Below are 230,686 nucleotides of genomic sequence, written 5' to 3' on the forward strand. Positions count from 1 at the left end.
CACCGGCAGGCAGCTACGACATCGAATACAAGATCTGTGAGATCACCAACCCATTGAACTGCGACAGTGCCATCTCGACACTTACGGTTGCCCCAGCGGTAATCGATGCTGTTGCCGATGCACTTGGGACTATCAACGGAAATACAGGAGGCACGACCACGTTGTCGCTGATCAACAGTGATACATTGAACGCAGTGCAGGCTGTAATCGGAAGCAATCCTGGTCAGGTTAAGATCGAGGGAGTGAACCTTCCGACAGGCATCAGCATCGCCAACGACGGAAAAGTGGTTGTTGCGCCGAATACACCGGCAGGCAGCTACGACATCGAATACAAGATCTGTGAGATCACCAACCCATTGAACTGCGACAGTGCCATCTCGACACTTACGGTTGCCCCAGCGGTAATCGATGCTGTTGCCGATGCACTTGGAACAATCAACGGAAATACAGGAGGCACAACTACAATATCGCTTATTACTAATGACACCTTGAATGGTAATCCAATAGTTATTGGAACAGCACCAGGTGAAGTAAGTTTTACAATTGTTGGAACGCTTCCGGCAGGATTAACATTAAATGCAGATTATACTATTACTGTTGCGCCAAATACGCCGGCAGCAAATTATAATGTGGAATATAGAATTTGTGAGAATACAAATCCGACAAACTGTGATTCAGTAGCTATTCTGGTTCCTGTAACAGTTGGAGATTTAGTTGCAAATCCTGATGCGGTAGCGTCAGTTATAGGATCAAATACGCCTCAGACATTAGTAAATGTTTTAGATAACGATACTAAAAACGGAGCTAAATTAGACCCATCAGATGTTACATTGTCAGTTTCAACACCTGATCCAAAAGGGTATTTGACATTAAATCCAGACGGAACAGTAACATTAGGGGCTAATCCTCCAGCAGGAGATTACGAATTGACCTATACGATCTGTGAGAAATTAAATGCAGGAAACTGTAAATCAAACACAGTTACCGTAACAGTTGATTTACCGGTTATTGATGCAGTTGTTGATTCTATAACTCCAATCAACGGAAGTACTGGAGGGACAACAGTTTCATTAACAGATAACGATAAATTAAACGGGAATCCGGTTGTTCTTGGAACTAATCCTGGTGAAGTTACCCTTAATATAGTTGGAACGCTTCCGGCAGGATTAACCTTAAATGTAGACGGAACAATTACTGTTGCGCCAAATACGCCAGCAGCAAATTATAATGTGGAGTATAGAATTTGTGAGAATACAAATCCTACAAACTGTGATTCAGTTATTACAGTCGTTACAGTTACAAGTGGAAATTTAATTGCAAATCTAGACTCGTTCTCATCCGTAATAGGGTCGACTACATCTAAGACATTAGGAAATATTTTTACAAATGATACCAAAAATGGAAACCCATTGGTACCATCTGACGTAAATATGACGGTGACGGTTTCTGATCCGAAAGGATACTTGACGATAAACCCTGACGGAACGGTTGTTCTGGGAGCAAATCCACCGGCTGGAATCTATGAGTTGACGTATGAAATCTGCGAGAAGCTGAATCCAAACAACTGCAGTTCGAATACGGTTCGTGTGGTAATCGACATGCCGGTAATTGATGCGGTTGGAGAAACGCTTGTTCCTTCAATCAACGGAAGTGTTGGCGGAACAACGACAGATTCAGTAATCGCTGGAGATACCTTGAACGGAGTTCAGGTGGTAATCGGAACGAACCCAGGTCAGGTTAAACTGACGGGAGTAAACGTACCTTCAGGATTGACACTGAATGCAGACGGAACGATAACAGTTGTGCCTAACACGCCATCAGGAATCTATGATGTTGAATACAGCATCTGCGAGATCACCAATCCATCGAACTGTGATACTGCGATTACGAAAGTTGCGGTAAACAACGGAACATTGGTTGCAAATCTGGACTCATTCCCATCCGTAACAGGATCGAATGCATCTCAGACATTAGGAAACATTTTTACAAATGACACCAAAAACGGAAACCAATTAGTACCATCAGACGTAAATATGACAGTGACGGTTTCTGATCCGAAAGGATACTTGACTATAAACCCTGACGGAACGGTTGTTCTTGGAGCAAATCCGCCTGCAGGAATCTATGAGTTGACGTACGAGATCTGCGAGAAGCTGAATCCAAACAACTGCAGTTCGAATACGGTTCGTGTGGTAATCGACATGCCAGTAATTGACGCGGTTGGAGAAACACTTGTTCCTTCAATCAACGGAAGTGTTGGCGGAACGACGACAGATTCGGTAATCGCTGGAGATACCTTGAACGGAGTTCAGGTGGTAATCGGAACGAACCCAGGTCAGGTTAAACTGACGGGAGTAAACGTACCTTCAGGATTGACACTGAATGCGGACGGAACGATAACAGTTGCGCCTAACACGCCATCAGGAATCTATGATGTTGAATACAGCATCTGCGAGATCACCAATCCATCGAACTGTGATACTGCGATTACGAAAGTTGCGGTAAACAACGGAACATTGGTTGCAAATCTGGACTCATTCCCATCCGTAACAGGATCGAATGCATCTCAGACATTAGGAAACATTTTTACAAATGATACCAAAAACGGAAACCCGTTGGTGCCATCAGACGTAAATATGACGGTGACGGTTTCTGATCCGAAAGGATACTTGACGATAAACCCTGACGGAACGGTTGTTCTGGGAGCAAATCCACCGGCTGGAGTTTATGAGTTGACATACGAGATCTGCGAGAAGCTGAATCCAAACAACTGCAGTTCGAATACGGTTCGCGTGACAATCGACATGCCTGTAATTGACGCGGTTGGAGAAACGCTTGTTCCTTCAATCAACGGAAGTGTTGGCGGAACAACGACAGATTCAGTAATCGCTGGAGATACCTTGAACGGAGTTCAGGTGGTAATCGGAACGAACCCTGGACAGGTTAAACTGACGGGAGTAAACGTACCTTCAGGATTGACACTGAATGCGGACGGAACGATAACAGTTGCGCCTAACACGCCATCAGGAATCTACGATGTTGAATACAGCATCTGCGAGATCACCAATCCATCGAACTGTGATACGGCGATTACAAAAGTTGCGGTAAACAACGGAACATTGGTTGCAAATACGGACACATTCCCATCCGTAACAGGATCGAATACGTCTCAGACATTAGGAAATATTTTCACAAATGACACCAAAAATGGAAACCCGTTGGTACCATCAGACGTAAATATGACGGTAACGGTTTCTGATCCGAAAGGATACTTGACTATAAACCCTGACGGAACAGTTGTTCTGGGAGCAAATCCGCCTGCAGGAATCTATGAGTTGACTTACGAAATCTGCGAGAAGCTGAATCCAAACAACTGTAGTTCGAATACGGTTAAAGTGGTAGTGAATGGAAATCCAACTGCACCTTTAAATCAATTGATAACAAAAGACGATTTAAATGTGACTGCGGATGGTCTTAATGGAATGCTTGAATTTGTGAATGTTTTAGATAATGACCTTCTAAACGGATTGCCAATAAATCCTGCAGATGTTGTAATCTCGAATACACCACAAAGTCCATATTTCGAATTTAATTCGAACGGTACAGTAAATGTTAAACCAAATACTCCTGGAGGAGATTATACTTTGGTGTATCAAGTATGTTTAAAAGCAGATCCAAATATTTGTAGTTCTTCAACATTACAAGTTTTTGTTGAATCACCAAGTATCGCAATTGTGAAAAAAGCAGTATTCAATGATGAAAATAATAATGGAGTTGCAAATGCAGGAGAAACAATCACATATAGTTTTACAGTAACCAATACAGGAAACGTTCCTTTAAGAAATATTGTAATAAGCGATCCGCTACCTGGAGTTGTAGTTTCTGGACAAGCAATTGATTTAGATGTTAATCAATCTGACAACACGAACTTTAGTGCGATTTACAAAATTACACAGAGTGATATCAATAAAGGTAGTGTGACAAATCAAGCCTCTGTTAAAGGAAGCACTGCAAAAGGAGTAATGGTTGAGGATATGTCTGATGATTCAGATGTTAGTGGAGATAAACCAACAATTATTAATTTAAATGGTTGTGAAATAAAAGTCTTCAATGCTTTCTCTCCAAATGGAGATAAGAAAAATGAAAGATTCTATATTCAAGGTTTAGAATGTTACCCTGATAATACAGTAGAAATTTACAACCGTTGGGGAGTGTTAGTTTTTGATGTGAATGGGTACAATAATGAAGATAGAGCGTTTAGAGGTTATTCTGAAGGACGTTCGACGATGAAGCAATCGGAAGGATTACCTGTTGGAACTTATTTCTATATTCTTAAGTATAAAGACAGTGATTCTAATGTTCATGAAAAATCAGGTTATTTATACATCAACAAATAAAAATTACAAACGGCTTAGATAGGCTAGGCCGTTTTTAAAAATTCTTATAATGAAAAAATTAGGTTTAATTTTCATGTTTTTTACAATTGTGTGTTCAGCGCAGCAAGATGCTCAATACACGCAATACATGTATAATACCATTGCGATAAACCCTGCTTATGCTGGTTCAAGAGGTGTTATGAGTGTTTTTGGTTTGTATCGTACACAATGGATTGGTCTTGATGGTGCACCTAGAACGAGTACTTTTTCTGTAAACACTCCATTGGACAATTCTAAATTAGGATTAGGAGCAACATTGGTAAATGATAAAATTGGACCAACAAATGAAAATACATTATCGGTAGATTTATCGTATAGTATTGAAACTGGAGCTTTCTCCAGCCTTTCGTTTGGTCTTAAAGGAACAGCAAATCTTTTTAATGTTGATATAAATAAACTGAGTTACGAAGATCAAAATGATGAACAATTTCAGGATTTTAGAAATAAATTTGCACCAAATGTTGGAGCAGGGGTCTATTGGCATTCTGATAAAGCTTACCTTGGATTATCTATTCCAAATTTCATTGAAACGAAAAGATACGATGATAATGATGTAGCAATTTTCAAAGACAAAATCAATTATTATTTTATGGCAGGTTATGTTTTTGATGTCAATTATTACCTAAAATTTAAACCGGCATTATTGACTAAAATGGTCGAAGGAGCACCGCTTCAGGTCGATCTTTCAGGTAACTTTATTATCAACGAAAAATTTACTGCAGGTCTTGCCTATCGTTGGAGTGCTTCAGTAAGTGCAATGGCAGGTTTTCAGGTTTCAGAACGTTTATATATAGGTTACGGATATGATCATGAAACAACAAGATTAAGAAGGTTCAATTCAGGTTCGCACGAGATTTTCCTTCGTTTTGAGTTTTTCAATAATTATAATAAAATGATATCTCCAAGATTCTTCTAAATAAATGCCAATATGAAAATCAATAAACTAGGTTTTACTATTTTAGTATTGTGCTTCTTTTTCAATTTAAATGCACAGACAAAAAAGGTAAGCAAAGACGAAAAAGTTAAAAAGAAATACGTACAACTGATAAAGAAAGCTGATAAAAAATACGACGATTATGCCTATGTTGATGCTATAAAAGCATATAAGCGAATAGTAAAAAAGGGAAGTTATGATGAAAAGGTAGTTCAGCGACTTGCTAATTCGTATTATTTTACAGCCGATTTAAGAAATGCCGAAAAGTGGTACGAAACGTTATTCAAAATCAATAAAGAACAATTACCAGAGTATTTGTATCGATATGCACAATCTCTCAAGTCTGTTGGACATTATGAAAAAGCAGATGAAATTTTGCAAATTTTCAATCAAAAGGCAGCTTCAGAAAACAGAGCAACTTTAGTAAGAAATGAGAAAAATTATCTAGCAGAAATTAAATCCAATTCTGGACGTTTTGAAATTGGAGATGCCGGAGTTAATTCTGATTTTTCAGATTATGGCGGAACGGTCTATGACAACAAAATTATTTTTACTTCTGCAAGAGATACTGGAGGAGTAGCTAAAACAAGTTTTAAATGGACCAATAAATCATTCTCTAAATTTTATACAGCAGATTTATTGCCTGACGGAAGCGTAGGAAAGGTAAAAACTTTTCATAAAAAAGGACACGGAAAATACAATGAATCGTCTCCGATCTTCACAAAAGACGGCCGAACAATGTACTTTACCAGAAACAATTTTACAGATGGAAAAAGAGGTGAGAACAGTAAAAACGTAACACTTTTAAAATTATATAAAGCGGAATTGGTTAATGGTGAATGGAAAAATGTAAAAGAACTTCCTTTTAACAGTAATCAATATAGTACAGCACATCCTGCTTTAAGCCCGGATGAGAAAACATTATATTTTGCATCAGATATGCCGGGTACTTTAGGTCAATCTGATATTTATAAAGTAACGATAAATCCAGATGGAAGTTTTGGAACACCTCAAAATTTAGGACCTGTTATTAATACCGAAGGAAGAGAAACATTTCCATTTATTTCAGGAGATAACGAATTGTATTATTCTACAGACGGACGTCCTGGTTTAGGAGGATTGGACGTTTATGTTGCCAAAATAAATGAAGACGGAACTTTGGATGATGTTCAAAATGTTGGACAACCTGTAAATGGTAAACAAGACGATTTTGCTTTCACAATCGACAGCAAAAACAGAAACGGATTTTTCTCTTCAAACCGTGAAAATGCACATGGACTTGATAATATTTACCGTTTTACAGAAACAAAAAAACTGGTTTGCGAACAGGAACTTGCGGGAATTGTAACAGATGCTGAATCTAACGAAATTGTAGCAAATGCTTCTCTTATTTTGTTTGATGAAAATTTCAATACGTTACAAACCATTGTTTCAGACGAAAAAGGAAACTATACTTTTTCTAAAGTCAAATGTGGAAAAACATACGCAATCAGAATTACCAAAGAAGGTTTTAATCGAAAAGATGTTTCGATTACTTTAAAGAAAGAAAATGGTAAAACAGAACTGCCAATTGCATTGCAAAAAAATATTAAACCGATTGAAACAAAACAAATCGCAGTTAATAAAGTAATGGTTAAACCAATAAAAATTGCAAATATTAATATTGGGTCAGATTTGGTGAAATTGCTTCATATTCCGATGAACTTTTTTGATCTTGGAAAATCAACAATCAAAAAATCATCAGAACCACAGTTATTAAAAGTTGTTGGAGCTTTAAATCAGTATCCAAAATTAACTTTGGATATTCGTTCGCATACAGACAGCCGTTCGTCTTCAGAAAGCAATCAGATTTTATCAGACAAAAGAGCTCAGTCTACAAGAGATTGGTTAATAAGCAAAGGAGTTGATCCAAACAGGTTAACAGCCAAAGGTTATGGAGAAACCCAATTAACCAACAAATGCGCTGATGGTGTAAAATGTACAGAACAACAACATCAGCAAAATAGACGAAGCGAATTTATTGTTGTAACCATGTAAATTAGAATTTTTTTTTAAATACAAAACCTCTTTTCTAAATTTTAGAAAAGGGGTTTTGGTTTTTTATAATAATAGGATAAAAGTTAAAAATTCTAATTTTATTCAAAAAACAATTCCAAACGATTTCATTCTTTACACTATAATTTTTAAAATATAGGTTTTGGTTTATTATGTTTAAAATGAATTAGTTATGTTTTAAAAAAACGTTTTCGCTGTAGATTGTGTTTGTTTTTATTATAACTTTATAAATCTAAAAAATTTTCATTATGACTGTAGATCAAATACTTAAAGCAAAAGGAAGAAATGTTTATTCTATTTTCTCTAATTTAACGGTTTATGATGCGTTAAAAGTAATGGGAGAAAAGAATATTGGAGCAATTTTAATTATTGATGACAATGTTTTAAAAGGGATATTATCCGAAAGAGACTATGCTCGTAAAATTGTTCTGAAGGATAAATCTTCTAAAGAAACTCTTGTTCATGAGATTATGGAAAGTAATGTTTTTACAGTGACCCTTTCAGATAATCTAGAAGACTGTATGCAGCTTATGAGTGAAAAAAGAATAAGACACCTGCCAGTTGTAGAAGGAGAAACAGTGGTTGGAATAATTTCAATTAGTGATGTAGTGAAGGCAATTATAGAAACTCAAAAAGATACGATACAGCATCTGAATTCCTATATTTCTCAATAAACAGCTCATAAAAACGATAAAAATTTAAAACAAGTCCAATTTCTGTTGGACTTTTTTTATTTCTGAAAATGGATTTTCAGAAAAGAAAATGCTAAAAAGATGCCTTTTTAAAACTAGACTTATATCTTTGTAAGCTAGAATAAAAGCTAAAAATAATGAACAAAGAGAGTAAAAGAAGAGAAGCGTTACTGTACCACGCAGAACCAACTCCAGGAAAAATTCAGGTAGTTCCAACAAAAAAATATGCAACCCAAAGAGATTTGTCATTGGCTTATTCACCAGGAGTTGCAGAGCCATGTTTAGAAATTGCAGCAAACAAAGAAGACGTTTATAAATATACAGCAAAAGGAAATTTAGTAGCCGTAATTTCAAACGGTACAGCGGTTTTAGGACTTGGAGATATTGGTCCAGAAGCAGGAAAACCTGTAATGGAAGGAAAAGGTTTATTATTTAAAATTTTCTCCGATATTGATGTTTTCGATATCGAAGTTGATACTAAAAATGTTGAAGAATTTATACAAACTGTAAAAAATATCGCTCCGACTTTTGGAGGAATCAACCTTGAAGATATTAAAGCACCAGAATCTTTCGAAATTGAAAGAAGACTGATTGAAGAATTAGATATTCCGGTTATGCACGACGACCAGCACGGAACTGCAATTATCTCTTCGGCTGCTTTAATCAATGCCCTTGAATTGGCAGAAAAAAATGCAGAAGATGTAAAAGTTGTTGTTTCAGGAGCAGGATCTGCAGCAATTGCTTGTACAGATTTATATGTTTCTTTGGGAGTAAAAGTAGAGAACATTTTAATGTTCAACAGTAAAGGACTTTTAACAAAAGACAATCCGTCGCTATCAGATTTGCAATTAAAATATGCTATTGACGGTGCTAAAATTTCGCTGGAAGAAGCAGTAAAAAATGCAGATGTTTTCATCGGTTTATCATCTGGAAATATTTTGTCTCCAGAAATGTTATTGACAATGTCTAAAAATCCGATCGTGTTTGCAATGGCAAATCCGAATCCGGAAATCGATTATAATTTGGCTGTAGAAACGAGAAAAGACGTTATTATGGCGACAGGACGTTCAGATTTTCCTAACCAGGTAAATAACGTTTTAGGTTTCCCTTATATTTTTAGAGGAGCTTTAGACGTAAGAGCGACTAAAATTAACGAAGAAATGAAAATGGCCGCTGTAAAAGCATTGGCTATTTTAGCAAAAGAACCAGTTCCTGAGCAGGTAAATGTAGCTTATGGAGCAACAAAATTAGGTTTTGGACAAGAATATATTATTCCTAAACCATTTGATCCAAGATTGATCACCGTAGTAGCGCCAGCTGTAGCAAAAGCTGCAATGGAATCTGGAGTGGCTAAAAATCCTATTACGGATTGGGCAGCTTATGAGGACGTACTTCGAGAAAGAATGGGGAACGATAATAAGATGGTACGTTTAATTACAAACCGTGCAAAATTAAATCCGAAGAAAATTGTTTTTGCTGAAGCAGATCAGTTAAATGTCTTAAAAGCAGCACAAATAGTTTATGAAGACGGAATTGGATTCCCAATTTTGTTAGGAAATAAAGAGCAAATATTAGAATTAAAAGCAGAATTAGGTTTTGATGCCGATCTTGAAATTATTGATCCAAAAATGGATGAAGAAACAGAAAGACGTAATCGATTTGCAAAATCTTTCTGGGAAACCAGAGGAAGAAGAGGCGTTTCTAAATTAGATGCAGAAAAATTCATGCGTGAAAGAAATTATTTCGCAGCCATGATGGTAAATGAAGGTGAAGCAGATGGTCTTGTTACAGGATATTCAAGAAGTTACCCTTCTACTGTAAAACCAATGTTGCAATTGATCGAAAAAGCACCAAATGCTTCTTTGGTAGCGACTGCCAACATGATGTTGACTTCTCGTGGTCCAATGTTTTTATCAGATACAGCAATAAATATTGATCCATCTGCACAAGATTTGATTAATATTGCCATAATGACGGCTAAAACAGCAAAAATGTTTGGAATTGAGCCAGTTATTGCAATGGTTTCATTTTCAAACTTTGGTTCTTCAAACAGTCAAACAGCGTCAAAAGTAAGAGAAGCAGTTGCTTATCTTCATAAAAATCATCCTGAAATGATTGTTGATGGAGAAATTCAGGCAGATTTTGCTTTAAATCAAGAAATGCTTGAAGAGAAATTTCCTTTCTCTAAATTAGCAGGGAAAAAAGTAAATACATTGATTTTCCCTAACTTAGAATCGTCCAATATCACGTATAAAATGTTAAAAGAATTATACAAAGTGAATTCAATTGGACCAATTATGATGGGAATGGGTAAACCAGTTCACATTTTCCAATTAGGCGCAAGCGTAGAAGAAATGGTAAACATGGCTGCCATTGCAGTTATTGATGCTCAGGAAAAAGAAAGCAAAAAGAATAAAGTAGCACAATAAACGTTCTAACAAGGATTGGCCAAATTTGTCGTAGTTTTATGGCATTTTTGTTATATTTGATACTAAGAAATTACATTTATGATAGCACATTTGCAAGGCAAATTAGTAGAAAAGAATCCTACAGAAGTTGTAATTGATTGTGGAGGTGTTGGTTATCAGGTAAATATATCCCTGCATACTTACTCTTTAATTCCAAATTCTGAAAATATAAAATTGTATACGCATCTTCAAATTAAAGAAGATGCGCATACTTTATATGGTTTTGCCGAAAAATCGGAACGAGAAATTTTTAGAATGCTGCTTTCAGTTTCAGGAATTGGAGCAGGAATCGCCAGAACAATGCTTTCGTCGATAGAACCAAAGCAAATCATTAATGCCATTGCGTCGGGAGATGTTGGCTTAATACAGTCTATCAAAGGGATAGGGAACAAAACAGCACAAAGAGTTATACTTGATCTAAAAGATAAAGTTGTTAAATTATATGATTTGGACGAAGTTTTTGCTGTTCAAAACAATAGAAATCGAGATGAAGCGTTATCTGCTCTAGAAGTGTTAGGTTTTGTCCGAAAAGCTTCTGAAAAAGTAGTGGAAAAAATCGTAAAAGAAGATCCAGAAGCTACTGTGGAAACAATCATCAAAAAGGCTTTAAAAAGCTTATAAATTCATTTTATATAAAAGAATTCTATGCGTAAAATTTGTATTTTGTTGCTGGTTTTGCTTTGCGGTACTGTTTTACGTGCGCAGGTTAACCCGCCAACTCAAGATACAACTAAAACTCAGTTTTCAGTTGGTAAAATTGAGCTTGAAGATCCTCCAAGTGTATTGTCGGCTTATAAGTATGACCCCATTACGGACCGTTATATTTATACCAATTCGGTTGATGGTTTTTCGATCAACTATCCTTTAATTTTAACGCCAAGAGAATACGAAGATTTAGTTCTAAAAGAATCTCGAAGAAATTACTTTAGAAAGAAATCTGATGCCATTGATGGAAAAAAAGCTGGAGCAGAAGCTGCTAAAAAAGATTTACTGCCAAGATATTATATCAATTCTAGTTTATTTGAAAGCATTTTTGGAAGTAATACCATAGATGTAAAACCCACAGGATCAGTAGAAATGGATTTAGGTTTGCGTTATACCAAACAAGACAATCCTTCTTTCTCACCAAGAAACAGATCCAGTCTTACTTTTGATTTTGATCAAAGAATCAGTATGAGTTTAATGGGAAAAATTGGAACACGTTTAGAAGTAAACGCCAATTACGACACCCAATCAACATTTGCTTTTCAGAACTTATTTAAATTGGCTTATACGCCTTCTGAAGATGATATCGTCCAAAAAGTAGAAGTGGGTAATGTCAGCATGCCTTTAAATAGTACCTTAATTCGTGGTGCTCAAAGTTTGTTTGGTGTAAAAACACAACTTCAATTTGGTAAAACAACAATTACCGGAGTTTTCTCAGAACAGAAATCTCAAACCAAAAGTATAGTCGCAGAAGGTGGAGGGACAGTGCAAAACTTTGATTTGTTTGCATTAGATTACGATAATGATCGACATTTCTTCTTGTCCCAGTACTTCAGAAATAAATATGATGCATCTTTAAGAAATTATCCATTAATTGACAGCCGTGTTCAGGTAACAAGAATAGAGGTATGGGTAACCAATAAACAAAATAGAGTTGCTACAAACAATAATAATTTAAGAAATGTTATAGCACTTCAGGATTTAGGAGAAGGCCAGGTTTCAGGTGTTCCTGATAATGAAGTGGTTGTAATTACCAATCCGGTAGGATTCTTTAATAATCCCGTAGATTCTCCAACAGACAACGATAACAATAAATACGACCCTAAAACAATTGGGCAGGCAGGCAGTTATTTAAATTCTAATATTAGAGAAATTGTAACCGCAAAATCTGGATTTAACAATACAAATGTAGTTGAGGGAACAGATTATTCTATTTTAGAAAATGCTAGAAAATTAACAACTAATGAATATACTTTTAATCCACAACTAGGTTATATCTCGTTGCAGCAACGTCTTGCCAATGACGAAATTTTAGCTGTAGCTTTTGAATATACCGTTGGAGGAAAAGTGTATCAGGTTGGAGAATTTGGAAGTGATGGTGTAGACGCTACTGTGGTTACAGGAAATAATAACGCAAATCAGGCTATTGTTACACAAAGTTTGGTTTTGAAAATGCTGAAAAGTAGTTTGACAAACGTTAATAATCCGGTTTGGAATTTGATGATGAAAAACGTGTATCAAATTCCTCAGGCTTATCAAATCAAACAAGAAGATTTTAGGCTTAACATTCTTTACACAGATCCATCACCTATAAATTATATCACGCCAGCAACAGGAAGCACTTTTCCGCCAAATCCTGCTCCGAATGATAAAGTTGAAAATACTCCTTTATTAAATGTGTTCAATCTGGACCGTTTAAATTATAATAATGATCCACAAACTGGTGGAGACGGTTTTTTTGATTATGTTCCCGGAATAACGGTTGATGTGCAAAATGCAAGAATTATTTTTACAACAAAAGAGCCTTTTGGAGAGCTTTTGTTTAGAAAATTGAATACTGGAGCTGGAGAAAATTATAACGATCCTGCGACCTACAATGCGAATCAGCGAAAATATGTATTTAGAAATATGTACCGAAGCACGCAGGCAGGAGCTTTACAGGACAGTGATAAAAACAAATTTTTATTAAGAGGAAAATACAAATCATCAGGAAGTAATGGTATTCCAATTGGTGCATTCAATGTGCCTCAGGGATCTGTTGTGGTAACTGCGGCGGGTAGAGTTTTGGTTGAAGGTATTGACTATAGTGTCGATTATCAATTAGGTAGAGTACAAATCTTAGATCCTTCACTTCAGGCTTCAAATACCCCAATTGAAGTTTCGTTAGAAAACAACTCTATTTTTGGACAACAAACCAGAAGGTTCATGGGGTTAAATGTAGAGCATAAAATTTCAGAGAAATTTGTTGTTGGAGGTACTTTCTTAAAAATGACCGAGCGTCCTTTTACTCAAAAATCAAGTTACGGGCAAGAATCTGTCAATAATACTATTTTTGGTTTTAATGGTAATTATGCGACAGAAGTTCCGTTTTTGACAAGGTTGGCCAATAAATTACCAAATATTGACACAGATGTTCCTTCTAATCTTTCGATTCGAGGAGAAGTTGCATTTTTGAAACCTGATGCTCCAAAAGCTAGTGATTTTGAAGGGGAAGCAACTATTTATATAGACGATTTTGAAGGGACCCAAACGACTATCGATATGAGATCTGCTTTTGCATGGAGTCTGGCTTCAACACCATTCATCAACTCAGCAAATGACAATACTTTTAATGCTAGTTCCAATACGTTAGAATATGGTTATAAACGTGCCAAATTAGCTTGGTATACGATTGATCCAATTTTTTATACGTCTAAACCATCTGGAATTTCAAATGATGATTTGTCTTTAAATACAACCAGAAGAATTTACAGCAGGGAACTTTATCCAAATACAGATATTGCGCAAGGGCAGATCCAGGTTATTAATACGTTAGATTTATCTTACTATCCATCAGACAGAGGGCCTTATAATAACAATCCGAATTTTTCTTCAACGAATCCTTCTACCAATTTCGGGGGAATCATGCGTGCTTTAAATTCAACCAATTTCGAACAAGGAAACGTAGAATATATTCAGTTTTGGGTGCTAGATCCATATGTTGGAAACGGAGAATCTCCGACAAGCAATACGGGTAAAATCTATTTCAATTTAGGGGAAGTTTCAGAAGATGTTTTAAAAGACGGAAGAAAACAATATGAAAATGGTTTAGGTCCAGATCAGGTTATGGTAAATCCACAACCACTTTGGGGAGATGTACCTGCGTCGCAATCTTTAATTTATGCTTTTGATACGAATCCTGATAATCGTAGAAATCAAGATGTTGGTTTAGATGGTTTACCAGATGCAAAAGAAGGAACTATTTATACTAATTACGCAACGGAAGAAGATCCTGCGGCAGATAACTATAAATATTATTTGAATACTGACGGTGGGGTTTTAGACCGTTACAAAAGATATAACGGAACTGAAAATAACTCAGCTGTTAGTGTTGATGATCCAAATCGTGGTTCAACAACACTTCCTGATGTAGAAGATATCAACCGTGATAATACCATGAGTACGATCAATGCGTATTATGAATACAGTATTGATGTAAGACCAGGAATGCAGGTTGGAGAAAATTATATTACAGATATTAGAGAAGTAAGCAATGTAGAGCTTCCAAACGGAGGTACGACAAATGCAAGATGGATTCAGTTTAAAATCCCGGTTTCTCAGCCACAAAATACAATTGGAAACATTACCGATTTTAGATCAATTCGTTTTATGAGAATGTTCATGACGGGATTTAATGATCAAATGACTGTTCGTTTTGGAGCGTTAGATTTAGTAAGAGGAGAATGGAGAAGATATACAGGAACATTGGATGCAAATGATCCTACTCCTGATGATGACGGAACTGAATTTGATGTTGCAGCTGTTAATATTCAGGAAAATGGAACAAAATGTCCAGTAAATTATGTTATTCCGCCAGGAGTTCAGAGAGAACAATTGTATAATAACAATACGATTATTAATCAAAATGAACAATCTTTAGCATTAAGAGTTGCCGGTACAGGATTACAGTATCAGGACTCAAGAGCCGTTTTCAAAAATGTGAGTGTTGATATGCGCCAATATAAAAAACTGAAAATGTTTTTGCACGCAGAATCATTACCAAATGAACAAGTATTAGAAGATGATGAAATGATTGGGTTTTTACGTTTTGGTAATGACTTTACACAAAACTTCTATCAGATCGAGATTCCACTAAAAGTAACAAAAACTGCTGGTGGAGCATGTTCTATTAGTCCTGATCAGGTTTGGATGGACCAGAATAATATCGATGTTGCTTTGTCTCTATTGACAGCAATGAAAATAAAAGCGATGTCTATAGATCCTAATTCACCAAAAAGGGACATTAATGGAATTTATTATCCTGATGATGATCCCGATTTGAGTTCAAACGGAGGTGACGGTGACAGTAAATTAAAATTAGGTATAAAAGGAAATCCGAATTTTGGTTTAGTTCGAAATTTAATGGTCGGAGTAAAAAGTGTTGCAGATCATAAAGACATTAAAGGAGAGGTTTGGTTTAACGAACTTCGTATGTCTGATATGGAAAACAAAGGAGGTATGGCTGCATTATTGAATGTTGATACCAATATGGCTGATTTTGCGACTTTGTCAGCTTCCGGAAAAAAGAGTACAATTGGTTTTGGTTCTCTTGAACAAGGAGCAAATGAAAGAGATCGAGAAGATATTCAGCAATATAACATTGTAACCAATATGAATTTAGGAAAATTGCTTCCTAAAAAATGGGGAATTAATCTTCCATTTAATTATGCAATTGGAGAGGAAGTTATTACACCAGAATATGATCCGTTTAATCAAGATATTAAACTAAGTCAATTGTTGGCAGAAACTACCAACGAGGCAGAAAAAGAAAATATTAGAACTCGTGCAGTAGATTATACAAAACGTAGAAGTATCAACTTTATCGGAGTAAGAAAAGACAGAGCGGCAGAACAAAAACCACATGTTTATGATGTTGAGAATTTTACATTTTCTCAATCTTATAATCAAGTAGAAAGACATGATTATGAAGTTGAAAATTACAACGACGAACAATCAAGTACTGCCGTTAACTACGCCTATACATTTCAGCCGAAAGAAGTGGTGCCGTTCAAAAAGAACCAATTCATGAAAAAAAGTGATTATTGGAAAATGTTAAGTGATCTTAATTTTAATTATCTTCCTTCAAATATCTCTTTTAACAGTAATATTTTAAGACAAAGTAATCGTCAGCAATATAGACAAGTTGAATCTGTAGAAGGTATCGGACTTGATCCGCTTTATAGAAGAAATTTTGCCTTTAATTATCAATATGGTTTTGGATTTAATTTGACAAAATCATTGAAATTAAATTATACTGCGGCATCAAATAACATCGTAAGAAACTTTTTGAATGACGATAATACGCCAAAAGAAGACTTTAATATTTGGGATGATTATTTTGATATCGGGACGCCAAACCAACATTTGCAACAATTGATTGTAAATTATGAAATTCCGATTAATAAAATTCCGATTTTTAGTTTCATAAAAGCGAATTATTCCTATACTGCAGATTACAACTGGCAGCGTCCATCTACAGCATTATCACAATATGAGGAGGATGGTGTAACATGGAATTTGGGTAATACAATTCAAAATGCCAATTCGAATACTTTTGCTGCAACTTTAAATATGAATTTGCTCTATAAATATTTAGGGTTGACACCAGGATCTAAACCAGCAAAAGCAAAACCTGTTGCACCTCCTAAACCAGGAGAAAAAATTGTTAATACAGCTAAACCAACAGTAAGTAGTAATCCTTTTTATGATGGAATGATTGGAGTTTTGACTAGTATTAAAAATGTCCAAATTAATTATACTAAAAACAGTGGAACGGTTTTACCAGGATATATTCCCGGAGTTGGTTTCTTCGGAACATCAAAACCTTCGTTAGGATTCGTTTTTGGTAGTCAGGATGATGTTCGCTATGAAGCAGCTAAAAACGGTTGGTTGACCGATTATCAAAATTTTAATCAAAATTTTACTCAGGTAAGCAATAAACTTTTGAAAGTAACAGCAAATCTTGATGTCCTTCCAGACTTAAAAGTAGATTTGTCTATGGATCGTTCTTATTCTGAAAATTCTTCAGAACAATATACAGTTCGAGATTCTATCGGTCAATTGTTTTATAAACCATTGTCACCATACACCTATGGAATGTTTTCTATATCGACAGTTTTAATTAAAACAGCTTTTTCGACAAGTAATGAAACACAATCTGCTGCTTTTGATGAATTTAGAAGCAACCGTTTAGTAATCGCTAATCGTTTGGCAGAAGAACATTATGGCGCCGGGGTTCCGATTCCGAGATACGATGCTTCTGCGCTTCCGGCCGAAGATCCGACTGCACCGGTAGAAGATATTTCAAATCCGAATAATACAGAAAGGAAATTAATTCAGTCCAATGATGGGTATCCGATAGGTTACAGTAAAAGTAATCAAGCTGTATTGCTTCCTTCATTCTTGGCAGCATACACGGGAAGTAATGCTTCTAACTCTTCAACGAGTATTTTTAGAAATTTCCCGATTCCGAACTGGTCGATAAAGTATAATGGATTGATGCGCTATAAGTATTTTAAAGATCATTTTAGACGTTTCTCATTGCAGCACAATTATAGGGCTTCTTACACTGTCAGTCAGTTTAGGTCGAATTTTGATTATCTTGAAAATCCAAACGGACAGGACGTGAATTCAAATTTCTTCAATAAAACAATTATGTCGAATGTAAACTTGGTAGAACAATTTAGTCCACTTATTCGAGTTGATTTTGAATTGAAAAGTTCACTTCGATTATTAACTGAAATTAAGAAAGACCGTGCTTTATCAATGAGTTTTGATAATAATTTATTGACAGAGGTAAAAGGAGTAGAATATGTTGTTGGGTTAGGATATCGTTTTAAAGATGTAATTATATCTTCGAGACTGGCAGATAATCCAACCGGAATTATAAAAAGTGATATTAACCTAAAAGCAGATTTTTCATTTAGAAATAATGAAACGTTAGTTCGCTATTTGGATTACGACAACAACCAACTGGCGGCAGGACAGAATATTTGGACCTTAAAGCTTACGGCTGATTACGCTTTCAGTAAAAACTTAACGGCTATATTCTATTATGATCATTCGTTCTCGAAAGCGGTTATTTCGACTTCATTTCCTTTAACGAATATCAGATCGGGCTTTACACTTCGTTATAATTTCGGAAATTAATTTTGGGTTTCTAAACTAGATTTCATTAGAAGATTATTACATTTGTGGCTTAAATTTTAAATTATCAATTTTCAAACATACTATTATGAGCATACCAGCAAATTTAAAGTACACAAAAGATCACGAATGGGTTAGCATCGAAGGAGATGTTGCGACTGTAGGAATTACTCATTTTGCACAAAAAGAGTTAGGAGATATCGTGTATGTTGAGGTAGAAACTTTAGATCAGACACTTTCAAAAGATGAAGTTTTTGGAACTGTTGAAGCTGTAAAAACAGTTTCAGATTTATTCTTACCATTAACAGGTGAAATCATTGCTTTTAATGAAGATTTAGAAAGTGCTCCTGAAACAGTAAATTCAGATCCTTACGGAGCTGGTTGGATGATTAAAATTAAAATTGCTGATGCATCAGAAATTGAGTCTTTATTATCTGACGAAGCTTATAAAGAATTAATCGGTGCCTAAACAACTTCTGCTAATTTGGGCAATTATTTGCTCTGGAATTATTGCCTATTTGTGTTTAACAGATTCTGGTAATTTACCAGCAGTTAATTTTCCGAGTTTAGATAAAATTGTTCATTTTTGTTTTCATTTTGGATTCACAATTTCTTGGATTTTGTTTTTCAAAAAGGAATTAAAAGGAAAAGAATCAGAAGATTTTAAAGCTTATTTAATAGCATTTATTTTTTCTGTTTTTTTTGGAATTACAATCGAAATTCTACAAGGAGCTCTTACTGCAACGAGAGCTGCAGATGTTACAGATATTTTGGCTAATGCCCTTGGTGCGGTTATTGCTGTTTTTTCGGCAATCGCTTTTAAAAGGCAAATCGATAAAATATAATTAAAAGACCCACTTCGGTGGGTTTTTTTCTACAAAAAAATCAAGTTTTTAAAAAGCTGTATTTTTTCAATATAAAATGTACTTTTGTGCTGGTTTTCTGCAACTTCTATCGTTATGGATATAAAGCAATATTTAGATTCTACGTATTTAAAAACTGCCTCTCAAGCTGGTGTTTCAGAAGAGGACAATATTGTAATGGTTAGAAATACCATTAATGAAGCAATAGAGGAAGAATTTAAATTAGTTATGATTCGTCCAGAATATGTTTCGATGGCGAAGGAGATGATTGTAAAAGCCAATTCACTTTTATTAGTGGGCACCGTAATCGATTTTCCAGAAGGGAAGTCAAACCTGGAAGCTAAAATAAAAGAAGCAAATGAAGCAATTGCAAATGGAGCTGACGATTTAGATTTTGTTTGTAATTATGAAGCTTTTAAAAATGGGGAAATAGATTTAGTAAAACAAGAAATCTTAATCGGGACCCAGATTGGTTTAGCTCATAATAAAACAGTAAAGTGGATTATTGAAGTCGCAGCTTTAACAGACAAAGAAATCATACAATTGTCTGCTTTGATAAAGAATGTAGTGATATCTCATTTTGATGAAGAAGATTTTGCTTCTGTATTTGTAAAGTCATCAACTGGATTTTATAAAACAGAAAACGGACTTCCGAATGGAGCGACAATTCGAACTACAATTATTATGCTTGAAAATGCATCTCCACTACCAGTTAAGGCGGCGGGTGGTGTGCGTTCGTTTGAAGAAGCAGTAGAAATGATTGATCTAGGAGTGCAAAGGATTGGTACTTCAGCGGCAAAAATAATTTCAAACGGACAAATTTCCCCAAATCAATATTAAATAAATACCTGTTTTTAGTGAATAAGCTTTTTCTATCCCTTGTTTTAATTTTTTCTTTTTTTACTGTTTCTGCACAGCAAAATGGCAGTACCTCAATCCAACCGGGATTTACTGCTGAAATGTTTCCTGTATTTCCAAATTGTGAAAATTTAGACGGTAAAAAATTAGAGAATTGTTTCTATAAAGAAGTTCAGGATTTTGTGTTTAACAATTTTCAAATTCCCGAAAACCTGAAACAGAACAATTATAAAGGAGAAGTAAAAGTACTTTTTGAAGTTGATGAAACAGGAGTATTTAAAATAATTTATGTTTCGGCAGCAAATGATGAATTGTCTACTGAAGCAAAACGCGTTTTTGGAAAATTCCCAAAAATAAAACCGTCTACTTATAACGGAAAAGCAACTTATTCAAAATATACAATTTCTATTGATATTCCTCTGAAAAGCTCGGAACAACTTGCGGCTGAAGCTTTGGCGGCAGCAGAAATCTTGAAACCAATCGAGAAGCCAATGACAGAGCTGGATAGTATTGTGTACAAAAAATACAATAATCCAGAATTCGAAAGTAATTTAAATATTCCATTTTCTCATAGTTATTACGCTCAGTTTGACGGTGCTATGAATCAGGTTGGAAGCAACAATCATACAGCGTCTAAACCGTACACCTATGCTGAGGTTTCGAAGTATTATAATTTGAAAGCAGTAAATCAATCCTTGCAGAAAAATGTTTCAAGCTGGTTAGGAAGAAAATGGTGGAACGAGAATATGGTTCAGATTCAGGGAGAAGGATATTGGTTTTCTCTTAATCCTATTGTTGATTTGCAATTGGGTAAAGCTTCAGATATTGATGCTTCTTACACTTACGTGAATACTAGAGCACTTAATTTTAGAGGAGGTTTAGGAAAGCAAATTAATTTTACAACTACATTTTTTGAGAGCCAGGGAAGATTTGCGGGCTATTTTAACGATTATGCAGAGTCAATTAAACCTTCTGGAGGAAATCCTGCGATAATTCCGGGAGTGGGTATCGCAAAAGAATTTAAAACTGATGGTTACGATTTTCCTTTAGCAGAAGCAAATATTACGTATACGCCAAGTAAAATTTTTGATTTACAATTGGGTTACGGACGAAATTTTATTGGTGATGGTTATCGTTCTCTATTAGAGAGTGATGGAGCAAGTCCGTATCCGTATTTTAAAATTAATACCAAATTTTGGAAAATAAAGTATACCAATACGTATATGTGGTTAAAAGATGTCCGTCCAGAAGTGACAGTAGATAGAACGTATGCAACAAAATTTATGGCAAATCACTACCTAAGTTGGAATGTTTCGAATAGAGTGAATTTCGGTTTCTTCGAATCTGTGGTTTGGACAGATACTAACAATAGAGGTTTTGATGTCAATTTCGTAAATCCAATTATTTTTTACCGTGCGGTTGAATTTGGTTCTTCTTCTAAAAGTGGTAATGCCCTCTTAGGGATTACAGGAAAATACAAATGGAATAACAGTATTAATTTGTATTCGCAATTTTTGATCGATGAATTTTCGGTTTCAGATGTTGGAGCAGGAAATCAAAGCTGGAAAAATAAATTCGGATTTCAGCTTGGAGCAAAATATTTCAATGCATTTAATGTAAAAGATTTATTGGTTCAGGTCGAATTCAATCGAGTACGTCCTTACGTATACTCGCATAGTGCAGTTATTACGAATTACGGACACAACAATCAAAGTGTCGGACACCAATGGGGAGGTAACTTCAAAGAACTTATTTTAATTGGTCGTTATCACAAAGGACGTTTGTTTGGTGATGCCAAAATAACAATGGGTACAAGAGGTTTGGATTTTGATACTGCAGAAGATTCATATAATTACGGAGGTAATATTTATAAAAGTTATGATGAAAACCGTCCGTATGATACTGGTGTGAAAATCGGGCAAGGAAACAAAACAAGTGTTTTTATTGCTGATGTTCAGGCGGGATATTTGATAAATCCGATGACGAATTTAAAGTTATTTGGAAGTCTTATTTATAGAAATTTTGATCCAACTCAAAACACAGCAACAACTTTCAAGCAAAGTACGACATGGTTTAGTATCGGTTTACGTTCTGATATTTTTAACTGGTATTTTGATTACTAGGATTTTTAATAAGATTTTTCGAAATAATAGTGTTAAAGAATGCTGAGATCTTAGTTTGTAAAGGTTTTATTGAAAAAAATCTAATTTTATAGGCTTAAATTCTACAATCTAATTTGTACATTTGCACCACTAAAAAAAATACACAAATAATAACGGTATTGAACGCTGCAAAAAATACATTATCACTCAAATCAATATTTCTAGATTTTAAAGAGATTACTAAAGCCGGCTTGGCTATTAGTGTTTTGTTTTCTTCTATAGCTGGATATTTATTAGGTGTTGATTCTGAACATCCGTTTAGTTGGGGTGTTTTGGCAGTTTTAGCTGTTGGAGGATATTGTATGGTTGGAGCCTCAAATGCTTTTAATCAGGTAATAGAGAAGGATATTGATTCTTTGATGGATCGTACCAAAAATCGTCCGGTTCCTTCAGGGCGTATGTCTCCAAAAGTCGCTCTATTAGTAGCAAGTCTGCTTACGATTGTAGGAGTTGCACTTCTTTATACAATAAATGCGAAGTCGGCAATGTTTGCTGCAATTTCAATATTTTTATACACAAGTGTCTACACACCTCTTAAAACAGTTACTTCATTGTCTGTTTTTGTTGGAGCATTTCCTGGAGCGATTCCGTTTATGTTAGGATGGGTTGCGGCAACAGGAGAATTTGGTATTGAAGCAGGTACATTGTTTTTGATTCAGTTTTTTTGGCAATTTCCTCATTTTTGGGCTATCGGATGGTTTTTATATGAAGATTATGAAAAGGCAGGGATCTTTATGTTGCCAACCGGTAAAAAGGATAAAGGAACTGCGTTGCAGATAATCTTATATACAATTTGGTTGATAATTGCGTCGTTATTACCAGTATTAGGTTTTACAGGACAATTGTTTATTTCGCCGATTGCAGCTGTTTTAGTGTTTCTGTTAGGGCTTTGGATGCTTTTTTATGCAGTCAAATTGTATCAACTGAGAACAGCAAAAGCAGCAAGAACATTAATGTTGGTTAGTGTTTCTTATATTTCGCTTTTACAAATTGTATTTATTGTAGATAAATTTTTAAGATAGTTATGGAAATGACATTAAAGACAAATGGAGAACAAGAACAAAAATCAAAATCAGCAAAACTGATTCTGCTTTTTGCAATGGTTAGTATGACCATGATGTTCGCAGGGTTAACAAGTGCTTTTGTGGTAAGTAAATCAAGAGCAGACTGGTTGAAGGATTTTCAAATTCCGATTGCATTTTTTTACAGCACTGCAGTTATTATAGCATGTAGTGTAGCATTTTATCTTGCAAAAAAAGCAATACAAAAAAATAATAGAAGCGCAACTTCGGCGTATCTTTTAGCAACGTTGGTTTTAGGAATTCTGTTTGTTGCTTTACAAATAACAGGTTTCGGTCAAATCATCGAAAGCGGTTATTATCCAACAGGACAAGGTAGCTCTATTACTACAACTTTTCTTTATGTTATTGCTTTAATGCACTTATTGCACGTTGCAGGAGGCTTAATTTCACTTTTAATTATAATTTATAATCATTTTAAACAAAAATACAATAACACTCAAACTCTTGGTATAGAACTAGGTGCGATGTATTGGCACTTTTTGGACTTATTATGGGTATTATTATTTTTATTTTTATATTTCTTTAAATAAGAAAAAAACGTAAATTTGGGAACTTTTTAACGAATATCTTTTATGGGAGCGACAGTTACTACTGCAAACAACGACGAAAAAACTTGGGGAGGCGGTCATGAGATCCAGCCATTAGGATCAAGTTATGGTAAAATGATGATGTGGTTTTTTATCGTATCAGATGCCTTAACATTCTCTGGATTTCTAGGAGCGTATGGTTTTTCTAGATTTAAATTTATTGAAACTTGGCCTTTGGCTGATGAAGTGTTTACTCACTTTCCATTTATGCATGGTGTTGCGGCTCCAATGTATTATGTAGCATTAATGACTTTTATTTTGATCTTTTCATCTGTAACAATGGTTTTGGCTGTTGATGCAGGTCACCAATTGAAAAAGACAAAAGTTGCAATTTATATGTTCTTAACTATTATTGGAGGTATAATTTTCGTTGGTTCTCAAGCTTGGGAATGGAAAAACTTCATTAAAGGGGAATACGGAGCAGTTGAAACTGTTGGAGGAAGTTTACTTCAATTCGTTGACAAAGACGGAAAAAGAGTTGCTTTAGCAGATTTTGCTGTTAAATTGCCAGAACAAAGAGAAGCTTTAACAAGAAGCCACTCAACTTGGTTTATGGAAGATGCACAATCTTTACCATCATTTACAGTTGCTGAGGTTCAAGCTGGATTTAAAGCTCATCCAGAAATTTTAATCAGAACAGAAAAACTTACAGATAAAAAGAAAAAGACTGTTTTGTCAAGAGAAGAATCTGAAACTCGTTTAGCTAGCGCTAAATATGTAGTAGAGGGAGCTAACTTGATCAGAAACGAATACGGTAATAAATTATTTGCTGATTTCTTTTTCTTTATTACTGGTTTCCACGGATTCCACGTATTGTCTGGTGTTATTATTAATATCATCATTTTCTTTAATGTATTATTAGGTACTTACGAGAAAAGAAGAAGCTACGAAATGGTAGAGAAAGTTGGTTTATACTGGCACTTCGTAGATTTAGTTTGGGTATTTGTATTTACAGTTTTCTACCTAGTTTAATTTTAGAATTTAATTATTATGTCACACGAGCACGTATCAAATACAAAAAGAATCTGGTTTGTTTTTGGATTACTTTCAGTAGTAACTACAGTAGAAGTTATTTTAGGTATCTACAAACCTGCATCATTAGAATTTACTCATTTTTTCGGTTTGAATTTGTTAAATTGGATTTTCTATATCCTTACAATTTTCAAAGCATATTATATTGTATGGGCATTTATGCACATGGAAGGTGAAAAAAGCGGACTAAGATGGTCTGTTGTATCATCAGTTGTCTTCCTTGTTTTATATTTATTGTTCATTCTGTTAACAGAAGGACATTATATTTATGGGGTTTTTAAAGATTCTACTATTAAATGGAATTTTTAACATGATATTAATTCGAAAAGAGTCCCGATAACATCGGGATTTTTTTATTTTTGTACCTCAATTATTTCCGTTTATATAATGAAAAAAAATATAGTTCTATTTGTACTTTTTGTTCTGCCAATTGTAGCTTATTTGTTTTTTGCTTCTGGTGTAAATAGTTTTACAACACTTCCTGTAATAACACCAAAAGTTGCTGATTTTGGAAATTGGAAATCATTAAACGGAAAGAAAATTTCTCTCGATAAAAAGATTACGGTTCTTGGTTTTTCAGGTTCGAATATTTTAGAAAACAGAGGAAATTATTTTAATTTAAATGAAAAAATCTACAAACGTTATAATGGTTTTGAAGATCTTCAGTTTGTAGTTTTGTGTCCGCTTGGAACAGAAAAAGAAGCTCAAAAAATAGTTGATGCTTTATCTCCTTTTACTGATGTAAAAAACTGGAATTTTGTATTTGCCTCCAATGAAGAAATTCAGAAGTTTTATGATCAACTTCATTTGAAAGAAAAATTAAATCAGAATCTTGGAACTTCAAACGTTTATATCATTGATAAAGAACGTAACCTGCGAGGAAGAAAAGATAAAAAAGAATATAAAGAAGGTTATGATACTTTTCATCCTTCAGAGTTAAGCAATGAAATGCTGGATGATTTTAAGATAATACTGTACGAGTACCGTGCAGCTTTAAAGAAAAATCATAATGCTACAAAACAACTTTAAAATCATTTATAATGTTCAAAAATAAATCATATATCGGAATCTCCTTTATCATTTTGATTTTTGGGATTTACGCCGTTCCTAAAATTGTTGATCGTGTTAAAAATGGTGATGTAGTTAAAGGCAATCGTTTGGATAACGTAGGTGCAAAAACTTCAAAAGAAACAAAGCTTTTAACTATTGGTCCGGCTCCAAAATTTGAATTGACAAACCAGGATAATACCAAAATTTCTAATGAAACATACAAAGGAAAGGTATATGTTTTAGAATTTTTCTTTACAACCTGTCCTTCAATTTGTCCAAAAATGAACATGAGCATGCTGGAAATCGAAAAGACATTTTTTGGAAATCCTAATTTCGGAATCGTTTCTATAACAATTGATCCAAAACATGATACTCCACAGGTTTTAAAAGACCATGCCAAATTATTGGGAGTGAAATCTTCAAACTGGAATTTTTTGACGGGAGACAGAGATGTAATTATGGATTTGTCTAACAAGGGATTTAATCTTTATGCAGGTGTAAATGACAAAGTAAGTGGCGGATTCGAGCATTCGGGTTTGTTCGCTCTGATTGATAAAGATGGAAATATTCGTTGTAGAAAAGATGAATTCGGGAATCCGAATATTTACTACGATGGTTTGGATAAAAAAGGAGTACGCGATATTCAAGAGGATATCAAAATTTTATTAGCAGAATAAGTGATGGAAGATAATTCTTTAGAAAAAAAATATAATAAATTAATTGTTGCAGTTTCAATTATAATTCCAGTTGTTGTTGCAATTTTATTCGGTGTAAAACTTAAAGATTTTGGTTTTAATGTGGAGCCATTATCATTTTTGCCGCCAATTTATGCTACCACAAACGGAATTACGGCTGTAGTTTTGGTTTGGGCAGTTTTGGCTATAAAAAACGGAAAACAAAAACTGCACGAAAGACTGATGACTTTTGCAATTGCTTTATCGGTTGCTTTTTTGGTAATGTACGTTGCTTATCACATGACGGCAGATTCTACCAAATTTGGAGATTCAAATCATGACGGTACTTTAGATGCTATAGAAAGCACTAAAGTGGGATCTTTGCGATTGGTGTATTTTGTTATTTTGATAACGCATATCTTGCTTTCAATAGCAATTATTCCGCTTGTTTTGATTACTTACGTGAGAGCGTTAGCACAACGATTTGACAGACATAGAAAAATAGCAAAAATTACTTTTCCAATTTGGTTGTATGTTGCTGTGACCGGTGTAGTAGTATTTTTAATGATTTCGCCATATTATGCACACTAAAAATCAAACCTTAAATTCTAAATTCCAACGCATTATTTTTGGAATTTGTATTTTTTTAATTGGAATTTCAGCCAATGCCCAATGTGCTATGTGTCGTGCGGCTTTGGGAGGAGATTCTAATACGAAAAAAGCTGAAGCCGTAAATGATGGTATAGTTTATTTAATGGTAATTCCATATTTACTGGTAATAATAATCGGTTATCTGATTTACAAAATGTATAAATCTAAAAAGAAAAAAGCAGTGTAATTTTACACTGCTTTTTTTTGCTCATTTTCAAAGTAATTTTTAGCTTTTTCTTTCAACGATTCAATTTTTTTTGAAGGAATCTTTATAGGTAAATCATATATTTCTTTAGCAGTATTTCTTGCTTTTTCTTTTTGATTTGTTTTTAGGTACAAATTAAACAAATCCATTCTAGCTTCAAATCTAAATGGTTCTACATTCTTATTGTAAATATAAATTTTCTCAGCTTCATTATATCTGCCCATTCTCTCAAAAAAATGGGCTAAGTTTTTTCCTAGAGTTGGTTTTCCAGATTGTTTAAAACCATTTACCAAATAGTTAATTCCTTTTTCAGGATTATTATTTTTTAGTAGAATTATACCCGCCATAAAATTAGCTTCTCCTTTAGCATCTATTTTTGACGCATAACCTGCAATAACTTTCGAATTAGAAAATTTAGTAATTCCATTGTAAAGCTGAAACAATTTATATTCTGCATTTATTCGTAAAAAGATGATCACGACGAATAAGGATGCAATAGTAACAGAAATAATTCTAAAAAAAGAATTGTTTTGTAAGATATAATATGGTCTTATTTCGCTTAAATTAATTAAACAGACAGAAAAAAAGCAGCCAATAATAATAAATAAAGGTATAGGCAAAACAGTGTTGGTCAATGCGAAAATGATTAAGCAAAGAATTATAGAACAAATGAATCTTTTCTCATAAGAGTTTCTAAATAAACAAAAGACTTTAATAATGAAAAAGATAAAAAACAGTATCCAAATTATTCCTAAATTAAAAGTTAATTCTAAGAAATCATTACTAGCATTATAAATGTAGCTTGCATTTTTTGTTTCATTCCATGATCTTTCTTTTTCAAAGTATTTTGATTTTGCCAAATTATATTCTAGAGAAAACGAATCAAAACCATTGCCAAAGAGTTTTTTATTTTCAATTTGTTTTAATGCTGTCTTTAAAATAAAAATCCTCCCAAGTGCAGATTCTTCCTTATTGGTATTGGCGCGATTAAGAATTAAAAATGAGATTAGAATAAAAATGCTGGACAATAATACCATTTTCCAATTTGCATTAGCTTTATTTTTGTTTGTTGAAGTAATGACATAAAACAGAAAGACAGTTCCTAATGCTAAATATGCACCTCTGCATTGAGACAGGTATAAGGCAAATAATAAAATCATCTGACAGCTGTATAAGAAAATTTTCGAATATATGTTTGGGGATTTTTTTAATAAAGAAAATATGCTAATAAAGCCAAGTACAAGAAACAAACCCAAATGATTTGGCGAGTAAAATAAGCCAGTACTTTTAAAATATTCATTTTCTGATGCAATTAAATTATTGCTTTGTAAAATAGCCATGATTCCATTTACAATGGCTACCAAAGCGAGAAAATAATAAACACTGTCTAGGGTTTTGTAAATTGTCCCTTTGTCGATTAAGATTTGCCTAAATATGAGATATAGAATTAAGTATCCTGCAAAATACCATGCATTTATATTAAAAACAGTTGCATTTGATATATAATTAAAATTATATAATCCTAAGCTAAATAAAATGAAGAGATTTACATCAAATTTATTGATGACATACTCTTTGTTGCTTTTTTTTGAAACAAAATATATAGTCCCAATTATAATTGCAAATAGCCAATAAATGTATTTTCCGTTCAGAAAAGGAAGTGTAGTAATGGTGCTTTTTTTTAATGCAAAAAGTAAAACTAGTATAACAAAAATTATAGATTCTTGAAGTTTTATTGAATTAAGGTAATTTTTTCGCATTTTTATATTTAACATTTTATAATTGTTTTTCTTACAAATTTATTATAAAATTGTGATATAAATCTTATAAAAATGTTTAAATATTTTTCTATATGCCTTTGTTTGCTATGCTTTGCTGTTTTTTCTCAATCGATTTCGAATGTTGATTTAAAGAAAAGACAACTAGAAACGGCTTTGTTTAGTTATTACCAACATGATACTGTAAAGAAAGAAGCAGCTAAATTTTTAATATCAAATATTGAAATTCATTATAGCGAAAATTACAAGTGGGTAGATGAAAAAAGACGTACAATTGAATTTAATGAATTGGATTACCCAAATTTTGAAATTGCGTTAAGGGAATTTCAAAAACTTCAAGATAGTATTAAAATAACTCCCCAGGTTTATATTGTTAAAGACATAGATGTTGTAACTCCAGAACTGCTTATTAAAAGTATCGATCAGGCTTTTAATGCGTGGAAAAATTATTCTTGGTCAAAATCATACGATTTTAAAACGTTTTGCGAATATATACTGCCGTACAGAAGTCTAACCGAACCGCTTGAAGATTGGCGTGCTGAATATGCTGCATTAATTGAAAAGGCACCTCTTAGAGCAAATAAAAATGAACCGGCAGATGTGGCAACGAAAACAATTCTAGAACTTAAAAATTTTAGGTTTTTGGATACCCGCCCAGATCCTATTTCGTATCTAAGTCCGAAGCAATTGCTTTTTAGACGAGAAGGAGCTTGCAATGATCTTGCAAATTTAACCTTACTGGCTTGCAGAGCTATTGGTCTAGCTACAACTTTTGACTTTACCCCAGAATATGGAGCATCATCAAAAAGACATTTTTGGGATACCATAATCGACGAAAATGGTAAACACATACCCTTTAATGGAAACTGTTTTGGCAATCCTCAAGGTTTACCATATGCCTATAATGCAACAGAGAAACGTTTGGCAAAAGTATTTAGAAAAACATTCTCTATACAATCTGAATCGCTTGCAGCTAAAAAGGATTCAGTATTAATACCAAATGGATTTTTAAGAGAAAAAAACATTCTAGATGTAACTGGAGAATATGTTCCTGTTGGAGAAATTAGTTATACCACATCTAAAATAAACACTGAAACTATTGCCTATTTAAATGTCTTTAATATGTCCAGATGGAGAGTTGTTGAGTGGGGGCAGAAAATAGACAATCAAATTCTTTATCAAAACATCGGGTTAAACATCGTTTATCTGCCAAGTTTTTATGATCCAATACTTAAGAAAATGAATTTTGCGCCGTTTCCTGTGCTTCTTGGCAATGATAAAAAGCAGCAAATATTAGCCCCTAATTATAATAAAACCTTCTCATTTAATCTTTCAAGAGATAAAACAAAAAAAGGACCTGGACTTGATTTTAATTCATTTGAGGTTTTTGAAAACGAAAAATATAGCCTGTATGTATGGGATAAAGGTTGGAAAAAGATTGAAGAAGCAATAGCAGAAAGAGATCATGTTCATTTTCAGAAAATACCAGACAACGGATTGTTTCTGGTTCTGTGCCCCAAAAGCAATGGCTATGAACGCATATTTGTCATCAATAATCAGACAAAGCAAATCGAATGGTATTAATCACAAAACAAATAATTATGACTAAAAAGATATTTCAATTTCTAATGATTGGATTTTGCATTTGCGGATTGTATGCGCAAAAAAGTACAGGCTTAGACGAAACAAAAGAAAAGTTCTATAAAAATGCAAAAAAAGCAAATTTAACCGATACCAAAACAAAAGAATTGCTGCAGATAATTGAAGAACGCAATCTAGTACTTAAAGATTTAGATACCAAAAAGAAACAAGCAGATGCCCCATACAGTATTCAGGATCCCGGTACACTGTACAATTTCAAAATAAACAATGCCAGAAATTATTATGCGCGCAAAATCAATGGTTTTCTTACTTATAAAGAATACTGTGAATTTATGGCAGATGATTATAAAAATGAAGCGCGACAAGATGCAAAACCAGAGTACGAGAATTTATTTAATAGTAATAGACATTTAACAGAAGATCAAAAGCAAAAACTCTATGAGTTTGTATATAACTATCATTTAAACCAGCTTTTGACAGCAGCCTATTACGGTTTTGACAAAACAATACAAAAGCCAAAGCTTGGTGTCTTAAGATTCAATTTTGAAAAAGAATTTAAGAGACTTTGTAAAGAGTATAATGTGAAAAGCAGTGATTCAAATGCTGGAAACACCAATGGTTTCGAATGGAACTAAGGATAATAGAATAAAAATCCAAAAACATACTAGCTATATTTTTAACTAATAATCTAATACAACTATGAAAAAAATGTTATCCTTTATTTCGCTATTTGCCGTTTTTTGCGTTACGGCTCAAGTTAATTGTGAAGACAAAATACAAAACGCTAAGAAAATTTTAGACAGCAACAAATTATACAACAATTACGAAACTCTATTTCAAGAAATTTTACCATGTGCAGCATCTGGAGATCCTCTTGCTCAAAACTACATAGGTTTAATGTATGTACACGGTTTTGGTGTTCAAAAAGACGAAGCCAAAGGATTTGCTTATATCGAAAAAGCTGCAAAAAGCGGTAATGCTGTTGGCGAATACAATCTAGGCAAACTTTATAGTGAGGGTCGTGGCTGTAAGCTAAACATGTATATAGCTGTAGAATGGTACAAAAAAGCAATAGAGCAAAAAAATTCGCGAGCAGCTTATTCTTTAGGTTATATGTATTTGAAAGGTTTGGGAGTGCCTCAAGATTACAGTAAGGCAATCGAATGGTTTCAAAAAAGCGATTATGCTATGGCGAAACATTGGTTGGGAGTTTGTTATTATTTAGGCTACGGAGTACCTCAAAATACAGAAAAAGCATTAGAATATTTATACGGGAATACTACACCCAATAGTGTAGCTTTTTTGGAAAACCTAAAAACGGATAAACGCGAAAAGCTTTTAAGCCAAACTCAGAATGCCATAAACGAAGCCAATAAGGCTGATAAAAAAATTAACCCAGAGTTGATTTCTGACAGCAGAGAAATGATGTTTTCTGAGGAAGCTGAAAACCAAAAAATAAAACCTAAAACCATTTTAGGCGAATGGACAGGCCGTTTTATCGAATACGATTGGTCTGGTATGACACCTATTCGAGTTTTGCCAATAGATCTTACTGTTGGTAAAAACAGCAATGGCAATTTGCAATGCACTATAAATTTTGAAGGACAAACTTTTAAGAGCAAAGCCATATTACAAGAAAATACGCTTATTGTAGAGGATTTCAAATTTAAGCTAGAACAATTGTATCCTCACGATTTTAAAAACGATAAATTAGAATATGAAGTTTTTGGCATGAATATTAGCCAGAAAAATTACAACAATATCCCGTATTTGTTATTTGATGTAGATAGTTTTATTGACTATTGGCGAGAACCAGGTACCCCTATAACCTTAATCTTGAGACCAAAAAACAGCCAGATTTCTGCTCAAGACGAAGCGCTCATGCTGGCACTAGCCGCACAAAAAGCCGATTTTATAAAAGTATATCCTGTGCCGTTTAACGAACAGCTTTACGTTGCATTCGATTTAAATAAACCTGCAAAAGTGCAAGTAAGCCTTACGAGTGTTACTACAGGACAGACACAACTTGTTGCAGCAACAAATCTAGAAAATGGCTTGCAGTCATACACAGTAGATACAAACAACTTGCCCAGAGGATTTTATATCGTACAAGTACATGAAGACGAAACAGTACATACAAAAACCATTATAAAACAATAAGCCATGAGAGAAATTTTTAAGCAAAACAATATTTTCCTGTTATTATTTATAATGCTAATTTTTAGCTGTAAAGTAAATGCACAGGGTAATGAAAATGAAAAACCGCCAGAAGGTTTTGAAGACGGAGACCAATTAAATGAAGTTCCTGTAGGCGGTTATGTGCCCCCAGACAACTCATGGGATCATGCTTCATTGTATTGGAATACCGAACCTAACTATGACACGAATACCAATATGGGAGATGGCTATATTCCGCCACCACCTATTATTAAAAAAACAGGAGACGAAAAAGAGCTAAAAAGAGAAAATTATGAATTAACTGACCAGAATGGTGATAAACTAACGAAATCGGAAATAGTATTAACCAAAAAAGTAAAACCTGGCGAAACCCATACTCAAAGTGTAAAGGTATTAAGAGATATTAGCAACAGTGCAGAGAAAAAAGTAGTAGACCTTATTGTAAATGGAGTGAAGGTAGGTACGGTAACTTTTTCTGCGCCACTTAGAGATGCCAAAGGGGTAGATATATATAGTAAAATGACCGTTCAGGTTTTTAATAATAGCCCTATGGCGATAACAAAAATTACTTTTGGTGATCCTGGCACATCAAATTATGAGGGTTCGCCACATAGTACAGATGGTAACCGTAAGGAGGCTACAACTGATTTGAGTGTGTACCAAACTTTAGGGATTATAGATTTTACTACGCCAATAAACGATAATGAAAATATTATATTTACAGGAAGCATTACCGCAGCTAATGATTCTTCAAATAAAAAAGATCCTTGTCTAGTGGCAAAAGAACTGACGACTTTGAGTGCAAATCCAGTCTTTAACAAAGCGGTGCAGGACATTAGAAATACGCCAGACTTTTACAAAAAAGAATATAGCATTTCTTTGGGTAAAAATAGTAATGGGAATATTTATGGAACAACAATAGAACCTGGTGAAGAGAGTAAAGTGGAAGTAAATTATACTATACAAGGTTTTTTTGCGTCTATGCATAACCATCCTAGCTATAGCATACATTCGGGTATAGATTTATTTAATATTACCTTTTTTAATAAGCTTTACCCAAATTTTACTGCTGGATTTCTTCTTCCAAACAAAGAACAGGTTTATGCTGCTGTAGTAACAGATCTTGAAGCAGCGCAGGACTTTGTAGCAACATATCTGACCGATCCAAAAACAAAATTAGGGAAGCATTATCCTAAACACATGGTTCAAGAAATAAGTAGTGTCTTTGAAGGCATGGATTCTTATGCAATAGAAGCAGAGGCAAGAGCAAAAGCCTATGTTTTGGGAAAATATAATTCTGGGATCTCATTTTTTAGACAGGGGGGAGATGGTAAATTCTATCCACTTAAAATTAAGGAAACCAAACAAATTAATGGTTTAATAAAATATGAGCTAATCCCTTGTATTTAACAATAAATAAAAACATGAAAAACATATTCAAAATTTTAATAATAGTATTATTATCTCTTTGTCAAAAAGGGTATTCTCAGCAATTAGTTCAAAATATTAATGATATGTATCGAATTAAAGATAATGAAGTAATATTTATCAATAAACCCTTAAAAGATTTGCTTAGGGAAATTAAACCTGAAATAAAAGTTGTGTTTGCATATAATAATCCTTCTTTTTTTGAATTTAGGTTCATAACTAGAGAGCAACGAATAAATAATGAGGGAAACAAATTATCGCTTTTTGTAGATGTAAAAGATTTTATAGACTGGAAATGGGAAAATAGGCCAAAAGGGAAAGAAACTTTTTGGAGTAATGAAGATGTAGAAAAATATGGTAGTTTAATAGTTAGTCAAATTGAAATTGTTTATTAATAAAAAGATTGAAGACATTTATCCAGAGTCAAAAGTAAATTGACTCTGGAATTTCAAAAAGATTTAATTATGATAAAAATAGTCTCAAAACATGAAAAAGATATTCAACATTTTAATCGTATTAATGCTTTTTTTTTATGAAAAAGGATATTCTCAGCAGTTAGTCCAAAATATTAATGAGATTCATAGACTTAAAGATTATGAAGGTTTATTTGTAAACAAACCGTTAAAAGATTTACTGAAAGAAATAAAACCTCAAATTAAAACAGTTATTGGGTTTAATGACTACCCTGGTTTTTTTAATTTTAGATTTACGACTTTAGAGCAACAAAGATTGAGACAAGGTTCTGTCCAAGATAGAGTATCACTATATGTTACAATTAAAGAACAATTTAATTGGAATTGGGAAGAACGACCAAAAGGAAAAGAAGTGATTTGGACAAATGAAGATGTTGTAAAGTATGGAAATCTAACCGTTGTGAAGATTGAAGTTGTTACAAAAAAATGAATCAAGAATTCCTGAATTTCATCGTAATGAAATTCAGGAATTAAATAAAAAAAATTAACTCATGAAAAATATTTTGAAATTCATATTACTGTTCTGTTTTCTAGTTCAGACCAATATTTATTCCCAGCAAATGGTAGAAAATATAAATGAATTGTATAAACTAAAAAATAACGAACAATTATTTATTAATAGGCCTTTAAAGAATCTTCTACAAGAAATTAAACCCCAAATAAAAACGGCACATGTATTTAATGAAGACTATTTTTTCTTCATCTTTAAATTTTCAACAATTGAACAACAAAAAACGGATCAAGGTTCAATTTTAGATCGCGTCGCTTTATTTGTGTATGTAAAAGATTTTATTCCATGGGGCTGGGAGGAAAGACCAAAAGGGGACGAACTAAATTGGACAGCAAATGACAGTGAAAAATTTGGAAATTTTATTGTTACAAATGTGAGTATTGTTTATCCAAAGAATTAAAAAAATATGGATAGAATTTTTAATAAAATAGTTGTAGTGTTATTAGCGCTTACAATAAGTTGCAAGAAAGAACAAAAGATTGATACTGTTAAAAATGATTTAATTTCTGAAGGAAGGAGTATAATCAGGGAGTATAGTAATATACTGATTGATTCAGTGGAGCAGTTTGATGTAAGACCAGCAAATGAAAAAAATGATGCACCAAAAATAACAATTGGTTTAATTGATTCTATACCTAAGCGAACAGATAAATCAAAACTGGGTAGACAAGATGGACATACTTTTGCAGTATTTAAGTTAGAAAAGGAAGATTTAATTAATTTTAAATCTCCATACAAGCTTAATTTGGTGAAGGAAAATAATAATGATGGTAATGTAGTGTTTGTAACTATTTTGGAGGTAAGTATAAATGAGGACCGTGCTTATATTGTCGTTAAAAAAGTACGAGGAATTGGCATGGTTGAAGATGATTATTATTTTAAAAAAGAAAATGGAAAGTGGATTTTTTTAATAAAAAGGTTGTCAAAGATGGGATAAGTAAAAAAAACTCGAGATAATAACGAAATTGATTTTGTTAGAAGCGACATTTTGTCATTTGATATATAAGACTTAAAAAAGTATAAGTTACGTAAACAATATGGATGGAATTTTTAATAAAATAGTTTTATTATTACTTGTCTTACTAACAATTGGTTGCAAGAAAAAGGATAAAAAAGATGAAGTAAAAAACAATTTAATTGCAGAAGGAAAAATTTTGATTAAGCAGAATAGTAATGTTTTAATTGATTCACTTGAAAGATATGATATGAATATCTTGTATCCAGAAGGCAAATTAAAACCTCTACAAGTGGCACTTCTTGATTCGGTAGGTATTAATGAAAGGTTTTCTCGGGAAACGCTTAAGTGTATTACATTTAAATTGGAGGAAAGTGATTTTTCGAATTTTAAATCTCCATATAAATTGAATCTTGTAAAGAAAGAAGTTAGTGAGGTTCATGTTGTATTTGTATCATTTTTAAATTTAGAAATTCAAAATGATCTCGCAAACATAGTTGTGATAAAAATCAATGGAATTAGTTCTACAATAGATCGATATTACTTTAAAAAACAAAATAATAAATGGATTTTTCTAAATAAGCACCAAATGAGTATGGGATGATTTTTGTTTTTAATTCATTAGTTAGATAATAACACAACTCTGATTTATATTTAGTAAGCCTCTAAAATCTTTATGATTTTAGAGGCTTACTTATTTTGTATGCTGATTATTTCAACCCATTTACAGAAACATTAACCGTTCCGTTTATTTTGATGAAAGCGATAATAGCCTGATTGGTCAATTGTATTTTATCAAATTGAATGTCTTCCATTTTCCCGTTTACGAAAACGCCTGGCATCGGAGAATAATTCTTTAAATATCCAGCCATATTTTTTTTGCCTTCTTCAAGATTAGGTTGGATCGAATATCTGCAACTTTCTTCCATTTTTCTTAAAACATAGCCTTGTGCCAACCAGTTTGCGGTTCGCATTAGTTTACTTTTAGTGTCTAAAACATAATCCAATTTATCAAAATAGATTTCTTTGCTCTGCGGATTGTATTTTGGAAAACCATTTAAATATAGTGTTCCGTTTATTGAGCCTAAAACATCTAAGGCAATAACCATCTTGCCGTCTTTATGCCAAATCGAAACATTTTTCACCGTTACTTTTTTGCTTCCTGAACCAAATTCCTGACCTGCAAAATTCTTGGTCATAATTTTAGAAGCATCCACATAACTTGAAATTGCTGCAATATTAGCCGAAATTTGATTAGGGATTTTTGTTACTGGTTTTAGAACAATTTTATTAGCATTAAATTTTGATTCCGGTTGTTTGCCGACAATAGTTTCCATGTTGCATTTCATGCCCATATCAAGCAAAAAGGAATCGTTTTTTAGTTTAGCATTGGTAGAATAAATTTCTATAGGAACAATTCGTAACCAACTTTCGTAAGTATCACTCATTTGAAAAGGAGTACAGATTTTCTCGACTGCCTGAAGGACGTTTGGCTTGAAATCCATTGATTTTTCTATGGATTCGTCTATTTTCTTTTCGAGTTTGCTTTTGAAAATAGAAATAGCTGGATTAATCAAATACGTAATTGGCATATTTTTTCCAAATACGGTCATTGTTGGACTCTCACTCCAATCTAAAGATTTAAATTCTGTTTTGGTTGTCAGTTTCCAGTTTGTTAGAGCTGTTTCGCTAGATAATGTTATGGTTCCATTAAGATTGAACTCTCTGACATCATATAGTTCTACTCCTAATTTTTTTGTTCCAATGCGATATTTGATATTCGCTTTTAGAGGTAAAATAGTTTTAATTTTTTTATCCGGATTTGAAGGGTCGTTCTGAATTTTGATCGGAGCTTGTTTCCAGATTTTCATCTCAATATCATCATCTTCGATATTGTTGTCTTCATAAATTAATCCATTAAGAAGGGTGTTGGTTTGGTTTTCAATGTCGCTCAATTTTATTGTAATGGGCAAATTAATAAACGAAGGATTGATATCATAAATCAGCGGACTTGCATCGTCTGGCTCTGGTTTTAATGTTTCTAATTTTTGAGTTGGGGAACAGCTTGTTAATAGGGCAAGCATTGTAAATATTGAAAAAATGGAAGTAAGCTTCATTAATATGAATTTTTAATACAGAGTAAAATTACAAAAACAATCATATTTTCTTAAAAAAGTGTAACAATAAGTAAAGTTTGAAGTCTTATACAAGAAAAGTAACGAAAGTATTAACTTTTTATTATCATAATTTACTTAATAAAAATGTTATTATTGTCTCAAAATTTAACAATACCATGATTGAAATTAAAGATTTACACAAATCCTATAAAATGGGAAGTTCGCAATTGCATGTATTAAAAGGTATTAATTTTAATATTGAAGAAGGAGAATTGGTAGCGATCATGGGGTCATCTGGTTCAGGTAAATCAACACTTCTTAACATTTTAGGAATTTTGGATGAGGCCGATTCCGGAAGTTATATTTTGGACAAAACACCAATTAAAAAATTAAACGAAACAATTGCGTCAAAATATCGTAACAAATTTTTAGGTTTTGTTTTTCAGTCTTTTAACTTAATTAATTACAAAAATGCATTAGATAACGTTGCAATGCCATTGTATTATCAAGGTATTAAAAGAAAGGAACGTTACGAAATAGCAATGAAATATTTGGAAAAAGTAGGTCTGGGTACTCACGCACACCACTTACCAAACGAACTTTCAGGAGGTCAGAAACAACGTGTTGCAATTGCTAGAGCGTTGGCTTCGAATCCGAAGGTTTTACTTGCCGATGAGCCTACAGGAGCATTAGATACAAAGACTTCTTATGAAGTTATGGAGCTTATCCAGGGTATTAACGACGAAGGCAAAACAATTTTGATTGTTACACACGAACCTGATATTGCAGCAATGTGCAAAAGAAACGTAGTCTTAAAAGATGGACTAATTATCGATGATAAAAAAGTAGAACAAGTTAGAGCTTCGTCTTATGTTTAATATCGAACGTTGGCAGGAAATATTTGAGGCCATTTCAAAAAACCGTTTAAGAACTTTTTTAACGGGAATTTCTGTGGCTTCGGGAATTTTTATTTTGGTAATTCTTCTCGGTGCAGGTAAAGGTCTTCAAAATGGAATTGAAAAACAATTTGAGCGTGATGCCGCAGGAATTATTGAGGTTTGGTCCGGAACTACAACTAAAGAATATAAAGGTTTGAATCCAGGCCGTCAAATTCAATTTAGAAATAGCGATTATAATCAATCTGTTCAAAAATTTGAAGACAAATTAGATTTAAGAGCTTCAACACAAAATTATTGGGGACAACCTTTTGCCTACGGTAAAGAATCGGGTAGTTATCAATATAGAGGTGTTAATCCGGATTATGGAGGAATTGAAAACTTAACTATCGTTCAAGGTCGATATGTTAATGCTAAAGATATTGAAAGTAATGCCAAAGTCGCTGTTATTGGTATGAAATTGAAAAATGATTTGATTAAAGATAAAAATGCTATCGGAGAGGAAATCTTGATCAACAATATTAGTTTTAAAGTCATTGGAGTTTTTACAGATCCAGGTGGAGAAAGAGAAGAAACTCGTGCTTATTTACCATTAACTACAGTTCAGAAAACGTTTGGCGCAGGTGATAAAATCAGTAATTTATTTTTTACATTAAAAAAGACGAATGATTATGATGAAGCACTAGCACAGTCTGAAAAATTTACACAAGATTTAAAAGACTTGCTGAAAAGTAAAAATATGGTTGCTCCTGAAGATGACAGTGGTATCGGAGCTTATAATTCTGTTAAAGATGCCAAGCAGTTTTATGATCTCAATTTATATATTAGACTCTTTTTTTGGTGGGTTGGTATTTGTACCATTATTGCTGGAGTTGTTGGGGTGAGTAATATTATGCTTATTATAGTGAAAGAACGTACAAAAGAAATAGGGATTAGAAAAGCACTTGGAGCATCGCCATTTTCAATTATTTCTATGATTCTTCACGAATCAATATTTATTACCACAATTGCTGGTTTTGTTGGTTTGCTTGGAAGTTTGCTTTTGTTAGAATTTGTGGGGCCAATGGTTCAGAGTGAGTTTTTTAGAAATCCGGAAGTAGATTTTAGTGTCGCATTAACAACTTTGGTTTTGCTTGTTTTTGCAGGAGCAATGGCTGGTTTTTTTCCAGCGTACAGAGCAGCCAAAATCAAACCTATTGTAGCACTTAGAGACGAATAATTATGTTTAAGAAAGATAATTGGGATGAAATTTTACAGGCTTTAACAGCAAATGTATTCAGAACTATTCTGACTGCTTTTGGAGTTTTTTGGGGTATATTTATTTTGGTAATATTACTTGCAGCAGGAAAAGGACTGGAAAATGGTGTTAAAAAAGGATTTGACGGAATAGCTACAAATACTATGTTTATGTGGAGTCAGACTACTTCAAAAGCATACAAAGGTTTGCCAAAAACGCGTCGCTATGATTTTAGAAATAGTGATGTTGCGGCATTAAAACAAGCTATACCAGATTTATTATATGTTTCGCCAAGAAATCAACTTGGAGATTTTAACGGAACGAACAATGTTGTAAGAGGAACTAAAACTTCTGCTTTTACAATTTACGGAGATTATCCGGAATTGATTAAACAACAGCCGATGGATATCATTAAAGGGCGATTTGTTAATCAGCAAGATATTAATGAAAAAAGAAAAGTAGCTGTTATTGGAAAAGGGGTTATCAGTGAACTTTATGGTAAAGAAGAAGAAGCGTTTGGAACTTACGTGAAAATAAATGGAGTTAACTTCATGGTTGTCGGGGTCTACAGATCTAAACAACAAGGAGGAAATGCCGAACAAGAACAGAAAAATATCTTTATTCCATTTACAACTTTTCAGCAAGCTTTTAATTATGGAGATAAAGTAGGCTGGATGGCACTTACAGCAAATGATGAAGCGTCAATAACAGAACTAAAACCAAAGATTTTAGAGCTTATAAAAGCTTTGCATTCTGTTAATCCTACTGATGATAGAGCAGTTGGGAATTTTGATTTGTATGAGCAATTTAATAAAGTGCAAAGTCTTTTTAATATTCTACAGGCAATTGCTTATTTCGTAGGTACATTAGTTTTAATTTCAGGGGTAATAGGAATTTCGAATATCATGCTTATTGTAGTAAAAGAACGAACGAAAGAAATAGGAATTAGAAGAGCACTTGGTGCGACGCCTGCAAATATCAGAGGGCAAATATTATCCGAATCGATATTTTTGACAATTATTTCAGGTATGTTCGGTATTGCTGTCGCAACAGGAATTATAGCTGTTTTGAATATGGTGTTAGATTCTATGCCTGCAGACGGAAATACCATGTTTGCAAATCCTACTGTAGATTTAGGAGTTGTATTTGTTGCTTTACTAATCTTAATTGGAGCTGGTTTATTGGCCGGATTTATACCTGCCCAAACCGCAATAAACGTAAAACCTATTGATGCATTAAGAACCGAATAAATTATCAATCAAAATAAATCGATTAAACCCAAAACAAATGAAAAAAGGAGTAACCGTAACCATTTTAATATTTATTGCAATTGTCTTTTTTGGCGCACTTTACTATTTGTATGCTAAAAATCAAGAATCGCCGATTGTATTTAAAACGGAAAAAGCAGAAATTAAGACTATCGTAAAAAATACTATTGCGACGGGAAATATTCAACCTGATGAAGAGGTTTTAATCAAACCAAATATTTCAGGAATTATTGAAGAGGTATACATCAAAGCCGGCGAAAAAATCAAAGCTGGAGATATGATTGCTAAAATTAGAGTTGTTGCGAATGTTTCAAATGTTAGCAGTTCTCAAAATCAGGTTACGACAGCTAAAATTGCTTTAGATAATCAGGAAAAGCTTTATAAGAGGCAAAAAACATTGTTTGAGAAAGAGGTAATTTCTGCAAATGACTTTGATGCAGCTCAAGTAGCATACAATCAGGCTAAACAGACTTATTTGGCAGCAAAACAAGGTTTAGATATCGTTAAAACAGGAACAACTTCTTCTTTAGGTAGTTATGCTAATACCTTAATTCGTTCTACTGTAAACGGAATGGTTTTAGACGTTCCGGTAAAAGTTGGAAATCAGGTAATTGAAAGTAATAATTTTAATGAAGGAACAACAATTGCGAGCGTTGCAGATGTTGGAAGAATGATTTTTATTGGAAAAATCGATGAATCTGAAGTAGGAAAAATCAAAGAGAAAATGCCAATTGAAATTACGATTGGAGCAATTGAAAACAAAAAATTTGAAGCTGTTTTAAATTATATTGCACCAAAAGGAGTTACAGAAAACGGTGCTATTCAATTTGAAATAAAAGCTCAAATGATTAATAGAGATGATACTTTTATCAGAGCTGGTTTGAGTGCAAATGCTTCAATTATTTTAGAAAAAGCAGATAAGGTTTTAGCTATTAAAGAATCATTGGTTCAATTTGACAAAAAAACACAAAAGCCTTATGTAGAAATTGAAACTGCTCCACAGAAATTTGAAAGAAGAGATTTAGTTTTGGGAGTGAGCGACGGAATCTACGTTCAAGTTAAAAGCGGTGTAAAAGATACAGATAAAATTAAAATCTGGAATCAAGGCTTGATTAATGAAGGAGACAAAGAAAAAAAATAGTCTAATTTGAAGGTTTAAGGATCTTTTTGGTTTTAAAAAATGTTAAATTTGCGTAGTTCGGTTTGCTGCGCTTTCATTAAAAGTATATGAAAATAAATAAATATAATAGTCTGATTTTTGCAATGTTATTTGGTTTAGGGTTATCTGGCCAAGCACAGTCAAAACAATGGACTTTGGAAGAATGTGTGAGATACGCACTTGAAAATAATATTACTATAAAATTATCGGAATTAGATGTAAAAAATGCTGATATCGATAAAAAAGGGGCATTGGGTAATTATCTACCATCGGTAAACGGAAATGCTTCTCACTCATGGAATATTGGTTTGAACCAAGATGTTACAACAGGTATTTTACGTAATCAGACGACACAATATTCTTCAGTCGGATTAAATGCAGGTGTTGATATCTACAAAGGTCTGCAAAATCAAAATGCTTACAGAAAAGCTAAATTGTCTATTATTGCATCTCAATACCAATTGTTGAAAATGCAAGAAGATATTTCTTTGAATGTTGCGAGCGCATTTTTACAGATTCTATCAAATAAGGAAGATTTAAAAGTTAAGAAAGAACAATTGTCGATCGATGAAAAAAGATTTGCTCGTTCTGAAGAAATGGTAAAAGCAGGAACAATTCCACGTGGAGATTTGTACGATTTAAAAGCAACTGTTGCTACAGATAAACAAAACATTGCGGTTTCTGAGAATAACTTGTTGATTTCTAAATTAAGTTTAGCACAACTTTTACAATTAAAAGAGTTTGCAGATTTTGATGTAGTAGATGATACTAATGCAAAAGATGAACATAATATTCTGGCTCAGACTCCAATAGAAATTTATGATAAAGCAAAAGAGACTAGAACAGAATTAAAATTAGCTCAAACAAATCTTGAAATTGCAGAAAAAAATGTAGCAATTGCCAAAGGAGCTTATCAGCCAACTTTACGTGGATTTTATGGTTTTAATACCAGAGCAAGTTATAGTGATCAAGTTAGATTGGATGCTGCCGGCAACCCATATACGGTAGGGCCAGATCCTATATTTCAACAGTTTAGTGATAATAAAGGACATAATTTTGGTTTGCAGTTGAATGTTCCGATTTTCAATGGTTTTTCAGTTAAAAATAATGTAGAGCGTAACAAAGTAAGTTTAGAAAAATCTAAAATAGATTTAGAACAAAAAAGTTTAGATTTGCAACGTAACGTTTACACTGCTTTTACAGATGCAAGAGGAGCTTTAAATACTTACGAATCGGCTACTGTTACTTTAGAAGCAAGACAGCAAGCATATAATTATGCAAAAGAAAAATACGATGTAGGTTTGATGAATTCATTTGATTTTACACAAGCGCAAACATTGTTGACTAACGCACAATCTGATGTAATCAGAACAAAGTACGATTACATGTTTAAAATTAAAATACTTGAATTTTATTTCGGAATTCCAATTGTTCCAATTATTACAAAATAATCTATTATGTCAAAAAAAACAATTTATTTCTTAGTCGGTGGTGCAATTGTGATTATTGCAGCTTTAATTGGTCTTTCAAAGGCGGGCGTAATAGGAAATAAGGACGAAGGAAAAGAAGTAGAAACTGCAAAAGTGATAGCTTCAACAATTGTTGAAACTGTTTCGGCAACAGGTAAAATTCAGCCGGAAATTGAAGTTAAGATTGCTTCAATGGTTTCGGGAGAAATTATTTCCTTAAATGTAAAAGAAGGACAAGTTGTAAAAAAAGGGGAGTTGTTGGTCAAAATAAATCCTGATTTATATACTTCAGGTCTAGATCGTTCGGTTGCAAATTTAGCAGGAACTAAAGCTAGTCTAACACAGTCAGACGCAAGTTTTAAAGAAGCTAAGGCAAATTATGAGCGCAATAAGGTCCTGTATGACAAAGGGGTAATTTCTAAATCGGATTGGGATAAAGCTATTTCGACTTATGAAGTTGCAAAAGCAACAAAGCAGAGCGCTTATTATAATGTTCAAAGTGCATCAGCATCGGTAACAGAAGCTAGGGACAACCTTGGGCGTACAACAATTTATTCTCCTGCAGATGGAACAATTTCTGTTTTGAATGTAGAATTAGGAGAAAGAGTTCTTGGTACACAACAAATGGCAGGTACAGAACTTTTGCGTGTTGCAAACCTTAATAATATGGAGGTCGAAGTTGATGTAAATGAAAATGATATTGTAAAAATTAAAATAGGCGACGAAGCAAATGTTGAAGTTGATGCCTATTTGAAAAAGAAGTTTAAAGGTATTGTTACCAGTATTTCTAATTCTGCAAGTACAACATTAACATCAGATCAGGTAACTAATTTTAAAGTTAAGGTTCGTATTTTAAAAGAATCTTACCAAGATTTGCTGGAAGGAAAGCCAAGTACATATTCTCCGTTTAGACCAGGAATGACCGCAACTGTTGATATCATTACAACAACAAAAACAAATGTTCTGGCAGTGCCAATCAGTTCTGTAGTTGTAAAATCAGATACTACGGCGGTAAAAGATTTTACTGTTGAAGATCCTAATCAGGATAAAAAAGCAACTCCGAAAATTGATAAAAAATTTGAGTGTGTTTTTGTAAAAGTTGGTGATAAAGCTAAAATTCGAGTTATAAAAACTGGAATTCAAGACGATACCAATATTGAAGTAATGTCAGGCTTAAAGGCGGGAGATGTTGTTATAACAGGGCCTTACACAACGGTTTCTAAAGAACTAAATTCTGGAGATAAAGTAAAGCTTAAAAAAGCAGAAGCTCCTAAAAAATAAAAAAGAATTCAATAATATTTAAAATTTAATACATTGTCTTTTATTCTCAACATCGAAACGGCTACTAAAAACTGTTCTGTATCTGTCGCAAAAGATGGAAAAACCATTGCTTGTAATGAGCTTGCTGATGAAGGATATTCGCATGCCGAAAAACTTCATGTTTTCATTGAAGAAGTAATCGCAAAAGCTGCAATTTCAGTTCAAAATTTAGCTGCAATTGCAGTTAGCCAAGGCCCAGGATCTTACACCGGATTGAGAATTGGCGTTTCGGCAGCAAAAGGCCTGTGTTATGCTTTAAATATTCCGTTAATTGCTGTTGATACGCTTCAAACTTTGGCTTCTCAGGCTGAAGTTGCAGATGGAAAAATCATCCCAATGCTAGATGCTCGTCGTATGGAAGTATATAGCGCTATTTTTAATCCAGATTTGACAATTGACAGGGCTATCAAAGCGGAGATTATTGACGAAAATTCATTTCAGGAATACACGGATAAACTTTACTTTGTTGGCGATTGTGCAGACAAATGTAAAGCGGTTTTAACTAAAGAAAATTTCGTTTTTTTAGAAGATATAAAATATCCTTCTGCAGACGCTATGAGTAAAATCAGTTATGATAAGTATCAAAAAAGCGACACTGTAGATGTCGCTTATTTTGAACCTTATTATTTAAAGGATTTTATGATTACTGCTCCTTCAAAAAAAGAGTAAATTACTTTTGTATCGTATACGGCTGTACGGCAATTCCGGCTTGGTCTAGTGCAGCTTTACAATCTTCTAAGGTTTCAGTAAAAACAGCTCCGTAATTGGCATTTTTTGCCCAAGGACGAACTGCAAAATCTATTGAACTTGCGGATAGGTTTTTTACAAAAACTTCTGGTGCTGGTGTTTGTAAAACTTTTGAGTTTTTATTTAAAACATCTAACAAAACATCTTTTGCTTTTTTAATATCAGAATCGTAAGAAATTGAAAAAGTCAAATCGGCTCTTCTTTCTCCCTGCATCGAATAATTGATGATCGTTCCGTTTGATAAAGTACCATTTGGAACAAAAACAGTCTGATTATTTCCAGTTACCATTTTGGTAACAAAAATCTGAATCTCTTCTACGGTTGCAATAATTCCTTGTGCTTCAATTGTATCGCCTACTTTGAAAGGTTTGAAAACAATAATAAGCATACCGCCGGCAAAATTAGAAAGCGAACCTTGAAGTGATAAACCAACTGCAAGTCCCATTGCTCCTAAGATAGCAACAAATGAAGTGGTTGGAATTCCTAATTTTGAAATAAAGGTCACAAACAATAAAATTCGGAGCGCCCAAAGTAAAATATCAGCAAGAAATTTAGTTAAAGTAGGGTCTAAATTTCTTTTCACCATTATTTTTCTAATAAGTCTATTTATTAAGCGTATGGCATATAAACCAATAAATAGAATTAGAAGTGCTGAAATTAAGGTTAGCGAATAATCAGCTAATATTGCAATAAATGATGATGTATAAGTTGCTATTTGTTCTGGGCTCATATTTTGTATTTTAAAATAAAAAAAACCTTCTCAAAAAGAGAAGGTATAATTAGTGGTGCAAATATAAAAATATTTGCCTTATCAGGAAAGAACGTTTATTCTTTGTCTGTTTCCTCAACTGCCGCTTCACTCGTGTCAAAAACGGTCTCAGAAACAAGTCTTTTGGTGTCGTCTGTAGTTTCAGAAGTTGCCTCTTTTATACTTTCTATAACATCAGTAATAGTTTCCGAAGCTTTGTCTGCATATTCAATTACAGTTTCTTTGGCTTGGTTGGCATAATCTACTGCTTTTTCAATAATAGGCTCAGAAACTTCTTTTACTTTATCAATTGTTTCTTCTGCAAGCGTCTCCGCTTTTTCGATATAAGGTGCAGCGGCTTCTTTTACATGTTCGAAAGTGTTTTCGGCGTCATTAGCCAATTCTGTTGCAGACTCTTTTGTTGAGCCAAATAAATTTTTAAAAAATGAAGATAATCCCATGGTTTTTAGTTAATTGGTTGAGGTTGCAATATTAATTAATTTTACAGAATTACGTATTTTTTTTGAGTAAAGAATTGATAATTAGTGGTTAATAAAAAAAGCGTCTCAGTGAGACGCTTTCCTTTAATATATTTTGAAGTAAATTAAGCATTTACAGCTTCAACTTTTATTGCTTCATCGTTTAGCATGCTTTTCAGCATATTTTCGATACCACTTTTTAAAGTAAATGTTGATGAAGGACAACCGCTGCATGCGCCTTGCAATAATACTTTTACTGTTTTGTCGTCTTCATTATAAGATTCGAAAGCGATATTTCCACCATCTGCAGCTACAGCTGGTTTTACATATTCTTCTAAAATATTGATGATTTGCTGAGAAGTAACATCTAATTTGTCAAATGCTTCATCTTTTGTGGTTTCATCTTTTTTGGCTGTTTGAATTAAACTTTCGTCTAAAACAGTACCTCCGTTTTCAATATATTGTTTAATGAATGTTCTTAATTCTAAAGTGATTTCAGACCAATCATTGATTTCATATTTGGTAACAGAAATATAGTTTTCGTCAATAAAAATTTCTTTTACATACGGAAATTTAAACAATTCCTGAGCCAATGGAGAAGAAGCAGTCTGATCGATGTTTTTATATTCTACTGCATTACGAGTCAACATTCTGCTTACCACAAATTTCAATGCTGAAGGATTTGGAGTTGTTTCTCCATAAACTGTAATAGGCTGTTTTTTTGCTTTGTTTTCATCCACTTTAATGATAACGCCACCTTTTTCAACAAACGCACTAATTTGTTCGGCAACAGCATCTTTAACATCGTCCCAGTCTACAATACTGTATCTTTCAATTGCAATAAAATTTCCTGAAATGTAAACAGTTTTAACAAACGGTAAATAAAATAACTGCTGTGCTAACGGAGAAGCTTGTGCTTCGTCAATATTTTTGAATTCAAAATTTTGATTCTGTGTAATAAAGTCTTCAAATTCAAACTTTAAAATAGTTGGATTTTGAGTTTCTTTTATAGTGATTTTTGTCATGATTGTATATTTTTTGCAAATTTACTAAAGTTATTTTCTACTAATAACTATATTTGATTTTTTAATGAAATAATTAAGACTCTTCTCAAAGAAATCGTGTTAAATTGCAGGAGTGAAAATTATATAGATACAAAATTACCTTTATGGAATTAAAAATCAGGGTTTTATTAATTTTTCTCATTTCGACATTTTATTCTTATTCTCAGGAAGGAATACCGGTTTATTCAGACTATTTGTCCGATAACTATTACTTAATTCACCCATCAATGGCGGGTGCGGCAAACTGTGCTAAGATTAGATTGACGGCAAGAAAGCAATGGTTTGGGCAAGAAGATGCTCCAAGTTTGCAGACTTTAAGTTTTAATGGAAGATTAGGAGAGCGCTCTGGAGCGGGAATTATCGTTTTTAATGACAAGAACGGATATCATTCGCAAAAAGGGGTAAAATTGACATATGCACACCACATTATGTTTTCCAGAGATGAAATAGATTTGAATCAATTGTCTTTTGGAATCAGTGGAGGTTTGATACAAAATCAATTGGATGAAACTAAATTTGGAGGAACCTTTGATCCTTTGGTTTTTGGTTCAATTCAAAAAGATTCTTATTTCAATGTTGATATCGGAGCTTCGTACAACTATTTGGATTTTTATGCCCACGCAACCGTTCAGGGACTATTAGAAACAAGAAGAGAATTATATACAGATTATGAAAGTGATAATCTTAGAAAGTTCTTATTGAGCGCCGGTTATGTTTTTGGGAAACATAATGAATGGACCTGGGAGCCTTCAATTCTATTTCAATTGTTTGACCAAACAAAAGAAAAGACTCTCGATTTGAATATGAAAGCATACAAAAGCATGGATTTTGGAAGTCTTTGGGCTGCTTTATCTTACAGAAGAAGTTTTGATGGTGCCCAATATCTTGCAGGAACAGGCGTTGCTTCTCAAAAATTACAATACTTTACACCAATTGTTGGGGTTAACTTTAAGAATTTTATGTTTGCCTATACCTATTCTCAGGTTACTGGAAATGTGAAGTTTGATACTGGAGGTTACCATCAAATTACTTTAGGAATCAATTTGTTCTGTAAAAAAGAACGCTACGATTGTAACTGTCCGGCAATTAATTAAATTTTATTTTATGCTGATAAAATCTGTAAACGGAAAAACACCTTCAATTCCAGAAGATTGTTATGTTGCCGAAAATGCAACCATTGTTGGTGATGTAACTTTTGGAGCATCTTGCAGTGTTTGGTTTAATGCCGTTATTCGAGGAGATGTTCATTTTATTAAAATCGGTAATAAGGTAAACATTCAAGATGGTGCCGTTATTCATTGTACCTATCAAAAACATCCAACTATTATTGGAAATAACGTTTCAATTGGACATAATGCAATTGTACATGGTTGTACCATTCATGATAATGTTTTAATCGGAATGGGGGCAATTGTAATGGATAATTGTGTAGTAGAGAGTAATGCGATTATTGCTGCCGGAGCTGTAGTAACTCAAAATACTGTTGTGTCTTCAGGAAGTATTTATGCAGGTGTTCCTGCCAAAAAAGTGAAAGATATCGATCAATCTGATTTTGCTGGGGAAATTGAGCGTATTTCGAATAACTATGTTATGTATTCTGGCTGGTTTAAAAACGAATAATAAATTTTAAAAAAAATCAATAATAAAAATTCCAAATTCCAAAGCGTTATGAAAACATTGGAATTTGGAATTTTTATTTTTTGGAATTTAAAACTATAGGTTGATTTTTTCGAAGAAAGTATTTTTATAGCTTTCGCTGATTGGAATTCTTTTATCACTTATCAAAACCTTATTTTTCTGAATCGATTTTACATGTTTTATATTGATGATATATGATCTGTGAATTCTGGCAAAACCCTTACTCGAAAGTAAATTTTCAAGTTTTATCAAACTGATTAAAGTCAGTGTGAATTTATTGTCTGTTGTATAAATTTTGACATAGTCTTTTAAACCTTCAATAAAAAGAATGTCAGCAAAATTCAATTTTACATTTTCATATTCAGCTCTTACAAACATAAAATCCTGATCTATTTCTGGAGCATTGGTGGTTTCGGAAATGGGTTGAGGAGCCGTCGGTAAAAAAACTTGCTGGGCTCTGACAACCGCTTTTAAAAAACGATGAAACGGAATAGGTTTTACTAAATAATCAACCGCACCAAGATTAAAACCTTCAACAGCATAATCAGAATAAGCTGTTGTGAAAATAACCAAAGGTTTTTTCTCGATTGTATTTAAGAAATCAATTCCCGAGAAATGAGGCATTTGAATGTCCAGAAAAACCAAATCTACATTATTCTGATTGATAAATGAAACGGCATCAATTGCATTGTTAAAAGAATTAATCAATTCTAATGATTCTACTTTTTTGACAAAATCCTGTAACAATTCTACAGCCAAAGGTTCGTCATCAATAATTACACATTTCATTTTCTTAGAATTAAGTTTACAATTAGTTTCGGCATTCAAAAGTAATTTGAAACCAGTAAATTAAGTTTTAAAATTTTCATAAAATACTGGTTAGACTAAATCAAAATTATGCATTAACTGTGATAGTTTTAGTTAACGTGAAGCCGTCAGTAAGGTTTCCTGTTATAGTTGCAAGTTCATCGGCCAAACTATCAGAAAAAACATTGTCTTTTGCATTTGCCGTATCGGCTTGTCCGTGTGCTACATAATTGGTACTTGAATATACTTGACTTGAAATGGTCTCAGGAAAAGCAATCTGGGTTACCAATAATGAACTTCCTGAACTTGATAAAACCTCCACATGTACGTGCGGTGCTCTACCTTGATACCAACCTGGATAAATAGAGATAAAAGAAACATTTCCGCTGGTGTCAGAAGTTTGTCTTCCTCTTAAAAAATGTACGGTAGTATAATCTGTTTGTTGCATTTGTGTGCCACCGTATTCAGAATAATTTCCGTCTTTATCACAATGCCATACATCTACCAAAACGCCAGAAAGGGGTTCGCAGTTGTTTTTCTTGTTTTCAATTTTTAAGTTGATCAATAAAGCAATTCCAACACGATCAGATTTTATGTTTTCTAAAACCAATTGACTTGGAGTTTTAATAGGAAACGGACCTTTCGTTTCAGAGGGAGAAAGGGTGCAACTTCCATCTCCGGAATTACTTGAATCCGTTTCGTCATTATCGCTTTTGGAGCAAGATTCTAATAATTTTGTAGCAGTTGCCAATGAGGCAATACCCAAAATACCATTTCGGATGAATTTTTTTCTGTCCATAATCAGTTTTGTTTAATGTATTGCGGTTTTTATTTCATCTAATTTTAAATTCAAATGAACTCGGTAGTATGTATTATCCTGAGTAATGGTTAGTTCGTGTGCGTTAGGGTAGAGTAGGTCAAGACGATTTTGAATATTGACCAATCCGATTCCCGAATTCTCGGGATCTTTTACATAATTTTCTATAGAATTTTCAATCCAGAAATCAAGGTTGTTATCAGTAATCAGAATTTTGATTTTTACGTGAGCAGCGCCCTTATAATCAGTTCCGTATTTAAAAGCATTTTCAACAAAGGAAATTAATAACAAAGGTTCGATATGTTTGTTTTTGGTATCGCCGTGTACATTGATTACGATGTCTTCAATATTGTTTAACCTCAGTTTTTGTAGTTCAATATAGTTCTGAATGTAATTAACTTCTTTTTCTAAAGCCACCGTTTTGTTGTCTGTTTCATACAACATATAGCGCATTAATTCAGACAAGGTTACGATGGCATCAGGGACCAAATCAGATTTTTTGTGAGCCAAAGAATAAATACTATTTAGAGAATTGAATAAAAAGTGCGGGTTGGTTTGTTTGCGCAGGTAAATCAATTCGGTATTTGTTCTGTGTGTTTCGGCGATCAGTTTATTTTGCTGATTATTATAAAATTCAGTTAGTGTTCTAATAATTGCAGAAATGGTAATAACCAAAATGTAGAAAAACGAGGGGCCAATTTTAAAGAAAAGAGGTTGTTTCATTTCTATTCTGCGGGGCATCATCATTTCTCCTTTTGGGAAAAAATGAGCATCAGGAGGTAGCATTCGTGCGGGTACTACATTTTCAGGCCTTAAATGTCTAAATTCATGGATGAAATAATTCAATCGAATAGTCATAAATATTGCAATTAGAATAAAGGCAAATGTAAAGTACAGCCAATATTTTTTTTGCAGTAAATAATTTGGTACCAAATAAAAATAGTTTAGGTAAAACAATACAATTCCTGTAGACCACTGAGCGTAAAAGTCATTATTTATTTTAAATGGACTTTCGTAAAACTGAATTAAGGAAGTCAAAATAAAGAAAATCCATATAGCGCAATGGAACAAGATTTTGTTGTAGCCTGTATTTTTAATGGTATCGATCTGCATTTAGAATTTTATTTTTAATAAAATTAAGTCATTTTTGGTTACCGTTGGAGATAAGTTTTGTTTCAGTTTTTGCTTCACAAAATCAGCTACTTTAAGAGCGTCTTTTTCTGTTTCAAAACTTTTGTTGTCACTTATCACCGGAATAATGGTCTGCTTAATTAAAATTTTTTCTTTGTAGGTAATTGTATATCCCCATCCAGAATTTGTTTTAAAAGCAGCAGTTGTAAGAGCTTCTTTTTTTGTACAAGCCGTAAAAAGCATTACAAAAACAAAAAGCATTAAATTCTTCCAGATGTTATTCTGGAAGAATTTTTTCATATTAATTATCATCGTCGCTTTGTTCTTCTAATGGCTTAAATTCCCAGGCGTCATCAAAGTAAGTAGAGCCCACTCTTCCTAACATATAAAAACCACGGTTATTAATTGCAAAACCAACAGCATCTGTTCTTGTAGCACCTTCCATTGGAGTTCTTTCTACCCATAAATCACTCGTCGGATTATATTCCCAAACCGTTTTTATGTTTTCTCCTCCTACAATGTAACCTAGACCGTTTATAGAAAAACTTGAAGCATTTGCTCGAACAATTGCGTATTCATCATTATAACTATAATCGTCATCTGTATCTTTATCGATATCACGTTTTCTAGTCCAGACATCAGAAGCAGGATCAAATTCCCAAAAATCTTCCTGATAGACTCCATTGTTTACACCCGTTGCCAAATATGCTTTATCTGCGATAACAAATACTGTTGCGTTACGTCTTTTGTTTCCACTAAATCCGTTTACAAGAGTCCATGTGTTTGTCTGGTCGTTGTATTGGTAGAAATCTTTTAAGTAATTTCCATCATAACCAGTTCCAAAATAAGCTTTACCACCAGCTTGAAAACCTACAGCTGCATATCGGGCTGTTCCTCCAAAATCAGTTTTTTGCGTCCAGCTGTTAGCTGTTGGATCATACTGATAAAAATCTTTCAATTTATTTGTTCCATCATAGCCCAGACCTACATAGCCTTTTTCGTTCAATGCAAAACTAGAAGCAGAACTACGTCCTACGCCTGCAAAATCTGCTTTTTGTTCCCAATAATCACCTGTTGAGTTGTAAATCCATAAATCTTTTAAATAGACATCTCCAGTATAACCACCAACAACATAAGCGTAGTCTCCAATAACAAAACTCGTTGCACTAGATCTTGCCGGGCCATCGAAAGCTGATTTTTTTATCCAGTTTCCCATTAAATCGTCATCATCGTCATCATTGCTGCAGCTTACAAAAAAGAGGCACGAAAAAAGCGCTGTGAATAAAATTCCTTTTTTTAGATTAATCATAGTGTATTTAATATTTATTGTTTGTATTTGATCCCAATTCCTAAAACATAACCATTGCCTGTGTTGAAGTCGTAAACTTTATTGTTGTTGCTATCCAGCAGGCTGTATTTTTTATTAAAATCGTAACCGGCTTTAAAATTTAAAAACCAATTACTGCTGACATTTCTTTCGTATTCGAAAGCTGATGTCATTTGCGATAAAACTGCTTTTTCTGCTTTATCTTCATTATTTAATTCATCTAAATGGTAAAAATTACCGTTAAAGCTATTTGTTAAACTAAATTTGTTTCGCTCGTTATTAGAATATGAAATTCTAGAATCCGGAAATCCGATACTCAAATTAGCATTGAGATTCATTTTATAATTAAAACCAATGATCGGAGTAAATTTTGGCGAACCAAAAACGGACGTTCGACCGGCTCCAAGTATTACATCTATTTTTGAACTTAACTGTTGCTTGACTTCAATATTTCCTAAAACAGTCACGTCAGAAAAATCTAAATTTCGTTGGAAATTAGCTGTTGGAATAATTGAAATATCCAGTTTTGTTTTTTCTAATAACTGATTCGAATATTCGATCTTGTTCTGAATTTGATTGAATTTTTCCTGATCGGCATAAAAATTATAAGGATTCAGTTCATAAGTCACTTTCAGATTTGAATATTCTATTGTGTTTGCGATTTTACTTTTTGTTCCCAACTTTTTTTGATAGAAAATACCAACATTGGTTTCGCTGAAATTTATTTTTTCTGTGGGCTCTGTTTTAATATTCGCATAAGCGGCTAAATTTTCTTGAGCTTTCACGTTGACAATAGCAATCAAAAAAAGAGAACAAACTAAAAACCTTACTTTCATTATTTATTTTATTGGTCCAAAATTAGGTGGATGACCGCCTTAAAAAAAAGAAGATATATATATGACGTGTTTTGATAGACAAAATCGTCTTTTTTAAGGTCGAATTAAATTTTATGAAGACAATACCTCTTATAGATTGTTTTGTGCAATTTGTAGCTTAAAAAAGCGTGATAGTATATGTTATTGTGTGTCACCAAAGCTTGCATTTTATATTTGTCCAAAAAATAGATTATGCACAAGTTTATATTGATATTGCTTTTTGTACTAACCATATTTTCATGTGGTACAGACACAGATACCGGCGAATTTACAGTGGGGTCAGATTATTTAGCATTGAGCAATAAAGTCATTATGATCGATACGGTTACGGTCGAGATGTCGACTATTAATTTCGACTCTCTGGCAACATCAAACCATGGAAGAATTTTGATTGGAAATTACGATGATCCTATTTTTGGAAAAGTAAAATCGGATAGCTACTTTCAGCTTTCTGCCTCATCGTATGCGCTAAATAATACTGGTTCAGATACAGAAGCGGTAAATTATGTTTTTGATTCTATTTCGATGATTCTGAAATATGATAACTATTATTATGGAGACACCACAAAAGTGCAGACATTCAATATTCACAGATTGACTCAAAAAGTTAAACCGAATACGAATGATAGTAATTTTTATAATAATTCGACCTTAACTTATGATTCCCAAAGTCTCGGGACTATATCTTTTAAACCAAGGCCAACAGAGAAAGATTCTATTAATATTAGAATGAATGATGAATTTGGATCGGCTCTTTTTCAGAAAATAAAAAAAAGGGAAGTTACAGATTTTGAAAGTTTTACGGAATATCTTAAAGGGTTGGTTCTAGTTCCAGAAACTTCAAATTCTGCCAATGTTATCGGTTTTAGCGTTTCTACAAGTAAGGTTCGAATGTACTATTCCAAATACCAAGCTGAAGCTGATGAGGTTCCATTTACAATCGATTTTACAATTGCAGATGCTACCAAGCAATTCAATTCTATTTCGTTGGATAAAACGGGTACAATATTGCAGAATCTCCCCATTTCTAGTAGCAGATTATCGAGTACGGCGACAAACAATCAGGGATTTATTCAATCTGGAACTGGTGTAGCTTGCCGAATCGATTTTCCGAATATTAAACAATTTAAGAATATCTCGACCAACGGAGCTATTGTAGATGCGAAGCTGTTCTTGAAACCGGTAAATAATTCGTATTCCGAAAAATATCCCTTAGCAGATTCTTTAAGTGTTTACGTTGGCGATAATTTGAATCGTATTAGCGCAACATTGGTAAACTCTGCAAACTCGACAGTTTACGGAATTTTGAATAAAAAAAGCGATGAATTTAATGAAAACGTAGGATACACAATTCCTATTGGAAATTTTCTTCAAAAAGAAATGCTCAAACAATCCGACTCAAGATCATCTCTCATATTAACATTGCCAGGAATTTCTCAATCGGTGAATAGGATAGTTTTGGGCGATCAAAAACATTTAAACAATAAAATTCAGCTGAAAATTTATTACATCTCTTATTAATGAAAAATAAAATTCTTTTATGGAGCTGCTTCATTTTGATGTCGCTGACTTCCTTTTCTCAAAGTATTTCCAGTTCGCCCTATTCTTTATATGGTGTAGGGAGTTTGTACGATTCGAATTTTGGATATTTATCTTCCACTAGTTCTTCAGGAATTGCTTTGCCTTCTGATACATTTATAAATAATCTGAATCCGGCGTCGTTAGGTTTTATGTACCAAAACCATTTTCTTTTTGATATTGGAGGAAAAGCTATTGCAACAACATATCAAAGCAGTTCTCGTACAGAGAAACGAAATAATTTTCAGTTTTCACACATAGCTTTTGCTTTTCCTGTGAATAAAAAATCAGGTTTCAGCGTTTCGCTTCAGCCGTATTCCAGTTCGGTATTTAAAATTTCAAATTTAAAATTACCAATAGCAGACAGTCAGGAATTTTATTATGTCAGCGCACAGGGATCGGGCGGGTTGAATAATCTGGATTTTTCGTACGGATATCGATTTGGAAAAAAGTTTACGCTTGGAGTTACGGCAACTGCACTTTTCGGGAATACAGTTGATGAACGTGCTTTCTTAATTTCGAATGCAGTTACAACCATAAATAAAAAAACAAATTATAGTGGAATTCGTGCTACCTTGGGAGCACAATATAAAATAGATTCAACTTTTACAATCGCTACAACTTTTAAGGCTCCCACAAAGGTAAATGCTTCTAAAGTGCAATCTGTGACCAGTATTGCTGATGAGGTAGAAACTATCGTAGAATCCAACAAAGCTTCGGATACAGACGATTATTATATGCCTCTTGAAATTGGTTTCGGAATCAGCAAGCGATTTAAAAACAATTTGAATGCAACTTTAGATTACGAGAAAAGTTTCTGGAGCGATACAAAACAATCTGAACTATATGGGAACTTTGTAAATCAAGATCGTTTTGCACTTGGATTTACTTATAGCGCTAAAAAAAATGTTCGCAAATATTGGGATCGAGTAGGGTATGCTGCAGGGATAAGTTATGATACGGGCTATCTTGAAGTCGATAAGGAAAGAATAAATAATGCATCATTTTCTATTGGACTTAATCTACCAATAGAAAACACCTTCTCTTCTCTAAACGTGTCTTATTCTTATGGACAAAAAGGAAGAATAGCCAATGATTTGATAAAAGAAAACTACCATAAAATATCGCTCAATTTATCCTTAGATGGAATTTGGTTCGTCAAGCGAAAGATTGAATAGTATCCTAAAAATCTTTTTTAATTACAGGATATTTATAGTCTAAAATTGATTCTAAAACGGCAGGATTAGAATTGACATAAAAAATTGGATCATGATCCTGGCTTTCTGAAAATCCTACTTTATCTCTAAGTAAGTTTTTAGTTTGTCTGGCAACAGCTTCTCCTGAATCTATTATTTTAATATGATCTGGGAGAATTTTTTTTATCTGTGGAATTAAATACGGATAGTGACTACAGCCTAAAACAAGGTAATCGATATTTGCTTCTATCATCGGCTGTAAATAAGATTCCAGCAATTGAGTCATTTCCGGAGAGTACAGGTTTCCATCTTCTATAAGTTGTACAAGACCATGACCGACTTGTTCAATAATAGTAGTGTTCTGAAACATTTCTGCAGTTTTATTAAACAATTCACTGTTTAAAGTTCCCTTAGTGGCTAGAATTCCAATTATTTGTGTTTGAGAATTGTTTGCTGCCGGTTTAATTGCTGGTTCAATTCCAACAAAAGGGACATCATAATTAGCACGAAGCTCAAATATTGCATTTGTTGTAGCGGTATTGCAGGCAACAACAATTAATTTGCATTTATTGTCCAATAAAAACTCAACATTTTTTTTGCTTAAAGCAACAATCTCATCTTTACTTTTTTGACCGTAAGGAGCATTTTTGCTGTCAGCTAGGTAAATAGTTTTTTCGTTTGGAAGCAGATCATGAATAGCGCTCCAAATGGAAGTTCCGCCAATTCCAGAATCAAAAACGCCGATAGGATTGTTGTTTGTCATAAAGCAAATTTACTATTTTTTTAATCTAATTTGATACTCTAAGGTAATTCAAATCTGGAAATAATAGAAGAGATAAGTTTTAATTTTTTGTAAAAAAAAACTGCTCAAATTATAAAATTGAGCAGTTTAATTGTAAGGATTGAATTTCTTAGAATCCTAAATCTTTTTTAACATCAGCAGTAATGTTTGGACCATCAGCTAATAATAAAGTAGAACCGTCTAAAACGTATTGGTAACCTTTAGCTTTTCCAACTTTTTGGATAGAAGCTCTTACTTTTTCCATTAAAGGTTTTACGATATCAGTTTCTTTTTGTTGTAATTCTTTTTGTGCATTGTCTCTGTAATCCACAATTCTTTTTTGCATGTCCTGAACTTCTTTAGAACGCTCTCCGTTAACAGCATCAGTTACAGTTGCAGCTTCAGTTTCGTATTTTTTAATTTTTACTTGGTACTCATCAACCATTTTTTTGTATTCAGCATCGTATGTACCACTTAATTTTTGCAGTTGATTTTGAGCATCTAGCATTGCAGGCATTTTCGACATGATCTCGCTTACATCAACATGAGCTACCTTCGCTTGCGCGTTCATTGTGTTACTTGCTCCCAAAATAAGAATTGCAGCAATTAGTAAAGTTTTGATTTGTTTCATCATTTTTAAAATATTAATTAATTATTGGTCGTATTTGATTTTTGTGTTTCGGCTTCTTTTGCTTTTTTAGCCGCTTCTCTTTCTTCTAAAATTTTCTTTCTTTTTTCTTCCAACTCTTTTTTACGCTGTTCATAAAGCATTTGTCTTTCTTCTGCTTTAGTCATTGTTGGCTCAGCGGTTGTTGTTTCGCCTGTTGTTGTTGCAGGTTTAGCTGTTGTTGTACTTGTTTTTGCAGGATCTGTTGCTGCTGGCGTCTCTGTTGTTTTAGCTGTTCCAGAAACCGTGCCATTTTTTTTAGCCTCTCTTTCAGCTGCTAAAGCATTTCTCCTATCCTCGTATTCTTTCCTTTTTGCTTCCTGTTCTAACTTTCTATCCTGAATTAATTTCTCTCTGGCAGCTTTTTTCTCATCAAGTGCTTTTTGACGTTCGGCCATTGCTGGGTTTTCATCAATTGCATTTTCAAGATTTTCTTTTGCTTCCTGATCTTTTAATTGTTTTTTCGTAAGCTGTTCACGTTTTTCAGAACGATTTATAACTCTTAAAACCTGATCGCTGATGTCAAATCTTTTGTTGCTAAAAAGCATTGTCAAATCTGATGACTTATCGAAAATAAAATCATAATTTTTAGCTTCTGCAATATCTTGAACAGCAGTAAAAACCTGATCTTGAATTGGCTTTGCTAAAGCTGCTTTCTGTCTCATCAAATTACCATCAGAACCAAATTGTTTCTGCTGATAATCCATCATTTCTTGTTCAAGAAACTTGATTTCAGTTTCTCTTTCTTCAATTAATTCTTTGGTCAGTAAAGCTTTTTCAGTCTTTAAACTTTCCTTTAATGTATTTATATTTAATTTTTTAGCCTCAACTTCTTGTTTCCACTTTTGAGCTTTTTGCTCTAATTGTGATTTGGCTTCTTTATAATCGGAAACATTTTCTAAAATATATTCCATGTCGATGTAGCCAATTCTAGTCGTCTTACCTTGTGCCTGACTTGTATTTGCTACAATCAAGGCTAAAAATATAAATAAAAATTGTTTTCTCATAACATAACTTTATTTGATGATTTTTAACCAAACGTTATTTCTTTAAAATTGTTGTCCAATGATAAAGTGTGTTTCCCAACCGTTAGGTTTTGTTTGCCCCGGAAGAGCATCAAATCCGTAACCAAAGTCAATTCCTAATAATCCAAATGCAGGCATGAATACACGTAAACCAGCACCAGCAGAACGATTCAGGTCAAACGGGTTGTAATCTTTAAAATTAGCATATGATGAACCTGCCTCCAAGAATGTTAATGCATAAATCGAAGCCGATGCTTTTAACGTAATTGGATAACGAAGCTCCATTGAGAATTTGTTATAAATAGTTGCTCCAATTGGATCTCCTACAGTATTTACCGGAGTTAAAGAGTTGTTTGGATAACCTCTCAACTGAATGGTCTCTCTACCATCCATTGAGTAGTTTGCCATACCATCTCCTCCTAAATAAAAACGCTCGAAAGGAATTACACCTCTTTCTTGATTGTAAGCTCCTAAGAAACCAAATTCTGTAAGGGTTCTTAATACTAGTTTTCCATAAACTTTAGTATACCAGTCTCCTTTAAATTTAATTTTATAATATTCTAGCCAATTGTATTTTTTCTGATCGACTTTAGCGACATCAGTATCTGCACTTGCAAAATCTGATCCTACACTTACACTTCCAGATTGACCATTTACTGTTTCTGTCTTGATATAATCCCCTGGATTTATAGCTTGTCCATCAACACCTGTGGTTGTACTTGTTCCTGTATATTGTGTTTTGTATTCTTTTTGATTCTGCAAATCACCATAATCAATACCATTAAATAATGAATATGGAGGAGTAACTTTAGCAGAAATACTGAACTCAGAACCATATGTAGGGAAAATTGGATTTACCCCTTTATTACTTCTTGAAAGCCCAATAGTGTATGCTAAGTTTCTTGATGCACCGTTACCAAAGGTAAACAATCCTGTGTTATAATTATTCAAATCATAGTGCTGATAACTTACAGACTGTGATAATACGAAGTAATCATCTGGAACAGTTAGCCTTTTTGCTAAACCAACTTGTACTGTAAAAATATTAAAACTTCTACTTTTGTCAACAGTTCGAGTGACAAAATTGTTAAGGAATTGCTTACTGTATGAAATAGATGAACTAAACTGTACCGGTTTCTTTCCTCCAAACCAAGGCTCTGAGAACGATAAACTGTACGTCTGGAAATAAGTACTTCCTTGTAAACGAAGAGCTACTTTTTGACCATCTCCCATCGGTAAAGGCTTGTAGGCCTCTTTGTCAAATAACTTTCTCGCCGAGAAGTTGTTAAACGAAAGTCCTAACGTTCCGATGAAACCTCCACCACCGTAACCTCCTTGAAGTTCGACCTGGCTGGATCCTTTTTCAACAACATTATATTCGATATCAACAGTTCCTGCTCCGGCATCAACATTTTTGAATTTTGGATCGATTGCTTCAGGATCAAAGAAACCTAATTGTCCAATTTCACGAATAGTTCGTACTAATTGTTCTTTACTATATTTCTCTCCTGGTTTTGTTCTTAACTCACGATAAATAACGTGATCGTTTGTTTTGTCGTTTCCAACAACTGTGATTTTATTGAAATAAGCAATCGGACCTTCTGTAACTCTAATCTCAAAATCGATTGTATCATTAACTGTTTTTACCTCTACAGCGTTAATATTTGAGAATAAATAACCGTTATTTTGGTACAAGTTAGTGATGTCTTCTGCATCTGGTTTTGTTTTATCTGCAATCCTTTTTTCTAATAAAACTCCATTATATGTTTCTCCTTTTTTAATACCTAAGTAACGGCTTAAAAGCTGATCTGAATAAACGGTATTACCCAAAAATTTAATGTTTCCGAAGTAATATTTGTTTCCTTCTTCTACATTGATTTTAATGGCAAGAGTATTTTTCTGCTTGTTGTATTTAACTGAATCGTAGATAATACGAGCATCACGATATCCTTTCTCTTTGTAAGCAGCAATAACTTTTTCTAAGTCAGTTTTGTATTTTTCAGGGATAAATTTAGACGCTTTAAATACACGAATAAAGTTTTTCTGCTTTGTATCTTTCATTGCAGCACGCAACTGAGTACTGGTAAGTTGTTTGTTTCCACTAAAATCAATACTACTGATTTTTACTTTATCTCCTTTGTCTATCCTGACCAGCATGTTTACCTGATGACCATTAATAGTATCCGGAGTATTGGTTATGGTAACTTTTGTGTTATAAAAACCTTCTTTTTTGTATTTATTTTCAATGTAATTTTTTGTCGTAGTAATTAAGTTTTCGTTGACAATTTTGTTCTTAGTCAAGTTATTGTCTTTAATAAGACCTTCGATCTTGCTCTTTTTAACTCCAACAATTTTAACTTCATTTAATTTAGGAAGTTCTACTATGTCTAAATCTAAATAGATGCTGTCATTTTCTACTTTATTAACATAAAAAGAGATTTCATCAAAAAGCCCTAGTTTACCTAACTTTTTAATAGCACTACTGATTTCTTCTCCCGGAACAGTGATTTCCTGACCTTTTTGAAGACCAGAAAACGTTACAACAGTTTGCTCGTTGAAGCTTATTTTTCCAACAACAGAAACTTTTGCCAAAATGTATTTTTTTCCTTGATCAAAAGGAACTCTTTCTTGTGCTTTAATTTGTGAAAAACTACCCAAAAGTAGCAGGGTAAGGACTATTTGTATTTTTTTTTGCAACACTAAAAAATTATTTAATTTGTTCACTGGTTTTTCCAAATCTACGTTCTCTTTTTTGATAACTAATAATAGCCTCATATAAATCTTGGTCTTTAAAGTCTGGCCACAAGACATTAGTAAAATACAATTCTGCATAAGCGATCTGCCACAGCAAAAAATTACTTATTCTATGTTCTCCACTTGTTCGTATTAATAAATCTACGTCAGGTAAATTTTGCGTGTAAAGATGCTCATTTATAATTGAATCGTCAATAGTGTCTATTGAAATTATATTATTTTTAACTTTATCGCTGATGATTCTGACGGCATTTACCAATTCTTCTCGTGATCCGTAACTTAAAGCCAGTGTTAGTGTTAATCTCGTATTATTTTTGGTTTTTTCCATAACATCCAAAAGCTCTTTTTGGGCTGTTTTTGGTAATTTGTCAAGATTTCCAATAGCATTAAGTCTGATATTGTTTTCTTGAAGGGTAGTTAGTTCTTTTTTTAATGAATTAATCAATATTTTCATCAGTGCCTGAACTTCTAATTTTGGACGATTCCAGTTTTCTGTAGAAAATGCGTAAAGAGTTAAGTATTCAATTCCCAGCTTAGCAGAGGTTTTGATTATCTCTTTTACAGATTTTGTTCCATTTTCGTGTCCAAACGCGCGCAAAAAGCCTTGCTGTTTTGCCCATCGTCCGTTACCGTCCATAATAATGGCCAGATGTTTAGGTAGGTTTGTGTGATCTATTGATTCTAGTAAATTCATTTTATTCTGCGCAATAGCATGGTTTTTTTCCAAAGGTATAGGTTAAAGTAAGCCCGGAAAAAACATACCAGTCATTATTATTTAAATTTCCAAATTTCATAATATTTGGATTGCTTGTATTCGGATTACTTCCGTCAATATTGTCTGTAAAAGTGTAACGTGCACCCACTTCAGCTGCTAAAACTAAACGTGGAGTTATATTTGATTTTATACCTAATATAATAGGTATGGCAAATGAGTGTACATTTTTTTGAGCATATATCGTATTGGGAGCTGTATCATATCGATACAAATTATCGTAAAGGATAAAATTTAACCCAGAAAACACGTAAGGAGTTATTTTTGGATGATAATCGTGCAGATTAAAATCGAAGAAACTGAATTCTAAACCGGCAGAAAATTCTTTTAAATCATTTTCAAATCGATAGCCTCTTTGTTTTCGACCAGACTCATCTGATTTAAGGTCATTTCCAATAATATTCGATTGTGTATAAGAGAAGCGCCATGAGTGTCTCGGACTTCTGTTCCATTTGTACAAAACTCCAAAAGCTGGTTTTTCAGGGGCAACATAGGTTGTTTTTCCAACGTCGCCTACAAAGTTGCTTCCACCAAGAAAAACACCTATCTCATTGATTTGAGCATTAAGTGTAATAAAGGGGAAAAAACATAACAATAAATTAAAAATTTTCTTCATTTAATTCAAAATTGCGTGCAAATATAATAATTATCAATACGAATCAAAGTTCCTTTGCTTAAATGTGCTTTTTTTTCAATTTGTAATATGATTTTGAGCCATTTAATGATGATTCACTACATGCAGAACGAGAAAATGTGGTATTATCGTATAGAGGGGAATCAGAAAAGCGGTTAATTTCTTTTGTCTTCTCCCCAGAGCAATTTATTTCTTAAAGTTTTCAAGAAAGTTTCGCCTGGTATCTCAACCATTTTGATATTGTAATCTGTTTTTTTGATTTTTAAAATAGATTCATTTTTCACTGAAGAAATTCTCGAATCTAAAGAAACCAAATATTGATCTTCTCTTCCTGTTACTCGTAATGTAATTTCGGTATCGTCAGGAATAACAAGTGGTCTGGCGGTTAAATTATGAGGCGCAATAGGCGTAATAACTAAACTTTTGACGTCTGGTGTTAAAATAGGTCCGCCGCAGCTTAAAGAATATCCTGTAGAGCCCGTAGGAGTAGAAATAATTAAACCGTCTGCCCAATAAGAATTTAAATATTCGTTGTTTAAATACGTTTCTACTGTAATCATCGAAGTGGTGTCTTTTCTACTCACAGTAACTTCGTTCATGGCAAAATTAAGTTCTTCAAAAGAATCGTTTTTAGGATCGGAAGTCAATCCCAATAAAGTTCTTTCAGAAGTGGTGTAATTCTGATCAATCACATATTGTAGCAAACTTTCAATATTTTCTTTTTGAACTTTTGCCAGAAATCCTAATCTTCCTGCATTAATTCCTAGTAATGGTACACCTGAGTTACGTACAAATGCTGCGGCTCTCAAAATGGTACCGTCACCACCAATACTAATCAACATTTCAAAACTATTGTCCAGGGCAGAGTTTGAAGGGAAAGTTTTGTACTCTTTCTTAACTAATTGCTTTTCGTAAAGCATGCTAAGAAAGTTTTCTTCAATTACCATTTCAACATTATTGGCATTGAAAAACTTGAAAATGTCTTTTATAATTGGTTCAGTACTATTTTGATAATATTGTCCGTAAATGGCTATTTTCATTCTTTTTAAATTAGAGAATATGACAATTAGAGAATGTGGCAATTTGAAAATTAGATAATGTCTGCTGGAAATTTTCTAATTGGCATATTGACTAATTATCTAATTAAATATTAAGGTATTTGTCTAAATAATCTGAACGTTCTTTTAAACTATTAATATAGGTGTCTTCCTGATGTTCTGAAATAATTTCATAACCGTATCTTCTATAGGTTTGAATGATTTCATTTATTGCTCCTAAACCAATTTTCACAGTGATTTGTACATTTTCTGCATCGGCTTCAGATACAAAACAGCCTAAAACTTTACCATTATTGCTTTCTACAATTTGCGTTACCTCGCTCATAGAATAATCCAATAGTCCTTTTTGAACTATTATAATTCCGCCTGGTTCTTTCAAAAATGGAGTTTCCTGAAAAACCTTCATGATGTCTTCCATTTCGTAATAACCCACATAGGTGTTGTTTTCGTCAAGAACCGGAATTGTATTGGTATGATTTTTTGAAAAAACTTCCAAAACGTCTAGCCAGATCATGGATTTTCTGGCGAAAAATCGTTCTAGAGCATATTTGTAGTCAATTGCTTTTTTGTCAATATCAAATGTTTCAACATCATCAGAAGAAATACTTCCGATAAAAATTCCATCTTCTAAAATCGGAAAATGAGAAAAATTTACATCGATAAAAAAGTCCTGAATCGATGCTATCGTTTCCTGACTATCAATCGCTCTGAAATCGTTTGTGATATAGTTAGTAATTTCTGTCATAAATCAATTGGAGATATTTAGATGCAAAATAATCAAAAAATACCGAAAACCACTCTGTTTTACTTTGTATTTTTGTCGTAACAAATATAGTGTTACTAGAATTAATTATCTATTTATATGACAAAGTTAAGTGTAAATATCAATAAAATTGCAACCCTTAGAAACGCTCGAGGCGGAAATGTGCCAGATTTATTAAAAGTAGCTGTAGATATCCAGCGTTTTGGAGGGCAGGGAATTACGATTCATCCACGTCCAGATGAGCGTCATATTCGTTATCAGGATGCCCGCGATTTAAAAGCAATTGTTACGACAGAATATAATATTGAAGGAAATCCGCAGCATAATTTTATTGATCTGGTTTTAGAATGCAAACCAGACCAAGTTACATTGGTTCCAGACGCAATTGGTGCCATCACATCTTCTGCAGGCTGGGATACAATCAAAAATCAAGATTATTTAACTGAAGTTATTCAGGAATTTCAAAGAAACGGAATCAGAACTTCGATTTTTGTTGATCCAGTTTTAGAAATGATTGAAGGCGCAAAAAAAACAGGTACAGACAGAATTGAGTTGTATACAGAATCTTTCGCTCATCAGTATGGTTTAGGAAATGAAAAAGGAATCGAGCCTTATACAAAAGCAGCAATTCTGGCAAATGAATTAGGTTTAGGAATCAATGCAGGCCACGATTTAAGTTTGGACAATATTCAGTTTTTCAAACAAAATATTCCTGGATTATTAGAGGTTTCAATTGGTCACGCTTTGATTGCAGAGGCACTTTATCTAGGTTTGGATAATGTGGTGAATATGTATTTGAATAAGTTGAAATAATATAAAATTAAAAACAATTATAACCTGATGTAATTGGGTTATAATTGTTTATTTTCGCACTTTTCTTATTAAAATTAAGTGTTGAAGATAATTACTTTATTCTGTTTTTTTTGTTTTTCTGGCTTATTTGCACAATCGAAAGCAACTATTTCCGGTCATATTAAAACTTCTGAAAATGAAAGTTTAATTGGAGCAAATGTCTCCATTACTGCAGGCAATTCTGTGGTTACTTCTTCATCCGATAATTTGGGTAATTTTTTTGTAGACATTCTTCAAGGTCAAGTAAAAATAATCATCAGTCAATCAGGTTATATTCAGGAGAATATTCAGTTTGAATTAAAAAAAGACACCATTCTTTCAGTTGTTTTAAATAAGGATGTTTCGATTTTAAAAGAAGTGGTGATTTCAAATGATAAAAAAAATGCCATTAAAGATCTGACAGGAGGAAAAATGGCATTTAATGTAAAAGAGTTGTCTTCGGTTCCAACTATTTTAGGAACGACCGATATCATAAAAATTTTACAGCTAACACCTGGAGTACAAAATTCTGGCGACGCAAACGGCTACTTTTATGTTCGTGGCGGCGATCCTGGACATAATGCAATCTTATACAATAATACTCCAATTTATGGAATGTCTCATTTATTAGGGATTTTTCCATTCTACAATGCTGATCATATAAAAGAGGTAGAATTTGATAAATCAAGTTCGAATGCAAAATATGGAGGAAGATTAAGTTCTACAACCTTGTTAAAGTCAAATAAAAAGCTGCCTTCAGAATTTGGTGTTCAAGGCAATCTTGGAATTTTGGCTTCGCAGTTGAGTTTTGCGGTTCCTCTTTCCAATACAACCGGATTTTATATTTCTGGAAGGAAAACTTATATTGATGAGATTGTTGGGCCAATATTAAAATCGGGTTCGGATAGCAATGATGTAAAAGATATGAATTATGGTTTTTCAGACGGTAATTTTACTTTTTTGTCTCAGATTTCTAAAAATAATCTGTTTGCTGTGGATGCCTTTATAAGTGGCGATGAATTGAAAATTAAAGATGAGAATTTGTCACTTAGAACTAGTTTGAAATGGAACAACTTTGCGATTTCTCCATCTCTAACCACCGCACTTTCCTCTAAAGTTAACATGACAAATGCGGTTTATTTTAGTCATTATTCGAATGATTTAAATATGGAGCAAGCAACAATTCAGTTTAATGTTTCGTCGTATGTGAAAGATTTTGGATTTTCAAATTCTCTTCGATATTCTATTAAAAATGTTCCTTTTGAATCTGGATTACAATATGTGTATCACAATTTGCAGCCTCAAAAGGTGAATGTAGAAAATTTTGCTACAATCGATACTAATTCGCAAAGCATTATAAATGCCAATGAAGCTGCGATTTTTACTAGTGCAAAACCAAAAATATTTGAAAATCTGACAGCAGATTTAGGACTTCGTATTAATTATTATAATTCCGGATCAGACTCGTATTTGCATTTTCAACCAAGAATTGTATTGAATTATGCTACAAATGAAAAGTATTCGTTTTATGCTTCTTATAATAAACAATATCAATATTTAAGTTTAATTACGACCTCAAGTGTTGGAATTCCAACGGACTTCTGGATTGCAAGTTCTAACGGAATTAAGCCTCAGTCTTCAAACGAATTTGCGATTGGTTCAAATCAAAATCTTTCCGGAAATTGGACAACTTCTTTAGGTGGTTTTTATCGTTCGATGAAAGATTTACTCGAATACCCTTATGGCATAACTCAGTTTAACGAGATTACAACGTTTAAAAATGATTTGTATGTGGGAAAAGGAAAAGCCTACGGACTTGAAACAATGGTTAAAAAAAGCAATGGGAGATTTAGTGGATGGCTGAGTTATACCTTAAGCTGGTCTGATCGAAATTTTGACGAATTGAATAATGGAAAAACGTATTTCGCAAAATACGACAGACGACACAATCTTTCTCTTGTCGGAATGTTTGATTTGAATTCAAAATGGAATTTCGGTCTTACTCAGGTATTTAGCTCTGGAAATAGATTTACAATGCCGACTTCATGGTATTTTATCAATAACAATCCCGTAAAGGAATATTCAGGATATAATAATGCGCAAATGCCAAATTATATCCGAACCGATATTTCGGCCAATTATTTTTTTATAAAGACGTCTAAAAAAGAAAGTGCCTTAAATTTTTCGATTTATAATACTTTTAATATAGGAAATCCGATTTATGTGGTTTTGGATGTTGAAGTAAATGAAAATAAAGATAAAGTAGTTGTAAAGCAAGAAGAGAAAATCTTATACAGAATACTGCCTTCTGTTAGTTGGAGATTTAAATTTTAAGAAATATGAAAAAGTATCTATTCTTTCTTTTGGGTTCAATTTTATTAAGTTGTTCCAATGATGATTTTAAAATGGAGAAAAGTCTGGAATCTAAAATAGTGGTAGAAGGCTGGATTGAAGAAGGTGATTTTGCTAATGTTTTATTGTCAAGCAGTATTCCGGTTACCGATGTTATTGATTCCACAAATGTTTTGAATCATGTCATCAGATCTGCAAAAATTACAATTTCTGACGGTACAATTTCTGAGGTTTTACGAGTAAGAAATGATAAAAATAGAGTTCCGCCATTTGTTTACTTTGGATCGACATTGAAAGGCGAGGCCGGAAAAGAATATACCTTAAAAATTGAATATTTAAATCGAGTGGTTGAAGCCATTACTACAATTCCGAAAACTGTCGATTTAAAAAGCGCAGAATATATAAAAAGAAATCCCGCAGATACAACAGGTTATATATATGTCAAATTTGATGATCCGTTAAATGAAAAAAACTATTATCAAATTGCTACAAAAATAGAAGGAGAAGAACCTATTTTCGTACCTGGTTTTTATGGTAATTTAGACGATAAGAATTTTAAAGAGTCTTCTGTTTCTATACAAATAAATAGAGGAGTAATTCTTTTTCCTAAAACAAAATTCACACCCTATTTTGCTGATGGAGATTTGATACATGTAAAATTACGAACTCAAACAAAAGAAGCATTAGATTTTTGGAACAGTTGGCAGAATGAAATCGTAAACAGTCAAAACCCGATTTATCCGGCTAACACCAGTTTAAAATCGAATATAAAAGGAGGAATTGGTATTTGGGCCGGTTATGGACAAAGTACTATTATTGTAAGAACGCCTCCAAAAAAATAAAGCCGATCTGAATATTCAAATCGGCTTTGCATTGTGTTTTAAAAACTATTATTTATCGAAAGCTTTCTCGAACTCTTCAAATTTATTTTTAAATGTACTGAAACCAGTTGAGAAATACGTGTCCATAGAAACTTCTGTTTTATCATTAAATTTAAGATAATCAACAGATTCGTAATATTGAACCGTTACGTTTTTAGCACCTTCGTAAGTCCAGTATCCACCTTCAGAATAACCTTTATCGGCAACCCATACTGGTTGTTGTGTTACGTAGCTATATCCTTTTTCAACACGCTGAACAATATCTGCAATTTTAGTTCCGTCTTTTTTAGAAACTAAGATTGGTTTTACGTTTTTGTTGTAATTAGCAACTTTACCTTCTTCGTATTTTTTGTAGAATGCATTTACATCATCATAATAAGTTGGAGAATTGTAGTTCTGCGGATACTTAACCGTGTTGCGTAAAGTAGCTTTGTCTGCCGCTTCAGCAGCTAAATCTGTATCTGCAAGAATAACGAAGTTGTCCATTAATTGAAATAATCCGTTTGCTTTACCTCTGTATTGAACAAGCTCATCGTTGTCAATTAAAGCATCAATGTTAGCATTGCTTCCTCCGTTAAAGTTGATTAAAGTTTTTCCGTTAAAAGTAAGACTTGCACTTGCAGAATTGGCAGTTCCTTTTTTAGAACTCATTTGCCAAGTATAGCCGTCATTTAAAAACATTTTATAAGCAAATTCTTCAGGAACCTCTTTTCCGTTGCTGTATTTTGCTGTTTGATTGAAGGTTGCAGATTCTTTTCCGTCAATTGTCAAAATCGCATCGCTTGTTGTTGGTAAGAAGATATAATCATTAACTTCAACTCCAGTCGACCAGTTATAAGTGTCTGTTATAGCAACCTTAATGTCAGAAGAAGTGCTTTTTGCTGAGAATGAAGCATTGTTAGCTGTCTGAGATTTTTTTGCAGGGAAAACAAATTTCAACTCAGTCGAAGAGGCTGTTTTTACCCATTTTTGTGTAGCATTATTCCAAGTGTAAATTCCATAAACACCAGATACATTTAAGATGTCTTCTGCTTTATTGTCATTTTTACCGTTAAAGATGTCTACAGAACTTACATCTAAAAGTCTGCTTAAGTTTTCTAAAGCTTCAATTGCTCCAGAACTTTTTGTTTTGTCAAGCTGTGTAAGCATTTCATTAGCTTCAGCTTCTAATTTAGATTTTTGTTGCTCTGGAGTTAATTCAGAATACGGTTTTTTAACCAATTCTGCAATTTGCTCTTTTAAAGATAATTCTGTTTCTGGTTTTGTGTCATCGCTGTCATCACTTGAACAAGAAATTGCTAATTGTGAAAGCACTAGAGATGCTAGTAGGATTTTTTTGATCATGATTTAGTGTTTAATTAGTTGAGTTAAATCAAATTTTTGGTTTTGATTTTTATGCCGCGAATATACATCCTCCAATTGAGGATAACTTACGGGAAACCGTAAATACGTAAATTTTTTTGTACTAAAATTAAGTTTTAAAGAACTTATTCAATTTCAGATTAATAGATAAGTTGATTACATTTGTATTTAGAATTTTATAAATAAAAATACTCAAATGCTTTACTCAAAAATAGAAGGGGAAGGGAAACCTTTTGTTATTATGCACGGATTTCTGGGAATGTCTGACAACTGGAAAACTCTTGCGGGACAATATGTAGAAGCCGGATTTCAGGTTCATATTTTAGATCTTAGAAATCACGGTCGTAGTTTTCATTCTGATGAATGGAGTTATGAAGCAATGGTTCAGGATGTTTACGAATATTGCCAAGCTAATAATTTGACAAGAATTGATATGCTGGGGCATTCGATGGGCGGAAAAGTGGCCATGCTTTTTGCAACAACACATCCAGAGATTGTAGATAAATTGATAGTGGCAGATATTGGTCCTAAATTTTACAAGCAGCATCATCAGGATATTTTGGCAGGACTAAATGCTGTCGACTTTTCAGTAAAACCAAGTCGAAATGATGTTGAAGAAATCGTTTCGCAATACGTTTCTGATTTTGGAACGCGTCAGTTTTTATTAAAGAATTTATATTGGAAAGAGCCAGGACAATTGGCTTTTAGATTTAATTTGAATGCTTTTAATAATAATCTAGATGCGATTGGAAAACCTTTGGCTGATGGTTTGGTTTTTAACAAGCCGACTTTATTTCTAAGAGGAGGAAATTCTGGTTACATTCAAGATTCAGATTTGGAAGCAATTCGCCAGCATTTTCCAAATTTGCAGTTAGAAACCATTCCAAATGCGGGACATTGGCTTCATGCTGAAAACCCTAAAATGTTTTTCGAAATGACCACAACGTTTTTAAAAGAGTAGTTATTTTGATAAAAATTTTATTACTTTTAAATAAATTTTAAATCTTAAAAAACTATGAAATTATTACTTAGACTTCTTGTTACAGCTGCCTTGGTTTTGTTATTGTCTAATCTTTTAACAGGAGTTCATGTGGCGAGTTTTGGTACAGCTGTTATTGTGGCAGTAGTTTTAGGATTGCTGAATATCTTTATAAAACCAATATTGGTGCTATTAACGCTGCCAGTAACCATTGTTACTTTAGGCTTGTTTTTGTTGGTGATAAATGCTTTGATGATTTTAGCTTGTACTAAAATTGTCGGTGGTTTCGCGGTAGACTCTTTCTTGACGGCATTAATTTTTAGTGTTATTTTGTCTGTTCTGCAATCGATCACTTATAAAATACTGGGAGACGATAAATAAAACAAATTGAGCAGATTAAAACTGCTTCAAATACAATAGATTAAAAACTTGGTTGGGTTGCAAAAATTTTATAATTTTGCAACCCAATTTTATTATGTAAATTAAAGAAGAAGATGGATATTAAAAGAGTAGCAATAGACGCTGTAAACGAGACAATTGTTATGAACGTTGTTCATATGGATTATAAAGGTCAAGTAGCAAAAAGAATTAACGAAAAAATGCCTTTAGCGCAAGTTAAAGGATTTAGAAAAGGGGCTGTGCCTAAAGATCTTGTTGAAAAACAATACGGAAAAGCTATTAAGCAAGAAGAGATCAAAAAAGTAGTTGATTTGGCTTTAGAGCGTTATATTCAATCTGAAAGATTAAATCTTTTAGGAACTCCTCTTGCTAAAGTAAACGAAAACTTTAACTGGGATGCTGAAGAATTAACTTTTGAATACGAAATTGGTTTAGTGCCAAACTTCGAAATTGATTTAGAAGCAAAAAATAATATCGTAAAATACATTGTTACTGCTGACGATAAATTAATCGACGGACAAGTAGAGCGTATCCAAAAACAATTTGGAAAAGCAATTCCTCAAGATAAAGTTGAAGCTGATTCAGATTTAACTGGAACTTTCTCTAGCGAAGAAAACGGAATCAACAATACGACTACAATTGCAGTTGGAGCTTTCAGCAAAAAAGCTGGAAAACAATTCGTAGGTAAAAAAGTTGGAGATGTTGTTACAGTAAGCACAAAAGGTTTATTTGATGACGATCACCAATTAATGGATTACTTAAAAGTAGGTCACGAAGGTGTTCACGGTTTAGATGTTGAAGTAAACTTCACAATCGAAGCAATCAACGGTTCTGAGCCAGCTGAATTAAACCAAGAATTATTCGACAAACTTTTTGGTGAAGGTAAAGTAGCTTCTTTAGAAGATTTAAAAGCTAAAATTAAAGAAGATGCTGAATCTCAATTCGCTCAACAAGCAGACCAAAAATTATTATTAGATGTTCAAGATTTCTTGATCGAAAACACAAAATTCGATTTACCAGCTGAATTCTTGAAAAAATGGTTGCAAACTGTAGGTGAGAAAAAATTAACTGCAGAAGAAGCTGAAGTAGAATACGCAAGATCTGAAAAAGGTTTACGTTTCCAATTAATCGAAGGAAAAGCATTAGCTCAAAGTAATATCCAAATCACATTTGAAGACTTAAAAGAGTTTACATCAGGTGCTATCAGACAGCAAATGGCTCAATTTGGTCAAACAAACCCAACTGACGAAGAAGTTCAAGGAATCGTGGCTAGAGTTTTATCTAACCAAGACGAAGTGAAAAGACTTTCTGAGCAAGTTGTAGCAGCTAAAATGTTAGATATCTTCAAAGAAAAAGCTAACCCAACAACTAAAGAGGTTACTTACGAAGAGTTTATTGCTGCATCTTACGGAGAATAAATTTTAGTCTGAAAGTCTAAAGTTATAAAGTCAAAAGTTAAGAAGTATACTTTTTAAAAATTAAGATTTTATTACAGAAACCGAAAGATAAAAATAATTATATTTGAACGTCAATGGAAGATTTTCTTCTGTTGACGTTCTTTTTTTTTGTTTCAGGTTTAAAGTTCCAAGTTAACTGTGGATAACGTAAAACGTAAAACATAAAACGTGAAACCTGAAACTTGAAACAAAAAAAGCGTTTTCAGACAAATTGGCATCCTTTATAAAAAGGTATGAACTTTGTTTAATTCGTTTAAGTCACTTGCTGACTTTAGACTTTTCAACTTTAAACTAAAAATATGAACTACGGTAAAGAATTCAAAAAATTTGCTACAAAGCACCAAGGAGTAAACGCGATGTATTACGATAAAATCGTAGCAGCGATGAATCCAACTAATATGACTCCATACATTATCGAAGAGCGTCAGTTGAACGTTTCTCAACTAGATGTGTTTTCTAGATTAATGATGGACAGAATTATCTTTTTAGGAACTGGTATAGACGATCAAATCGCAAATATCGTTCAAGCACAATTATTATTTTTAGAAAGCGCTGATGCTTCAAAAGATATTCAAATTTACTTAAACTCTCCAGGAGGAAGTGTTTATGCAGGTTTAGGAATTTACGATACAATGCAATACATCAAACCAGACGTAGCTACAATCTGTACAGGAATGGCAGCTTCTATGGGGGCAGTTTTATTGTGTGCAGGTGCAGAAGGGAAACGTTCAGCGTTGCCACATTCAAGAGTAATGATTCACCAACCATCTGGAGGAGCACAAGGTGTTGCAACAGATATGGAAATCAACTTACGTGAGATGTTGAAATTGAAAGATGAATTGTACAATATCATTTCACATCATTCAGGACAAACTTTCGAAAGAGTTCACAAAGACAGTGAGCGCGATTACTGGATGAAAGCTGACGAAGCAAAAGAATACGGAATGATCGATGAAGTTTTAAGAAGAGGATAATCCTTGAAAGTTATATTTGTTTCAGGTTTCAAGTTTCAAGTTGCCTAGGTTAACGTGAAACTTGAAACTCTGAAACTTGAAACAAAAAAATAAAAAATATTAAGCTGTAAAGAAGTTAAGTTTTTAAGTTTTAGATTAAAAAGCTTAGAAACTTAGTATCTTTGCAGCTTAGTAACTTAAATAAAGAATGGCAAAAGTAGTATTAGAATGTTCGTTTTGTGGAAGAAAGAAGCCAGAAACTAATTTATTAATTGCAGGTATCAATGCCCACATTTGTGATAAATGTATTGAACAGGCGCACGGAATTGTTTTAGAAGAATTAAAATCTAGCGGAAGCACAAAATTAGTTGGGGACTTAATTTTACAGAAACCAAAAGAAATTAGAGCTTTCCTGGATCAATATGTTATTGGTCAGGATCAGACTAAAAAAGTGATGTCGGTTGCAGTTTACAATCACTACAAACGTTTAATGCAACAGCAATTGGACGATGAAGTGGAGATTGAAAAAAGTAACATCATCATGGTTGGTCAAACCGGAACCGGAAAAACATTAGTAGCAAAAACTATTGCTAAAATGTTAGACGTTCCGTTAGCAATTGTTGATGCGACAGTATTGACAGAAGCGGGTTACGTTGGAGAAGATGTTGAAAGTATTTTAACTCGTTTGCTTCAAGCTGCTGATTATGACGTAGCAAAAGCAGAAAGAGGAATTGTATTTATTGACGAAATTGATAAAATTGCCCGTAAAAGCGACAATCCATCCATTACACGCGATGTTTCTGGAGAAGGTGTACAACAGGCTTTATTGAAATTATTAGAAGGAACTGTTGTAAATGTACCGCCAAAAGGTGGACGTAAACATCCAGATCAAAAATTTGTTGAGGTAAATACTCAAAACATCTTGTTTATTGCAGGTGGAGCTTTTGACGGTGTAGAACGTATTATTTCTAAACGTTTAAACCGTCAGGCGGTGGGTTACTCAACTTCTAAAAATGTTGACAATATTGACAAAGACAATTTGTTGCAATATATTATTCCAAAAGACATTAAAGATTTCGGATTAATTCCAGAGATTATTGGTCGTCTTCCGGTTTTAACACACATGGATCCGTTGGATAAAGAAACACTTCGTGCAATCTTGACACAACCTAAAAATGCATTAGTAAAACAATATCAGAAATTGTTCTTAATGGATGATGTGGAACTAAATGTGACAGATGAAGCTTTAGATTTTATTGTAGATAAAGCTTTAGAGTACAAATTAGGTGCACGTGGTTTACGTTCGTTATGCGAAGCAATCTTAACTGATGCGATGTACGAATTACCAAGTTCTGATGATACCACTTTGACAATAGACAAAGAATATGCAGAACATACTTTGAGTAAAAACTTATTGAAGCGTATGGAAATTGCTTCTTAAAAAGAATTAAATAGCTTTTTCAAAGTTTTAAAATTTTGGAAAATTCAATTATAAACCTGTTCATTTTTTGAGCAGGTTTTTTTATACTTTTTTAAATTTATTTTCGTTTGTCTTTTATGTAAATTTAAACATGAGAAAAATGTTTTTTATAATTTGTATCAGCTTGCTTTTTTCCTGCAATAAAGAAAACAAATCAACGACCGTTTCTGAGAACAAACCTAAAAGCGAAGTAGTTTCAACGGAAAAACCTCGAGTTGAAATCAATTACAACGATTATTACAAAGAAGCAGCACAATACTGCAAGAAAAACAATCTAAATCAAAGTAAATTTATATTGATTGATTTAGGAGTTCATTCTGGTTACAAAAGATTTTTTGTTTATGATTTTAAAAAGAAAGCAGTTTCTAAATCTTATATGGTAAGTCACGGTTGTGGTGATAATCAGTGGGGGAGAACTTCTTCTAAAGCAAAACCTCAGATTAGTAACGAGTTCGATTCACATTGTTCTTCTCTTGGAAAATACGTGATTCTAGATCGCGGTGTGAGTAAATGGGGAATAAAAGTGAATTATGTTCTGCAAGGAAAAGATAAAACCAATTCGAATGCTAGAAGTCGGGCGATTGTACTGCATTCTTGGGACGCGATTTCAGAAAATGAAGTTTTTCCTGAAGGAACGCCTGAAGGCTGGGGATGTCCGGCAGTTTCAAACGAAAGTATGAGAGAAATCGATGAACTTTTGAAATCTAATAAAAAAGTGCTAATGTGGATTATTAAGTCCTAAAAATTTGGTGTTTTGAAAATGAAACGTCTTTTTTAGCCCTGATCGAAACGGCATCCTTTTGCTCTGGGGTTCAGAGCAAAAGATATAGTGTAGAGCAGGACCAGACGTCTTTTGAAAAGAAATATTTCTGCTCCGGAAAATTATTGAACTCTAAATTTCTCTCTGTATTCAATTGGCTTCATTCCGACCATTTTATAAAATACTTTTCTAAACGCTTTTGGATCGTTGTAGCCTGTTTTTTCGATAATTTCTGAAATCGAAAGCTGTGTTTGTTCCAAATATTTCTTCGAACTTTCAACTCTAATATTCTGTAAATATTCAATTGGAGGAATTCCTGTCACTTGTTTAAAACGGCGTGTCATGTTTCTGGCACTTGTTGGAATATCTTTGGTAATTTCTTCCAATTTTTCGATGGAATGGTATTGATTTTCAATTTTTTGCTGCAACATCGCAACCAAAGAATCATTGTGCAAATGATTGGGTCTAAAAGTACTGAAATAGCTCTGTTTGTATCGGTTTAAATCTATAGAAAAGATTTTGGCTATTTTGACCGCCATTTCGTTTCCGCAGAATTTCTGTACCAAAAGAATCAATAAATGAAAAGTGGAGGTCGATCCGCCGCTGGTGTATAAACTTCCGTCTGCCGTAAGGGTTTCTTCAGATTTTAATTTTACCATCGGAAAAGCTTTTGTAAAAGCACTGCAAGCATCGACATGAGTTGTGGCCAATTTTTCGTTCAGTAAACCGGAAGCAGCAAACAAAAAGGCGCCGGTGCAAAAACTAGCCAATTCGGCTCCGGCTTGATGTTGTTTTTGTAACCACGGAATGAAATTTCGATTCTTCTTAATCATTTCGCTCATATTGTCGGTTGTAAAAGCCGGAATTAAAATGAGGTCCAAAACAATATTTGAAGTTTCAATTTCGTTTGAAGTATAACCAAAAATTTTTCCCTGATCCGATTGTTCTTTAGATTGAAAAATCATGATTTCGAATGGTTTTTCAGTTCCAGAAGTCAACTTATTGGTCGTTTCGAATACTTCTAAAATTGCCGCAATACTCAATAATTTGTAGTCGTGAGGCACGATTAATCCTAATTTCTTGCTCATGATTTTGATTGTTTTTGAAATTTTACAACAAAACAAAAATAAGCATTTTGTCTTAAATGCCCCTAAAATTGACTTTTATTGTATCTAAAAGCAATTTGTGAAATTTTAAATTTGTTTTTAAATAATTGTAACTTTATATATTATGGCAACAAACATTTTCTTAAATCTTGCAGTAAAAGATTTAAAACGAGCAATATCCTTTTATAATGAATTGGGTTTTCCAACCAATCCGAAGTTTACAAATGAACAAGGAGCTTGTATCGTTATAGACAAAAATATTTATGTAATGATTTTGGTGGAAGAGTTTTATAAAACCTTTACCCCAAAACAAATTTGCGATACCAAAACAGCAAGTGAAGTGCTTATTTCGATTTCTCTGGATTCTCGTGAACTAGTAGATGAAATGCTTGATAAAGCAGTTAAGGCGGGTGGAACAGATTATATTCCGGCAAAAGATTATGGATGGATGTACCAAAGAACTTTTCTGGATTTAGATGGACATCATTGGGAAGTTTTCTTTATGGATGAAAGTCAGATTCCGAGTGAAATGCCAACAGAAATGTAATTAAAGAACAAAAATGATTACAGTTCAAAATACAATCAGTTCATCTGTTGGTAAAGTCTGGGAATTATGGATTTCTCCAAAACATATTCAGAACTGGAATTATGCTTTTGAAGATTGGCATACTCCATACGCAGAAAATGATTTGCGAGAGAATGGTCAATTTAAATATAAAATGGAGAAAAAGGATAAAAGCGAAGGTTTTGATTTTGAAGGTCATTACACTAAAATTGAAAAATTCAAACTTTTAGAATATAAGCTTTCGGATGGTAGAACTGGAAGCGTTCATTTTGAAATTTTAGGTGATAAAGTAAAAATTACAGAAAGATTTGAGCCGAATAAGCAAGATTCTGAAAGTATGCAAAAAAATTGGTGTCAAAACGTAATAGATAATTTTAAGAAGTACGTAGAAAGTATTTAAACAATTAAAAAAAGATATAAAATGATTACAATAAAAAGTACCGTAAATGCATCTCTAGAAAAAGTATGGAATTTTTGGAACACGCCAGAACATATTACCAAATGGAGTTTTGCCTCGCCAGATTGGCACACGCCTTATGCAGAAGCTGATTTGAGAGAAGGAGGAAAATTCAAATCGACTATGGCAGCAAAAGACGGGAGTATGAGTTTTGATTTTGAAGGCGAATTTACTTTAGTGAAACCGAACGAAGCACTTTCGTATGTTTTGGGAGACGGTAGAAAGGTTGAAATTACTTTTACAGAAACTCCAGATGGTGTTGAAATCGTAGAAAGTTTCGATCCAGAAACAGAAAACCCAGAAGAAATGCAGCGCGCAGGCTGGCAGGCTATTTTGAATAATTTTAAAAGTTACATTGAATCTAATTAAGTTTTAGAGTAACAAAGTAACAAAGCGATACATTTAAATTAACTTATATCACTTATATGGTTTAAAAAAAGAAAGAAAATAAATATCTAACCCAACAAAAAAAACAAAAAATGACAAAACAAATATGGTTGAATCTTCCTGTAAAGGATGTAGCTAAAGCGAAGGATTTTTTCTGGAAAATTGGTTTTTCGTTTAATGAACAGCATGATACGCCAAGTTCGACGTGCATGGTTGTAGGTGAAGGGCATTTTGTAGTGATGCTTTTTGAGGAAATGCTTTTTTCAAGTTTTTCTCAAAATAGTATTACAGATACGAAATCTAGCTCAGAAGTTTTGATTTCGATTGATGCTGAAAGCAGGGAAGAAGTAGATGAATTAGCCAAAAAGGTAGAAGAAGCTGGCGGAACTGTTTTTGCTCCTCCTGCTGAAAGTCAGGGTTGGATGTACGGCTGTGGTTTTGCCGATTTGGATGGTCATCGTTGGAATGTTTTATTTATGGACTTTAGTAAATTACCGAGTTAAGATGGAGAAATTAGTATTTAATATCGATATAAAGGCTTCTAAAGAAAAGATTTGGAAAGTCTTATGGGACGACGAAACTTACAGAAAATGGACAAGTGCTTTTTGTGAGGGAAGTTACGTTGAAACGAATTGGAACCAAGGCGATAAAATTTATTTTTTAGGGCCAAACGGAGAAGGAATGAATAGTATTATTGAGACTAAAATTCCGAACGAATACATGGCTTTTAAGCATATAGGCGAAATAAAGGACTTTAAAGAGGTTCCGCCAAATGAAGAAACTCAGAAATGGGTTGGGGCAATGGAGACTTATAGATTGACTCAAAAAGGTGATGTAATCGATCTTCAGGCAGAAGTTGATGTAATCGAAAAACATATAGATTATTTTAAAGAAGCTTTTCCGAAAGGATTGGAAGCGGTTAAAGAATTGTCTGAGAAGTAGAGATTAGAAAATAGAAGAAAGAAGTAAGAGTAAAGACTTTCAGAGGAATTAACAATTTATAACTAACACTTAATAATTAGAAAAAATGGCAGCAGTAAATCCTTATTTAATGTTTAACGGAACTTGCGAAGAAGCATTCCTATTTTATAAGTCTGTTTTTGGTGGAGATTTTCCTTATATGGGAAAATACAAAGATGCACCAGCAGAAGAAGGTGAAGTGCTTTCTGAGGAAGCTTTAAACCGAATTATGCACGTTTCGCTTCCAATTGGAAATACAATCTTAATGGGAAGTGACAGTCATCCAAGATATGGTGATGTAAGTTTTGGAGATAATTTTTTGGTTTCTATTAATGTAGAAAGTACAGAGGAAGCAGACAGAATTTTCAACGGACTTTCAGCAGGAGGAACGGTAGAAATGCCAATGGACAATACTTTCTGGGGATCATACTTCGGAATGTTCAAAGATAAATTTGGTATAAACTGGATGGTAAGTTTTGATAAAAATGAACCAATGAAATAATCAAAAAGTTACGTTATTTTAATAATAAAACAGAAATGTTAAATTACTCGAAAAAGCACATTGATATGTGCTTTTTCTTTTCAAAAAAACAAGGATTATTCTTTTTTATCAACGAGAGATTGCCGATTTTTGTCGCTTCAAAATCAAGAAAGAAAAATGGCAGCAGAAGATAAAGAAATCATTTTATTAAAAGTTTCAGGACACGATAAAATTGGGGTTACAGCAGGTTTGACAGCTGTTTTAGGAGCATACGATGCTAATATTTTAGATATTGGCCAAGCCGATATTCATGACACACTTTCTTTAGGAATTTTGTTCGAAATTGCTGCGGGATCTTCGTCAGCACCAGTTTTAAAAGACTTATTGTTCAAAGCCTACGAATTAGAAATCAAAGTAAAATTTATTCCGATTTCTATTGAAGATTACGAAACTTGGGTGAAATCGCAATCGAAACAACGTTATATCATCAATATTTTGGGCGAAAAACTAGCGGCTTCACAATTGGCGGCAGTGACCAAAATTATGTCAGATCAAAACCTGAACATCGATTCTATTATCCGATTAACAGGAAGAACTTCTATTGTAGAAAAAGAAGAATATCCGCGTTCTTGTATTCAATTGTCTGTAACGGGCGAAATTGTAAACAAGATCATCATGACGGCAAGTTTTATGGAAATTTCCAGAACGCTTAACGTTGATATTTCTTTCCAAGAAGACAATATTTATAGAAGAAACCGCCGTTTGGTTTGTTTCGATATGGATTCAACTTTAATCCAAACGGAAGTAATCGACGAATTAGCCGAATTGAATGGAGTAGGAGATCAGGTTCGTGCCATTACAGAATCGGCTATGAATGGTGAAATTGACTTCAACGAAAGTTTCAAAAAACGTATGGCTTTGTTAGAAGGTCTAAGCGAAGAAGTTTTACAAAACGTTGCCATCAATTTACCAATTACACAAGGAGCACATCGTTTGATGAAAGCTTTAAAATACTATGGATACAAAACCGCAATTCTTTCTGGAGGATTCACTTATTTCGGAGAATATCTTCAAAAAGAATTAGGAATCGATTACGTTCACGCCAATCAGTTGGAAATAAAAGATGGTAAACTGACAGGGAAATATTTAGGAGATATCGTAGACGGTCAGAAAAAAGCAGAATATTTAAAAGCAATCGCCGAAAAAGAAGGAATCCACATCAACCAAACTATCGCAGTTGGAGACGGAGCAAACGATTTGCCAATGCTGAACTTAGCTGGTCTTGGAATCGCTTTCCACGCCAAACCAAAAGTAAAAGAAAGCGCGTCAACTTCTATTTCAAGTTTAGGCCTTGATGGTGTTTTGTATCTTTTAGGATACCACGACAGATATATCGATATGATGTAATTTACATTTGTCACCCTGAGTGAAGTCGAAAGGCGCAAAGGGCTTCGACTTCGCTCAGCCTGACAAAAGTAAATAAGCCCATTTTTGTCATCCCGAGGAACGAGGGATCTCCACAAGTAGCTCGACAATCAAAATAAAAAAACAAAACCTCAGTACTTTTTCAATAAAGAGCTGAGGTTTTTTTATATGGGCATGTCCCGCCAGAAAAAGGCGGGTCGGGCTATCCGTTGCACACGAGCGATAGCGAACTGACGAAGTAATCTTTTGTGCCGAACCCCGGCACAAAAGGATTTCCACATCTATCCCTCATGCGGGTTTAGTGGAATTAGCGTTAAATAATTGTCTAAAATAAGATATGAATTGCCTCCAGCTTTAGCTGGAGGTAAGGGAAATACACAAAAAAGGCTTTAGCCAAACTTATTGCATATTTGGCTAAAGCCCTTGAAAAGTTTTGTTATAACCACTAGCTAAAGCTAGTGGCAATTCAAAATATAGCGGTAGTATAGAAATTTTGTTATCCACGAGATTCCAACTCTCTTTTAATCTCTTTCAAATTTTTAATATTCAAAAACAGAATAGGCAATAAAGCAATAGGAATAACATTCATTGCGCTAAATCCTTTCATAAAAACAATAAATAAATTAAGAGCAAAAAGCATAAATAGTACAACAGCAAAAATAGTATTCACAGTTTTTAATGTTTTCTGGTTTTTAATGAGTTCTTCCGTACTCATATCGCTGAATTTAGTATTCTTCATGTGTTATAATGTATTTATGAGTTTGTACATTCTATTTTTTAAATTTTTGAGTTTGTTGTCAAGAGGCAAATTAGTTGTAATATTTAAGAATCCAAGTTCTAAATTGTCAAATATCATTTTGTCCTTAAATTTTCCTTTTAATTCTTCTTCCACAATTTCCGGATGACATATAAAAATACCTCCTAAAATATCTGCCGGATGTTCATTTGCAGAACCAGAAGATTTTTGGATCATTATTAAAAAACTTTCGAGAAGTTCTTTGTCTTCCGTTTTGCAAATAATAGTTTGGACTTTTGTCAAAGTCGGATTTAACTTTTTGTCAACATAGTCAAATGAATATTCAGGTTTGTTGTAATTATTCCCGTAATGATTCATAATATCCATACATTCTTTTTTGGTTTGAGAGAATGTTTGAAAAAAAATGAAAAGAAACAGGATATAAATTTTTCGCATGAATATTTTTTAAATACGGGTTGAACACATTTCCTTCAATTGCTCCAAATAATCCCTCTGATTCGAAAGTCTCGGAATCTTATGCTGACCGCCCAATTTATCTCTTTCCTTTAACCAATCATAAAAAAGATTTTCTCTGGCGACATTAATTACCAAAGGATTTAAAGTCATATTGTTGTAACGTTTCGCTTCGTAATCTGAATTTAGAGTTTGCAACGTTTCATCCAATACTTTTTGGAAAAGACCAACATCAGCTGGATGTTTTTTAAATTCGATCATCCATTCGTGAGCACCTTTTTCTTTATCCTGCATAAAAATAGGAGCAACGGTATAATCGATAACTTCAGTTTGAGTAACCTGGCATGCTTTTGCAATTGCTTGATCGGTATTTTCAACCATTAATTCTTCACCAAAAACATTAATATGATGTTTGGTTCTTCCTGTAACTCTAATTCGATACGGATTCAATGAAGTAAAACGAACCGTATCTCCAATCAAATAGCGCCACAAACCAGAATTGGTCGTAATAACAATCGCATAATTTTTATTCAATTCGACATCTGCCAAACGAACTACTTTCTGATTTGGAGTTCCGTAAGTGTCCATCGGAATAAATTCGTAGAAGATTCCGTAATCCAGCATTAGTAATAAATCGCTCGAATAATTTAAATCCTGAATCGCAAAAAAGCCTTCAGAAGCATTATAAATTTCATAGTATTTAAAATCAGAACTTGGTAAAATTTTCTTGTATTGTTCTTTGTATGGAGAGAAACTCACACCTCCGTGAAAATACACTTCCAAATTCGGCCAAAGTTCCAATAAGTTTTGTTTGCCTGTATTTTCTAAAACTTTATTCATTAAAACCAGCATCCATGACGGAACGCCCGCAAAACTGGTTACGTTTTCGTTTTTGGTTTCGTTGATTATGGCGGCAATTTTGCTTTCCCATTCGCTCATGAGCGAAGTTTTACTGCTTGGTGTACTGCTGAATTCTGCCCAAATTGGCATGTTTTCAATCAGAATTGCAGATAAGTCTCCAAAGTAAGTATTGTTGTTTTCGTAAATCTGAGAACTTCCGCCCAAGCGAAGACTTTTTCCTAAAAACAATTCAGAATCTTCATTATTGTTCAAATAAAGGCATAATAAATCTTTACTTCCTTTGTAATGACAATCTTCCAAAGCTTCGTTACTTACCGGAATAAATTTGCTTTTTGCATTGGTTGTTCCACTCGATTTTGCAAACCATTTAATTGGAGTTTCCCAAAAAACGTTTTGTTCGCCTAAACGTGTACGCTCAATAAGCGGCTGTAATTCTTCGTAAGTTGAAATAGGAACTCTTTCAGCAAATGTCTGATAAGAGTTAATGCTCGAAAACTCATACTGTTTTCCAATAACCGTGTTTTCAGATGCCGTCAATAAGTTATGCAATAATTCTTCCTGAACTTCATTTGGGTATTTTAAAAAAAGTTCAATTTGATGAATTCTTTGTTTAAGAACCCATGATGCAAACGAATTGATTATAGATAATGGCATGAATCTGGTTTTTAGTTAACTGATTTTAGGTTTTAAATCTCACAATTCATGTAAAAACAAAAAACTTAAAATTTGAATATCGAGAGACAAATAGTAACTTTGTCTTCATATCAAAAATAATATTTTTTTGTAAAAAACAATCCGATTTAGAACAATTATTCTAGTTAATAAGTCGGATTTTAACACTAAAAATTCTATTTCTTTGATACAACGAAATCAGCAATTATAAAATAAATAAGAATGCAATATCAAGGTGTCCTGACAAAAATGCAAACCGAGCTTGGAAGTCCAATTCAATACTATCTGGTTTTTGAAGATAGCTTTCTAAATGTCAATCAATTATTGGATAAGGAAATTGAAATTAACTTTATCGGTTGTCAGTGTTTGAATTGTGGTAAAAAGAAGAAAATATACCGACAAGGTTTTTGTTATGATTGTTTTTACTCAAGTCCAGCCGTTGGAGATTGGATTATGAGACCAGAATTGAGTACAGCACATTTGGGAATTGCAGACAGAGATTTGGAATATGAATCTAAAGTTCAGTTACAGCCGCATATTGTGTATTTGGCGGTCGCATCTGAAATAAAGGTTGGTGTTACCCGAAAAACACAAGTTCCAACTCGTTGGATCGATCAAGGCGCTTCTCAGGCAATTGCTATTGTTGAGGTTCCAAATCGTTATTTAGCAGGAATTACAGAGGTGGCTTTAAAAAATCATTATACAGATAAAACAAATTGGAGAAAGATGCTTCAGAATTCTATAGAAACGTTTGATTTGATTGCTGAAAAAGCAAAAGTTGAAAGTTTAATTCCAGAAGAAGCCAAAGAATTTTTCTATTCTCAAAAAGATGATTTATACGATTTGCGATATCCAGTTTTAAATTATCCTGCAAAAGTAAATAGTTTGAACTTGGATAAAACCCCTTCTTTTAGCGGAAAATTAACTGGAATTAAAGGACAATACTTGTTATTCGAAAACGGAACTGTATTTAATGTACGTGGTTCTGAAGGCTACGTTGTTACAATCAATGTGTAGAGATTTGTTATTAAATTGTTACCTTTTTTTGCATTAAAATTATTTTAAATAAAAAAATGCAATTTATTTGATGGTTTTGTGTTAATAATTAATGAATAATTATAGCTTTGGAGATGCTAAGGCAAAAGTTTTCAAAAAACAATTAAGACAAAATTCAAATACCACATGAGTAACTTAAAAAAAGTTAATGTTTTTAGGCGTTCGCTAATGTATAATTTAACCAAGAATATTGGAAATTCTGACATTAGTAAAATAGGTCCAATCGATAAAGATAAAATAAAAAAAGTTTTAATCTGCAGACCAAATGGACGCTTAGGAAACATGCTTTTAATTACTCCGTTAGTACAGGAAGTTCTCAAAACTTTTCCAAATTGTACGATAGATGTTTTTGTAAAAGGTACATTAGCACCAATTGTTTTTGAAAAGTACGAGAATGTTGATAAGATTATTCATCTTCCGAAAAAGCCTTTTAAGGAACTAGTAAAATACTTTAAAGTTTGGACATTAATTAGAAAGCAAAAGTATGATGTTGCAATAAATGTCGATCAAAATTCTTCTTCAGGAAGACTTGGTGTAAAGTTTTCGACTGCTAAATATAAATTTTTTGGAAATCTTCCGGAAGGAGTTACCTTAAACCATACAGATTACGATCATATCGCAAAATATCCAGTTTACAATTTCAGATATTTTTTAAGTCAGGTCGGAATTGAAGATAAAAAGGAACCAATTGCACTTTTGGATTTAAAGTTGTCAAAAGATGAAATTGCAAATGGAAAACGAATTCTAGATGAAATTATTGATCCTGAAAAAAGATCAATTGCCATATTTACTTATGCTACAGGAGAAAAATGCTATAATCTGGCTTGGTGGTCGGAGTTTTATGCAGCCTTGAAAAAGGAATTTCCAGACGAGAATATTTTTGAAGTTTTACCAGTTGAAAATGTTTCTCAGATTAATTTTGAAGCGCCGTCTTTTTATAGTAAAGATGTTCGTGAAATTGGTTCTGTTTTAGCAAACGTAGCAGTTTTTGTTGGTGCAGATAGTGGAATTATGCATTTGTCAAGTGCTTCGAAAGCACCAACTGCAGGATTATTTTCGGTTTCAAATCTTAAAAAATATGAACCTTATGGAAATGGAAGTGTAGGTTTGGATACGAATGTTTTAGGTATTCCAGATTTTATAAAAGCAATAAAAGAAATTCTAAAAAAGTAGAATTCAATATATAACAAAAGAAAAATCCTGTTCGAAAGAACAGGATTTTTTTATTTATACAAGTAATTAAAATTGGCAGCTAAGAAAACTTAGAATCTTAGCAACTTAGAACCTTAGTTCCTTTTTTATGGATTCTTTTTCTTGAAAAGACCATTCAATAAATCGCTGGCTTTTTTAGTTACTTCCTGAGTTTTTTGCTCTTTTTCAGTTTTTGCAGCCTGAGTTGTATCCTTTGCCTTTGTGTTTTTGTTGATTAAATCGGTAAGCGCCGAAGTTCCTTTTTGAGTCAGTTTTTCTTTTTGCTGATTAACCAGCTGAGTTGTTAAATTACTCACCGCCGCTTTCATATCTGTACTGATTTTAGGATTTGAAAAGTTACCAGTCAAAATTGCATTAATCGGGATGTTGTCTAGTTTCGCAGCATCTGCAGGAGATAATTTGGCAATTAAATTATTTGCTTCAGTTCCTAAATATTTGGCAGGAACATCAAATTTCAGGTTATAGTTCATCGTTTGATCAAAACCGTGAGTTCCTCCAACTGTCACTTTAATGTCTTGATACTTAATGTCAAAAGGCTTAATATTTACTTTTCCGTTATCAAAAGTCAAAGCTGCTTTAATATCGTTCAAGTTCACTTTGTTTAAGTCTACAAATTTCACATTAGAACTTAATGATTTAAGTAAAGTTGAATTTTGAGAATTTACGGTTGTAGAAAGCAACTGACCGATTAAATCTCCAGAAATAGATTTTAAATCTGGTGTCAATTCTTTTGCATCTAAATTTCCATTCAATTTAATAGTCGAATTCAGTTTTCCGTTGATAATCCCAGCAATAGGAGCGATTTTTTTCATCATGTCCAATTGAGTAAAAGTCTGTGCAATATCAACTTGATTGAAACCTAAATTCATATCAAAAGTTGGTACTTTTTCTTTTGTAGAAACCGCACCGTTAAGTCCTATTGATCCACCAAAAATATTGGTTTTAAAGTTTTCTAAAGTTGCTTTTTCATCTTTAATAAGCAATCTTCCAGAAACATCTTTTAGCTTTAAATTGTCATATAAAACGGTTGTTGCTTTTGCATTTAAAGTACAGTTTAAGAAAGCTGGAATTTTCATTGCTTCAGCTGGTTTTGCTGGAGTTTTGGTTTCAGTTTTTGCAGGTTCTCCTGCCGTCATAAAATCATCAACTGCTAATTGATTAGAACTCATATTGAAGTTTCCTTTTAGTTCTTGTTTCTTAAACATAAAACCATAGAAGTTTTCCAAAACACCATTTATGCTAATATCACTTTTTCCGGTTGTAGCGTCAAATTGTTTTAAGTTGATTCTACTCGGATTAAATTCTACCAATGCTGTACTAATGTTCATTGATTTGTTGTTCTCATCAGTATATTTGAATCCTGATAAACTCATTGTACCAGCATTTTTAATGTTTTGATACTGGCTTTTTTCTACAGAAGCCATATCAAAATTTGTAGTTACATCTGCTTTTAAGATTCCTGCTAATGGCTTATCCATTTTAATTGGATATGCTTTTGAAAGATTTGCCAAGTTGATTGTTCCTTTTAAAGCTGCATCTACAATCGGGTTTACCGTTATGTTTTTAATATTCGCTTTAGCGTTAAAAACATCCTGATCAATTCTAAAAGACAACTTATCTAAATTCACGTAAGTGTCGTTTAAAATTCCAGTTTCGTTGATAATCTTGGTGTCAATTACAATATTCTGAACGGATTTCGGAAGATTAGGATATTGGAAAGATGCATTATTAGACGCAATTTCAATATTAAATTTAGGAACAGTTGTTTCTGTCAATTCTCCTTTTGCAAAACCGTTTACGGTAAAATCTCCAGTAGTTTTAACACCATTTAAACTTGATGAATACGCAGAAGGGATCAAACCTAAGAAGTTGGTAAAAGAGGAGGTAGGAGTTTTAAATTTCAAATCGTAAATCTGAGCATTTTCAGCCATTTGAATAAATCCGTCAAACTCCAGTGGTAATTGATTGATTAAAGCTTTGTTTTCTTTAAAAGTATATTTGCTTTTGTCTAAATCAATTCCAAGAATGGCATCTAAAGTCAGTTTTACATCTTTCATGTAATTCATTTTATCCATGTCCAATGAAACTTTTGCAGTAGTTTTTGTATTCAAATCTAATTTTGAATTGGTAAAATCTCCAGTTCCTTCATGGTTTAAACTGTCAATTACCATTTTGATTTTAGAACCTTGATCAATATATCTGAAAGTAAAATTTTCAATTTTATAATTCTGAATCTTTAAAGAAAGCGGTTTGCTGGCTTCAGCTTTCTTATCTTCCTTTTTGTCTTTTAAAGCAATATCGAAGTTTCCAACGCCGTCTTTATTAAAAATAATATTCACTAATCCGTTTGTTGAACTGATTCCTTGAATGTTTAATGGTTCTTCTTTTCCTTTGAAAAGTTCTTTAACGCTCATTTTTAAATTCAATTCACCAAGTGAAACCAAAGTATCACCTGCAAATGGAGCTTTGTTAATAATAACCAGCTTTTCAATCCCAACTGTTGCGTTCGGGAAATTTTTAAACAAACTTAAATCAGCATCAGTAAAACTTACTTTAGCATCAACACTTTCGTTAATGGCCTCGACAATTTTGGCTTTGATTTGATCTTTAAATAAAAAAGGTAAGGCAAATAATGCAGCAACAAACACCACAATAACGATGGCACTTATTTTTAAAACTTTCTTTAGCATATAATTAGATTTGAGGGTTTAACTTCTTAAAATCGACCCTGCAAAAATAGCTTTTTTTACAAGAGTTTGAAGATAAAGTTTTCTTAAAAATGTAGGAATAATACTTATTTTGTTAAATAAAAAAAATCCGCTTGAAATTACTTCAAACGGATTTTAGATGGTGTTTATTTTATTTATTTCTGAATAAATGAAACTATTTTGTCTACAAGTGTTTCAGAAAGTGGAAGTGTTTCGTTATTGTAGCTTGCCATATTTGCATTTTGATCGCCATCAATGATTTTCATCATGTGATTCATTTTTTCAATAATAACTTTCTCAGCATTTTTATTGGCTTTAGCTAAATTTTCGGCATCTTTTACTGTAATCTGCAAATCGTTGTTTCCTTGTAAAATGAGAACTGGAATGGTAAGTTTGCTTATTTCCGTCTGTGGATTGTATTTGAACCACGAAATTAAATAAGGCTGAACGCTTGGTCTAAAAAGGGCATTCAGCATTGGATCTACTTTTTTAACCTGAAATCCATTTTTCAAACTATCAATAATTGGAAAAGTCATATCGTCCAATTGTTTCATTGATTTTGCCGCAATTTGTGTTTTTATAATTTGATCTGCCGGTTCTCCTGCTCCTGCAATCGAAATGAATTTGTCTGCTTTTGCACTGGCAACCATACCAATTAAGGCGCCTTCACTATGACCAATTATAATAATCTTTGAAAAACGTTTGTCTAGCTTTAAATAGTTAATCCAGCTTTTGGCATCTTGAATGTAATTTTCAAAAACCAGGCTGCTTTCAGATCCTCCGGCTGCTTTGCTTTCGCCAATGGCTCTTTTATCATATCGTAAGGATGCAATTCCGTTTTTAGCTAAATTTTCTGCCAGCATTTTCAAAGAATTGTTTTTCATCATCGGATTATTTCCGTTTCTGTCTGTTGGACCAGAACCGGCAATAATTAAAGCGACAGGAACTTTCTGTGTCAAATCTGGCATTGTCAATGTACCATATATTTGGTCATTATTGATTTTAAGTATCGCCGGACTTTCCTTAAAGGTGATTTCTTTTTTGTTTTGAGCATTTAAAACGCTTAAAAACAAAACGGTCAAAAAAAGAATTACTTTGTTCATTTTTTTAATTCAATTTAGTAGATATTGATTCCGTATGGCATAATAGCCTGAACACCTTTTTGTTTTTGAAACTTCTTTACCTGCTCAATAAGCTGGTAGTTTTCTTCTCCGATTTCCTCTTTAATAAAAGCTTCTTTAGATTTTGCAAAAGGTAATCCTGAAAGCAAGTCATTCAGTGTTTTTTCGTATTCAGGATAATTCTGAACGCTGTATTTTTTGATCTTAGCAATTTTCGCTGCTTCTGCAATGGCATCATTCAATCCGCCTATTTTGTCAACTAATCCTATTTTTAAAGCTTCTGTTCCAGACCAAACTCTACCCTGGGCAATTGCATCAACTTGTTCAAAGGTCATTTTTCTACCTTCGGCTACGTGTGTAACAAAAGTATTGTAGATTTTTTCAACTCCTTCTAAAGTAAAAGCCTTGAACTTTTCGTCTACAGGAACGAACGGACTATAATTTGCTGAGTTTTCATGGGTTTTAACCTGCTCTGAATTAATTCCTAATTTATTAGCAAGCGGACTAAAGTTTGGCAACATTCCGAAAACCCCGATAGATCCCGTGATAGTATTGTTTTCAGCAAATATTTTGTTGGCATTACAAGCAATATAATAACCACCAGAAGCGGCATAATTACCCATAGAAACTACAACAGGTTTTACTTTTTTAGTAATCTCGATTTCTCTCCAAATTAGATCAGAAGTTAGTGCACTTCCTCCTGGACTGTCAATTCTAAGAACGATTGCTTTTACATCGTCATTTTTTCTAGCTTCCTGCAAAGAACGTCTCATAGAACCTTCTCCAATTGTATTTACATCACCTTCACCGCTTCCGATTTCGCCTTGAGCGTAAATAATAGCGATCTGATCTGTTGCAGTATTAGCCAAAGCTGTTGTTGTATAATCTTGTGTGTAATCTGCAATTGAAATCTTATTGTAATCTTCGTCTCCACTTACTTTTAAAGCTTTTCTGATTGCATTGTGATAAACATCTTCATAAGCAACAATATCAATTAAATGCTGTTGTTTTGCCATTTCCGGAGTTCTGGCCAAAAGACCGTTTGCAATTTCATTTAATTTAGGCAATGGAATATTTCTGCTTTTTGAAATATCAGTAGAAACAGTCGTCCAAATTGAGTTTAAAAGTGCAGTCATCTGTTCTCTGTTGGCATCACTCATTTTGTTTTCCAAGAAAGGTTCAACGGCACTTTTGTATTTTCCGTGACGAATTACCTCCATACGGATACCTGATTTGTCTTGAAAATCTTTAAAAAACATCACTTCAGAAGAAAGTCCTTTAAAGTCTAAATCTCCCGCGGGGTTCAAATAAATAGTGTTGGCAACAGAGTTTAAGTAATATTCTTTTTGTGAGTAGCTGTTTGCGTAAGCCCAAACAAATTTTCCTGATTTTTTGAAACTTTCAAGAGCATTTCTTAAATCTTTGTATTGAGCAAGACCAAGAGAAGATTCGTCATTTAAAATAGAAATTCCCTTAATGTTATCATCTTTTTTTGCCGCTTCGATTGCATTTATAACATCAGTTAAACCAATTCCTTTAGAATCGGAAAAACGAGTTACCCAGGGATCTTTATATTTTCCTGCATAATCGTTTTTTATTTCTTTTAAATTCAATTCAATAACAGAATTAGATTTAACAGAAACGCTATCGTCTCCGCCAAAAACAACTCCGATAAAAATTACTCCAAAAAAGAAGAGCATCATAAATACAAAAATACCAATTACGGTGGCAAGTACATTTCCTAAAAACTTCATGTTTATATTTTTTTTAATAAGTAGCCAAAAGGGGCAGAATGTTACAAATTATAGATTTAAAATTTATGCGTGATTCAATACGTCGTTTCACAAATATATTGGTTAATTCTAAAATAGTTTTAGTTAATTTGCATTAATTATGAAATTACAGCATCAAGTCGTTTTATCGATAGGCAGCAACCAAGGCAGCAGACTAGAAAACATTCAAAATTGTATTGATTTAATACACCAAAATGTGGGGACTGTTATTGAGGTTTCAAAACTTTATGAAACTCCGGCATGGGGGTTTGAAAGTGATGCTTTTTATAATTGTGCGCTTCTTTTGCATACTACTTCATCTGCACAGAAAATACTCAATCAGGTTTTAAAGGTCGAAAAAGAATTAGGAAGAATTCGTTTGAATCAAGAAGGATATCAATCTAGAATTATTGATGTTGATTTGATTGCTTTTGATGATCAAATTATAGATTCGGAAAAACTTAAAATTCCGCATCCGTTAATGCAGAACAGGAATTTTGTTTTGTTACCAATGAGAGATTTAAAACTCAATTGGAAGCATCCGATTTTGAATAAAACAATTTCTGAATTGATTGCTCTTACCTCTGATGAAAGTGTTTGTACCGTTGTTCAGGATTTGAAAAATCCACTAAGTGAAATTCCGTTAAATCAATTTAATTATATTGCTTTTGAAGGAAATATCGGTGCAGGAAAGACAACTTTAGTACATAAAATTGCAGAAGATTTTAATGCCAAAACGATTTTAGAAAGATTTGCAGATAATCCGTTTTTGCCAAAATTTTATAAAGATCAAAACCGATATGCTTTTCCTTTGGAAATGTCTTTTTTAGCCGATCGCTATCAGCAATTGGCAGATGATTTGGCACAATTTGATTTGTTTAAAGATTTTATCGTTGCCGATTATCATATTTTCAAATCTTTAATTTTTGCAAAAATAACTCTTGCAGAAGATGAATATCGTTTGTACCGAAATCTGTTTGATATTATCTACAAAGAAATGCCAAAGCCAGATCTGTATGTTTATTTGTATCAAAATACGGAACGCCTGCTGCAGAACATCAAAAAACGAGGGCGTGCTTACGAGCAGAATATTGAAGCTTCCTATTTAGAAAAAATCAATAACGGCTATTTAGAATATATAAAATCTCAAACAGATTTGAATGTTTTAATCATCGACGTTTCTGATCGCGATTTTGTGAAAAAACACGAAGACTACATTTTTATCTTAAATGAAATTCAGAAGAAGCTTATTAATTGAGATAATTAGATAATTAGTCAATTAGAAAATGTTTAGAGGTAGTATATAATTATCTAATTGACTCATTTTTATCTTAAATGAAATTCAGAAGAAGCTTTATTAATTGAGATAATTAGAAAATTAGTTAATTAGAAAATGTTTAGAGGCGAGTATAATTATCTAATTGACTCATTTTCTCATTATCAAATTACCTAATTAGAATTATCTTTTTAAGGTAAAATGACCTCTTAAAATAGGCATAGTATCATCTACTTTTAAAGCGTACCAATAATCAGAAGAAGGCAATGGAATTTGATTGAAATTACCATCCCAGCTCATTTTAAATCTGCTTAATTGCGCTACGAGTTTTCCGTATCTATCAAAAATAGTTACTTCGGCTTGTGGGTAATTTTCCATTCCTGTTACTTCCCAAACATCATTGAAAGTATCGTTGTTTGGAGTGAAGAAAGGAGGGAAAACAAGTACAACAAATTGTTTTGTATGTTCTCCACATCCACTTTTTTCTCTTATATAAGCTGTTTGTAATCCACCAGGTACATCATAAAATATGTTGGAGTTTTGATAGTTTATACCGTCTACAGAATATTCAAAATAGTCTTCAGCTTTTACGGGATAAATAATGGCTCTCGTTCCTTCAACATCTATACGGTCAATTTGCGGTATTTTATGTTCTTCAACTACAATAGTTTTTCTACTGGTACAGCTTTCAGGAGCAGGACTTGTAACATCAACGGTGTAAGTTCCTCCAGCATTGACACTAGTGGTTTGTGTTGTTGCACCATTAGACCATAAATAATTCATTCCAGAAATTCCTGCATCTAATGTTATGGTTTCAAATTGACATAAAGGCAAAGTTTCGTCAGTAACTGCAGGTGGCGTATAAATTATAATGTTAACAGCAATTCGATTTGGATTGATACATCCATTATTTGAAGCTTCTGCGTAATAAGTGGTGTTGGATGAAATAGAAGGAGTTGAAAAATTGGCTCCAGTATAAACGCTTGTTCCTCCAGTTGATGTAAGAAACCAATTTATTACACCAACATTTGAAGAAGCTTCAAGTGTTAACGATCCAGTACCGCATCTCGATACATTTGTGTTACTCGCAGTTGGATTGTTTGGTGTCTGATTTACTGTAGCAACAACAGGCTTACGATTTGTTTCGCAGCCGGCGTCGACGTAATAAGTTGTCGTTGTTGTAATAGTTGGGGTAGTATAAGTACCGCCGGTTCCTAATAAATTTCCTCCAGTTGCTGCATCGTACCAGCTAATGGTCGCTCCTGTAGTTGCAGTTGCGGTAAATGTAAAACTCCCGGAATCACACTGGGGATTAGGATTTGCAGACGGCGTAGCGACAGGAATTGTAATTTTTGTACTTGCAGCAATTTGAAGAGGAGTTTCTCCAGGCATTCCTCCATATTCTACCACATATCCTTTTGGCTGGTAATCGCCAGAGGTAGATCCTGAATTAGATAAATCGTTCCAAGAACCTCTTATTCCAACACCAGGTTGCGTAATATGTGCATAATCTTCATCGCCTGCTTGATTAGGTTCTCCTGTGTTCCAAAAAGCGAAGTTTGGAGTAGAGCCATTTGCATTTCCATTCCAGAAAATAGTTCCAGCTTCTGGACCGGTAACCCATTTCCAAACACCTTCCGTTTCTGAATCACTTCCGCCTATCCATCCGGTTCCTGAAGCTTGTTCTCCAATTAATTTCGCTTCATCAGCAGATAAAATAGTAGCTAAGTAACCTTGAAGCCCGTAATAATTACGTGTAGCCGCTGCATCTCTTGCTGCAGTCCAAGTAATACCAATACTTGGAACATACTCGTAATAGTGTTGTGTAGAAGGTAAATAGTTTGCTTTTCCCATTGTTATGGAAAATGTTCTAATTCCCGAGGCTGTTACAGAAGAATTTGTGAAAACTACGTCTTTCACAGCAGCAACTAATTCAGAATATAAAACAGCATTTCCTGTTAGGCCAGACAATGTTAATTTTCCTGCTATTGCGTCCCAGCTTGTAATAATATTTGGATGCGATACAGAGTTTGAAAGATCTAGTCGGTCAAAACCGCTTGAATAACCTGACGAAATCTGAATGTAAATTGCTTCAGTTCCTGTTTCGGCTGGATCGTTGGTAATTGTAAAGTCTGTTACAATATTAATAGATGTCAGTGGGCAGTAAAGCTGATCTCCTTGCGCACTAAGTTTTGGAGGATCAATTATAAAATTGGATTTCTTTTGTTTTTTTGCTTTTTTACCTATAATGGGTTTTGGGATGTCTGCATTCTTTTTGTTAAAAGTTTTTGTATTTTCAATTGCATTAGAAAAATTAAAACTTAAAACAGAGAATAAGGTGAAAATAATTAGTAAATTGATATTTCTCATTTGTTAAAAATATCAATTTATTAAGAATAAAAAAATAAAATTTTATTTAGGCCAATTTATTTTTTGAAACAGATCCCAAACTACAATTCCTGCGCTTACAGAAATGTTTAGAGAGTGTTTTGTTCCCAACTGTGGAATTTCAATACAACCATCACAAATTGCAACAGCTTCTTGAGAAACACCAAAAACTTCATTACCAAAAACCAAAGCATATTTTTGGTCTTTTTCAATTTTAAAATCTTGAAGAAAAACAGCACTTTCAACTTGTTCAATTGCCATGGTAAGTACGTTTTCTTTCTTTAAATTTTCAATAACTTCCAAAACATTCTCATGGTGTTCCCATGCAACAGTTTCAGTTGCACCAAGAGCGGTTTTGTGGATTTCTTTGTTTGGGGGAGTTGCAGTAATACCACATAAAATTATCTTTTCAATCAAAAACGCATCTGCAGTTCTAAAAACAGAGCCAATATTGTGAAGGCTTCTAATATCATCCAAAACTAATATTAAAGGTGTTTTTTCCGATTTTTTAAAATCTTCAATTGATTTACGGTCTAGTTCGCTGTTTTCGAGTTTTCTCATTGTTTTTGAATTGTAGTCATAAAAAAAGCTTCCAAAGATAAGGAAGCTTTTTGATTATTTTAAATGTTTTTCAGATTAGCTTTTAACTGGATCTGGTAAAACAGTACCTTTAATAGTAAGGATTTTTGTTGGTTGTCCTTCTGCGTTAGAAGTTACAGTTACAGTTTTAGTAAAAGCACCAACTCTGTCAGTAGCATATTTTACACCGATAACACCTTTAGCTCCTGGAGCGATTGGCTCTTTTGGAGTAGTTGGAACAGTACATCCGCAAGATCCTTGAGTGTTAGTAATGATTAATGGTTTTGTTCCGTTGTTAACAAAAACAAATTCACGTTTTCCATCAGCATTGTGAGCGATAGTTCCGTAATCAATAGTTTCAGTTTCAAAAGCCATTCCAGCTCCTTCAACTTTTGCAACTTTAGTAGCTTTAGCTTTTTTAGTTGTCTGCGCGTTAGTAGCCGTAATACCAGCTACAGCTAACATAGCGAATAAAATTATTTTTTTCATCTTTAAGGGTCTTTTTTTAAATGATAAACAAAGCTATGTAAAATTCTTAAACCACAACCTAAAAATATCTTAAAATATTTTAATTTTTGAAGCTTTCGATATGCCACTAAAAAATCATAAATTCGCTGTCTTAATTTTTCATTTAAAACTATTATAATTTGGCAGCTAAAGAGAAAGTGGTGAAAGAAACACCTTTAATGAAACAGTACAACGAAATCAAGGCTAAATATCCTGATGCATGTCTGCTTTTCAGAGTAGGAGATTTTTATGAAACCTTTGGGGAAGACGCCATTAGAGCTTCTAAAATTTTAGGTATAACTTTAACTAAGAGAGGGGCAGGGTCTGATACCGAAACGGCATTGGCCGGGTTTCCACATCATTCTGTAAATACTTATTTGCCAAAATTGGTAAAAGCCGGACTTCGAGTAGCGATCTGTGATCAGCTAGAAGATCCAAAAATGACTAAAACAATCGTAAAAAGAGGTGTGACGGAGCTTGTAACTCCTGGAGTTTCTTTGAATGATGAAGTTTTGCAGTCAAAATCAAATAACTTCTTAGCATCGGTTTATTTTGCTAATAAAAATATCGGAATATCATTTTTGGATGTTTCTACAGGTGAGTTTTTAACAGCTCAGGGAAATGCGGAATACATTGATAAATTATTGCAGAACTTTAACCCAAGTGAGGTTTTGGTTCCAAAGAATAATAAAAGTGATTTTAAGAATGCTTTTGGAGAAGATTTTCATAGTTTTTACTTAGAAGATTGGATTTACAAAGAAGATTATGCTTTAGAAACTTTAACGAAGCATTTTCAAACCAATTCTTTAAAAGGATTTGGTGTTGAAGAATTAAAAGAAGGAATTATTGCTTCTGGTGCGATTCTGTATTATCTATCAGAAACACAGCATAATCGTGTGCAGCATATTACGGCGATTCAGCGTATTGCAGAAGATGCTTATGTCTGGATGGATCGTTTTACAATTCGAAACTTAGAATTATATCACAGCTATAATCCAAATGCTGTGACGCTTTTGGATATTATTGATAAAACGCTTTCTCCAATGGGAGGACGTTTGTTGAAACGTTGGTTGGCATTGCCTTTAAAGGATGCTAACAGAATAAAAGGACGTCATGAAGTTGTGTCGTATTTAAAATCAAATCCTGAAATTCTGCATAACATTCAATATCAGATTAAGCAGATTTCAGATTTAGAGCGTTTGATTTCTAAAATTGCAGCTGGGAAAGTTTCGCCTAGAGAAATTGTTTATTTAAAAGAATCTTTAGATGCTATTATTCCGATAAAAACATTGGCGCTCGATAGTCCGCAGGAAGCTGTGAAAGTGATTGGAGATAGTTTGCATGCTTGTGATTTGCTTCGCGAAAAAATCAAAAACACCTTAAATCAAGATGCACCGGTTGCGATTTCAAAAGGAAATGCAATAGCAGCAGGAGTAAATGAAGAACTGGATGAACTCCGTGCAATATCTACTTCTGGGAAAGAATTTTTAGAAGGAATTGAAAAAAGAGAATCGGAGAGAACGGGAATTTCATCGTTGAAAATTTCTTTTAATAATGTTTTTGGATATTATATTGAGGTAAGAAATACACACAAAGATAAAGTTCCAGAAGAATGGATTCGTAAACAAACTTTGGTGAATGCAGAGCGTTATATTACCGAAGAACTAAAAGAATACGAAACCAAAATTTTAGGTGCAGAAGAAAAGATCTATAAAATAGAAAGTGAACTTTTCGAACAATTAGTAGCGTGGATCGGAACTTATATCAAGCCAGTTCAGATGAATGCCTATTTAATCGCGCAATTGGATTGTTTGTGTTCGTTTACTCAAATGGCTGTTGAAAACCAATATGTATGTCCGGAAATCGACGATACATTCGAATTGGATATTAAAAACGGAAGGCACCCTGTAATAGAAAAACAATTGCCTGTTGGAACTCCATATATAGCAAATGATGTTTTCTTGGACAGAGAAACGCAGCAAATTATTATGATTACTGGACCTAACATGTCGGGTAAATCTGCAATTTTAAGGCAAACTGCTTTGGTGGTTCTCTTGGCTCAAATGGGAAGTTTTGTTCCTGCTGATAGTGTTAGAATGGGAATTGTAGATAAGATTTTTACCAGAGTAGGCGCTTCGGATAATATTTCAATGGGAGAATCTACTTTTATGGTTGAGATGAATGAAACGGCTTCGATCTTGAATAATATCTCAGATAGAAGTTTAGTCTTGTTGGATGAAATTGGAAGGGGAACAAGTACCTACGATGGAATCTCGATTGCTTGGGCAATTGCCGAATTTTTGCACGAACATCCTGGAAGAGCAAAAACACTTTTTGCAACGCATTATCATGAGTTGAATGAAATGACAGAATCGATGCCGAGAATCCAGAATTTCAATGTTGCGGTAAAAGAGCTTAAGGATACGGTTTTATTTGTTAGAAAGCTTGTAAAAGGGGGAAGTGCGCACAGTTTTGGAATTCACGTGGCTAAAATGGCGGGAATGCCACAATTGGTTATTTCAAAAGCACAGAAACTTTTAAAGAAATTGGAAAAAAATCATTCAAGCGACGCTTTAAACGGAATAAAGTCAGCAAACGATGAAATGCAGATGAGCTTCTTTAATTTGGATGATCCTTTACTGGAAGAGATAAAAGAAGAGATTCTGAATCTCGATATCAATGCAATTACACCAGTTGAAGCGCTGATGAAACTGAATGAGATCAAAAGAATGCTGGTTAAGAAATAAATTTTAAATAAATTTCAAATTTAAAGTTTGGGTTATCAGAATGTTATAAAATAAGTCGATTTTTTTTTGAAAAAACGCTTGTGTAATTGAATAAATGTCCTAAATTTGCACTCGCAATACGAAACAAATCAAGTGTTGCGAGTTCTTAATAAGATTTGAAAATGCGAAAATAGCTCAGTTGGTAGAGCGCGACCTTGCCAAGGTCGAGGTCGCGGGTTCGAGCCCCGTTTTTCGCTCAAAACCATATAATGCTCGGATGGTGAAATTGGTAGACACGCTGGACTTAAAATCCAGTGAACAGCAATGTTCGTGCGGGTTCAAGTCCCGCTCTGAGTACTAAAGCCTCTTCTTTTGAAGAGGCTTTTTTTATTCTGTAAACTTGCAGATGATAAATTTACGAAGTAAATTTATTAGAGAATCTAAAATCAACAATCTAAAATTTAAAATTTGTAAATGGGTGCTTTTGTAATTAGCAAGCGATTTAATGATGAATATAAATTTACTTTTACTTCGCGAAAGGGGAAAGTTATTTTTACGAGTTTAAGTTACGAGTTGAGGTTTGAGTGTGAAGAGGATATTGAGAAGTTTAAAGCGAATATTGATCTTGCGAAGTTTTTGAAATTTAAAGGTTCTGGAGGAAAATATTTCTTTAAATTGATGTTGGGGGAGGTGCACTTTGCAACGAGTCGAAAATATAGCACGGAATTGCTTTTGCAGAAAGGGATAAAAGAAATTGTAACGTATTCTTCTAGGTCTGAAATTTTGGATTTTTCTTCGAGCGAATCAATTTTTGGAGATGAAGAATCTGAAGAAGAGTTGGAGGAGGTTGCGGAATAAAAAAAAGCGTTTGTGAATTACAAACGCTTTTTTTATTAAGTGAATTAATTTGTGAAAATTAATCACAAAAAAAAACCATCTCTAAGATGGTTTTAAAATCGTTAGAACTTAGGTTCTAATTATTTTTTTACTTCTTCTACTTTAGCAGCAGCTGAATCAACTTTAGCAGCAGCAGAATCAACAGTTGCAGCAGCTGAATCAACAACAGCAGCAGCTGAATCAACAGTTACAGCAGTAGAATCTACAGCAGCTTCTGTAGCAGCAGCGTCAGCTTTTTTACAAGATACAACAGTTAAAACAGCAACAACAGCTAAACTTAAAAATACTTTTTTCATCTTACTTTATTATAAAAGGTTAATTATTAATTCGTGGCAAAGATATAAATTTTTTAATATGTAAAATATTTTTTCACTTTTTTTTTAAAATATTTTCCTTACTCACGATTATCTTAGTTATCAAATAATATGCCAAATTAGGAAAAATAGTTTGTATTGTTGTATGTTTTGTCAAATTTATTTTTTGTTGAAAATTCTATTGCTATTTTGGCTTTTCAATTCGGTTTGTTGTGGTTTATTTTGTTTTTTGATGATTATTGTAGAGTGTTCAATAGAACTAAATTATATTTTTATCGGTTTAATTATCATAAAAAAGTTGATAATCGATTGATGTTTTATACGAAATTGTTAAAAAATATTGTTTAGAATGGTTTCAGTTGCCCCTTTATTGTTTTGAATGAACATTTTGCAAATTTCACTTTTTTCTCTAAAAAACAAATTATCAGTCAATAAGCGGTCAAAAATACTTTTCAATTCGGCGTTATTAGAAATAACGGTACAACCTTTTAATTCTACAAGCGCAACTGCCTCCGCAAAATTGGAATAATTTGGGCCAATTACAATCGGAATTCCAAACGTTGCGGGTTCTAAGATATTATGAATGCCTGGATTTCCAAATCCACCTCCCACATAAGCAATAGTTCCGTAACTGTATATTTTGGTTAAAATTCCAACGGTATCAATTATGAAGATATTATAAGTCGATAGATCTTTGTTTTCTTTTTCTGAAAAAAGAATTGTTGATTTGGTAATTTGCGATTTGAGATTCGAAATCTGGTCAGTTTTAATATTGTGAGGGGCAATAATGAATTTAACATTGTCTGGTGCTTGGTTGATATAAGTTGCAATCAAGGCTTCATCTTTTGGCCATGAACTACCAATTATAATGGTTGGCTGATTGTTTTTGAAGTTTTCGACGTAATCAAGGGAGTTGTCTCTTTCTAGAATTGCTGCAACCCTGTCGAAACGCGTGTCGCCTGAAACCACTACGTTTTTGTATCCAATACTTTCTATTTTTTGTTTTGAACTTTCATTCTGAACAAAAAAATAAGTAAAAGCTTTCAGAGCATTTCTATAAAATCCGCCGTACCATTTAAAAAACATTTGACTGTCTCTAAAAATGCCTGAAATTAAATAAGTTGGTGTCTTGCTTTTTTCTAGTTCTTTTAAATAGTTTAACCAAAATTCATATTTAATGAAAAAGGCAAATTCAGGATGAACTAATTTTAAAAATCTTTTTGCATTGCTTTTTGTGTCTAAAGGAAGATAAATTGTAACATCGGCAACTGTGTTGTTTTTACGCACTTCATATCCAGAAGGGGAAAAAAAGGATACAATAATTTTATGTGTGGGATATTTTTCTTTGATTTTTTCTATAACAGGGAGTCCTTGTTCGTATTCTCCCAATGAAGCGGAGTGAAACCAGATAGTCTTGTCGTTTGTCTTTATTTTTTCTTCTAAAATGGAAAAAACATTTTTTCGTCCTTCAATAAAAAGTTTAATTTTCGGACTAAATAGCGCTATGATTCTTAAGAAAAATCCTGCGATGTATAAGGTTAGATTATAGAAAAAAAGCATGTAATAATTTTTGTTGCTAAATTACATTTCTTTCGACTATTTTCATTGGTTTGAAGCTATTAATAACTATTTTTGTTCCTCCTTTTAAAGATTTCTGTATGAAAACGGTGTCTTTAATTTAAATAAAATCAAAAATGAAAAAAATACAAATGGTTGACTTAAAAAGTCAATACGAAAAAATAAAATCTACTGTAGACGCTTCAATTCAGGAAGTTCTTGATACGAATACTTATATTAACGGACCTTTAGTTCATCAGTTTCAAAAAAATCTTGAAGATTATTTGGGAGTAAAACACGTTATTCCTTGTGCAAATGGAACAGATGCTTTGCAAATCGCAATGATGGGGTTAGATCTTAAGCCTGGCGACGAGGTAATCACTGCCGATTTTACATTTGCTGCAACAGTTGAGGTTATTGCCTTACTGCAATTGACTCCAGTTTTAGTAGATGTTGATTTGCACAATATGAACATTGATATCGATGCTCTTAAAAAAGCAATCACGCCAAAAACAAAAGCAATCGTTCCGGTACACTTATTTGGACGTGCTGCCAATATGGATGCGATTATGGAAATTGCAGCTCAATACAATTTATATGTAATTGAAGATAATGCGCAGGCAATTGGTGCAGATTATATTTCTAAATCAGGTTCAAAAACTAAAGTTGGAACAATTGGTCACGTTGCAGCAACTTCATTCTTTCCGTCTAAAAACCTAGGATGTTACGGAGACGGTGGAGCAATTTTTACAAATGATGATAAATTGGCGCATGTTATTCGCGGAATTGTAAACCACGGAATGTATGAGCGTTACCACCATGATGTTGTAGGGGTTAATTCTCGTTTAGATAGTATTCAAGCAGGAGTTTTAAATGCAAAATTACCGTTATTAGATGAGTATAATCAAGCACGTCGTTTAGCAGCAACAAAATATAATGCAGCTTTTGCAGGAAATGCAAAAATCATTACTCCTGATTTTGACGCAAACCAAAACGATCACGTTTTTCATCAATATGTATTAAGAATTGTTGATGCAGACAGAAATGCTTTAATGCAGCATTTATTGGATAAAGGAATTCCATGTGCGATTTATTATCCAATTCCTTTGCACTCTCAAAAAGCGTATTTAGATCCTCGTTATAAAGAAGAGCAATTCCCTGTGACAAATCAATTGGTTCAGGAAGTAATTGCTTTGCCAATGCATACAGAATTGGACGACGAGCAAATTAAATTTATTACTGACAGCGTAATTGAATTTTTAAAATAAAAACAAGCTTAATTATTAGCCGAAAATAACCGCAAAAAACCACAAAATGAAAGTATTAGTAACAGGAGGATTAGGATTTATTGGTTCTCACACCGTAGTCGAATTACAAAATGAAGGCTTTGAAGTTGTGATTATTGATAATCTTTCAAACTCTTCAGAAGATGTTTTAAAAGGAATCTCAGCCATTACAGGAAAAACTCCTTTATTTGAAAAATTAGATTTAAGAGAAAAAAGTGCCGTTCAGGATTTCTTTAAAAAACATAATGATGTTACGGGAGTAATTCATTTTGCCGCTTCAAAAGCAGTTGGTGAAAGTGTTGAACAGCCTTTGTTGTATTATGAAAACAACATTGGCAGTTTGGTTTATCTTTTGCAAGAATTACAACAAAAACCTGAAGCTAGTTTTATTTTCAGCTCGTCTTGTACGGTTTACGGTCAAGCCGAAAAAATGCCAATTACAGAAGATGCTCCAGTTCAAGCAGCAATGTCTCCTTACGGAAATACAAAACAAATAGGCGAAGAAATTATTACAGATACAGCTAAAGTGACGAATATCAGCGCTATTTTATTGCGTTATTTTAATCCAATTGGAGCACACGAATCAGTTCAGATTGGAGAATTGCCTTTAGGTGTTCCTCAAAATTTGGTTCCGTTTATTACACAAACAGGAATGGGATTACGTCAAGAATTGTCTGTTTTTGGAAATGATTACCCAACGCCGGACGGAACGGCTGTTCGTGATTATATTCACGTTGTCGATTTGGCAAAAGCCCACGTAATTGCTTTACAACGATTATTGAGCAAAAAGAACTTATCAAAAGTTGAAACTTTCAATTTAGGAACAGGAAAAGGAAGTTCTGTTCTGGAAGTCATTAATAGTTTTGAAAAAGTCAGCGATAAAAAATTGCCATACGTCATTAAACCACGTCGCGAAGGCGATATTACGGAAGCTTATGCAAATACAGATAAGGCAAATAATGTCTTAGGATGGAAGGCTGAACTAAGTTTAGATGAAGCGATGGCAAGTGCTTGGAAATGGGAACAAAAAGTGAGGAGTAAATAATACTGCACTTTTAAAATTATAAAATTTTATGATCCCAAATTATAGCAATATAATTTGGGATTTTTTTTAGCTGATTGATTATCATGAAACAAAGTTTAGATTATAAATTAATATTTGCCTTAGCAGCTGTTGGAATTATCTGGGGCACAACATTTTTAGGAATCAGGGTTGCGGTTGAAACGATTCCGCCTTGGTTTGTAACTTCTATCCGTCAGGGATTGGCAGGAATGATCATGATGATTATTTTATTGTTCAAAAAAGAATTGAAATGGATTGGCTGGGAAAATTTAAAACATCAGCTTGTACCTTCTATTTTGATGATTGTAGTAGCAAATGGTTTTACAACCGTTGCTGAACAAACGGTGCCAAGCGGACTCGCTTCGGTAATCAGTGCAATGGCTCCGATACTTATTTTTCTGGGCAGTATTTTAGTAAAATTGCAAAAACCAAGTTTAAAAGGATTTGTTGGAGTTATAATAGGGTTTTCTGGAGTCGTTTTTATATTTAAAGATGGACTAGCCTCTTTTCTGGATGCCGATTACAGAATCGGAATGATGTTTATGGGATTTGCGATTACTGCCTGGGCAGGAGGGACAATTTATACCAAAATTCATGGAAATAAATCTAAGAATATAATTCTGAATTTATTTTACCAGTTTACAATGGCTTCCTGTATTCAGATTGTTTTGGCGTTTATTTTTTCGCCTACAATTGATGTGGATTTATGGAGCACAAAAAGTATTTTAGCAGCATTGTATCTGTCTATTTTTGGATCTGTAATTGCTTTTTTTAGTTATAATTATGCCCTGAAACACGTTACGCCAGTTCAAGTTTCTATTTTAGCGTACATTAATACCATAATTGCCGTATTTTTTGGTTGGCTCATTTTGGATGAAAAAATTACGATTGATTTTATAATTGCGACATTCCTGATTATTTTGGGAGTTTTTATTATTAATTATAAAAAGAAGGAAAAGCCAGCTTTGCAAAAATGAGCAATTTTGGTTTGATTTATTTTGTAAATTTGTAAGAATAAAAAATGTAGGAATTATGAGTAAGGGTGAAGAAAATAAAAAGATCAATAAGGTTGAAGAACCTGCAACAGAATATGAAATTCAAAAACCAAGGCGACAAGGTATAGATCCCGAAACTTTTGATTTTGATGTGGAGTTTGCAAAAGGATTGACACCAGAAGAAGCAAAGGCTGAAACGAAAAGAAGAATTAGAGAATGGTGGGGAAAATAAAAGTTGTTTTTACACCATCAGTAATAAGTTATCTTGAAGATTTGGTTTTGATATTATATAAAAAAAGATATTTTGGTTTTATAGAATCAGCAGATGAATATGTCGATAATATTTATGATGCAGCTTCCGAAAGAATAAAAAGATGCCCTCACAAGAAAACGCCAATGTCACTTCGTTATTTAGGTTCAAATTATATTTTCTATAAAGCTAATTCAAGAACAACTTGGTATATGTTTTTTGAAGAGAGAAATCAAAATTATCTGATTACCGGAATTCTAAATAATTATAGTGAAGAAGCGAAAGATTTATAAAACAAAATCCTCATAAACCGATTAAAGTTGATGAGGATTTTTTTATATAGTGAATGACTGAAAACTGTCACTGAGACTGATCACTTAAAAATCAAGCATTAGCAGTAGCAGCTTCTTTATCGATTTTATTAATCAAACCAGCTAAAACTTTTCCAGGACCAACTTCAGTAAATAAAGTTGCGCCGTCAGCGATCATTTGCTGAACAGACTGAGTCCATTTTACAGGAGCAGTTAATTGAATGATTAAGTTCTTTTTAATTTCGTTTGCGTCAGAAACCGCATTTGCAGTAACGTTTTGGTATACTGGACAAATTGGAGTAGAGAATGTGGTAGCTTCAATTGCAGCTGCCAATTCTTCTCTTGCTGGTTCCATCATTGGCGAGTGAAAAGCACCACCAACAGGTAAAATTAAAGCACGTTTTGCTCCAGCAGCTTTCATTGCTTCACAAGCTTTTTCAACAGCAGTAGTTTCTCCAGAAATTACCAATTGACCTGGACAGTTATAGTTTGCAGCAACCACAACACCGTCGATCGAAGCACAAACTTCTTCCACAACATTATCAGCTAAACCTAAAACAGCAGCCATTGTAGATGGAGTGATTTCGCAAGCTTTTTGCATTGCTAAAGCACGTTGAGAAACCAATTTAAGACCATCTTCAAAAGATAAAGTTCCGTTTGCTACTAAAGCAGAGAATTCTCCTAAAGAGTGTCCTGCAACCATTTCCGGTTTGAAATCTTCTAAAGTTTTAGCTAAAATAACTGAGTGTAAAAATACAGCTGGCTGCGTTACTTTAGTTTCTTTTAGTTCTTCGGCAGTGCCTTCAAACATGATATCTGTAATTCTGAAACCTAATATTTCATTAGCTTTTTCGAATAATTCTTTGGCTAAAGCCGAATTTTCATAAAGGTCTTTACCCATTCCTGTGAATTGCGCGCCCTGACCCGGAAATACGTATGCTTTCATCTGTCTAATTTTATTTTTACTTTTTTTGAAATTGAAAAGTAGTTTCAATTGGACGGCAAAAATAATACTTTTTTAGCTTGTATAACCTTTAAACATATAAATCCATGCTAATCTTGAAAATCTAAGATTAAAAGGAGTCAGTAAAGTAATGACAACAGCAATAATTGGAAGGATTCTTAAATCGAAGTTGGTTTCGAAAAAATACTGAGAAATACAATACGTTGCAATTCCTTGAGCTACTGTTAATCCGTAGTTTACGTACATCGCTCCAAAGAAATAACCAGGTTCTTTTTGAAATTTATAATGACAATGACTGCAGTATTCATTCATTTTTGGAAAACTGAAATTGAAAAAAATGTTTTTGTCTGTAAAGACTTTTCCTTTATGACAAACAGGACATTCGTTGCTTAAGATATGAGTTAATGCGCTTGACATGATATTGTTAATTTTTGTTTATACAAAAGTAATTCAGAGGTTTGTAAAAGTCTTTTTTATATCTTCGCTTATTATAGCACAATAAAGACATTTTTGACTGAATTTTCAAAATCTAAATTCCAAATTTTAAATCGAGCAATGGTATTCTGTAATCAGAAAACAATAAATATTTTTGTGTATGAAAAGGTATCCCATTTATAGTGTTCAGAACTTTAGCTGTAACGACATTCACCGCGATTTTTATGTCAATACTTTTGCAGAACATTTAAAAAGTCACAGTTTTGTCGAAGAACCGCATCGACACGATTCGTATTTAATGGTCTTTTTTACGAAAGGTTCCGGATTGCATGAAGTTGATTTTGATCAATTCGAAATCAAAAGAGGAAGTCTTTTTGTGCTGCAGCCTGGACAAATGCATCATTGGAATTTATCTGAAGACATTGAAGGTTTTGTGATTATCTTTTCTCAGGAATTATACAATTTGTACTTCGGGCAAAAAAAGATCAACGATTATAATTTCTATCATTCCATTCACAACAGACCGGAAATGGTTTTTGAAGAAAATGAAATTCCAAAAATTCTTCCATATTTCGATTTGCTGATTCAGGAAAACGGTCAAAATAATAAATATCAACTAGATAAATTGCTGAACTTGTTAGACTGTATTCATATTGAAATTACTAGAAAATACAGCGAAACCTATTCGCATCAAGCGCATTCGTACAATATCAAAATCAACACATTCGAATCGCTTTTAGAAGAATATTTCAGAACCGAAAAACTTCCTTCATTTTATGCAGAAAAGCTAAATATCACACTAAAACATCTAAATAGAATCTGCAACGAAATCCTCCAAAAAACAGCAACAGAAGTAATTACCGATCGTGTTATTCTAGAAATCAAAAGAATGCTGATCGACAAGCAATTAGCCGTAAACGAAGTCGCCTTCAAAGTCGGCTACGAAGATTACTCGTATTTCTCCCGATTCTTCAAAAAACAAACCGGAATGTCACCCACAGAATTTAGAAATACTGTGCGTTGAGTTTTTTAAACCACAAATTACACAAATTTTCACAGATTTTAAATCCAAATAATCATCTTAATCTGTTGCAAAAACAGCGTTTTTTAAGAAAAAAAATTTGTGGAAATTTGTGTAATTTGTGGTTAAAAAAAAGCTCTGCACTAAAAGTACAGAGCTTTTAACCAACCAATTAAATCTAATCTAAAACCAAAAGATTAAGCTTGTTTTACGAATTGTAATTCAATGTTCAATTTTACTTCTTCGCCAACTAAAACTCCACCAGTTTCAAGAGCTGAGTTCCAGTTTAATCCCCAATCTTTACGATTGATTTTTCCTTCTATGCTTAAACCAACTTTAGTATTTCCCCAAGGATCAGTCAAGATTCCGCTGTATTCTACTGGAAAAGTTACTGATTTTGAAACTCCTTTAATGTTTAAATCTCCAGTTAATTCATAAGCTCCTTCATTGATTTTTTTGAAAGCAGAAGCTTTGAAAGTTAATTTTGGATGATTTTCAGCATCAAAAAAGTCAGCGCTTCTTAAGTGCCCGTCTCTGTCTACATTTGCAGTATCAATAGAAGCGATATCAGCAGAAAATTCGATAGCTGCATTTTCGAAGTTGTCTCCGTCTGTAGTAATTGTAGCATCGTAAGTTCCAAATTTTCCTGAAACATTAGTAAACATCATGTGTTTAACTTTAAAACCAATTTCTGAGTGAGTTGGGTCAATTGACCATTTTGTAGTTGCCATAATTTTATTTTTTTAAATAATTAATTTGTTTCATTTTGATAGGACAAAGTTACGGTGACAGTTATCCTGAAGCACTTAACCTAGATTAAGAAATAAAAAATGTGATAATTTTTGATTATCACATTTTTTAAAATTTTATGTGAACAAACCCGACAGGTTTTCAAAACCTGTCGGGTTTTTAATGAGGATTATTTATTCATATAAAATGTCAACGCACCAGACGGACATTTATTTACAGTCGAAATGATTTTCTCCGTTGTCGATTGTTCCGGCGTAATCCACGGTTTTTCTTTTGGGCGAAAAACATCTGGATTGTTTTTTACGCAATTAGCCGAATGGATGCATTTTCCAGATTGCCAGACAATAGTTACTTCTCCGTTTGTATATTCTTTAGTGAGGTTATTTGGATTCATGGTTTAAAATTTTAAGGATTAGTTTTAATTCTAAAGTCAGAACAAAGTCCTTATTTTCATAAAGTTAGTTTTTCTTATTTTGTTTTTTATCAATTAAAGGTTAAAAAAAAGAAACGATAATAATCTGATATTCAGAATTATTATCGTTTCAGCGTTACAGGTATTTAATTGTTTTTGTTTGAATTAATAATTCATAGGAACATCCATTAATAAAAATTCAGCATCTGTATTCGCTTTAATGTTTAAAGAATCAGTTCCCGAAATTCCAACCGCATCACGAGAGTTTAATTCCTGACCGTTGATGGTTACATTTCCTTTTAAAACGAAAGCATAAACTCCGTTTCCTTCTTTTTTGATTTTATATTCAGTAGAAATTCCAGCATCAAAATTCCCCATATTAAACCAAGCGTCTTGGTGAATCCAAACGCCTTCATCATCTGCATTTGGAGATAAAACTTGAGATAATTTATTGTGTCTGTCAGCAACATCTAAAGTAATTTGTTGGTAACGTGGTGTAACATTTCTCTTATTTGGAAACAACCAAATCTGCAATAATTTAGTCTGCTGATCAGCATTCGGATTAAATTCACTATGCTGAATTCCGGTTCCTGCACTCATCACCTGAATATCACCATTTTTGATAACTTCAGTATTTCCCATGCTGTCTTTATGAGCCAAATCACCTTCCAACGGAATCGTTATAATTTCCATATTATCGTGAGGGTGAGTTCCAAATCCCATTCCGGCAGCAATCGTATCATCGTTCAAAACACGAAGCGCTCCAAACTGAATTCTATCTGGATTATACCAGCTTGCAAAACTGAAGCTATGATAAGCGTTTAGCCATCCATGATTTGCGTTTCCTCTTGTGTCTGCTTTGTGCAATACTATATTTTCCATGATTTTGTCCTTTTGTTAATTTTATAGTACAAAGATACGGTCATAGTAAAGGAAAAGCACTTAATCTAGATTAAGTGCTTTGTTTTAGGAGCAAAGGCACAGAGTGACAAAGGTTCAAAGGTTTTTATCATGCAATTTGTCATCCTGACGAAAGAAGGATCGCACTAGTAACTCTACAAGGTGATTCATCAATCTTTGAAAAAATTTCATGATTTAATAGGATTGTCTAGTCGCCGCATTCTCAAATTATCTAATTGATTTTTTGAAGCAGAAATTTTGGTTTTCAAAAGATGTTTAGTCCTGCTATCCGCTATATCTTTTGTGGCGAACCCCGCCACAAAAGGATGCCGCTTCTATCAGGGCTAATAGAGCAGTTTTTGTTTTCAGAAGAAGTGTGGACAAAGTTAACCGCTCAGTTTGTCATTCCGAGGAACGAGGAATCTCCACAAGTAGCTCCGTAAAGATTGGCGGAGTTTATAATATTCTAGTTATGGGTCAGTTTGCCATCAGGATATTTATAAAATTCAAGATCTAATTGGTCAAGACTTGCATTTATTTTTTCATTATCAAGTTCTTCGACTTCTTGATTTTGTAATTTTTCAATTAAAATATTATTGGATAGTTTCTTCGGATTGATTAAAGAAATTGCATTCTCGAGAATTTTTGCAGTTTTAATTTTGCCATTTCTTTTTAAGGCTTTTAATGTTTCAAAACAATTTTTTCCACAATTAAAAAAATATTGATTAAATCCACCATTATTAACTTCCATTTCTAATTCTTCAATATCAGCAATTGGTTTGGAGTTTTTGTTTATTTCTTTACCAAATGAATTTTGACTGAAACAATTCAGAGATGTTATTAGAAGAAATAAAATAAATAGATTGATTTTCATTTAAAATTATAGTGCTTAATGTTTTTATAGTCTAGTGAAATATAAACTATTTTATCCTAATCAATTTCCCTTTTCCCGTCACTATATTTAGATAATTAGCATCATTCCTATCATGCATAAAAAACTCAATAGTATCCTTTTGAATTTGATCTTTCGGGATAGTTATAACTAAATCAATATTTATAAAATTATCCAATAGTATTGCATTCCCATAAGAAACCTTTCCTTTTGGCAAAAATTTGTTGTCAAAAGCAAAAACACTGTCCTTAAAAGTAATTTTATCTTTTAGGATATATTGATTTTCGTCTTCTATTAAATAATTATAACGACCATTAAGTTTCTCTGTTTTCTGACTGAAATTAATAGAAATCAGCGCTATTATTAAAGTGAAAAATTTCATGCTATTCTAACTGTATTGATTCATAAACTGCTGTACAACTGCATCTGTATTTTCATGGCGTTTCTTTTTCTCCAAAACAATTGGCGGAGCGCTTCTTTCTAAACAATCTTGTACCGCGCAGGTCTCGCAAGTTACACCTACAATTCGTTTTACCAAAGGTTTTCCGTCAATGAATTTAAATTTCTTTTTCATTGTCGGATTAATTAAAATTCCAACAGAAATACTTCGGATATAATTTTCAGCAAAAGGATCTTTTGTAGCCGATGAAAAAACTAAATATTCATTGCCACTATTCGCATAACTTGAAATCTGAGCATCAAAAAAATGAGGTTTATTTTGTCTGATCGCTTCGTCAATGGTTTTTACCGAAACCCATCTTCTGCAATAATGTTCATTCGTCTCATTGGCATGCGGTTCCTGCTGGTGCGTAATGTGTAATTCTTTGTTGATTTGATAAAAATCAGAACCAATTTTATGAGATAATCTGAGGAAGAAAAGGTTTTTCAATTGGAAATCTTTCGGTAATAAATTAGTTAATCGCTGATAAAAAGATTCTGGCGAAACCTCAAAACTTTCAATTAGCGCCACAAATTCCTCTGGTTTTGGGTTTTCGTTTTCCAAAAAAGCATTGATTTTATTGACAACCAATTTTCTCGGCAACAATAAAGCGCCTGCAAAATAAGAAGCATAAAAATTATTCAGGACCTGATCAAAATTTTCAAACTTAATCCAACTGAAAGTCAGCAGACGATCTGAAATTTTCAAATAATTATAAGCGATTTCTTTGGCCAAAATAAAAGCCTTTTGCGGATCATCTAATTCGGTTGAAAGCAATAAAGTCTTGCTTTTTGGAACATAAATCGAGCGCAAATCGCCCAAAGCTTCCTGATCTGTAAAAGCAATTTCTTTTATGTTGTATTCGTATTCTTCTTTTAAAATCGCTTCCAATTCTTCAATGCTGATTTTCGAATCTAAATTAATCTGAAAGGATTTCGAAAAAGCAATTACTTTCTCTTCTAAATCTTCAAAATAATTGCTGTGTGCTTCCTGATACGAACGCAAAGCAGCAAGAAAAAAACTTTCTCGGCTTAAATTATAATGTTGTGCAATTTCAATAATCGTACTAATAAAGGCATTGACTTTTGCCGGAGCATTCGCAATAATATCAATTAAATCGGCTTCCTGAATTCCGAAAAGCTCCAGCGGAATCTCTTTTAAAATTCCAGATTTTAATATTTCGCCAATCGGAGCGAGGTTATTATCGAGTTTTAAAGACACCATTTGGTCGTAAGTCACGTCCAAATGTTCACATAAAAGCAAAATTTTATCTGTTTTGGGATATTTTTTTCCTTTTTCAATCTCGTTTAAATACGATTTTGAAAGATTAGTCAGTTTGGCCAAACCAAAAAGGGACAAGTTCTTTTGCGTGCGAACTTGCTTCAGTTTTAGTCCAAAAATCAGCTTTATATAGTCTTTTTCGATATCCATAATGTCAAATATAGAAATTCTAAAAACAATCGCAAAATAAATATTTTTTAAATTTAGCGAACGTTCGCTTGTTTTGTAAAAAACTTTTTTATAACATTGTACTGTCGAAACGAATTAATTATGAGTTAGTTATGATTTGTTGTTTTGATAAAATGGAAAAGGATTAAGAAGTAAAACTTTTTAAATCCAATAAAAATTAAAATCTGCAGCTATGAAAAACCAATTAGAGATTACTGAAATGGCTATAGAATTCTTAGCCGAGAAAAAGCTTGCTTATCCAAAAATCTGGACAGAAGAAGCGACTGCGTTTATTACCGAATTGCACAAAAAATTCGAATCGCAAAGAAAATTACTGCTTTTACAAAGAGAGCAAAAACAAGTTGCTTTTGATCAGGGCGTCATGCCGGTTTTTACTCCAGAAACAAAAAGTGTCAGAGAAGGTAATTGGACAGCTGGAGAAATTCCGAAAGATTTATTAGACAGAAGAGTTGAGATTACTGGACCTGTTGATCGTAAAATGATCATCAACGCTTTGAATTCAGGTGCGAAAACTTTCATGGCTGATTTTGAAGATAGCACTTCGCCAACCTGGAAAAACCTAATGGACGGGCAAGTGAACTTAATCGACGCGGTGAACAAAACCATTACGTATACCGATTTGGTGAAACAGAAATCATATCATTTAAATCAAAAAATTGCAACGTTAATTGTACGTCCGAGAGGTTTGCATCTTCCTGAAAAACATGTTTTGATTGAAGGAAATGAAGTTTCAGGATCGCTGGTAGATTTTGGTTTGTATGTTTTTCACAATCATAAAAGACTTTTAGAAAACAATTCTGGACCGTACTTCTACATTCCGAAATTGGAACATTATCTGGAAGCAAGATGGTGGAACAGCGTAATCGATTTTACCGAAGATTATTTGAAACTGAAAAGAGGAACGATAAAAGTGACGGTTTTAATTGAAACGATTACAGCAAGTTTTCAGTTGGATGAAATCATTTTCGAATTGAAAGAACATATCGTAGGCTTGAACTGCGGGCGCTGGGATTATATTTTCTCTTACATTAAAAAGTTTAGAAAAAATCCAAAATTCATTGTTCCAGATCGCGATCAGGTAAATATGACTTCACCTTTTATGAATGCGTATTCCAATTTGGTAATTCAGAGATGTCATAAACGCGGCATTCATGCAATTGGCGGAATGGCTGCTCAAATTCCGATTCGAAATAATGATGAGGCCAATGCGATCGCTTTCGCAAAAGTGAAAACCGATAAAGAACGCGAAGTTCGAAACGGTCACGACGGAACTTGGGTGGCGCATCCAGATTTGGTTCCGCTAGCAAAAGCGGTTTTTGATGAAGGAATGCCAAGTCCAAATCAGATTCATATTAAAAGAGAACACCGCAAAATAACGGAAGAAGATTTGGTTGAACCACCAATTGGATTAATTACAGAAAATGGTGTTCGAAAAAATATCAATGTTGCGGTTCTATATCTGGCTTCATGGCTAAACGGACAAGGCGCAGCTGCTTTGCATAATTTAATGGAAGATGCAGCAACAGCCGAAATTTCAAGATCGCAATTGTGGCAATGGCTTCAAAACAAAGTGATTTTAGATAACGGACGAAAATTAGATTTGGCGTATTATCACGAATTGGCTTTGGATGAATTCCAGAAAATCAAAACCGAATTAGGAGAAGAAAAACACGAAGAACAGCAGTTTCCATTAGCCGAAAAAGTTTTGGAAAGATTAGTTGTAAACGCTGATTTCGTTGATTTCTTAACGATTCCATGCTACAAATATCTATAAAATCAAATTTTAAACACATAGAAACATAGATTTTAGTTTTAATAAAAAAGGTAAAAGAAAAAACAAGTTTTCACACATAGCTATGTGCATTGAAACTAGTGAAACGCCTTTAACCACAAGGTAGAACTATGATTCTATGTGTTTAAAATTACGCCTAGTTAAAGACTGAACACTAAAAACTGGGAACTGAACACTATTACTCACTAACCAACTTAACTATACTATTTATGAAAACAACAGAAGACAGAATTCAGGAACTGATTAACGATTGGATTACGAACCCGAGATGGAAAGGAGTGGAGCGTCCTTACACTGCAAGCGAAGTAGTGGCACTTCAAGGATCATATCAAATTGAGCATTCTATTGCAAAAATGGGTGCGGAGAAATTATGGAGAAAGTTAAAAAGTCAGGATTATGTAGCGGGTTTGGGAGCTTTAACAGGAAATCAGGCGATTCAGGAAGTGGATGCCGGTTTAGAAGCAATTTATTTGAGTGGATGGCAAGTCGCTGCTGATGCGAATCTGGCAGGCGAAATGTATCCAGATCAATCGCTGTATCCTGTAAACAGTGTTCCGATGGTGGTAAAAAAGATCAACAATGCTTTATTGCGTGCTGATCAGATTCAGACTGTAAATAAAATTGAAGATAGAAAAGATTATTTAGTGCCGATTGTGGCTGATGCCGAAGCAGGTTTTGGAGGAAATTTAAATGCGTTCGAATTAATGAAATCAATGATTGAGGCTGGAGCTTCTGGAGTTCATTTTGAAGATCAATTAAGTTCTGCTAAAAAATGCGGACACTTAGGCGGAAAAGTTTTGGTGCCAACACAGGAAGCAATTAATAAATTGATTGCAGCTCGTTTAGCTTCAGATGTTATGGGAGTTCCAACTTTAATTGTTGCTAGAACAGATGCTGATGCGGCTAATTTGCTAACATGCGACGCAGATCCAAGAGATCGTAAATTCTTAACGGGAGAAAAAACGGCTGAAGGTTTCTTTTATGTAAATAAAGGAATCGACCAAGGAATCGCAAGAGGTTTGAGTTATGCTCCTTATGCCGATTTGATTTGGATGGAAACCAGTAATCCCGATTTAGATTACGCTAGAAAATTTGCAAAAGCAATGAAAAAAGAATTTCCAGATAAAATGTTGGCATACAATTGTTCGCCTTCTTTCAATTGGGCTGCGAAATTATCAGTTGCTGAAATGGAAACTTTTAGAGAAGATTTGGCTGCAATGGGATATAGTTTCCAATTCATCACTTTGGCAGGATTCCATGCTTTGAACACGAGTATGTTCGAATTGTCTAAAGCGTACAAAGAACGCGGAATGGCAGGTTACTCTGAATTACAGGAAAGAGAATTCGCTCTCCAAAAAAATGGATTCAGAGCTGTAAAACACCAAGCTTTTGTGGGAACTTCTTATTTCGATGCCGTTCAAAACACAGTTATGATTGGGAGATCATCAATAACCGCAATGAAACATTCTACAGAGGTTGAGCAATTTTAATTCAAATTTTTACCATTAAGATATTAAGGAAATTAAGCTTTATGTTCTTTAAAAAAAACAAGAAAGATTAAGTTTAGCTTAATGAACTTTAATGTCTTAATGGTTATTTTTTTTTTATTATTTCTTCAGTAAGCGAGCTTTCATTTTGCTGAAAAATTCAGGTGTTACTCCAATGAAAGATGCGATTTGTTTTTGAGGAACTTTATGAACTAATGTTCCGTATTTTTTAGTGAATTTTTCAAAACGTTCCTCGGCAGGTAAACTTAAGTTGTCCATTAATCGCTGCTGATTTGCTACTAATGAATTCTCAATTAAAATTCTGAAAAAACGTTCCAATTTCGGAATTTCAAGATACAATTGTTCCTGATTTTCTTTTGATAAAGAAAGCACTTCTGCTTCTTCTAAAACTTCAATAAAAAGCTGTCCTGGTTTCTCTGAAAAATAACTGTACATATCACTTATCCACCATCCTTCGCAAGCAAAAGAGAGTACGTGTTCAACAATATTATCATTGATATTGAAACTTCTTAAAATACCAGAATTTACAAAATACGAATGTTTGCAAACTTCACCAGCATTTAATAAAAGCGTTTTGGCTTTGTACGTGTTTGTTTCTAGTTTAGATAAAAAAAGCGCCTGTTCTTCTGGAGTCAGAGAAACGTGTTTGGCAATATTTTCAAGAATTAATGCCATTACTTTTTGTCTTCTATTAAAGTAAATGAAGTTGCTTTGAATCTATTGCCTTCGATTTTTCCAGTTACAGTAGCTTTTCTGATAGCATTACAAAAACCGTCTTTAGCGTGTGCATCTCCATGTTGGTCAATTTTTGTACCATCAACAAAATAAGATTTTCCGTCGATGCGGACAGCTAAATCACAGCTTTTGCCTTTCATTCCGAATTGGCATTCTCCGCAAGAAGCTTCTACAACTGTTGGTTTGTCAAATTTCTTTTTGCTTTGTGCTTGTACAGCAATTCCAATAAAAAGGAAAGTCGCTAATATTATATTTTTCATAGTTAAGAATTTACTGTTATTAATTTCGCTGTTTCTTTTGCGCGTTCTGTTACTTCGTTGATTGGAGTTGAAAGCGTGTCGTGACTCAAAACGACTCCCATTCTTCGGTAAGGTCTTGAAGTTGGTTTCCCGAAAATCCTGAAATCGGTTTTTGGTAAAGCCGCTACTTTCTCGATTCCGGTAAAAGTTGGGTTTGTCGAATCTTCTGAAGCTAAAATTACTGCACTTGCTCCCGCTTTTTCTAAAGTGATTTCAAAAATTGGAAGACTTAAAATTGCTCGTAAATGCAATTCGAACTCGTTGAAATTCTGTGTTCCTGCTAAAGTTACCATTCCAGTATCGTGGGGACGTGGCGAAAGTTCAGAGAAATAAACGCCTTCATTCGTCAGGAAAAATTCAACACCAAAAAGTCCCGCACCGCCAAGCGCTTCGGTAATTTTTTCGGCCATATCCTGAGCTTCGTACAAATCTTTTTCAGAAACCAAAGCAGGCTGCCAGCTTTCCTGATAATCGCCTCTTTCCTGTCTGTGTCCAATTGGCGAGCAGAATAATGTTGGATTACCGTTTTGAGTAATCGTTAAAAGCGTAATTTCAGAATTGAAATCTACAAAGGCTTCTACAATAACTTCGATAACATCACCACGCGAACCTGCAACTGCGTATTGCCAAGCTTTTTCGATATCACTTTCAGATTTGATTGTTGATTGTCCTTTTCCAGAAGAAGACATTAATGGTTTTACCACACACGGAATTCCGACTTCCTGAACTGCTTTTTGAAGTTCTTCTGCAGATGTTGCGTATTGGTATTCTGCTGTTCGTAATCCGAGTTCTTTTGCTGCCAAATCGCGGATGGCTTTACGATTCATGGTAAAGTTGGCTGCTTTCGCAGAAGGAACAATGGTAATGCCTTGCTTTTCGTAATCATAAAAACGTTCGGTGCGAATGGCTTCTATTTCGGGAACAATAAAATCTGGTTTATGTTTGGCTACGATTCTATCAAGTGCTTCGCCGTCAAGCATATTAATGACTTCAAAATCGTGTGCAACTTGCATTGCTGGTGCATTTTCGTAACTATCAACTGCGATTATAGTTTGTCCGATTCGTTGTGCGGCGATGACAAATTCTTTGCCTAATTCGCCTGAACCTAGGAGTAGTATTTTCATTTTGGAGTAGTGTATTGTTGAGTAGTAAAAGTAAAGAAAAAGCTTCTTTTAACCGCAAAGTTCGCAAAGATTTACGCAAAGAACGCTAAGTTTTTGTTTTTAAGTTAAAAGGTGATGCAAAGAGAGTTCTCTCGCAGATTTTGCAGATTTTTTTTAAGATGAATTGCCTCCAGCTTTAGCTGGAGGAATTGAGATGAGAATGGTTTAGGGCTTTAAGCCTAAAATAAAGTTTGGCTAAAGCCTTGTTGGAAACTATTATTTTACCTCCAGCTAAAGCTGGAGGCAATTCATTAAGATTGTGTATTTTGATTAAGTTTTACAATTATTAAACTACTAAAAAAGACTAGAATCATTAAAATAAATGATAAAAACAAAATCGTTAATATTGAGAAAATAATTTGATCTAAAAATTGTGAATGTAGTGGTGCAGATATTCCATGTACAAGTTTTTCAATAATGTAAATGATGAAGAGAACTATTGTGATCTTTGAACTTACTCCGAATGAAAATTGAGAACAGGCTTGGAAATAAGAGATTTGATTTAATGAATAACTGATTTTGGTTGCAGTATTCCAAAAGAGAAAAACAATAAATAATGGAAATAGAATTCCCCAAAATATTGGATTCCAAAAAATACCGAAATCGCATATTTGTATACATAAATCAATAAAAAGACTTTTTGAAAAAATAAGAAATGGAAAAAAAGAACTCACCACAATTCCTGCGATAACTGCGTGTTTTTAAATGTTGGATTTTGATTCCATTGATTTTTTAGAGTAAATATAAAGAAAAAGTTCGCAAAGATTTTTAAATTAATATTTGCGAACTTTGCGTAATTCTTTGCGAACTTTGCGGTTAAAAAAACTCTGCAGTTAAGAATTAATGAAAATGATCTTCTTCAATCTCAAATTCAGCATCTTTTTCCCAGATTTCCATTTCGCAGGGTTTGCAGTTGAATTTTAGTTTGTATTCTAACTCGCCCTGTTTTAAAACCAATGGTTCTTTAACCTTAACACCAACGATATCTTTTTGGTGAATCGGACATTTTTTTAATTCGTATTTGATGCAATATTTGGTTGTCATTACACGAGATTTCCCTGGATCCCATTGTAATTCGAATGCTTTTTCTATTTCAGTAACACCGTGACGTTCGTAGAATTTACGAGCGGTTTTGTTCGAAACGTTGTACATGAAATCCAGTTTCGTTTCTGGATAAGGATGTGACGTTTTTACTAATTGATGCTCTTCACGAACGTAATTTGCCAAACGAATTTCTGATAATTGTTCGAAAACATTTCTTCTCATTTCGTTGATTTTTGAAATAGGAAGGAACCAGTTTTGAGAGAACATTACATTGATTTCATCAGCACTGTATGGCGTAAAACCTGTTTTTGCCAATTGAACTTTGATGTTTTCTTCTATTGATTCGCCAGTTTTTGTCGGCTCTTTTGCATGCTCTAATTTTATTGTACTTATGTTTCCGTCTTCATCGGTTGCGATTAATTCGAAACCATTTTCGTTTTCGGTAAGCAATAAAGTCGTTCCGATTTTACGGATCGCACTATCTTCTCTTTCAACAATTTTGATGAAAGCAGTATCGTTGTTACGGTAAATGAAAGTTCCGTCTTTGATTTCTTTTAAAACGTTTGGATAAACTTTTCCGTTCTCCGCTTTGTTTACGTAAATTCCGTCGGCTTCGTTGTTTTCGTTGATGAAACAAAGTCCGTCACCGTTGTTTAATAATTCACCGTTTTCGATTTCGTAAGCGTCTCCAATAGTTCGGATTAATTTACCAATATATTGCCCTTTTGATTTTGGACTTTCCCAAGAACCAATACTAGCGTGTCTTTCGTTCACGAAATAATCGGTATAACCGCGGTTGAAAGTTCGGCTTAAAGTAGAATCAAAAGTATAAGTACATTTTCCAGAAGAAGCTTTGATGTATTTATCGCTTCCTTCTAAGAAACTGTCTAATTTTTGACGTAAATAAGAAACGTTGTTTTTAACGTAAGCCACATCTTTAAGACGTCCTTCAATTTTGAAAGAAACGATTCCAGCTTCGATCAAATTCGGAATTTGATCTGAAACGTCTAAATCTTTAATCGAAAGTAAGTGACTGTTTCTGATTAAAGTATCTCCGTTTCCATCAATTAAGTTATAAGGTAAACGACAGTTTTGAGCACAAGAACCACGGTTTGCGCTACGTTCTCCGTTTGCCACACTCATATAACAGTTTCCGCTGAAGGATACACATAATGCTCCCGTTACGAAGAATTCTAGTTCAACATCAGCTTCGTCGTAGATTGTTTTAATTTGATGCAAGTTTAACTCACGTGCTAAAACCACACGCTTGATTCCGGCATCTTTAAGGAATTTGATTTTATCTGCATCACGGTTATTGGCTTGTGTGCTGGCGTGAAGTACGATAGGAGGCAAGTCCATTTCCATAATCGCCATATCCTGAATAATCAAGGCATCAACACCAATGCCGTATAATTCCCAAATCATGGCACGACACGTTTCTAATTCGTTGTCGTATAAAATGGTATTCATTACCACAAAAACCTGAGCATTAAATAAGTGCGCATATTTTACTAACGCAGCAACATCTTCAATAGAGTTGTTGGCATTAGAACGTGCTCCAAATTGTGGTGCACCAATATATACTGCATCGGCACCGCTGTTAATAGCTGCCATTCCGCCGATTAAATCTCTTGCTGGAGCTAATATTTCTATTTTCTTCTTCATTTCTAAAACTTTAGCCTTTTGTGGTATTAACGAAAAAAAGTGTGCAAAGGTCTAATAAATTATTTGAGTTTGCTAGTTCTGAAGCGATTTTTTTGAAATTGTTAACTTAATATGGAATGATGATGGTTAAGATCTTTACTTATTGATGTAACTTATGCTATATGTTTCTTTCTTCCTCAGAGAAGTAAAATTTAAATCCGGTTTGTTTTACCTCTATGTCAAAATCTCGTTTGATAGAAAAACTGGTTTCAAATACCGTTACAAATGATGCTTCAATTCCGAACAGTAGTATTGCTATTGTATAGATGATTATAAGTGGTTTTTTACTTAGTTTTATTTTGATCCACAACTTGTCTATCAAAAGTAATAGTGTAGAGACTATTAAAAAATAGACAAGGAAATCAACTAAGAACTCTAGTATAAAAAACTGTTGTGCCAGAGAAGTGTGAAATGCTGGCGCTTTATATATTAAGGGAAATCCACATGTAACACAATCAGAACCGTCAATAACATCGACAATCCACCATTTTGTAAAAAGTATAAATAAGATTATTGTTAATGGCAGAGTTAAAGTAACAAGTCTTTGTTTGCTCATCATTTTTATTTTTTTATGAAATCACTTGAAGTATCGAAAATAATAAATAATTCCTATAAAAGTAAGTTATTTCGTATTTCTTGTGTTTGAAAACTTTTGTAAATAAAAAAACTACCCAATCCGAAGACTGAGTAGTTTTCAAAAAAAAGCATGAATCGATCGATCGACTAATTAGCTCTCATTTTAATTTGTGATAATGTATTTTGAATACTGTTTAATTGTTTGGAAACGATGTAAATTTGATCGTGTTCCAAGTGATTTTCTTCGAGTGCCATTTTATATTTTTCTACAGCAGCCTCTTCACCAGTAATACAAGCGTTGATAATGGCTTCAGTGTCTCCACCTGTAAAAGAAGACTTGATATCAATCCAAGCGCGGTGTAAAGCTCCAAGTGGACCTCCGCCAGAAGTGTCTGTTGATTTTCCTAATTTATTGATTTGATTTTGTAATTCTACAATAAATAAGGCTCTTTCTCTGGCATATTCCAGAAAATCGGTTTTCATTGCTGGGTTTTCGACGTGTTCGGCAGCATTTGTATATCCTAGTTTACCATCTTCAAGTATCGAAATTAAACCTTCTAAGGTTTTAATTGTTTCTGTTGTGGTTTCTTCTGCATGTGTCATGACATCTAATTTTTTGAAATTAATATGTTACAAAGTTTGCAATTATAAAGTGCTTTGTTTTACAGGATTACACTCGACGTTTTATAATATTGTAGAATGGGAATTTTGTAACTGTTTTCTGTTTGCCACGAATTTCTCGAATTTCCACCAATTTTTGTTGCTAGTAAGTTTTGTTTTGAAAAATTATTCTTCTCGCTACCGTTTTGCGTGAGGGATAGGAGCGATATCCTTTTATGGTGGGGTTCACCATAAAAGATATAGCGGATAGCCTGACCCTTGGGGCACGCCCAAAAAAAAACAGCTTAAAGTATAAAAGTGATGAAACTTTTGAACCTTAAGCCGTTTTAATAAAACTTGATATTGTTATGCAGTCAAAGCTTCTTTGATTCTGCGTAATGCTTCTTTTAAAATATCGTTGCTTGTTGCGTAAGAGAAACGAATACAGTTTGGATTTCCAAAAGCGTCTCCAGTTACTGTAGCCACGTTTGCCTCAGCTAAAAGATACATCGAAACATCGTTTGCATCTTTAATTTCGTGTCCTTTTAAAGTTTTTCCGAAGAAAGAAGAAACGTCTGGGAATACATAGAATGCTCCTTCTGGAACGTTGATTTTTACTCCTGGGATTTCTTTTAATAATCCAACCACTAAATCTCTACGTCCGTGGAATGCTTGAACCATTTCGTTTAATACACTTGGATCTGCATCTACAGCTGTAATTGTAGCTCTTTGTGCCACAGAATTTGCACCAGAAGTTACTTGTCCCTGAATTTTTGTACATGCTTTTGCAATGAATTCTGGAGCTCCGATGTAACCAATTCTGTATCCAGTCATAGCAAATGCTTTTGCAACTCCGTTTACAGTAATTGTTTTTTCTAACATTCCTGGGATTGAACCGATACTACAGAAAGTTCCAGAGAAATTAATGTGCTCATAGATTTCGTCTGCAACTACGTAAATATTTGGATGTTTTTCTAAAACTTTAGCTAAAGCTGTTAATTCTTCTCTGCTGTAAACAGATCCAGATGGATTACATGGGGAAGAGAACCACATCATTTTTGTTTTTGGTGTAATTGCAGCTTCTAATTGCTCTGGAGTGATTTTGAAATCTGTTTCTACAGAAGTTGGAACTTCAACAGGAACTCCGCCAGAAAGTTTTACGATTTCGAAGTAAGAAACCCAGTAAGGTGCTGGTAAAATAACCTCGTCACCGTCGTTTAACATTACTTGTGCAATATTGTATAAAGATTGTTTTGCTCCTGTAGAAACTACAATTTGAGATGGTTTGTACTCTAAATCATTGTCTCTTTTGAATTTTCTGCAGATAGCTTCTTTTAAATCTTGGTATCCATCAACAGGAGAATATGTGCTGTAGTTATCGTCGATTGCCTTTTTTGCAGCTTCTTTAATAAAATCAGGTGTATTGAAATCAGGTTCACCTAAACTTAAGCTGATAATGTCTTTTCCTTGTGCTTTTAATTCTCTTGCCAAAGCGGCCATTGCCAATGTTTGTGATGTCGCAAGGTTGTTGATTCTGTCCGAAAGAATATGATTCATTATAAAAATTTTGAATGTCCTTAAATTTGCTGTGTTGTTTTAAGGAAGGTTAATTATTAATAGATTTTTTTAGTTTTTTAAACTGATAATTCAGGTTTCATTCCTAAGTCGCGTAAATGTTTGAAGTGAGCTACGATAGCGCTTCGCATTGTTTTGTATTCGTAATACGGTAAATTACATTCTTTTGCCGTTTCTTTCACGATTTTTGCAATTTTACCATAATGAATGTGACTTATATGTGGAAAAATATGATGTTCAATTTGATGATTCAATCCACCAGTGTACCAATTTACGATTGCATTTTTTGGAGCAAAATTAGTAGTAGTATACAATTGGTGAATCGCCCAAGTGTTGTCCATTTCGCCTAATTCATTCGGTTCTGGATTTGTTGTATGTTCGACAACGTGAGCTAATTGAAACACAATACTCAAAATTAATCCTGTTGTATAGTGCATTACAAAAAATCCAACAAGTACTTTCCACCATGTAATTCCAATTACCATTGGTAAAACAATCCAGATAGAAGCGTAAATGATTTTTGTAATGATTAAAGTTGTCCAAAGAATTTTTGGGCTTTTTGGTTCTCCGTAAGATAACTTTCTTTTTAAGTAATTACGCATTTGTTTAAAATCGGTCGTAATTGCCCAGTTGAAAGTTAGTAAACCGTATAAGAAAACAGAATAATAATGTTGAAACCGGTGAAAACTATGCCATTCTGCATGTTCTGTAAAGCGGATAATTCTTCCCGCATCTAGATCTTCATCATGTCCAGGAATATTAGTATAAGTGTGATGCAGTACATTATGTTGTACCTGCCAGTTGTAAACATTTCCAGCTAATACATAAATTGTACCGCCCATAATTTTGTTAATCCAGCTTTTATTAGAATAAGAACCGTGATTTCCGTCGTGCATTACATTCATTCCAACACCAGCCATTCCAATTCCCATTACGATTGATAAAAGCAACATTACCCAAAAAGGCATATTTAATGTAAGAATCAAAAAGTAAGGCGTAAGGAAAACAGCAAAAAGAATAACGGCCTTTAAGTGTAACTTCCAGTTTCCAGTTTTCTGAATGTTATTCTCCTTGAAGTAATTGTTTACTCGAGAGTTAAGGGTTCTGAAAAATTTCAGACTGTCTTGCCTAGCAAAAATTGGAGCGTTGTTATTCATAATTAATTTAAATAGTTTTCAAAGGTAATTATTATAAATTTTCAATTTGCAAAATTGAGTTAAATATTTCAATCGTAAAGTAGTACTTTTGTTAAAAATTTACAGCAATGGATGAGATATTGAAATATTTTCCCAATTTGACCGATCTTCAAATTGAACAATTTCAAAAATTAGACTTTTTATACCACGATTGGAATGAAAAAATCAATGTAATTTCTAGAAAAGATATTGATTCTTTATATACAAAACACATTTTGCATTCGTTAGGAATAGCTAAAATAATGAAGTTCGAACCAGGTTCGACTGTTTTAGATGTTGGAACAGGAGGCGGTTTTCCTGGAATTCCGTTAGCGATTCTTTTCCCAGAAACTCGTTTTTATTTAATTGATGTTATTGCCAAAAAAATAAAAGTGGTTCAAGGTGTTGCTGATGCCTTAGAATTAAAAAATGTAAAAGCAGAACAAAAACGTGCAGAATTAGTAAAAGGCGATTTCGATTTCATCGTAAGTCGTGCGGTTACCAATATGCCGGATTTCGTTTCTTGGATTCACGATAAAATTAAAAAACAGCACAAACACACGCTGAAAAATGGAATTTTATATTTAAAAGGAGGAGATTTGAGCGAAGAATTGAAAGATTTTCCAAAAGCAACTTTATACGATTTAGCAGATCACTTTGAAGATGAGTTTTTTGAAACTAAAAAGGTGGTTCATTTGCCTTTGAAGTTTAAACCATAATAAAAAACCGAATCTTAAATAAAAAGATTCGGTTTTTTTATTTTTTAGAATTTATAAAACTCATAAATTTTTCTTGGTCAATCTTAAAAGAAAAAACATCTTTGATCAAGTAATAGTTTTTAATGTCTATACAAACACTGTAGGCTTGCTCTGTAAATTTTAATTGATTGTCTGCAAATGAGAAAGTCTTAGTAATTTGTGCAATTTGATTTGTTTTTAGACAATTATTTAAAATTATGTTTTGTGCGATTGCTAATTTTTGTTCGTCAAAATTTTCCTTTTGAATAGATTTCATTGCTATTTCAAATTCGGTAGAATTCATTTCAGGGCATTTTCTTTCTTTACGATCCAAATTTGGTTTTGATTTTTCTTTATTGTTAATGGTTATGTTTATACCGTTGTTGATAGTAACATTTTGGTTTGGAGAAGGATCTTGATTTATAACTAAGATATCTTGTTTGGCGTAAATTTCTGGAAGAATTTCTTTTCCCGAATAATAATTGAGTTTTTTTTTTTTAGTTTTAGAATCAATCTTGATTTTATAAAATGCATCTTCAAAGGTTTTTCCATCTCTGCCCAATATTGATACGTAATTCTTAGTAATATTTTTTAGTGCAGTATTTTCAAATGAAACTTTTACATTGTAATACCGCTGATTTAGATTTTTTATCGTAACACTAGATTTTGGCTGCTTATTTTGCAATTCACCATTTAGATACACAAAAAACATTTCTGAATTATCGCATAAAATAGTTAGACTACCACCTGTTTGAGCAAATATGATGCAAGAAAAAAATATGAGATAAATGGAAAATAACTTTTTCATCTGTTGCTATTTATTGAAACAAAGCCAATCTTAAAAAGAGATTGGCTTTGATAATTTAAAATTTTAGTTTGCTTTTAATTCTTTGAATTGTGAAGTGTACATATCTTTTACTTCAACTTCTGTATTGTCTTTTAACCTTCTTATTTTATAAGATATTGGTGCTGATGAAGAAACTAAATCAGCGGAAGAAGGAGATTTTAAAAACTCCACAAAACTATTGTAATCAGTCACTTTTCCTCCTAATGCTAAGGGGCCACCAACAATCATGACTTTTACTTTATTTTGTGCAAATAATTTTTTAAATTCTTCAGAATAAGATACATCAACTCCTATATCAACTACTTTTAACGCAACTCCTACTGCAGCTTTAACCATCTTGTTATTGTAAGTTTCGTCTTTGGTGGTTTCAATTAGTATATAAGCGACCCTTCCATAATCGACATTACTCACATAAACGGGTTCATGAGTTCCAAAATTATTATCATTGATTTCGCCATCAATCCAATCTGTGTAGTACTTAGGATCTATAGTCATACTATACAAACGTTGTCTTACTTTAACCATTACATGTGAAGTGGTAGCTGTGGATCCGCTGTTTTGTGTATATCCAAAATTGGCTTTTACTAATCCGCCTAAAACATTTACATTTAAATGAGCATCTAATGCTTTCTTAAAGCTATCTTCTGTGGTTATTTCATCACTTTGAAATTCATAGTAAGTTGGAACTGCATTAAAGTCAATAAGATTTTTGTTTTTACTTACAAGGCCATTAATTACAGTATTTACTTCACTAGGTATTGGTAGGGTGTTTGCACTAACAGATAAATCACCTCTTAGTGACATAGATAATGTAACAGGTTTGAAAGAGTTTTTCAAAACCATTGGATCATAAGTTGCGTTCATAAAGCTAGAACCACGTAAAATGCTTCCGGGATAAATAACATCTAGGTTTGATTCATTAATAATTGAAAGCGGAGATAATGTAGTTTGCTTTTCTACGGTAGTAAGATAAACGTACTCATTATTTCCAGTTGTAGGATTTAATTCTTGTGCTCCTGTTTTTTTTGAGCTTAATACATTGTCTGGTTTTGATGCAAAAGTTACAGGCTGCAATTTATCCAGAGAACCATTTGTATTCTTGTCTTTACTGTCATCGTTGCTGCAAGATGTCAAGAATGTTCCACAGATTACAAATGCTAAAAAGGCTGTTTTTTTCATTTTGTCTTTCATAGTTAAATTATTATACGATTGTTATTTTTGTTTGATAGTTAGATCATTATATGTAATAATATTGTCTGGTTCGTGATTCCTTTTTTGTATTATTTTGAGTTCAGATAATATCCAAGAGGGAACAACTTGTGCCCCTTTTTCAGTATTAACTTTGTCACTAAACGTCATCGGTTTATTTATTACAATATTTCCATCATATTTTTTATTATTGTACAATGCCTGATAGCTATTTTGTTTAGAATCACTATTTGTTAGATACGTGTCGTTTGTCTGGTCTCCATCATCGATTGTAAACTCATAGTAACGGCTATGTTTTGAGCTTGAAAACATGGTAGAATTATCGGTCTGTTCATTCCAAGTATAAACATCAATTTTTACGGCAGAGAATAAAAGTTCTTGTGTAGACCCAGCAACATATTTGTTTAATCGCATTTTTCGCAATTCGTATTGTTGGGTAAAATTAGCCTGGTTTTAAAATTGCCTGGTTTTAAAATTGCCACAAAAAAGGACGAACTAGATTTTTTTATTATAATACTATCTTGAGTTTTTTTAACTAGAATACTATCTTTTGAAGAATTTTGCGAAGCAATTTGCACCTCTTGTTGAAAGTTGTAATCAATTTTGTTTTGCTGATGTTTTGTAGCATCTGAGGTAATGGGTTTTAGTACATAAATAACATCAGCAGAAGAATCAAAGTTTTGAATTTTAATGTCAAGTTTTAAAGTCTCACCAACTTGAATGTTGTTCCATGTTAGACGTTCATTATTTTTTGATAGTACAAATGGCCTCATTGTGTTCATTTTTTTGAGATGAACTGCTTTCTTCGCTACAAGAGATGAATAGAAGGCAAGTAATAGATAGTAAAGTAAAAAAATTTCTCATAATTTTAATTTTTTACAAAGTAAGATATTTACTACATCGATTTCGTGCCCTAAAAGTTTAAAAAATAGTAGAATAAGGTACTTTTTGTATAAAAAAATAACCCGACAAGAAACTACTCCTGTCGGGTTATCTAAAAATTAAAAACAAACGATAAAAATTAAGAAGCTTTTTTAGAAAAATTCAAAAAAGCATTGGACTTGTGGTCTAAATTATCAATGAAATTGTGAATAGCATTTTCTGATGCTTCACTTGAATAAGTAAATGCTGCATCAAAAAAATACTCGCGAGAAATTACAGGTTCGTTTGAAGAGTTGTAAACAGCTTCGTCTGATTGATCTAATTCTTTGTTTCTGTAAGGATTTGGATGTGTATGCATTAAGTCATAGATGGTTTCACTAAACCAAGTATCAAATTTTTTCTTTTTAGGTGTAATATGTCTCGCTAATAGCACCAAGCCAACAAGTTCATTTTGTAAAAAATACGAACCTTTTCTGTATCGAACATCAATCATTCTGACATTCATCAATGCAATCCATAGAGCACCATTTACTGAGCCTGTCACAGGGGTATCAAAATCAGTGTCAAATAATAAAGGATTCGTTTGTTCTTTGTCGTTAATAGAACACCACAATGCTTCTATTCGTTTTTGAGTGTCATTCGTAGCTTGCGTGTAACCTGTGAATCGCCAGTAAACCCATTCTAGCAAAGCAGCAGTTAAGCCTATAGAGCCTTTATGATTAATTTGCATTAGCGTACTTTCCAAATCATCGTTTCCTTCGATAGGATCTAGAAGATCATTTATTTTCTTTTTTGTCCATTTAAAGTTAATTGGAGATCCAATACTTTTTGATTCCATTATTACCTTCGGTACATTGTTTAAATTTCTCATACTTATACTGTTTTTTAAAATTGGCTTTTACAGATTTATAGTGAAACAAAATTATAAGGATGTGATTTTTAAAAGAGGCACTAAAAGCTTTTAAAATGTCAATATAAGACAGATATGTTTTTTAAAGCATTGATTTTTAAATAAATAAGAAAAGTATTACAATTTTTAAATAGGCAATTAGACTTGATAGCTTAAAACAAAAAGCCGATTCTTTTTTAAGAATCGGCTTTTACTTATATCAATCAGATTAGCAAAAATGAAATCTGAAAACTAGATTAACCTAAGAATGGGTATCTGTAATCTTCTGGAGTTACAAAAGTTTCTTTGATTGTTCTTGCAGAAACCCAACGCAATAAGTTCATTGCAGAACCTGCTTTATCATTAGTTCCAGAAGCTCTCGCTCCACCAAATGGTTGCATTCCTACAACAGCTCCTGTTGGTTTGTCATTAATATAGAAGTTTCCTGCAGCGTTTTGCAATTTAGTTGTAGCAACTTCAATAGCATAACGATCTTGGCTAAATACAGCTCCTGTTAAAGCGTACTCAGAAGTAGTGTCAACCAATTCTAAAGTTTCTTCCCATTTTGCATCTTCGTAAACATAAATTGTAATAACTGGTCCAAACAACTCAGTTTCCATTGTGGTGTATTTTGGATTTGTAGTTACAATAACCGTAGGTTCAACAAAGTATCCTACAGATTTGTCGTAATTTCCTCCAACGATGATTTCAGCGTCTGCATCTTTTTTAGCTTGGTCAATATAACTAGCCAATTTGTCAAAAGAACCTTCGTGAATAACTGCTGTAACGAAGTTTCCGAAATCTTCTGGAGAACCCATTTTCATCGATTTAACATCAGCAATTAATTGCTCTTTTACAGCTGGCCATAAACTTTGTGGGATATAAGCTCTAGAAGCAGCAGAACATTTTTGTCCTTGAAATTCAAATGCTCCACGAGTAATTCCAGTAACCACTTGTTTTACGTTTGCACTTGGGTGAGCGATGATAAAATCTTTACCTCCAGTTTCTCCAACAATTCTTGGATATGTTTTGTAATTGTGAATGTTTGCACCAATTTTAGCCCAGATATCTTTAAATACGTGAGTTGATCCTGTAAAGTGAACTCCTGCAAAATCGCGGCTTGCTAAAACAGTATCTGTAATCATTAAAGCGTCTCCGAAAACGACATTGATAACGCCATCAGGAACTCCTGCTTCTTTGAAAACTTCCAAAATGATTTTAGTAGAAAATACTTGGCTGTCACTTGGTTTCCAGATAACTACGTTACCCATTAATGCAGCACTTGCAGGAAGGTTTGCAGCGATAGCTGTAAAGTTAAATGGAGTAATTGCGTAAACAAAACCTTCTAATGGTCTGTATTCTACACGATTCCAAACAGTAGAATCTGATTTTGGCTGATCGTTGTAGATTTGAGTCATAAACTCAACATTGTAACGTAAAAAGTCGATTAACTCGCAAGAAGCATCGATTTCTGCCTGATGAATATTTTTAGATTGACCAATCATTGTTGCAGCGTTAATACGTGCTCTGTATGGTCCTGCGATAAGTTCTGCAGCTTTTAAGAAAATAGCAGCACGTTGTTCCCATGCCATATTTGCCCATGCTTTTCTTGATTCAAGTGCATTTGCAATCGCTTTTTCAATATGTTGTTTTTCAGCTAAATGATATTTTCCAACAACGTGTTGGTGATCATGCGGAGCTGTAATATTTCTTGTGTTTCCAGTTCTGATTTCTTCGCTTCCAATATGTAACGGAACGTCAATTTGAGAATTCCACATTGTGGTGTAAGCTGCCTGAACAGCTGCTTTTTCTGGTGAGTTCGGTGCGTATCCTTTTACAGGCTCGTTTACCGCTTTTGGTACATGAAAGAATCCTTTTAACATGGGATAAATTATTTTAAAATTACGATTTGTTTAATTTTTTACAAAAGTACAAATGATAATTTGAATTTATCACAATACAATATTAAAAAGTTGTATTTTAATATAGAAAAGAGTTTGGGTCAGAAGATAATTAACAGAATAGTTGCATAAAATTACAATGATTCAGCCAAAAGAGAATTCTTATAAAAATAAGGATGTTGCTTAAACTATAAATTAGTTCAAAGCAAATGGTGCACACATTCTAAAAGTAGGAACAATTACTTTGAATGTTTTTGTTGTAGTGAAATTGATCATATTAAAATGACCTTTCATAGCTCCATATGGAGATGATAATAGACAACCTGAGCTATAAGTATGATTTTCTCCAGGTTTTAAAACCGGTTTTTTACCAATTACACCTTCGCCATCTACTACTTCTAAGTCGTTTAGAGAATCAAAAATTTCCCAGTGACGTGATGTTAACTGCACCGAATCTTTACTGTGGTTTTCGATTGTAACTACATAACTAAAAGCAAAATGAATCTTGTAGTTCTTGAAGTAAGTACCTTCAAAACTAGTCAAAACAGATATTTTTATGCCTCGTGTTATCTGAGAAACCATACTAAAGACGTATATATGTGAGTGTTATAGGGCAAAGCTACAAAAAAAAATCGTTTAAACTAGAACCTTAACATTTGTTTTAGTTGACTATATTGATAGAGTTTGCATTTCCTTTTCCAATTACACGCTGATAGCGATCGGTTGCTTCTTTATAATAAACTAAAATTGTATACTCATTTTCAGTTTGATAAAAGTTTCCATCGATAGCATTTTCATAATCAATAACACCTTTTTTGTCGGCAACTGTATATTGAAAATTAGTAAAACCTTGTTTGATCATGATGGCTTTTTCAAAAACACCTTTGTCTGTATTGTAATCCATTTTATATTCTGGCGAGAGGCTGTAATTGTTGAACATTCCTGTTATGTAAATGTCCTTATTCAACCTAAAAGCAGGCGCCGAAAGTGAAAAATAAACCCAGGCATAATCGGCTTCAATATCATTGTTTGAGCCATTTATGTTTTTTACCACAAAATTTCCGTTTACATCTTCATACAGAGTGTAAATCTGATTTCCTCTTGCTGCATTCGTATACAAAAAAGCATTATAAATATCATTGTTAGCACCGATACGGGCAACAAAATTATTTGCGGCACGAATGTCTTTATTTTCGAAATACAAAAATTCGTTACCAGCCCAAAATTGTGTTTCTTTATCGTATTTATAAATCAGCTGATTGCCAATTGTATATTGAGGAGGAACATTTTTTATTACGGTATTAAAATTTCCATTTTGTAATAAAAGCACTTTTACATTTTGTAAAGGAGTTTGAAAGGTAATATCGTTTGATGCTATTGCAAAATCAAGATTTTGTTTGAAATCAATGTTGCTTAGATTTCTGGTTCTTTTTACTTGAGCGCTAACAGTTGAATGATTTTCAAATAAAATGAACTTTCTTGAAAAAACGACCTCTCTATCTTCATTAAGAATTCGAAGCATATAATTTCCCGAAAGACGTAACGAGGTTGTGAATTGATTCGGAAAAGAAAGATTATAATGCGAATAAACTTGTAAAGTATTAAACGAATTGGAATAATCTGTAATTCTTTGATTGTCTTGACCGTAAATATAATCTGTTTTTGGAATATCAGTTGGCTTCCAGTTGTAATCGCAATGAATTACTTCAAAATAATAATTAGCCTCACTACCAAATAAATCGTCAAACTGAAAAGTAAAAGAAGATCCTAATTCGAAAATTGGAACAACATTACTGCCATTCTGGACAAATGAAACCGTTTTAATATTATAAGGAGGATCAATTTCTTTTTCCTGCGCTTTCGCGAAAGTGAAAATAAAAAGGAAAATAAAGCTTGTATATAAAAATTTTGGCATCGTATTTCGTTGTAAGATTTGTAAATATAACAATTTTATACAACGAAAAAGATGCCAATCTATTGGGTTTAACAATTAAGAACCTAAAATGTATTCTAAGTTGCCTTCAATTTCATCATTAATATAACTTTCTTCTAAAAGAGAATCAGACAACAGTTTTTTGTTTTCCTGCAGTTTGATGATTTTTTCCTCGACTGTATTTTTTGAAATAAATCGAATGACATTGACTTTATTCAACTGTCCAATTCTATGCGCTCGTCCAACGCCTTGTTTTTCTGCAAAAGGATTCCACCACGGATCTAAGAATAAAACATAAGATGCTTTTGTAATATTCAAACCAACTCCTCCGGCTTTTAGCGAAATAAAGAATAACAGCAGATTTTCTTTTTCTTGAAACTTCTTTACTTGCTGTTCTCTTTTGTCTGCAGGTGTTTCGCCTGTAATTTCGCAGAATTCAATTTTATTTTCTTTGCACCAATCGGTATAGAAATTCAAATTGGTAACAAACGAACTGAAAATGATTACTTTTTGTTTTGCTTTTACTAAGTTTTCCAGATAATTGGTAACGGCGATAAATTTTCCAGAATCAATTTCCGATTCCTGATCAACCATTTTTGGGTGGTTACTCAATTGTCGCAATTTCATCAACGTATTGATAATGCTAATTTTATCAGGAGATCCGTCTGTTTTAAGCAAGAAATTACGAGCTTTAGATTTTTCTTTCTCGTATAATTTTTCCTGTTCAGGATCCATGTCGCAGTAATAAATCTGCTCGGTCAATTCTGGTAAATCTTTTAAAACCTGTTCTTTTGTTCGTCTTAAAATATAAGGTTGGATAAGATTTTTTAATTCTGTTAAAACTTCTTCGTTTTGCTTTTTCTCAATCGGATTTTTGAAATTCTCCATAAAGAAAGCATAACTTCCTAGAATCTCTGGATTAATAAATTGCATTTGTGACCATAAATCGTCTAGCGAATTTTCGATCGGCGTACCGCTCAAAGCAATTTTATGTCCCGTACTAATTTTATTTATGGCTTTAAAAATCTTAGAGTTTTTGTTTTTGATGTATTGACTTTCGTCTAAAATCAAATAACGGAAATCGTATTTTTCTAAAATTGAAATATCACGGTGAATAATGCTGTAACTCGTAAAAATCAAATCGGTTGAATTGATTCTGCTCGCCAACATTTTTCTATCATTACCAACATATTGCATTTTCGAAAAATGTGGCGTAAACTTTCCAGCTTCATTAAACCAGTTAAAAACCAACGAAGAAGGTAGAACGATCAATGCTTTTAATGGTTCTCTTTCAATCGTAGTTTCGTTGGCAAATAAATCAAAATTGGTAGTTTTGGTTGTAAAACCTAATTGCTCTTGTACCGAAACCAAAACAGATAATGTTTGTAATGTTTTTCCAAGTCCCATATCATCGGCAAGGCAAGCTCCCATGTTAGAGTTGAAATGCCCTAAAAGCCATTTCACTCCGTCAATTTGATATGGTCTTAAAGTTGCTTTTATCAAATCTGAAGCTGTAAATTCGGCTTGATGAATTTGATCTAGATCATTATCGATTTCTGATATTCCGTCTAAAGCTGTAAAATTGCTTTTTCGTAAAAGTAAAGCACCATTTTCTGTTTTGGCCAATTTTGCCAAAGAGCCATACTTGCTAAACCATTTAAGCGGAATCAAGAAAAAGTTTCCATCAGGCAATGCAAAAAGTCTTTCTTTGCTCTTTATGTTTGGAATTATTTCGCTGAAATTAATTTTATAATTGCCAACTGTAATAATGATTTTAATGTCAAACCAATCTCCAGTTGTTTCTTTAGAAGCTGAAATAGTATGGCTTTCAGTAATGATTTCTTTACTTTCCAGTTTCAGGTTTTCAATCGTAAAACCTAAATCTTTCAGCTTTTCTTTATGTTCAATAATTAATTGAATGTTGATATAAGGATCTGAAGTTTCTGCATCAGAATTCAATCCAAACAACTCATTTTTAATTTTTTCTAAACCAATTTCGGATAGTTTTTCGATATATGAATTTTCATCAGCGCTTCGTTTAAACTGAATTATTCGAGGTTCGTTTGCTACGCTGTAATCCACAAAAGAATGTGTTTTTTTAGTTTTGCTTCCGTCAAAAAAATAGCCGTTATAATCAAAATAAAGATTGAGATAATAGCAGTTTTTAAAGAAATCAAAAATAGGTTGGATTGTACAAGAAGCAATTTGATCACGAAGTTCGATTTCGAAACCATTAGCTTCAATGTCTATTTTTTTTGCAATTTCTGGAATGAAATTTTTAAAATAATCATCTACTAATTTTGAAGGAATTTCGATTGATTTTTTCTTTAAAAATGGAGTCAGTTTCTTGCCATTTAATTCCTTTAATTGTCCAAGTTTTTTATTGACAATCAGCCAGCCCGGTTCGTCAGAAAGAATATCTACTTTATTGTCCATTGGCAAAAATGTAGTTTCATTTTCTTTTAACGATAGCGTATAAGTGATTCCTTCTGAATGTTTGTCGAATTGAATCTGAGGTTCAAAATCTAAAGGATCAATACTGACTCTCGAACGATAAAAATCTTTTTCCGGTCCTAAATCAATAGAAAGTGGATATTGTTCCTGAACAATTAAACTATAAAATGGACTTAAATTGAGTTTTAAATGCTGACGAATAGCAAAATCAATTTTAGAATCTTTCTGCAAATCAGCAATTGTTTTGGCTGATTTTACTTTTGCGCTGAATTTTTTAAATACAAATTCAGGTTTTAGAGATTCGCAAATAGTAAGAATCTTTTTTGAATTGTGATCTAAAGTTTCATAATCAACACCAAAACTTTCAATGATGGTTTTGGTTGCTTTTTTGTCCAGATATCTAATATCGCCAGTGTTTTCGACTATATACGCTGTTGGAATATAGGCATTCAGATTTTTTTCAAAACTGATGTCAAAACAGAACTGAAATGGTTTTGTAGGTTGCAAAATAGTAGGATTTAGTTAGGCTTATAATTTAGGTTTGGGCAAAAAAAGAAAGAGTTTTCAAAATATCAATAATTTGAAAACTCCTTTTTAAATGAACTTATATCACTTATATGGTGAAAAATTAGTTTTCCTGTTTAAAGCAAAGCGGAATAATTTCGCCTTTTGCTAAACAGTATTTTTCAACCAATTCTGGTGCAATTTTGTTAGTGTAATCTTCTTCGATAACAATAAAACCAATGCTTCTTAATTTATCGAAATAATCGCGTCCGTAAACACGAACGTGATCGTATTGTCCGAAGATTTTAGCGCGTTCTTTTTGATCTGTAATCGAATCATCAGCAAACGTAACTTCGCGAGATAAATCCTGAGGAATCTGTAAAATTGCCATTCCGCCTGGTTTTAAAACTCGGTATAACTCCTGCATCGCTTTCGTATCGTCTGGGATATGTTCTAAAACGTGATTACATAAAATAACGTCATATTCATTGTCCTTGAAAGGTAAATTGCAGATATCTGCTTTTACATCTGCCAAAGGCGAAAGTAAATCTGTTGTCGTATAATCAAGGTTTTTCTGCTTGCGAAATCTTTTGTAAAAAGCTTGTTCCGGAGCAAAATGCAATACTTTTTTAGGCGCCGTAAAAAAATCAGTTTGATCATTTAAATACAACCAAAGTAAACGGTGTCTTTCTAAAGAAAGTGTACTTGGCGAAAGCACATTATTGCGCTGTTTTCCGTATCCGTAAGGCAAAAACGATTTAAAGCTTTTTCCGTCAATAGGATCAGTAAATTTATCTCCTCTTAATGAGAAAGCTAAAATTGGACGCGCTACATAACTTAAACGAATTAATAATGGGCGTGGGATTGTATTTAAAACTAATTTGAAAAGTTTTTTCATGGGGTTATTCCAAAATATTTTTGTTTTCCTGCAAGGTTTTCAAAACCTTGTAGGTATTTAAGTTTGAAAAAAGACACCTACAAGGTTTTGAAAACCTTGCAGGAGTTCGAATGTTTTTTAATTTTAGAATCTCAGCTAATAACTACAATACCAAAGGAACTTGTCTGAACTCATCTTCTTCGTTGCTTTCGATTCCTAAAGCTTTGTAGATGTATTGGAAAGTAGATAATAATTCTGGTTTTCCGTCAACTAAAGCTACATCGTGCTCAAAATGTGCACTAGGTTTTCCGTCAGCAGTCAAGATTGTCCAGCCGTCTTTCAGTTGTTTGATGTTTCTAGTTCCCATGTTGATCATTGGTTCGATTGCTACAACCATTCCTTCAACAAAAAGCTTTCCACGACCGCGTTTTCCGTAGTTTGGCATTTCTGGTTCTTCGTGCATTTTTTGCCCAACACCATGTCCAACCAATTCACGAACTACGCCGTAACCGTGAGCTTCAGTATATTTTTGAATCGCGTTTCCAACATCTTCCACACGATTTCCTGCTTTAAATTCTCTAATTCCAACGTAAAGAGATTCTTTAGTAATGCGTAAAAGTTTTTTAACTTCTGGTGCAACTTCTCCAATTTCGAAACTGTATGCGTGATCTCCGTGGTAGCCATTTTTGAAAGCACCACAATCAACCGAAATAACATCACCATTTTTTAGAGGAACATTATTAGGAATACCATGAACAACCTGAGCATTTGGGCTCATGCAAAGCGAATTCGGGAAATCGTACAATCCAAGGAAACTTGGAACAGCTCCGTGATCACGAATAAATTCTTCGGCTAATTTGTCAAGATATAATGTAGTTACTCCTTCTTTAATTTCAGAAGCAATCATTCCTAATGTTTTTGATACGATTAAAGCACTTTCGCGCATTAATTCGATTTCTTCTCTAGTTTTTTGGATAATCATATTTTTTCCATTTTTCAGTTCGCAAAAGTACAACTTTTCATGTGATTTTCATGTGATTTTTTTTGCCACGAATTTCACGAATTAACACGAATTAATATTTAAGAATTTAAAAAGCAGAAATTAGTGCAATTCGTGTAATTCGTGGCAAGCCCTTTTTTAACTTAAATTTTCAGCAAAAAGCCGTAAATTAGTAGTACAAACGTTTATAATTATGGAAACTATTACAGATCGAGATATAGAAAAAGTAAAGGCTCTTAAGAGAATGAAGAGAAATGCTTTGGGACTTTTGGGTATTGCAGTGTTATTGTTTTTAATTGCGATTTATTTTAAAATTCCGATGTTGCAGGCTTTTAGTGAAGCGGCAATGGTGGGCGGAATCGCCGATTGGTTTGCTGTTGTGGCATTGTTTCGTCATCCGATGGGAATTCCGATTTGGCACACAGCAATTATTCCGACCAAGAAAAATGAAATAGGAGAGAACCTTGGAAATTTTGTTTCGGAGGAATTTCTAGATCGTGAAAAAATGGAAATTAAACTAGATGAGTTTAATTTTGCGGTTAAGGCTTCAGACTGGATTTCGCAGGAAGAAAATGCCAATAAAATAGCTAGTGTTGTTGCCGTAAATATTATTCCTGGAATTTTAAGAACTATTAAAGATGAAGATGTCAAAAGATTTATTCAGGTTCAATTTAAAGAGAAAATAGAGGGTGTTAATTTCGGAAATTGGGTTGCTGTCGCTTTAGAACCTTTACAAAAAGGCAATTTAAAAGATGAAATGCTTACCAATCTTCTTGAAGTAATGAGTACCGAACTCAGCAATAATAAAGATTTAATAAGACAGAAAGTAAAAGCGTCGACTCCGTTGTTGAGTTTTGGATTGGCCGACAAAAAGATTACAGAAGGAGTTTTTAATGGTTTACAGGATTTTTTGAATGAAGCTAAAAAGCCTGAAAGCGCCGTGCGTTTAAAAATTGACGAATACATTTTTAATTTCTTAGAAAAGGTCAAAAACTCAGAAGAAATGAGAATTAAAATCAATGATATTATTTTGGGTTTTGTTGGAAAAAAAGAAGTTCAGGATTATATCAACGGAATTTGGGACGAAATAAAATTATCCATTACAAACGACTTGGATAAAGGTGACGATTCTTCTATAAAAAATAGCATTGCAGGATTGATTCAGACTTTTGGAAACGGAATTAAAGAAGATCAAATTATGATTGATAAAATCAATAATTTCATTAAAAACGATTTGTTGTCGGTTCTTTTAAATAATAAAAAAGTAATTGGAGATTTAATTTCGTCAACCGTAAAAAGCTGGGACGGAAAAGAAGTTTCGGAGAAATTAGAATTAGAAATTGGGAAAGATCTTCAATATATTAGAATAAACGGAACTTTGGTTGGAGGCTTTATTGGTCTTGTGATTTATGGTGTGGAGCAACTTTATCATCTTTTTATAATGTAATATCTGCAATCTTGTGTCATTGCGAGGAACGAAGCAATCACATCAAATTGTCGATTTACTAAGTGCGGTTGCTTCGTTCCTCGCAATGACAAAATGAGTAAAAACAAAAAGAGGCAAATTTTAAAATTTGCCTCTTTTTTTAAGTTCAATTTAAATGAACTTATATAACTTATATGGTTTAAAAACCTTTTACAAAAGCGAATGACAAGTCATTGCATTTGGCTGTTGAACTCCCATTAATTCTAAAATTGTTGGAGCGATATCACCTAAAACACCATCTTGAATGCTTTTCAATTCTTTGTCAACTAAAATAATTGGCACTGGGTTTGTTGTGTGAGCAGTGTTTGGAGATCCATCAGGATTAATCATCGTTTCGCAGTTTCCGTGATCTGCGATTACGATTGTAGTGTAATTATTAGCAAGAGCAGCGTCGATTACTTTTTTCGCGCAAGCGTCAACTGCTTCACAAGCTTTAATTGCAGCTTCCATAATTCCAGTGTGACCAACCATGTCTCCGTTTGCGAAGTTTAAACACACGAAATCAACTTCACCTTTGTTCAGTTCAGGAACAAGAGCATCAGCTAGTTCGTAAGCGCTCATTTCTGGTTGTAAATCGTAAGTTGCTACTTTTGGAGAGTTTCTTAAGATTCTAGATTCGCCTTCAAAAGGAGTTTCTCTTCCTCCAGAAAAGAAGAAAGTTACGTGTGGATATTTCTCCGTTTCAGCAATTCTGATTTGTTTTTTACCAGCTTTTTCTAAAACTTCACCAAGAGTTTCGGTAATATTATCTTTATTGTAAACCACTTTTACGTTTTGATACGTTTCGTCGTAGTTTGTCAATGTTACATAATATAGGTTTAGTTTGTGCATGTTTTGCTCATGGAAATCTTGCTGAGAAAGTGCCTCAGTAAGTTCACGACCTCTGTCTGTTCTAAAGTTGAAGAAGATTACAACATCACCTTCAACAATTGTAGCAAGAGGTTTTGCATTTTCATCAACAATAACAACTGGCTCGATAAATTCATCTGTTACATCTTTTGCGTAGCTGTCTAAAACACTTGCAACAGCATTTGTTGATGGAGTTCCAACACCGTTTACAACTAGATCGTAAGCTAATTTTACACGTTCCCAACGTTTGTCACGGTCCATTGCATAGTAACGCCCGATGATAGAAGCGATTTTTACTGGAGTATCTTTGATATAATCTTCTAAATCGTGAATGTATTTTCCGCCAGATTTAGGGTCAACATCACGTCCGTCTGTAAACGCGTGAATATAAACCTGATCTAAACCATATTCTTGAGAAGCATCGATTAATCCGCGAAGGTGTGAAGTATGTGAGTGAACACCACCATCTGAAACTAATCCTAAAAAGTGTACTTTTTTATTGTTGTCTTTAGCGTAAGTAAAAGCATCAATTAAAACTTGCTCTTTTGCTAAAGTTTTGTGTTCTACAGCTAAATTTATTTTGGCTAAATCTTGGTATACAATTCTTCCTGCACCAAGATTCATGTGTCCAACTTCGCTATTTCCCATTTGTCCTTCTGGCAAACCAACATTTAATCCGTCAGTTCTAAGTTGTGCGCTTGGATAATTTTTGTATAGACTGTTTATAAAAGGAACATTTGCATTGTCTATTGCAGATACTTTAGGGTCAGGAGATTTTCCCCAACCATCTAAAATCATAAGGATAACTTTTTTGTTCATTACTTTTTGTTTTTTACAAAGATAAGCCATTTCTAAAATAGGCAAGAAATGATTGTGACATTTATATTTAATAAAATGAAGCTTGACAAAAAATATTAAATTAATTGAAGAACTCTTTATTTTTTAAAATTAATTCACGCTAAGCTCTCTTTCTGACTTTATTTTTGACGGCGTTGTAGTCAATAAAGTATTTGACACTTATAGAAAAGATGTGTTTTAATGCGTCATTATTTAAAAGTCCGGAAACATTGTGTTTGAAATCTTTATCAATAATGCGCTCAAAATTAGCGGCATTATTTCGATATAAAGCAGAAAGCTGACTTCCAGGAGCAAACCACCAAGAATAAGATAAATCGGCATTCCAAGAATAAAAACTTGAATTTTTATTATCAGTATACTGTGGGTATGTACTAAGATCTCCGTCTGGATCTAGAATTAAAATATCTTTATTATCAGCATACGACCAATACTGACGAACGGCTAAATTAATTGTCATGGCGCTATTTATGGCATATTTTCCTCCCAAAGTATTAGAATAAGTAATCACGTTTCGATTGGCAAAAATGATGTCGTTTGGCGTACTTTCATTATTGTCGCCATCAATTTGATCGATGTAGCCTTTATTGTTGTTTTTTCTAATATAACTAAAGAAATAAGTCAGCAAAAGTTTATCACTGAAACGGTATCTTGGACCAATATCAAAGCCGTATGTCATACGGTCAGATTCATCAAATATATTAAAAGTACCATTTAAATCAATCGCGAACTTATGATTGTAATTGGTTGAAATACTTCCCCAGCTTTCTATTTTCCTCGGAATTGTAACGTATCTGTATTCGGCACGAGGCTCGTAATAATCGTTGATTTCTAAAGGATAAAAAGTGATTCCGCCTCCGTAATAATTGTTTTTTACTGTAGTCAAATTCAGATTTGCATTGATGCTGTTGTCCTGAAGCTTTCCAGATTCTTTATTGAATTCGGTATACATATTATAGTTGATCCTAAAAGTATTAAAACGCTTCGTTGGATTTAGAATTCTGTAATTGGCATTTCCGTAAAAATTATAATAATTCGTGTAGAAATTAATACCCAAATCATTCGGATCGTAATCTTTGGTAACAAAATCAGAACCTATACTATATCTGTAATTTCCGCTTGTTTCAGCAAAACCAATTGTAGAATAAAAGCCATTTTTGTCTTGAATGTCGTTTATTGTGCTGTATTTTACATTTCCATATAAACTATAAGTATTTGCTTTTGTGTTTAAATCCCAAGCAAGCCCTGTAACGTTTGCATCTCTAGTATGACCATTTCGAGTTACATTGGTATTAATAAAAGTAACGGATGAGTTTTTTCTAAAGCGCTGATCTAAAACCAATACATTATAATTGGTAAGCGGTTCAACAATTTCACGCCTTAATTCTCCAGTTTCGGTATTTTTTATAGTAGTAAAAGTCTTTTCTGTGACGGCATTCAAAACTCCGATTCCGAGTCCGTTTTTTGTTCTTCCTGATAATTTTAAGGCATTTACTAAGTTTACAGCAGCAGGTAATTCTATAATTTCTTCATTTTCATTTAACGAAGGATTGATTGATGGAGTGCCGCCAATTCTTCGTGAATAAAAAATACCACCTTTGCTAAATAAGTCGGTTCCTTCTGTAAAAAAGGCTCTATTTTCGTTAAACTGCTGTTCGAATGGGCCAAGATTTAAAATCTGATCATCATATTTTGTTTGTCCAAAATCTGGAATTAGAATGGCATCAACTGTAAAAGCATCAGTTATACCGTATTTAATATCCATTCCGCCTTTAATTGTTCCGTATGTTTTTTGTCCGTCAGAAGCGTTCAAATAATAAGAGGCATAAGGCATAAAAAACAATCGAGTAGGAGGTTTGATGTTTTCAATTCCTTCTAAAGTTCCCGCTTGTTGAGTAAAAGTGCCTATCTTTCTATCGACGAAATTCCAAGTATATTTATACCGTTCACGTTTGATTTCTCTAAAGAAATTAATTCCCCAGATTTGTTTGTTTTCTCCCGAAAAACGTAGTGCCGAGTAAGGAATTTTCATTTCGACAATCCATCCTTTTTCTGTCAAAGCCGCTTTACTGATCCAAACGGCGTCCCAAGAATAATCTTCTCCATTTGCATCGGTCATAATACAATCGCCCTGAACGTCGGCTGCAGAAACGTAAAACATAAAGTCCTGTTGTCCGTCATTAAAACCATTTATAAAGACACCAAAAAGATCTGCCGTTCCAAAATTATCACGTTGAGAGATTTCTTTTAAAATTTTAGAAGGCTCGTTATCATACATCATGGCTCCAATATAAATCGCATCATTATTATATACAACTTTAACCTCTGTGCGCTTTTCGTACGGAATCGCTTTACCATTGTCTGGTTCCAACATAATAAAGTCTGTGGCGATCGGTACATTTTCCCAGGCTGGCTCGTCTAGTTTTCCGTCAATAGAAATGGCATGAGAAGTTACTTGTGCCCGAATTGATTTTTTCTGGCCATAACTGCATACAGTTGCTATTAGAAAACCAAGATAAAACAGCTTTTTCATTTATGTTTTTATACGAAATAATTATAAAAGTACTTTAATATAGGAATTATAGACTTCATTTTGTTCTATTTGTTACAGTTGAAGTTTCAAAATTTCCACAAAATTTGGTTTTTTTTAAGGAAATAGCTCAAAATGTTAGGTTTTTAAGCGTAAGATAAAATCTTACAGAAAAGGCATTTTTTTGTTAATTATGTTAAAGTTTAGGCAAAAAAGACCTGAAAATCAGGGTTGTATTTTGCAAGGGATGAATTTTTTCTACTTTTGCCTTACCCAAATTTTTGTTTAACCTAAAGAATTTCAATGATTTACAAGATTTATCCGTTATTTGTGTTTTTACTGTTGTCTTTTGGAAAAGAAACTAATCACACTACCGATCTAAAAAAGAACGCTACTGAAAAAACGATTGCAAAAGTTGAAAATGTAACTGTTGATTCAAAAATCGAAAGCGTTTACAGTGCCCTTAATTCAAACAATTTTAAAATGCCTGAACTTAAAACTTTTTCGGAAGCTTTAAAAGGATTTTATTTGTTGAAAGAGAGAGGAGTTATCAAGAAAAATATCTTGACTCTTATTGATTTTAGTTTGTCATCAAATACGAAACGTTTGTGGGTTATTGATTTGACAACGAATACCATTTTGTATAATTCGCTTGTAGCTCACGGAAGAAATACTGGAGAAGAATTTGCTTCAGCATTTTCTAATCTTAATTCTTCTTTCAAAAGTAGTTTAGGATTTTACGCTACAGGAGAAATTTACCAAGGAAAACATGGGGCTTCTCTACGTTTAGATGGTTTGGAAAATGGTGTAAATGACAATGCTCGCGAAAGAGGTGTTGTAATGCATGGTGCAGATTATGTATCAGAATCGTTCATTAGAGATCACAAACGATTAGGTAGAAGCCAGGGGTGCCCTGCTCTTCCTGTTGGAATCACAAATGAAATTATTCAATTAATAAAAGATAAATCGTGTTTATATATTTATCATCCATCAAGAAGTTTCGCGATGGAAGAGAGGCTAATTTCTTAATTTAGCATATAAATCCGAATCTAGATTATAAATATCAGCTCTGAACAAGAGCTGATTTTTTTTGCTCCAAGCTGTCCAATACCACTGATACAAAGCATATTTTTTAGTTATCTTGAAACTCATTGTTTTTTTAGTGGCAATAATAGTATCAATTCTATCTTGAGGCCAATTTCCATCAACATCTAAAATATGCTGCGCCAGTTCCAGCGGATTTTCAACACGAACACAACCAGAACTCATGGAACGATTATTTCGTCCAAAAATATTGCGGTGATTGGTATCGTGAAGGTAAACACTATGATGGTTTGGAAATAAGATTTTCATTAAGCCCAAAGAATTGGAATATCCCGGACTTTGTACATAACGATAATTATTAGGTTTGTTTTCATTCCAATTTACGGGATCAACAACATTTCCTGATGAATCGAAAATTGTGATGTTTTTCTTGGCTAAATAATTTCTATTGCGTTTCATTGCAGGAACAACATCTTCTTTTAAAATAGTGGGAGGAACCGTCCAAGTCGGATTAAAAACTACTGTTTTTAATACAGAAGTAATAACAGGAGTTCTTCTTTTGCTGGTTCCAACAACGACATTTCTAACCAAAGTTGTGTCTTGACTTTCAACAACATTCAAGCTGTAATCAGGGATATTAATAATAAAATAATTTTCAGCAAATTCACTTGGGTACCATCTCCAGCGTTCTAAATTGGCGATAATCTGTTCTTTCCTTTTTTCTTTAGAATAATTTAAAGCTTTAACGGTTCCCACACCTATAACGCCGTCTGCAGCTAAACCATGCCTTTCCTGAAATTTTTTAACCGCTTCAAAGGTTTTACTGTCGTATATCTTTGTCAGACTATCTCTTCCGACCATATCATTCCAATATCGCAATCTTTTTTTTATGTTTATTAATGCAGGATTGGTGTCGTTTAAAACGATTTTTTCGACAGATTCAATATTTTGAACATTGTCCTCAGGAAATTTATTGATGATTTCTAAAGCTTTTATTAACTCTTTGTAAACTTGAGTTTTAGGTTGGATATTGTCAACAACACTGTCCAGTTTGTTTTTGTTGAAAGCTTTAATCAAAACGCTATTTACATCAAAAGTTTTTTCTTCTAGATCCCAGTTGCCATAAAGTTTTTTTGGATCTAACTTTCCTTTGTATAAATCATTTAAATATTTTTCGAAATTATAGGTCAATAAAATGTCGTAAGTAGCCAAATCTTTGTCGCTAAGAGAGCTAAGTCGGGCTTCAAATTTTTTTAATTGAGAAGCTTTGTAATCTTCTGGTTCCAAGCCTAACTCGTCTGATTTTTCCAATTGAGACAATACATATTTTCGCTTTTGGAGATTTCCCCAAACGGTTTGATTTTCAGAAGCTATGTAGAATTGTTTCAGTGTTTCACTCTTAAATGTGCCAATTGTAGCAGTGTCGATATTAACTTTTCTTTCATCAGTAAGTATGATTGCTGGCGCCTTTTTTGGGACAAGAACGGGTTTTGGAGTGTCTTTTTTACACCCCACAACAACGCATATTATTACTAAAAAGTAAAGTTTTTTCATAGTTATATTTTTTTAAACATCAAATAATGTTCGCCAACGTCTTTAATATCAAATGCTTTACCTAGGGGTTGGTAATTCATTTTTTGATAAAAGCCAACAGCAGCTGTTCTGGCGTTAAACCAAATCAAATCAACTTTATTTTCATTGCAGTAGGTTTCACAATGTCTAACTAAAGCCTCTCCAAATCCCATTTTTTGGTGTGTGTCCAACACAGCCATTCCTCGAATTTGAGCTTGATTTTGCTCGGCAAATATAGTGTTGATTTTTTGAAACAAGGAAATAATTCCTATTAATTTTTCATTAATAAATAACCCAAAATGGTGAGTTGTTTCTAAATCGTCTCCTTCGAATATACAACTTTCAATTGGTTTTCCCGCTCTTAAAACTGGTTGGCGAACGATAAAAGTTTCTTTTGAGGTGATTTCTCTAATTGTCATCATGATTTTTTTAAAAAATATTGCATTTATAACTTTTTAATTTTAAATAAGTTATAAATAATTGTTGTTTTTAATTGAAATTTTTTGCGAAAAAGCTTGTTTTGAACTGAACTTTCTTTCTATATTTGCACCACCAATGCGAAAGTAGCTCAGTTGGTAGAGCTCCAGCCTTCCAAGCTGGTTGTCGCGAGTTCGAGCCTCGTCTTTCGCTCTAAAAATAAATAATTTTTAGATTTTTATTTTTTTAGAAATTAAAATTATTTATATTTGCACCCTGTTAATGCGAAAGTAGCTCAGTTGGTAGAGCTCCAGCCTTCCAAGCTGGTTGTCGCGAGTTCGAGCCTCGTCTTTCGCTCTTCAAAAGCCTCAAGCATTGTTTGAGGCTTTTTTGTTTTTATTCCTTTTTAATTTTTGAACCATATAAGTGATGTAAGTAAATTAAGTTTTTTGCTTGCGCTATATTTGATTAAAACTTATATGACTTATATGGTTTTGAAAATTATTTCAGATTACTTAAATCGCTTTCTGTTTCTAATTCTTCTGGCTCTTGGTTTTGTCTGAACAAGCGAGCTTTAAGATCTCCTTTTAAAGTAATTTTTTCGCCTTTAACTTCTAGCCAGCTTCCTTCTCTTAAACCTAAAACCGGAATTGAGTTAAATGCGTGAAATTCTTTAATTCTTGTTTCGCGTGTTTCGCCCATATGTTTAGATTGTAAATCGGCGTCTAAATAATGTGGGTTTAAATTAAACGGAATTAATCCTAAAGTCTGAAAACTTGGAGGATAAATGATAGGCATGTCGTTTGTGGTCTGCATTGATAAACCGCAAATATTGCTTCCTGCACTAGAACCTAAATATGGTGTACCGCTTTTTACAGTTTCAGCAAGCAACTGCATGATGTTGTTTTTGTAAAGTTGTGTTACAAGCAAAAAAGTATTACCGCCTCCTGTAAAAATTCCTTCCGCATTTTTTAAAGCTTCATGTGGATTCTCGTATTCGTGAATTCCGGTTACTTTAATTTCGATTTTAGCAAATGCTTCTGCTGCTTTTTTGGTGTATTCGTCATGCGAAATACCGCTTGGACGAGCATAAGGAATAAATAAAATGCTTTTGCAGTTTTGGAAATGCTCTTGCAATGTTGGTAAAATATATTCTAAATAATCTCCTCCGTGTAAGGTTGAGGTGCTTGCGATGATAATACTTTTCATGATTTTTAACTGGTAATTTTGTTTGTTAAAGGTATTAAAAAGTCTGTTTTTATGTGAATTTCCGTGATTTTAATTAACATTTTTTTACCAAGTCATTAATACTAAATTTGGAGCATATTAGGATATTTTTACCGTTTTAAGAATATTTTAATTTATTTCATTTTGATTCACAAAATTACTTGCTTTTTAATTATTGTTTTGGGACAAAACAGTTGGTCTCAAATACAAGACCGATCTCTGATGAATGGAAAAGTTGAATCAAATGCTTCAGATTTAAGCGGTATTTATGTGATTAATGCTCAAACGGAAGAAACCGTAACAACAGATGTTTCGGGATCGTTTTCGATTTTGGCTAAAGCAGACGATGTGCTAGTTTTTTCTTCGATCAGTTATAAGGAGAAAAGAGTGATGTTGAAAACCGAAGATTTCTCTAATCTTAATTTTACAGTTAAACTTGCTATGTTGATGTATCAATTGCAGGAGGTTGTGATAAAAAAATATGATAATATCAATGCTGAGAGTTTAGGGATAATTCCGATGGGGCAAAGAAAATTTACTGCTGCTGAAAGAAAATTAGAAACAGCAACAGCGCTAAATGCTACAGCAAATGGAGGAGGAATGGTAGGTGGATCTATTTCGGCAGATCCTTTGTTGAATTTTTTCTCTGGAAGAACGGCAATGTTGAAAAAGGAAGTTGCGGTCGAAAAAAAGGAATTTTTTATGAAATTGCTTGAAAATATGTTTAGTCTTGAACATTTTATTGATCGACTGAAAATTCCGGCTGAATATGTGAAAGGATTTGAGTATTATGCAATTGAAAATGATAAGTTTACCGTAATCTTAAATTCTAAAAATAAAACTTCTACAGAATTTTTGTTAGGAGAATTGGCAGTAAAATATAAAGAGATGATTGCCGATGGAGGTAAGTAAAGCTGTATCAGTTGTGTTTTTTGTGTTTTTTGCTCAAACTGGTTTTGGGCAAGTGGAAACTAGGCAGTTGTATGGGAGAATAATGAGGCAGTCATCTTCAATTGAAGGGGTAAATATTGTTAATAATAATTCTCAAATAGCTGCAGTTTCAAATATTGAAGGAGATTTTTCTATAGCAGTTAAAGAAGGAGATGTGTTTGTTTTTTCTGCTGTGAATTTAAATCCGGTGAAAAAGCGAATTACACAAAATGATATGGTTTCTTCTCAGTTGTTTATTGTTGAAATGACAACAAAAGAGGTAGAGTTGCAAGAGGTTGTTGTTAACGAGAATGCAAATATCACGGCTGAGAATTTAGGAATTATTCCTAAAGGTCAGAAAAAATATACTCAGGCGGAAAGGCAATTGGCTACAGCAGGAGATTTTAAGCCGATTATGTTGCTTGGTCTTTTGGGAGGATCGATGCAACTTGATCCATTGATTAATAAGATTAATGGAAGGACAAAAAGATTGAAAGCAAATGTCGAAATAGAGAAAAGAGAAAAAAATCTATTACAGTTAGGTTATTTGTTTGATGAGACTTATTTTATTCAAAAGTTGAATATAACAAAAGATAATGTAAACGAATTCAAGCTTTATGCCATCGAAAATGATGAGTTTTGCACTTTAATGAATTCAAAAAATAAAACTTCGACAGAATTTCTTTTAGGGGAATTGGCTGTAAAGTATAAAGAAATAAAAGCCAGTGAAAATAAGTAAAGTAATATCAATATTAGTTCTTTTGTGTTTTGTTCAAATGAGTTTTGGGCAGAAAACCGATTTAAAGCAGTTAATTGGAAAAATAGTTGAACATTCTACTCCAATTGAAGGAATTAATATTATCAATAATGCAACTCAGGTTGCCACTGCCTCTGATGCTGAAGGTAATTTTTCGATGATGGTAAAAGAAGGGGATGTGTTGGTTTTTTCTGCGGTAAATTTAGAGCCACTTCAACATCGAGTTGTTTCTGGTGATCTGTATCCTAATGTTTTAGTGGTTAGAATGACGGCAAAAGAAGTTGAATTGAAAGAAGTTGTGGTGAATGAAAATGCAAATATTACAGCTGAAAATTTAGGGATAATTCCGTACGGACAAAAAAAATACACTCCTGCAGAAAGAAAAGTTTATACAGCCACTTCTACTTCGGTCGATAAGCTTTTGAATGCAATTTCTGGGCGAACTTCAATGTTGAAAAAAGAGGTTAATGTTGAGAAAAAAGAAGCGCTTTTTAGAAAACTAGAATATCTTTTTGAAGAGAATTATTACACAGACAGATTGAAGATTCCTGTTGATGATATTAAAGGATTTCAATTATTTTGTGTGGATGATGCTGATTTTGCTGTATCTTTGAATAGTAAAAACAAAACAATGAGTATGTTTTTAATCACAGATCTAGCAAGAAAATATCTAACAATTCTCGAAAATGAAAAATAAATTAGGAGTACTCGTTGTCTGCTTATTTTGTCAAATTGTATTAGGGCAAAACGGTTCAAGGAAGCCATTACATGGTCAGGTTTTAAATGATTTTTTAGCCATTGAAAGTGGTTACGTAATGAATATTAATGCCAACGTAAGAACATTTATAGGTTCTGGTGGTTTGTTTGATATCATGGCGCGGCCTAAAGATACTTTGTTGTTTTCTGGTTTGGCGTTTCAATCCAAAAAAATCGTTTTAACAGAAAAGGATTGTGCAGAGATTCTCTTTAAAGTAAAATTAGATTTGGTTAATAATCAGCTTAAGGAGGTTGTTGTTAATAAAGAATTGAAGGTTAAAGCGCTTGGAGGCGGTTCTCAAAAAGTCGTTGATATGCAGTTTGAAGATGATAAACAGTCTACAGCTAAAAATACCGCAATGCTTTCAGATCAGACTATTAAATACGGAATGGATTTTGTCCGCATTTTTAAAGATGTGAAAAAACTGCTTAAGAAAAAAGAAGACGTTGGTGATGAGGAAGTTACGGATATCGCTTTTGTAGAATATGCGAAAGATAATTTTACAAAAGACTTTTACACCAAGACATTGAATCTTAAAGAAGACGAAATAGAGTTGTTTTTAATGTATTGTTCAAACGATCCGCATTCAAAACAAATGGTTGATCCTGACCAGAAATTTCAGTTGATAGATTTCATGATTAACAAGAATAAAGAATTTAAGAAAGCGGCTCCTGGTCAAAAATGAAAAATAAATTAGTTTACTGTTTGCTGGCGGTTGTGTTTGTGTTATCATCAGCATTTACCTTCCACAAATTTTATGTGGGAGTTTTTCAGGTCAATTATGCAGCTGAGAAAAAGATGCTTCAGATTACTTCCCGCATTTTTATTGATGATTTAAATAATGCGATGGAAAAGAAATATCATAAAAAAACATTTGTCGGTACAAGCAAAGAAACCCAGGCAGATATTGATTTGTTCAAAAAATATCTTTCTGAAAATTTTTCAATAAAAGTAAACGGTCAATCCAAAACAATAACTTATTTGTCTAAAGAAATCGAAGCAGATGATGTGCTGGTTTGTTATTCAAGAATTACGAATATTGATAAATTCAAAACATTAGAAATTACGAATACAATGTTAGTAGATTGGAATTCAGAACAACAAAACATTACACATATTTCAGCATTTGATACCAAAAAGAGCGTTCTTTTTACAGAATCTTCAAGGAAGGAAGTGTTAAAATATTAAATGAACTTAGGAAATTATGTTTTAATTATTATTTTCACAGCCTGACAAATTACCATTAAAATTTTTATGAAAAAGCTTTCATTATTATTACTTTTTCCTGCAATGTTGGTTGCACAAGAGAAAGCAGCAACAGCCCCTGTTAGGCAACAAGGGAAATACGATACCAATAAGTTCAGCCAAATGTACGATCTGTTGGCGACTCCAAATATGTTTCGTACGGCTTCTGGTGCTCCAGGACCGGCTTATTACCAACAACAGGCAGATTATAAAATTGATATTGAATTAGACGATAAAAATTCAAAATTAAGCGGATCTGAAACAATAACTTACAGTAATAATTCTCCAGATTCTTTGGAGTATTTATGGGTACAGTTGGATCAAAATCAGGCAAAAGCCAACACACAAACTTCATTAGCAGAAAGTGATAAGATTAGTCAGGTTTTACCACTTGATGGTTTTTCTTCTAAATATTTGAAAAAAGATTTGGAACGCGGTTTTAATATTGAACAAGTTAAAGATGCAAAAGGAAATGCAATGTCGTACACGATCAATGAAACGATGATGCGTATCAACTTGACTTCACCATTAAAACCAGGAGAAAAAATTTCGTTTTCAGTAAAATGGTCGTATAATATCAACAATTATAGAAAAGAAGGTGGTCGTTCAGGATATGAAGCGTTCGAAAAAGACGGAAATAAATTGTATGTAATCGCTCAGTTCTATCCAAGAATGGCGGTTTATAATGATGTTGAAGGATGGCAGAATATGCAGTTCTGGGGAAGCGGAGAGTTTGCTCTTCCTTTCGGAAACTTTGATGTAAATATTACAGTTCCTGCAGATCACGTAATTGATGCTACTGGAGAATTAATGAATAGAAGTGAAGTTTTTACTGCAGAACAAGTAAAAAGATACGAACAAGCTCAAAAATCATTTGATAAACCAGTTGTTATTGTAACACAAGCAGAGGCAGAAGCGGCTGAAAAAGGTTTTTCTGAAAAGAAAAAAACATGGAAATTCAGTGCTAAAAATGTTCGTGATTTCGGAATTGCTTCTTCTAGAAAATTCATTTACGATGCAATGGCTGTAAAAATTGGAAACAGAACTGTTATGGCAGAATCGGTTTATCCAAAAGAATCAAATCCACTTTGGGGAGAAACTTCGACTATGGTTGTGGCACATACTTTAAAAAGTTATTCTGCACATACTTTTGATTATCCGTATCCAAAAGCAGTTTCGGTTTCAGCAGAAGATCAAGGAATGGAATATCCGATGATTTGCTGGAATTACGGTCGTCCAGACGAAAATGGTGTAACAAGCAAAGAAGTTAAAAACGGAATGATTGGTGTTGTAATTCATGAAGTTGGACACACTTTCTTCCCAATGATTGTAAATTCAGACGAGCGTCAATGGACTTGGATGGATGAAGGTTTAAATTCATTTTTAGAATATCTGGCAGAGCAGGAATGGGATTCAAATTTCCCTTCAAGAAGAGGGCCGGCGAAAAATATTGTTCCTTATATGAGTGGTGATCAAAAGTTTTTGGAGCCGATTATGTCGAACTCAGAAACGATTCATCAATTTGGGAATAATGCTTACGGGAAACCAGCTACAGGACTTAATATTTTGAGAGAAGTGGTGATGGGAAGAGAATTATTCGATCACGCATTCAAAACGTATGCAAACAGATGGAAATTCAAACACCCAACTCCAGAAGATTTCTTCAGAACTATGGAAGATGCTTCTGCAGTAGATTTGGATTGGTTTTTTAGAGGATGGTTTTATTCAACTGATTTCGTAGATATCGGAATTAAAGAAGTAAAACAATATTATGTTTCAGAAAACCCAACCACTGATCTTAAAAATGTAAAAGTGAGAAAAGGCCGTTTCGGATTTGAAAAAGGACCTTTCGTTTATCTTGTTGCAGGAGATAACACAGAAGTTAGTGCGTCTTCTAAAAAAGCTTTAAAAATTGAAGATATTAAACCTTTGGCAGATTATGTAAACCAAACTTTTACAGCTGAAGAAAAAGCTAGTATAAAATCGCCTAAATATTTCTACGAAGTAGAATTTAATAAACCAGGCGGAATGATTATGCCGATTTTAGTTGAGATTACGTATGAAGATGGTTCAAAAGATAATTACAAATATCCTGCTCAAATTTGGAGAAAAGGTAATGAATCTGCAAGAAAAGTTTACGCTACAACAAAAGCAATTAAGAGTATTCAAATTGATCCGCGATTACTAACAGCAGATATTGACGTGACCAATAATGCATGGCCAAAAGTAGAAACGAAGTCAAAATTTGACTAAATAAATAAAAAGAAATGCTGAAAAAGTTCATCTGGTTTGAGAATGCCAGATGAACTTTTTCTTTTTATAAATGTATTTTAAAGGACTTTTTAAGTTAATTTTAAAACTCTAAGCTGCAAAATTTAATATCTTTGCGACAACAAAAATAAAAGTTATGTTTGGTATAGGAGGAGGAGAATTAATTTTCATACTGTTTATAGTGCTAATGCTTTTCGGTTCTGATAAAGTGCCGGAAATTGCCCGTACGATGGGAAAAGCTATGGCGCAGTTAAAAAATGCAACCAATGATATTAAAAGTGAAATTCAAAAAGGAGCAGAGGCAAATGGTCTTGATTCTAAATTTTTGAATGATATTACTGGAAATATCAATGCAGAAATTAATAATGCGAAATCTAATTTACTTGGAGATACAGGAAATTTATTAGGAGAAACAACTAATGAAATCGAAAAGGTAAAAGAAGATATTGATTCGCTTTCCGGACCTATTAAACGCCAAAGATAATGCTTGAAACAATAAAGGAGTTAGATAAAAATCTCTTAATATACCTTAACGGATTAGGATCTGAAACTTATGATGGTTTGTGGCTGTTTATTACAAATCAGTTGTATTGGACACCATTTTTTTTATTTCTGTTCTATCTTATCTATAAAAAAGTTGGTGGAAAACAAACATTGTATTTGTTGCTTTTTATTGCCATTTTGATCGCTTTTACAGATCAGACTTGTAATTTGTTTAAACATACTTTCCAACGTTTACGTCCTTGTAATGATCCTGAAGTAAACACTATTATTAGAGTTGTTCAGGTTAGAAAATCTTTTAGCTTTTTCTCTGGACATGCTGCAAATACAATGGCAGTAGCGACTTTCTTATTTTGGGTTTTAAGACGTTATTTTAAATATATTGGCTTCCTGTTTCTATGGCCTTTAATTTTTGCTTACAGCCGAATTTATTTAGGATTGCATTTTCCAGGCGATATTCTTGCTGGATATTTCTTTGGAGCACTTTTCGGATCACTAATTTATCTAGTGTACAGAAAGTTGAAACCACAATATTTTCCAGGATAAGTTTTTTTTAAAAGATGCTAAGGTTCTGAGATACTAAGATTCTAAGTTTTTCTTTTAACTTGTTATGAAGTTTACATGAATTGCCTCCAGATTTATCTGGAGGTTTCTAAATAAAATAGAAAAGGCTTTAGCCAAATACAACTCGTATTTTGGCTAAAGCCTTTTCTTTTAGATCAATATTATATCTCCAGCTAAAGCTGGAGGCAATTCATATAAATTTTTATGTGTAGTTAAAAAAAAACTAATTTAGAATTGTTTTTTCGCTCCATTCTAATCCATTTGGAAGTTGTTGTCTACTAAATTCGATATGAATAACTCTTCTTCTTTCATTGTTTGTTGTTTTGTTTGATGCATGAAATAATAGTGGTTTCATAATCATAATACCTCCTTTTTCAACTTCACAAATTGTTTCTTTTTCATTTTCAAAATCAAGATTTTCAATTCTTAAAACTCCTTTTGAATGGGAATTGTTGATTACTTTTAAAGCTCCGTTGTCTTTTGTTGTGTTGTCAATATGAATTCTGATTGTGAAATTATTTTCTAGTATTTCTGTAGGAGGTTGAACCGCAAATTGGTTTTGTTTTACGGTCCAGTTTTCAAAATTTTCTATTTCAATTTTTTGATTAACAGAAATTGTCAAATCTTGATGGTAAGCTACAAACCAATTTGATTTTTCTGGTTTATCGAAATAGATTGATTTCGTTATAAAAAAGCCTTCACCAAATGTAGATTCAATAATGTTCTGTAAGTTTTTATTAAAAATAAACGCTAGAGTTTCAGGTACTTCTTTATGAAATTGTCTAATCGCAAATAAATCCTGAGATTTTCTGAAAGTAGCATTTTCTTGATTATTTGCAGTTTTGTTTTCAATCAGCGAAATTATATTTTCAATTTCATTTTCTGTAAAAACATTATTTATTATTGAAAAACCTTCGGTATCAATTTGATTTAAATAACTCATTTTAATTACTTTTAAACATAAAAAGAAAACTTAGAATCTTAGTATCTCAGAACCTTAGCACCTTAAAAATTATAATACTCTAGAAACTGTCAATCCATCACGAATTGGCAATAAAACCGTTTCTACGCGAGGATCATCTTTTAAAAGCTGATTGTATTCTAAAAGTACTTTTGTACTTACATCATTTGGATGAACTGGTTCCAGAATTTTTCCGCTCCACAAAACATTATCCGATAAAATAATACCGCCTTTATTCATTTTCGGAACAATCATTTCCCAATAGTTGAGGTAGTTTTCCTTATCTGCGTCAATAAAAACCAAATCAAATTTTACATCTAAATCTGGAATAATATTCACTGCTTCACCCAAATGCTGAAAAATTTGTGTTCCCCAAGGCGATGCGTCAAAATATTTTCTTTGAAAATCTACCAATTCCTCTTTGATGTCAATAGTATGTAATTGACCATTTTCTTGCATTCCCTCACATAAACATAATGCTGCGTAACCTGTGTAAGTTCCGATTTCGAGGATGTTTACCGGGCGAATTAGTTTAGAAAGCATACTCAAAACACGACCTTGAAAATGTCCACTTAACATTCTTGGTAAAAGTATTTTTTGGTAGGTTTCTTTATTGAGTTTTGCTAATAATTCTGGTTCATTTTCAGAATGTTGTTCGATATAATCTTCTAATTCTTGTGATATGAAATGCATGTTTGTATTATCTTCTGATTTGAAGGCAAAAATACAAAAAATATTGGCTAACTATTTTGCATAAAAAAACCATTCGTTTTGGCGAATGGTTTCTCTTTTAATTTTAAAGAAGACTATTTTTTCAAGGCTTCATTTACATCTTTTGCTGTTTTTACAGTTCCGTCTTTTGCTGCTTTTGCTGCATTTTCAACTTTTTCTGCACCTTTTTTAGTAGCATCCTTTACATCAGTTGCTGTTTTTTTAGCAGCATTTTCAACATCATTTGCTGCTTTTTTAGTTGCGTCTTTCACGTCTTGAGCTGCAGTTTCTGTAGCGTCTTTTGCTTTAGCCGCCGCACTTTCTGCTTTACTAACAGCACTGTCTTTAACTTCTTCGATATCTGTTGTTAGAGAGTCAACTCTGTTTCCAAGTGTTAATTCGTCTTCTGCAGGTTTGTTTTCTTTTTTCTCGCATGATTGAACAGCGAATGCTAATAATGCGATAACAGCTAAACTTAAAATCTGTTTTTTCATAATTTCAATTTTTTTTAGGTTGATAAAACTTAAAGGTTAAATGGCTGAAAAATAAAAATACAAATTTTAAAATGATTGAGCTCTTTGTAAGATTATTTTTCTTTCGAGAGCAAGACAATTCTTGTGCCAAAAAATTTCAATTTTGAAATATGATGATAATTTTTTTTAATTTTTATATAAGCTGAAATTAATCACGATATCATCTTTGACTTTAATTAATCCAGCCATTTTAACCGGAGCCTCTAATTCGATATCTGAGAATTTTAGATTAAGTGTCCCTTGGATTTTATCGTCAGTATTGTATAAAACGAAATCTTTGTATTTTAAGGTTTTGTCTGTGATATAAAAGTTGAGTCTGCATTTGTAATTTTTACCGTCTCTTTTTATTTCTGAAATGCTAACGGTGCTATTCGGGAATTTTTTCACTTTTATAGTTCCTTGTAAATCTTTCGTCATTATTTTATTACCACAATCAAAGTTTGACATTTTAATATCTGTGTTGAAAGCGTTTTTTTTGACTGAGTTTACATAAACTGTATCCTTTATAGGAAAGGTGTTAGAGCAATTGTATTTTCCAACGGTAGATAGTCCTGTGATTTCTATTTTAATTTTATTTATTACCACAGCGGTATCTTCTGGAAAAAAAGTGGGTTTAGCACTTCCTAATAAAAAGAATGTTGCTAAACCCATAATTAATATTGAAAATCTAGTTTTCATTTTCTTTTATTTACATTAGAATGCAATTACAGCTTCGAATACTAAACCATTAAATTTTCCACCGTAAAAGTTATTAAGATTTCCAGTTGCAGGATCTCCTGTAAATTGTGAATAATTTTTATAGTTTTGATTCACATAATTTAATTTGGCTAAGATGTTTTTAGTCATAAACCAACCAGCACTTGCTTCAAATTTATCTACAGTAACCTCCTTAGCATCAGCATTAGATAATTTTCCAGATACGGTATTGTATTTTCCTCCTAGATAGAATTGTTCTGTTTTTCCAAATCTATAAATAAGCTCTGAAGCATATTGATTAGCCGTACGTTTATCATCAGTTCCAGCTTTGTCTCCTCCTGAAGCCAATTCTATAGTTCCAAAGAATTCAAGTCCTTTGTATTTTACAAAAGGGTTGATCATATATGTTGTAGCCCAATTTTTGAAATTAGGGTTGAACGTTGCCTCTGGAGTAGATGTTTTGCTAAAAGTAGTTGCAACATCGGTCGTAGTTGTAGAGATAACAGTACCATTGGCATCGGTTTTAGTAATGGTGTTTTTATAAGGATTATTATTCAAAATACCCCAATAACCAAATCCTGATCTATTGGCAGAGTATATATTTGCGTTACCAAGATTTGCATTATGGTAGTAAGAACCCGTAAGTCTTATTCTTAGATCTTGATTAATTTGTTTGTCATAACCAAATTTAGCTAAGATTGAAGGACTATGTGTCGTATTCGTGTTTGGCCCAGCAGTATAAAAAATTTCTTCATTACTTTGATTTAAATTACCATTTGTAACCCCTAACATACTAACCCATCCACTTCTGTTGTAGTAAACCTCCATACCCATTTCTGTAGTGAAAGAATACATAATGTTATTTCCAACAAAAGCATTTCGGATTGTATTACCATTATCAGACCCTCTAAAGTGAGCATCACCAAAATTGTTCTCCATTTGTCCAATCTTAATTGTAGCGTATTTCATTACATCGGCAAGGAAATCTTTTTTAATGAAGTCTAATTTATCAATCTGTAAATATCCTCCTTTTACATAAGCATCATTGTGGTGTCTTGAAGCTAAATAAACATCTAAATTTACTCGTACACCATCAAACAATTGAGCACCAAGATATAGATCAGCTCCAGGAAGAGTAAAATTGTTTTCAGTATTCATCAAACGGTATCCGGTGATTGTTCTAGTAGTGGTTCCAGCGGCTGTAGTAGTCGTAGTAGTAATATTGTTAGGTTGATCGTTGAATGAATTTGTTGCTTGAAAATCCATGTTGAAAGCACCTCCAAGGTCAATACTAAGACCTTTAAATTCTCTATTGTCTTTTTGAACATCAAAAACGTTGATACCGTCTTTTCCTCTAGAGATTTGGTTTTGCATATTTCCAAAGCTAACTTGTGCCTGGACAGCAAACGTACTGATTAGTGTAATAGCTAGAATATAAATCTTCTTCATGGCGGTTATAAATTAAAGTTTAAATTAAATTTTAGTGTAAGGTCTTGTCCTGTTTTAATAGTTCCCAACATTGCGGTTGGAGATTTCATTCCGAAATCAGAAAACGTGATTTTATTAGTTCCCTGAAGGTTTAAACCATCTTTAGTAACTGTTGTTTTTACATTCGTTTTGTATACTTTACTAACTCCTGCAATTGTATAAGTTCCAGTTAATTCCCAAGTAGTTTCGTTTACTTTTTCTGCAGATTTCAGTACGTATTTTATGTTTTTGTTTTTATCAGTTTTTAGAGTTTCATACGCTACTTTATCCATGCTCTTTTTCTCGCTTTTTACGCTTTCGGCTAAGAGTGTAATTGCTAATGCATCAATGTCTGTAAGTTTTCCATTCGCTATATTAAGTGTCGCTGTTCCGGTTCCTGAAGCCGATTTCATTTCCCAGTCATGAAGTGTTGATGTACCTGCAACAGAAAAAGTTGATTTACTATCTAAAGTGTATGATTTTTGAGCTGTAGCTAAACTTGTGATTCCGAAAATTGCAACTACAAAGGCTATTAATTTTATTCTATTGGTTTTCATTTTGTATTGTGTTTTTGATTTAAAAATTAAGTTGATAACTAGGCCTGATTCTATTTTTAGTACTAAGAATGTTGTTTTAACTTGTATCAAAGTTCTGCCTATAAACTAGCTTGAGACATGATAAAAATCATTGTTAAAATTTTATTAAATAGGTATTTAATAACTACAACGTTTTCATTTTTCGTAAAATCGGTCAGGTCAATAAAATTGGGCAGGTATTTTTGATAAAATGTTATTTTTTAATTTTTGATTGTCTTTTTAACATAGAATTTTTATTTGTAAAATGTTAAAATTTAAGAGACAATAAATTTTATTTAGGTCAAAGTGATGCTGAAAAATACAGTAAGATCCTTTCCTGCTTTTACAACTCCAAGAGCAGCTTTTGGAGGTGTCATTTCAAAATCTCCAAAAGTAATTTGATTAGATCCCTGCAAAACAAAACTTCCTTTATTGCTAGTTATTCTGACTTGCGTTTTATATTCTTTGCTGACTCCCGCAATGGTATAAGTTCCCGTTAAAGTCCAGGTTGTTTCGTCTATTTTTTCAGCAGATTTTAAAACATACTCGATGTTTTTGTGCGTTTCTGTGTCCAAAGCTTCATAGGCCACTTTGTCCATACTTGTTTTGTAGCTTTTTAAACTTTCTGCCAGTAATGTGATATTTAAACTGTTTATGCCGGTTATTTTGGAATCTTTTATAGTTAAGATGGCAGTTCCAATTCCTTCTGTAGATTTCATTACCCAATCGTGGACGGTCGAAGTTCCAGCAACTTCAAAAGTTGAATTTGCATCGACGGTATACGATTTTTGAGCATTTGCCTGTAATGTCGTAGCTGTAAAGATTACGGTTAGTAAAATGGATTGAATTGTTTTCATTTTGATAAAGTATAGGTTAACATTGTTTTTGAAAGTTATATTTCACTTAGTGGTCAGAAATAAAACTTCTTTAAATTTCTTTGATCAAAATTATCGAGCATCGACAGGAAGTGAAATGATAAAAATCATAGCCGAAGCTTTATTAAATCAGTATAGTAAAGGTTGAAGAGATGAAGAGGATCTAATTTTTGAATTTTGTAAAAAACATGTTTATATTTAATGTGTTGTTTTTTAGTGTTTTGAATTTAATCTTTAAAGCAAAATCTGATTTTGTAAAACTCAGTAAATAGATGCCCATATGCGTTTTTAGCGAGATAAACCTTTGAAATATTGATGATTTTCTTCTGTTTTTTGATTCTATGATTAACGAATACATCTAAAAATCAAGAAAAAACAACAAAAGTGATTAACTTTGCAGCATGCAAATGGAGAAAAAAGACATACGAGCCTTATCAAAAGAACAACTTCGAGATTTTTTTGTTGAAAACGGAGACAAAGCTTTCCGTGGAAATCAGGTTTATGAATGGTTATGGAGCAAAGGTGCTCACAGTTTTGAGGATATGACAAATGTGGCTAAAACCACGAGGTCTATGCTTGAAAATAGTTTTGTTATCAATCATATTAAGGTTGATACCATGCAGAAAAGTAGCGACGGAACAGTAAAAAACGCAGTAAGACTTCACGACGGACTTGTGGTTGAATCTGTTTTAATTCCCACAGAAACGAGAACTACAGCTTGTGTATCAAGTCAGGTTGGTTGCAGTTTGGATTGTAATTTCTGTGCAACAGCAAGATTAAAAAGAATGCGTAATCTAGAACCTGGCGAAATTTACGATCAGGTTTTGGCTATAGATAAAGAAAGTCGTTTGTATTACAATCACCCGCTTTCGAATATTGTTTTTATGGGAATGGGAGAGCCTTTAATGAATTACAACAATGTCATTAAAGCAATCGATATGATTACTTCTGAAGAAGGTTTAGGAATGTCTCCAAAACGAATCATGGTTTCGACTTCAGGAATTCCTAAAATGATTAAAAAAATGGCAGATGATGATGTCAAGTTTAAGCTGGCAGTTTCTCTGCATTCTGCTATAGACGAAACTCGCGCACGCATTATGCCTTTCAGTAAAAACTTTCCTTTGAAAGATTTAAGAGAAGCGCTGGAATATTGGTACAGAAAAACCAAAAGCAAAATTTCTTACGAATATGTGGTCTGGAAAGGAATCAACGACGATAAAGCTTCGGTTGATGCTTTGGTAAAATTCTGTAAATATGTGCCATGTAAAGTCAATTTGATTGAATATAACCCAATTGATGATGGTGAATTCCAGCAAGCTTCAGAAGAATCAATTATGGCTTACATAAAGGCATTAGAAAATATTGGAGTAGTGGTTAAAGTAAGACGTAGTCGTGGAAAAGATATTGATGCGGCTTGTGGACAATTGGCAAATAAGAAAGCTTAATTTTTTTAAAACATTACATAAAATAAAAAAAGCATTAAAAACAAGTCAATCTTGTTCTTAATGCTTTTTTCTTGGGCAAAAAGGATGTTATTTTTTCAAATTTACTTCTTCTGTAACTCCGTCTTTTGTTACTTTAGCAAGCATATCGCATTCTCCGTTTCCGTAATCTATAGTTGCCAAAGCACCATTTTTGGTAATAGAAACAATTCCTTTTACTGCAAAAGATTTTCTGCAAGAAGCGTTAAATTCTAAAGGAGTTGTAATTTCTGCAGAGAAAGTATCACCGTTAGGGAAAGTTGTAGTGCCGCTTCCAGTTACAACGAAAGCATTATCATCCCAGTCAAACCAAGTGTCGTAGCCAGAAGTCATTTCTTTAATTAAGGTTCCTTTTCTTGTATAGACTTTTCCGTCATCAAAAGTAATGGTCAAATCTATTGCAGCCGTAGAAACAGGGTGAGGCGTTACCAGTATATTGGTTTCTTTAATTGTTCTTACAATACTTTTGCTGCCCTGAATTTTTTTACCATTATGATAAAACCCTTCAAAAGTATAGCTTATCGTTTGTGTAGAAGAAGTAAAGTCATTTGAGAAAGAAACGACCATTTTTCCTTTTACAGTATTTCCGTTGTTTAAAGTACAGCCTTCAACACCAAAATCAACAGTTTTTGTCCAAGTATTATTGGTTAAAACCGTTGTAATTGTGGCACAGCTTGGCAAGAAATTTTTAATAGGTCCGCCAGGTTTTGAATTTACATTTAGTTGAGCGCTAAACTGATCTTCAGCAATATTGGTAACATCTTCAACAGAAGCATCGATTGTAGAGTTGGTTATGATCTCTTCATTCGTAATTGCTTTTGCTGATCCTGATCCGTCATTTGTTTTTTCATCAGAACTACAGCCGACAAAAAAAGACATTGTAATAAAAGTGCCAATTAATAAAAATTTTGTTTTCATAAATAAATAGTTTGGGTTATTTTTTAATTAATGAATTCAAATCAGTATTAGTTAGAACTATTTTTGGTGTTTTTTTTCAGGTTAAGAGATAAATTATTTAAATCCTAACTTAAAATACACAACGTAATTTTATTTAAAATAGTATATTTGAAGTCTAAATGAATATTACGTCTCAAATAAAGCAGCCTATTTTTAACGAAATGGAACTCTTCGAAAAGAAGTTCCATGAATCGATGACTTCAAAGGTTGCATTACTTAATAGAATCACCTATTATATCGTAAATCGTAAAGGAAAACAAATGCGTCCGATGTTTGTTTTTCTGACTGCAAAAATGGTTTCTGGAGGTACAGTAAACGAAAGAACTTATCGTGGGGCTTCGGTAATTGAGTTGATTCACACGGCAACTTTGGTACACGATGATGTTGTAGATGATAGTAATCGCCGTCGCGGATTTTTCTCCATCAATGCGCTTTGGAAAAACAAAATTGCCGTTTTGGTTGGAGATTACTTATTGTCTAAAGGTCTGTTGCTTTCTATTGACAATGGCGATTTCGATTTATTGCGTATTATTTCCGTGGCCGTTCGTGAAATGAGCGAAGGAGAATTGCTTCAAATAGAAAAAGCAAGAAGACTGGACATCACCGAAGATGTTTACTACGAAATCATCAGAAAAAAAACGGCGACGCTTATTGCAGCTTGTTGTGCGCTTGGCGCGAAAGCCGTAATTGAAGATGATATTCAGGTAGAAAACATGCGTAAATTCGGTGAGTTGATTGGAATGGCATTTCAAATCAAAGACGATTTATTTGATTATAGCGAAGAAGCCATCGGAAAACCAACCGGAATAGATATTAAAGAACAAAAAATGACTTTGCCTTTAATTCATGTTTTAAATACTTGTACTCCACAAGAAAAAAAGTGGTTGATAAACTCCATCAAAAACCACAACAAAGACAAAAAACGCGTAAAAGAAGTAATTGCCTTTGTAAAAAATAATAATGGTTTGGCTTACGCCGAAAATAAAATGGTCGAATTCCAGCAAGAAGCACTTGCATTACTTCAGAACTTTGACGATTCAGAATACAAAGACGCTTTGACTTTGATGGTGAATTACGTTATCGAAAGAAAAAAATAATCTTTTTTAATTAGAAAATTTGTCAATTAGATAATTGTTTTACTTTGTTGTAAATCAGTTATATATTCTATTGGTTGGAATTTGGAATTTATTTTTTTTAGAAAATTTTTCATTTCCATGCAACCATTTTAAATCGACAATCGTCTATGCTAATAGAAGTCTGTTTCTAAAACCAAAAACCAAAACCAAAAGCTTATTAATGAAAATTATTTCGTTACATCAAGAAGAAACCAAAATCATAAAGTTGGCTGTCGAGAACAATCGTCAAGCGCAACAACAGATTTACGGTAAGTATTCTGCAAAAATGTTAAGTGTCTGTCGACAATACATAAAAGACATTCAATTGGCAGAAGATGTAATGATAACGGCTTTCATGAAAGTGTTTACAAATCTAAAAAACTTTGAACACAAGGGAAGTTTTGAAGGCTGGATCCGCCGAATTATGGTTAACGAATGCATTTCGTATTTAAGAGTTCAGAAAAAAGTAAAATTTGCTGAAGATGAATTTTTTATAGAAGAAAGCTTTAATGAAATCGACAGTCAATTTACAGTAGAACAAATTCAGTATTTAATTGATGCTTTGCCAGATGGCTATAAAATGGTTTTCAATTTATATGCGATTGAAGGTTACAAACACAATGAAATTGCCAAGATGTTAGGAATTAATGAAGGAACATCAAAATCGCAGTTATCACACGCTAGAAAAATGCTCCAAACACAAATTACTATTTTAAAAAAACAAGATAATGGAACCGAATAATTTTGAAAAGGATTTCCGTGACAAACTAAATCAACGTGAAATCGAGCCAAGCAACAAAGCCTGGGATCGATTAGACGCGATGTTGAGTGTAGCAGAAGAAAAGAAAACAATTAAACTTAATTCTAAAAAATCAAAAAGAAAATGGTTGTACATAGCAGCCAGCTTCGTCGGATTTTTATTGGTTGGAACTCTTTTTTTTAATCAAAATAAAAATGAAGTTAAAACGCCGGAAACTGTCATTGTAGAAAAAGAAACTGAAACCCAGAAAGAATCGGTTACACAACCTGTTTTAAATAGTGTGGATTCTGTAAAAACGGAAACTGCGATTGCAGAAAAAACTTCGGAAGAAATTGTAAATAAAAACAAAAAAAACAATTCAGAACCTTCTGAGAAAATTTCAAATAAAATCATTAAAAATGAATCAAATCAAGTAGCGGAGTCTTCAATCATCATCAAAAACAATCAGGAAAAACAATCAACAAACAATCAAAACGTAATTGCTGAAACTTCTAAAAAAGAAAATGTCGATCAGTTGTTAGAAGCGGCAGAAAATAAAGTTGTAGCTCAAAATCCGATCAAAAAATCAAAAGTAAAAATCAATGCTTCTGATTTGTTAAATCAGGTAGACGGCGAATTGGAACTTTCTTTTAGAGAAAAAGTGATTACAAAAGTGAACAAAAACTTGCAAGATGTGAAAGTCGCTTTATCTAACAGAAATCAAAAAGAATAGAATTCACTATTAACAATTTACCATTAAACAAAATCATCATCAATCAACAATCATTTAAAAAAAACAATCATGAGAAATTTTACCATTTACCTTATACTTTTCTTCTTTTTAATAGTGAGTAAAGTAGTAGGACAGGAAACCTTTGAATCTAAAGCTAAAGCAATTGCAAATAAAATTGAGAAAATAACCAAAGAAGAAAAAGAAGCTTTAAAAGAAGAAATTGAAGCTGTAAATGTTCAATTATCTGAAGGCAAAATAACGCAAGAAGTTGCTGAAAAACGTAAAAAAGAATTGGCAGAAGCAAGAGCAGTTATTATTGAAGAAAAAGTGACTTTGGCTCAAAATGAATTAAATGATTTAGTTCAGGCAAAAGTAGACGGAAAAATTAAAGAAGATTCTTCTAAAGTTTACATGATTCGTTTCAATCATAAAAAACGAGACAGAGATTCTATTCACGGCGAAAAAAGAACAACTTCTCAATTTGTATTTGCAATGGGATTGAATAATACATTGTCTGACGGAAAACTTCAGGATTCAAATTACCGTTTTATGGGTTCGCATTTTTACGAATGGGGCTTTACATATAATTCTAGATTAATGAAAAATGATAATCTGCTTCACGCAAAATACGGACTTTCTTTAATGTACAACAATATCCGCCCAACAGATAATAGAAGTTTTGTTGTAGATGGCGATCAGACTAATCTGGTTGAAAATCCAGTTCATTTAACAGAGTCTCGATTTAGAAATGTGTATTTGGTTGCACCAGTACATTTAGAATTTGATTTTACAAGACCACAGGAAAACAACGGAAAAACCTATTTCAAAACACACAAAAGTTTTCGTTTCGGAATTGGTGGTTATGCAGGGGTGAACGTAAAATCGAAACAGATTTTAAAGTTTGAAGAAGAGGATTTAAAATACAAAACCACAATTAAAGGAGATTACAATGTGAATAATTTCGTTTATGGTCTGAGTTCTTACATTGGTTACAGAGAATTAAGTTTATATTTTAAGTACGATTTGAACCCACTGTTTCAGAATAATCTAGTAAAAGAGAATAACATTTCGTTAGGACTTCGAGTAGATTTAAACTAAAACTTGGGCGTTTAGTAGCAGAAAAAGCATCTCTTTACGAGGTGCTTTTTTTGGTTTAAAATGATTAAAATTCCAACAAGATTTACGTATTTTTGCAAGCTCTCAACTTTTAAAATTTAATACGCCTTGATTTCACAAAATACCATAGATTCTGTTTTTGAAACTGCTCGAGTAGAGGAGGTTATTGGTGATTTTGTGAATTTGAAACGTGCGGGAAGTAATTTTAAAGGGCTGAGTCCATTCTCAGATGAGCGTTCTCCATCGTTCATGGTTTCTCCTGCAAAAGGAATCTGGAAAGATTTTAGTACAGGAAAAGGTGGGAATTCTGTTAAATTTTTAATGGAACATTCGCAATTTACATATCCTGAAGCCATTCGTTATTTAGCTAAGAAATATAATATTGAAATAGAAGAAACAGAGCAATCTGAAGCAGAAAAGGCCAATACAGATCTTCGTGAAAGTATGTATTTGGTTTCTGAATTTGCAGCTAAATATTTTCAGGATGTATTGATTAATTCGGAGGAAGGTAAAGCAATTGGTTTGTCTTATTTTAAAGAAAGAGGATTTACCAATGAAACCATCAAAAAATTTAATTTAGGATATTCTCCAGAAACTTGGGATGCTTTGACAAAAGAAGCTTTAGGGAAAGGATATAAATTAGAATTTTTAGAAAGTACAGGTTTAACTATTGCAAGAGAAGACCGTCCTTTTGACCGATTTAAAGGTCGTGTAATGTTTCCGATTCAAAGTATGTCGGGACGTGTTTTGGGTTTTGGAGGACGTATTTTAACCAATGATAAAAAAGCAGCAAAATACCTGAATTCACCAGAAAGTGATATTTACCATAAAAGTAAAGTCCTTTACGGAATTTATCACGCCAAGCAATCTATTGCCAAACAAAACAATTGTTATCTGGTAGAAGGTTATACCGATGTAATTCAGTTTAGTCAGGCCGGAATTGAAAATGTTGTGGCTTCTTCGGGAACCGCTTTAACTCCGGATCAAATTCGTTTAATCAATCGTCTAACGCGAAATATTACCGTTCTTTTCGATGGAGATGCGGCGGGTTTACGAGCGGCCATTCGAGGAATCGATTTGATTCTGGAAGAAGGTATGAATGTTCGTGTTTGTTCTTTTCCTCAAGGAGAAGATCCAGACAGTTTTGCACGAAAAAATTCTCACGACGATTTAGTAGCGTATTTAGAAAACAATAGTAAAGATTTTATACAGTTTAAAGCTTCCATTTTAATGGGAGAAGCCAAAAACGACCCCATAAAAAAGGCCGATCTGATTCGTGATATGGTAACGAGTATTTCTAAGATACCAGACCGTATTCAGCGAGAAGTATACATTCAGGAATGCGCCCGAATTATGGATATTTCAGAACAGGTTTTGGTAAGTACTTTGGCGCAGCTTATTCAAAAAGATATTGCCGAGGCCAATAAAAAACAAAAACAAGAACAAAAGCCTTTTGAGGTTGTTAGAAACAATCCTCCGCAAGCGGGTACATTTTCTGGAGGAGATCCAGAAGATCCAAGGACAGGACCGCCAGAAGGTTATGACTATCCTGGAGATTCAGGATATTATCCGCCAGAGCAAACACAAAAAGTAGATATTTTATATGGTTTTGAAAGGAAAATCATAGAGATCTTGTTGTTGTATGGAAGTGTTGTTGAAAATTTTGAAGATGTTTTTTTAAAAGCAGATGAAGAAGGCAATGTAAAAGAGGTTTCTGAAAAACGAGAATATAAGGTATTTGAAAAGATTTATCTAAGTCTGCAAGAAGATGAGGTAGAACTTTCAAATGATTTATTTAAAAATATTTACAATAATATTATTGATTTCTATAATCAGAATGAGACGTTTAGTTTAGATAAATATTTGATGCATCTAGAGCCTGAGTTTGCGCAGGAAGTTACCAATATTTTAATGGAAGATGAAAGGTTAACCATTCATAATTGGGAGGGACAAAATATTTTTCCAAAACATAAATCTGAAACGATTGAACTGAATGTTTCGGATACCATTTTCTCTATGCGATGGTATTTGGTGTCGGGGATTATTGCAGAATTAAAAAATTCACTTTTGAATGATCCTCAAGAAGATAATTCAGAGGTTTTAGGTATGGTTGTCGATTATTCAAAGTTGCTGAATAATTTTTCAAAAAAATTAGGACGTGTAGTTGTGCCTTATCACTAAAAAGGAAAAAACTCTATCTAGTCTGAATAATCAAAAAAGATAGAGTTTTTATAGTTTCTAGATTTCTTAAAAAAATCTTCGAATTGTAATTAAATAATTTCTAAAGTCTTCGCTTTGTTAACCAAGTCAACTAAATTAGTAACATTTAATTTAGTTAATAATCTCAGTTTGTAAGTACTGATCGTTTTTTCGTTCAGATTTAAGATTTTAGAGATTTCATTGTTTTTCTTACCATCACTTAAATAACGTAAAACCTCGATTTCACGGTTAGAAAGTTTTCTGTACAGACGCTCACTTTTGCTTTGTTTCGCAATAAGGGCCATGTTTTTGCGTACTGTTTCGTTGATGATAATTTTTCCTTCGTGTACTTTAATAATAGAATGACCTAATGTTTCAAGTTTTTCTGTTTTGTGTACATACCCAGAAACTCCTGCTTTAATTGCGTTTGGAGCATACATTTGCTCTGCAAGATCACTGAAAATAACAATTTTTGTTTTTGGGAAATTTTTCAAAATTGATTTGATTTCGAAGATGCTTGAAAGACCTTCTAGTTCTAAATCTAATATTAGAATGTCGATTTCCTTCGTCTGAAGGATATCTCTAACCATTGAAAAATTGCCGACATTGGCAACAATTGAAATTTGATCGTGGTCTTTGAAGTAAGACTTAACGCCAAAGTGCGTAACAGGATGATTGTCTGCTAGACATACTTTAATCATAATTTTTACCTTTTTTAGAATTGTTCATGTTTTTGGAGTGGTAAAATTAATAAATAAATTCTGTAATATCTTTCTTAGAATGTTAAAATCTTTTATTTTAACGTTTTTGGTATCAAACAAACCGGAATTGGATCCATTTTATGCTTGTTGCTGGTGTTTAATCGTTTATAAATTTCAAATACAGATTTTTCTCTCCCTTCGAAGTCAGCTACCGTATTTCCTGACTCCGCGGCTAACATTGCCCATTCTAATTCGTCATAACTTGCACCTAATTGGTCTTCATCTGTACGGTTGTCTCCAAATAATCCGTCTGTAGGTGCAGCTGTTAAAATTGACTGTGGAATTTGCAAAAATTCTCCTAAAGCATATACATCTGATTTCATTAAATCGGCAATTGGACTCAAATCGACACCTCCATCTCCATATTTAGTGTAAAAACCTACTCCAAAATCTTCCACTTTGTTTCCTGTTCCGGCAACAAGTAAACCATGAATTCCTGCTAGATAGTATAGAGAAGTCATTCTGATGCGGGCACGTGTGTTGGCTAATGCTAAATTTACTTTTGCTTCGTCATCTGTTTTTGGAACAGCGCTCTTAAATGCTTCAAAAGTTGCTGTTAAATCGGTTTGAACATCAGTAACATTTGGAAAACGTTTTTTGAGTTGTTCAATATGCTCTCTTCCTCTTGAAACCTGACTTTCTGCCTGGTGTATTGGCATTTCTACACATAAAACTTTCAGTCCTGTCTGTGCACACAAAGTTGAAGTTACTGCAGAATCTACACCTCCGGAGATTCCGATTACAAAACCGTTAACTTTTGCATTGTTAGCGTATTCTTTTAACCACTCAACAATATGCGTATTTACTTTTTCTGTCTGAATTGTGCTTTTTTTAGCCATAATAGTTTAAGTTTTAAAGTGCAGGGATGTATATTTGCAGAATTATTTTGAGTATGCAATTACTTTAAATTCTGATAACACAAATCTAATTAAAATAAAATGAAAATTTATCGCTTAGCAGTGGTTCTATGCCTGTTTTTTTTGTCCTGCAACCAAAAAAGTAAGGTCGAAAAAGAAGTAGAAGAAATTCCTGTTGATATTAAAGTAGAGCGTTTTGATAAGGTGTTTTTTGAAACTAAACCGCAAGACCTTGCACAGGTAAAAAAGCAATACCCGTTCTTTTTTCCAGCTGGCAATGATGACAGTGTTTGGCTTCAAAAAATGAATGATCCGATCTGGAAAGAAGTTTATGATGAGGTACAGAAAAAGTACAGTAATTTTGAACCTGTTCATAAGGAGTTTGATGCGCTTTTTCAACATGTAAAATATTATTTCCCTAAAACTAAAACTCCAAAAGTAATTACTGTTATTGGAGAAATGGATTATAATGCAAAAGCAATTTATGCCGATAGCCTTGTAATTGTTGCACTGGAATTGTATTTGGGAAAAGAACATAAGTTTTATGAATTTCCGAATTATTTAAAACAGAATTTCGAGGAAAGACAGATTATGCCAGACGTGGTTTCTAGTTTCTCTTATCGAAATATTCCGGATTCTCCAGATAGAAGTTTAGTAGCACAAATGGTTTTTGAAGGAAAACAGCTTTATGCAAAAGATTTATTACTGCCAGATTATACCGATGCAGAAAAAATGGGATACACACCAGAGCAAATAAAATGGTGTGAAGAAAACGAAGGATATATGTGGCGTTATTTTATAGAAAATGAAATGCTTTACAGTGATGATCCAAAATTAAGAACACGATTTATGACACCAGCACCTTTTTCTAAGTTCTTTTTAGAAATTGATAATGATACTCCAGGTCGGGTAGGAGCTTGGATAGGCTGGCAAATGGTACGTTCTTACATGAAAAATAATAGTAATGTTTCTCTAGCAGATTTGTTTAAAACAGACGCAAAAGAAATCTTCGAAAAATCAAAATATAAACCTAAGAAATAATGGCAAATATAAACTCAGAGATTAAATTCAATATAGAATTAGATGAAAACCGTGTTCCTGAAAAATTAACATGGAGCGCACAAGACGGTGGTGTAAAAGCAGAAGAAGCAAAAGCGATCATGTTGTCTATTTGGGACAGCAAAGCAAAAGAAACAATGCGTATCGATTTATGGACTAAAGATATGCCTGTAGACGAAATGAAAATTTTCTTTCACCAAACGTTAGTGGCTATGGCAGACACTTTTAAACGTGCAACAGACGACGAAAAAATGTCTGATACCATGAAAGATTTCTGTGATTATTTTGCAGAAAAACTAGAATTGACAAAATAAAAGAAAGTTTTAATTTTAAAAAATCCCAAATTCCAATCTTAAATTGAGGTTTGGGATTTTTTCGTATTTTGAAGCAAATTAGAACCAGAGAAAATATTTATAAATCGAATAAGTAAATTAAATAGTATGTTGTTTCCTTTTATTGTGAGTCTTGTTGGGCTATTTCTTTTACTCGCCAATGCTATAAGATTTTTGGTAACTTGCAAAGGCAGGGACATTTTATATCGTATTGCTGCCATTTATTTGGTTCTTTTATTTTGTGTCGAATTGTTCTGTAATATTATAGGTTTTTTATATCCTAATTCTAACTTTTTTCTTTCGCACTACTATTTTAATTTTCAATTCATATCTCTAAGCTTGTTTTTTTATAATGCTTTTTCGAATAGGATATTGAAGAGAATTGTGCTGATTGTGTTGGCTTCAGTATTGCTTTTTTTAAGCTTGCAATATTATAATAGTCCCTCGCTTTATTGGGAATTTAATTTGGTTGAAATTGCAATAACCTCTATTCCGTTACTGATTTATGCATTTTATTATATTGTATCAAATTTGAAAAACATCAAACACGATTATTTTTATTTCTGCAATGGACTGATTATTTATTTAACAAGTAGCGCAAGTATTTTTTTATCCGGAAATACAGATTCGGTAATTTTTACGGAACCATTTGTTTTGGATTTATGGTTTTTTAATTCTCTATTTTATATTTTATATCAGATTTTAATTTATAAAGAATGGAAAGCTTTAAACTTTATAAGAACAGCCAAGAAAAATCTTGAAAACAAAAAAGAAGATTGATTAATTTCCAAATAAAAAAATCCCAAATTCCAGTTGTCAAACTTGGAATTTGGGATTTTTTATTGCGTATTATTTGGAATTAAAATCCAGAATTGTTTTTAAAAACCTCCTGGTTTACTTCGTCTATATAAGATAGAAGATCTTCTTTTCCAATTGATTCTGTTGAAGAAGTTACAAAATATTGTGGCATTTCGGCCCAGTTATTAGCATACATCTGCTTTTTGTAGGCTGCTATATGAGAGTCAATTTTTGTTTTACTGATTTTGTCTGCTTTAGTAAAAATAATGCAAAACGGAATTTCGCTTTCTCCCATGTACGACATAAATTCAATGTCAATTTTTTGAGCTTCATGTCGAATGTCAATTAAGACAAAAGCACAAACCAGTTGTTCTCTGTTTTCAAAGTAATCGGTAATGAATTGTTGGAAAACAGATTTGGTCTTTTTAGAAACCTTGGCGTAGCCATAACCAGGTAAATCGACTAAAAACCAATTATTATTGATTTTGAAGTGATTTATTAATTGTGTTTTTCCGGGTCTGCTAGATGTTTTTGCTAAATTTTTATTGTTGGTAATCATGTTAATCAAAGATGATTTACCAACGTTTGATCTGCCTATAAATGCATATTCCGGCAAAAATTCAGTCGGGCATTTTGAAGCATCAGAATTACTGATAATAAATTCGGCGGTATTAATTTTCATGTCTTTTGTTTTTTAAAACCTCCTAAAAATCGAAAGGGTACTGCTATAATTTCTGCTCAGTAAGCCATTTTTCGAGAATTACATTGAATTCGTCTGGATGTTCCATCATGGCTGCGTGTCCACATTTGTCAATCCAGTACAAAGTAGAATTTGGTAATAATTTATCAAACTCTTCCGCTACATTTGGTGGTGTTACATTGTCATTTTTACCCCAAATAATACAGGTTTCTACTGTCATTTTAGGTAAATCTTTTGCCATATTGTGACGAATTGCGCTTTTTGCAATCGTCAAAGTTTTGATTAATTTGATTCGGTCATTGGCGGTTGCATAAACTTCATCAATCAATTCGGGAGTTGCAATTTTTGGGTCGTAAAATACATCTTCAGCCTTCTTTTTGATGTATTCGTAATCGCCTCTTCTTGGGTAGCTGTCTCCCATTGCGCTTTCGTAAAGTCCAGAACTTCCAGTGATTACAAGTCCGGCAACTTTTTCAGGATAAAGTTTTGTGTGATATAATGCGATATGTCCTCCAAGAGAATTTCCTAAAAGAATTACTTTGTCAAAACCTTTAAAAGTGATAAAGTCTTTAACGTATTTCGCAAAACTTTTTACGTTCGTTTTTAGAATGCTTTGTGTATAGATTGGCAAATCCGGAATAACAACTTTATATCCTTTTGTCGGGAAATATTGTGCTACACCATCAAAGTTACTAAGACCTCCCATTAGTCCATGCAGAATAACAATTGGAGTTCCTTCTCCAGCTTCAAAATAGCTGTATTTGCCTTCTTTTTTATAGTGTTTGTCCATCTAATCTAATGCCAATTTCAATTTCGACAAATATAGGGTTTAATAAACAAAAATGAATTTTTGATACTGTTTTTTAACGACAATATTTGCTTTTCTTTTATAAAAGACTAAAAATCAGTAATTAAAGTAGGTTTTGCTAAATTATCTGAATGTTAAGAAAACTGCGTAATAATCAATTTTTTAAGAAAATTAGTCTATAATTTTTTTGAATGAATAACGTATTTAAGAATCTGTTAATTAATAGTTAAAGTATTGATTGATTGCGAATTATAGAAAGTGGTAGTAAAGTGGTTAAACTTATTAACAAAGTGGTATAAAGTGGTAAAATGTGGTATTTTTTTTTATATTTTTGCTGTATAACATGTTAACTAGTTTTTTTGAACACAATTGTTGGAACATATGAGTGTAAAGTCGATGCTAAAGGAAGGCTAATGATGCCTGCGCCTTTAAAAAAGCAATTGACTGCTTCTCTTCAAAGCGGATTCGTTTTGAAGCGTTCTGTTTTTCAGCAGTGTTTAGAATTGTATCCTATGGAAGAATGGGATTTGATGATGAAAAAAATCAACAAGCTTAATCGCTTTGTAAAAAAGAACAACGATTTCATTAGAAGGTTTACTGCTGGTGTTAAAGTGGTTGAGGTTGATGCATTAGGAAGATTGCTGGTTCCAAAAGATTTGGTAACGTTTGCGAGTATTTCTAAAGATGTTGTTTTTTCATCTGCGGTTAATATTGTAGAGATCTGGGATAAGGATTTATACGAAAAATCAATAAGCGGCGAAGATATGGATTTTGCAGATTTAGCCGAAGAAGTAATGGGAAATATTAATGACGACGAAGATGGAATATCATAATCCGGTTTTGCTTCATCCAACAGTTGATGGTTTAGATATTAAACCTGATGGTGTGTATGTAGATGTTACGTTTGGAGGCGGTGGTCATTCAAAAGAGATTTTAAAAAGATTAGGACCAAACGGAAGGCTGTTTGCATTTGATCAGGACGAAGATGCGCTTGCAAATGCATTGCCAGATGAAAGGTTTACGCTGATAAATGAAAATTTTAGGTTCATAAAAAGATTTTTGCGTTTTCACGGAGTAAAAGCGGTAGATGGAATCTTGGCAGATTTAGGAGTTTCATCTCATCAGTTCGATGTTCCTGAAAGAGGATTTTCGACCAGATTCGATGCTGAACTGGATATGCGAATGAGTCAAAAAAATGATTTGAGTGCGTACAGAGTGGTAAATGAATATGATGAACAAGATTTACGTCGTGTTTTTTTAGATTATGGAGAGTTGAAAAACGCACCGGTTTTAGCAAGAACCATTGTTGAGGCGAGAAGAGGTTATCCAATTAAGACAACAGACGAACTGAAAGACATATTGAAGAAGTTTTTGCCAGAGAAAGTAAGAAATAAAGTATTGGCTCAAATTTATCAGGCAATTCGAATTGAGGTCAATCAGGAGATGGATGTTTTGAAAGAGTTTATCGAGCAGTCTTTAGAAATTTTAAAACCAGGCGGAAGATTTTCTGTAATCTCTTATCATTCTTTAGAAGATCGTTTGGTGAAAAGATTTATTAAAAACGGAATGTTCGAAGGAGAACCTGAAAGAGATTTTTACGGAAACTTTTCAGTTCCATTTAAAACAATAGGAAAATTGATTGTTCCGGACAACGAGGAAATCAAGATTAATAATAGAGCAAGAAGTGCAAAATTAAGAGTCGCAGAAAAGCTATAATATATATTAAGGTAGGAAATAATGAAAAGTGGTGTGTTTAGCATATTAAAAGCAAGGTTTCTAATTCATGAAGATGCAGTAAAAAACTGGCGATTTATTGTTTTTATAATCCTGCTGGCCATTTTGATGATTGCTAATACACAGCGATACGAACAAAAGGTTTTTGAAATCGCAAAATTAAATAATGAAACAAAAGAACTAAGGTCTGAATTTGTAGATCGACGTTCAGAATTGATGAAGTTAAAAATGGAGTCTACTATTTCGGATAAAATGTTGGAAAAACAAATTTTCCCGTCGACAGTTCCTCCAGTAAAAATAGAAGTTAAAAAAGAACAAGAAAAAAGTTTCTTTAAAAGAATATGGCAGTAGAAGATAAACATATATCCTACAGAATTTACCTCGTAGCAGTTTTCATCTTTTTGATGGCAATTGCTATTGTCGTTAAATTAACCAATATTCAATGGGTTGATGGGGAGTATTACAGAAAACTGGCAAAACAGCGTACTGTGAGAAACTTTGTTATTCCTGCCAATAAAGGAAATATTTATTCTGCTGATGGAAGTTTACTGGCAACATCAATCCCGAATTATGAAATTCGTTTTGATGCAAAAGCTCCAAAAACAGAGACGTTTGAGAAATATGTAAAACCATTATCAGATTCTCTTGCGACCGTTTTGGATAAACCAAGCAGTTATTTTCAAAAAGAATTAAGAAAAGCGCGTGAGAATAAAAATCGTTATTATTTGATTGCTAGAAAGTTGAGTTATACAGAATATGTAAAAATTAAAAACTTTCCATTATTCAAGTTAGGCGCTTTTAAAGGCGGAATTATAGTTGAACAAGAAACCGTTAGAAAACATCCAATTGGTAAAATTGCTGAAAGAACTATTGGTTACGATAAAATTGATCCGGCAACTGGAGTAGAGGTAGGAAAAGGAATTGAGTGGGCTTTTAAAAATTACCTAAACGGAAAAGATGGTAAAATTTTAAAGCAAAAAATTGCAAAAGGACAATGGAAACCTATTCGCGATGTTAACGAGGTAGACCCAGTTGATGGCTACGATGTAATATCGACAATAGATGTTTTTATTCAAGACATTGCGCATCATGCCTTATTGAAACAGTTAGAAGATTACGAAGCAGATCATGGTTGTGTGGTGGTTATGGAAACGCAAACAGGACATGTAAAAGCAATATCGAATTTAGGAAGAGCAGAAGACGGATCGTATTACGAGACAACCAATTACGCTATTGCAGAGTCTCATGAGCCAGGATCAACATTTAAATTGGTTGATTTGATGGCGATTTTAGAAGACAAAGTTGCTGATACAAGTACAGTTTATGATAGTCACAATGGAGTAGTAAAATATTATGGAAGATCGGTACGTGATTCACATAATGGCGGTTACGGAAAAGTTTCATTGGCGCGAGGATTCGAACTTTCGTCAAATACGGTAATGGTTCAAGCGGTTTATAATGCTTATAAAAGCAACCCGTCAAAATTTGTTAATCATATTAATAGCTATGGGTTAAATAAGACATTAGGATTGCACTTTAAGGGAGAAGGAAGGCCGTATATCCCTCAGCCAGGAGACAAACATTGGTCGGGAACTACACTTCCGTGGATGGCTTTTGGATATAATGTTTCGGTTACGCCAATGCAGACTTTGGCATTCTATAATTCAGTTGCAAATGATGGAGTTATGGTAAAACCACAGTTTGTTTCAGAAATTAAAGAATGGAATAAAACGATCAAGAAATTTGATGTTGAAGTTATAAACCCACAAGTTTGTTCGCCTGAAACTTTAAAAAAGGTAAAAGCGGTACTGCTTAATGTGGTTAAAAAAGGTACAGGTTCTAAATTGTATTCGAAAGATTTTTCGATGGCAGGAAAAACAGGAACGGCTCAGATGAATTATGGAGGTAAAGAAGGGAAGTCGGCATTATACTATGCGTCTTCTTTCGTAGGATATTTTCCAGCAGATCACCCAAAATATTCTTGTATTGTGGTGGTTCACAAGCCAAATACAGCCAAAAATAATTATTACGGAGCAGACGTTGCGGGGCCGGTTTTTAAAAGAATCGCTCAAAAGATTTTTACCGATGCGCCTTCAACAAATAAAATTAAACAGCTGGATTCTAAAATTCCAAAACAAGAAATCAGCTATGATAAGTTTGATAACGAATCTAATAAGAAATTAAATCAGATTCCGAATTTAAAAGGAATGCCAGGAATGGACGCAATTGCTTTACTTGAAAACCTAGGTTTGAAAGTAAAAGTAAATGGAATGGGGAAAGTGAAGAACCAATCAATTCAAGCAGGAACCAGTATTAGCAAAAACGCAACAATTGTATTAGAATTATCGTGAAAGTATTAAAAGACATATTATATAAAGTAGCTATTGAATCTGTTAAAGGTTCGACCGATGTGGCTATTCAGAAAATAGAATTTGATTCTCGTAAAGTTGAGGCAAATGATGTTTTTGTAGCAATTCGCGGTTCACTTTCAGATGGGCATGATTATATTGAAAAAGCAATTCAGTTAGGTGCAAAGGCAATTATTTGCGATACACTTCCTGAAAATACAGTTGATGGGGTAACTTATGTTCAAGTAAAAGATACCAATACCGCTTTGGCTTTTATGGCTGCTAATTATTTTGAAGATCCATCTTCAAAACTAAAATTAGTTGGTGTAACGGGTACAAATGGTAAAACAACAATTGCTTCTTTACTGTTTCAATTGTTTCAAAAAGCAGGATTTAAGGTTGGGTTATTATCAACTGTAAAAATCGTAGTAGATAAAACAGAATATCCTGCAACACATACAACACCAGATTCTCTAACAATCAATCATTATTTAAATGAGATGATTGAAGCTGGAGTTACACATTGTTTTATGGAGGTAAGTTCACACGGAATCCATCAAAAACGTACCGAAGCTTTGCATTTTGTGGGAGGAATTTTCACCAATCTTTCACATGATCATTTGGATTATCATCCAACATTTGCTGAGTATAGAGATGTTAAAAAGTCATTTTTTGATTCCCTTCCAAAATCAGCTTTTGTTTTATCAAACATTGATGATAAGAACGGTTCGGTAATGTTGCAAAATACAGTGGCTAAAAAACTGACTTACGCTTTAAAGTCTTACGCAGATTATAGAGCACAGATTTTAGAAAGCCAATTGTCTGGATTATTATTGAAAATTAACGATAATGAAGTTTGGGTAAAACTAATTGGTACTTTCAACGCCTACAATGTTTTAGCGATTTATGGAACGGCTATAGAGCTTGGAATTGACAGTCTTGAAGCATTGCGTTTATTGTCAGATTTAGAGAGTGTTTCGGGTCGTTTTCAGTATATCGTATCAGATGGAGGAATTACCGCTGTTGTAGATTACGCACATACGCCAGATGCGCTCGAGAATGTTTTAAAGACAATAAATGACATTAGTACAAAAAATGAGCAATTAATTACCGTTGTGGGTTGTGGAGGAAATCGCGATAAAACGAAACGTCCGATTATGGCAAAAATCGCTTCAGATTTAAGTGATAAAGCGGTATTGACGTCAGATAACCCGAGAAATGAAGATCCAGAAGTTATTTTGGATGAAATGGAACAGGGAGTTGAGCCTCAGAATTATAAAAAAATGCTGCGAATTACAGATAGAAAACAAGCGATTAAAACAGCTTGTCAATTGGCAGAAGCAAAAGATATCATCCTAATTGCGGGAAAAGGTCATGAAACTTATCAGGAAATAAATGGTGTTCGTCATCATTTTGATGATATGGAAACAATAAAAGAGATTTTAGAGCAACTAAACAAATAATAATAAATTTTTAAGTTCAAATGCCACCAGAATTGGAATTTGGAGTTTCAAAATCGGAATTTAAAAAATAAGAAATATGCTGTACTATTTATTCGAATATTTTGATAAAACATTGGATGTTCCTGGAACAGGAGTTTTCCAGTACATCACATTTAGATCAGCTTTGGCATTTATGCTTTCGTTGCTTTTGTCAACTATTTATGGTAAAAGAATCATTAACTTTTTGCGTCGTCAGCAAGTAGGAGAGACTGTTAGAGAACTTGGTCTTGCAGGTCAAAATGAAAAAGCAGGTACACCAACAATGGGTGGATTGATTATCATTTTTGCAACATTGCTTCCGGTTTTGTTATTTGCAAGATTGCACAACATTTATATTGTCCTTTTGATTGTAACAACATTGTGGATGGGAACAATTGGTTTTGTAGATGATTATATCAAAATATTCAAAAAAGATAAACAAGGTCTTAAAGGTATATTTAAAGTTATTGGTCAAGTTGGTTTAGGAATCATCGTTGGAGCGGTTCTTTATTTTAATCCAGCTGTTACGGTAAGAACAGATACTGGTCGTACGGATGTTTTTAGAACTGCGACAAATACTACAGTGATATTGCCTGCGCCTATTGAAGAAAAATCTACAGCAACGACAATTCCTTTCGTAAAAAACAACGAATTTGATTACGCCGAGGTATTGTCTTTTATGGGAGATGGTTATGAGAAATGGGCTTGGCTGATTTTTATTCCGGTAGTAATTTTCATTATCACGGCAGTTTCGAACGGAGCAAATTTAACAGACGGAATCGACGGTCTCGCCGCAGGAACCTCCGCAATATCCGTCCTCGCTCTCGGGATATTTACTTTCGTTTCGGGAAATATTATTTTCTCCAATTATCTAAATATCATGTATATCCCAAATTCGGGAGAAATGACGGTCTTTATATCAGCCTTTGTTGGAGCTCTGATTGGGTTTCTTTGGTATAATTCGTATCCAGCATCTGTTTTTATGGGAGATACCGGAAGTTTGACCATCGGAGGAATTATAGCAGTATTAGCCATTGCAGTTCGTAAAGAAATATTGATTGTTTTATTCTGTGGAATTTTCTTGGCAGAAAGTGCTTCGGTAATTATTCAGGTAAGTTATTTTAAATATACTAAAAAGCGTTTCGGTGAAGGTCGAAGAATTTTCCTGATGTCGCCTTTGCATCATCATTACCAGAAAAAAGGATATCATGAAAGTAAAATTGTAACTCGTTTCTGGATTGTTGCTGTAATGTTAGCCATTTTATCAATCATTACCCTAAAACTAAGATAGATGAGACTAGTAGTTCTAGGTGGAGGAGAAAGCGGAGTAGGAACCGCAATCCTCGGAAAGAAACAAGGTTATGAAGTTTTTGTTTCTGATTTCGGAAAGATAAAGGAGAGTTACAAAGAAGTTCTTATTATTAATAAAATTCCCTGGGAAGAAGAGCAGCATACAGAAGATCTGATTCTAAATGCTGATGTGGTAATGAAAAGTCCAGGAATTCCAGAGAAATCCCCAATAGTAAAAAAGCTGGTTGCGGCAGGAGTAAAAGTGATTTCGGAAATCGAATTTGCGATGCCTTATACAGAAGCAATGACCATCGGAATTACGGGAAGTAATGGTAAAACTACCACCACAATGCTGACTCATCATTTGTTGAAATATGCAGGATTGAATGTGGGATTGGGAGGTAATATCGGAAAGAGTTTTGCCTGGCAAGTAGCCGAAAACAAATATGATGTATACGTTCTTGAACTAAGTAGTTTTCAATTAGACGGAATTATAAATTATAGGCCCGATATAGCCATCATAACGAATATCAGTCCGGATCATTTAGACCGATATGAATATAAGTATGAAAATTATATCAATTCGAAATTCCGAATAACGATGAACCAAACCGAAAGCGATTATCTTATTTACGATGCAGATGATGAAGCGAGTACAGAATGGTTAAAAAACAATAAAACAAAAGCAAAATTAATTCCTTTTTCATTGACGAAATCATTCGATGAAGGGGCTTCTATAAATAACAACAAAATGGAAATTAAGATCAACCAAGAAGAGTTTACAATGGACACAGAACACATTGCGTTAGAAGGAAAACATAATATGAAAAACGCAATGGCAGCAAGCTCTGTAGCAAAATTGATGCAAATTAGAAATGCAACAATTCGCGAAAGTTTATCTAATTTCCAAGGTGTTGAACACCGTTTAGAGAAAGTATTAAAAATTCAAAACGTTCAATATATCAACGATTCAAAAGCAACAAATGTAAATGCTACTTTCTTTGCTTTAGACAGTATGAATGTTCCAACAGTTTGGATTGTTGGTGGTGTTGATAAAGGAAATGATTACAACGAATTAATGTCATTAGTACGTGAAAAAGTAAAAGCAATTATCTGTTTAGGAGTTGATAACCGTAAAATTATTGATGCTTTCGGAAACGTTGTTGATATTATGGTGGAAGTAAACAATATGAATGATGCTGTAAAAACAGCTCAAAGATTAACAGAAAAAGGTGATGCAGTTTTATTGTCTCCAGCTTGTGCAAGTTTCGATTTATTCGAAAACTACGAAGACAGAGGAAAGCAATTCAAACAAGCAGTACATAACTTGTAGAAAAAAAGTTTCAAGTTTCAGGTTTCACGTTTAGTGGCAACTTGAAACTTGAAACAAAAGAAACTTGAAACTAGAAAGCAAATGAAGGAGTTGGTAAACAAACTAAAAGGAGACAGGGTAATATGGTCATTCGTGGCTTTATTGGCGTTGTTTTCGTTTATGCCTGTTTTTAGTGCAAGTAGTAATTTGGCTTATATCGGTCACGGAACAGGAAATACTTTGGGGTATTTGCTTAAGCATCTGGCTCATATTTGTATTGGTTTCTTGATTATTTACTGGGTTCACAAAGTTCCATATCATTATTTTAGGGCAATTTCAAAAATTGCATTACCAATTGTTTGGTTCTTGTTGCTTTATACGCTGTTAAAAGGAACTGTAATTGCAGGAGCAAATGCGAGTCGTTGGATTCAGGTTCCTTTTATCGGAATCACATTTCAGACTTCGACACTGGCGTCGATTGTGTTGTTTATTTATGTGGCTAGATATTTATCAAAAACCAGAGAAGAAAATGAACCTTTTCAGAGTTCGTTAATTCAACTTTGGATTCCGGTATTTATCACATTAATGTTGATTTTACCAGCCAACTTTTCAACCACGGCGTTGATTTTTGCGATGGTTTTAATGCTCACGTTCATTGGAAAATATCCTTTAAAATATATCGGATTTATTATCGGTTCAGGAATTGCGATGCTGGCATTTTTCCTTTTGGTTGCCAAAGCTTTTCCAGATTCTAGATTCTTTAGCAGGGTTTCAACTTGGGAAAGTCGTATTACAAACTTTACCACAGATAAACCAGACGAAGACGATTATCAGATCGAAAAAGCAAAAATTGCAATTGCTTCTGGAAAATTAGGAGGTTTAGGACCAGGAAAAAGTGTTCAGAAAAACTTTTTACCACAATCTTCTTCCGATTTTATTTATGCCATTATCGTAGAAGAATACGGTTTGGTTGGCGGAGTTTCAATTGTAATTCTCTATTTATTGCTTTTATTCCGATTTGTAATCGCATCACACAAAGCACCAACTTTATTTGGAAAATTGGTTGTTGTAGGTGTCGGATTTCCGATGATATTTCAAGCTATGATTAATATGGCAGTTGCGGTTGAATTACTGCCGGTAACAGGACAAACATTGCCATTAATAAGTAGTGGGGGAAGTTCGATCTGGATGACCTGTTTAGGACTCGGAATTATCATTGGTGTAACGAAAAAAGAGGATGAAATTGCCGAAGAAAAATTAGAAAAAGAAAAACGAAAAGAAGCTTTACAGCGATTGATAGATAAAGAATTGGCAGAAGACGATGTTATTCCTCAAGAAATATATGATGAAGAGCCAGCTTATTCGATAGAAGACAATTCAAGAAATCCGATGAATGCGGTTTTAAACAAATAAAATATAAAGTTGTAATTTTTAAAAAAGATGACAAAGCATAAATTCATACTTAGCGGAGGAGGAACAGGTGGACATATCTATCCTGCGATTGCGATTGCAAATGAATTAAAATTGCAATTTCCAGATGCTGAATTTCTTTTTGTTGGTGCCAAAGATAAAATGGAAATGCAGAAAGTGCCTCAGGCAGGTTATGAAATAAAAGGTCTTTGGATTGCTGGTTTACAACGAAAATTGACATTACAAAATCTGATGTTTCCGCTTAAGCTCGCAAGCAGTTTATTGGAATCAAAAAGAATAATTAAAAAATTCAAACCAAATGTAGTAATCGGAACGGGTGGTTTTGCCAGCGGACCTTTATTACAAGCGGCAGGAGCGGCAGGAATTCCAACTGTGGTTCAAGAGCAGAATTCTTTTCCAGGAATTACAAACAAATTGTTGAGTAAAAAAGCAAATGCAATTTGTGTAGCGTATCAAAATTTGGAGCGCTTTTTCCCAAAAGAGAAAATTGTTCTAACAGGAAATCCAGTTCGTCAGGATTTGATCGATATTGAAAGTAAACGTGACGAAGCGATTGCGTTTTACGGTTTAGATCCGAATAAAAAAACATTGTTGGTTCTTGGGGGAAGTTTAGGAGCAAGAAGAATCAATCAGTTAATTGAAAAAGAATTGCAAAATTTTCTTTCCCAAGAGGTACAGGTAATCTGGCAATGCGGGAAATTATATTTTGAAGAATATAAAAAGTACAATCAGCCAAATGTAAAAGTGGTTGATTTTATTGAAAGAATGGATTTTGTTTATGCAGCTTCAGATGTGATTATTTCACGAGCAGGAGCTTCATCGGTATCAGAATTATGTATTGTTGGAAAACCAGTAATTTTTATTCCGTCGCCGAATGTTGCTGAAGATCATCAAACAAAAAATGCACAGGCGATTGTAGATGCTAAAGGCGCAATTTTATTAAAGGAATCTGAGCTTAATGAGCAATTTAGTATCGTTTTTGAAGCATTACTGAAAGATGATGGAAAACAAAAACAATTGAGTAGTAATATTAAAAAACTGGCGAGACCATATGCTACAAAGCAGATAGTAGAAGAAATAAAAAAGTTGTTATAATATAGTTTTAAACAAAAATTATACAACAGAAAATATTAGGTAGAACATTATTTTAGGCAATTTAGGCTAAAACAAATGATAGAATCGCAAGCATTTAATTGTTAAGATATTACATTGTTGTAACGCTTGATGTAGAGTCTAAAAAACAAAATTTAAGATGAATTTAAATCAAATACAAAACGTTTATTTTATTGGTATCGGAGGAATCGGAATGAGTGCTCTGGCTCGTTATTTCAAGTTTATTGGGAAAAACGTTTCAGGTTACGACAAAACGCCTTCAATGCTGACTAATGAATTGATTGAAAGTGGAATTGATATTCATTTTGAAGACAACATCAATTTAATTCCTTCTGATTATTTTGTAGAAAACACTTTAGTGATTTTTACGCCAGCTGTTCCAAAAACACATTCAGAATGGAATTATTTTATCGAAAGACATTACGAGGTTAAAAAACGTGCTGAAGTTCTAGGAATTATAAGCAAAGATACTTTTTGTTTTGCAGTTGCAGGAACACACGGAAAAACAACAACGTCTAGTATTTTGGGACATATTTTGTTTCAAAGTGGCGCTGATGTTACGGCTTTTATTGGGGGAATTGTAGAAAATTACAATTCAAATTTAATTGGAAGCGGAAAAACAGTAACAGTTGTAGAAGCAGACGAATTCGACAGATCGTTTTTGCATTTACGTCCAGATATCGCTTGTGTGACTTCTATGGATGCCGATCATTTGGATATTTATGGAACAAGTGATGCCATAGAAGATTCTTTTAGGGAATTTGCTTCAAAAGTAGAAGATAAAAATAATCTCTTCATTACCAAAGAATTGCCATTAGATGGAGTTCAATGTGCTGTAAATGAAGATGCTGTATTCAAGGCTTTTAATGTTCGCATTGAAGATGGGGCTTATGTTTTTGATGTGCAGACGCCATCAGAAATCATGAAGGATTTGCGTTTTGGATTGCCAGGAAGACACAATTTGATGAATGGATTGATGGCTATTGCGATGGCGAAAACATACGGCACCCCGACCGATTCTATTGCAAAAGCCATTGCTTCATTCAACGGAATTAGAAGACGTTTTTCATACCAAATTAAGAGTGAAAATTTAGTATATATTGATGACTACGCGCATCATCCGACAGAAATAAATGCTGTTCATCAGGCAGTTAGAGAATTGTATCCGGGCCGTAAAGTTTTGGCAATTTTCCAGCCGCATTTATTCAGTAGAACAAGAGATTTTGTTGACGGATTTGCGGCTAGTTTATCGCAGTTTGATGAAGTGTTTTTGATGGATATTTATCCTGCAAGAGAGCTTCCAATGGAAGGAGTGACTTCTGAGTGGCTTTTGGGTAAAATGACAAATACGAACAAAAAAATTGTTGCAAAAGAAGATTTATTAGGTGAAATCAAAGCCAGTGATGCGCCTATTATTGTAACAATTGGAGCTGGCGATTTAGGAGAGATGGTTCCGTCAATTAAAAAGATTTTAAATGAAAATATTTAATTGGTCAAATATTCGTTTAGTACTTATTTTCGGACTAGTTCTGTTTCTATATTCTTTCGCTCAACATCGAAATGGAGATAGAAAATTGAAGAAATCTATGGTTGTTTTTGTAGGAGAAAATACGCTTTTTGTGAAGCCAGAAACGGTTAATAAATTGTTGATAGAAAATAAAAGAGACGCTTCCAGTATTAGAAAAGATGAACTAGATTTGAATAAGATTGAGAAAACCCTCGATACACAAGAGATGATTGAAAAGTCAAATGTTTTTGTAAGTATCGATGGAGTTCTAAAAGCAGTAGTAAAACAGAAGACGCCCATAGCAAGAGTTTATGACGGCGCCACTTCTTTTTATATTGATTACGAGGGTAATAAAATGCCTTTGTCTGACAATTTCACTGCGCGAGTTCCTCTTGTTTCAGGGGCAATTAATGAAAAAAATAACGAAGATTTAGCAGCTTTATTTCGCACAATTTATGACGATGCGTTTTTGAAAAAAAACATCATTGCCATCGAGATTATGCCGAATGGAAGCTTAAAAATGTTTAATCGTAACTATGATTACTTCATAGATTTCGGAAGAACGATGAATGTTGATAAGAAATTTAGAAACTATAAAGCGTTTTTTCAAAAAGCGGTTTTAGATAGTACGTTATACAAATACAAAAAAATTGACCTTAGGTTTACGGAACAAGTAGTTTGCACTAAATAATAGAAAATGGAAAAAGATAATATTGCAGTAGGTCTAGATATTGGAACAACCAAAATCGTTGCCATGATTGGCAAGAAAAATGAGTATGGTAAGTTGGAGATTTTGGGCATTGGTAAATCCAAAAGTTTGGGTGTTGCCAGAGGAGTAGTAAACAACATTACGCAGACGATTCAATCCATTCAGCAAGCAATTGCTGAAGCAGAAAATAATTCAGGTTACAAAATTAAAGATGTAGTTGTGGGTATTGCTGGTCAGCATATCAGAAGTATTCAGCACACGGACTACATCAGCAGAAGTAATCCGGAAGAAGTAATTGGCGAAAATGATATTCAGCTTTTAATCGATCAGGTAAATAAACTGGCGATGTTGCCGGGTGAAGAAATTATCCATGTTTTGCCACAAGAATTTAAAATCGACGGACAGTCTGAAATCAAAGAGCCAATCGGAATGTATGGCGGAAGATTAGAATCTAGTTTTCACGTTGTAGTAGGGCAGGCTTCTTCAATCAGAAATGTTGGAAGATGTATTCAGAGTTCAGGAATTGAATTATCTGGTTTGACATTAGAGCCGTTGGCTTCGGCTGATGCGGTTTTGAGTCAGGAAGAAAAAGAAGCCGGTGTTGCACTTATCGATATTGGTGGAGGAACAACAGATTTAGCTATTTTCAAAGATGGTATTATTCGTCATACAGCTGTAATTCCTTTCGGAGGAAATGTAATTACAGATGACATCAAAGAAGGATGTTCTATTATTGAAAAACAAGCTGAGCTTCTTAAAATTAAATTCGGATCTGCTTGGCCAGGAGAAAATAAAGACAATGAAATTGTTTCTATTCCAGGTTTAAGAGGAAGAGAGCCAAAAGAGATTTCGCTTAAAAACTTATCTAAAATTATCCATGCGAGAGTTGTGGAAATCGTAGAACAAGTTTTTGCAGAAATTAAAGCTTACGGACACGAAGATCCTCGCAAAAAACTAATTGCTGGAATTGTATTAACAGGTGGTGGTGCGCAATTAAAGCACATCAAACAACTGGTAGAGTACATTACAGGAATGGATACAAGAATTGGATATCCAAATGAGCATTTGGCTGGAAACTCTGGAGAAGAAATCTCTAGTCCGTTATTTGCAACAGCGGTTGGATTGGTAATGAACAGTATCGAAAATAGTTCGCAAAGTGCCGTTAGATTGGAATTGGTTAACGAACAGCCAAAAGTGGTTTATAAAAACGTTCCCCCTCCAGTGCAACGATACGAAGTTGAAGAAAACTACGTTGAAAAAGTAGAGACTATCGAAGAAGAAAGAGAAGTTGTAAGTCAAAAAGCTTCAAGAGAAGAATCTACTGAAAATAAAATAAGAAGATCATTTTTTGATCGTTATGTCGACAAAATCAAAGAATTTTTAGACAACGCAGAATAATTAGAATAAAAGAAAAGGAAAATTACTTTTTGCCCCAAGTCAAGAAGTAAAAAATGTACTAAATAAGAATTTCAAAAACCAAAAAGATGATGAGCAACTCAGAATTTGGAAGTATTTCATTTGATTTACCAAAAAATCAATCAAATGTAATCAAAGTAATAGGCGTAGGTGGAGGCGGTAGTAACGCAATTAACCACATGTTTAAACAAGGTATTAAAGGTGTAGATTTTATCGTTTGTAATACCGATTCGCAAGCGCTTCAGAATAGTTCAGTGCCAAATAAAATCCAATTAGGGGTTAATTTAACTGAAGGATTAGGAGCAGGAGCAAACCCAGACGTAGGACAACAGTCTGCTATCGAAAGTATTTCTGACATCGAAAAAATGTTGGATAGAAATACTAAGATGGTATTTATTACTGCTGGTATGGGTGGAGGTACTGGAACAGGTGCTGCGCCAGTTATTGCTCAATTAGCAAAAGAAAGAGAAATATTAACGGTTGGTATCGTGACAATTCCATTTCAATTTGAAGGGAAAGTACGTCAGGAGCAAGCAATCATTGGGATCGAAAAATTGCGTAAGCAAGTAGATTCTTTAATTGTAATCAACAATAATAAATTAAGAGAAGTATACGGAAATCTAGGTTTCAAAGCTGGATTCTCTAAAGCAGATGAAGTTTTAGCAACTGCCTCTAGAGGTATTGCTGAAGTAATTACGCACCACTATACTCAAAATATCGATTTACGTGACGCAAAAACTGTTTTGTCAAACAGTGGAACTGCAATCATGGGATCTTCTGTGGCAGCAGGCGAAAACAGAGCGAAAGATGCGATTATCTCAGCTTTAGATTCTCCGTTGTTAAACGATAATAAAATTACAGGTGCCAAAAACGTATTGTTGCTTATCGTTTCTGGAACTAATGAGATTACTCTTGACGAAATCGGAGAAATCAATGATCACATTCAGGCTGAGGCTGGTTATAATGCAAATATTATCATGGGAGTTGGTGAAGACGAAACTCTTGGTGAAGCTATTGCTGTAACTATTATTGCTACAGGTTTTGATGTAGAACAACAAAACGAAATTGTAAATACAGAACCTAAAAAAATCATTCATACGTTAGAAGATGAGCAGAGAAGTGTTCATAATTTAACAAATAAACCGCTTACTTCTTTCGACTTAACTGTTGATACGCCAACAGCAAAAGTAGAAGATAAAGTTGTTTTTGATTTGGTTGATGATGACGAAACATTTACTCCAACTCCGGTTCAGGCTGTTGCTCCAGCAATCAATCAGGAAGAATTGGTAGTAATGTCTGAGTTTATCAAAAACCTGGATGTAACCTTCGAAATTGTTTCGCCAATTACAGATATCGATTTTACGATTTCTACGCCAGAAGCTCCAGCTGTACAACAAATGCAGCAAATGCAACAACAGCCTGTGCAGCAACAAAGAACATTTGAGAGAGAAGAACAAACTGCTTTTTCTTTTGATCTTCCTTTGTTTAAGCAAGAGCCGGTGAAAAGAGAACCAGTTGTAGAAGATAACAGAGTTTTATTTGAATTGACAAACGAAACTCGTGAAATCAAAGTTAATGATCCAGTACAATTTGTACCTGTAACGGAGGTTGCCGATAATGGAATCATTAAGTATTCTCTAGAAGAGTACATGGAAGTAGAAAATGATTTATTAGCTTCTAAGCCAGTTGAAAATGTGGTTGAAGATGTTGTTCCAGAAGAGTTGAACATCACTTTGAAACCAAGAGTTGACTTTGCTAGCCAGCCTGATTTCTCAACAACTTCTGAAGTTTCTCCTTTAGAATTAACTATCGAAGAGACATTACGCTTAAGAGCTGAAGAGAGAAGAAAAAAGCTAAAAGAATTTAACTATAAATTCCATAATAATGTTTCTAGAATTGACGAGTTGGAAAAAGAACCAGCTTACAAAAGATTAGGAATCGATTTGTCAAATTCTCAATCTAATAATACAAACTCTAGAATTTCTGTTGGAACAGACAGTAATAATGATTTGCAATTACGTTCAAACAATTCATTTTTGCACGATAACGTAGATTAATTTTAGAATGATAATATTTGGTAACCCGAAAATTGGATTTAATTTTCGGGTTATTTTTTTTATCTTCGCACAGAATTTCAAAATTTGACTTTTAAATAGTACTTTTAAAACAATATTGTCACCCTGAGCGGAGTCGAAGGGCTTCTTGTCGCAATGGGCTTCGACTAAGTTTATCCTGAGCGAATCTGAATGAACTCAACCTGACAAATTATAGTAATAGTCGAGAGCAAATTCCAAATAATTATATCAATTAATAGGCATTAGCTTATTTTAAATAAAACATTAATATGAGTTTACAAACACAGATCATGGACGAGATTAAAAACGCCATGAAAGCAAAAGATACTGTAGCTTTAGAAGCTTTAAGAGCTGTAAAATCTGAATTATTATTGGCTTCAACAGCTTCTGGATCTAAAGAAGATTTATCTGAAGAGGATGAAATTAAATTACTTCAAAGATTGGTTAAAACTCGTAAAGAAAGCGCTAGAATCTTTACAGAGCAAAACCGTCCAGATTTGGCAGAACCAGAATTGGCTCAAGTAGCTGTAATCGAGAAGTTTTTACCAGCTCAATTAAGTGAAGAAGAAGTAGAAGCTGTAATAGCAAAAATCATTGCTGAAACAGGTGCTTCTGGAATCGCTTCAATGGGTAAAGTTATGGGATTAGCATCTGCTCAATTAGGCGGAACTGCTGAAGGAAAAACCATTTCTACTATTGTGAAGAAATTACTTTCGTAAATATAATTTTAGATTTTAGACTGTAGATTTTAGATCCAATAAGAAATCTAAAATCTACCATCTGTAATCATAAATAAATTGACCTCGTAGTTCAACTGGATAGAATATCAGATTTCGGCTCTGAGGGTTGGGGGTTCGAACCCCTCCGGGGTCACTATAAAAAAATGAAAGCCTGAGAATATAAAATTCTCAGGCTTTTTTATGATTCTAAAATTCTTTTGCGATTTTTTACTTTTTACAAAGTGCCAATGTTTTCAAGTAATTTATGCATTTTTTAATTCTTCTAATCTCAGTAAAGCTTTAGATAAATCATATTCTTCTTTGGACAATTCTTCTATAAGTTCATAATTTAAAAATCTGTATCTTTTTATTCCGCAACCTTTATCGAGAATAGTAAGCTCAGAACACTTTACACATTTAATTATGTCAAACTCAAAACTAGGAATTTCATTATCTCGTTCCAATATGAAAGTTTCCAATTGAGTTTTACATTTTTGGCATTCTATAGAAAGAATTTCATGTCTTTTCTTTTCTTCTGCTAATACTTTTTCCGAAGCTTTTCTTTCAGCTTCTTCATGATTATAAATTTCAGTTCTGTGTGCCCAAAAGTTGAGTTTTTCATTAAGACTGTCGATCTTTAAAATTTCAGCAGTCTCATCAAAATAATCCATTATAAATTCTCTTTCTTCTGTATCTAATTCGTCAAATTTAATTGCCTTGTAATGAAGTTCAAATATATTCTCAACTTCTTGATCTGACTACTTAGAATTATTTGCAAAAATTAAATCAGTTAATAAATCGTTTAAAGAATTTTCAAGTGAAATGCATAAACTTTTTTCTGACGGATTCAATCCACGATTTTCCCATTCTTCGTTTGAGAATTTTTCCTTGCTCTTTAATTTTTCTAATGCTAAAATTCTGTTCTTCACAATTTATCTTTAAGGTAAGTGCTGACTATTGCTCGAGAATATTGAAAAACAAATCAAATAATTTATTTACTATATTTTTCAAAAAGTTTGATAGCTGCCGTTTTTAAATCACTATAGTTAAAGTCGTCATTAAATCCTATTCCTGAGTTGTAATGCGTATTTCCTTTATTGGCACAAAGTATGTATTTTGTACCACCCAATTCTACAGAAATTGGTGAAAACTCAGTTTGTACTCTCAATATAATTTGATCTGAGTTGTCTACTACATAAAAGATATGTTTATTATAAATATTTCCCTTGTTTTTATTTTCGTAGCGTTCAAATGCTTGAACGTTATAGCCATTCCACTTAAATTGATCATAACAAAACATATCTTTTAAATTGTCCTTTAGTTCTCCTTTTGCATATGCTTCGTAGAGTTTGTCTTTGTAAGGTTTTGCTTTTTCGTATTCTTTTCTGTGATAATAAATTTGAATAAGTTTTGCATATGAATGATAATCAGTAGGATTTAATTGGATGAGTTCGATAAAAACGGGTTCTGCTTTTTCGTAATTTTCTTTTAAAGATTCTAAAAGTCCGATGTTGAACAAGACATTTGTGTATGAATCAGATTCTTTTGATATTTTTGATTTTGCTGCATAATACGCTTCTAACGCTTTATCATTTTCTTTTTGTTCGTAATAAATTTGAGCCAACATTAAGTAAGGTCTGTCCGAGCATTCTTTTTGTTGTGTTGCTTTCTTGTAATTTTCAATCGACAAGTTATACTCTTTGATTTGATAATAAGAATCCGCAAGTCCGCTATAAGATCCTGAATGATTTGGATTTAAGCTGATAGCATTTTGAAAAGAAGTTATAGCTTCTTTATAATTTCCCATATAATTTAACGTCGAAGCTTTTGTATAAGCGGGCTCAGGATCTTTGGAGTCTTTATTTATTGACAAATCCATAAATTTAAGGCAATTGGCATCATCTTCCTTCATATAATAAGCAAGTCCGATATAATAGAGAGATTTTGCGGAATAATCTTTATAATCAGAAGTATATTGACTAATTATTTTGTCAAATTGTTGCGTGTCCGATAACTTTTTCAGCTCATTTGTTACTTTATCCTGAGCCAAAATTACAAAGCTGAAAAAGAGTAAAATGAATGTTAAGATATTTTTCTTCATAAATGATATTTCTTTAGACTATCGCATTTCCTGTTTTAACTGCTCCATCTTTTTTATAATTAGCTAAAATTACTCCTGTTGAAGTCACACTACTTTCTATTAGAGAGAATCCCGAAGGATGCGCACCATGATCAAAAAGCTTTTTTCCATTGCCAAGTAAAAGAGGATGGATTTTTAATCGAAGTTCATCAACCAGATCATTTTTTAGTAATAAATGAATTAGCTCGCTGCTGCCCCAAACATGGATATCTAAACCGTCGGAATCTTTAAGACTTTTTACAGCATCAAGATTTTGTATGAAAATAGAATTTTTCCAATCCGAATTTTTTCTGGTTTTGGAGAACACATATTTATTTCCGTCATTAATTCCGGGCCAGAATTCAGAATGATCAGGCCAGTAATTTTCCCAGATTTCAAATGTTTTTCTGCCTAAAAGATAATCAGCCGGTTGTAGTTCTTTTTGAACTGCTTGATCGTAAATTTCATCTCCATAAGGAACTGTCCATCCGCCAAATTTAAAACCTTCAGATTTATCTTCTTCCGGACCGCCTGGAGCCTGCATTACACCATCTAATGAAATCATGGACAAAACAATTATTTTTCTCATAACAGTATCGATTTAGTAGTAATGAAATTAAAGAAACAACAATCAAAATAGAATTTACTTTTGAGTCTTCTTCTTAGAATTTTTAATGATATAATAAACTGAAAACAAAAAGACAACAATATAAATAATCGCCAATTCTGGTTTCTCAAATTTTAGAGTTTGAAAATCAAATTGCTTATATATAGTTACTCCTAAAATGATTGCAATGATCCAAAAAACAAAGGTAATGGGTTTGTTATTTTCCATGGTTTTAGTTTTAAAATTAGTTGATTAGCTAGTTTATGATTAAAATTTATTTTTGTGCTGAACGAAGCATTTCTGAGACATTTTCGTTTTTGAAATTTTCCATCAGCAAATGGATTAACGGTACAGTTGGGCTGCTTGGATATTTTTTTAGAAAACGGTTGAATTCCTGAATGTTTTCTGTATAAATATAAGGTTCTTCAGGCGCTCTCTCTACTGTTGGAGTATTATCCATTCCGATTAGATAATCTATTTGATAGTTTTTATATTCTTCTTTTACAGACGTAATTAATTTAGAATTCGGATGTTTCGTCATAAAGTTTTCCCACGAAACAACTCTTTCTCCCACTTCTTTAAAAGATATAGCAAGTCCTGCATCTGCAGAGTAAAGCGATTTGTTTTCTTCGCTTTTTAAGTACAAATAATCTTTGTAGTCGCTTGTTACATAGTTTTTAAAAAGAGCATAATAGAAATCGGGTTTTGTGGTAATTTCTACATAACCTTCTCCAATCTCAGAATATTCTAATTGATGTTTAGAAAGTTTTTCCCCAAAAAGTTTTATTTTTTCTTTATCTGCTTCTTTTTCACTGTAAAAATTCTGCAATAAGCCATCTTCTTTTTCTTCTACCTGATGCAATAAATAACCATTTTCTTCTTGATATTTCTCATAGAATGCATTGGCTTCTTCTGCAGAAACAGATTTTAATTTTAAAGCAATCTCTTCTTTTCTTTTGGTAAATAAATCCAAAAGAGAACCCGAATCTGTAGCAGTTGACGGAGCAGTATGATCGGCTGCTACGCTATCAGTTTTTACATTTGCGGTATCAGGAATGGCTGCGCTTTCAGATTTTTTACAGCTAAAAATTAAAATTGCGATTGGTATAAGGGTAAAAAATTTTCTCATTTGATGTAACTGCTTATAATTGTTTAATTTATTTAATTGAATGATGAATCGGTCTTGAAATTGAAAAAGGACAAAAAAGATAAAATTCTTCTTTGCCCTTTATTTTTTAGAACTGATTTAAGTTTTCAAAAATTTAGTTTTTGATATACCAAAAATACATTTTTAAATTTAAAATAGGAGAATACTTATTTTAATTGTTCGTCAATAATTGCTGCAATATCCGTATTCGAATAATCGTACGCCAAAATAGTTCCGTTTTTATCAATTACAACTCGAGTCGGAATTCCATTTACTTTGTAATTGGTTACAACTTCTGCTTTCGAATCAAAAACAACATTGAAATCGAATTTTTTGTCAACTATGTAAGAAGAAACTTTTTTGAATATATCTTCTTCTTTACCATTTTCCCAAGTGTTTATAAACAAAAAGGCAACATCTTTTCCTTTGTATTTAGTTACTAAATTCTGCATTTTTGGAAAAGAAGCTTTACAAGGTCCGCACCAAGTTGCCCAAAAATCAAGAACCACCACTTTACCTTTATAATCAGAAAGTTTTGTTTCTTTTCCGTCTAGATTTTTTAAGGTAAAATCAATTGCATTTGCGCTTCCAAATCTTTGAATTAGATCCTTATTTTTGTTTTCTTTCGCTACAACATTAGTTTTTTGCTCAATTGCATTATATTCTTCAAGAGGCAATTTCTTCTCTATATAAATCTCTTTTAGTTTAGCAAGAAACACACGCGACGTATTGCCTTTACTGATTTCGTCATCAATGTAAGCTTTTACTTCGTCTTTGCTTTTTACCTTATCCATCATACCCAAATAGCGATCTTTTCCTCCAGAATCCAATCCATTTTTATCTTTAACGCCGCTTTGATATTTAAAGGCCTCTGCATATTTGCCTTGTTTATAAAGTAAAAGAGCGTAAGTGTCTGCAAACATATTAAAAGAGTCATTATATCCAGGGTAATAGCTTTCGTTCTTTCGCTGCTCAAGTAGATACATAGATCTCTCAGAAATTTTTACAACGAAATCAAGATTTTTTACCGGAGAAGTAAGATCTCCTCCCGATTTTCCCCAAGCATAATTGTTGTATAAATCACTTGCGTTTTTTAGATTCGGTTCTAATGCAACTGCTTTTTCATATTCTCCATTCTCCAAATATGCCGTTTGTAAAGCACGATCAAAAGCTCTCAAATCGTCTGGAGAAAAATCTTTAAATTTAGCTTTATAAGCATTCATGCTTTCCTTAATAGCAGCTTCTGTTTTATTTGCCTGATCGTAGAAGTTTCTAATAAAAAATGTTCTTTCAAGTTGACCAGTAGGATATCTAGCTGAAATTTCTTTTCCAAGTTTTTCAGTTTCTTCGGGTTTATTGCCGCCTTGAGACACATTGTAAGCAAGTGTTAAATATTCTTCTGTATTTTTTTCAATACATTTTGATGCGAAAGCCATCAGGTCTTTTTGGCCTTGTTCTGCGTTAAGAGATTTTTTTAAGTATAAGTAATTTACAGCACCTTTGTCCTCTCTTAATTTTGGATATTTTGCAAATACTGCATCATATTCGGCAATAATATTTTCTGGTTTTGTATCTAATTTTAGGTTTAAAAAGTGATTCGCATAATTTCTCATGGAAATTTGGTTCATCATCGATTTTCCTAGTTCAATATCATTTTGTGTTTTAAGTAATACGACATAACCTTGGTCTTTATTATTATCAGCAATTTTGTGCAGATCATCTATGCTTACCATTAGAACTCTGGCAGAATCGGGAACTTTGGTTGTAAATTCATAACGTTTTCCGTCCTTCTTCAAAGAAATTAAATCATTAGAAAAGTCATAGGAAGTAACGTATAAAACGTTTGCTTTTGCATTGTCTTCTATAACAACACCTTGTGGTGGTTCGTAAATATAAGTATTGTTTTTTCCGACATTGAATTTGCTTTTTAAATAGACTTTTCCATTTTGAGCAAAGGCGGTATTAAGGGCAGTAAATAATAATAAAATGATGATTTTTTTCATTTGTTTTTGGGTTTTTGTTTACTTAATTCTTAATTTTTAACAGATACTAAATTATATAATATTAGTATTGTGAGATTTTTATTAAGAAAAAATTAGCAATAAAAATAAAAACAAGTAAATAACATCAAGCTTTTATATGTCATATCAATTTGCTATCTTTTTTATTCCTACTGCTGTTCGGTAAAATTCATATCCTTTTTCAGAGCGATTAGAAAGATACTTTTCGCGGTATTGATCAGCTCCCAAATCTTCTAGAAGTTGAATATTAAATGGTTGTAAAAAGTTAGGCACTTCTTCTGGAAGTAATCCAAAAGTCCAGTGTTCTTCTATGTTTCTGAGATCTTCTAACAATTTTTCTCCGCCTAAAAAAGAATCAGGACGTTGAAGAATGTTTTTATGTACGTAAGTAAAAATAACATGACTTTTGTCTGCAAATTTAGAGATAAAAGAAAACGTACTTTTTACCGCCTCTTCGGTAAGGTAATTGGTAACGCCTTCCCAGATTATGGCCGTAGGTTTTGAAAAATCAAGATTGTGCTTTAACGCTAATTGATTCAAATCTTCTTTATTAAAATCAATTTGAATGAAAGTTACATTTTCAGGAATTTGCCCCATTTTTCGATAGATTTCGGTTTTAAAATGGGAAGTATTCGGATGATCAATTTCTATTACCGGAATAGTTTTTAGAAAATCAAGACGAATAGCTCTCGTGTCAAATCCAGCACCTAAAATTACAACTTGTTTCACTCCGCTGGAGATGGCATTTTCGAGCAGGTTGTCAATATATTTTGTTCGGGCAATTCCAGAAGACAAAGCACCTGGAATCTTTCTGTTTATGGTATTGTTAATATACCTCGCAAAAATTGGATATTTAGATAAACGGACTGCAAGTTGCAATTTAAAGTCAATAAAATGAATGGCAAAAGGATCTGAAAATAATCTTTCTTTTAGATTTCGTTTTGTTTCTAATGCTCTAAAAAAGGCCATGTATTGGGCCGTTCTGCTTGTTTTTTCTGCTTTCATTTTTTATTTATTTTTTAGAAAACAAATTCTCAACCACCCAAGCCGGACCAATTAATAAAAACTGAAGATCTTTAAGAAAAGAAGGTTTTTTGCCTTCAATATTATGGCCATAAAATTGTCCAACCCATGCAATTGCAAAAACGCCAAGAGAAAATATCCATAAAGGAACAAATTGACTGATGTAATAATTAACAACTAAACAAATTATAGAAAACACGGCAATTTTGACCGCCATTGCGATGGATAATCGAATGTAAAAAACAAGAACAAAGAGTAAAACGACAAAAGCCCAATTTTCGATAATTGGAGCATTCAATTTTAAAGTGTTAGAGATAATGCCACTCGGAATACTCATTAACAAACCAACAATCGAAAAGAAGATTGCGGGCACGCAAATGTAATGTATGGCTTTGTTTTTTGGGTTCTGATGACTTACTGCATATTCTGCAAACCATTGGTCTAATGTTCTCATTTTTTGTGGTTTTAAGGTTAGTTGCAGTAAATCTAATGAAATTTCTTTTAGGTTTTTGGAGAATCCATTTTCTGATTATAATCAAAAACATTATCCCATAATTCATCAATCTTAACAAGTGCCGCTTTCAACGTAATTACGGTCCATTTTCCATTAGATTCATTTCCGATTCCGATGTTTTTTAGTTTTAATAAAGCATCGTTTACGTCAAAATCCAGATTGGTGTTGAATTTAGTCTTGAACCAGGATTCTATTCGATCGTCAAGTTCTTCTGCGGTTAATGCTTTTTCACTTTCGTGTAAAAAAGTATAAGCCAGAATAGTTTCTTTCAAGGCTTCTTCTTCAGATGAATTTAAAAGAGAGTAGAAGGCGCCACTGTTGTTTCCGACGTTCTTAAAATACAAACTGTCAGAAAGCGTTTTAGAATATCTAATTTTCTTATTGATGAAGTTATTATATTGTCGGAAACAATAAGCCCCTAGAATTCCTAAAGCAATCAAACCTTGATTTAAAGACGTTTTACTGTTTAATAAATCGATGGTTTCACCTGTTTGGTAAGCCTCGTACATATTAATTAAAGCCGGAATTACTTTGGCACTTAATAAAGAAAGTCCACCAAAAACTCCGGGAATCCAAAGCAGCATTTTGTCTTTTAAAGACATTTTCGGAATCGCATTTGGAAAAATTGTTTCCAGATCATTTTTAGGAACACGTTTGAAAATTTTCAATGCAATAGAACCTGGATCAATTGGCATTTTTCCTAGTTTGACTTTCTTGGCTTTAAGATAATCGGCTTCACTGTAATTGAGGTAAATTAAAACACGATCGTAATATTCGATTTCGACTTCTTTTTTCCAGAAAAAATATTTTTTGACTTTTTCTTTTGTCTGATGATGCCCACGCGCATAGAGTTCAAAATCTTTAAAAGCATTAAAATCTATGGAAAGATTTAAACCAATCAAATCAGATTCTTTGAAGGCTTTATCTAAAGCTTTTTGATCTATTCTGTAATAATTGCCGCGTTCTAAAACCTTTAAAAGAGTTTCCTTAAAAACAGGAAAATCACTTTTGTTGATAAATTGTTCGCGTTCTTTTTCGCTTAAATCCGGATCGTACAGCGCATAGTTTTGCTTAAGATTTCGATTAAGATTAAAAGATTCGTAATGATAATAGTGTTCGATAATATCGAAAAGCTTTTTAAAATCGGTTGCTTTTTGCGGCTCATCGGCGAAAGCTGCAATTTGCTGCTCCAATAAAAATTCTTTGTTGAAAGGAATATAATGTTCACGATTCATATCGATTTCGGGCTTTAATTTTGTGGCTTTTACAGAACGCAAAAATACTGCCTGAAATTTGATTTGAGAAAAAAAAATGACTTACTTTTTTAAGAGAAAAGGAAGAAGAGAGTTACGCAAAGTACGCTAAGATTTTACGCAGAGTACGCTAAGTTTTTTTATGTGGAATAAGTTTTATGAGGTCACAGAGAAAAACTTTGTTACTTTGTCTCTTTGAAACTTTAAAAAGTCTTTGCGGTTAAGCCAAAAAAAAAGTGAAATTTCCAATCGGTACCAGCGATTTGAAATTCCACTTCTGTGTTCCAAAAAAAAAGTGACAAAAAATTAAAAAGCTCTCTAGCAGAAAAGCCTTATTCTAAACTAAAAATTATTCACTGCAAGTTTACTGTAAAAAAAAATTCTGGCTATACGTATTTATACCTGTTTTTTCTTTTTAAGGTCGAAAAAATGCAAATGATTTGCTGTTTTAGTTTGAAGTCGATTTTTTTAATTCGATCACACCTTGTATATATTTTATAAGTTCGGGTTTTGTTACACTGAAATTTGCTGTTTTTGCTTCGGTAGCGAGATATAAATTGGCAATATTTTCGGCGTCCATGTTTTGAGTCAGATAGTGATGTTCTGTAAATTGTATTAGAAAATCTACAAAAAGTTCGCGTTGTTTTCCTTTTTCTATGGTTGCTGCATCGCCTTCTTTTATTTTTTCGATTACAGATTCAGGAAGATCAATAGTCAGGTACATACAATCGACAGCGACTTTAGAAATCATTTCTTTTTCTACTCTTCCAGAAGCATTGCAGTAAGCACAAGGAGCGGGAGTCCATTTTAATTGTCGGTTTAAACGACGAATATCTTCCCAGTCGACAAATCTTTTTCCAAGACATCTTGGACATTTTACATTTGATCGTTTAAAAAAATTAAAAATGCTCATTGCTTTAAGAAAACTGACGGTTTGGTTATACTGCGAATTTAAATAATTAAGTAAGAAAAGTTATTCACTAAAGTATATTTTTTAAGAAAATAATTCTAAAAATTACGAATTTATATATCGACATTTCACTTTAGAATGAATTAATATAACGTTTTCGAAAAACTGAAATGCCTGTAATTATTGGCTTTGGCATTTTTGGATATTGTATTAGAAGTAGTACAAAAGAAATGAAATACCGAAAGAAAATATTGTACGAAAAAGATTTCTTTTGATTTTGTTGGTGAAATTTGAAATTTTGTTTGTTTAATGTTTGTTAAACAAGAATCAACAAATAATAATTTACAAATCAATTGTTAGATGCTAAGGAAATGTAATTTTTTAGGGAATCTAAAAAAGCTCAACTTTTTTGGTTGAGCTTTTGATGTTGTCATTGATTATTTGTTAAATGGGAATAATTTTAAACTTGTCAGAATTTAAAACAAATTTCGATCATCAGTAATCAAACGCTGATCTTTATACTTTCCGTGATCAAAATCAAGTCTGCTTGCTTTTACGGCAATTGGATAAAAGTCTCCTGTTTCGGTAGTCATTTTTAATTTCTTTTCACTACTATTACTAAAGTCGATTTTTCCGTCAACAAGCTCTGTTAATTTTGCCTTTAATTCAGCAGAAATATTGAAATCAGTATTTATTTCCACGATCAAATTTTTCGCATACAAAACTCCCGTAATAATTATGATGTCATTTTTGTTGAGATATTTAAGAAGCACATTATTTGGATGTAAAAAATCAAAATCTGATAGATAACTATTTAAAGCACCAATTTCTATTTCTTTAGTAATTGAATTGTCATAACTTATAGTTACACTTTTTCCGCTTTTTATTTCTGCAGATAAATCAATGTTGGACAAGCCTAAAGACTGTAATATATCTCCAAGGATTGTAATACCAACATTAAAGTTAAATTCATTTTTTGTTGATGAACTTACTTTTAGAGCATTGTTAGTAATGGCTTCCAGCTTCACATTGCTAACCATTGCATAGCTTATATGGTCATAATACATCTGAATTTTATCAAAATCTTTTTTCAGCCATAATTGCGTCAATTTATGATTTCTTATTGGACTATCAATAAGATCATAACCTACATTTCTTAAACTTTTCGTTAAATCCATTTTGCTGTGTTTTTACTTTTTTGCTACCTACTCTTAATTCCTCTTTTCGGTTACGAGGATATTCTTTACATAAAGAATATGAAGAACAAGATTAGCATAAAATTTAAAATTAGCACTACGTAATTATACGGTTTTTTCAATGTAAATTAATTGTAAATAATTGATATTTAAATGTTTATGTGGTTTTGTGAAAGTGTCGAATTACTTTGTCAAACCGTCCAATAAAATCTGATATTTCCTTCCCACTGGAATAATTTCGCCATTGCTCATCGTTAAATTTTTGTTGACTACAGAAATAATTTCGCGAGTATTTACAATAAAAGAACGATGCACTTGAATAAAATGCACACAATCAATTTCTTTGCTTATGCTGGCAAGCGAACCGTAAATTATAAGTGGAGATTTTAATTTTCGGTTGTACAGTTTCATATAATTGCCAAGACTTTCAATATATAAAATATCAGCCAAAGGCGTTTCAATTACCTGACCATTTGAGCGGCATGAAAGTACTTTTTCGTTATTATTGTCTTCTTTCTTGAGATTGTTTCCAGAATGATACGTTTTAGCTTTTTCAATCGCTTTGGCAAATTTATCCGGAGATATAGGTTTTAAAAGATAGTCGATAGCATCGTTTTGGTAGGCAGAAAGCGCAAAATCAGAATAAGCCGTCGTGACAATGGTAAGCGGACGATTGGGTTGTAATTCCATTAATTCGACGCCCGTAATTACAGGCATGTTAATATCCAGAAAAATAATATCGTATTGGTTTTCGTTGAGCATTTTTATGGCTTCCATACCATTAAAAGCACTTCCAGAATGTTCCAGTTCGTCAAATTTGGAAATGTGAGAAATCAGGGCTTTATGCGCCGGAGATTCGTCATCAATTATAAGACAGCGGTAGGTAAGTGCCATATGAATAATTTTACGGTAAACATGTTTTTCTCTTTTTTGCAGCTTAAACGGTGTTTTAGTCCGTAAACTTCCAAGCGTCTTTTTAGGTTTTCAATTCCGATTCCGGTGCTCGAAAGTCTTGATTCTGAATCCAGACAATTGTTTTTTAAAACAAAAATGACACTTCTACATTTTACTTTCAAATCCATCTTTATAAATGGTTCTGGAGTTTCGGCAGAAAATTTTACAGCATTTTCAACCAAAGGTAAAAAGAACAAAGGCTGAATTTCGATATCATCATGAAGACCTTCAATGTTCTGATTCACAACAAGTCTTTCATTTCGAAAGGTATAGTATTCAATGTATTTTTGAATAAAAGCGATTTCCTCTTCTAGTAAAACGTAATCTTTCTTAGAAGCTTCAATCTGATAACGCAACATATCAGAAAGATTCAAAATCCTGTCTGGAACTTTGTCAGGTTCTGCCAATGCTTCTCCGTAGAGATTATTCATGGCATTCAACAAAAAATGCGGATTTAATTGTTGTTTTAAAAACGAAAGTTCTGATTTAAAATTCATAATGTCTTTATCGGCTTGACTCATTTTTTTGGTTATCACTATGTGAAGGAAATAAAAGAAAGAACCGTTTATAATGAGCGATAAAATCTGTAGTGTTTTGAAATTTCCTAATCCGACAAGCGGGAAAAACCAATTCATAAAAAAGTAAAAACAAGTCCAATAAACAGCTAGAAGCGTAAAGAAGATCTTGAACTTTTTATGAAAAAGAAAAGGTTTGATAATGCAGATGTTGAAAATCGTAATCCAGACAATACATGGGAAATAACCACACGCAATTTTGCTCAGAATATAAGACCAGCTGTGCCCGTCTAGTTTTATTTCGTCATAAACACAAGCCAGAATAACTAAATAAACAAGAGTATTTACGAGAAGATTCCGCAGAAAAAAGTTTTGGTAGATTTTTGAGATTGTCATAACGGCAAAAATACTATAATCGTATAGTTTTTAATCATTTGTAAACGATAATTTATACCAACGCCATTCGTATAAATCATACGCCATTGGTATAAAATTGCTATAAAATAAAAGGGGTCTCCATTACTTTTGAACTTTAATTTATTCCATTTTCAAAACATTTTACCTTATTTATGAAATCTAAAATCATCTCGTTTGCATTCGTTTTTTCTACTTTAAATATAGTAGCGCAGGAAAAAGAGCCAGGTGTAAAAACTTTTGCCAAAGCGGTGGTAGATAAATTCCCGAACACAAGAACTTTTGATGTTCAATATGAAGCGTTAGGACCTTCAGATTACGATTCAAAGTTGTTTGGAAATAAACTGGAAAGAGGAAGAATTGAAGAGCACAATCGTTTTAAAGCAGCTTTTAATCTGCCATTTTACGCTTCAAAATCGAAACGGTTTGTGCTGACGACTTCAGTGCGTTATAAATACGAAAATTTCGGATATGGAGATATTTTCAACTATCAAACCAATCAGACCTATACAAAAGATAATCAGGAAATTCATTATTGGGCAGGTGCTTTAACAGCTACTTACATGTCCACACTTTTTAAGAAACCGGTTATTTATAATGCCACTACAACCGTGGACGGAGACGAGGAAAATTTTCAACGTCTAAAAGGTTTTGTGTCTGGAGTTTTAGTGCTTAAAAGAACACCTTCAACTACTATAACCGCTGGGGCTTTAATATTGTTAGATCCGTCTTCGATTGTTCCTGTTACGCCACTTTTTTCTATAAACCATAAGTTTAAAAATTCGAAATGGGATATGGACTTTATTTTGCCGCAGCGTGTTTTGTTTAGAAGAGAATTGTTAGAAAATGGAAGAATTTCCTTAGGAACGGAATTGAATACTGAAAGTTTTTACTTAAATTTAGACGGTTCAAATTTAAAGGGAGTTTATGAGTTAAATCAGTTAGAATTAAAATCAGGAATTACATATGAATACAGTTTTACACCAAAATTGATTGCATTTGTAAAAGGTGGATTTAATAATGTGGTGAGTGCACGACTTACGGAAAAAGGGGAGCGCACCAACCGATATGTTTACGACCAGAAAGAAGATACGCAAGGTTATTTTAGATTTGGTATATCGTATAATCTCTTTAATAAAAATTAATATGTACGAGTTTAAAGAATTAAAAGAATCCAATATGGTTGTGGAGATTTTTAAAACAAATGTTCAGAAAGAATCTGATAAAAATTATGTCATCGCTGTTATCCAGACTCAGTTTCCGGATTATAAGATTAATTTCGATTTGGAAGACTGCGATAAGATACTACGAGTGGAAGGGATTGATTTAGAATGCGATAATATTATGGATTATGTGCATTGTTTAGGATATACCTGCGAAAGATTGGATTAAATTTTGATTTGGATTTAAAAATCAGGTGTAAATACGCTACTATATTTGCTTTTTTTGTAAGTATTTTGTGTAATATTTTATTTTAAAAATTAAACCATTAAAAATGATCGATTTTATTCTTTCTCTTTTCCTTTTTCTTCTACATCAATTAAGTTAAGAACAAGGTTTTATTTTTTTTACCATTACTGTTACTTTTTCATTACGGAAAGGTTTGTCCTTTTTTTTGCATATTATTTTTCTAATTTTGTGCGTTATGAAAAAAGCATTCCAACTCTTCGATTTTAGTCAAAAGATCAATTACAAAAACGAAATTTTAGCGGGCTTAACTGTCGCTATGACAATGATTCCAGAATCTTTGTCTTTTGCTATTTTAGCAGGATTCCCGCCTTTGGTCGGATTATATGCCGCATTTATTGCAGGTTTAGTTACGGCTATTTTTGGAGGAAGACCCGGAATGATTTCCGGTGGAGCAGGAGCAACCGTGATTGTTTTGATCGCCTTGATGAAATCGCACGGAATAGAATATGTTTTTGCCGCCGTCGCACTTGGTGGTATCGTCCAAATTTGCATCGGACTTTTTAAACTCGGAAAATTTATCAGATTGGTTCCGCAGCCTGTTATGTTTGGCTTCGTAAACGGATTGGCAGTTGTCATTTTTATGTCGCAATTGGAACAGTTTAAAACCATGGTTAATGGCCAGGTATCTTGGCTTCAAGGAACTCCTTTGTATATTATGGCAGGTTTGGTCGCTTTAACCATTGCGATTGTTCTGATTTTTCCGAAGATTACAAAAGCGGTTCCAGCATCTTTGGTTGCCATAATGGTTGTTTTTGCATTGGTTATCGTTTTTAATATTGAAACCAAAACAGTAGAAGATATTGCTTCAGTTCAAGGCGGATTTCCTCCGTTTCATATTCCGAATATTCCATTTTCTTTTGAGACTCTAAAAGTAATTTTTCCTTATTCTGTAATTGTTGCTGCTGTTGGTTTGACAGAAGGTTTGTTGACGCTGAATCTAGTCGATGAAATTACAGGAACTAGAGGAAATAGCAATAGAGAATGTATTGCACAAGGAAGTTCAAACATCTTAAACGGATTTTTCTACGGAATGGGTGGTTGTCCAATGATTGCCCAGACTTTGGTAAATCTTGGCGCAGGTTCAAGAGCAAGACTTTCTGGAATTATCGGTGCTTTGACTATTTTAATGATTATACTTTTCGGTGCTCCTGTAATTGGAAAATTGCCAATGGCGGCGTTAGTTGGAGTAATGATGATGGTTGCAATTACTACTTTTGAATGGGCAAGTTTCAGAATCATTAATAAAATGCCTAGACACGATATTTTCGTCGGAATTCTGGTTGCAGTAATTACCATTGTATTGCATAATCTGGCTTTAGCGGTTCTAATTGGTGTGATTATTTCGGCTCTGGTTTTTGCTTGGGAAAGTGCCAAACGAATTCGTGCCAGACATTTTATAGATGAAAACGGAATTAAACATTATGAAATTTATGGCCCGTTATTCTTCGGTTCGACAACTGCTTTTATAGAAAAATTTGATATTCAAAACGATCCAAATCATATCATAATTGATTTTAAAGAAAGTCGAGTTTCTGATATGTCAGCAATTGAAGCTTTAAATAATATTACCAAAAAATACAACCAATTAAATAAAGTGGTTGAGTTAAAACACTTAAGCGAAGACTGCCGACAATTGCTTAAAAATGCCGATGCAGTTATTGATGTAAATGTGATTGAGGATCCGACGTATAAAGTGGTATCCTAAATTAGACAATGTGGCAATTAGATAATTAGAAAATTGTCTTAACAAATTTATATTATTATTGACAAACTCGACAGATTTTTAAAATTTGTCGGGTTTGTTGTTTTTTACGTATCATTAAGTTTTGTCAGGCTGAGCGGAGTCGAAGCCCACGTCCAATTGGAGCGCCCTTCGACTCCGCTCAGGGTGACAAGTACATTGTCTAATTGTCTAATTGACACATTCTCAAATTATCTAATTAAAATAATTTGATTTTTGTAACTTTACAAAATGAAGCTAACAGAAACATTAGAAGATTTTTACACCGTTAAAATCAATGGAATGCCCGAGAATCTTAAAAAAGAAATCGGACATTTTAATGTTTTTAAACTGGATGAATACATTGGAAGTACTTGTAGTCCATTGCCTTATACTAGAAAAGATTTTTATAAGATAAGTTTAATCATTGGTAAAAACAAGGTGCATTATGCTGATAAAGTCGTAACGATTGAAGATCAGGCTTTGTTCTTTGCAAATCCGCAAATTCCGTATAGTTGGGAACATATTGATGAAAATCAAACGGGGTTTTTCTGCATTTTTACAGACGCATTTTTTAGTCAGTTTGGGAATTTAAAAGAATATCCTTTATTTCAGCCAGGCGGAAATCCGGTAGTTCCTGTTTCTGAGGAATTGGCAGAATCTCTAAAAACAATTTATTTAAAAATGTTGGAAGAAATCAATTCTGATTATGCTTTTAAATATGATGTACTTCGAAATTTGGTTTTTGAAATCATTCACTTAGCATTAAAAACACAAACTGTAACTGCTTCATTATACAGTAAATCGAATGCTACGATTCGAGTTTCTTCTTTGTTTTTAGAATTGTTGGAAAGACAATTTCCTGTAGAATCCATTTCGCAACAAATTAATTTTCGTTCTCCATCAGAATATGCTAGTCAATTGAATGTACATGTGAATCATTTAAATAAAGCTTTAAAAGAAACAACTGGAAAGACAACTTCTCAAATTATATCAGAAAGAATCATCCAAGAATCCATGATTTTGCTGAAACAAACCAATTGGAATATTAATGAAATTGCTTGGTGTTTAGGTTTCGAAGAATTGTCTCATTTCATTAATTTCTTCAAGAAAAATGTTCAAGTTTCTCCCAAAAACTATCGATTAGCAGAAATTGATTGATTTTTGTAACTTCTTGCTTGATTGCTTTAATTTTTAAGAAGCACTTCGCCAATACCTTTGTCCTGTAATTATAAACGTAAAAATTTAAAGTCATGGGAAATAACAAAGTTTGGTTTATCACAGGTGCGTCAAAAGGACTTGGATTAGAATTGGCTAAAAAATTATTGGCAGAAGGTTTTAAAGTTGCTGCAACGTCAAGAAACGAAGCTTCTTTAATTCAAGAATTAGGAAATGCATCAGATCATTTTCTTCCTCTTGAAATGGATTTGGTTAGTGAAAAAAGTGTAAAAACAGCCATTGATAAAACTATAAATCATTTTAAAACAATTGATGTTTTAGTAAACAATGCTGGCTACGGATTGTTGGGAGCATTAGAAGAATTAACAGATGCAGAATCGAGAAAAAACTTCGAGGTAAATGTTTTCGGATTATTAAATGTAATCAGACATACAATGCCAATTCTTCGTGCCAATCAATCAGGACATATTTTTAATATTTCTTCTGTTGGAGGATATTTTGGAGAATTTCCAGGTTGGGGAATCTACTGCTCAACTAAATTTGCTGTTGCAGGTTTAACAGAATCCTTAGCAGCAGAAATTAAGCCTTTTGGTCTTCATGCTACCATTGTTTATCCAGGTTATTTTAGAACCGATTTCTTAAAAGATAGTTCTCTTTTATTACCAGAAAATCCAATTGCAGAATACAAGGAAGTAAGACAATCTCAAAGCGCGCATAAAGAAGATATCAACGAAAATCAACCAGGAGATCCAGTAAAATTAGCTGAAGCTTTAATTAAAGTAAGTCAAGATCAAAATCCACCGTTGCATTTGTTTTTGGGTGAAGATGCCTTCAATATGGCAAATCAAAAAATTGCAAGTGTTCAAAGTGAATTAGGGAAATGGAAAGAGGTTTCTGTTGGGACTAATTTTTAATTAGAGAATGTGTCAATTTGGAAATGTGGCAATTTGATAATTAGATAATTAGAAAATGATTTCATAGATCGTATATCTGTATAGGCGCATTACAGTGCGTCTAATGTTTTGCAAATTTAAACCCGACAGGTTTTCAAAACCTGTCGGGTTTAGTTCTTGTGATTTGTTTCATTAAATTGCCTCCAAATTTATCTGGAGGAATAAGATGTATGATGAAAAAGTGCTTTAGCCAAACGTTATAGTTCGGCTAAAGCCCTTTTTTTTAGATTTCTAACAGAAACCTCCAGCTGAAGCAGGAGGCAATTGATTTTTTTTTAATGAAGAGAAATTGTCTAATTATCTAATTGACACATTTTCTAATTAGCCAACATTGCATCAACATCACTCAATTTCCCATCAATTTTTCCAATTTTTAAACCTAAAATTTCAGCGATTAAAGGATAAACAGAAACATTCGGGAATGTTTTTACTCTTTTATTTACTTTAAAAGCAGGGCCTTTTGCATAAAAAATAGCGTGCATGTCTTTCTCGTTATTATCATAACCATGAGTTCCACCTTTTATATGTGTGCTTTCTTTAGTTACTAAACTCCAGCCTTTTTCGGCTTCGATAACAAAATCATGCGCACGCGGATTTGAACCGTAGTGTAGTCTTTTTGGAACCTCAGAAGATTTCCAAAACTTAATATGTTTTACTTTCTTTAAGGCATTCGCGATAGAATCTTGATAACCAGGTTTTGCCTGTATACTCATTATTGGGTTGATTACATCTTTGTAGCCGAGCCATTCTGGTTTTAAATAATCTAAAACGGCCACTTTTTTATCATTACTGATATTCGCCATTCCGTGATCAGAAACAATGATTAAATTGATTTGTTTCCCAATTGGCAATTGATCTAATCTCCTTGAAATTTCTCCCATTATGGAATCCATTTTGATTACGGCTTTTTTAGTTTCTGGTGAAAGTGGTCCAAAATTATGTCCAGAATGATCTGGTTCATCAAAATATAAAGTAACAAGATGAGGTCTTTGTTTCTCAGGAAGTTGTAACCATTTCATAACCGTATCGATTCTTGCTCCATAAGGAACTTTACCATCATAATTTTTGAAATAACTCGGATTTCTTTTGTCAATATCAGAACCTGGCCAAAAGAAAGAAGCTGTTTTTACGCCTTGTTGTTCTGCTAAATTCCAAATCGGATTTCCACCATAAAATCTTGAATCATTTTTCGCATTGCTTGACAATGAAAAAGATTGGTTTAAAGAAGCGTCATAAAAAACATTATTAATAATTCCATGATGATCTGGATAAAGTCCTGTGACAATCGTATAATGATTAGGGAAAGTTTTACTTGGATAAGAAGGTTTCATTGATTTGGCATGAACACCTTCTTTTTCAATTTGTTTCAGATTTGGAAGATTATATTGCTTTCCGTAATCCCAGCGAAAACCATCCATAGAAACTAAAACAACATAATTGTCTTTATTGTTTTGGGCTTGTAAAAAAGTTGTAAGAAGTAAGAATGTAAAAGATAAAAGGTGAGTAGTGAATTTTCTCATTTTGCAATTTTAAATAGAACTGCAAAGGTATTAATATCACATTTTTTAAAAAGAAAGAGAATGTTAAATAAAAGAAAGTCGCCACGAATTACACGAATTTCCACAAATTTTATTTCACAATACTTAAAAAATAATTAGTGAAAATTCGTGTAATTCGTGGCAAACAAAAAAAAAGCGCCAGATAAAAATCTGACGCTTTTAAGTTTTAAGAAGAGAATGAATTACATCATTCCTGGCATTCCGCCACCCATTGGCATTCCGCCTCCAGCGTTTTCTTCTTTAATATCAATCAATGCACATTCTGTAGTTAAGATCATTCCAGAAACAGATGCAGCATTTTCAAGAGCTACACGAGTTACTTTTTTAGGATCGATAATTCCAGCAGTAAGCATATCTACGTATTCGTCAGTTTTTGCATTGTATCCAAAATCACCTGAACCTTCAGAAACTTTAGCTACAACAACAGAACCTTCAAGACCAGCGTTTTCAACGATAGTTCTCAATGGAGATTCAACAGCGCGAGAAACGATTTGGATTCCTGTTGCTTCGTCAGAGTTGTCCGCTTTTAAGTCAGTTAAAGCAATTTTAGCTCTCAATAAAGCAACACCACCACCAGCAACGATTCCTTCTTCAACAGCAGCACGAGTTGCGTGTAAAGCGTCATCAACTCTGTCTTTTTTCTCTTTCATTTCAACTTCAGAAGCTGCACCAACATAAAGAACTGCAACACCTCCAGCTAATTTAGCCAAACGCTCTTGTAATTTTTCTTTATCGTAATCAGATGTAGTAGTTTCCATCTGACCTTTAATTTGGTTCACACGATTTTTGATGATATCTGCTTCACCAGCACCGCTTACGATAGTTGTATTGTCTTTGTCGATAGAAACTCTTTTTGCGTTTCCTAACATTTCGATAGTTGTATTTTCTAAAGTATAACCTCTTTCTTCAGAAATTACAGTTCCACCAGTTAAGATTGCGATATCTTCTAACATTGCTTTTCTTCTGTCTCCAAAACCTGGGGCTTTTACAGCCGCAATTTTAAGAGCACCTCTTAATTTGTTAACAACCAAAGTAGAAAGAGCTTCACCGTCAACATCTTCAGCGATAATCAATAATGGTTTTCCTGATTGTGCAACTGGCTCTAAAACTGGAAGTAATTCTTTTAAAGAAGAAACTTTTTTGTCATATAATAAGATGTATGGAGAGTCTAATTCAACTTCCATTTTCTCTGGATTTGTTACGAAGTAAGGAGAAAGATATCCTCTGTCAAACTGCATTCCTTCAACAACGTCAACGAAAGTGTCAGTTCCTTTAGCTTCTTCAACAGTGATAACACCTTCTTTTCCAACTTTAGCGAAAGCTGTAGCGATTAATTCACCAATAACTTCGTCATTGTTAGCAGAAATAGAAGCAATTTGTTTGATTTTGTCAGAATCGCTTCCAACAACTTTAGCTTGTTTTGCAAGGTCAGCTACGATAGTTTCAACAGCTTTGTCGATACCACGTTTCAAGTCCATTGGATTTGCACCTGCAGCAACGTTTTTCAAACCTTCTTTTACGATAGCTTGCGCTAAAACTGTAGCCGTTGTTGTACCGTCTCCAGCTAAATCATTGGTTTTAGAAGCAACTTCTTTCACCATTTGCGCACCCATATTTTCTAATGCGTCTTTTAATTCGATTTCTTTTGCAACAGAAACACCATCTTTAGTAACAGTTGGTCCACCAAATGATTTTCCGATAATTACGTTACGACCTTTTGGTCCAAGAGTTACTTTTACAGCATTTGCTAATGCATCAACACCACGTTTTAAACCGTCACGTGCTTCAATATCAAATTTTATATCTTTTGCCATTTTAATTTTTGTTTAAAGTTTGATTTGTTTCAAGTTAATGAAGTTCTTAATTCTGAATACTTCGAACTTAATACAATATATTTTTTAGATGATTGCAAGAATATCGTCTTCACGCATAATCAAATAATCAACTCCTTCTGATTTTATTACTTCTGTTCTTGCAAATTGACCATAAAGTACAGTGTCTCCTACTTTGACAGTCATTGTATGATCTTTAGATCCGTTTCCTACTGCAACTACAGTTCCTTTTTGTGGTTTTTCTTTGGCAGTATCAGGAATAAAAATACCTGATGCAGTTTTAGTCTCAGCTGCAGCAGGCTCAATAAGTACGCGGTCTGAAAGCGGTTTAATGTTTAAAGCCATGATTTTATATTATTATAAGTTATACGTTTTTTTCTGTTCTATAAACTTTCAGAAACTATGCCATGCTAGAAAAACTGACATTATTTCTTAAAAAAAATGCCAGCTTTGACAGGCTGGCATTAGATTTTATATTAAGCTAAAATTATTTAGTAGCTGGTGCTGCTGGAGCAGGAGTAGTTCCTTGTGCTGGAGCAGTTGGTACATTTGCAGGAGCTTCAGTTTTATCAATGATTTTAGATTCAGTATCACTTAAAGATCCAGAGAAACTTAAGCTAGAAAGTAAAATTAATACAATTAAAATGGTAGCTAAAGTCCATGTACTTTTGTCTAAGAAGTCAGTTGTTTTTTGTACTCCACCTAACATTTGCGTTCCGCTGATAGTAGAAGATAATCCACCTCCTTTAGGGTTTTGTACCATGATAACTACGATCAATAGAAAACAAACTATTGTGATTAAAACTAAAAAAATTGAAAATGTGCTCATTACTTAATTATTGTTATTGTTATTTTGTTGTAAAATCTTTATATCCGATATGCGGTCTGCAAAGAAAGTAATTTTTTCTGGATATTTCAAAATTAATATTTCATAAGCCTGAATTGCTTTTGTATATTTCTTTTGTTCCAGATAAACCCTAGCCAAAGTCTCTGTCATCAGATAGGAATTGTCCTCAGAATTGCTTTCAATTTGAACAACCGGTGCGCTGGTTCCTGGTTTTATTGGAGAGATTTTTGGGTTGTTTTCGATAAACTTATCTATAATCTCAGCCTTTTTTTGTCTTTCTTCAATAATTAATTGTTCTTCTTTTTGTGTTTCTGCAACTGTCTTTTCGCTTTCTTTTTCTTCAGAAATTTCATTTGAACGGTCAATAGGTTCCGTTCTGGATAATTGCAACCACTCTTGGAAAGAATGTTTTTCGTTGATTGTAAAATCTAAAGGTACTCCAATCTCTAAATGTTCTGTTGCTGTTTTTACAGTTTCATTAGGTTCTTCGATTACTTTTTCAATCTCTGGAAGAACTTGTTCTGTTGCATCATTTATAATTTCTTCCTGAATTTCTTCTTTCGGTTGTTCAGGAATTCTATTTTCGGTTTCCTTAATGGAGGGAACAATTGGTCGTTCAACGGGATTCATTTTAAATTCCGGAATAATCATTTCTTCAATGACACTGTCATCCTCGTCTTCTTCAACTGAATTTAAAGTGGATTGCTCAACGATTTCGATTTTTGGTTCTTCAACAATTTTTGGTTCCTCAGCAAGCGAAGCTTCAGCTTCTTTTATTGAGTTTAAAATAGAACGTTCAATTGCAGCATCAATTTTTGGCTGTTCAGGTGTTACAGGTTCCTCTGGTTTAGAAGGTGTTTCAGAAACTTTGATAGAACTTAAAATAGAATTTTCAATGCGATCAATTTTAGGTTCTTCTGTTTTTATTGGCTCTATAAAAGCGCTTGTTTCTATTTCTTTTGTAACTTCAGAAATAGGTTCTTCAGTTGGGTCTGTTTTCTTTTGTTCTTCAGAGATCGGTTTTTCATATGTTACCGATTGTGCTTCTTTGATTGCTGCAAAAATAGATTCGTCAATTACTGGAAGCGTTTTTGGTTCTTCAATTTGAACTGGTTTTTCAAAAGTTATAGCCTGAGCTTCTTTAATAGCAGTAAAAATTGCAGGATCTATTTCTGGAGTATTTTTAGGTTTTTCAGTACTAGTCGGTTCTTCTGTAATGTTTTTTTCAGTTACTATATTGGTAGTAGGAATAGTCTGTTCGTCAGCTTCTGTTTTTACTTCGATAGCTTTTCTGATTTGTTCTGGCGAAATTATTTCACTTTCAAAAACAGTAATCTCAAGAAGATCTCTCAGTTTTTGTTCGTAGAAATCGTTTTGTATAGATGTAAATTCATCAGAAGTAATAAAATCAAATAAAACAGAACGATCTGATGTATGTGCCGCTGTAACTTTTAACGCATAATTATACTTAAAACTGTTTTGATTGTAAAGTCCTTTTAATCGTAATGCACGTGCACTCTGAAAATATGGAAATTCATTCAAAACACTTCCTAATGCGTCCGCCTGCTTTTCTGTAATAGCATCGGGTTTATTCATTAAGTAGGTATAATCAGTAACATTCATTATTCTCTGTTTAATCTGTTTAAATTATTTAATTGTTTCATCGATTAAACGTTTTTACGATTAAACGATTCGACAGAATGGCAAATTACCATTTAGCCAATGATTCATTAAATATATCCTGAGTAATTCTTTCAAAGATAGTTTTTATAGCATCATTTAAGGTAGATCCTGTAGGAAGCTGTTGTCCAGGAAAGTCATAATAGAATTCGAAAGTTCTCTCAAAATCATCTGCTTCTTTTTTCTTATTCGTAAAACGTACATTAACACGAATAGACAAACGGTTTTGTGCAGCACCTACGTCACCATTTGTTACCGCTGTTGCTGACATTGGAGTAGTTCTGTAATCTACAATTTCTCCTTCATAAACCAAATCACCTGCATTGCTAACTAAGTTTAAGTTGGTTTGATTCATAATCAACTCTTGTAGGGCCAATGTAAAAGTTCTATCGATTCCAGGTTCGATCAAATCAGCATTATTTTGGAAGAAATTAACCTGAAATGTTTTGGCGTCTATTGGTTTCGCTCCTGTAAAATTGTAGACAGAACAACCACTTAACATAAAAAGGCTTAAAAAGGCGAAAAGAGAATATATTTTTTTCATAATGTGTATTAGTCAAATTCCAATATTTTGAAATTCCAAATTCCAAATTTCGCCAAATATACTAATTTGGGATTTGGAATTTAAAAATTGAGATTTATTATAGGTCGAATTGCTTGATTTTACGATAAAGAGTTCTTTCAGAAATACCCAATTCGTCTGCAGCAGCTTTACGTTTGCCTTTGTTTTTTTCTAATGATTTTTTGATCATTTCGATTTCTTTTTGTTCCAAGCGTAAAATTTCTTCTTCTTCGATCGTTTCAGCAAACAAATAATTATCATCTGGAATTTGGTAGCTTTCTTCGCGAACGGCTGGCGTTGTCATAACAGCTGTTCTTGGTTCTTCTTCAAAATCAATTTCGCTGTCGTTCTGTTGATTTCCGTATATCTTTTGAATTAAATTCGGATTAATATCCTGCACTTTTGAAGTACCGTTTTTCATTAATTCTAAAGTCAGTTTTTTCAAATCATTCAGGTCGCTTCTCATATCAAAAAGTACCTTATATAATATGTCTCTTTCTGTACTGAAATCGCTTTCTTTTTTACTGTCGCTAATAACAGAAGGTAAATTGCTTCCTTCGGCTGGCAAATAAGATTGTAAAGTTGCTAGGCTAATGTCGCGATTCGTTTCTAAAACAGAAATCTGCTCCGCCACATTTCGAAGCTGACGAATGTTTCCGCTCCATCTGAATTTTTGTAAAAGTTGAACGGCATCGTCATCCAGTCTTAAAGGTGGCATTTTGTATTTATGTGCAAAATCGGCCACAAACTTTCTGAACAATAAATGGATATCGTCGTTTCTTTCTCTTAAAGGAGGTAATGTAATTTCTACCGTGCTTAAACGATAATACAAATCTTCACGGAATTTGCCTTTTTCGATAGCATTGAATAAATTCACGTTGGTTGCCGCAACGATTCTCACATTTGTTTTTTGAACCTGAGACGAACCTACTTTTATAAATTCACCGTTTTCTAAAACACGAAGTAATCTTACTTGAGTTGTTAATGGCAATTCACCAACTTCGTCTAGGAAAATTGTTCCGCCGTCAGCCACTTCAAAGTAACCTTCACGTGTACTTGTTGCGCCTGTAAAAGCGCCTTTTTCGTGTCCGAAAAGTTCACTGTCAATTGTTCCTTCCGGAATTGCACCGCAGTTTACTGCAATATATTTACCATGCTTTCTATGCGAAAGCGAATGTATAATTCTAGGAATGTTTTCTTTACCAACACCACTTTCCCCAGTTACCATTACTGAAATATCAGTTGGAGCAACCTGAATGGCTTTTTCGATAGCACGATTTAATTTCGGATCATTACCAATAATCTCAAATCGTTGTTTTATTGCTTGAACTGTTTCCATATTAGATTTTGTTTCAAGTTTTTATTTGTTTCAGGTTTTGCCTAAAACTTTGGCTTGTATTTTTGTTTGCCACGAATTTCTCGAATTTCACTAATTTTTGAAATCGTGTCAATGTATAACTCTTTTATGTTGTAATGTCTTTATTAAATTAACCACAAATTACGCAAATTACCACAAATTCGTTTTATGAATTTATTAATCGTTTGTGTGTTAATGATTTGTTTTGAAAGTTTGCGATTATTCCAACAGGTGTATCGGCCAATTTCATATAATTTAATACTTGTGCAAGATGATCATTGCATACTTCCTTTACTGATTTTACTTCTAATATTATGTCATCATATACTACGAAATCGGCATAAAATTTATGAGGCAAAATAACTCCTTTATACTCAATTGCAAATTCCTTCTCTCGTTGATAAGGAATTCCATGATTTTTAAATTCAACCTCTAATGCGTCTTTATATACAATTTCAAGTAAACCAGGCCCTAATAATCTATGTACTTCCATACATATTCCTACTATTTGGTAGTTTTCCTCTTTTTTATAATAATATTCGGTTGTATTAGTCATGAAAAATTAATTTGTGAAAATTTGCGTAATTTGCGGTTAACAAAAATTAATTCATGCTGCTCAAACCAACAGCTTCACCTTTCAAAGTTCCACTTGTACAGCTTGTGATTTTTACGTTTACGAAGTCTCCAATTTTGTAATTTTCTTTTGGGAAAACAACTGTTATACTTTGAGAGTTTCTTCCTGAGAATTCATCTTTAGATTTCTTAGAAACTTTTTCAACTAAAACTTCAACTGTTTTTCCAACAAATTCTTCACTTCTAAACCAAGCGTGTTTTTGCTGTAAATCGACAATTTCTTGTAATCTTCTCGCTTTAGTTTCTTCTTCAACATCATCTTTCATTTTTCTTCCTGCAAGAGTTCCAGGACGTTCAGAATACGAATACATATAACCGAAATTATATTTTACATATTCCATTAAACTCATTGTATCTTGATGATCTTCTTCAGTTTCTGTTGGGAAACCGGTAATCATATCTTGCGAAATCGAAGCATCTGGAACAATTGCTCTAATTTTATCAATCAAAGCCATATATTCTTCACGAGAATGAAGACGGTTCATTTCTTTCAAAATTCTATTGCTTCCAGACTGAACTGGCAAGTGAATGTGCTTACAGATATTTGGATATTTCGCAATAACATGCAAAATGCTTTCGTGCATATCCTGCGGATTAGATGTCGAAAATCGAATACGCATTTTAGGAAAACCAGCCGCAACCATTTCAAGCAATTGATCAAAATCTACTGCAGTTGCTTTTTGCATTTCAGAAGCGTTTACAAAGTCTTTTTTCAAACCACCTCCGTACCAAAGGTAACTGTCAACATTTTGTCCAAGAAGTGTGATTTCTTTAAAACCTTTGCTCCACAAATCTTGAATTTCTGCCATAATACTTTGTGGTTCACGACTACGCTCGCGTCCGCGTGTAAAAGGCACAACGCAGAAAGTGCACATATTATCACATCCACGAGTAATCGAAACCAAAGCTGTAATCCCATTACTCATCAAACGAACTGGTGAAATATCTCCGTAAGTTTCTTCTTTAGATAAAATTACATTGATAGCATCACGACCTTCTTCAACTTCTGCTAATAAATTCGGAAGATCTTTATAAGCATCAGGACCAACAACAAGATCAACGATTTTTTCTTCTTCCAAAAACTGACTTTTCAAACGTTCCGCCATACAGCCCAAAACGCCGACTTTCATTTTCGGATTCGTACGTTTTACGGCATTATATTTTTCCAAACGTTTACGAATCGTTTGTTCTGCCTTGTCACGAATTGAACAAGTGTTAACCAAAACCAAATCGGCTTCTTCTAAAACTGAAGTGGTGTTATATCCGCCGTCAGACAAAATGGAAGCCACGACTTCACTGTCCGAAAAATTCATCGCACAGCCGTAACTTTCTATAAATAGTTTTTTAGTATTCTCAGGTTTATTTTCTAAAACAAGACTTTCGCCCTGTTTACTTTCTTCAATAATCTTTTCCATTATAAAAATTCAAAGTGCAAAGATAGGTTAATTGGACTTAATATGACAAGATGTCAGATAAAGAATTAACAATGTTTTGAGAAATATTGAGGTATAGCATTTTACAACTCATTTTTTACTTTTTACGTTGTTCAGGAGCTATTTCCAGCTTTCCACTTCTTGTCCTCGTAAAAAGAGCAAAGTTTCTAATGTTTTAAAAAGAGCTTCCGTTGGTCGCTTTTTTAAAACAAGAAACTTTTGCTTTTTTTATTCCGGGTAATCCATTTCAATCTGGGCTATGAAAAGAGGATTCAAAAAGCACATTTCTCGGTCAGAAATCATTATAAGTTATACCTATATATATTATCGAGATTATTACAGATAAATCTGCAATTTTAAGTTTCATAATATCAAAATACTTCAAAAATGCATTCGTAAGGTTAATATTTAAAAAAAATAGATACTTTTGTTGCAGAAAAATAGAGCAATGGCAAAGAATTTAGTAATAGTAGAGTCACCTGCAAAGGCGAAAACGATCGAGAAATTCCTCGGTAGTGATTTTCAGGTGGAGTCGAGTTATGGACACATAGCCGACCTACCATCAAAGGAAATAGGAGTAGATGTAGAAAATGGTTTTAAACCAAAATATGAAGTTTCTCCGGATAAAAAAGCCTTGGTAACGAAACTAAAATCACTTTCTAAGAATGCCGAAACGGTTTGGTTAGCGAGCGATGAGGACCGCGAGGGAGAGGCTATTTCATGGCACTTGGCGGAAGAATTAAAACTGGATAGAAAAAAAACCAAACGTATTGTTTTTCATGAGATTACAAAATCTGCGATTCTTAAAGCAATTGATAATCCAAGAGAAATTGATTATAATTTAGTAAACGCACAACAGGCACGTCGTGTTTTAGATCGTTTAGTAGGTTACGAACTGTCTCCAGTTTTATGGAGAAAAATTAAAGGCGGACTTTCAGCAGGTCGTGTGCAGTCGGTTTCTGTACGTCTGATTGTAGAAAGAGAACGCGAAATTCAAAATTTTAATGCAGTCGCAACATATTCAATCGTTGCGGAATTTGTAAACGAAGCAGGAAAAGCTTTCAAAGCAAAACTGCCAAAAAACTTCAATACTAAAAAAGAAGCCGAAGATTTCTTAAATCAAAATATCGGTTCTAAATATAAGGTAGCCGATTTAGAAACTAAACCTACCAAAAAATCACCAACAGCACCTTTTACAACTTCTACGTTACAACAGGAAGCAGCAAGAAAATTATACTTGCCAGTTGGAATTACCATGCAGCTAGCACAGCGTTTGTACGAGGCCGGACTTATTACATATATGAGAACGGATTCGGTGAATCTTTCTAAAGAAGCAATGGATGCGGCTGAAGCGGAAATTATTAAATCTTACGGAAAAGAGTTCTCTAAACCGAGAGTTTTTGCTAATAAAAATAAAGGAGCACAAGAAGCACACGAAGCAATTCGTCCTACTGATATGTCGCGCCATACTGTAAATATTGATCGTGACCAAGCTCGTTTGTATGATTTGATCTGGAAAAGAACTTTAGCTTCGCAAATGAGTGATGCGCAGTTGGAAAGAACAAACGTAAAAATCGAAGCAGATAATCATAGCGAACTTTTTGCAGCTTCTGGAGAGGTTTTACTTTTTGAAGGTTTCTTAAAAGTGTACCTAGAAGGTCATGACGATGACGAAGAAGAGCAAGAAGGGATGCTTCCGGCTTTAAAAGTAAACGAAAAACTAGCTAATAATTATATTACAGCTACAGAAAGATATTCTAGACCGCCAGCACGTTACACCGAAGCTTCTTTGGTTAAGAAGTTAGAGGAGCTTGGTATTGGTCGTCCTTCTACTTATGCCCCAACGATTTCAACTATTATCAACAGAAATTATGTTGAAAAAGGTACTCTTGAAGGCGTAGAACGTAATTATGTACAGCTTACTTTGCAAAACAGTAAAGTTGGCGAAAAAGTTCTTAAAGAAAATACAGGTTCAGATAAAGGAAAATTAGTTCCAACAGATATCGGAACTATTGTTACGGACTTCTTAGTGAAGAATTTCGAAAATATTCTGGATTATAATTTCACTGCAAAAGTAGAGCAGGATTTCGACGAAATTGCCGAAGGAAACATTGACTGGGCAAAGATGATGCAGGATTTCTATAATCATTTTCATCCAAATGTAAAAGAAGTAGAAGCAAATGCAGAACGTGAAAGTGGAGAAAGAATTCTAGGAAAAGATGCTGACGGAAGACAGGTTTCTGTTCGTTTAGGGAAATTTGGGCCAATGGCGCAGATTGGAGAAGCGGATGATGAAGATAAAAAGTTTGCTAGTTTAATGGCAGACCAAAACATTGGAAACATTACACTTGAAGAAGCTTTGAACTTGTTCTTGCTTCCAAAAAGTTTAGGTGAATATAAAGGAGAAGAAGTAGAAGTAAATAATGGTCGTTACGGTCCTTACGTGCGTCACGGAAGCGTTTTTATTTCATTGCCAAGAGGAGAAGATCCGCTTAATGTTTCTAAAGAAAGAGCTCAGGAGCTAATTGACGAAAAAGCACTTGCTGATGCGCCAATTGCGGTTTATAAAGGAGAGGCTGTTCAAAAAGGAGTGGGGCGTTTTGGACCATTCATCAAATGGAACGGACTTTTTGTAAATGTGAACAAAAAATACAATTTTGACAATCTCTCTCAGTCTGATGTTGAGGAGCTTATTGAAGAAAAACTTCAGAAGAATATTGATAAGGTACTTCATAATTGGGAAGAAGAAGGAATTGTAGTAGAAAAAGCGCGTTGGGGACGTTCTGTAATCTTAAAAGGGAAAATCAAAATTGAATTAAGTAAAGATGTTGATGCTACACAATTGACATTGGCTCAAGTTCAGGAAATGATTGCTGCAAAAACACCTGCAAAGAAAACTGCTGCTAAAAAAACAACAACGGCTAAAAAAGCTCCAGCTAAAAAAACAGCTGCTAAAAAGAAATAAGATAAATGGAATTTGATTTTCTAGAACCAGTTAATGATGCAATTGTAAAATTCGTCGGCGGACTGTCTTCACAAGAGCTTGGTAGTAAAATTGTTTTTCATACACAAGAACAATTTCCAGATATTGAAAAAATCAATATCGCGATAATTGGTGTTTTAGAAGACCGTACCAACATCAATATGATTAATGAAGTTAATCTTACTGCTGTTCGTAAAAAACTGTATAGTATGTTTCCTGGTAACTGGGATGCTTCAATTGCAGACTTGGGAGATATACTGGCTGGAGATTCAGTAGAGGATACTTATTTTGCTTTAAAGAAGGTTACGGCATCATTAATTAAAAGTAAAATCATTCCTATAGTCCTGGGAGGTTCCCAGGATTTGACCTATGCTTTATACCGTGCTTACGATGATTTAGAGCAAATGGTCAATATGGTTTCTGTAGATAATAAATTTGATTTTGGAAAGGAAAACGAATCTGTTTCGGCTAATTCTTACCTGACAAAAATTATTATCGATGAGCCTAATAATCTATTCAATTACTGTAACATAGGTTATCAGACTTATTATAATTCTCAAGAAGAAATTGATTTGATCGAAAAATTATTTTTTGATGCTTATCGATTAGGAGAAATCTCAAACAAAATTACTTTAGCTGAGCCTGTTTTTAGAGATGCTGATTTGGTTAGTATCGATTTGAATTCAGTAAAATCTTCAGCATCAGGAAATACGGTGACTTTTGAACCAAATGGATTTAATGGAAAAGAGATTTGTGCATTAGCGAGATACGCTGGAATTAGTGATAAAGTTTCTTCTTTTGGAGTTTTTAATCACAATAGTACGATGGCAGAATCTGTTATAATTGCTCAGATTGTATGGTATTTTATTGAAGGCTATCATTATCGTTCAAAAGAGTATCCATTCGGAAGTCGTGCAAATTATCTGAAGTATATTGTGCCACTTGAAGACGAAGAATTGGTTTTTTATAAAAGTGATAAAACAGATCGTTGGTGGATAGAAATTCCATTTGAATCAAACGGTAGCAATAAATTGAAAAGAAATACGTTATTACCCTGTTCTTACGATGAATATTTGTCGGCTTGCAATCAAGAATTGCCAGAAAGATGGTGGAAAGCGCAACGTAAAAATGCGCTATAATTCAAAAAGTTAAGGTTAATCTTAATTTTTTCAAAAATAAGAAAAATAGTTAAATTGAATTAGTAAGAAAATAATTACAAATGATAAAAATTAACGTTTTACATCGATTTTTTGACACAGTTTATCGATAAAATATTTTTTTTTTATTTTATTTAACATTATTTTTGAACGGTAAAATAAATTTCGCAAGTAGTATTGTTTTTTAGATAAATAATAAATACGTTTACGGACTTTTAATAATGAATAGATAATCCAAATTTATATGAAGAAGTTTATTGCATTTGCAGCAATGTTAACACTGGTAATTGGCTGTGGTAAGTCAGGTGACAAAGGTGAATTAGTTGGTGTTACAGGAGGGAAATGGCATCCTGAAAAACCTTATGGAATGACTTTGGTTCCGGGTGGATCTTTTATTATGGGTAAATCAGATGCGGATTTAGCTAATGTGGAAGATGCTCCAACTAAAACTGTAACTGTTCGTTCATTTTATATGGATGAAACTGAAATTACAAATAGTGAGTATCGTCAATTCGTAGAATGGGTAAAAGATTCTACAATGAGAGTTCGTTTAGCAATTTTAGCTGATGAAACTGGTCAAAAAAGTACTGGTGACAAAGGTAAAAAAGGCGGAAGTATTGCTGATTACGCTTTTAACGATTCTGATCCAGAAAAAATGACAGCTTATGATAAATACATGTACGATAACTATTATAGTGTTGGTACAAAAGATGATCCATATGCTGGAAGAAAATTAAATAAAAAAGTAAAATTAATTAAAGATACTAAAGCATATCCAGACGAATATTACACTGAGGTAATGGATTCTATGTATTTGCCAATTGAAGAATCATACAATGGTTTAAGAACAATTGATGTGAATAAATTGAAATTCCGTTATTCTTGGATGGACATTCAGGCTGCTGCAAAAGCTAAAGTTGGAAAAAGAAGTGATTTCGTAAAAACAGAACAGGTAAATGTTTATCCTGATACTGCAGTTTGGATTAAAGATTTCGCTTATTCATATAATGAACCAATGCATAATGATTATTTCTGGCACAAAGCTTACGGAGAATATCCTGTAGTTGGTGTGACTTGGAAACAAGCTAAAGCATTCTGTGCTTGGAGAACATTAAACAAAAACAGTTATATTAAATCTAAGAAAAAAGGTCGTGACCTAGTAAACGCTTTCAGATTACCAACTGAAGCAGAATGGGAATATGCGGCTAGAGGTGGTCTGGAATCTGCAACTTACCCTTGGGGAGGTCCTTATACTAAAAGTGATAGAGGTTGTTTCTTAGCAAACTTTAAACCAAGTAGAGGAGATTACGCTGCTGACGAAGCTTTATATACTGTTGAAGCAAAATCATACGAAGTAAATGGTTACGGATTGTACAATATGGCAGGAAACGTTTCAGAGTGGACAGATTCAGCTTACAACCCAAATGCTTACGAATATGTTTCAACGATGAATCCAAACGTAATTGATGGTAAAAACCAAAGAAAAGTTGTTCGTGGAGGTTCTTGGAAAGATGTTGCTTATTTCCTACAGGTAAGTACTCGTGACCACGAATATGCAGATTCAGCTAGAAGTTATATCGGATTCAGAACTGTACAAGATTACATGGGTACTCAGGTAACTGGTAACGGTAATGGTAGCAAAAGAAAGTAATTTATAATTTTATCAATATCCAACAAATCTATTTTAAAACCTAAAAAAAAAGTATTATGGCATTATTAAGTAAAAAAGCAATGAATTTCGCTTATGGTATGGGAGCGGCAGTGGTAATCGTTGGAGCTTTATTCAAAATTACTCACTTTGAAATTGGACCATTAACAGGTACAGTTATGCTTTCAGTAGGATTGGTGACTGAGGCGTTAATTTTTGCGCTTTCTGCTTTCGAACCAGTTGAAGACGAATTAGATTGGACGTTAGTTTATCCAGAATTAGCTAATGGACAAGCGAGAGAGAAAAAGGCTAAAGTTGAAGCCCCAACTGAAGCTCAAGGATTACTTTCTCAAAAATTGGATTCATTATTAAAAGAAGCTAAAATTGACGGTGAATTAATGTCAAGTTTAGGAAACAGCATCAAAAACTTCGAATCTGCTGCTAAAGGAATTGCTCCTACAGTTGATTCAATCGCAGGACAAAAGAAATATTCTGAAGAATTATCTTTAGCTGCTGCTCAAATGGAATCATTAAACAGTTTATATAAAGTACAGTTAGAAAGCGCTTCTAGAAACGCTGAGGCTAACAAAGAAATCGCTGAAAACGCTTCTAAATTAAAAGAGCAAATGCAATCTATGACTGCAAACATTGCTTCTTTAAACAGTGTTTACGGTGGTATGCTTTCTGCAATGAGTAACAAAGGATAATTAGTTTTTAACTAAATATTAAATTTATTAATAAAGAACTAATTAGAAAAAAATGGCAGGAGGAAAATTAACCCCTAGACAGAAGATGATCAACCTGATGTATCTGGTTTTCATCGCAATGTTAGCAATGAACGTATCGAAAGAAGTAATTTCGGCTTTCGGTTTGATGAATGAAAAATTTGAAGGTGCAAACACTTCTTCACTTAAAACAAATGAAGAATTATTAAAAACATTAGATTTAAAAGCATCTGAATCTAAAGGAGAGTTTACTGAGGCTGCAGGTATTGCACATAAAGTACAAACGATTTCAAAGGATTTTTATGCTTACATCGGAACTTTAAAAGCACAATCTGTTAATGGTTTTGAAATTGATGAAGAAACTGGAAAATTACCTTACGAGTCTATGGACAGAGGTGATAACATCGATGACTGGTTTACAGGTGATGGTTACACTGCAAAAGGTAACGAAATTATCAGCAAAATAGAAAAGTATAAAGCAGACATGAAAGCTGCTTTGGGACCTAAATATGCTGATATTTCTACAGAGGTTTCTAAGAGATTTGATGTTTCAGATGTAAAAAACAAAGAAGGTATAAAAGAAAAATACTTAGCTTATCATTTTAAAGGATTTCCTGCAATTGCATCTGCTGCTAAACTTTCTGCTTGGCAAAATGATGTAAATAAAATTGAAGCGGATGTTTACAACCGTGCTTTAGGAAAAGCAGCTGTTGATGAATCTTCATACAGCAAATTTGAAGCTATCGTAGTTTTAGATAAAAATGCTTATTTCCAAGGAGAAAAAGTTACTGGTAAAGTAGTTTTAGGTAAATATGATCCAAATGCTCAATTTAGCGGATTTGAAGGTCCTGGTAAATTGGTAAATGGTCAGGCTGTATTGGAAATGACTGCTGGAGGAGTAGGAGAGCAAAAAATTGGAGGTTCGTTTAACTTTATGGAAAACGGTAAGCCAATTAAATTACCTTTCAATGGTACTTACGTTGTAGTTCCAAGACCAAATTCTGCTACAATTTCTGCTGATAAAATGAATGTTGTATATAGAGGTGTTGTTAACCCAATCTCTGTTTCATTCGCTGGTGTTGCTGATAATAAAGTTGTGGCAAGTGCTCCAGGATTATCTTCAGCTGGAAAACCAGGAAAATATAACATGAACCCAGGTTCTGGTACTGAGGCTACAATTTCTGTTACAGGTACATTACCAAATGGAGATAAAGTTTCAGATAAGAAAACATTCAGAATTAAAGGTATTCCTGGTCCAACAGGAACAATCAGAGGAGAAATGGGAGTTGTTAAAGGTCCTAAATCTAACTTAGAGATTGCTACTATTGGAGCTAAATTGCTTGATTTCGATTTCGAAGTTGGTTTAGATGTTGTTGGATTCAATATGAAAATTGCTGGACAGCCTACAGTTGTTGTTACAGGTAATAAAATGAATGCACAATGTAAACAAGTACTTTCAAGAGCAGGTAAAGGAGACCAAGTTACTAT

210 protein-coding genes and 5 tRNA genes (1 of these 215 cut by a window edge) are annotated in these 230,686 nt (G+C 33.3%); 116 read left to right on the forward strand and 99 right to left on the reverse strand.

The features are described 5' to 3' along the window. The 19 genes from K6T82_RS18775 to K6T82_RS18865 form a co-directional block, all read left to right on the forward strand. Positions 1-4,397: T9SS type B sorting domain-containing protein (locus tag K6T82_RS18775; protein ID WP_223709183.1), on the forward strand; the 4,397-nt coding region annotated here is incomplete at its 5' end. Between the two features lie 49 nt (positions 4,398-4,446). Next, positions 4,447-5,352, forward strand: a complete 906-nt coding sequence (locus K6T82_RS18780) for a PorP/SprF family type IX secretion system membrane protein (RefSeq protein WP_223709185.1) — start codon at positions 4,447-4,449, stop codon at positions 5,350-5,352. Positions 5,353-5,364: 12 nt separating this feature from the next. Continuing rightward, positions 5,365-7,407 carry an OmpA family protein gene (locus K6T82_RS18785; RefSeq protein WP_223709188.1) on the forward strand — a complete coding sequence of 681 codons (2,043 nt, stop codon included), beginning with the start codon at positions 5,365-5,367 and terminating at the stop codon, positions 7,405-7,407. 266 nt (positions 7,408-7,673) lie between these two features. Beyond that, the gene (locus K6T82_RS18790) at positions 7,674-8,099 is read left to right on the forward strand and encodes a CBS domain-containing protein (RefSeq protein WP_223709190.1); all 426 of its coding nucleotides are present in this window, start codon (positions 7,674-7,676) and stop codon (positions 8,097-8,099) included. A 155-nt stretch (positions 8,100-8,254) separates the two neighbouring features. After that, positions 8,255-10,546 carry an NADP-dependent malic enzyme gene (locus tag K6T82_RS18795; RefSeq protein ID WP_223709193.1) on the forward strand — a complete coding sequence of 764 codons (2,292 nt, stop codon included), beginning with the start codon at positions 8,255-8,257 and terminating at the stop codon, positions 10,544-10,546. Positions 10,547-10,624: 78 nt separating this feature from the next. Next, entirely contained in the window at positions 10,625-11,206 is a 582-nt protein-coding gene (gene ruvA / locus K6T82_RS18800; RefSeq protein WP_223709196.1) for a Holliday junction branch migration protein RuvA, read from the forward strand. A 24-nt stretch (positions 11,207-11,230) separates the two neighbouring features. Then, positions 11,231-18,478, forward strand: coding sequence for a T9SS outer membrane translocon Sov/SprA (sov, locus tag K6T82_RS18805; RefSeq protein WP_223709211.1), 7,248 nt, complete (start codon positions 11,231-11,233; stop codon positions 18,476-18,478). Between the two features lie 85 nt (positions 18,479-18,563). After that, the gene (gcvH, locus tag K6T82_RS18810) at positions 18,564-18,944 is read left to right on the forward strand and encodes a glycine cleavage system protein GcvH (RefSeq protein ID WP_223709225.1); all 381 of its coding nucleotides are present in this window, start codon (positions 18,564-18,566) and stop codon (positions 18,942-18,944) included. Further along, the gene (locus tag K6T82_RS18815) at positions 18,937-19,320 is read left to right on the forward strand and encodes a VanZ family protein (RefSeq protein WP_223709228.1); all 384 of its coding nucleotides are present in this window, start codon (positions 18,937-18,939) and stop codon (positions 19,318-19,320) included. Before gcvH ends, K6T82_RS18815 begins: the two co-directional genes overlap by 8 nt. 114 nt (positions 19,321-19,434) lie before the next feature. Next, entirely contained in the window at positions 19,435-20,178 is a 744-nt protein-coding gene (deoC, locus tag K6T82_RS18820) for a deoxyribose-phosphate aldolase (protein WP_223709230.1), read from the forward strand. Positions 20,179-20,195: 17 nt separating this feature from the next. Continuing rightward, the gene (locus K6T82_RS18825; RefSeq protein ID WP_223709239.1) at positions 20,196-22,319 is read left to right on the forward strand and encodes an energy transducer TonB; all 2,124 of its coding nucleotides are present in this window, start codon (positions 20,196-20,198) and stop codon (positions 22,317-22,319) included. 158 nt (positions 22,320-22,477) lie between these two features. Beyond that, a complete protein-coding gene (gene cyoE, locus K6T82_RS18830) occupies positions 22,478-23,380 on the forward strand; it encodes a heme o synthase (RefSeq protein ID WP_223709249.1) in 903 nt (300 codons plus the stop codon). A 2-nt stretch (positions 23,381-23,382) separates the two neighbouring features. Next, positions 23,383-23,970 carry a cytochrome c oxidase subunit 3 gene (locus tag K6T82_RS18835; RefSeq protein WP_223709251.1) on the forward strand — a complete coding sequence of 196 codons (588 nt, stop codon included), beginning with the start codon at positions 23,383-23,385 and terminating at the stop codon, positions 23,968-23,970. 42 nt (positions 23,971-24,012) lie between these two features. After that, on the forward strand, positions 24,013-24,999 hold the full coding sequence (locus K6T82_RS18840; RefSeq protein ID WP_223709253.1) for a cytochrome c oxidase subunit 3: 987 nt from the start codon (positions 24,013-24,015) through the stop codon (positions 24,997-24,999). Between the two features lie 18 nt (positions 25,000-25,017). Continuing rightward, on the forward strand, positions 25,018-25,368 hold the full coding sequence (locus tag K6T82_RS18845) for a cytochrome C oxidase subunit IV family protein (RefSeq protein WP_223709254.1): 351 nt from the start codon (positions 25,018-25,020) through the stop codon (positions 25,366-25,368). 78 nt (positions 25,369-25,446) lie between these two features. Continuing rightward, positions 25,447-26,088 (forward strand): hypothetical protein, encoded by a 642-nt coding sequence (locus tag K6T82_RS18850; RefSeq protein ID WP_223709256.1) that lies wholly within the window; start codon positions 25,447-25,449, stop codon positions 26,086-26,088. A gap of 11 nt (positions 26,089-26,099) precedes the next feature. After that, positions 26,100-26,786, forward strand: a complete 687-nt coding sequence (locus K6T82_RS18855) for an SCO family protein (protein ID WP_223709266.1) — start codon at positions 26,100-26,102, stop codon at positions 26,784-26,786. A gap of 3 nt (positions 26,787-26,789) precedes the next feature. Next, complete coding sequence (locus K6T82_RS18860) at positions 26,790-27,374, forward strand: DUF420 domain-containing protein (RefSeq protein WP_223709268.1); 585 nt, start codon at positions 26,790-26,792, stop codon at positions 27,372-27,374. Next, on the forward strand, positions 27,364-27,621 hold the full coding sequence (locus K6T82_RS18865; protein ID WP_223709271.1) for a hypothetical protein: 258 nt from the start codon (positions 27,364-27,366) through the stop codon (positions 27,619-27,621). Before K6T82_RS18860 ends, K6T82_RS18865 begins: the two co-directional genes overlap by 11 nt. Before the next feature lie 2 nt (positions 27,622-27,623). Here K6T82_RS18865 and K6T82_RS18870 read toward each other — a convergent pair whose 3' ends face one another. After that, positions 27,624-29,414 (reverse strand): O-antigen ligase family protein, encoded by a 1,791-nt coding sequence (locus tag K6T82_RS18870; protein ID WP_223709273.1) that lies wholly within the window; start codon positions 29,412-29,414, stop codon positions 27,624-27,626. A gap of 57 nt (positions 29,415-29,471) precedes the next feature. On the opposite strand from K6T82_RS18870, the gene K6T82_RS18875 reads away from it, so the two are divergent. The 9 genes from K6T82_RS18875 to K6T82_RS18915 all read left to right on the forward strand — a co-directional run bounded on the left by K6T82_RS18875 (position 29,472) and on the right by K6T82_RS18915 (position 37,168). Continuing rightward, positions 29,472-31,001 carry a transglutaminase-like domain-containing protein gene (locus K6T82_RS18875; protein ID WP_223709276.1) on the forward strand — a complete coding sequence of 510 codons (1,530 nt, stop codon included), beginning with the start codon at positions 29,472-29,474 and terminating at the stop codon, positions 30,999-31,001. 17 nt (positions 31,002-31,018) lie between these two features. Next, positions 31,019-31,654, forward strand: a complete 636-nt coding sequence (locus tag K6T82_RS18880; protein WP_223709278.1) for a hypothetical protein — start codon at positions 31,019-31,021, stop codon at positions 31,652-31,654. Between the two features lie 64 nt (positions 31,655-31,718). Further along, complete coding sequence (locus tag K6T82_RS18885; protein ID WP_223709295.1) at positions 31,719-33,179, forward strand: T9SS type A sorting domain-containing protein; 1,461 nt, start codon at positions 31,719-31,721, stop codon at positions 33,177-33,179. Between the two features lie 3 nt (positions 33,180-33,182). Further along, the gene (locus K6T82_RS18890; protein ID WP_223709297.1) at positions 33,183-34,607 is read left to right on the forward strand and encodes a hypothetical protein; all 1,425 of its coding nucleotides are present in this window, start codon (positions 33,183-33,185) and stop codon (positions 34,605-34,607) included. 14 nt (positions 34,608-34,621) lie between these two features. Further along, positions 34,622-35,020: a hypothetical protein gene (locus tag K6T82_RS18895; protein WP_223709299.1), complete on the forward strand. Its 399-nt coding sequence runs from the start codon at positions 34,622-34,624 to the stop codon at positions 35,018-35,020. A gap of 91 nt (positions 35,021-35,111) precedes the next feature. After that, positions 35,112-35,528, forward strand: a complete 417-nt coding sequence (locus tag K6T82_RS18900; protein ID WP_223709301.1) for a hypothetical protein — start codon at positions 35,112-35,114, stop codon at positions 35,526-35,528. Between the two features lie 130 nt (positions 35,529-35,658). Next, complete coding sequence (locus K6T82_RS18905) at positions 35,659-36,009, forward strand: hypothetical protein (RefSeq protein WP_223709303.1); 351 nt, start codon at positions 35,659-35,661, stop codon at positions 36,007-36,009. A 6-nt stretch (positions 36,010-36,015) separates the two neighbouring features. Beyond that, complete coding sequence (locus K6T82_RS18910; protein ID WP_223709311.1) at positions 36,016-36,546, forward strand: hypothetical protein; 531 nt, start codon at positions 36,016-36,018, stop codon at positions 36,544-36,546. 100 nt (positions 36,547-36,646) lie between these two features. Then, positions 36,647-37,168: a hypothetical protein gene (locus K6T82_RS18915; RefSeq protein WP_223709313.1), complete on the forward strand. Its 522-nt coding sequence runs from the start codon at positions 36,647-36,649 to the stop codon at positions 37,166-37,168. Between the two features lie 106 nt (positions 37,169-37,274). Here K6T82_RS18915 and K6T82_RS18920 read toward each other — a convergent pair whose 3' ends face one another. Further along, the gene (locus tag K6T82_RS18920; RefSeq protein WP_223709316.1) at positions 37,275-38,681 is read right to left on the reverse strand and encodes a DUF4403 family protein; all 1,407 of its coding nucleotides are present in this window, start codon (positions 38,679-38,681) and stop codon (positions 37,275-37,277) included. A 176-nt stretch (positions 38,682-38,857) separates the two neighbouring features. Between K6T82_RS18920 and K6T82_RS18925 the strand changes: the two genes are divergently transcribed. The 7 genes from K6T82_RS18925 (at position 38,858) to tsaB (ending at position 46,699) form a co-directional block, all read left to right on the forward strand. After that, positions 38,858-39,559 carry an ABC transporter ATP-binding protein gene (locus K6T82_RS18925; protein WP_223709318.1) on the forward strand — a complete coding sequence of 234 codons (702 nt, stop codon included), beginning with the start codon at positions 38,858-38,860 and terminating at the stop codon, positions 39,557-39,559. Further along, a complete protein-coding gene (locus K6T82_RS18930) occupies positions 39,552-40,796 on the forward strand; it encodes an ABC transporter permease (RefSeq protein WP_223709320.1) in 1,245 nt (414 codons plus the stop codon). Before K6T82_RS18925 ends, K6T82_RS18930 begins: the two co-directional genes overlap by 8 nt. Positions 40,797-40,798: 2 nt before the next feature. Beyond that, positions 40,799-42,064, forward strand: coding sequence for an ABC transporter permease (locus K6T82_RS18935; RefSeq protein ID WP_223709328.1), 1,266 nt, complete (start codon positions 40,799-40,801; stop codon positions 42,062-42,064). A 37-nt stretch (positions 42,065-42,101) separates the two neighbouring features. Then, complete coding sequence (locus K6T82_RS18940) at positions 42,102-43,223, forward strand: efflux RND transporter periplasmic adaptor subunit (protein WP_223709331.1); 1,122 nt, start codon at positions 42,102-42,104, stop codon at positions 43,221-43,223. Positions 43,224-43,309: 86 nt separating this feature from the next. Further along, positions 43,310-44,692, forward strand: a complete 1,383-nt coding sequence (locus K6T82_RS18945) for a TolC family protein (protein WP_223709341.1) — start codon at positions 43,310-43,312, stop codon at positions 44,690-44,692. Positions 44,693-44,698: 6 nt separating this feature from the next. Then, positions 44,699-45,991, forward strand: coding sequence for an efflux RND transporter periplasmic adaptor subunit (locus K6T82_RS18950; RefSeq protein ID WP_223709349.1), 1,293 nt, complete (start codon positions 44,699-44,701; stop codon positions 45,989-45,991). 33 nt (positions 45,992-46,024) lie between these two features. Beyond that, a complete protein-coding gene (gene tsaB, locus K6T82_RS18955; protein ID WP_223709352.1) occupies positions 46,025-46,699 on the forward strand; it encodes a tRNA (adenosine(37)-N6)-threonylcarbamoyltransferase complex dimerization subunit type 1 TsaB in 675 nt (224 codons plus the stop codon). A gap of 1 nt (position 46,700) precedes the next feature. Here the strand turns inward: tsaB and K6T82_RS18960 are convergent, their stop codons facing one another. From K6T82_RS18960 to K6T82_RS18970, 3 genes are all read right to left on the reverse strand, one after another. Beyond that, a complete protein-coding gene (locus K6T82_RS18960; RefSeq protein ID WP_223709362.1) occupies positions 46,701-47,507 on the reverse strand; it encodes a mechanosensitive ion channel family protein in 807 nt (268 codons plus the stop codon). A 95-nt stretch (positions 47,508-47,602) separates the two neighbouring features. Next, on the reverse strand, positions 47,603-47,986 hold the full coding sequence (locus tag K6T82_RS18965; protein ID WP_223709365.1) for a YtxH domain-containing protein: 384 nt from the start codon (positions 47,984-47,986) through the stop codon (positions 47,603-47,605). A gap of 143 nt (positions 47,987-48,129) precedes the next feature. Continuing rightward, positions 48,130-49,029, reverse strand: coding sequence for a NifU family protein (locus tag K6T82_RS18970; RefSeq protein ID WP_223709367.1), 900 nt, complete (start codon positions 49,027-49,029; stop codon positions 48,130-48,132). 143 nt (positions 49,030-49,172) lie between these two features. Between K6T82_RS18970 and K6T82_RS18975 the strand changes: the two genes are divergently transcribed. Beyond that, positions 49,173-50,162 (forward strand): PorP/SprF family type IX secretion system membrane protein, encoded by a 990-nt coding sequence (locus K6T82_RS18975; protein WP_223709369.1) that lies wholly within the window; start codon positions 49,173-49,175, stop codon positions 50,160-50,162. 10 nt (positions 50,163-50,172) lie between these two features. Further along, positions 50,173-50,688, forward strand: coding sequence for a gamma carbonic anhydrase family protein (locus K6T82_RS18980; RefSeq protein WP_223709372.1), 516 nt, complete (start codon positions 50,173-50,175; stop codon positions 50,686-50,688). Positions 50,689-50,781: 93 nt separating this feature from the next. On the opposite strand, the gene K6T82_RS18985 is transcribed toward K6T82_RS18980, so the two are convergent. From K6T82_RS18985 to K6T82_RS19010, 6 genes are all read right to left on the reverse strand, one after another. Then, the gene (locus tag K6T82_RS18985) at positions 50,782-51,495 is read right to left on the reverse strand and encodes a LytR/AlgR family response regulator transcription factor (RefSeq protein ID WP_223709375.1); all 714 of its coding nucleotides are present in this window, start codon (positions 51,493-51,495) and stop codon (positions 50,782-50,784) included. 106 nt (positions 51,496-51,601) lie between these two features. Beyond that, positions 51,602-52,312 carry a dioxygenase family protein gene (locus K6T82_RS18990; RefSeq protein ID WP_223709378.1) on the reverse strand — a complete coding sequence of 237 codons (711 nt, stop codon included), beginning with the start codon at positions 52,310-52,312 and terminating at the stop codon, positions 51,602-51,604. A 12-nt stretch (positions 52,313-52,324) separates the two neighbouring features. Then, positions 52,325-53,443, reverse strand: coding sequence for a sensor histidine kinase (locus K6T82_RS18995; RefSeq protein WP_223709380.1), 1,119 nt, complete (start codon positions 53,441-53,443; stop codon positions 52,325-52,327). After that, positions 53,444-53,761, reverse strand: coding sequence for a DUF4907 domain-containing protein (locus tag K6T82_RS19000; RefSeq protein ID WP_223709382.1), 318 nt, complete (start codon positions 53,759-53,761; stop codon positions 53,444-53,446). Position 53,762: 1 nt separating this feature from the next. Beyond that, positions 53,763-54,770: a Kelch repeat-containing protein gene (locus K6T82_RS19005; RefSeq protein ID WP_223709384.1), complete on the reverse strand. Its 1,008-nt coding sequence runs from the start codon at positions 54,768-54,770 to the stop codon at positions 53,763-53,765. A 14-nt stretch (positions 54,771-54,784) separates the two neighbouring features. Next, a complete protein-coding gene (locus K6T82_RS19010) occupies positions 54,785-55,624 on the reverse strand; it encodes a DUF6268 family outer membrane beta-barrel protein (RefSeq protein ID WP_223709386.1) in 840 nt (279 codons plus the stop codon). 231 nt (positions 55,625-55,855) lie between these two features. Between K6T82_RS19010 and K6T82_RS19015 the strand changes: the two genes are divergently transcribed. Next, a complete protein-coding gene (locus K6T82_RS19015; RefSeq protein ID WP_223709389.1) occupies positions 55,856-57,184 on the forward strand; it encodes a DUF4270 family protein in 1,329 nt (442 codons plus the stop codon). After that, positions 57,184-58,419, forward strand: a complete 1,236-nt coding sequence (gene bamG / locus K6T82_RS19020) for a BamG family beta-barrel-assembly machinery protein (RefSeq protein WP_223709392.1) — start codon at positions 57,184-57,186, stop codon at positions 58,417-58,419. The genes K6T82_RS19015 and bamG overlap by 1 nt, the downstream gene beginning before the upstream one ends. A 4-nt stretch (positions 58,420-58,423) precedes the next feature. On the opposite strand, the gene murI is transcribed toward bamG, so the two are convergent. The 8 genes from murI to K6T82_RS19060 form a co-directional block, all read right to left on the reverse strand. After that, on the reverse strand, positions 58,424-59,200 hold the full coding sequence (murI, locus tag K6T82_RS19025) for a glutamate racemase (RefSeq protein ID WP_223709400.1): 777 nt from the start codon (positions 59,198-59,200) through the stop codon (positions 58,424-58,426). Between the two features lie 148 nt (positions 59,201-59,348). Further along, positions 59,349-59,852 carry an OmpH/Skp family outer membrane protein gene (locus K6T82_RS19030; protein WP_223709403.1) on the reverse strand — a complete coding sequence of 168 codons (504 nt, stop codon included), beginning with the start codon at positions 59,850-59,852 and terminating at the stop codon, positions 59,349-59,351. Between the two features lie 14 nt (positions 59,853-59,866). After that, positions 59,867-60,892, reverse strand: a complete 1,026-nt coding sequence (locus K6T82_RS19035) for an OmpH/Skp family outer membrane protein (RefSeq protein ID WP_223709405.1) — start codon at positions 60,890-60,892, stop codon at positions 59,867-59,869. A 42-nt stretch (positions 60,893-60,934) separates the two neighbouring features. Then, positions 60,935-63,685 (reverse strand): BamA/OMP85 family outer membrane protein, encoded by a 2,751-nt coding sequence (locus K6T82_RS19040; RefSeq protein ID WP_223709407.1) that lies wholly within the window; start codon positions 63,683-63,685, stop codon positions 60,935-60,937. After that, positions 63,618-64,358 (reverse strand): isoprenyl transferase, encoded by a 741-nt coding sequence (locus K6T82_RS19045; RefSeq protein WP_223710157.1) that lies wholly within the window; start codon positions 64,356-64,358, stop codon positions 63,618-63,620. Before K6T82_RS19045 ends, K6T82_RS19040 begins: the two co-directional genes overlap by 68 nt. Position 64,359: 1 nt before the next feature. After that, positions 64,360-65,052, reverse strand: a complete 693-nt coding sequence (gene porG, locus K6T82_RS19050; protein WP_223709409.1) for a type IX secretion system protein PorG — start codon at positions 65,050-65,052, stop codon at positions 64,360-64,362. Between the two features lie 173 nt (positions 65,053-65,225). Continuing rightward, positions 65,226-66,110: an NAD kinase gene (locus K6T82_RS19055; RefSeq protein ID WP_223709412.1), complete on the reverse strand. Its 885-nt coding sequence runs from the start codon at positions 66,108-66,110 to the stop codon at positions 65,226-65,228. 103 nt (positions 66,111-66,213) lie between these two features. Beyond that, on the reverse strand, positions 66,214-66,873 hold the full coding sequence (locus K6T82_RS19060) for a CBS domain-containing protein (protein ID WP_223709421.1): 660 nt from the start codon (positions 66,871-66,873) through the stop codon (positions 66,214-66,216). 117 nt (positions 66,874-66,990) lie between these two features. Here K6T82_RS19060 and K6T82_RS19065 point away from each other — a divergent pair, with 117 nt between their 5' ends. The 3 genes from K6T82_RS19065 to K6T82_RS19075 all read left to right on the forward strand — a co-directional run bounded on the left by K6T82_RS19065 (position 66,991) and on the right by K6T82_RS19075 (position 70,916). Further along, positions 66,991-67,704, forward strand: a complete 714-nt coding sequence (locus tag K6T82_RS19065; protein ID WP_223709423.1) for a pyridoxine 5'-phosphate synthase — start codon at positions 66,991-66,993, stop codon at positions 67,702-67,704. Between the two features lie 78 nt (positions 67,705-67,782). Continuing rightward, positions 67,783-70,056 carry a TonB-dependent receptor gene (locus K6T82_RS19070; protein ID WP_223709426.1) on the forward strand — a complete coding sequence of 758 codons (2,274 nt, stop codon included), beginning with the start codon at positions 67,783-67,785 and terminating at the stop codon, positions 70,054-70,056. Positions 70,057-70,061: 5 nt separating this feature from the next. Continuing rightward, positions 70,062-70,916 carry a DUF4249 domain-containing protein gene (locus K6T82_RS19075; protein WP_223709428.1) on the forward strand — a complete coding sequence of 285 codons (855 nt, stop codon included), beginning with the start codon at positions 70,062-70,064 and terminating at the stop codon, positions 70,914-70,916. A 48-nt stretch (positions 70,917-70,964) separates the two neighbouring features. Here K6T82_RS19075 and K6T82_RS19080 read toward each other — a convergent pair whose 3' ends face one another. Then, positions 70,965-72,299: a hypothetical protein gene (locus K6T82_RS19080; protein WP_223709430.1), complete on the reverse strand. Its 1,335-nt coding sequence runs from the start codon at positions 72,297-72,299 to the stop codon at positions 70,965-70,967. Between the two features lie 214 nt (positions 72,300-72,513). Here K6T82_RS19080 and K6T82_RS19085 point away from each other — a divergent pair, with 214 nt between their 5' ends. The 6 genes from K6T82_RS19085 to K6T82_RS19110 all read left to right on the forward strand — a co-directional run bounded on the left by K6T82_RS19085 (position 72,514) and on the right by K6T82_RS19110 (position 78,327). Then, positions 72,514-73,278 (forward strand): alpha/beta fold hydrolase, encoded by a 765-nt coding sequence (locus tag K6T82_RS19085; RefSeq protein WP_223709432.1) that lies wholly within the window; start codon positions 72,514-72,516, stop codon positions 73,276-73,278. A 54-nt stretch (positions 73,279-73,332) separates the two neighbouring features. Further along, on the forward strand, positions 73,333-73,677 hold the full coding sequence (locus K6T82_RS19090) for a phage holin family protein (protein ID WP_223709435.1): 345 nt from the start codon (positions 73,333-73,335) through the stop codon (positions 73,675-73,677). A gap of 113 nt (positions 73,678-73,790) precedes the next feature. Next, on the forward strand, positions 73,791-75,113 hold the full coding sequence (locus K6T82_RS19095) for a trigger factor (RefSeq protein WP_223709437.1): 1,323 nt from the start codon (positions 73,791-73,793) through the stop codon (positions 75,111-75,113). Positions 75,114-75,451: 338 nt separating this feature from the next. Beyond that, positions 75,452-76,126, forward strand: a complete 675-nt coding sequence (clpP, locus tag K6T82_RS19100) for an ATP-dependent Clp endopeptidase proteolytic subunit ClpP (RefSeq protein ID WP_223709440.1) — start codon at positions 75,452-75,454, stop codon at positions 76,124-76,126. A gap of 187 nt (positions 76,127-76,313) precedes the next feature. After that, positions 76,314-77,546 carry an ATP-dependent Clp protease ATP-binding subunit ClpX gene (clpX, locus tag K6T82_RS19105; protein ID WP_223709442.1) on the forward strand — a complete coding sequence of 411 codons (1,233 nt, stop codon included), beginning with the start codon at positions 76,314-76,316 and terminating at the stop codon, positions 77,544-77,546. Between the two features lie 139 nt (positions 77,547-77,685). Continuing rightward, on the forward strand, positions 77,686-78,327 hold the full coding sequence (locus tag K6T82_RS19110) for a murein L,D-transpeptidase catalytic domain-containing protein (RefSeq protein ID WP_223709445.1): 642 nt from the start codon (positions 77,686-77,688) through the stop codon (positions 78,325-78,327). 140 nt (positions 78,328-78,467) lie between these two features. On the opposite strand, the gene K6T82_RS19115 is transcribed toward K6T82_RS19110, so the two are convergent. Then, positions 78,468-79,433 (reverse strand): GlxA family transcriptional regulator, encoded by a 966-nt coding sequence (locus tag K6T82_RS19115; protein ID WP_223709447.1) that lies wholly within the window; start codon positions 79,431-79,433, stop codon positions 78,468-78,470. 142 nt (positions 79,434-79,575) lie between these two features. On the opposite strand from K6T82_RS19115, the gene K6T82_RS19120 reads away from it, so the two are divergent. The 7 genes from K6T82_RS19120 to serB all read left to right on the forward strand — a co-directional run bounded on the left by K6T82_RS19120 (position 79,576) and on the right by serB (position 83,708). Next, complete coding sequence (locus K6T82_RS19120; RefSeq protein ID WP_223709450.1) at positions 79,576-79,998, forward strand: VOC family protein; 423 nt, start codon at positions 79,576-79,578, stop codon at positions 79,996-79,998. Between the two features lie 13 nt (positions 79,999-80,011). Continuing rightward, positions 80,012-80,416 (forward strand): SRPBCC domain-containing protein, encoded by a 405-nt coding sequence (locus tag K6T82_RS19125; protein ID WP_223709452.1) that lies wholly within the window; start codon positions 80,012-80,014, stop codon positions 80,414-80,416. Between the two features lie 21 nt (positions 80,417-80,437). Further along, entirely contained in the window at positions 80,438-80,842 is a 405-nt protein-coding gene (locus K6T82_RS19130) for an SRPBCC family protein (RefSeq protein ID WP_223709454.1), read from the forward strand. Between the two features lie 110 nt (positions 80,843-80,952). Then, positions 80,953-81,363, forward strand: a complete 411-nt coding sequence (locus tag K6T82_RS19135; protein WP_223709457.1) for a VOC family protein — start codon at positions 80,953-80,955, stop codon at positions 81,361-81,363. A gap of 1 nt (position 81,364) precedes the next feature. Next, positions 81,365-81,802 carry an SRPBCC family protein gene (locus tag K6T82_RS19140; RefSeq protein ID WP_223709465.1) on the forward strand — a complete coding sequence of 146 codons (438 nt, stop codon included), beginning with the start codon at positions 81,365-81,367 and terminating at the stop codon, positions 81,800-81,802. Between the two features lie 85 nt (positions 81,803-81,887). Further along, positions 81,888-82,322: a VOC family protein gene (locus K6T82_RS19145; RefSeq protein WP_223709468.1), complete on the forward strand. Its 435-nt coding sequence runs from the start codon at positions 81,888-81,890 to the stop codon at positions 82,320-82,322. 156 nt (positions 82,323-82,478) lie between these two features. Beyond that, on the forward strand, positions 82,479-83,708 hold the full coding sequence (serB, locus tag K6T82_RS19150) for a phosphoserine phosphatase SerB (RefSeq protein ID WP_223709470.1): 1,230 nt from the start codon (positions 82,479-82,481) through the stop codon (positions 83,706-83,708). 514 nt (positions 83,709-84,222) lie between these two features. Here serB and K6T82_RS19155 read toward each other — a convergent pair. The 3 genes from K6T82_RS19155 to K6T82_RS19165 all read right to left on the reverse strand — a co-directional run bounded on the left by K6T82_RS19155 (position 84,223) and on the right by K6T82_RS19165 (position 86,451). Further along, a complete protein-coding gene (locus K6T82_RS19155; RefSeq protein WP_223709472.1) occupies positions 84,223-84,465 on the reverse strand; it encodes a redox-active disulfide protein 2 in 243 nt (80 codons plus the stop codon). Positions 84,466-84,468: 3 nt separating this feature from the next. Next, positions 84,469-84,849 carry a hypothetical protein gene (locus K6T82_RS19160; RefSeq protein WP_223709475.1) on the reverse strand — a complete coding sequence of 127 codons (381 nt, stop codon included), beginning with the start codon at positions 84,847-84,849 and terminating at the stop codon, positions 84,469-84,471. Between the two features lie 78 nt (positions 84,850-84,927). Further along, positions 84,928-86,451 (reverse strand): GH3 auxin-responsive promoter family protein, encoded by a 1,524-nt coding sequence (locus K6T82_RS19165; RefSeq protein ID WP_223709479.1) that lies wholly within the window; start codon positions 86,449-86,451, stop codon positions 84,928-84,930. A gap of 240 nt (positions 86,452-86,691) precedes the next feature. Between K6T82_RS19165 and K6T82_RS19170 the strand changes: the two genes are divergently transcribed. Together K6T82_RS19170 and K6T82_RS19175 are read left to right on the forward strand one after the other, a co-directional pair. Then, complete coding sequence (locus K6T82_RS19170) at positions 86,692-87,486, forward strand: DUF2797 domain-containing protein (RefSeq protein WP_223709482.1); 795 nt, start codon at positions 86,692-86,694, stop codon at positions 87,484-87,486. A gap of 165 nt (positions 87,487-87,651) precedes the next feature. Beyond that, positions 87,652-88,698, forward strand: a complete 1,047-nt coding sequence (locus tag K6T82_RS19175) for a glycosyltransferase family 9 protein (RefSeq protein WP_223709484.1) — start codon at positions 87,652-87,654, stop codon at positions 88,696-88,698. Positions 88,699-88,823: 125 nt separating this feature from the next. Here K6T82_RS19175 and K6T82_RS19180 read toward each other — a convergent pair whose 3' ends face one another. The 3 genes from K6T82_RS19180 to sppA form a co-directional block, all read right to left on the reverse strand. Then, a complete protein-coding gene (locus K6T82_RS19180; protein WP_223709486.1) occupies positions 88,824-91,427 on the reverse strand; it encodes an AsmA-like C-terminal region-containing protein in 2,604 nt (867 codons plus the stop codon). Between the two features lie 173 nt (positions 91,428-91,600). Continuing rightward, positions 91,601-92,548: an alpha/beta hydrolase family protein gene (locus K6T82_RS19185; protein WP_223709490.1), complete on the reverse strand. Its 948-nt coding sequence runs from the start codon at positions 92,546-92,548 to the stop codon at positions 91,601-91,603. A gap of 14 nt (positions 92,549-92,562) precedes the next feature. Next, on the reverse strand, positions 92,563-94,320 hold the full coding sequence (gene sppA, locus K6T82_RS19190; RefSeq protein WP_223709492.1) for a signal peptide peptidase SppA: 1,758 nt from the start codon (positions 94,318-94,320) through the stop codon (positions 92,563-92,565). 139 nt (positions 94,321-94,459) lie between these two features. Here sppA and folK point away from each other — a divergent pair, with 139 nt between their 5' ends. Continuing rightward, positions 94,460-95,596 (forward strand): 2-amino-4-hydroxy-6-hydroxymethyldihydropteridine diphosphokinase, encoded by a 1,137-nt coding sequence (folK, locus tag K6T82_RS19195; RefSeq protein WP_223709494.1) that lies wholly within the window; start codon positions 94,460-94,462, stop codon positions 95,594-95,596. A gap of 201 nt (positions 95,597-95,797) precedes the next feature. On the opposite strand, the gene K6T82_RS19200 is transcribed toward folK, so the two are convergent. The 3 genes from K6T82_RS19200 to K6T82_RS19210 all read right to left on the reverse strand — a co-directional run bounded on the left by K6T82_RS19200 (position 95,798) and on the right by K6T82_RS19210 (position 99,070). Next, a complete protein-coding gene (locus K6T82_RS19200; protein ID WP_223709527.1) occupies positions 95,798-97,984 on the reverse strand; it encodes an Ig-like domain-containing protein in 2,187 nt (728 codons plus the stop codon). A gap of 42 nt (positions 97,985-98,026) precedes the next feature. Next, positions 98,027-98,563 carry an RNA methyltransferase gene (locus K6T82_RS19205; RefSeq protein ID WP_223709530.1) on the reverse strand — a complete coding sequence of 179 codons (537 nt, stop codon included), beginning with the start codon at positions 98,561-98,563 and terminating at the stop codon, positions 98,027-98,029. Positions 98,564-98,638: 75 nt separating this feature from the next. Then, the gene (locus tag K6T82_RS19210; protein ID WP_223709533.1) at positions 98,639-99,070 is read right to left on the reverse strand and encodes a DUF1573 domain-containing protein; all 432 of its coding nucleotides are present in this window, start codon (positions 99,068-99,070) and stop codon (positions 98,639-98,641) included. Positions 99,071-99,228: 158 nt separating this feature from the next. Between K6T82_RS19210 and mutS the strand changes: the two genes are divergently transcribed. The 4 genes from mutS (at position 99,229) to K6T82_RS19230 (ending at position 102,672) form a co-directional block, all read left to right on the forward strand. Then, positions 99,229-101,835, forward strand: coding sequence for a DNA mismatch repair protein MutS (gene mutS, locus K6T82_RS19215; RefSeq protein ID WP_223709535.1), 2,607 nt, complete (start codon positions 99,229-99,231; stop codon positions 101,833-101,835). A 163-nt stretch (positions 101,836-101,998) separates the two neighbouring features. Then, a tRNA-Gly gene (locus K6T82_RS19220) sits at positions 101,999-102,071 on the forward strand. A gap of 14 nt (positions 102,072-102,085) precedes the next feature. After that, a tRNA-Leu gene (locus K6T82_RS19225) sits at positions 102,086-102,171 on the forward strand. A 117-nt stretch (positions 102,172-102,288) separates the two neighbouring features. Continuing rightward, positions 102,289-102,672: a DUF1508 domain-containing protein gene (locus K6T82_RS19230; RefSeq protein WP_223709538.1), complete on the forward strand. Its 384-nt coding sequence runs from the start codon at positions 102,289-102,291 to the stop codon at positions 102,670-102,672. Positions 102,673-102,791: 119 nt separating this feature from the next. Here K6T82_RS19230 and K6T82_RS19235 read toward each other — a convergent pair whose 3' ends face one another. Further along, positions 102,792-103,007, reverse strand: coding sequence for a PG1828 family lipoprotein (locus tag K6T82_RS19235; RefSeq protein ID WP_091492463.1), 216 nt, complete (start codon positions 103,005-103,007; stop codon positions 102,792-102,794). Between the two features lie 348 nt (positions 103,008-103,355). Beyond that, positions 103,356-104,585 carry a 3-deoxy-D-manno-octulosonic acid transferase gene (locus K6T82_RS19240; RefSeq protein WP_223709541.1) on the reverse strand — a complete coding sequence of 410 codons (1,230 nt, stop codon included), beginning with the start codon at positions 104,583-104,585 and terminating at the stop codon, positions 103,356-103,358. Positions 104,586-104,719: 134 nt separating this feature from the next. Here K6T82_RS19240 and K6T82_RS19245 point away from each other — a divergent pair, with 134 nt between their 5' ends. The 5 genes from K6T82_RS19245 to K6T82_RS19265 all read left to right on the forward strand — a co-directional run bounded on the left by K6T82_RS19245 (position 104,720) and on the right by K6T82_RS19265 (position 108,469). After that, entirely contained in the window at positions 104,720-105,850 is a 1,131-nt protein-coding gene (locus tag K6T82_RS19245) for a DegT/DnrJ/EryC1/StrS family aminotransferase (RefSeq protein ID WP_223709543.1), read from the forward strand. A gap of 46 nt (positions 105,851-105,896) precedes the next feature. Continuing rightward, entirely contained in the window at positions 105,897-106,913 is a 1,017-nt protein-coding gene (galE, locus tag K6T82_RS19250; protein ID WP_223709545.1) for a UDP-glucose 4-epimerase GalE, read from the forward strand. Between the two features lie 83 nt (positions 106,914-106,996). Next, complete coding sequence (locus tag K6T82_RS19255; protein ID WP_223709547.1) at positions 106,997-107,908, forward strand: DMT family transporter; 912 nt, start codon at positions 106,997-106,999, stop codon at positions 107,906-107,908. 55 nt (positions 107,909-107,963) lie between these two features. Beyond that, a complete protein-coding gene (locus K6T82_RS19260; protein WP_223709550.1) occupies positions 107,964-108,158 on the forward strand; it encodes a hypothetical protein in 195 nt (64 codons plus the stop codon). Beyond that, on the forward strand, positions 108,143-108,469 hold the full coding sequence (locus tag K6T82_RS19265; RefSeq protein ID WP_223709564.1) for a hypothetical protein: 327 nt from the start codon (positions 108,143-108,145) through the stop codon (positions 108,467-108,469). The genes K6T82_RS19260 and K6T82_RS19265 overlap by 16 nt, the downstream gene beginning before the upstream one ends. 91 nt (positions 108,470-108,560) lie before the next feature. Here K6T82_RS19265 and fabD read toward each other — a convergent pair whose 3' ends face one another. Together fabD and K6T82_RS19275 are read right to left on the reverse strand one after the other, a co-directional pair. After that, positions 108,561-109,433, reverse strand: a complete 873-nt coding sequence (gene fabD, locus K6T82_RS19270) for an ACP S-malonyltransferase (RefSeq protein ID WP_223709566.1) — start codon at positions 109,431-109,433, stop codon at positions 108,561-108,563. Between the two features lie 72 nt (positions 109,434-109,505). Then, positions 109,506-109,868: a DUF983 domain-containing protein gene (locus K6T82_RS19275; protein WP_223709569.1), complete on the reverse strand. Its 363-nt coding sequence runs from the start codon at positions 109,866-109,868 to the stop codon at positions 109,506-109,508. Positions 109,869-110,046: 178 nt separating this feature from the next. On the opposite strand from K6T82_RS19275, the gene K6T82_RS19280 reads away from it, so the two are divergent. Then, positions 110,047-110,910, forward strand: a complete 864-nt coding sequence (locus tag K6T82_RS19280) for a helix-turn-helix domain-containing protein (protein WP_223709571.1) — start codon at positions 110,047-110,049, stop codon at positions 110,908-110,910. 194 nt (positions 110,911-111,104) lie between these two features. Here the strand turns inward: K6T82_RS19280 and K6T82_RS19285 are convergent, their stop codons facing one another. The 6 genes from K6T82_RS19285 to K6T82_RS19310 all read right to left on the reverse strand — a co-directional run bounded on the left by K6T82_RS19285 (position 111,105) and on the right by K6T82_RS19310 (position 115,731). Beyond that, positions 111,105-111,638 (reverse strand): YceI family protein, encoded by a 534-nt coding sequence (locus K6T82_RS19285; protein WP_223709573.1) that lies wholly within the window; start codon positions 111,636-111,638, stop codon positions 111,105-111,107. Between the two features lie 188 nt (positions 111,639-111,826). Then, positions 111,827-112,051 (reverse strand): (4Fe-4S)-binding protein, encoded by a 225-nt coding sequence (locus K6T82_RS19290; RefSeq protein WP_223709575.1) that lies wholly within the window; start codon positions 112,049-112,051, stop codon positions 111,827-111,829. 183 nt (positions 112,052-112,234) lie between these two features. Continuing rightward, complete coding sequence (locus K6T82_RS19295; RefSeq protein WP_223709577.1) at positions 112,235-112,951, reverse strand: pirin family protein; 717 nt, start codon at positions 112,949-112,951, stop codon at positions 112,235-112,237. 484 nt (positions 112,952-113,435) lie between these two features. Further along, positions 113,436-113,843 (reverse strand): DMP19 family protein, encoded by a 408-nt coding sequence (locus tag K6T82_RS19300; RefSeq protein ID WP_223709579.1) that lies wholly within the window; start codon positions 113,841-113,843, stop codon positions 113,436-113,438. A 46-nt stretch (positions 113,844-113,889) separates the two neighbouring features. Beyond that, positions 113,890-114,243: a hypothetical protein gene (locus K6T82_RS19305; RefSeq protein ID WP_223709586.1), complete on the reverse strand. Its 354-nt coding sequence runs from the start codon at positions 114,241-114,243 to the stop codon at positions 113,890-113,892. Positions 114,244-114,249: 6 nt separating this feature from the next. Next, the gene (locus tag K6T82_RS19310) at positions 114,250-115,731 is read right to left on the reverse strand and encodes a helix-turn-helix domain-containing protein (protein WP_223709589.1); all 1,482 of its coding nucleotides are present in this window, start codon (positions 115,729-115,731) and stop codon (positions 114,250-114,252) included. A 211-nt stretch (positions 115,732-115,942) separates the two neighbouring features. Between K6T82_RS19310 and aceB the strand changes: the two genes are divergently transcribed. Together aceB and aceA are read left to right on the forward strand one after the other, a co-directional pair. After that, positions 115,943-117,544, forward strand: coding sequence for a malate synthase A (aceB, locus tag K6T82_RS19315; protein ID WP_223709591.1), 1,602 nt, complete (start codon positions 115,943-115,945; stop codon positions 117,542-117,544). Positions 117,545-117,771: 227 nt separating this feature from the next. Continuing rightward, positions 117,772-119,052 carry an isocitrate lyase gene (aceA, locus tag K6T82_RS19320; protein WP_223709594.1) on the forward strand — a complete coding sequence of 427 codons (1,281 nt, stop codon included), beginning with the start codon at positions 117,772-117,774 and terminating at the stop codon, positions 119,050-119,052. Positions 119,053-119,169: 117 nt separating this feature from the next. Here the strand turns inward: aceA and K6T82_RS19325 are convergent, their stop codons facing one another. The 8 genes from K6T82_RS19325 to K6T82_RS19360 all read right to left on the reverse strand — a co-directional run bounded on the left by K6T82_RS19325 (position 119,170) and on the right by K6T82_RS19360 (position 127,923). Then, a complete protein-coding gene (locus tag K6T82_RS19325) occupies positions 119,170-119,745 on the reverse strand; it encodes a Crp/Fnr family transcriptional regulator (RefSeq protein ID WP_223709596.1) in 576 nt (191 codons plus the stop codon). Further along, complete coding sequence (locus tag K6T82_RS19330; protein WP_223709598.1) at positions 119,745-120,065, reverse strand: DUF6370 family protein; 321 nt, start codon at positions 120,063-120,065, stop codon at positions 119,745-119,747. Before K6T82_RS19330 ends, K6T82_RS19325 begins: the two co-directional genes overlap by 1 nt. A gap of 2 nt (positions 120,066-120,067) precedes the next feature. After that, positions 120,068-121,228 (reverse strand): formate-dependent phosphoribosylglycinamide formyltransferase, encoded by a 1,161-nt coding sequence (gene purT, locus K6T82_RS19335; RefSeq protein WP_223709601.1) that lies wholly within the window; start codon positions 121,226-121,228, stop codon positions 120,068-120,070. An 879-nt stretch (positions 121,229-122,107) separates the two neighbouring features. Continuing rightward, on the reverse strand, positions 122,108-123,976 hold the full coding sequence (locus K6T82_RS19340; RefSeq protein WP_223709603.1) for a peptidase U32 family protein: 1,869 nt from the start codon (positions 123,974-123,976) through the stop codon (positions 122,108-122,110). Positions 123,977-124,133: 157 nt separating this feature from the next. Continuing rightward, on the reverse strand, positions 124,134-124,571 hold the full coding sequence (locus K6T82_RS19345; RefSeq protein ID WP_223709606.1) for a hypothetical protein: 438 nt from the start codon (positions 124,569-124,571) through the stop codon (positions 124,134-124,136). 167 nt (positions 124,572-124,738) lie between these two features. Continuing rightward, complete coding sequence (locus K6T82_RS19350) at positions 124,739-125,194, reverse strand: ferritin-like domain-containing protein (RefSeq protein ID WP_223709608.1); 456 nt, start codon at positions 125,192-125,194, stop codon at positions 124,739-124,741. A gap of 363 nt (positions 125,195-125,557) precedes the next feature. Next, the gene (locus tag K6T82_RS19355; protein ID WP_012023823.1) at positions 125,558-126,748 is read right to left on the reverse strand and encodes a pyridoxal phosphate-dependent aminotransferase; all 1,191 of its coding nucleotides are present in this window, start codon (positions 126,746-126,748) and stop codon (positions 125,558-125,560) included. A 77-nt stretch (positions 126,749-126,825) separates the two neighbouring features. Then, positions 126,826-127,923, reverse strand: a complete 1,098-nt coding sequence (locus K6T82_RS19360) for a fatty acid desaturase family protein (RefSeq protein WP_223709611.1) — start codon at positions 127,921-127,923, stop codon at positions 126,826-126,828. Between the two features lie 107 nt (positions 127,924-128,030). Here K6T82_RS19360 and rsmG point away from each other — a divergent pair, with 107 nt between their 5' ends. Continuing rightward, the gene (rsmG, locus tag K6T82_RS19365; RefSeq protein WP_223709614.1) at positions 128,031-128,660 is read left to right on the forward strand and encodes a 16S rRNA (guanine(527)-N(7))-methyltransferase RsmG; all 630 of its coding nucleotides are present in this window, start codon (positions 128,031-128,033) and stop codon (positions 128,658-128,660) included. Positions 128,661-128,697: 37 nt separating this feature from the next. Here the strand turns inward: rsmG and K6T82_RS19370 are convergent, their stop codons facing one another. The 11 genes from K6T82_RS19370 to map all read right to left on the reverse strand — a co-directional run bounded on the left by K6T82_RS19370 (position 128,698) and on the right by map (position 141,156). After that, a complete protein-coding gene (locus K6T82_RS19370) occupies positions 128,698-129,486 on the reverse strand; it encodes a proline and serine-rich protein 1 family protein (protein ID WP_223709616.1) in 789 nt (262 codons plus the stop codon). Between the two features lie 63 nt (positions 129,487-129,549). Then, complete coding sequence (locus K6T82_RS19375; RefSeq protein ID WP_223709617.1) at positions 129,550-130,704, reverse strand: thiol-activated cytolysin family protein; 1,155 nt, start codon at positions 130,702-130,704, stop codon at positions 129,550-129,552. 33 nt (positions 130,705-130,737) lie between these two features. After that, positions 130,738-131,148, reverse strand: a complete 411-nt coding sequence (locus tag K6T82_RS19380; protein WP_223709618.1) for a hypothetical protein — start codon at positions 131,146-131,148, stop codon at positions 130,738-130,740. Beyond that, positions 131,139-131,507 carry a hypothetical protein gene (locus K6T82_RS19385; protein WP_223709620.1) on the reverse strand — a complete coding sequence of 123 codons (369 nt, stop codon included), beginning with the start codon at positions 131,505-131,507 and terminating at the stop codon, positions 131,139-131,141. Before K6T82_RS19385 ends, K6T82_RS19380 begins: the two co-directional genes overlap by 10 nt. Positions 131,508-131,755: 248 nt before the next feature. Then, positions 131,756-132,487, reverse strand: coding sequence for a hypothetical protein (locus K6T82_RS19390; protein WP_223709622.1), 732 nt, complete (start codon positions 132,485-132,487; stop codon positions 131,756-131,758). A 275-nt stretch (positions 132,488-132,762) separates the two neighbouring features. Then, a complete protein-coding gene (pruA, locus tag K6T82_RS19395; protein WP_223709625.1) occupies positions 132,763-134,388 on the reverse strand; it encodes an L-glutamate gamma-semialdehyde dehydrogenase in 1,626 nt (541 codons plus the stop codon). A gap of 213 nt (positions 134,389-134,601) precedes the next feature. Next, positions 134,602-134,988, reverse strand: a complete 387-nt coding sequence (gene apaG / locus K6T82_RS19400) for a Co2+/Mg2+ efflux protein ApaG (RefSeq protein ID WP_008467225.1) — start codon at positions 134,986-134,988, stop codon at positions 134,602-134,604. Positions 134,989-135,067: 79 nt separating this feature from the next. Beyond that, positions 135,068-136,321, reverse strand: coding sequence for a type IX secretion system plug protein (locus K6T82_RS19405; RefSeq protein WP_223709627.1), 1,254 nt, complete (start codon positions 136,319-136,321; stop codon positions 135,068-135,070). A gap of 75 nt (positions 136,322-136,396) precedes the next feature. After that, positions 136,397-139,300: a DEAD/DEAH box helicase gene (locus tag K6T82_RS19410; RefSeq protein ID WP_223709629.1), complete on the reverse strand. Its 2,904-nt coding sequence runs from the start codon at positions 139,298-139,300 to the stop codon at positions 136,397-136,399. Positions 139,301-139,421: 121 nt separating this feature from the next. Beyond that, complete coding sequence (locus K6T82_RS19415; RefSeq protein ID WP_223709632.1) at positions 139,422-140,195, reverse strand: class I SAM-dependent methyltransferase; 774 nt, start codon at positions 140,193-140,195, stop codon at positions 139,422-139,424. 142 nt (positions 140,196-140,337) lie between these two features. Further along, entirely contained in the window at positions 140,338-141,156 is an 819-nt protein-coding gene (map, locus tag K6T82_RS19420) for a type I methionyl aminopeptidase (protein WP_223709641.1), read from the reverse strand. A 211-nt stretch (positions 141,157-141,367) separates the two neighbouring features. Between map and K6T82_RS19425 the strand changes: the two genes are divergently transcribed. Next, a complete protein-coding gene (locus K6T82_RS19425) occupies positions 141,368-142,621 on the forward strand; it encodes a DUF445 domain-containing protein (RefSeq protein ID WP_223709644.1) in 1,254 nt (417 codons plus the stop codon). Positions 142,622-142,810: 189 nt separating this feature from the next. Here the strand turns inward: K6T82_RS19425 and gpmI are convergent, their stop codons facing one another. Further along, entirely contained in the window at positions 142,811-144,328 is a 1,518-nt protein-coding gene (gene gpmI, locus K6T82_RS19430; protein WP_223709646.1) for a 2,3-bisphosphoglycerate-independent phosphoglycerate mutase, read from the reverse strand. A gap of 139 nt (positions 144,329-144,467) precedes the next feature. Beyond that, on the reverse strand, positions 144,468-146,897 hold the full coding sequence (locus K6T82_RS19435; RefSeq protein ID WP_223709648.1) for a DUF5916 domain-containing protein: 2,430 nt from the start codon (positions 146,895-146,897) through the stop codon (positions 144,468-144,470). 300 nt (positions 146,898-147,197) lie between these two features. Here K6T82_RS19435 and K6T82_RS19440 point away from each other — a divergent pair, with 300 nt between their 5' ends. Then, complete coding sequence (locus K6T82_RS19440; protein ID WP_223709651.1) at positions 147,198-147,923, forward strand: murein L,D-transpeptidase catalytic domain family protein; 726 nt, start codon at positions 147,198-147,200, stop codon at positions 147,921-147,923. Here K6T82_RS19440 and K6T82_RS19445 read toward each other — a convergent pair. Continuing rightward, positions 147,912-149,492: a L,D-transpeptidase family protein gene (locus K6T82_RS19445; RefSeq protein WP_223709653.1), complete on the reverse strand. Its 1,581-nt coding sequence runs from the start codon at positions 149,490-149,492 to the stop codon at positions 147,912-147,914. The two genes, K6T82_RS19440 and K6T82_RS19445, sit on opposite strands and share 12 nt — an antisense overlap. A gap of 2 nt (positions 149,493-149,494) precedes the next feature. After that, positions 149,495-149,932 (reverse strand): GNAT family N-acetyltransferase, encoded by a 438-nt coding sequence (locus tag K6T82_RS19450; protein ID WP_223709663.1) that lies wholly within the window; start codon positions 149,930-149,932, stop codon positions 149,495-149,497. Positions 149,933-150,067: 135 nt separating this feature from the next. Here K6T82_RS19450 and K6T82_RS19455 point away from each other — a divergent pair. Together K6T82_RS19455 and K6T82_RS19460 are read left to right on the forward strand one after the other, a co-directional pair. Then, positions 150,068-150,140, forward strand: a tRNA-Gly gene (locus K6T82_RS19455). Between the two features lie 71 nt (positions 150,141-150,211). After that, a tRNA-Gly gene (locus K6T82_RS19460) sits at positions 150,212-150,284 on the forward strand. Between the two features lie 144 nt (positions 150,285-150,428). On the opposite strand, the gene pepE is transcribed toward K6T82_RS19460, so the two are convergent. After that, the gene (pepE, locus tag K6T82_RS19465) at positions 150,429-151,136 is read right to left on the reverse strand and encodes a dipeptidase PepE (protein ID WP_223709666.1); all 708 of its coding nucleotides are present in this window, start codon (positions 151,134-151,136) and stop codon (positions 150,429-150,431) included. 240 nt (positions 151,137-151,376) lie between these two features. Here pepE and K6T82_RS19470 point away from each other — a divergent pair, with 240 nt between their 5' ends. From K6T82_RS19470 to K6T82_RS19505, 8 genes are all read left to right on the forward strand, one after another. Beyond that, positions 151,377-152,066, forward strand: a complete 690-nt coding sequence (locus K6T82_RS19470) for a carboxypeptidase-like regulatory domain-containing protein (protein WP_223709668.1) — start codon at positions 151,377-151,379, stop codon at positions 152,064-152,066. Further along, positions 152,053-152,823: a peptidase associated/transthyretin-like domain-containing protein gene (locus K6T82_RS19475; protein WP_223709670.1), complete on the forward strand. Its 771-nt coding sequence runs from the start codon at positions 152,053-152,055 to the stop codon at positions 152,821-152,823. The genes K6T82_RS19470 and K6T82_RS19475 overlap by 14 nt, the downstream gene beginning before the upstream one ends. Next, entirely contained in the window at positions 152,810-153,538 is a 729-nt protein-coding gene (locus K6T82_RS19480; protein WP_223709672.1) for a carboxypeptidase-like regulatory domain-containing protein, read from the forward strand. Before K6T82_RS19475 ends, K6T82_RS19480 begins: the two co-directional genes overlap by 14 nt. After that, positions 153,528-154,283: a BamP family beta-barrel-assembly machinery protein gene (locus K6T82_RS19485; RefSeq protein ID WP_223709675.1), complete on the forward strand. Its 756-nt coding sequence runs from the start codon at positions 153,528-153,530 to the stop codon at positions 154,281-154,283. Before K6T82_RS19480 ends, K6T82_RS19485 begins: the two co-directional genes overlap by 11 nt. Next, on the forward strand, positions 154,280-154,786 hold the full coding sequence (locus K6T82_RS19490; protein ID WP_223709677.1) for a DUF6702 family protein: 507 nt from the start codon (positions 154,280-154,282) through the stop codon (positions 154,784-154,786). The genes K6T82_RS19485 and K6T82_RS19490 overlap by 4 nt, the downstream gene beginning before the upstream one ends. Before the next feature lie 66 nt (positions 154,787-154,852). Next, positions 154,853-157,096: a M1 family metallopeptidase gene (locus K6T82_RS19495; RefSeq protein ID WP_223709680.1), complete on the forward strand. Its 2,244-nt coding sequence runs from the start codon at positions 154,853-154,855 to the stop codon at positions 157,094-157,096. Between the two features lie 154 nt (positions 157,097-157,250). Further along, positions 157,251-157,598 carry a Sec-independent protein translocase subunit TatA/TatB gene (locus K6T82_RS19500; protein WP_223709682.1) on the forward strand — a complete coding sequence of 116 codons (348 nt, stop codon included), beginning with the start codon at positions 157,251-157,253 and terminating at the stop codon, positions 157,596-157,598. Continuing rightward, a complete protein-coding gene (locus tag K6T82_RS19505; RefSeq protein WP_223709684.1) occupies positions 157,598-158,161 on the forward strand; it encodes a phosphatase PAP2 family protein in 564 nt (187 codons plus the stop codon). Before K6T82_RS19500 ends, K6T82_RS19505 begins: the two co-directional genes overlap by 1 nt. Positions 158,162-158,402: 241 nt before the next feature. On the opposite strand, the gene K6T82_RS19510 is transcribed toward K6T82_RS19505, so the two are convergent. The 7 genes from K6T82_RS19510 to K6T82_RS19540 all read right to left on the reverse strand — a co-directional run bounded on the left by K6T82_RS19510 (position 158,403) and on the right by K6T82_RS19540 (position 163,979). After that, positions 158,403-159,122, reverse strand: a complete 720-nt coding sequence (locus K6T82_RS19510) for a phytanoyl-CoA dioxygenase family protein (protein ID WP_223709686.1) — start codon at positions 159,120-159,122, stop codon at positions 158,403-158,405. A 69-nt stretch (positions 159,123-159,191) separates the two neighbouring features. Further along, a complete protein-coding gene (locus tag K6T82_RS19515) occupies positions 159,192-159,833 on the reverse strand; it encodes an O-methyltransferase (protein WP_223709689.1) in 642 nt (213 codons plus the stop codon). A 113-nt stretch (positions 159,834-159,946) separates the two neighbouring features. Continuing rightward, complete coding sequence (locus tag K6T82_RS19520) at positions 159,947-160,345, reverse strand: hypothetical protein (protein ID WP_223709692.1); 399 nt, start codon at positions 160,343-160,345, stop codon at positions 159,947-159,949. Positions 160,346-160,510: 165 nt separating this feature from the next. Continuing rightward, entirely contained in the window at positions 160,511-161,062 is a 552-nt protein-coding gene (locus K6T82_RS19525; RefSeq protein WP_223709694.1) for a hypothetical protein, read from the reverse strand. Between the two features lie 15 nt (positions 161,063-161,077). Beyond that, positions 161,078-162,529: a hypothetical protein gene (locus tag K6T82_RS19530; RefSeq protein WP_223709696.1), complete on the reverse strand. Its 1,452-nt coding sequence runs from the start codon at positions 162,527-162,529 to the stop codon at positions 161,078-161,080. Positions 162,530-162,534: 5 nt separating this feature from the next. Further along, positions 162,535-163,104, reverse strand: a complete 570-nt coding sequence (locus tag K6T82_RS19535; RefSeq protein WP_223709699.1) for a YceI family protein — start codon at positions 163,102-163,104, stop codon at positions 162,535-162,537. A gap of 314 nt (positions 163,105-163,418) precedes the next feature. Then, positions 163,419-163,979 (reverse strand): YceI family protein, encoded by a 561-nt coding sequence (locus K6T82_RS19540; protein WP_223709702.1) that lies wholly within the window; start codon positions 163,977-163,979, stop codon positions 163,419-163,421. A gap of 419 nt (positions 163,980-164,398) precedes the next feature. Between K6T82_RS19540 and rlmN the strand changes: the two genes are divergently transcribed. Continuing rightward, the gene (gene rlmN / locus K6T82_RS19545) at positions 164,399-165,442 is read left to right on the forward strand and encodes a dual-specificity RNA methyltransferase RlmN (protein WP_223709711.1); all 1,044 of its coding nucleotides are present in this window, start codon (positions 164,399-164,401) and stop codon (positions 165,440-165,442) included. An 87-nt stretch (positions 165,443-165,529) separates the two neighbouring features. Here the strand turns inward: rlmN and K6T82_RS19550 are convergent, their stop codons facing one another. Next, complete coding sequence (locus K6T82_RS19550; protein ID WP_223709713.1) at positions 165,530-166,396, reverse strand: hypothetical protein; 867 nt, start codon at positions 166,394-166,396, stop codon at positions 165,530-165,532. A gap of 158 nt (positions 166,397-166,554) precedes the next feature. On the opposite strand from K6T82_RS19550, the gene K6T82_RS19555 reads away from it, so the two are divergent. The 5 genes from K6T82_RS19555 to dnaG all read left to right on the forward strand — a co-directional run bounded on the left by K6T82_RS19555 (position 166,555) and on the right by dnaG (position 172,319). After that, a complete protein-coding gene (locus tag K6T82_RS19555) occupies positions 166,555-167,532 on the forward strand; it encodes a polyprenyl synthetase family protein (RefSeq protein WP_223709716.1) in 978 nt (325 codons plus the stop codon). Positions 167,533-167,731: 199 nt separating this feature from the next. Further along, positions 167,732-168,292 (forward strand): RNA polymerase sigma factor, encoded by a 561-nt coding sequence (locus K6T82_RS19560; protein ID WP_223709718.1) that lies wholly within the window; start codon positions 167,732-167,734, stop codon positions 168,290-168,292. Beyond that, positions 168,279-169,022, forward strand: coding sequence for a hypothetical protein (locus tag K6T82_RS19565; protein WP_223709726.1), 744 nt, complete (start codon positions 168,279-168,281; stop codon positions 169,020-169,022). The genes K6T82_RS19560 and K6T82_RS19565 overlap by 14 nt, the downstream gene beginning before the upstream one ends. Before the next feature lie 69 nt (positions 169,023-169,091). Next, complete coding sequence (locus K6T82_RS19570) at positions 169,092-170,120, forward strand: hypothetical protein (protein WP_223709728.1); 1,029 nt, start codon at positions 169,092-169,094, stop codon at positions 170,118-170,120. A 126-nt stretch (positions 170,121-170,246) separates the two neighbouring features. Further along, a complete protein-coding gene (gene dnaG / locus K6T82_RS19575) occupies positions 170,247-172,319 on the forward strand; it encodes a DNA primase (protein WP_223709731.1) in 2,073 nt (690 codons plus the stop codon). Positions 172,320-172,408: 89 nt separating this feature from the next. Here dnaG and K6T82_RS19580 read toward each other — a convergent pair whose 3' ends face one another. Continuing rightward, positions 172,409-173,038 (reverse strand): response regulator transcription factor, encoded by a 630-nt coding sequence (locus tag K6T82_RS19580; RefSeq protein WP_008467169.1) that lies wholly within the window; start codon positions 173,036-173,038, stop codon positions 172,409-172,411. Positions 173,039-173,130: 92 nt separating this feature from the next. Further along, positions 173,131-173,937, reverse strand: a complete 807-nt coding sequence (nadE, locus tag K6T82_RS19585; RefSeq protein WP_223709732.1) for an NAD(+) synthase — start codon at positions 173,935-173,937, stop codon at positions 173,131-173,133. Between the two features lie 99 nt (positions 173,938-174,036). Here nadE and gldB point away from each other — a divergent pair, with 99 nt between their 5' ends. Both gldB and gldC read left to right on the forward strand, forming a co-directional pair. Further along, on the forward strand, positions 174,037-174,996 hold the full coding sequence (gene gldB, locus K6T82_RS19590) for a gliding motility lipoprotein GldB (protein WP_223709740.1): 960 nt from the start codon (positions 174,037-174,039) through the stop codon (positions 174,994-174,996). Beyond that, positions 174,996-175,328, forward strand: a complete 333-nt coding sequence (gldC, locus tag K6T82_RS19595; protein WP_223709743.1) for a gliding motility protein GldC — start codon at positions 174,996-174,998, stop codon at positions 175,326-175,328. Before gldB ends, gldC begins: the two co-directional genes overlap by 1 nt. Positions 175,329-176,205: 877 nt before the next feature. On the opposite strand, the gene yihA is transcribed toward gldC, so the two are convergent. Both yihA and K6T82_RS19605 read right to left on the reverse strand, forming a co-directional pair. Next, complete coding sequence (gene yihA, locus K6T82_RS19600) at positions 176,206-176,826, reverse strand: ribosome biogenesis GTP-binding protein YihA/YsxC (protein ID WP_223709755.1); 621 nt, start codon at positions 176,824-176,826, stop codon at positions 176,206-176,208. Between the two features lie 43 nt (positions 176,827-176,869). Beyond that, a complete protein-coding gene (locus K6T82_RS19605) occupies positions 176,870-177,634 on the reverse strand; it encodes an alpha/beta fold hydrolase (protein ID WP_223709766.1) in 765 nt (254 codons plus the stop codon). 377 nt (positions 177,635-178,011) lie between these two features. On the opposite strand from K6T82_RS19605, the gene mraZ reads away from it, so the two are divergent. From mraZ to K6T82_RS19680, 15 genes are all read left to right on the forward strand, one after another. Beyond that, positions 178,012-178,485, forward strand: a complete 474-nt coding sequence (gene mraZ, locus K6T82_RS19610) for a division/cell wall cluster transcriptional repressor MraZ (RefSeq protein ID WP_184157698.1) — start codon at positions 178,012-178,014, stop codon at positions 178,483-178,485. After that, the gene (rsmH, locus tag K6T82_RS19615; protein WP_223709769.1) at positions 178,460-179,368 is read left to right on the forward strand and encodes a 16S rRNA (cytosine(1402)-N(4))-methyltransferase RsmH; all 909 of its coding nucleotides are present in this window, start codon (positions 178,460-178,462) and stop codon (positions 179,366-179,368) included. The genes mraZ and rsmH overlap by 26 nt, the downstream gene beginning before the upstream one ends. Before the next feature lie 21 nt (positions 179,369-179,389). Next, entirely contained in the window at positions 179,390-179,737 is a 348-nt protein-coding gene (locus K6T82_RS19620; RefSeq protein ID WP_223709770.1) for an FtsL-like putative cell division protein, read from the forward strand. Further along, on the forward strand, positions 179,728-181,737 hold the full coding sequence (locus tag K6T82_RS19625) for a penicillin-binding protein (protein WP_223709772.1): 2,010 nt from the start codon (positions 179,728-179,730) through the stop codon (positions 181,735-181,737). The genes K6T82_RS19620 and K6T82_RS19625 overlap by 10 nt, the downstream gene beginning before the upstream one ends. Then, the gene (locus tag K6T82_RS19630) at positions 181,734-183,197 is read left to right on the forward strand and encodes a UDP-N-acetylmuramoyl-L-alanyl-D-glutamate--2,6-diaminopimelate ligase (RefSeq protein ID WP_223709775.1); all 1,464 of its coding nucleotides are present in this window, start codon (positions 181,734-181,736) and stop codon (positions 183,195-183,197) included. The genes K6T82_RS19625 and K6T82_RS19630 overlap by 4 nt, the downstream gene beginning before the upstream one ends. A 76-nt stretch (positions 183,198-183,273) precedes the next feature. Beyond that, positions 183,274-184,506, forward strand: a complete 1,233-nt coding sequence (gene mraY, locus K6T82_RS19635) for a phospho-N-acetylmuramoyl-pentapeptide-transferase (protein WP_223709778.1) — start codon at positions 183,274-183,276, stop codon at positions 184,504-184,506. After that, complete coding sequence (gene murD / locus K6T82_RS19640; RefSeq protein ID WP_223709780.1) at positions 184,507-185,838, forward strand: UDP-N-acetylmuramoyl-L-alanine--D-glutamate ligase; 1,332 nt, start codon at positions 184,507-184,509, stop codon at positions 185,836-185,838. A gap of 81 nt (positions 185,839-185,919) precedes the next feature. After that, positions 185,920-187,230 carry an FtsW/RodA/SpoVE family cell cycle protein gene (locus K6T82_RS19645; protein WP_223709782.1) on the forward strand — a complete coding sequence of 437 codons (1,311 nt, stop codon included), beginning with the start codon at positions 185,920-185,922 and terminating at the stop codon, positions 187,228-187,230. A gap of 27 nt (positions 187,231-187,257) precedes the next feature. After that, the gene (gene murG / locus K6T82_RS19650; RefSeq protein ID WP_223709784.1) at positions 187,258-188,343 is read left to right on the forward strand and encodes an undecaprenyldiphospho-muramoylpentapeptide beta-N-acetylglucosaminyltransferase; all 1,086 of its coding nucleotides are present in this window, start codon (positions 187,258-187,260) and stop codon (positions 188,341-188,343) included. A 157-nt stretch (positions 188,344-188,500) separates the two neighbouring features. Continuing rightward, positions 188,501-189,850, forward strand: a complete 1,350-nt coding sequence (murC, locus tag K6T82_RS19655; protein WP_223709787.1) for a UDP-N-acetylmuramate--L-alanine ligase — start codon at positions 188,501-188,503, stop codon at positions 189,848-189,850. After that, on the forward strand, positions 189,837-190,559 hold the full coding sequence (locus tag K6T82_RS19660; RefSeq protein WP_223709789.1) for a cell division protein FtsQ/DivIB: 723 nt from the start codon (positions 189,837-189,839) through the stop codon (positions 190,557-190,559). The genes murC and K6T82_RS19660 overlap by 14 nt, the downstream gene beginning before the upstream one ends. A gap of 6 nt (positions 190,560-190,565) precedes the next feature. Then, positions 190,566-191,975 carry a cell division protein FtsA gene (gene ftsA / locus K6T82_RS19665; protein WP_223709791.1) on the forward strand — a complete coding sequence of 470 codons (1,410 nt, stop codon included), beginning with the start codon at positions 190,566-190,568 and terminating at the stop codon, positions 191,973-191,975. Positions 191,976-192,061: 86 nt separating this feature from the next. After that, positions 192,062-194,050 (forward strand): cell division protein FtsZ, encoded by a 1,989-nt coding sequence (ftsZ, locus tag K6T82_RS19670; protein ID WP_223709793.1) that lies wholly within the window; start codon positions 192,062-192,064, stop codon positions 194,048-194,050. Positions 194,051-194,337: 287 nt separating this feature from the next. Beyond that, the gene (locus K6T82_RS19675; RefSeq protein ID WP_223709795.1) at positions 194,338-194,787 is read left to right on the forward strand and encodes a GatB/YqeY domain-containing protein; all 450 of its coding nucleotides are present in this window, start codon (positions 194,338-194,340) and stop codon (positions 194,785-194,787) included. 80 nt (positions 194,788-194,867) lie between these two features. Continuing rightward, positions 194,868-194,941, forward strand: a tRNA-Arg gene (locus K6T82_RS19680). 109 nt (positions 194,942-195,050) lie between these two features. On the opposite strand, the gene K6T82_RS19685 is transcribed toward K6T82_RS19680, so the two are convergent. From K6T82_RS19685 to K6T82_RS19745, 14 genes are all read right to left on the reverse strand, one after another. After that, a complete protein-coding gene (locus K6T82_RS19685) occupies positions 195,051-195,524 on the reverse strand; it encodes a DUF4844 domain-containing protein (RefSeq protein ID WP_338083356.1) in 474 nt (157 codons plus the stop codon). A 21-nt stretch (positions 195,525-195,545) separates the two neighbouring features. Then, positions 195,546-195,716: a hypothetical protein gene (locus K6T82_RS24625; protein WP_338083354.1), complete on the reverse strand. Its 171-nt coding sequence runs from the start codon at positions 195,714-195,716 to the stop codon at positions 195,546-195,548. A gap of 62 nt (positions 195,717-195,778) precedes the next feature. Next, positions 195,779-196,888 carry a tetratricopeptide repeat protein gene (locus tag K6T82_RS19690; RefSeq protein WP_223709797.1) on the reverse strand — a complete coding sequence of 370 codons (1,110 nt, stop codon included), beginning with the start codon at positions 196,886-196,888 and terminating at the stop codon, positions 195,779-195,781. Between the two features lie 13 nt (positions 196,889-196,901). Further along, positions 196,902-197,495, reverse strand: coding sequence for a dihydrofolate reductase family protein (locus K6T82_RS19695; protein WP_223709799.1), 594 nt, complete (start codon positions 197,493-197,495; stop codon positions 196,902-196,904). A gap of 54 nt (positions 197,496-197,549) precedes the next feature. Further along, the gene (locus K6T82_RS19700; RefSeq protein WP_223709801.1) at positions 197,550-197,741 is read right to left on the reverse strand and encodes a hypothetical protein; all 192 of its coding nucleotides are present in this window, start codon (positions 197,739-197,741) and stop codon (positions 197,550-197,552) included. Between the two features lie 46 nt (positions 197,742-197,787). Then, positions 197,788-198,642 (reverse strand): hypothetical protein, encoded by an 855-nt coding sequence (locus K6T82_RS19705; RefSeq protein WP_223709803.1) that lies wholly within the window; start codon positions 198,640-198,642, stop codon positions 197,788-197,790. 185 nt (positions 198,643-198,827) lie between these two features. After that, entirely contained in the window at positions 198,828-200,663 is a 1,836-nt protein-coding gene (locus tag K6T82_RS19710) for a TlpA family protein disulfide reductase (protein WP_223709805.1), read from the reverse strand. 144 nt (positions 200,664-200,807) lie between these two features. Then, a complete protein-coding gene (locus tag K6T82_RS19715; RefSeq protein ID WP_223709807.1) occupies positions 200,808-201,686 on the reverse strand; it encodes a class I SAM-dependent methyltransferase in 879 nt (292 codons plus the stop codon). A gap of 7 nt (positions 201,687-201,693) precedes the next feature. Beyond that, positions 201,694-202,158, reverse strand: coding sequence for an Mpo1 family 2-hydroxy fatty acid dioxygenase (locus tag K6T82_RS19720; RefSeq protein ID WP_223709809.1), 465 nt, complete (start codon positions 202,156-202,158; stop codon positions 201,694-201,696). A gap of 47 nt (positions 202,159-202,205) precedes the next feature. Continuing rightward, the gene (locus tag K6T82_RS19725) at positions 202,206-203,453 is read right to left on the reverse strand and encodes a TMEM143 family protein (RefSeq protein ID WP_223709811.1); all 1,248 of its coding nucleotides are present in this window, start codon (positions 203,451-203,453) and stop codon (positions 202,206-202,208) included. A 466-nt stretch (positions 203,454-203,919) separates the two neighbouring features. Further along, positions 203,920-204,384, reverse strand: coding sequence for a hypothetical protein (locus K6T82_RS19730; protein WP_223709813.1), 465 nt, complete (start codon positions 204,382-204,384; stop codon positions 203,920-203,922). A 473-nt stretch (positions 204,385-204,857) separates the two neighbouring features. After that, positions 204,858-205,559: a gasdermin gene (locus tag K6T82_RS19735; protein WP_223709815.1), complete on the reverse strand. Its 702-nt coding sequence runs from the start codon at positions 205,557-205,559 to the stop codon at positions 204,858-204,860. Positions 205,560-205,760: 201 nt separating this feature from the next. After that, the gene (locus tag K6T82_RS19740; protein ID WP_223709817.1) at positions 205,761-206,471 is read right to left on the reverse strand and encodes a LytR/AlgR family response regulator transcription factor; all 711 of its coding nucleotides are present in this window, start codon (positions 206,469-206,471) and stop codon (positions 205,761-205,763) included. Next, positions 206,444-207,442 (reverse strand): sensor histidine kinase, encoded by a 999-nt coding sequence (locus K6T82_RS19745; RefSeq protein ID WP_223709819.1) that lies wholly within the window; start codon positions 207,440-207,442, stop codon positions 206,444-206,446. Before K6T82_RS19745 ends, K6T82_RS19740 begins: the two co-directional genes overlap by 28 nt. Before the next feature lie 173 nt (positions 207,443-207,615). On the opposite strand from K6T82_RS19745, the gene K6T82_RS19750 reads away from it, so the two are divergent. The 5 genes from K6T82_RS19750 (at position 207,616) to K6T82_RS19770 (ending at position 212,743) form a co-directional block, all read left to right on the forward strand. Then, entirely contained in the window at positions 207,616-208,605 is a 990-nt protein-coding gene (locus tag K6T82_RS19750; RefSeq protein ID WP_223709822.1) for a DUF6268 family outer membrane beta-barrel protein, read from the forward strand. Between the two features lies 1 nt (position 208,606). Beyond that, a complete protein-coding gene (locus K6T82_RS19755) occupies positions 208,607-208,852 on the forward strand; it encodes a hypothetical protein (protein WP_223709823.1) in 246 nt (81 codons plus the stop codon). Positions 208,853-209,105: 253 nt separating this feature from the next. Continuing rightward, positions 209,106-210,635 carry a SulP family inorganic anion transporter gene (locus K6T82_RS19760; protein WP_223709825.1) on the forward strand — a complete coding sequence of 510 codons (1,530 nt, stop codon included), beginning with the start codon at positions 209,106-209,108 and terminating at the stop codon, positions 210,633-210,635. Positions 210,636-210,902: 267 nt separating this feature from the next. Next, entirely contained in the window at positions 210,903-211,811 is a 909-nt protein-coding gene (locus K6T82_RS19765) for a helix-turn-helix domain-containing protein (RefSeq protein ID WP_223709827.1), read from the forward strand. A gap of 92 nt (positions 211,812-211,903) precedes the next feature. Beyond that, positions 211,904-212,743, forward strand: coding sequence for an oxidoreductase (locus tag K6T82_RS19770; protein ID WP_223709829.1), 840 nt, complete (start codon positions 211,904-211,906; stop codon positions 212,741-212,743). A 356-nt stretch (positions 212,744-213,099) separates the two neighbouring features. On the opposite strand, the gene K6T82_RS19775 is transcribed toward K6T82_RS19770, so the two are convergent. From K6T82_RS19775 to miaB, 9 genes are all read right to left on the reverse strand, one after another. Beyond that, complete coding sequence (locus K6T82_RS19775; RefSeq protein ID WP_223709831.1) at positions 213,100-214,302, reverse strand: alkaline phosphatase family protein; 1,203 nt, start codon at positions 214,300-214,302, stop codon at positions 213,100-213,102. Between the two features lie 221 nt (positions 214,303-214,523). Continuing rightward, positions 214,524-216,155, reverse strand: a complete 1,632-nt coding sequence (gene groL, locus K6T82_RS19780; protein ID WP_223709833.1) for a chaperonin GroEL — start codon at positions 216,153-216,155, stop codon at positions 214,524-214,526. A gap of 84 nt (positions 216,156-216,239) precedes the next feature. Then, the gene (locus K6T82_RS19785; RefSeq protein ID WP_144215271.1) at positions 216,240-216,518 is read right to left on the reverse strand and encodes a co-chaperone GroES; all 279 of its coding nucleotides are present in this window, start codon (positions 216,516-216,518) and stop codon (positions 216,240-216,242) included. A 142-nt stretch (positions 216,519-216,660) separates the two neighbouring features. After that, the gene (secG, locus tag K6T82_RS19790) at positions 216,661-217,002 is read right to left on the reverse strand and encodes a preprotein translocase subunit SecG (protein WP_223709836.1); all 342 of its coding nucleotides are present in this window, start codon (positions 217,000-217,002) and stop codon (positions 216,661-216,663) included. Between the two features lie 3 nt (positions 217,003-217,005). Further along, the gene (locus tag K6T82_RS19795) at positions 217,006-218,643 is read right to left on the reverse strand and encodes a tetratricopeptide repeat protein (RefSeq protein ID WP_223709838.1); all 1,638 of its coding nucleotides are present in this window, start codon (positions 218,641-218,643) and stop codon (positions 217,006-217,008) included. A gap of 85 nt (positions 218,644-218,728) precedes the next feature. Beyond that, positions 218,729-219,244, reverse strand: coding sequence for an LptE family protein (locus K6T82_RS19800; protein WP_223709840.1), 516 nt, complete (start codon positions 219,242-219,244; stop codon positions 218,729-218,731). Between the two features lie 97 nt (positions 219,245-219,341). Further along, positions 219,342-220,601: a sigma-54 interaction domain-containing protein gene (locus K6T82_RS19805; protein ID WP_223709842.1), complete on the reverse strand. Its 1,260-nt coding sequence runs from the start codon at positions 220,599-220,601 to the stop codon at positions 219,342-219,344. A gap of 184 nt (positions 220,602-220,785) precedes the next feature. Next, on the reverse strand, positions 220,786-221,175 hold the full coding sequence (locus tag K6T82_RS19810; RefSeq protein WP_144215267.1) for a GxxExxY protein: 390 nt from the start codon (positions 221,173-221,175) through the stop codon (positions 220,786-220,788). A 46-nt stretch (positions 221,176-221,221) separates the two neighbouring features. Beyond that, on the reverse strand, positions 221,222-222,667 hold the full coding sequence (miaB, locus tag K6T82_RS19815) for a tRNA (N6-isopentenyl adenosine(37)-C2)-methylthiotransferase MiaB (protein WP_223709844.1): 1,446 nt from the start codon (positions 222,665-222,667) through the stop codon (positions 221,222-221,224). Between the two features lie 466 nt (positions 222,668-223,133). On the opposite strand from miaB, the gene topA reads away from it, so the two are divergent. From topA to porM, 5 genes are all read left to right on the forward strand, one after another. Beyond that, positions 223,134-225,650, forward strand: coding sequence for a type I DNA topoisomerase (topA, locus tag K6T82_RS19820; RefSeq protein ID WP_223709846.1), 2,517 nt, complete (start codon positions 223,134-223,136; stop codon positions 225,648-225,650). Between the two features lie 5 nt (positions 225,651-225,655). Then, positions 225,656-226,807 carry a formimidoylglutamase gene (locus tag K6T82_RS19825; protein ID WP_223709848.1) on the forward strand — a complete coding sequence of 384 codons (1,152 nt, stop codon included), beginning with the start codon at positions 225,656-225,658 and terminating at the stop codon, positions 226,805-226,807. A gap of 262 nt (positions 226,808-227,069) precedes the next feature. Beyond that, complete coding sequence (porK, locus tag K6T82_RS19830) at positions 227,070-228,476, forward strand: T9SS ring complex lipoprotein PorK/GldK (protein ID WP_184157653.1); 1,407 nt, start codon at positions 227,070-227,072, stop codon at positions 228,474-228,476. Between the two features lie 56 nt (positions 228,477-228,532). Then, complete coding sequence (gene porL / locus K6T82_RS19835) at positions 228,533-229,180, forward strand: type IX secretion system motor protein PorL/GldL (RefSeq protein WP_223709850.1); 648 nt, start codon at positions 228,533-228,535, stop codon at positions 229,178-229,180. 52 nt (positions 229,181-229,232) lie between these two features. Further along, on the forward strand, positions 229,233-230,686 hold the 5' portion of the coding sequence (porM, locus tag K6T82_RS19840; RefSeq protein WP_223709852.1) for a type IX secretion system motor protein PorM/GldM. Its footprint extends 82 nt past the window's final position; only the first 1,454 of its 1,536 coding nucleotides appear in the window; the start codon lies at positions 229,233-229,235; its stop codon lies off the right edge, out of view.

Origin of the sequence: Flavobacterium potami, assembly GCF_020026915.1 — a bacterium.
GTDB lineage: Bacteria > Bacteroidota > Bacteroidia > Flavobacteriales > Flavobacteriaceae > Flavobacterium > Flavobacterium potami.

Coding starts and splice junctions, on each gene's coding strand:
- K6T82_RS19200 (WP_223709527.1), bottom strand. CDS start 97,984: ATGAGAAATATCAATTTACTAATTATTTTCACCTTATTCTCTGTTTTA.
- K6T82_RS19085 (WP_223709432.1), top strand. CDS start 72,514: ATGCTTTACTCAAAAATAGAAGGGGAAGGGAAACCTTTTGTTATTATG.
- K6T82_RS18945 (WP_223709341.1), top strand. CDS start 43,310: ATGAAAATAAATAAATATAATAGTCTGATTTTTGCAATGTTATTTGGT.
- K6T82_RS19275 (WP_223709569.1), bottom strand. CDS start 109,868: ATGTCAAGCGCATTAACTCATATCTTAAGCAACGAATGTCCTGTTTGT.
- K6T82_RS19490 (WP_223709677.1), top strand. CDS start 154,280: ATGAAAAATAAATTAGTTTACTGTTTGCTGGCGGTTGTGTTTGTGTTA.
- K6T82_RS19555 (WP_223709716.1), top strand. CDS start 166,555: ATGAATATTACGTCTCAAATAAAGCAGCCTATTTTTAACGAAATGGAA.
- K6T82_RS19715 (WP_223709807.1), bottom strand. CDS start 201,686: ATGAAAGCAGAAAAAACAAGCAGAACGGCCCAATACATGGCCTTTTTT.
- K6T82_RS18870 (WP_223709273.1), bottom strand. CDS start 29,414: ATGTTAAATATAAAAATGCGAAAAAATTACCTTAATTCAATAAAACTT.
- K6T82_RS19485 (WP_223709675.1), top strand. CDS start 153,528: ATGAAAAATAAATTAGGAGTACTCGTTGTCTGCTTATTTTGTCAAATT.
- rsmG (WP_223709614.1), top strand. CDS start 128,031: ATGGATGAGATATTGAAATATTTTCCCAATTTGACCGATCTTCAAATT.
- K6T82_RS19065 (WP_223709423.1), top strand. CDS start 66,991: ATGACAAAGTTAAGTGTAAATATCAATAAAATTGCAACCCTTAGAAAC.
- groL (WP_223709833.1), bottom strand. CDS start 216,155: ATGGCAAAAGATATAAAATTTGATATTGAAGCACGTGACGGTTTAAAA.
- aceA (WP_223709594.1), top strand. CDS start 117,772: ATGAAAACAACAGAAGACAGAATTCAGGAACTGATTAACGATTGGATT.
- purT (WP_223709601.1), bottom strand. CDS start 121,228: ATGAAAATACTACTCCTAGGTTCAGGCGAATTAGGCAAAGAATTTGTC.
- topA (WP_223709846.1), top strand. CDS start 223,134: ATGGCAAAGAATTTAGTAATAGTAGAGTCACCTGCAAAGGCGAAAACG.
- K6T82_RS19360 (WP_223709611.1), bottom strand. CDS start 127,923: ATGAATAACAACGCTCCAATTTTTGCTAGGCAAGACAGTCTGAAATTT.
- K6T82_RS18885 (WP_223709295.1), top strand. CDS start 31,719: ATGAAAAAAATGTTATCCTTTATTTCGCTATTTGCCGTTTTTTGCGTT.
- K6T82_RS18990 (WP_223709378.1), bottom strand. CDS start 52,312: ATGGACAGAAAAAAATTCATCCGAAATGGTATTTTGGGTATTGCCTCA.
- K6T82_RS19795 (WP_223709838.1), bottom strand. CDS start 218,643: ATGAATGTTACTGATTATACCTACTTAATGAATAAACCCGATGCTATT.
- K6T82_RS19645 (WP_223709782.1), top strand. CDS start 185,920: ATGAAGGAGTTGGTAAACAAACTAAAAGGAGACAGGGTAATATGGTCA.
- K6T82_RS19775 (WP_223709831.1), bottom strand. CDS start 214,302: ATGAGAAAATTCACTACTCACCTTTTATCTTTTACATTCTTACTTCTT.
- K6T82_RS19170 (WP_223709482.1), top strand. CDS start 86,692: ATGCAATATCAAGGTGTCCTGACAAAAATGCAAACCGAGCTTGGAAGT.
- apaG (WP_008467225.1), bottom strand. CDS start 134,988: ATGGTTTCTCAGATAACACGAGGCATAAAAATATCTGTTTTGACTAGT.
- secG (WP_223709836.1), bottom strand. CDS start 217,002: ATGAGCACATTTTCAATTTTTTTAGTTTTAATCACAATAGTTTGTTTT.
- K6T82_RS19285 (WP_223709573.1), bottom strand. CDS start 111,638: ATGGCAACTACAAAATGGTCAATTGACCCAACTCACTCAGAAATTGGT.
- K6T82_RS18875 (WP_223709276.1), top strand. CDS start 29,472: ATGTTTAAATATTTTTCTATATGCCTTTGTTTGCTATGCTTTGCTGTT.
- K6T82_RS19115 (WP_223709447.1), bottom strand. CDS start 79,433: ATGAGCAAGAAATTAGGATTAATCGTGCCTCACGACTACAAATTATTG.
- K6T82_RS19240 (WP_223709541.1), bottom strand. CDS start 104,585: ATGCTTTTTTTCTATAATCTAACCTTATACATCGCAGGATTTTTCTTA.
- clpP (WP_223709440.1), top strand. CDS start 75,452: ATGAACTACGGTAAAGAATTCAAAAAATTTGCTACAAAGCACCAAGGA.
- K6T82_RS19060 (WP_223709421.1), bottom strand. CDS start 66,873: ATGACAGAAATTACTAACTATATCACAAACGATTTCAGAGCGATTGAT.
- K6T82_RS18790 (WP_223709190.1), top strand. CDS start 7,674: ATGACTGTAGATCAAATACTTAAAGCAAAAGGAAGAAATGTTTATTCT.
- K6T82_RS19550 (WP_223709713.1), bottom strand. CDS start 166,396: ATGAAAACAAAATTTTTATTAATTGGCACTTTTATTACAATGTCTTTT.
- galE (WP_223709545.1), top strand. CDS start 105,897: ATGAAAGTATTAGTAACAGGAGGATTAGGATTTATTGGTTCTCACACC.
- K6T82_RS19745 (WP_223709819.1), bottom strand. CDS start 207,442: ATGACAATCTCAAAAATCTACCAAAACTTTTTTCTGCGGAATCTTCTC.
- ruvA (WP_223709196.1), top strand. CDS start 10,625: ATGATAGCACATTTGCAAGGCAAATTAGTAGAAAAGAATCCTACAGAA.
- K6T82_RS19760 (WP_223709825.1), top strand. CDS start 209,106: ATGAAAAAAGCATTCCAACTCTTCGATTTTAGTCAAAAGATCAATTAC.
- K6T82_RS18960 (WP_223709362.1), bottom strand. CDS start 47,507: ATGAGCCCAGAACAAATAGCAACTTATACATCATCATTTATTGCAATA.
- K6T82_RS19230 (WP_223709538.1), top strand. CDS start 102,289: ATGGGTGCTTTTGTAATTAGCAAGCGATTTAATGATGAATATAAATTT.
- K6T82_RS19725 (WP_223709811.1), bottom strand. CDS start 203,453: ATGAATCGTGAACATTATATTCCTTTCAACAAAGAATTTTTATTGGAG.
- murD (WP_223709780.1), top strand. CDS start 184,507: ATGAGACTAGTAGTTCTAGGTGGAGGAGAAAGCGGAGTAGGAACCGCA.
- K6T82_RS19720 (WP_223709809.1), bottom strand. CDS start 202,158: ATGAGAACATTAGACCAATGGTTTGCAGAATATGCAGTAAGTCATCAG.
- bamG (WP_223709392.1), top strand. CDS start 57,184: ATGAAAAATAAAATTCTTTTATGGAGCTGCTTCATTTTGATGTCGCTG.
- K6T82_RS19385 (WP_223709620.1), bottom strand. CDS start 131,507: ATGAGGCCATTTGTACTATCAAAAAATAATGAACGTCTAACATGGAAC.
- porK (WP_184157653.1), top strand. CDS start 227,070: ATGAAGAAGTTTATTGCATTTGCAGCAATGTTAACACTGGTAATTGGC.
- K6T82_RS18855 (WP_223709266.1), top strand. CDS start 26,100: ATGTTCAAAAATAAATCATATATCGGAATCTCCTTTATCATTTTGATT.
- K6T82_RS19810 (WP_144215267.1), bottom strand. CDS start 221,175: ATGACTAATACAACCGAATATTATTATAAAAAAGAGGAAAACTACCAA.
- K6T82_RS19340 (WP_223709603.1), bottom strand. CDS start 123,976: ATGAAGAAGAAAATAGAAATATTAGCTCCAGCAAGAGATTTAATCGGC.
- K6T82_RS19185 (WP_223709490.1), bottom strand. CDS start 92,548: ATGAACAAAGTAATTCTTTTTTTGACCGTTTTGTTTTTAAGCGTTTTA.
- K6T82_RS19095 (WP_223709437.1), top strand. CDS start 73,791: ATGGATATTAAAAGAGTAGCAATAGACGCTGTAAACGAGACAATTGTT.
- K6T82_RS19505 (WP_223709684.1), top strand. CDS start 157,598: ATGCTTGAAACAATAAAGGAGTTAGATAAAAATCTCTTAATATACCTT.
- K6T82_RS19210 (WP_223709533.1), bottom strand. CDS start 99,070: ATGAAAAAAATAATTTTATTCGCTATGTTAGCTGTAGCTGGTATTACG.
- K6T82_RS18840 (WP_223709253.1), top strand. CDS start 24,013: ATGGGAGCGACAGTTACTACTGCAAACAACGACGAAAAAACTTGGGGA.
- K6T82_RS19015 (WP_223709389.1), top strand. CDS start 55,856: ATGCACAAGTTTATATTGATATTGCTTTTTGTACTAACCATATTTTCA.
- K6T82_RS19110 (WP_223709445.1), top strand. CDS start 77,686: ATGTTTTTTATAATTTGTATCAGCTTGCTTTTTTCCTGCAATAAAGAA.
- K6T82_RS19290 (WP_223709575.1), bottom strand. CDS start 112,051: ATGAATCCAAATAACCTCACTAAAGAATATACAAACGGAGAAGTAACT.
- K6T82_RS19135 (WP_223709457.1), top strand. CDS start 80,953: ATGACAAAACAAATATGGTTGAATCTTCCTGTAAAGGATGTAGCTAAA.
- nadE (WP_223709732.1), bottom strand. CDS start 173,937: ATGGCTAAAAAAAGCACAATTCAGACAGAAAAAGTAAATACGCATATT.
- K6T82_RS19415 (WP_223709632.1), bottom strand. CDS start 140,195: ATGAAAAAACTTTTCAAATTAGTTTTAAATACAATCCCACGCCCATTA.
- K6T82_RS19390 (WP_223709622.1), bottom strand. CDS start 132,487: ATGAGAAATTTAAACAATGTACCGAAGGTAATAATGGAATCAAAAAGT.
- serB (WP_223709470.1), top strand. CDS start 82,479: ATGGCAGCAGAAGATAAAGAAATCATTTTATTAAAAGTTTCAGGACAC.
- K6T82_RS19080 (WP_223709430.1), bottom strand. CDS start 72,299: ATGATCAAAAAAATCCTACTAGCATCTCTAGTGCTTTCACAATTAGCA.
- K6T82_RS19435 (WP_223709648.1), bottom strand. CDS start 146,897: ATGAAAAAGCTGTTTTATCTTGGTTTTCTAATAGCAACTGTATGCAGT.
- K6T82_RS18780 (WP_223709185.1), top strand. CDS start 4,447: ATGAAAAAATTAGGTTTAATTTTCATGTTTTTTACAATTGTGTGTTCA.
- K6T82_RS19425 (WP_223709644.1), top strand. CDS start 141,368: ATGGAAACTATTACAGATCGAGATATAGAAAAAGTAAAGGCTCTTAAG.
- K6T82_RS19040 (WP_223709407.1), bottom strand. CDS start 63,685: ATGAGGCTATTATTAGTTATCAAAAAAGAGAACGTAGATTTGGAAAAA.
- K6T82_RS19155 (WP_223709472.1), bottom strand. CDS start 84,465: ATGAAGAATACTAAATTCAGCGATATGAGTACGGAAGAACTCATTAAA.
- K6T82_RS19445 (WP_223709653.1), bottom strand. CDS start 149,492: ATGAAAAAACTTTACTTTTTAGTAATAATATGCGTTGTTGTGGGGTGT.
- K6T82_RS18865 (WP_223709271.1), top strand. CDS start 27,364: ATGCACACTAAAAATCAAACCTTAAATTCTAAATTCCAACGCATTATT.
- K6T82_RS19705 (WP_223709803.1), bottom strand. CDS start 198,642: ATGAGAAAATTTTTTACCCTTATACCAATCGCAATTTTAATTTTTAGC.
- K6T82_RS19560 (WP_223709718.1), top strand. CDS start 167,732: ATGAAAATTATTTCGTTACATCAAGAAGAAACCAAAATCATAAAGTTG.
- K6T82_RS19175 (WP_223709484.1), top strand. CDS start 87,652: ATGAGTAACTTAAAAAAAGTTAATGTTTTTAGGCGTTCGCTAATGTAT.
- gcvH (WP_223709225.1), top strand. CDS start 18,564: ATGAGCATACCAGCAAATTTAAAGTACACAAAAGATCACGAATGGGTT.
- K6T82_RS19565 (WP_223709726.1), top strand. CDS start 168,279: ATGGAACCGAATAATTTTGAAAAGGATTTCCGTGACAAACTAAATCAA.
- K6T82_RS18915 (WP_223709313.1), top strand. CDS start 36,647: ATGGATGGAATTTTTAATAAAATAGTTTTATTATTACTTGTCTTACTA.
- K6T82_RS18950 (WP_223709349.1), top strand. CDS start 44,699: ATGTCAAAAAAAACAATTTATTTCTTAGTCGGTGGTGCAATTGTGATT.
- K6T82_RS19005 (WP_223709384.1), bottom strand. CDS start 54,770: ATGATTAATCTAAAAAAAGGAATTTTATTCACAGCGCTTTTTTCGTGC.
- deoC (WP_223709230.1), top strand. CDS start 19,435: ATGGATATAAAGCAATATTTAGATTCTACGTATTTAAAAACTGCCTCT.
- K6T82_RS19035 (WP_223709405.1), bottom strand. CDS start 60,892: ATGAGAAAACAATTTTTATTTATATTTTTAGCCTTGATTGTAGCAAAT.
- K6T82_RS19785 (WP_144215271.1), bottom strand. CDS start 216,518: ATGGCTTTAAACATTAAACCGCTTTCAGACCGCGTACTTATTGAGCCT.
- rlmN (WP_223709711.1), top strand. CDS start 164,399: ATGCAAATGGAGAAAAAAGACATACGAGCCTTATCAAAAGAACAACTT.
- K6T82_RS19260 (WP_223709550.1), top strand. CDS start 107,964: ATGAGTAAGGGTGAAGAAAATAAAAAGATCAATAAGGTTGAAGAACCT.
- K6T82_RS18940 (WP_223709331.1), top strand. CDS start 42,102: ATGAAAAAAGGAGTAACCGTAACCATTTTAATATTTATTGCAATTGTC.
- miaB (WP_223709844.1), bottom strand. CDS start 222,667: ATGGAAAAGATTATTGAAGAAAGTAAACAGGGCGAAAGTCTTGTTTTA.
- K6T82_RS19090 (WP_223709435.1), top strand. CDS start 73,333: ATGAAATTATTACTTAGACTTCTTGTTACAGCTGCCTTGGTTTTGTTA.
- fabD (WP_223709566.1), bottom strand. CDS start 109,433: ATGAAAGCATACGTATTTCCGGGTCAGGGCGCGCAATTCACAGGAATG.
- K6T82_RS18935 (WP_223709328.1), top strand. CDS start 40,799: ATGTTTAAGAAAGATAATTGGGATGAAATTTTACAGGCTTTAACAGCA.
- K6T82_RS19450 (WP_223709663.1), bottom strand. CDS start 149,932: ATGATGACAATTAGAGAAATCACCTCAAAAGAAACTTTTATCGTTCGC.
- K6T82_RS19750 (WP_223709822.1), top strand. CDS start 207,616: ATGAAATCTAAAATCATCTCGTTTGCATTCGTTTTTTCTACTTTAAAT.
- K6T82_RS19800 (WP_223709840.1), bottom strand. CDS start 219,244: ATGAAAAAAATATATTCTCTTTTCGCCTTTTTAAGCCTTTTTATGTTA.
- porL (WP_223709850.1), top strand. CDS start 228,533: ATGGCATTATTAAGTAAAAAAGCAATGAATTTCGCTTATGGTATGGGA.
- K6T82_RS19045 (WP_223710157.1), bottom strand. CDS start 64,358: ATGAATTTACTAGAATCAATAGATCACACAAACCTACCTAAACATCTG.
- pepE (WP_223709666.1), bottom strand. CDS start 151,136: ATGAAAAGTATTATCATCGCAAGCACCTCAACCTTACACGGAGGAGAT.
- K6T82_RS19180 (WP_223709486.1), bottom strand. CDS start 91,427: ATGCTAAAGAAAGTTTTAAAAATAAGTGCCATCGTTATTGTGGTGTTT.
- clpX (WP_223709442.1), top strand. CDS start 76,314: ATGGCAAAAGTAGTATTAGAATGTTCGTTTTGTGGAAGAAAGAAGCCA.
- K6T82_RS19805 (WP_223709842.1), bottom strand. CDS start 220,601: ATGGAAACAGTTCAAGCAATAAAACAACGATTTGAGATTATTGGTAAT.
- K6T82_RS19525 (WP_223709694.1), bottom strand. CDS start 161,062: ATGAAAACTAGATTTTCAATATTAATTATGGGTTTAGCAACATTCTTT.
- K6T82_RS19010 (WP_223709386.1), bottom strand. CDS start 55,624: ATGAAAGTAAGGTTTTTAGTTTGTTCTCTTTTTTTGATTGCTATTGTC.
- K6T82_RS19475 (WP_223709670.1), top strand. CDS start 152,053: ATGGAGGTAAGTAAAGCTGTATCAGTTGTGTTTTTTGTGTTTTTTGCT.
- K6T82_RS19380 (WP_223709618.1), bottom strand. CDS start 131,148: ATGCGATTAAACAAATATGTTGCTGGGTCTACACAAGAACTTTTATTC.
- K6T82_RS19500 (WP_223709682.1), top strand. CDS start 157,251: ATGTTTGGTATAGGAGGAGGAGAATTAATTTTCATACTGTTTATAGTG.
- K6T82_RS18910 (WP_223709311.1), top strand. CDS start 36,016: ATGGATAGAATTTTTAATAAAATAGTTGTAGTGTTATTAGCGCTTACA.
- K6T82_RS19405 (WP_223709627.1), bottom strand. CDS start 136,321: ATGCCAAAATTTTTATATACAAGCTTTATTTTCCTTTTTATTTTCACT.
- K6T82_RS18920 (WP_223709316.1), bottom strand. CDS start 38,681: ATGAAGCTTACTTCCATTTTTTCAATATTTACAATGCTTGCCCTATTA.
- K6T82_RS19140 (WP_223709465.1), top strand. CDS start 81,365: ATGGAGAAATTAGTATTTAATATCGATATAAAGGCTTCTAAAGAAAAG.
- K6T82_RS18860 (WP_223709268.1), top strand. CDS start 26,790: ATGGAAGATAATTCTTTAGAAAAAAAATATAATAAATTAATTGTTGCA.
- K6T82_RS18995 (WP_223709380.1), bottom strand. CDS start 53,443: ATGCAGATCGATACCATTAAAAATACAGGCTACAACAAAATCTTGTTC.
- K6T82_RS19255 (WP_223709547.1), top strand. CDS start 106,997: ATGAAACAAAGTTTAGATTATAAATTAATATTTGCCTTAGCAGCTGTT.
- K6T82_RS19355 (WP_012023823.1), bottom strand. CDS start 126,748: ATGAATCATATTCTTTCGGACAGAATCAACAACCTTGCGACATCACAA.
- K6T82_RS18975 (WP_223709369.1), top strand. CDS start 49,173: ATGGAATTAAAAATCAGGGTTTTATTAATTTTTCTCATTTCGACATTT.
- K6T82_RS19580 (WP_008467169.1), bottom strand. CDS start 173,038: ATGATTAAAGTATGTCTAGCAGACAATCATCCTGTTACGCACTTTGGC.
- map (WP_223709641.1), bottom strand. CDS start 141,156: ATGATTATCCAAAAAACTAGAGAAGAAATCGAATTAATGCGCGAAAGT.
- K6T82_RS19375 (WP_223709617.1), bottom strand. CDS start 130,704: ATGAAAAAAACAGCCTTTTTAGCATTTGTAATCTGTGGAACATTCTTG.
- K6T82_RS19310 (WP_223709589.1), bottom strand. CDS start 115,731: ATGGATATCGAAAAAGACTATATAAAGCTGATTTTTGGACTAAAACTG.
- gldC (WP_223709743.1), top strand. CDS start 174,996: ATGGCAAATATAAACTCAGAGATTAAATTCAATATAGAATTAGATGAA.
- pruA (WP_223709625.1), bottom strand. CDS start 134,388: ATGTTAAAAGGATTCTTTCATGTACCAAAAGCGGTAAACGAGCCTGTA.
- K6T82_RS19000 (WP_223709382.1), bottom strand. CDS start 53,761: ATGAAAAAATTCTTCCAGAATAACATCTGGAAGAATTTAATGCTTTTT.
- K6T82_RS18835 (WP_223709251.1), top strand. CDS start 23,383: ATGGAAATGACATTAAAGACAAATGGAGAACAAGAACAAAAATCAAAA.
- K6T82_RS19325 (WP_223709596.1), bottom strand. CDS start 119,745: ATGGCATTAATTCTTGAAAATATTGCCAAACACGTTTCTCTGACTCCA.
- K6T82_RS19570 (WP_223709728.1), top strand. CDS start 169,092: ATGAGAAATTTTACCATTTACCTTATACTTTTCTTCTTTTTAATAGTG.
- K6T82_RS19305 (WP_223709586.1), bottom strand. CDS start 114,243: ATGAAATTTTTCACTTTAATAATAGCGCTGATTTCTATTAATTTCAGT.
- K6T82_RS19265 (WP_223709564.1), top strand. CDS start 108,143: ATGGTGGGGAAAATAAAAGTTGTTTTTACACCATCAGTAATAAGTTAT.
- K6T82_RS19130 (WP_223709454.1), top strand. CDS start 80,438: ATGATTACAATAAAAAGTACCGTAAATGCATCTCTAGAAAAAGTATGG.
- K6T82_RS19535 (WP_223709699.1), bottom strand. CDS start 163,104: ATGAAAACCAATAGAATAAAATTAATAGCCTTTGTAGTTGCAATTTTC.
- gldB (WP_223709740.1), top strand. CDS start 174,037: ATGAAAATTTATCGCTTAGCAGTGGTTCTATGCCTGTTTTTTTTGTCC.
- K6T82_RS19755 (WP_223709823.1), top strand. CDS start 208,607: ATGTACGAGTTTAAAGAATTAAAAGAATCCAATATGGTTGTGGAGATT.
- mraY (WP_223709778.1), top strand. CDS start 183,274: ATGCTGTACTATTTATTCGAATATTTTGATAAAACATTGGATGTTCCT.
- K6T82_RS19245 (WP_223709543.1), top strand. CDS start 104,720: ATGAAAAAAATACAAATGGTTGACTTAAAAAGTCAATACGAAAAAATA.
- K6T82_RS19520 (WP_223709692.1), bottom strand. CDS start 160,345: ATGAAAAAACAGATTTTAAGTTTAGCTGTTATCGCATTATTAGCATTC.
- K6T82_RS18895 (WP_223709299.1), top strand. CDS start 34,622: ATGAAAAACATATTCAAAATTTTAATAATAGTATTATTATCTCTTTGT.
- murC (WP_223709787.1), top strand. CDS start 188,501: ATGAATTTAAATCAAATACAAAACGTTTATTTTATTGGTATCGGAGGA.
- K6T82_RS19350 (WP_223709608.1), bottom strand. CDS start 125,194: ATGACACATGCAGAAGAAACCACAACAGAAACAATTAAAACCTTAGAA.
- K6T82_RS19700 (WP_223709801.1), bottom strand. CDS start 197,741: ATGGAAAATAACAAACCCATTACCTTTGTTTTTTGGATCATTGCAATC.
- sppA (WP_223709492.1), bottom strand. CDS start 94,320: ATGAAGTTTTTAGGAAATGTACTTGCCACCGTAATTGGTATTTTTGTA.
- ftsA (WP_223709791.1), top strand. CDS start 190,566: ATGGAAAAAGATAATATTGCAGTAGGTCTAGATATTGGAACAACCAAA.
- K6T82_RS19540 (WP_223709702.1), bottom strand. CDS start 163,979: ATGAAAACAATTCAATCCATTTTACTAACCGTAATCTTTACAGCTACG.
- K6T82_RS19125 (WP_223709452.1), top strand. CDS start 80,012: ATGATTACAGTTCAAAATACAATCAGTTCATCTGTTGGTAAAGTCTGG.
- K6T82_RS19825 (WP_223709848.1), top strand. CDS start 225,656: ATGGAATTTGATTTTCTAGAACCAGTTAATGATGCAATTGTAAAATTC.
- aceB (WP_223709591.1), top strand. CDS start 115,943: ATGAAAAACCAATTAGAGATTACTGAAATGGCTATAGAATTCTTAGCC.
- K6T82_RS19660 (WP_223709789.1), top strand. CDS start 189,837: ATGAAAATATTTAATTGGTCAAATATTCGTTTAGTACTTATTTTCGGA.
- K6T82_RS18900 (WP_223709301.1), top strand. CDS start 35,112: ATGAAAAAGATATTCAACATTTTAATCGTATTAATGCTTTTTTTTTAT.
- K6T82_RS19620 (WP_223709770.1), top strand. CDS start 179,390: ATGAAAAGTGGTGTGTTTAGCATATTAAAAGCAAGGTTTCTAATTCAT.
- K6T82_RS19735 (WP_223709815.1), bottom strand. CDS start 205,559: ATGGATTTAACGAAAAGTTTAAGAAATGTAGGTTATGATCTTATTGAT.
- K6T82_RS19120 (WP_223709450.1), top strand. CDS start 79,576: ATGGCAACAAACATTTTCTTAAATCTTGCAGTAAAAGATTTAAAACGA.
- K6T82_RS19330 (WP_223709598.1), bottom strand. CDS start 120,065: ATGAAAAATATAATATTAGCGACTTTCCTTTTTATTGGAATTGCTGTA.
- K6T82_RS18980 (WP_223709372.1), top strand. CDS start 50,173: ATGCTGATAAAATCTGTAAACGGAAAAACACCTTCAATTCCAGAAGAT.
- K6T82_RS18905 (WP_223709303.1), top strand. CDS start 35,659: ATGGTAGAAAATATAAATGAATTGTATAAACTAAAAAATAACGAACAA.
- K6T82_RS19605 (WP_223709766.1), bottom strand. CDS start 177,634: ATGGACAAACACTATAAAAAAGAAGGCAAATACAGCTATTTTGAAGCT.
- rsmH (WP_223709769.1), top strand. CDS start 178,460: ATGACGACGAAGATGGAATATCATAATCCGGTTTTGCTTCATCCAACA.
- sov (WP_223709211.1), top strand. CDS start 11,231: ATGCGTAAAATTTGTATTTTGTTGCTGGTTTTGCTTTGCGGTACTGTT.
- K6T82_RS19495 (WP_223709680.1), top strand. CDS start 154,853: ATGAAAAAGCTTTCATTATTATTACTTTTTCCTGCAATGTTGGTTGCA.
- K6T82_RS18880 (WP_223709278.1), top strand. CDS start 31,019: ATGACTAAAAAGATATTTCAATTTCTAATGATTGGATTTTGCATTTGC.
- K6T82_RS18965 (WP_223709365.1), bottom strand. CDS start 47,986: ATGGGATTATCTTCATTTTTTAAAAATTTATTTGGCTCAACAAAAGAG.
- K6T82_RS19280 (WP_223709571.1), top strand. CDS start 110,047: ATGAAAAGGTATCCCATTTATAGTGTTCAGAACTTTAGCTGTAACGAC.
- K6T82_RS19165 (WP_223709479.1), bottom strand. CDS start 86,451: ATGCCATTATCTATAATCAATTCGTTTGCATCATGGGTTCTTAAACAA.
- K6T82_RS18845 (WP_223709254.1), top strand. CDS start 25,018: ATGTCACACGAGCACGTATCAAATACAAAAAGAATCTGGTTTGTTTTT.
- K6T82_RS19440 (WP_223709651.1), top strand. CDS start 147,198: ATGATTTACAAGATTTATCCGTTATTTGTGTTTTTACTGTTGTCTTTT.
- K6T82_RS18785 (WP_223709188.1), top strand. CDS start 5,365: ATGAAAATCAATAAACTAGGTTTTACTATTTTAGTATTGTGCTTCTTT.
- K6T82_RS19515 (WP_223709689.1), bottom strand. CDS start 159,833: ATGCATTTCATATCACAAGAATTAGAAGATTATATCGAACAACATTCT.
- K6T82_RS19695 (WP_223709799.1), bottom strand. CDS start 197,495: ATGAGAAAAATAATTGTTTTGTCCATGATTTCATTAGATGGTGTAATG.
- gpmI (WP_223709646.1), bottom strand. CDS start 144,328: ATGAACAAAAAAGTTATCCTTATGATTTTAGATGGTTGGGGAAAATCT.
- K6T82_RS18925 (WP_223709318.1), top strand. CDS start 38,858: ATGATTGAAATTAAAGATTTACACAAATCCTATAAAATGGGAAGTTCG.
- K6T82_RS19160 (WP_223709475.1), bottom strand. CDS start 84,849: ATGGATATTATGAATCATTACGGGAATAATTACAACAAACCTGAATAT.
- K6T82_RS19205 (WP_223709530.1), bottom strand. CDS start 98,563: ATGAGAAAACTCGAAAACAGCGAACTAGACCGTAAATCAATTGAAGAT.
- K6T82_RS19740 (WP_223709817.1), bottom strand. CDS start 206,471: ATGGCACTTACCTACCGCTGTCTTATAATTGATGACGAATCTCCGGCG.
- K6T82_RS18970 (WP_223709367.1), bottom strand. CDS start 49,029: ATGACAAAAATCACTATAAAAGAAACTCAAAATCCAACTATTTTAAAG.
- ftsZ (WP_223709793.1), top strand. CDS start 192,062: ATGATGAGCAACTCAGAATTTGGAAGTATTTCATTTGATTTACCAAAA.
- K6T82_RS18985 (WP_223709375.1), bottom strand. CDS start 51,495: ATGAAATGTGTAATTATTGATGACGAACCTTTGGCTGTAGAATTGTTA.
- folK (WP_223709494.1), top strand. CDS start 94,460: ATGAAATTACAGCATCAAGTCGTTTTATCGATAGGCAGCAACCAAGGC.
- K6T82_RS19300 (WP_223709579.1), bottom strand. CDS start 113,843: ATGAAAATCAATCTATTTATTTTATTTCTTCTAATAACATCTCTGAAT.
- K6T82_RS19295 (WP_223709577.1), bottom strand. CDS start 112,951: ATGGAAAATATAGTATTGCACAAAGCAGACACAAGAGGAAACGCAAAT.
- K6T82_RS19055 (WP_223709412.1), bottom strand. CDS start 66,110: ATGAAAATAGCCATTTACGGACAATATTATCAAAATAGTACTGAACCA.
- porG (WP_223709409.1), bottom strand. CDS start 65,052: ATGAAGAAAATTTTTAATTTATTGTTATGTTTTTTCCCCTTTATTACA.
- K6T82_RS19235 (WP_091492463.1), bottom strand. CDS start 103,007: ATGAAAAAAGTATTTTTAAGTTTAGCTGTTGTTGCTGTTTTAACTGTT.
- K6T82_RS19770 (WP_223709829.1), top strand. CDS start 211,904: ATGGGAAATAACAAAGTTTGGTTTATCACAGGTGCGTCAAAAGGACTT.
- K6T82_RS18850 (WP_223709256.1), top strand. CDS start 25,447: ATGAAAAAAAATATAGTTCTATTTGTACTTTTTGTTCTGCCAATTGTA.
- K6T82_RS19345 (WP_223709606.1), bottom strand. CDS start 124,571: ATGAGCAAACAAAGACTTGTTACTTTAACTCTGCCATTAACAATAATC.
- K6T82_RS19710 (WP_223709805.1), bottom strand. CDS start 200,663: ATGAAAAAAATCATCATTTTATTATTATTTACTGCCCTTAATACCGCC.
- K6T82_RS19075 (WP_223709428.1), top strand. CDS start 70,062: ATGAAAAAGTATCTATTCTTTCTTTTGGGTTCAATTTTATTAAGTTGT.
- yihA (WP_223709755.1), bottom strand. CDS start 176,826: ATGAAAATTAATACCGCCGAATTTATTATCAGTAATTCTGATGCTTCA.
- K6T82_RS19510 (WP_223709686.1), bottom strand. CDS start 159,122: ATGAGTTATTTAAATCAAATTGATACCGAAGGTTTTTCAATAATAAAT.
- K6T82_RS19470 (WP_223709668.1), top strand. CDS start 151,377: ATGAATGGAAAAGTTGAATCAAATGCTTCAGATTTAAGCGGTATTTAT.
- K6T82_RS19765 (WP_223709827.1), top strand. CDS start 210,903: ATGAAGCTAACAGAAACATTAGAAGATTTTTACACCGTTAAAATCAAT.
- murI (WP_223709400.1), bottom strand. CDS start 59,200: ATGACAAACAACAATCCTATCGGCGTTTTTGATTCTGGAATTGGCGGA.
- K6T82_RS19530 (WP_223709696.1), bottom strand. CDS start 162,529: ATGAAGAAGATTTATATTCTAGCTATTACACTAATCAGTACGTTTGCT.
- K6T82_RS18930 (WP_223709320.1), top strand. CDS start 39,552: ATGTTTAATATCGAACGTTGGCAGGAAATATTTGAGGCCATTTCAAAA.
- K6T82_RS19030 (WP_223709403.1), bottom strand. CDS start 59,852: ATGATGAAACAAATCAAAACTTTACTAATTGCTGCAATTCTTATTTTG.
- K6T82_RS19145 (WP_223709468.1), top strand. CDS start 81,888: ATGGCAGCAGTAAATCCTTATTTAATGTTTAACGGAACTTGCGAAGAA.
- K6T82_RS19625 (WP_223709772.1), top strand. CDS start 179,728: ATGGCAGTAGAAGATAAACATATATCCTACAGAATTTACCTCGTAGCA.
- murG (WP_223709784.1), top strand. CDS start 187,258: ATGACAAAGCATAAATTCATACTTAGCGGAGGAGGAACAGGTGGACAT.
- K6T82_RS19690 (WP_223709797.1), bottom strand. CDS start 196,888: ATGAAGAAAAATATCTTAACATTCATTTTACTCTTTTTCAGCTTTGTA.
- K6T82_RS19730 (WP_223709813.1), bottom strand. CDS start 204,384: ATGAGCATTTTTAATTTTTTTAAACGATCAAATGTAAAATGTCCAAGA.
- K6T82_RS18890 (WP_223709297.1), top strand. CDS start 33,183: ATGAGAGAAATTTTTAAGCAAAACAATATTTTCCTGTTATTATTTATA.
- K6T82_RS19675 (WP_223709795.1), top strand. CDS start 194,338: ATGAGTTTACAAACACAGATCATGGACGAGATTAAAAACGCCATGAAA.
- K6T82_RS18795 (WP_223709193.1), top strand. CDS start 8,255: ATGAACAAAGAGAGTAAAAGAAGAGAAGCGTTACTGTACCACGCAGAA.
- K6T82_RS19370 (WP_223709616.1), bottom strand. CDS start 129,486: ATGAAAAAGTTATTTTCCATTTATCTCATATTTTTTTCTTGCATCATA.